General features: G+C 67.6%; 206 protein-coding genes and 1 other RNA gene (1 of these 207 cut by a window edge). 81 read left to right on the forward strand and 126 right to left on the reverse strand.

Features of this window, described 5'->3' with window-relative positions:
* The 3 genes from LRG07_RS01170 to LRG07_RS01180 form a co-directional block, all read left to right on the forward strand.
* Nucleotides 1–881: OmpP1/FadL family transporter (locus LRG07_RS01170; RefSeq protein ID WP_238641594.1), on the forward strand; the 881-nt coding region annotated here is incomplete at its 5' end.
* A gap of 72 nt (nt 882–953) precedes the next feature.
* Entirely contained in the window at nt 954–1,496 is a 543-nt protein-coding gene (gene msrA, locus LRG07_RS01175; RefSeq protein ID WP_238641595.1) for a peptide-methionine (S)-S-oxide reductase MsrA, read from the forward strand.
* Nucleotides 1,497–1,556: 60 nt separating this feature from the next.
* Complete coding sequence (locus LRG07_RS01180; protein WP_201170447.1) at nt 1,557–2,354, forward strand: response regulator; 798 nt, start codon at nt 1,557–1,559, stop codon at nt 2,352–2,354.
* 67 nt (nt 2,355–2,421) lie between these two features.
* On the opposite strand, the gene LRG07_RS01185 is transcribed toward LRG07_RS01180, so the two are convergent.
* The 3 genes from LRG07_RS01185 to LRG07_RS01195 form a co-directional block, all read right to left on the reverse strand.
* Nucleotides 2,422–3,504, reverse strand: coding sequence for an SO_0444 family Cu/Zn efflux transporter (locus tag LRG07_RS01185; protein ID WP_201241947.1), 1,083 nt, complete (start codon nt 3,502–3,504; stop codon nt 2,422–2,424).
* Between the two features lie 82 nt (nt 3,505–3,586).
* Nucleotides 3,587–5,161 carry a BCCT family transporter gene (locus LRG07_RS01190; RefSeq protein WP_238641596.1) on the reverse strand — a complete coding sequence of 525 codons (1,575 nt, stop codon included), beginning with the start codon at nt 5,159–5,161 and terminating at the stop codon, nt 3,587–3,589.
* 21 nt (nt 5,162–5,182) lie between these two features.
* Nucleotides 5,183–5,746: a hypothetical protein gene (locus LRG07_RS01195; protein WP_201170453.1), complete on the reverse strand. Its 564-nt coding sequence runs from the start codon at nt 5,744–5,746 to the stop codon at nt 5,183–5,185.
* 126 nt (nt 5,747–5,872) lie between these two features.
* Here LRG07_RS01195 and LRG07_RS01200 point away from each other — a divergent pair, with 126 nt between their 5' ends.
* Entirely contained in the window at nt 5,873–7,150 is a 1,278-nt protein-coding gene (locus LRG07_RS01200) for a hypothetical protein (protein ID WP_201241948.1), read from the forward strand.
* Here the strand turns inward: LRG07_RS01200 and LRG07_RS01205 are convergent.
* The 4 genes from LRG07_RS01205 to thrH are packed head-to-tail and all read right to left on the reverse strand — an operon-like array spanning nt 7,136 to nt 14,352.
* A complete protein-coding gene (locus LRG07_RS01205) occupies nt 7,136–9,232 on the reverse strand; it encodes a GNAT family N-acetyltransferase (RefSeq protein ID WP_238641597.1) in 2,097 nt (698 codons plus the stop codon). The genes LRG07_RS01200 and LRG07_RS01205 overlap by 15 nt on opposite strands.
* A complete protein-coding gene (hrpA, locus tag LRG07_RS01210) occupies nt 9,229–13,164 on the reverse strand; it encodes an ATP-dependent RNA helicase HrpA (RefSeq protein ID WP_238641598.1) in 3,936 nt (1,311 codons plus the stop codon). Before hrpA ends, LRG07_RS01205 begins: the two co-directional genes overlap by 4 nt.
* Nucleotides 13,165–13,173: 9 nt before the next feature.
* A complete protein-coding gene (locus LRG07_RS01215) occupies nt 13,174–13,710 on the reverse strand; it encodes a metallophosphoesterase family protein (protein ID WP_238634638.1) in 537 nt (178 codons plus the stop codon).
* Between the two features lie 33 nt (nt 13,711–13,743).
* Entirely contained in the window at nt 13,744–14,352 is a 609-nt protein-coding gene (thrH, locus tag LRG07_RS01220) for a bifunctional phosphoserine phosphatase/homoserine phosphotransferase ThrH (RefSeq protein WP_201170466.1), read from the reverse strand.
* Between the two features lie 212 nt (nt 14,353–14,564).
* On the opposite strand from thrH, the gene LRG07_RS01225 reads away from it, so the two are divergent.
* A complete protein-coding gene (locus LRG07_RS01225; RefSeq protein ID WP_238634630.1) occupies nt 14,565–15,245 on the forward strand; it encodes a Bax inhibitor-1/YccA family protein in 681 nt (226 codons plus the stop codon).
* Between the two features lie 139 nt (nt 15,246–15,384).
* On the opposite strand, the gene serS is transcribed toward LRG07_RS01225, so the two are convergent.
* From serS to LRG07_RS01245, 4 genes are all read right to left on the reverse strand, one after another.
* Nucleotides 15,385–16,662, reverse strand: coding sequence for a serine--tRNA ligase (serS, locus tag LRG07_RS01230; RefSeq protein WP_201241950.1), 1,278 nt, complete (start codon nt 16,660–16,662; stop codon nt 15,385–15,387).
* A 92-nt stretch (nt 16,663–16,754) separates the two neighbouring features.
* On the reverse strand, nt 16,755–18,038 hold the full coding sequence (locus tag LRG07_RS01235) for a replication-associated recombination protein A (protein WP_274522059.1): 1,284 nt from the start codon (nt 18,036–18,038) through the stop codon (nt 16,755–16,757).
* Complete coding sequence (gene lolA, locus LRG07_RS01240; RefSeq protein WP_201170470.1) at nt 18,035–18,670, reverse strand: outer membrane lipoprotein chaperone LolA; 636 nt, start codon at nt 18,668–18,670, stop codon at nt 18,035–18,037. Before lolA ends, LRG07_RS01235 begins: the two co-directional genes overlap by 4 nt.
* Nucleotides 18,671–18,719: 49 nt before the next feature.
* Nucleotides 18,720–21,290, reverse strand: a complete 2,571-nt coding sequence (locus LRG07_RS01245; protein WP_201170473.1) for a DNA translocase FtsK — start codon at nt 21,288–21,290, stop codon at nt 18,720–18,722.
* Between the two features lie 54 nt (nt 21,291–21,344).
* Between LRG07_RS01245 and aat the strand changes: the two genes are divergently transcribed.
* The 3 genes from aat (at nt 21,345) to infA (ending at nt 23,125) form a co-directional block, all read left to right on the forward strand.
* Nucleotides 21,345–22,088, forward strand: a complete 744-nt coding sequence (aat, locus tag LRG07_RS01250) for a leucyl/phenylalanyl-tRNA--protein transferase (protein WP_201241951.1) — start codon at nt 21,345–21,347, stop codon at nt 22,086–22,088.
* The gene (locus tag LRG07_RS01255; RefSeq protein WP_238636490.1) at nt 22,085–22,795 is read left to right on the forward strand and encodes an arginyltransferase; all 711 of its coding nucleotides are present in this window, start codon (nt 22,085–22,087) and stop codon (nt 22,793–22,795) included. The genes aat and LRG07_RS01255 overlap by 4 nt, the downstream gene beginning before the upstream one ends.
* A 111-nt stretch (nt 22,796–22,906) precedes the next feature.
* Nucleotides 22,907–23,125 (forward strand): translation initiation factor IF-1, encoded by a 219-nt coding sequence (infA, locus tag LRG07_RS01260; protein ID WP_201170476.1) that lies wholly within the window; start codon nt 22,907–22,909, stop codon nt 23,123–23,125.
* A gap of 53 nt (nt 23,126–23,178) precedes the next feature.
* Here the strand turns inward: infA and clpA are convergent, their stop codons facing one another.
* The 3 genes from clpA to aceA all read right to left on the reverse strand — a co-directional run bounded on the left by clpA (nt 23,179) and on the right by aceA (nt 27,251).
* Entirely contained in the window at nt 23,179–25,449 is a 2,271-nt protein-coding gene (gene clpA, locus LRG07_RS01265; RefSeq protein ID WP_238641599.1) for an ATP-dependent Clp protease ATP-binding subunit ClpA, read from the reverse strand.
* Between the two features lie 83 nt (nt 25,450–25,532).
* Nucleotides 25,533–25,853, reverse strand: coding sequence for an ATP-dependent Clp protease adapter ClpS (clpS, locus tag LRG07_RS01270; protein ID WP_201170480.1), 321 nt, complete (start codon nt 25,851–25,853; stop codon nt 25,533–25,535).
* A gap of 129 nt (nt 25,854–25,982) precedes the next feature.
* The gene (gene aceA / locus LRG07_RS01275; protein ID WP_201170483.1) at nt 25,983–27,251 is read right to left on the reverse strand and encodes an isocitrate lyase; all 1,269 of its coding nucleotides are present in this window, start codon (nt 27,249–27,251) and stop codon (nt 25,983–25,985) included.
* A 272-nt stretch (nt 27,252–27,523) separates the two neighbouring features.
* Here aceA and LRG07_RS01280 point away from each other — a divergent pair, with 272 nt between their 5' ends.
* The 7 genes from LRG07_RS01280 (at nt 27,524) to def (ending at nt 34,787) form a co-directional block, all read left to right on the forward strand.
* Nucleotides 27,524–28,531, forward strand: a complete 1,008-nt coding sequence (locus LRG07_RS01280) for a LysR family transcriptional regulator (protein WP_238634619.1) — start codon at nt 27,524–27,526, stop codon at nt 28,529–28,531.
* Nucleotides 28,532–28,615: 84 nt separating this feature from the next.
* On the forward strand, nt 28,616–29,764 hold the full coding sequence (mnmA, locus tag LRG07_RS01285; RefSeq protein ID WP_238641600.1) for a tRNA 2-thiouridine(34) synthase MnmA: 1,149 nt from the start codon (nt 28,616–28,618) through the stop codon (nt 29,762–29,764).
* Entirely contained in the window at nt 29,761–30,390 is a 630-nt protein-coding gene (hflD, locus tag LRG07_RS01290) for a high frequency lysogenization protein HflD (protein ID WP_201170493.1), read from the forward strand. Before mnmA ends, hflD begins: the two co-directional genes overlap by 4 nt.
* Before the next feature lie 65 nt (nt 30,391–30,455).
* Nucleotides 30,456–33,200, forward strand: a complete 2,745-nt coding sequence (gene acnA, locus LRG07_RS01295) for an aconitate hydratase AcnA (protein ID WP_238641601.1) — start codon at nt 30,456–30,458, stop codon at nt 33,198–33,200.
* 599 nt (nt 33,201–33,799) lie between these two features.
* Nucleotides 33,800–33,979, forward strand: a complete 180-nt coding sequence (pufB, locus tag LRG07_RS01300; RefSeq protein ID WP_011814196.1) for a light-harvesting antenna LH1, beta subunit — start codon at nt 33,800–33,802, stop codon at nt 33,977–33,979.
* Between the two features lie 14 nt (nt 33,980–33,993).
* Nucleotides 33,994–34,209 carry a light-harvesting protein gene (locus LRG07_RS01305; RefSeq protein ID WP_201170497.1) on the forward strand — a complete coding sequence of 72 codons (216 nt, stop codon included), beginning with the start codon at nt 33,994–33,996 and terminating at the stop codon, nt 34,207–34,209.
* Between the two features lie 89 nt (nt 34,210–34,298).
* A complete protein-coding gene (gene def / locus LRG07_RS01310; RefSeq protein WP_201170499.1) occupies nt 34,299–34,787 on the forward strand; it encodes a peptide deformylase in 489 nt (162 codons plus the stop codon).
* Between the two features lie 275 nt (nt 34,788–35,062).
* Here def and pufA read toward each other — a convergent pair whose 3' ends face one another.
* Entirely contained in the window at nt 35,063–35,257 is a 195-nt protein-coding gene (pufA, locus tag LRG07_RS01315; RefSeq protein ID WP_011814199.1) for a light-harvesting antenna LH1, alpha subunit, read from the reverse strand.
* A 12-nt stretch (nt 35,258–35,269) separates the two neighbouring features.
* Nucleotides 35,270–35,497: a light-harvesting antenna LH1, beta subunit gene (gene pufB, locus LRG07_RS01320; protein ID WP_011814200.1), complete on the reverse strand. Its 228-nt coding sequence runs from the start codon at nt 35,495–35,497 to the stop codon at nt 35,270–35,272.
* Between the two features lie 441 nt (nt 35,498–35,938).
* On the opposite strand from pufB (LRG07_RS01320), the gene LRG07_RS01325 reads away from it, so the two are divergent.
* Both LRG07_RS01325 and LRG07_RS01330 read left to right on the forward strand, forming a co-directional pair.
* Entirely contained in the window at nt 35,939–36,808 is an 870-nt protein-coding gene (locus LRG07_RS01325; protein ID WP_201170500.1) for an OmpA family protein, read from the forward strand.
* Between the two features lie 51 nt (nt 36,809–36,859).
* Nucleotides 36,860–37,276 (forward strand): thioesterase family protein, encoded by a 417-nt coding sequence (locus tag LRG07_RS01330; RefSeq protein ID WP_238634616.1) that lies wholly within the window; start codon nt 36,860–36,862, stop codon nt 37,274–37,276.
* A 15-nt stretch (nt 37,277–37,291) separates the two neighbouring features.
* Here LRG07_RS01330 and LRG07_RS01335 read toward each other — a convergent pair whose 3' ends face one another.
* The 8 genes from LRG07_RS01335 to LRG07_RS01370 all read right to left on the reverse strand — a co-directional run bounded on the left by LRG07_RS01335 (nt 37,292) and on the right by LRG07_RS01370 (nt 45,497).
* A complete protein-coding gene (locus LRG07_RS01335) occupies nt 37,292–38,194 on the reverse strand; it encodes a universal stress protein (RefSeq protein ID WP_201170501.1) in 903 nt (300 codons plus the stop codon).
* Between the two features lie 11 nt (nt 38,195–38,205).
* On the reverse strand, nt 38,206–39,372 hold the full coding sequence (locus tag LRG07_RS01340) for a lipocalin-like domain-containing protein (RefSeq protein WP_238636492.1): 1,167 nt from the start codon (nt 39,370–39,372) through the stop codon (nt 38,206–38,208).
* Nucleotides 39,365–41,896: an ABC transporter permease gene (locus LRG07_RS01345; protein ID WP_238641602.1), complete on the reverse strand. Its 2,532-nt coding sequence runs from the start codon at nt 41,894–41,896 to the stop codon at nt 39,365–39,367. Before LRG07_RS01345 ends, LRG07_RS01340 begins: the two co-directional genes overlap by 8 nt.
* Nucleotides 41,893–42,552 carry an ABC transporter ATP-binding protein gene (locus LRG07_RS01350; protein ID WP_338018472.1) on the reverse strand — a complete coding sequence of 220 codons (660 nt, stop codon included), beginning with the start codon at nt 42,550–42,552 and terminating at the stop codon, nt 41,893–41,895. Before LRG07_RS01350 ends, LRG07_RS01345 begins: the two co-directional genes overlap by 4 nt.
* Before the next feature lie 109 nt (nt 42,553–42,661).
* Nucleotides 42,662–43,099 (reverse strand): DsrE family protein, encoded by a 438-nt coding sequence (locus LRG07_RS01355; RefSeq protein WP_201170507.1) that lies wholly within the window; start codon nt 43,097–43,099, stop codon nt 42,662–42,664.
* 93 nt (nt 43,100–43,192) lie between these two features.
* Nucleotides 43,193–43,729 carry a response regulator transcription factor gene (locus LRG07_RS01360; RefSeq protein WP_201170508.1) on the reverse strand — a complete coding sequence of 179 codons (537 nt, stop codon included), beginning with the start codon at nt 43,727–43,729 and terminating at the stop codon, nt 43,193–43,195.
* A 42-nt stretch (nt 43,730–43,771) separates the two neighbouring features.
* Nucleotides 43,772–45,082 carry an ATP-binding protein gene (locus LRG07_RS01365; protein ID WP_201170510.1) on the reverse strand — a complete coding sequence of 437 codons (1,311 nt, stop codon included), beginning with the start codon at nt 45,080–45,082 and terminating at the stop codon, nt 43,772–43,774.
* Between the two features lie 79 nt (nt 45,083–45,161).
* Nucleotides 45,162–45,497, reverse strand: coding sequence for a metalloregulator ArsR/SmtB family transcription factor (locus tag LRG07_RS01370; protein ID WP_238636495.1), 336 nt, complete (start codon nt 45,495–45,497; stop codon nt 45,162–45,164).
* Between the two features lie 126 nt (nt 45,498–45,623).
* Here LRG07_RS01370 and LRG07_RS01375 point away from each other — a divergent pair, with 126 nt between their 5' ends.
* Genes LRG07_RS01375 through LRG07_RS01385 form a run of 3 tightly spaced genes read left to right on the forward strand, consistent with a single transcriptional unit; the run spans nt 45,624 to nt 50,438 of the window.
* Nucleotides 45,624–48,221, forward strand: a complete 2,598-nt coding sequence (locus tag LRG07_RS01375; RefSeq protein ID WP_238641603.1) for an RND family transporter — start codon at nt 45,624–45,626, stop codon at nt 48,219–48,221.
* Nucleotides 48,222–48,224: 3 nt separating this feature from the next.
* The gene (locus LRG07_RS01380; RefSeq protein ID WP_238641604.1) at nt 48,225–49,076 is read left to right on the forward strand and encodes an outer membrane lipoprotein-sorting protein; all 852 of its coding nucleotides are present in this window, start codon (nt 48,225–48,227) and stop codon (nt 49,074–49,076) included.
* Between the two features lie 6 nt (nt 49,077–49,082).
* A complete protein-coding gene (locus tag LRG07_RS01385) occupies nt 49,083–50,438 on the forward strand; it encodes a hypothetical protein (protein ID WP_238641605.1) in 1,356 nt (451 codons plus the stop codon).
* A gap of 72 nt (nt 50,439–50,510) precedes the next feature.
* Here the strand turns inward: LRG07_RS01385 and LRG07_RS01390 are convergent, their stop codons facing one another.
* The 7 genes from LRG07_RS01390 to surE all read right to left on the reverse strand — a co-directional run bounded on the left by LRG07_RS01390 (nt 50,511) and on the right by surE (nt 55,881).
* Nucleotides 50,511–50,870 carry a metalloregulator ArsR/SmtB family transcription factor gene (locus LRG07_RS01390; protein ID WP_201170521.1) on the reverse strand — a complete coding sequence of 120 codons (360 nt, stop codon included), beginning with the start codon at nt 50,868–50,870 and terminating at the stop codon, nt 50,511–50,513.
* Between the two features lie 38 nt (nt 50,871–50,908).
* Nucleotides 50,909–51,775 (reverse strand): response regulator, encoded by an 867-nt coding sequence (locus tag LRG07_RS01395; RefSeq protein WP_201170523.1) that lies wholly within the window; start codon nt 51,773–51,775, stop codon nt 50,909–50,911.
* 92 nt (nt 51,776–51,867) lie between these two features.
* Nucleotides 51,868–52,881, reverse strand: coding sequence for an RNA polymerase sigma factor RpoS (rpoS, locus tag LRG07_RS01400; RefSeq protein ID WP_201242613.1), 1,014 nt, complete (start codon nt 52,879–52,881; stop codon nt 51,868–51,870).
* Nucleotides 52,882–53,133: 252 nt separating this feature from the next.
* Nucleotides 53,134–53,874, reverse strand: a complete 741-nt coding sequence (locus LRG07_RS01405; RefSeq protein ID WP_238641606.1) for a peptidoglycan DD-metalloendopeptidase family protein — start codon at nt 53,872–53,874, stop codon at nt 53,134–53,136.
* A gap of 7 nt (nt 53,875–53,881) precedes the next feature.
* A complete protein-coding gene (locus tag LRG07_RS01410) occupies nt 53,882–54,463 on the reverse strand; it encodes a YqaA family protein (RefSeq protein ID WP_238641607.1) in 582 nt (193 codons plus the stop codon).
* Nucleotides 54,464–55,126, reverse strand: coding sequence for a protein-L-isoaspartate(D-aspartate) O-methyltransferase (locus LRG07_RS01415; RefSeq protein WP_201170528.1), 663 nt, complete (start codon nt 55,124–55,126; stop codon nt 54,464–54,466).
* Nucleotides 55,126–55,881: a 5'/3'-nucleotidase SurE gene (surE, locus tag LRG07_RS01420; RefSeq protein ID WP_201170529.1), complete on the reverse strand. Its 756-nt coding sequence runs from the start codon at nt 55,879–55,881 to the stop codon at nt 55,126–55,128. Before surE ends, LRG07_RS01415 begins: the two co-directional genes overlap by 1 nt.
* 88 nt (nt 55,882–55,969) lie before the next feature.
* On the opposite strand from surE, the gene LRG07_RS01425 reads away from it, so the two are divergent.
* On the forward strand, nt 55,970–56,533 hold the full coding sequence (locus LRG07_RS01425; RefSeq protein WP_201170531.1) for a Smr/MutS family protein: 564 nt from the start codon (nt 55,970–55,972) through the stop codon (nt 56,531–56,533).
* Between the two features lie 33 nt (nt 56,534–56,566).
* Here LRG07_RS01425 and truD read toward each other — a convergent pair whose 3' ends face one another.
* The 8 genes from truD to LRG07_RS01465 form a co-directional block, all read right to left on the reverse strand.
* Nucleotides 56,567–57,580 carry a tRNA pseudouridine(13) synthase TruD gene (gene truD, locus LRG07_RS01430; protein ID WP_255773080.1) on the reverse strand — a complete coding sequence of 338 codons (1,014 nt, stop codon included), beginning with the start codon at nt 57,578–57,580 and terminating at the stop codon, nt 56,567–56,569.
* A complete protein-coding gene (gene ispF / locus LRG07_RS01435; protein ID WP_338018474.1) occupies nt 57,577–58,065 on the reverse strand; it encodes a 2-C-methyl-D-erythritol 2,4-cyclodiphosphate synthase in 489 nt (162 codons plus the stop codon). Before ispF ends, truD begins: the two co-directional genes overlap by 4 nt.
* A complete protein-coding gene (gene ispD / locus LRG07_RS01440; protein WP_201170535.1) occupies nt 58,065–58,796 on the reverse strand; it encodes a 2-C-methyl-D-erythritol 4-phosphate cytidylyltransferase in 732 nt (243 codons plus the stop codon). Before ispD ends, ispF begins: the two co-directional genes overlap by 1 nt.
* Complete coding sequence (gene ftsB, locus LRG07_RS01445; protein WP_201170538.1) at nt 58,793–59,065, reverse strand: cell division protein FtsB; 273 nt, start codon at nt 59,063–59,065, stop codon at nt 58,793–58,795. The genes ispD and ftsB overlap by 4 nt, the downstream gene beginning before the upstream one ends.
* Before the next feature lie 39 nt (nt 59,066–59,104).
* The gene (gene eno / locus LRG07_RS01450; RefSeq protein ID WP_238641608.1) at nt 59,105–60,391 is read right to left on the reverse strand and encodes a phosphopyruvate hydratase; all 1,287 of its coding nucleotides are present in this window, start codon (nt 60,389–60,391) and stop codon (nt 59,105–59,107) included.
* A gap of 15 nt (nt 60,392–60,406) precedes the next feature.
* On the reverse strand, nt 60,407–61,234 hold the full coding sequence (gene kdsA / locus LRG07_RS01455; RefSeq protein ID WP_338018475.1) for a 3-deoxy-8-phosphooctulonate synthase: 828 nt from the start codon (nt 61,232–61,234) through the stop codon (nt 60,407–60,409).
* Entirely contained in the window at nt 61,230–62,885 is a 1,656-nt protein-coding gene (locus tag LRG07_RS01460; RefSeq protein ID WP_201170544.1) for a CTP synthase, read from the reverse strand. Before LRG07_RS01460 ends, kdsA begins: the two co-directional genes overlap by 5 nt.
* A gap of 90 nt (nt 62,886–62,975) precedes the next feature.
* Complete coding sequence (locus tag LRG07_RS01465) at nt 62,976–63,305, reverse strand: helix-turn-helix transcriptional regulator (protein WP_201242617.1); 330 nt, start codon at nt 63,303–63,305, stop codon at nt 62,976–62,978.
* A 224-nt stretch (nt 63,306–63,529) separates the two neighbouring features.
* Here LRG07_RS01465 and LRG07_RS01470 point away from each other — a divergent pair, with 224 nt between their 5' ends.
* Nucleotides 63,530–65,512: a M1 family metallopeptidase gene (locus LRG07_RS01470; protein WP_238641609.1), complete on the forward strand. Its 1,983-nt coding sequence runs from the start codon at nt 63,530–63,532 to the stop codon at nt 65,510–65,512.
* On the opposite strand, the gene tilS is transcribed toward LRG07_RS01470, so the two are convergent.
* From tilS to LRG07_RS01485, 3 genes are all read right to left on the reverse strand, one after another.
* The gene (gene tilS / locus LRG07_RS01475; RefSeq protein ID WP_201170550.1) at nt 65,494–66,816 is read right to left on the reverse strand and encodes a tRNA lysidine(34) synthetase TilS; all 1,323 of its coding nucleotides are present in this window, start codon (nt 66,814–66,816) and stop codon (nt 65,494–65,496) included. The two genes, LRG07_RS01470 and tilS, sit on opposite strands and share 19 nt — an antisense overlap.
* A 5-nt stretch (nt 66,817–66,821) precedes the next feature.
* On the reverse strand, nt 66,822–67,778 hold the full coding sequence (locus LRG07_RS01480; RefSeq protein ID WP_201170552.1) for an acetyl-CoA carboxylase carboxyltransferase subunit alpha: 957 nt from the start codon (nt 67,776–67,778) through the stop codon (nt 66,822–66,824).
* A 105-nt stretch (nt 67,779–67,883) separates the two neighbouring features.
* Nucleotides 67,884–68,273: a hypothetical protein gene (locus tag LRG07_RS01485; RefSeq protein ID WP_201170554.1), complete on the reverse strand. Its 390-nt coding sequence runs from the start codon at nt 68,271–68,273 to the stop codon at nt 67,884–67,886.
* A gap of 112 nt (nt 68,274–68,385) precedes the next feature.
* Between LRG07_RS01485 and LRG07_RS01490 the strand changes: the two genes are divergently transcribed.
* Nucleotides 68,386–69,240, forward strand: a complete 855-nt coding sequence (locus tag LRG07_RS01490; RefSeq protein WP_201170556.1) for a fumarylacetoacetate hydrolase family protein — start codon at nt 68,386–68,388, stop codon at nt 69,238–69,240.
* A gap of 10 nt (nt 69,241–69,250) precedes the next feature.
* On the forward strand, nt 69,251–71,347 hold the full coding sequence (locus LRG07_RS01495; protein WP_238641610.1) for a bifunctional diguanylate cyclase/phosphodiesterase: 2,097 nt from the start codon (nt 69,251–69,253) through the stop codon (nt 71,345–71,347).
* Between the two features lie 2 nt (nt 71,348–71,349).
* On the opposite strand, the gene frdD is transcribed toward LRG07_RS01495, so the two are convergent.
* Genes frdD through LRG07_RS01520 form a run of 5 tightly spaced genes read right to left on the reverse strand, consistent with a single transcriptional unit; the run spans nt 71,350 to nt 76,016 of the window.
* Nucleotides 71,350–71,706 (reverse strand): fumarate reductase subunit FrdD, encoded by a 357-nt coding sequence (gene frdD / locus LRG07_RS01500; protein WP_201242622.1) that lies wholly within the window; start codon nt 71,704–71,706, stop codon nt 71,350–71,352.
* Nucleotides 71,703–72,101 carry a fumarate reductase subunit C gene (locus LRG07_RS01505; RefSeq protein WP_201170565.1) on the reverse strand — a complete coding sequence of 133 codons (399 nt, stop codon included), beginning with the start codon at nt 72,099–72,101 and terminating at the stop codon, nt 71,703–71,705. The genes frdD and LRG07_RS01505 overlap by 4 nt, the downstream gene beginning before the upstream one ends.
* Nucleotides 72,098–72,862, reverse strand: coding sequence for a succinate dehydrogenase/fumarate reductase iron-sulfur subunit (locus tag LRG07_RS01510; protein WP_201170568.1), 765 nt, complete (start codon nt 72,860–72,862; stop codon nt 72,098–72,100). The genes LRG07_RS01505 and LRG07_RS01510 overlap by 4 nt, the downstream gene beginning before the upstream one ends.
* A complete protein-coding gene (frdA, locus tag LRG07_RS01515) occupies nt 72,859–74,631 on the reverse strand; it encodes a fumarate reductase (quinol) flavoprotein subunit (RefSeq protein ID WP_238634570.1) in 1,773 nt (590 codons plus the stop codon). Before frdA ends, LRG07_RS01510 begins: the two co-directional genes overlap by 4 nt.
* Before the next feature lie 56 nt (nt 74,632–74,687).
* Nucleotides 74,688–76,016, reverse strand: a complete 1,329-nt coding sequence (locus LRG07_RS01520) for a transposase (protein WP_238634568.1) — start codon at nt 76,014–76,016, stop codon at nt 74,688–74,690.
* Nucleotides 76,017–76,158: 142 nt separating this feature from the next.
* On the opposite strand from LRG07_RS01520, the gene LRG07_RS01525 reads away from it, so the two are divergent.
* Nucleotides 76,159–76,884, forward strand: a complete 726-nt coding sequence (locus tag LRG07_RS01525; RefSeq protein WP_201170572.1) for an HAD-IA family hydrolase — start codon at nt 76,159–76,161, stop codon at nt 76,882–76,884.
* Here the strand turns inward: LRG07_RS01525 and dnaE are convergent.
* The 14 genes from dnaE to rpsB form a co-directional block, all read right to left on the reverse strand.
* Nucleotides 76,881–80,432, reverse strand: a complete 3,552-nt coding sequence (gene dnaE, locus LRG07_RS01530) for a DNA polymerase III subunit alpha (RefSeq protein ID WP_238634565.1) — start codon at nt 80,430–80,432, stop codon at nt 76,881–76,883. The two genes, LRG07_RS01525 and dnaE, sit on opposite strands and share 4 nt — an antisense overlap.
* A gap of 64 nt (nt 80,433–80,496) precedes the next feature.
* Entirely contained in the window at nt 80,497–81,081 is a 585-nt protein-coding gene (locus LRG07_RS01535; protein WP_238641611.1) for a ribonuclease HII, read from the reverse strand.
* Entirely contained in the window at nt 81,078–82,217 is a 1,140-nt protein-coding gene (lpxB, locus tag LRG07_RS01540; RefSeq protein WP_201242632.1) for a lipid-A-disaccharide synthase, read from the reverse strand. The genes LRG07_RS01535 and lpxB overlap by 4 nt, the downstream gene beginning before the upstream one ends.
* A 32-nt stretch (nt 82,218–82,249) precedes the next feature.
* Entirely contained in the window at nt 82,250–83,026 is a 777-nt protein-coding gene (gene lpxA / locus LRG07_RS01545; protein ID WP_201170577.1) for an acyl-ACP--UDP-N-acetylglucosamine O-acyltransferase, read from the reverse strand.
* Nucleotides 83,023–83,484 (reverse strand): 3-hydroxyacyl-ACP dehydratase FabZ, encoded by a 462-nt coding sequence (fabZ, locus tag LRG07_RS01550; protein ID WP_201170578.1) that lies wholly within the window; start codon nt 83,482–83,484, stop codon nt 83,023–83,025. The genes lpxA and fabZ overlap by 4 nt, the downstream gene beginning before the upstream one ends.
* A gap of 217 nt (nt 83,485–83,701) precedes the next feature.
* Nucleotides 83,702–86,044 (reverse strand): outer membrane protein assembly factor BamA, encoded by a 2,343-nt coding sequence (gene bamA, locus LRG07_RS01555; protein WP_201242634.1) that lies wholly within the window; start codon nt 86,042–86,044, stop codon nt 83,702–83,704.
* 70 nt (nt 86,045–86,114) lie between these two features.
* A complete protein-coding gene (gene rseP / locus LRG07_RS01560; protein ID WP_201242636.1) occupies nt 86,115–87,482 on the reverse strand; it encodes an RIP metalloprotease RseP in 1,368 nt (455 codons plus the stop codon).
* A 7-nt stretch (nt 87,483–87,489) separates the two neighbouring features.
* The gene (locus LRG07_RS01565; protein ID WP_238641675.1) at nt 87,490–88,662 is read right to left on the reverse strand and encodes a 1-deoxy-D-xylulose-5-phosphate reductoisomerase; all 1,173 of its coding nucleotides are present in this window, start codon (nt 88,660–88,662) and stop codon (nt 87,490–87,492) included.
* Nucleotides 88,662–89,486: a phosphatidate cytidylyltransferase gene (locus tag LRG07_RS01570; RefSeq protein ID WP_201242638.1), complete on the reverse strand. Its 825-nt coding sequence runs from the start codon at nt 89,484–89,486 to the stop codon at nt 88,662–88,664. Before LRG07_RS01570 ends, LRG07_RS01565 begins: the two co-directional genes overlap by 1 nt.
* Entirely contained in the window at nt 89,479–90,258 is a 780-nt protein-coding gene (gene uppS / locus LRG07_RS01575) for a polyprenyl diphosphate synthase (protein ID WP_201242639.1), read from the reverse strand. Before uppS ends, LRG07_RS01570 begins: the two co-directional genes overlap by 8 nt.
* Nucleotides 90,259–90,267: 9 nt before the next feature.
* Nucleotides 90,268–90,825 carry a ribosome recycling factor gene (frr, locus tag LRG07_RS01580; RefSeq protein WP_201242640.1) on the reverse strand — a complete coding sequence of 186 codons (558 nt, stop codon included), beginning with the start codon at nt 90,823–90,825 and terminating at the stop codon, nt 90,268–90,270.
* The gene (pyrH, locus tag LRG07_RS01585) at nt 90,822–91,568 is read right to left on the reverse strand and encodes a UMP kinase (protein WP_201170595.1); all 747 of its coding nucleotides are present in this window, start codon (nt 91,566–91,568) and stop codon (nt 90,822–90,824) included. The genes frr and pyrH overlap by 4 nt, the downstream gene beginning before the upstream one ends.
* 76 nt (nt 91,569–91,644) lie before the next feature.
* Nucleotides 91,645–92,520: a translation elongation factor Ts gene (gene tsf / locus LRG07_RS01590; protein WP_201242641.1), complete on the reverse strand. Its 876-nt coding sequence runs from the start codon at nt 92,518–92,520 to the stop codon at nt 91,645–91,647.
* A 15-nt stretch (nt 92,521–92,535) separates the two neighbouring features.
* Entirely contained in the window at nt 92,536–93,279 is a 744-nt protein-coding gene (rpsB, locus tag LRG07_RS01595) for a 30S ribosomal protein S2 (RefSeq protein WP_201170597.1), read from the reverse strand.
* Nucleotides 93,280–93,559: 280 nt separating this feature from the next.
* Between rpsB and map the strand changes: the two genes are divergently transcribed.
* From map to LRG07_RS01630, 7 genes are all read left to right on the forward strand, one after another.
* Nucleotides 93,560–94,327, forward strand: a complete 768-nt coding sequence (gene map, locus LRG07_RS01600) for a type I methionyl aminopeptidase (RefSeq protein ID WP_201242642.1) — start codon at nt 93,560–93,562, stop codon at nt 94,325–94,327.
* A gap of 29 nt (nt 94,328–94,356) precedes the next feature.
* Complete coding sequence (gene glnD / locus LRG07_RS01605; RefSeq protein ID WP_238633186.1) at nt 94,357–97,023, forward strand: [protein-PII] uridylyltransferase; 2,667 nt, start codon at nt 94,357–94,359, stop codon at nt 97,021–97,023.
* Nucleotides 97,020–98,219 (forward strand): succinyldiaminopimelate transaminase, encoded by a 1,200-nt coding sequence (gene dapC / locus LRG07_RS01610; protein WP_201170602.1) that lies wholly within the window; start codon nt 97,020–97,022, stop codon nt 98,217–98,219. Before glnD ends, dapC begins: the two co-directional genes overlap by 4 nt.
* 10 nt (nt 98,220–98,229) lie before the next feature.
* Nucleotides 98,230–99,051 carry a 2,3,4,5-tetrahydropyridine-2,6-dicarboxylate N-succinyltransferase gene (gene dapD / locus LRG07_RS01615; protein ID WP_201242644.1) on the forward strand — a complete coding sequence of 274 codons (822 nt, stop codon included), beginning with the start codon at nt 98,230–98,232 and terminating at the stop codon, nt 99,049–99,051.
* On the forward strand, nt 99,048–100,187 hold the full coding sequence (dapE, locus tag LRG07_RS01620) for a succinyl-diaminopimelate desuccinylase (RefSeq protein WP_201170605.1): 1,140 nt from the start codon (nt 99,048–99,050) through the stop codon (nt 100,185–100,187). Before dapD ends, dapE begins: the two co-directional genes overlap by 4 nt.
* 95 nt (nt 100,188–100,282) lie before the next feature.
* Nucleotides 100,283–102,007: an activator of (R)-2-hydroxyglutaryl-CoA dehydratase gene (locus tag LRG07_RS01625; protein ID WP_201242646.1), complete on the forward strand. Its 1,725-nt coding sequence runs from the start codon at nt 100,283–100,285 to the stop codon at nt 102,005–102,007.
* Nucleotides 101,991–105,404 (forward strand): BadF/BadG/BcrA/BcrD ATPase family protein, encoded by a 3,414-nt coding sequence (locus LRG07_RS01630; protein ID WP_238641612.1) that lies wholly within the window; start codon nt 101,991–101,993, stop codon nt 105,402–105,404. The genes LRG07_RS01625 and LRG07_RS01630 overlap by 17 nt, the downstream gene beginning before the upstream one ends.
* 38 nt (nt 105,405–105,442) lie before the next feature.
* Here LRG07_RS01630 and dapB read toward each other — a convergent pair whose 3' ends face one another.
* From dapB to LRG07_RS01660, 6 genes are all read right to left on the reverse strand, one after another.
* A complete protein-coding gene (gene dapB / locus LRG07_RS01635; RefSeq protein ID WP_201170611.1) occupies nt 105,443–106,246 on the reverse strand; it encodes a 4-hydroxy-tetrahydrodipicolinate reductase in 804 nt (267 codons plus the stop codon).
* On the reverse strand, nt 106,243–107,403 hold the full coding sequence (gene dnaJ / locus LRG07_RS01640) for a molecular chaperone DnaJ (protein WP_201170613.1): 1,161 nt from the start codon (nt 107,401–107,403) through the stop codon (nt 106,243–106,245). Before dnaJ ends, dapB begins: the two co-directional genes overlap by 4 nt.
* Nucleotides 107,404–107,534: 131 nt before the next feature.
* Nucleotides 107,535–109,478, reverse strand: coding sequence for a molecular chaperone DnaK (gene dnaK / locus LRG07_RS01645; RefSeq protein WP_201170615.1), 1,944 nt, complete (start codon nt 109,476–109,478; stop codon nt 107,535–107,537).
* A gap of 117 nt (nt 109,479–109,595) precedes the next feature.
* Nucleotides 109,596–110,312: a nucleotide exchange factor GrpE gene (gene grpE / locus LRG07_RS01650; RefSeq protein WP_201170616.1), complete on the reverse strand. Its 717-nt coding sequence runs from the start codon at nt 110,310–110,312 to the stop codon at nt 109,596–109,598.
* 112 nt (nt 110,313–110,424) lie between these two features.
* A complete protein-coding gene (hrcA, locus tag LRG07_RS01655) occupies nt 110,425–111,480 on the reverse strand; it encodes a heat-inducible transcriptional repressor HrcA (RefSeq protein ID WP_201170617.1) in 1,056 nt (351 codons plus the stop codon).
* 113 nt (nt 111,481–111,593) lie between these two features.
* Complete coding sequence (locus LRG07_RS01660) at nt 111,594–112,169, reverse strand: hypothetical protein (RefSeq protein ID WP_238633018.1); 576 nt, start codon at nt 112,167–112,169, stop codon at nt 111,594–111,596.
* A gap of 290 nt (nt 112,170–112,459) precedes the next feature.
* Here LRG07_RS01660 and LRG07_RS01665 point away from each other — a divergent pair, with 290 nt between their 5' ends.
* The 9 genes from LRG07_RS01665 (at nt 112,460) to LRG07_RS01705 (ending at nt 119,074) form a co-directional block, all read left to right on the forward strand.
* Nucleotides 112,460–112,726, forward strand: a complete 267-nt coding sequence (locus tag LRG07_RS01665; RefSeq protein ID WP_238633017.1) for a phosphopantetheine-binding protein — start codon at nt 112,460–112,462, stop codon at nt 112,724–112,726.
* The gene (locus tag LRG07_RS01670; protein ID WP_238641613.1) at nt 112,701–113,345 is read left to right on the forward strand and encodes a hypothetical protein; all 645 of its coding nucleotides are present in this window, start codon (nt 112,701–112,703) and stop codon (nt 113,343–113,345) included. Before LRG07_RS01665 ends, LRG07_RS01670 begins: the two co-directional genes overlap by 26 nt.
* A 104-nt stretch (nt 113,346–113,449) precedes the next feature.
* Nucleotides 113,450–114,475: a cyclopropane-fatty-acyl-phospholipid synthase family protein gene (locus LRG07_RS01675; protein WP_238641614.1), complete on the forward strand. Its 1,026-nt coding sequence runs from the start codon at nt 113,450–113,452 to the stop codon at nt 114,473–114,475.
* A 10-nt stretch (nt 114,476–114,485) separates the two neighbouring features.
* Nucleotides 114,486–114,839: a hypothetical protein gene (locus LRG07_RS01680; RefSeq protein WP_238641615.1), complete on the forward strand. Its 354-nt coding sequence runs from the start codon at nt 114,486–114,488 to the stop codon at nt 114,837–114,839.
* The gene (locus tag LRG07_RS01685) at nt 114,836–115,759 is read left to right on the forward strand and encodes a lipid A biosynthesis acyltransferase (RefSeq protein WP_238641616.1); all 924 of its coding nucleotides are present in this window, start codon (nt 114,836–114,838) and stop codon (nt 115,757–115,759) included. Before LRG07_RS01680 ends, LRG07_RS01685 begins: the two co-directional genes overlap by 4 nt.
* Entirely contained in the window at nt 115,752–116,198 is a 447-nt protein-coding gene (locus LRG07_RS01690; protein WP_238641617.1) for a hypothetical protein, read from the forward strand. The genes LRG07_RS01685 and LRG07_RS01690 overlap by 8 nt, the downstream gene beginning before the upstream one ends.
* A 22-nt stretch (nt 116,199–116,220) precedes the next feature.
* A complete protein-coding gene (locus LRG07_RS01695) occupies nt 116,221–116,946 on the forward strand; it encodes a glycosyltransferase family 2 protein (protein ID WP_238633011.1) in 726 nt (241 codons plus the stop codon).
* 3 nt (nt 116,947–116,949) lie between these two features.
* On the forward strand, nt 116,950–117,642 hold the full coding sequence (locus LRG07_RS01700; RefSeq protein WP_238633010.1) for a YdcF family protein: 693 nt from the start codon (nt 116,950–116,952) through the stop codon (nt 117,640–117,642).
* Between the two features lie 34 nt (nt 117,643–117,676).
* The gene (locus LRG07_RS01705) at nt 117,677–119,074 is read left to right on the forward strand and encodes an alpha/beta fold hydrolase (RefSeq protein ID WP_238641618.1); all 1,398 of its coding nucleotides are present in this window, start codon (nt 117,677–117,679) and stop codon (nt 119,072–119,074) included.
* Between the two features lie 16 nt (nt 119,075–119,090).
* Here LRG07_RS01705 and LRG07_RS01710 read toward each other — a convergent pair whose 3' ends face one another.
* A complete protein-coding gene (locus LRG07_RS01710; RefSeq protein ID WP_238633008.1) occupies nt 119,091–120,434 on the reverse strand; it encodes an AMP-binding protein in 1,344 nt (447 codons plus the stop codon).
* Nucleotides 120,435–120,561: 127 nt separating this feature from the next.
* Here LRG07_RS01710 and LRG07_RS01715 point away from each other — a divergent pair, with 127 nt between their 5' ends.
* From LRG07_RS01715 to fabG, 8 genes are all read left to right on the forward strand, one after another.
* Nucleotides 120,562–121,554: a hypothetical protein gene (locus LRG07_RS01715; RefSeq protein WP_238641619.1), complete on the forward strand. Its 993-nt coding sequence runs from the start codon at nt 120,562–120,564 to the stop codon at nt 121,552–121,554.
* A 143-nt stretch (nt 121,555–121,697) separates the two neighbouring features.
* Nucleotides 121,698–122,330, forward strand: coding sequence for a hypothetical protein (locus LRG07_RS01720; protein WP_238641620.1), 633 nt, complete (start codon nt 121,698–121,700; stop codon nt 122,328–122,330).
* Nucleotides 122,331–122,345: 15 nt separating this feature from the next.
* Complete coding sequence (locus LRG07_RS01725) at nt 122,346–123,158, forward strand: class I SAM-dependent methyltransferase (RefSeq protein ID WP_238641621.1); 813 nt, start codon at nt 122,346–122,348, stop codon at nt 123,156–123,158.
* Entirely contained in the window at nt 123,158–123,778 is a 621-nt protein-coding gene (locus tag LRG07_RS01730) for a LolA-related protein (RefSeq protein ID WP_238641622.1), read from the forward strand. Before LRG07_RS01725 ends, LRG07_RS01730 begins: the two co-directional genes overlap by 1 nt.
* Complete coding sequence (locus LRG07_RS01735; protein WP_238641623.1) at nt 123,775–126,087, forward strand: MMPL family transporter; 2,313 nt, start codon at nt 123,775–123,777, stop codon at nt 126,085–126,087. The genes LRG07_RS01730 and LRG07_RS01735 overlap by 4 nt, the downstream gene beginning before the upstream one ends.
* A complete protein-coding gene (locus LRG07_RS01740) occupies nt 126,069–127,244 on the forward strand; it encodes a beta-ketoacyl-ACP synthase (RefSeq protein WP_238641624.1) in 1,176 nt (391 codons plus the stop codon). Before LRG07_RS01735 ends, LRG07_RS01740 begins: the two co-directional genes overlap by 19 nt.
* On the forward strand, nt 127,244–128,038 hold the full coding sequence (locus LRG07_RS01745) for a beta-ketoacyl synthase chain length factor (RefSeq protein ID WP_238641625.1): 795 nt from the start codon (nt 127,244–127,246) through the stop codon (nt 128,036–128,038). The genes LRG07_RS01740 and LRG07_RS01745 overlap by 1 nt, the downstream gene beginning before the upstream one ends.
* Nucleotides 128,035–128,760, forward strand: coding sequence for a 3-oxoacyl-ACP reductase FabG (fabG, locus tag LRG07_RS01750; protein ID WP_238641626.1), 726 nt, complete (start codon nt 128,035–128,037; stop codon nt 128,758–128,760). The genes LRG07_RS01745 and fabG overlap by 4 nt, the downstream gene beginning before the upstream one ends.
* A gap of 31 nt (nt 128,761–128,791) precedes the next feature.
* On the opposite strand, the gene LRG07_RS01755 is transcribed toward fabG, so the two are convergent.
* Entirely contained in the window at nt 128,792–129,193 is a 402-nt protein-coding gene (locus LRG07_RS01755; protein WP_238641627.1) for a hypothetical protein, read from the reverse strand.
* Between the two features lie 105 nt (nt 129,194–129,298).
* Between LRG07_RS01755 and LRG07_RS01760 the strand changes: the two genes are divergently transcribed.
* Nucleotides 129,299–130,426 carry a BtrH N-terminal domain-containing protein gene (locus tag LRG07_RS01760; protein WP_255773082.1) on the forward strand — a complete coding sequence of 376 codons (1,128 nt, stop codon included), beginning with the start codon at nt 129,299–129,301 and terminating at the stop codon, nt 130,424–130,426.
* On the opposite strand, the gene LRG07_RS01765 is transcribed toward LRG07_RS01760, so the two are convergent.
* Genes LRG07_RS01765 through LRG07_RS01800 form a run of 8 tightly spaced genes read right to left on the reverse strand, consistent with a single transcriptional unit; the run spans nt 130,395 to nt 137,466 of the window.
* Nucleotides 130,395–131,291, reverse strand: a complete 897-nt coding sequence (locus LRG07_RS01765; RefSeq protein ID WP_238641629.1) for a hypothetical protein — start codon at nt 131,289–131,291, stop codon at nt 130,395–130,397. The two genes, LRG07_RS01760 and LRG07_RS01765, sit on opposite strands and share 32 nt — an antisense overlap.
* A complete protein-coding gene (locus tag LRG07_RS01770) occupies nt 131,281–132,438 on the reverse strand; it encodes a beta-ketoacyl synthase N-terminal-like domain-containing protein (protein WP_238641630.1) in 1,158 nt (385 codons plus the stop codon). The genes LRG07_RS01765 and LRG07_RS01770 overlap by 11 nt, the downstream gene beginning before the upstream one ends.
* Nucleotides 132,435–132,719 (reverse strand): hypothetical protein, encoded by a 285-nt coding sequence (locus LRG07_RS01775; RefSeq protein ID WP_238632995.1) that lies wholly within the window; start codon nt 132,717–132,719, stop codon nt 132,435–132,437. The genes LRG07_RS01770 and LRG07_RS01775 overlap by 4 nt, the downstream gene beginning before the upstream one ends.
* Before the next feature lie 12 nt (nt 132,720–132,731).
* Nucleotides 132,732–133,946, reverse strand: a complete 1,215-nt coding sequence (locus LRG07_RS01780) for an ABC transporter permease (protein WP_238641631.1) — start codon at nt 133,944–133,946, stop codon at nt 132,732–132,734.
* A 47-nt stretch (nt 133,947–133,993) separates the two neighbouring features.
* Nucleotides 133,994–134,920: an ABC transporter ATP-binding protein gene (locus tag LRG07_RS01785; RefSeq protein WP_238641632.1), complete on the reverse strand. Its 927-nt coding sequence runs from the start codon at nt 134,918–134,920 to the stop codon at nt 133,994–133,996.
* Nucleotides 134,917–135,330, reverse strand: a complete 414-nt coding sequence (locus tag LRG07_RS01790) for a hypothetical protein (protein WP_238641633.1) — start codon at nt 135,328–135,330, stop codon at nt 134,917–134,919. Before LRG07_RS01790 ends, LRG07_RS01785 begins: the two co-directional genes overlap by 4 nt.
* Nucleotides 135,327–136,487 carry a beta-ketoacyl-ACP synthase III gene (locus LRG07_RS01795; RefSeq protein WP_238641634.1) on the reverse strand — a complete coding sequence of 387 codons (1,161 nt, stop codon included), beginning with the start codon at nt 136,485–136,487 and terminating at the stop codon, nt 135,327–135,329. Before LRG07_RS01795 ends, LRG07_RS01790 begins: the two co-directional genes overlap by 4 nt.
* Before the next feature lie 4 nt (nt 136,488–136,491).
* Nucleotides 136,492–137,466, reverse strand: a complete 975-nt coding sequence (locus LRG07_RS01800) for a dialkylrecorsinol condensing enzyme (protein ID WP_238641635.1) — start codon at nt 137,464–137,466, stop codon at nt 136,492–136,494.
* Nucleotides 137,467–137,580: 114 nt separating this feature from the next.
* Here LRG07_RS01800 and LRG07_RS01805 point away from each other — a divergent pair, with 114 nt between their 5' ends.
* Both LRG07_RS01805 and recN read left to right on the forward strand, forming a co-directional pair.
* Nucleotides 137,581–138,501, forward strand: coding sequence for an NAD(+) kinase (locus LRG07_RS01805; RefSeq protein WP_238641636.1), 921 nt, complete (start codon nt 137,581–137,583; stop codon nt 138,499–138,501).
* Nucleotides 138,502–138,512: 11 nt separating this feature from the next.
* Nucleotides 138,513–140,183, forward strand: a complete 1,671-nt coding sequence (recN, locus tag LRG07_RS01810; protein ID WP_201170620.1) for a DNA repair protein RecN — start codon at nt 138,513–138,515, stop codon at nt 140,181–140,183.
* 22 nt (nt 140,184–140,205) lie between these two features.
* Here the strand turns inward: recN and fur are convergent, their stop codons facing one another.
* Nucleotides 140,206–140,634, reverse strand: coding sequence for a ferric iron uptake transcriptional regulator (gene fur, locus LRG07_RS01815; RefSeq protein WP_370641479.1), 429 nt, complete (start codon nt 140,632–140,634; stop codon nt 140,206–140,208).
* 54 nt (nt 140,635–140,688) lie between these two features.
* Between fur and LRG07_RS01820 the strand changes: the two genes are divergently transcribed.
* Complete coding sequence (locus LRG07_RS01820; RefSeq protein ID WP_201170626.1) at nt 140,689–141,024, forward strand: outer membrane protein assembly factor BamE; 336 nt, start codon at nt 140,689–140,691, stop codon at nt 141,022–141,024.
* Between the two features lie 11 nt (nt 141,025–141,035).
* On the opposite strand, the gene LRG07_RS01825 is transcribed toward LRG07_RS01820, so the two are convergent.
* Nucleotides 141,036–141,329, reverse strand: coding sequence for an RnfH family protein (locus LRG07_RS01825; protein ID WP_201170628.1), 294 nt, complete (start codon nt 141,327–141,329; stop codon nt 141,036–141,038).
* Nucleotides 141,319–141,765, reverse strand: a complete 447-nt coding sequence (locus LRG07_RS01830; RefSeq protein WP_201170631.1) for a type II toxin-antitoxin system RatA family toxin — start codon at nt 141,763–141,765, stop codon at nt 141,319–141,321. The genes LRG07_RS01825 and LRG07_RS01830 overlap by 11 nt, the downstream gene beginning before the upstream one ends.
* A 123-nt stretch (nt 141,766–141,888) precedes the next feature.
* Between LRG07_RS01830 and smpB the strand changes: the two genes are divergently transcribed.
* Both smpB and ssrA read left to right on the forward strand, forming a co-directional pair.
* Nucleotides 141,889–142,386, forward strand: coding sequence for an SsrA-binding protein SmpB (gene smpB, locus LRG07_RS01835; RefSeq protein ID WP_201170634.1), 498 nt, complete (start codon nt 141,889–141,891; stop codon nt 142,384–142,386).
* A gap of 95 nt (nt 142,387–142,481) precedes the next feature.
* Nucleotides 142,482–142,838: a transfer-messenger RNA gene (gene ssrA, locus LRG07_RS01840) on the forward strand.
* Nucleotides 142,839–143,056: 218 nt separating this feature from the next.
* Here the strand turns inward: ssrA and LRG07_RS01845 are convergent.
* Nucleotides 143,057–143,377, reverse strand: a complete 321-nt coding sequence (locus LRG07_RS01845) for a high-potential iron-sulfur protein (RefSeq protein ID WP_201242656.1) — start codon at nt 143,375–143,377, stop codon at nt 143,057–143,059.
* A 306-nt stretch (nt 143,378–143,683) separates the two neighbouring features.
* On the opposite strand from LRG07_RS01845, the gene LRG07_RS01850 reads away from it, so the two are divergent.
* Nucleotides 143,684–144,031: an H-NS family nucleoid-associated regulatory protein gene (locus tag LRG07_RS01850; protein ID WP_201170668.1), complete on the forward strand. Its 348-nt coding sequence runs from the start codon at nt 143,684–143,686 to the stop codon at nt 144,029–144,031.
* 117 nt (nt 144,032–144,148) lie between these two features.
* Nucleotides 144,149–146,140 carry a hypothetical protein gene (locus LRG07_RS01855; RefSeq protein WP_238641638.1) on the forward strand — a complete coding sequence of 664 codons (1,992 nt, stop codon included), beginning with the start codon at nt 144,149–144,151 and terminating at the stop codon, nt 146,138–146,140.
* 80 nt (nt 146,141–146,220) lie between these two features.
* On the opposite strand, the gene LRG07_RS01860 is transcribed toward LRG07_RS01855, so the two are convergent.
* The 6 genes from LRG07_RS01860 to LRG07_RS01885 all read right to left on the reverse strand — a co-directional run bounded on the left by LRG07_RS01860 (nt 146,221) and on the right by LRG07_RS01885 (nt 153,590).
* Nucleotides 146,221–147,450: an acetyl-CoA carboxylase biotin carboxylase subunit family protein gene (locus LRG07_RS01860; protein WP_238641639.1), complete on the reverse strand. Its 1,230-nt coding sequence runs from the start codon at nt 147,448–147,450 to the stop codon at nt 146,221–146,223.
* 196 nt (nt 147,451–147,646) lie between these two features.
* Complete coding sequence (locus LRG07_RS01865) at nt 147,647–148,345, reverse strand: PAS domain S-box protein (RefSeq protein WP_201242660.1); 699 nt, start codon at nt 148,343–148,345, stop codon at nt 147,647–147,649.
* Nucleotides 148,346–148,472: 127 nt separating this feature from the next.
* On the reverse strand, nt 148,473–150,110 hold the full coding sequence (locus tag LRG07_RS01870; protein ID WP_238641640.1) for an electron transfer flavoprotein-ubiquinone oxidoreductase: 1,638 nt from the start codon (nt 150,108–150,110) through the stop codon (nt 148,473–148,475).
* A gap of 12 nt (nt 150,111–150,122) precedes the next feature.
* Nucleotides 150,123–151,904, reverse strand: a complete 1,782-nt coding sequence (locus tag LRG07_RS01875) for an acyl-CoA dehydrogenase (RefSeq protein ID WP_238641641.1) — start codon at nt 151,902–151,904, stop codon at nt 150,123–150,125.
* On the reverse strand, nt 151,901–152,839 hold the full coding sequence (locus tag LRG07_RS01880) for an electron transfer flavoprotein subunit alpha/FixB family protein (RefSeq protein ID WP_201170680.1): 939 nt from the start codon (nt 152,837–152,839) through the stop codon (nt 151,901–151,903). The genes LRG07_RS01875 and LRG07_RS01880 overlap by 4 nt, the downstream gene beginning before the upstream one ends.
* Nucleotide 152,840: 1 nt before the next feature.
* Nucleotides 152,841–153,590 carry an electron transfer flavoprotein subunit beta/FixA family protein gene (locus LRG07_RS01885; RefSeq protein ID WP_201170683.1) on the reverse strand — a complete coding sequence of 250 codons (750 nt, stop codon included), beginning with the start codon at nt 153,588–153,590 and terminating at the stop codon, nt 152,841–152,843.
* 154 nt (nt 153,591–153,744) lie between these two features.
* Here LRG07_RS01885 and LRG07_RS01890 point away from each other — a divergent pair, with 154 nt between their 5' ends.
* Nucleotides 153,745–154,551: a hypothetical protein gene (locus LRG07_RS01890; protein ID WP_238641642.1), complete on the forward strand. Its 807-nt coding sequence runs from the start codon at nt 153,745–153,747 to the stop codon at nt 154,549–154,551.
* Nucleotides 154,552–154,629: 78 nt separating this feature from the next.
* Nucleotides 154,630–155,931: an acetyl-CoA carboxylase biotin carboxylase subunit family protein gene (locus tag LRG07_RS01895; protein WP_238641643.1), complete on the forward strand. Its 1,302-nt coding sequence runs from the start codon at nt 154,630–154,632 to the stop codon at nt 155,929–155,931.
* Here the strand turns inward: LRG07_RS01895 and LRG07_RS01900 are convergent.
* Nucleotides 155,925–156,392 (reverse strand): GNAT family N-acetyltransferase, encoded by a 468-nt coding sequence (locus LRG07_RS01900; RefSeq protein WP_238641644.1) that lies wholly within the window; start codon nt 156,390–156,392, stop codon nt 155,925–155,927. The genes LRG07_RS01895 and LRG07_RS01900 overlap by 7 nt on opposite strands.
* 27 nt (nt 156,393–156,419) lie before the next feature.
* On the opposite strand from LRG07_RS01900, the gene LRG07_RS01905 reads away from it, so the two are divergent.
* Nucleotides 156,420–157,748, forward strand: a complete 1,329-nt coding sequence (locus LRG07_RS01905; protein WP_238641645.1) for a M20 family metallopeptidase — start codon at nt 156,420–156,422, stop codon at nt 157,746–157,748.
* 3 nt (nt 157,749–157,751) lie between these two features.
* A complete protein-coding gene (locus tag LRG07_RS01910) occupies nt 157,752–159,788 on the forward strand; it encodes a CocE/NonD family hydrolase (RefSeq protein WP_238641646.1) in 2,037 nt (678 codons plus the stop codon).
* On the opposite strand, the gene LRG07_RS01915 is transcribed toward LRG07_RS01910, so the two are convergent.
* Nucleotides 159,785–160,831: a D-alanine--D-alanine ligase gene (locus LRG07_RS01915; protein WP_238641647.1), complete on the reverse strand. Its 1,047-nt coding sequence runs from the start codon at nt 160,829–160,831 to the stop codon at nt 159,785–159,787. The genes LRG07_RS01910 and LRG07_RS01915 overlap by 4 nt on opposite strands.
* Nucleotides 160,832–160,976: 145 nt before the next feature.
* Here LRG07_RS01915 and LRG07_RS01920 point away from each other — a divergent pair, with 145 nt between their 5' ends.
* The 5 genes from LRG07_RS01920 to LRG07_RS01940 all read left to right on the forward strand — a co-directional run bounded on the left by LRG07_RS01920 (nt 160,977) and on the right by LRG07_RS01940 (nt 166,496).
* Nucleotides 160,977–161,801, forward strand: coding sequence for a S1C family serine protease (locus LRG07_RS01920; protein ID WP_201242288.1), 825 nt, complete (start codon nt 160,977–160,979; stop codon nt 161,799–161,801).
* A gap of 16 nt (nt 161,802–161,817) precedes the next feature.
* Nucleotides 161,818–163,755: a hypothetical protein gene (locus LRG07_RS01925; RefSeq protein WP_238641648.1), complete on the forward strand. Its 1,938-nt coding sequence runs from the start codon at nt 161,818–161,820 to the stop codon at nt 163,753–163,755.
* A gap of 147 nt (nt 163,756–163,902) precedes the next feature.
* Nucleotides 163,903–165,132 (forward strand): cyclopropane-fatty-acyl-phospholipid synthase family protein, encoded by a 1,230-nt coding sequence (locus LRG07_RS01930; RefSeq protein WP_201242289.1) that lies wholly within the window; start codon nt 163,903–163,905, stop codon nt 165,130–165,132.
* Nucleotides 165,133–165,201: 69 nt separating this feature from the next.
* Nucleotides 165,202–165,672, forward strand: coding sequence for a Crp/Fnr family transcriptional regulator (locus LRG07_RS01935; RefSeq protein WP_201170711.1), 471 nt, complete (start codon nt 165,202–165,204; stop codon nt 165,670–165,672).
* Between the two features lie 173 nt (nt 165,673–165,845).
* On the forward strand, nt 165,846–166,496 hold the full coding sequence (locus tag LRG07_RS01940; protein ID WP_201242290.1) for a DUF4870 domain-containing protein: 651 nt from the start codon (nt 165,846–165,848) through the stop codon (nt 166,494–166,496).
* Nucleotides 166,497–166,599: 103 nt separating this feature from the next.
* On the opposite strand, the gene LRG07_RS01945 is transcribed toward LRG07_RS01940, so the two are convergent.
* The 14 genes from LRG07_RS01945 to LRG07_RS02010 form a co-directional block, all read right to left on the reverse strand.
* Nucleotides 166,600–168,348, reverse strand: coding sequence for a hypothetical protein (locus LRG07_RS01945; protein ID WP_238641649.1), 1,749 nt, complete (start codon nt 168,346–168,348; stop codon nt 166,600–166,602).
* The gene (locus tag LRG07_RS01950) at nt 168,345–169,616 is read right to left on the reverse strand and encodes a glycosyltransferase (RefSeq protein WP_238632967.1); all 1,272 of its coding nucleotides are present in this window, start codon (nt 169,614–169,616) and stop codon (nt 168,345–168,347) included. The genes LRG07_RS01945 and LRG07_RS01950 overlap by 4 nt, the downstream gene beginning before the upstream one ends.
* A complete protein-coding gene (locus LRG07_RS01955; RefSeq protein ID WP_238641650.1) occupies nt 169,613–170,818 on the reverse strand; it encodes a glycosyltransferase family 4 protein in 1,206 nt (401 codons plus the stop codon). The genes LRG07_RS01950 and LRG07_RS01955 overlap by 4 nt, the downstream gene beginning before the upstream one ends.
* Nucleotides 170,815–171,789, reverse strand: coding sequence for a phenylacetate--CoA ligase family protein (locus LRG07_RS01960; protein ID WP_238632965.1), 975 nt, complete (start codon nt 171,787–171,789; stop codon nt 170,815–170,817). The genes LRG07_RS01955 and LRG07_RS01960 overlap by 4 nt, the downstream gene beginning before the upstream one ends.
* A 341-nt stretch (nt 171,790–172,130) precedes the next feature.
* The gene (locus LRG07_RS01965; RefSeq protein ID WP_201242293.1) at nt 172,131–174,038 is read right to left on the reverse strand and encodes an XrtA/PEP-CTERM system amidotransferase; all 1,908 of its coding nucleotides are present in this window, start codon (nt 174,036–174,038) and stop codon (nt 172,131–172,133) included.
* A gap of 3 nt (nt 174,039–174,041) precedes the next feature.
* On the reverse strand, nt 174,042–175,175 hold the full coding sequence (locus LRG07_RS01970) for a TIGR03088 family PEP-CTERM/XrtA system glycosyltransferase (RefSeq protein ID WP_238641651.1): 1,134 nt from the start codon (nt 175,173–175,175) through the stop codon (nt 174,042–174,044).
* Between the two features lie 50 nt (nt 175,176–175,225).
* Nucleotides 175,226–176,743: an exosortase A gene (gene xrtA / locus LRG07_RS01975; protein WP_238641652.1), complete on the reverse strand. Its 1,518-nt coding sequence runs from the start codon at nt 176,741–176,743 to the stop codon at nt 175,226–175,228.
* On the reverse strand, nt 176,733–177,974 hold the full coding sequence (locus LRG07_RS01980) for a TIGR03087 family PEP-CTERM/XrtA system glycosyltransferase (RefSeq protein WP_238641653.1): 1,242 nt from the start codon (nt 177,972–177,974) through the stop codon (nt 176,733–176,735). Before LRG07_RS01980 ends, xrtA begins: the two co-directional genes overlap by 11 nt.
* Before the next feature lie 9 nt (nt 177,975–177,983).
* Nucleotides 177,984–179,036, reverse strand: coding sequence for a FemAB family XrtA/PEP-CTERM system-associated protein (locus LRG07_RS01985; RefSeq protein WP_370641477.1), 1,053 nt, complete (start codon nt 179,034–179,036; stop codon nt 177,984–177,986).
* A gap of 3 nt (nt 179,037–179,039) precedes the next feature.
* Nucleotides 179,040–179,945, reverse strand: coding sequence for an XrtA system polysaccharide deacetylase (locus tag LRG07_RS01990; RefSeq protein ID WP_238641654.1), 906 nt, complete (start codon nt 179,943–179,945; stop codon nt 179,040–179,042).
* Between the two features lie 25 nt (nt 179,946–179,970).
* Complete coding sequence (locus LRG07_RS01995) at nt 179,971–181,074, reverse strand: XrtA/PEP-CTERM system-associated ATPase (RefSeq protein ID WP_238632961.1); 1,104 nt, start codon at nt 181,072–181,074, stop codon at nt 179,971–179,973.
* A gap of 5 nt (nt 181,075–181,079) precedes the next feature.
* Complete coding sequence (locus tag LRG07_RS02000) at nt 181,080–182,585, reverse strand: TIGR03016 family PEP-CTERM system-associated outer membrane protein (protein WP_238641655.1); 1,506 nt, start codon at nt 182,583–182,585, stop codon at nt 181,080–181,082.
* Complete coding sequence (locus LRG07_RS02005) at nt 182,575–183,492, reverse strand: XrtA-associated tyrosine autokinase (protein ID WP_201242300.1); 918 nt, start codon at nt 183,490–183,492, stop codon at nt 182,575–182,577. The genes LRG07_RS02000 and LRG07_RS02005 overlap by 11 nt, the downstream gene beginning before the upstream one ends.
* Before the next feature lie 15 nt (nt 183,493–183,507).
* Nucleotides 183,508–184,992 carry an XrtA system polysaccharide chain length determinant gene (locus LRG07_RS02010; protein ID WP_238641656.1) on the reverse strand — a complete coding sequence of 495 codons (1,485 nt, stop codon included), beginning with the start codon at nt 184,990–184,992 and terminating at the stop codon, nt 183,508–183,510.
* Between the two features lie 212 nt (nt 184,993–185,204).
* Between LRG07_RS02010 and LRG07_RS02015 the strand changes: the two genes are divergently transcribed.
* From LRG07_RS02015 to LRG07_RS02035, 5 genes are read left to right on the forward strand one after another with little or no spacing between them, the layout of a single operon-like run.
* The gene (locus LRG07_RS02015; protein ID WP_201242015.1) at nt 185,205–185,984 is read left to right on the forward strand and encodes a PEP-CTERM/exosortase system-associated acyltransferase; all 780 of its coding nucleotides are present in this window, start codon (nt 185,205–185,207) and stop codon (nt 185,982–185,984) included.
* On the forward strand, nt 185,971–186,900 hold the full coding sequence (locus LRG07_RS02020; RefSeq protein ID WP_201242014.1) for a ThiF family adenylyltransferase: 930 nt from the start codon (nt 185,971–185,973) through the stop codon (nt 186,898–186,900). The genes LRG07_RS02015 and LRG07_RS02020 overlap by 14 nt, the downstream gene beginning before the upstream one ends.
* Nucleotides 186,884–187,714, forward strand: a complete 831-nt coding sequence (locus tag LRG07_RS02025; RefSeq protein WP_201242013.1) for an outer membrane lipoprotein-sorting protein — start codon at nt 186,884–186,886, stop codon at nt 187,712–187,714. Before LRG07_RS02020 ends, LRG07_RS02025 begins: the two co-directional genes overlap by 17 nt.
* 25 nt (nt 187,715–187,739) lie before the next feature.
* Nucleotides 187,740–189,080, forward strand: a complete 1,341-nt coding sequence (locus tag LRG07_RS02030; protein ID WP_238641657.1) for a hypothetical protein — start codon at nt 187,740–187,742, stop codon at nt 189,078–189,080.
* Nucleotides 189,077–191,335 carry an RND family transporter gene (locus LRG07_RS02035; RefSeq protein ID WP_238641658.1) on the forward strand — a complete coding sequence of 753 codons (2,259 nt, stop codon included), beginning with the start codon at nt 189,077–189,079 and terminating at the stop codon, nt 191,333–191,335. Before LRG07_RS02030 ends, LRG07_RS02035 begins: the two co-directional genes overlap by 4 nt.
* Nucleotides 191,336–191,402: 67 nt before the next feature.
* On the opposite strand, the gene LRG07_RS02040 is transcribed toward LRG07_RS02035, so the two are convergent.
* The 6 genes from LRG07_RS02040 to LRG07_RS02065 all read right to left on the reverse strand — a co-directional run bounded on the left by LRG07_RS02040 (nt 191,403) and on the right by LRG07_RS02065 (nt 200,699).
* Nucleotides 191,403–192,389 carry a PEP-CTERM sorting domain-containing protein gene (locus LRG07_RS02040; protein WP_238641659.1) on the reverse strand — a complete coding sequence of 329 codons (987 nt, stop codon included), beginning with the start codon at nt 192,387–192,389 and terminating at the stop codon, nt 191,403–191,405.
* Nucleotides 192,390–192,649: 260 nt separating this feature from the next.
* Nucleotides 192,650–195,139 carry an XrtA/PEP-CTERM system TPR-repeat protein PrsT gene (prsT, locus tag LRG07_RS02045; RefSeq protein WP_238641660.1) on the reverse strand — a complete coding sequence of 830 codons (2,490 nt, stop codon included), beginning with the start codon at nt 195,137–195,139 and terminating at the stop codon, nt 192,650–192,652.
* A 6-nt stretch (nt 195,140–195,145) separates the two neighbouring features.
* Nucleotides 195,146–196,501, reverse strand: a complete 1,356-nt coding sequence (gene prsR, locus LRG07_RS02050) for a PEP-CTERM-box response regulator transcription factor (protein WP_201242008.1) — start codon at nt 196,499–196,501, stop codon at nt 195,146–195,148.
* A 22-nt stretch (nt 196,502–196,523) separates the two neighbouring features.
* A complete protein-coding gene (prsK, locus tag LRG07_RS02055) occupies nt 196,524–198,578 on the reverse strand; it encodes an XrtA/PEP-CTERM system histidine kinase PrsK (protein ID WP_238641661.1) in 2,055 nt (684 codons plus the stop codon).
* A 15-nt stretch (nt 198,579–198,593) separates the two neighbouring features.
* Nucleotides 198,594–200,000 (reverse strand): TIGR03013 family XrtA/PEP-CTERM system glycosyltransferase, encoded by a 1,407-nt coding sequence (locus tag LRG07_RS02060; RefSeq protein WP_238632952.1) that lies wholly within the window; start codon nt 199,998–200,000, stop codon nt 198,594–198,596.
* 75 nt (nt 200,001–200,075) lie between these two features.
* On the reverse strand, nt 200,076–200,699 hold the full coding sequence (locus tag LRG07_RS02065; RefSeq protein ID WP_201242005.1) for an XrtA/PEP-CTERM system exopolysaccharide export protein: 624 nt from the start codon (nt 200,697–200,699) through the stop codon (nt 200,076–200,078).
* 166 nt (nt 200,700–200,865) lie between these two features.
* Here LRG07_RS02065 and galE point away from each other — a divergent pair, with 166 nt between their 5' ends.
* A complete protein-coding gene (gene galE / locus LRG07_RS02070; protein WP_238641662.1) occupies nt 200,866–201,894 on the forward strand; it encodes a UDP-glucose 4-epimerase GalE in 1,029 nt (342 codons plus the stop codon).
* A gap of 28 nt (nt 201,895–201,922) precedes the next feature.
* On the opposite strand, the gene LRG07_RS02075 is transcribed toward galE, so the two are convergent.
* The 6 genes from LRG07_RS02075 to LRG07_RS02100 all read right to left on the reverse strand — a co-directional run bounded on the left by LRG07_RS02075 (nt 201,923) and on the right by LRG07_RS02100 (nt 207,384).
* A complete protein-coding gene (locus tag LRG07_RS02075; RefSeq protein WP_370641478.1) occupies nt 201,923–203,419 on the reverse strand; it encodes a mannose-1-phosphate guanylyltransferase/mannose-6-phosphate isomerase in 1,497 nt (498 codons plus the stop codon).
* Nucleotides 203,400–204,527 carry a nucleotidyltransferase family protein gene (locus tag LRG07_RS02080; RefSeq protein ID WP_201242002.1) on the reverse strand — a complete coding sequence of 376 codons (1,128 nt, stop codon included), beginning with the start codon at nt 204,525–204,527 and terminating at the stop codon, nt 203,400–203,402. Before LRG07_RS02080 ends, LRG07_RS02075 begins: the two co-directional genes overlap by 20 nt.
* Nucleotides 204,511–205,416 (reverse strand): HprK-related kinase A, encoded by a 906-nt coding sequence (locus tag LRG07_RS02085; RefSeq protein ID WP_201242001.1) that lies wholly within the window; start codon nt 205,414–205,416, stop codon nt 204,511–204,513. Before LRG07_RS02085 ends, LRG07_RS02080 begins: the two co-directional genes overlap by 17 nt.
* Nucleotides 205,407–205,676 (reverse strand): HPr-rel-A system PqqD family peptide chaperone, encoded by a 270-nt coding sequence (locus tag LRG07_RS02090; protein WP_201242000.1) that lies wholly within the window; start codon nt 205,674–205,676, stop codon nt 205,407–205,409. Before LRG07_RS02090 ends, LRG07_RS02085 begins: the two co-directional genes overlap by 10 nt.
* Before the next feature lie 19 nt (nt 205,677–205,695).
* Complete coding sequence (locus tag LRG07_RS02095; protein WP_201241999.1) at nt 205,696–206,367, reverse strand: hypothetical protein; 672 nt, start codon at nt 206,365–206,367, stop codon at nt 205,696–205,698.
* Between the two features lie 267 nt (nt 206,368–206,634).
* Entirely contained in the window at nt 206,635–207,384 is a 750-nt protein-coding gene (locus tag LRG07_RS02100; protein ID WP_201241998.1) for a class I SAM-dependent methyltransferase, read from the reverse strand.
* 107 nt (nt 207,385–207,491) lie between these two features.
* Here LRG07_RS02100 and LRG07_RS02105 point away from each other — a divergent pair, with 107 nt between their 5' ends.
* On the forward strand, nt 207,492–208,922 hold the full coding sequence (locus LRG07_RS02105; protein WP_238641664.1) for a right-handed parallel beta-helix repeat-containing protein: 1,431 nt from the start codon (nt 207,492–207,494) through the stop codon (nt 208,920–208,922).
* Here the strand turns inward: LRG07_RS02105 and LRG07_RS02110 are convergent.
* The 3 genes from LRG07_RS02110 to LRG07_RS02120 all read right to left on the reverse strand — a co-directional run bounded on the left by LRG07_RS02110 (nt 208,882) and on the right by LRG07_RS02120 (nt 212,781).
* Nucleotides 208,882–209,880 (reverse strand): VanZ family protein, encoded by a 999-nt coding sequence (locus tag LRG07_RS02110; protein ID WP_238641665.1) that lies wholly within the window; start codon nt 209,878–209,880, stop codon nt 208,882–208,884. The two genes, LRG07_RS02105 and LRG07_RS02110, sit on opposite strands and share 41 nt — an antisense overlap.
* Nucleotides 209,881–209,972: 92 nt before the next feature.
* A complete protein-coding gene (locus tag LRG07_RS02115; protein WP_201241996.1) occupies nt 209,973–210,947 on the reverse strand; it encodes a polysaccharide deacetylase family protein in 975 nt (324 codons plus the stop codon).
* A gap of 37 nt (nt 210,948–210,984) precedes the next feature.
* A complete protein-coding gene (locus tag LRG07_RS02120) occupies nt 210,985–212,781 on the reverse strand; it encodes an ABC transporter ATP-binding protein (protein WP_201241995.1) in 1,797 nt (598 codons plus the stop codon).
* A 262-nt stretch (nt 212,782–213,043) separates the two neighbouring features.
* Between LRG07_RS02120 and LRG07_RS02125 the strand changes: the two genes are divergently transcribed.
* The 3 genes from LRG07_RS02125 to LRG07_RS02135 are packed head-to-tail and all read left to right on the forward strand — an operon-like array spanning nt 213,044 to nt 217,185.
* Nucleotides 213,044–214,369 carry a putative O-glycosylation ligase, exosortase A system-associated gene (locus LRG07_RS02125; protein WP_238632943.1) on the forward strand — a complete coding sequence of 442 codons (1,326 nt, stop codon included), beginning with the start codon at nt 213,044–213,046 and terminating at the stop codon, nt 214,367–214,369.
* A 3-nt stretch (nt 214,370–214,372) separates the two neighbouring features.
* The gene (locus tag LRG07_RS02130; protein ID WP_201241993.1) at nt 214,373–215,953 is read left to right on the forward strand and encodes an acyl-CoA ligase (AMP-forming), exosortase A system-associated; all 1,581 of its coding nucleotides are present in this window, start codon (nt 214,373–214,375) and stop codon (nt 215,951–215,953) included.
* Nucleotides 215,950–217,185, forward strand: coding sequence for a pyridoxal-dependent decarboxylase, exosortase A system-associated (locus LRG07_RS02135; protein ID WP_238632941.1), 1,236 nt, complete (start codon nt 215,950–215,952; stop codon nt 217,183–217,185). The genes LRG07_RS02130 and LRG07_RS02135 overlap by 4 nt, the downstream gene beginning before the upstream one ends.
* A 1-nt stretch (nt 217,186) precedes the next feature.
* Here the strand turns inward: LRG07_RS02135 and LRG07_RS02140 are convergent, their stop codons facing one another.
* Complete coding sequence (locus LRG07_RS02140; protein WP_201241992.1) at nt 217,187–218,149, reverse strand: glycosyltransferase; 963 nt, start codon at nt 218,147–218,149, stop codon at nt 217,187–217,189.
* A gap of 172 nt (nt 218,150–218,321) precedes the next feature.
* Between LRG07_RS02140 and LRG07_RS14010 the strand changes: the two genes are divergently transcribed.
* From LRG07_RS14010 to LRG07_RS02160, 4 genes are all read left to right on the forward strand, one after another.
* Complete coding sequence (locus LRG07_RS14010; RefSeq protein WP_238641667.1) at nt 218,322–219,416, forward strand: GNAT family N-acetyltransferase; 1,095 nt, start codon at nt 218,322–218,324, stop codon at nt 219,414–219,416.
* On the forward strand, nt 219,413–220,081 hold the full coding sequence (locus LRG07_RS02150) for a hypothetical protein (protein ID WP_201241990.1): 669 nt from the start codon (nt 219,413–219,415) through the stop codon (nt 220,079–220,081). Before LRG07_RS14010 ends, LRG07_RS02150 begins: the two co-directional genes overlap by 4 nt.
* 10 nt (nt 220,082–220,091) lie before the next feature.
* Nucleotides 220,092–221,333 carry an aminotransferase class V-fold PLP-dependent enzyme gene (locus tag LRG07_RS02155; protein WP_238641668.1) on the forward strand — a complete coding sequence of 414 codons (1,242 nt, stop codon included), beginning with the start codon at nt 220,092–220,094 and terminating at the stop codon, nt 221,331–221,333.
* 88 nt (nt 221,334–221,421) lie between these two features.
* Nucleotides 221,422–222,366 carry a GNAT family N-acetyltransferase gene (locus LRG07_RS02160; protein WP_238641669.1) on the forward strand — a complete coding sequence of 315 codons (945 nt, stop codon included), beginning with the start codon at nt 221,422–221,424 and terminating at the stop codon, nt 222,364–222,366.
* Here the strand turns inward: LRG07_RS02160 and LRG07_RS02165 are convergent.
* From LRG07_RS02165 to LRG07_RS02180, 4 genes are all read right to left on the reverse strand, one after another.
* The gene (locus LRG07_RS02165) at nt 222,331–223,365 is read right to left on the reverse strand and encodes an ATP-grasp domain-containing protein (RefSeq protein WP_238632935.1); all 1,035 of its coding nucleotides are present in this window, start codon (nt 223,363–223,365) and stop codon (nt 222,331–222,333) included. The two genes, LRG07_RS02160 and LRG07_RS02165, sit on opposite strands and share 36 nt — an antisense overlap.
* A 179-nt stretch (nt 223,366–223,544) precedes the next feature.
* A complete protein-coding gene (locus tag LRG07_RS02170; RefSeq protein WP_201242222.1) occupies nt 223,545–224,411 on the reverse strand; it encodes a hydrolase 1, exosortase A system-associated in 867 nt (288 codons plus the stop codon).
* A gap of 10 nt (nt 224,412–224,421) precedes the next feature.
* Nucleotides 224,422–225,213 (reverse strand): hydrolase 2, exosortase A system-associated, encoded by a 792-nt coding sequence (locus LRG07_RS02175; RefSeq protein ID WP_238641677.1) that lies wholly within the window; start codon nt 225,211–225,213, stop codon nt 224,422–224,424.
* A gap of 7 nt (nt 225,214–225,220) precedes the next feature.
* Nucleotides 225,221–225,475, reverse strand: a complete 255-nt coding sequence (locus LRG07_RS02180; RefSeq protein ID WP_201242228.1) for a phosphopantetheine-binding protein — start codon at nt 225,473–225,475, stop codon at nt 225,221–225,223.
* 929 nt (nt 225,476–226,404) lie between these two features.
* On the opposite strand from LRG07_RS02180, the gene LRG07_RS02185 reads away from it, so the two are divergent.
* Complete coding sequence (locus LRG07_RS02185) at nt 226,405–227,514, forward strand: glycosyltransferase (protein ID WP_238633021.1); 1,110 nt, start codon at nt 226,405–226,407, stop codon at nt 227,512–227,514.
* Here the strand turns inward: LRG07_RS02185 and LRG07_RS02190 are convergent.
* The 3 genes in view from LRG07_RS02190 to LRG07_RS02200 are tightly spaced (at most 18 nt apart) and all read right to left on the reverse strand, a layout consistent with a single transcriptional unit that may run on beyond the window.
* Entirely contained in the window at nt 227,443–228,399 is a 957-nt protein-coding gene (locus tag LRG07_RS02190; protein ID WP_238641670.1) for a Stealth CR1 domain-containing protein, read from the reverse strand. The two genes, LRG07_RS02185 and LRG07_RS02190, sit on opposite strands and share 72 nt — an antisense overlap.
* Nucleotides 228,396–229,934, reverse strand: coding sequence for a hypothetical protein (locus tag LRG07_RS02195; RefSeq protein ID WP_238641671.1), 1,539 nt, complete (start codon nt 229,932–229,934; stop codon nt 228,396–228,398). Before LRG07_RS02195 ends, LRG07_RS02190 begins: the two co-directional genes overlap by 4 nt.
* A gap of 18 nt (nt 229,935–229,952) precedes the next feature.
* Nucleotides 229,953–230,686, reverse strand: partial view of a hypothetical protein gene (locus LRG07_RS02200; protein ID WP_201242218.1) — the 3' portion only. The gene runs 187 nt beyond the window's last position; 734 of the gene's 921 nt are visible here — the last part of the coding sequence; its start codon lies beyond the right edge, outside the window; the stop codon is at nt 229,953–229,955.

A 230,686-nucleotide genomic window follows, 5' to 3' on the forward strand; every position in this document is an offset into this window, starting at 1 on the left:
GCTACGACGCCGTCAACACCGACCTGGTCACCGTCGACATCAACCCCCAACTCGGCTGGCGGGTGGACGAGCGGCTCTCCGTGGGCTTTGGGCTGTCGGCCCAGTACGCCGATGCGACGCTGTCGCAGATGGTCGTTGGCGACCCGAATGCTCCACCAGATCCGGCTACTGACAACAAGCTCAGCGTGGAGGGCGATGACTGGTCGTACGGCTTCAACCTGGGCGCCCACTACGCCGTCACCGAGGCCACCCAACTCGGCATCGCCTACCGCCACGGCATGAGCCACACCCTCTCCGGCGACGCCGAACTGCGTGAAGAGCTACAGCCCGGACTCGGCACCGAAACCGGCGGCGAGGCGGATCTCGACATCCCGGCCAGCCTCAACCTGGGCGTCAGCCACCGGCTCGACCAGCGTTGGACCCTGCTCGCCGACGCCACCTGGACCCAGTGGAGTGATTTCGACGAGCTGGCCATCCAATTCGATGAAGCCATCCTCGTGGACGCCGCAGGCGATCCAATCCTCGAACAGTCCGATGACTACGACTGGGACGACACCTGGCTGCTCTCCCTGGGCACCCGCTTCGACCTCAACGAGCGCTGGGACCTGCGTGCCGGGGTGGCCTACGACCAGACGCCCACCGGCGACAGCAACCGCACGCCGCGCATCCCCGACGAGGACCGCACCTGGCTGGCGGTGGGCGGCAGCTGGTACCCGGCGGCGGCCGAGCAGCTGAGCGTCGACTTCGGCTACACCTACATCTGGCTGGATGATGCCGAGATCACCGTCGCCGATCGGGAGGAACTCCCAGACGATCCGGTGGACGGCGAGTACGAATCCAACGTGCAGATCTTCGCCGCCTCCGCCAACTGGCGCTTCTAGGCGCTGGCTACGCACCCGCTGCCGCGGGATGCCACACTGTCGAATACGACCTTAGAACGGGGGGACAGGACCATGGCAGAGACCCGGGCGGCGACCTTAGGCGGCGGGTGTTTCTGGTGCATCGAGGGGGTCTTCCAGCGCCTGCGCGGGGTCGAGGCGGCCGTCTCCGGCTACGCCGGCGGCGCGACCGAGCACCCGACCTATCGCCAGGTGTGCAGCGGTACCACTGGCCACGCCGAGGTGGTCCAGGTGCGCTTCGACCCCGAGCAGATCGGCTACCGCGAGCTCCTCGAGGTCTTCTTCACCATCCACGACCCCACCCAGCGCAACCGCCAGGGGCCGGATGTCGGCAGCCAATACCGCTCCATCATCCTCTACGCCGACGAAGAGCAGCGGCGCACCGCCGTGGAGCTCATCCGCGAACTGGATGAGTCCGGCGCCCTGACCGGCCCGGTGGTCACCGAGGTCGAGCCACTCTACGCCTTCTACCCCGCCGAGCCGGAGCACCAGCGCTACTACGACGGCGCCCCGCAGGCCCCCTACTGCCGGGCCATGATCGCGCCGAAGATCGCCCGCGCCCGGGAACGCTACCCTGAGCGCTTCGAGCGGGACTAGCCGCAGTCATCGTGCGGGGGCATACTGCCGGCAGCCGGAATCCATGCAAGGAGCCAGGGTATGACCCCGACCATCACCGTCTCCGAACTCGCCGTCCTGCTGGTGGAGCCCTCCGACGTGCAGCGGCGGATCCTCGCCGAAAGCCTGCGCGAGGCCGGCATCCACCACCTGGAGGAGGCCGGCACGCTGGCCGACGCCCGCGAGCGGTTCCGGGCCATGCGGCCCGATCTGGTGGTCAGCGCCATGTACCTGCCCGACGGGACCGCCGAGGACTTCCTGCTCGAACTCCGCGACGAGCCGGCCACCGCCGACCAGCCCTTCATGCTGGTCTCCAGCGTGCGCGACCGCGGGCAGCTGGAGACCCTGCGCCAGTCCGGGGTCATGGCCATCCTGCCCAAGCCGTTCACCGCCGATGATCTGGACCGGGCGGTGCGCGCCAGCGTGGACCTGCTCAGCGAGCAGGAGCTCGAACTCGACCACGTGGACATCACCACCCTGCGCTTTTTGCTGGTGGACGACAGCCGCATGGCGCGCAGCTACCTGCGCCGGGTCTTCGAGACCCTCGGGGCGGAGCACTTCGTCGAGGCCGCCAACGGGCGCGAGGCGGTGGAGGCACTGCACCGCTCGAGCTTCGATCTGATCGTTACCGACTACAACATGCCGGAGATGGACGGCGCCGAGCTGGTCCGCTATGTCCGCGAACAGCCGCAGTTCCTACACCTGCCCATCCTGATGATCAGCTCCCGTCCCGACCACGCCAGCCTGGCCGGGGTGACCCAGGCCGGGGTGGACACCATCTGCGACAAGCCGTTCGAGCCGGAGACGGCGCGCCAGACCCTGCTGCGCCTGTTCAGCTGAGCGCACCCACCCTCCTGGGGGCCGCCCCGCTCCAACGCCCGCCGAGGCCTCCCCAGGGGCGTATCCCTCAGGTCCGGACCCGACGCCCGCCCCGGGCAACCGACCAGGCCCAGTGGCCGGCGCGGCGCACCGCCCGGCGCGCCGGGACAATGATCAACGTCAGCATGACACCGGCGGCGGCACGCTCGACCCACTCCGGCCAGATCTCCCGGGCGGCACCGGCCATGGCCGCCGGCTCGAGCCCGCCCAGGGCCACCACGCCATCGACGACCAGTCCGACCATCAGGGCCGCTACGACGATGCTGCCCAGATAGACCCCTGCGGCCGGGGTGCCCAGCTCCCGGCGCAGGACCAGCAGCGTGGCCAGGCTGGTCACCGGCCCGGCAATCAAAAAGACCAGCACCGCCCCCGGCGACACCCCGGCGATCAGCATCGCCGCGGCCACCGGCGTGGCCGCCGTGGCACAGACGTACAGCGGGATCCCCACCAGGGCCAGCACAACCATGGCCAGCAGCCCGCTGCCCCAGGCCGCCAGAGAACCGGGCGGGACGAAGGTGATCATCAGCCCGGCGAGGATCAGGCCGATGATCAGCCAGGTGCCAATGTCATCGATGAGCCGGAGCATCACCCGGCCCATGTGGCGCACCGGCCCGGGGTCCGGGGCGTACTCGGCATGGTCCGTCGACCCCGTGCACCCCGACGCGCAGCCGGCCTCTCCGACCGTCGCCGGCACGGCCGGCGGCACCCGGCCCACGGCCAGCCCGGTGGCGATGGCCGTGGCCACGGCACCCACCACCCGTGAGACCGCCATGAACGGACCCATCAGCACCCAGGTCAACACCACCGAGTCGATGCCGATCCCCGGCGTGCCCACCAGAAAGGCCGTGGAGGCCCCGCGCGAGGCCCCCCCGCGGTGGAGGGAGAGCGCGGTGGGGATGGCGCCGCAGGAGCACAGCGGCAGCGGCGCTCCGATCACCGCGGCACGGGCCACCGACGCAACCCCCGAACCGCCCAGCCACTGACGGAGCCGGTGGGTCGGGATCAACACCTGGACCACCGCCCCCAGCGCCAGGCCGATGAGCAGCCAGGGCGCCACCGTTGCGGTGACGTCGAGGATGTTGGTGCCGGCTTCGATGGCAGTGGCGATCATCGGGCGCTCCGCCGGTTGCTTGCAGGCCGCGGGATGTCCGGAGACGCCCGCCGCATCGCGCGGCGGGCGTCCGGGTCACCCCCTAGAGGTGCGGCGCCGCCGGCGGCCCCTGCCCCGGCTGCCAGGAGAGCTGCATGCGCCGCTTCTCCTCCTGCAGGCCGCGGATCAGGGCGTAGCACATCAGCAGCATCAGCAGCGAGAACGGCAACGCCGAGACGATGGCCGCCGCCTGCAGCGCCGCCAATCCGCCGGCGATTAGCAGGACACCGGCCACACACCCCTCAGCGACACCCCAAAAGGCACGCTGGTACGTCGGCGGCTCGGTATTACCCACGGACAGGAGCATGGTCACCACCAGCGTCGCCGAGTCCGACGAGGTGATGAAGTAGGTGGCGATCAGGACCGTGGCGATCACCGCGAAGAGGGTGGCGATCACCCCGGGGGCGACGGCCTCGATGGTGTAGTAGAGGGCGATGGTCTCGTCCTCCGCCACGGCGTCCACCAGCCCGCCGGCACCGAAGAGCTCCTGATACAGCCCGGTACCGCCGAAGACGGTCAGCCAGGCCAGGGCAAGCAGCGTCGGAACCAGCAGCACACCACCGAGGAACTCCCGGATCGTCCGGCCGCGCGAGATGCGGGCGATGAACATGCCCACGAAGGGCGCCCAGGCAATCCACCAGCCCCAGTAGAAGGCGGTCCAGGACTTCTGCCACCCATCGGCCTCGCGGGCGCCGCTGGCGTCCGTCCAGAAGCTCAGGTAGACCACGTTCTGCAGGTAGTCACCGATACCCTGGACAAAGCTCGAGAGCAGATAGAGCGTCGGCCCCAGGGTCAGGAAGAAGAGCAGGATCACGGCGCTGAGGATCAGATTCAGCTGCGAGAGGACCTTCACCCCTCGCCCGACCCCGGAGACCACCGACCCGACCGCGATGAGCGTCACCACGGCGACAATGAGCAGCTGATTCGTGGTGCTTAGCCCGATCCCGAACAATTCGTCCAGGCCCGTATTGATCTGGATCGCACCGAACCCGAGCGAGGTAGCCACCCCAAAGATGGTGCCGAAGACGGCCAGCACGTCCGCCGCGTGCCCCAGCGGCCCGTAGATGCGGTTGCCGATCAGCGGGTAGAGCGCCGAGCGGATGGCCAGCGGCAGCTTCTTGCGGTAGCAGAAGAAGGCCAGCGACAGCGCCACGATGGCGTAGATCGCCCAGGGATGGAATCCCCAGTGGAAGTAAGTCAGGCGCATGGCCGACTCAGCCGCAGCGGCCGCCTCCCCCTCGTCGATAAAGGGGTTGCCCTGGAAGTGCCAGACCGGCTCGGCGATGCTCCAGAACAGCAGACCGATGCCCATGCCGGCGCCGAAGAGCATGGAGAACCAGGCGAAGTAGCTGAACTCCGGCGGACGGTCGTCGTCGCCGAGCTTGAGATCGCCGAAGCGGCTGAACATCAGGAACAGCGCAAACAGCAGGAAGAAGGCGACAACCCCGATGTAGTACCACTTGAAGGTATCGAGGACCCAACCGCTGACCCCTTCGAAGACTGTCTCTGCGTACTCCGGATCCCAGGCGCCAAAGATCAGGAACCCGATCACGATCAGCGCGGCCGTGCCGGTCAGCGGGACGTTCAACCCTTTCAGCGGGCCTCTCTGTGCACGCACGTCTTGTTCCCCCGGCTGCCCTTAGAAGTACTCTTCACCGACGTGGTCCCCGTAGCCACCGACGGCCCGGTAGACGACATCGCCCCGGGGGTTCTCCCGGTGGTCCACCAACGAGACGGTGGGCTGGCGATTGACGGCGGTACGCTGCCCGAGGTAGATGCACACCGGCATGCCGATGTTCGTCGTGCCCACGGTGATCCACAGGCGGTTGAAGCCGAAACCGCCGCCGACAAAGTCGAGCTGGGTGAGCGCGTCGTCGAAGCCACCGACGAAGTAGTTGCGCTGCTCGCGGCTCGCGAAGACGTGGACCCGGATGTAGGCGTGGATGAGTTCGTTGACAAGCTCGGGGAGGCGGAACTCGCCGGTGATCTCGGCGCCCTCGTGGTGCTCGGCGAAGGGGTCCACGTGGACGGTCAGATCCTCCGGCTGCGGGTTGAAACGCGGCAGGTAGCGCACGTAGGCCGAGGTGTCGGCCAGGGTGTAGCGCACCCGCACGATGCGCATCTGCTCGACGATCTCATCGACGCCCAGCGACTGCGGGTCGACGTGCTCTTCGGTCTCCGGCGTCTGCTCCGGTTCGCTCATGGTGCCTCCGTGATGTGATAACCCGATGATGGTACTGCAAACACCGTCGCCCGCCCAACCCACACCGTTACCCCACCGGCCGGCGGTGCATTGCCGACACCCGACGCCCGCTCTATGATCGGCTCCATGGTTGTAACCGGCATCAGCATCGTGGCGGTCGTGCTGGCACTGCTCATCTGGGCGGTGGCCGCCTCCTACGAGCGCCAGGCAGAAGGCTTCAGCGCCGCCGTGGCCCGGGATGTGAAGTACTGGCAGCGTGGCGCGGCCATCTTTTTCATCATCAGCCTGCTGCCTGGCCTGGTCAGCCGCCCGTCGCCGGATCTTCCCCGGGCAGTCTACGAAACCCTCAGCGCGCTGGCACCCGTCTTTCTGTTCCTCGGGCTGCTGTGCTTCGCCGCGGCACTAAGCAAGCTCATCCCGGCCTGGCGTCGTCACCGAGAGCTGCGCGAGCAAGAGCAGCGCCGCCGCCAGATCGCCGCCCGGGGCGGCCCCTATCCCGAGCTCTCGGCTGCCTTGGCCGAGAGCATCCAGCAGTGCCTCCCCGAGCTTGAGGTCACCACCGACCAGCGCTCCGCCGAAGGCCACCATGCCAGCCTGCTCATCGACTCCTCCATGGAGTCGCAGCGCTACGTCATCTACGCCCTCCCCCGGGAGCACCTGCATCTGGAGGGCGGCCGCGGGGTCAACCCCAACGCGGTGCAGCGGGCCTGCGAGACCGCCGCCGCCTTCGCCGGCCGGCCCATCCTCTGGGCCCCGTTGCCCGGCCACGGTACCCCTCAGGGCTACGCCGCCGACAGCGGCTCGGAGCTGCGGCCGTACATCGTCGAAGGCAAGGACATCCACCTGGCGGAAGCGGTCAAGAAGTTCGATCTAGCGGCGCGCTCGGAGCGGCGCCGACGCGAAGCCCGCGAAGCCGCTCGCGCCGCCAGCGAGGGCGACCCGCGCCACCACGTCCCGGTGCGCAGCGAGACCACGGCCGAACGCGGCCGGCGCCAGCACGACCGCGAGAGCTGGGAGCGCTTCAACCTGCTCGCCCCGCGGCATCCGCACATCGTCGAGGAGGTCCAGCGCCGCACGCGCGAGCTGTGCGACCGCTGCCTGACGCCGATCCCCGAGGGCAACGGCGAGGTGGTGGTCACCGATCACGACCACATTTGCAAGAACGACGCCTCGGTGCGGATCGCCCTCAATGAGGGCAACGAGACCCTGACCCAGCACATGCCGGACTGCGGCCAGTGCCACTACGAGACTCCGGAGCTCTACGAGGAGTGCCTGAGCCGGCTGACCCTGGTCCACCCCGGCCGCTGCCCGGCGAGCCCGGATGATCCCGAGGAGGTCGAGCGTCAGGAGCAGTTTGAACAGCGCGCGCGGATGGAGGCCCTGGGCCGGTCATTCCGGGAGTGAATCGGCCACCGCCTGGCGCAGGGCGGCCAAAGTCGGACGACGCCCCGAGACGCCGAGCCGCTGCGCGGCGTCCACCCAGGGTCGGTGCTGCAGAACCTTGCCGATGAAAGCCGCCTCACAGTGCGACATGCGCCCGCGCGACCGGTCCGAATCGATCAGCACCGCCTCGGCCAGGACACGCAACGCCGGCAGCGCCGCAGCGTACCCGCGCAGGCTGTGGGCGAAGCCGGCCAGCTCCCGCCGCTGCCAGTCGCCCGGCGCCGGCGGCTCGGCGCCCTGCGCAGCGCGGACCACAGCCAGGGCGACCTGCGGATCCATGCGCGCCAGCGGCTCGGCCAGAAGCGCCGAGGCCCCGGCACCGAGCCGAAAGCCGGCCTGCTCCACCCACGCGGCACCTTTCGCATCGAGGCCCCGGGCCATCAGCGCCGAGTGTTCGCCACTGGCCGCATCCCGCCGGGCCCCCACCGCCACGGCGTGCAAGCCACAGGCCCGCCAGAAGTGGATCAGCCCCGGCGTAGCGCCGAAGCTGGTGCCGACAAGGGCACAGCCGTTCCTGCGGCCACGCTCGGTCACGGCATCGACCAGCGCGGCGCCCAGCCCACGCCCCCGTCGCCGGGGGTGAACGGCGATGCGCTGGATGCGCAGGGCGCGGCCGGTGGGTGCCGCCTCGATGCCGGCGTGGGTGGCCAGGGCCTGGGGCAGCAGGTGGCCATGGGGCCGACGCCGCTCGGCCCACACCTCGTGGGCCGTTGCCGGATCAAGCCCGCCCTCCTCGGCAGCCACCGCCACGCCGACCACGGCACCTGCCTCCTCGGCCAAGAACAGGTGCCGCCGCGGGCCATCGAGGAGCTGGTGGAGGTCGAAGGGTCGCGTCCGGTAGTGGGCCGCCACCAGCAGCCCAAAGGCCTGGCGCAGCCGCTGCTCATCCTGCGCCAAAGCCTCCTGGCTGACCGGCACGATCCGCGCTGCCGGGGCCTCTGCGGTGTCCCCGAGTTCGGCCGGCTCGGCGTCGAGGCAGAGCACGCGCCCCAGCCACGCCTCCAGGGGATCGTCGAGCTCCCAGCGGATCGGCGTCTCCAGCCGGACTGCCCGCCATCCGGGGGCCTCGGCATCGAGCACGCCTCGAAAGCGCAGGTCGAAGCCACGCCCACTGCCCTCGTAGCCGTGCACCGTGCTCGCGAAGGCGATGCGCGAGGCGTGCTCGAGTAGACGCCGAAGCAGATCCACCGGCAGCCCCGCGGCCTCGTCCACCAGCAGCAGATCGCCGGTTTCCGGGCGGTCGATCAGTGCCTCGGGCTCGCGGTAGACGACCTCGGCACCGGCACAGCACAGGCGGCGGCGCTCGACCCGCACGCCGCCGCAGCGCTCGGCGGCGTGCTCGAACAGACCGTCGGCGGCGTGGATCGTCGGCGCGGTGATCACCACCCGCTGCACCCGGCGTTGAAGCAGGAGTTCACCCACCGCAATGCCCAGCGCGGCGGACTTGCCGCGACCACGATCGGCGGTTAGCACCGCCGGGCGGCGGCGGTGACCGTCGACCACCCGCATCACCGCCTCCACGGCGCGCTGTTGATCGGCACTTCGGCAACCGTAGGGGTGGTCACCATGGGGCACCGGCGGCGGCGCCGGCTCGAGGTCGGGGGGCGGTTGCGCCGGGGTCAGGCAGGCGACGCTCGAAGACTGCTCCAGCCCGACCATCAGGCGCCGGAGGAAGCGGGTGCCGACCTCCTCCCGCCGGTGCCCGGCAGGGATCAGCCGACCGAGCAGCGGATCCGGAGCGCTCGGCCACTGCCCCCAGGCCGGCGTGAGCATGACCAGCACACCGCCCCCGCGCAATGATCCGACCGCGGCACCGAGGGCATCTGCATCGACACCGGCGTGCGCGTCGTAGACCAAGAGATCCACGGTGCGCCCGAGCACGCGCCGGAAGTCCCGTGCCACCAGCCGCTCCACCCGATCGGGCAACCCCTCAGCCGGCGGCTCGCCGATCCAGCAGATCCGGGCGTCGGCGGGGAGCTGTCGCGCCGCCGTATCGCGCCCCCAGTGCGGCGGCCCAGCGAGGACCACCGTGCGGCGGCTCACGCCACCTCCCGCCAGAGCTCCTGGAGGCGTTTCTCCGAGACCTTCTCCCGGGCACCGACGTCCTGGGCGAAGAGCGAGATACGGTACTCCTCGAGCATCCAGCGCAGTTGCTCCAGTGCCGGATCCGGAACGCCGCGCTCGGCCCGCGCCGCCAGGCGTTGGTGCACCCGCTCGTGCCAGGGGCGGATGGTGCGCAGCGGCGCTCGATCCTTGGCCGGGTCAAGTCTCAGCTTCTCCACCCGGCGTTCGAGCCCCCGCAGGTAACGCGGCAGCTCGCCGAATCGCTGCGGCGGCAGGTCTTCCAGGAAGCCGGGGTAAACCAGGCTGTTCAGGTGCTCGTCGATATCCCGCAGGCTCTCCAGCAGGGCGGGACTGTTGAGCTTTTTCAGCGCCTGGCGCAGCGACTGGTAGCGGGTCAGTACGTCATCCAGGGCGGCACACAGGCCCTGGGCGCAGGAGACCAGCTCGCCGCGCCCGGCGGCGAGGCGGGCCTCGAAGGTCGCGGCATCCCGCGGCAGCCCGTCGGCGAGGAAGCAGCGGTCGAAGACCGCCCGCAGCAGGGCCTCACGCAGCTGATCATCGCTGCCCAGGCCGCGGTATTTGAGCCGCAGGGCCTTGAGCTCATCGAGCTTACGCAGCGCGCGCACCTGCTGCGGCAGGGCCAGCATGAACAGCCGCCGCACCCCGGCGTGGGTCTGTGCCACAGCAGGCTCGGCAGCATCGAGCAGCAGCCGGGTGACGGAGTCCCCTTCATCCCGGAGCGCCGGGTAGCCCTGGAAGCGGACACCGCCCTCCTCCAGCACCACCGATTCGGGCAGCGGCCCGAAATCCCAGGCGGTGATGCCCTCGCGGTGCCACTCGGTGCCGGGGCCAGAGCCGCTGCCGCCGCCCGTGGCGGCAAACTCCTCGCTGGCCGCCTCGCTCAGCCCGGACTGGAGCGCAAGCAGATCGCGACCCTCCTCCAGGGTGCGGCCCTCGCGGTCTACCACGCGGAAGGCCATGCGCAGGTGCTCCGGCAGCTCCACGGCCTCAAAGGCGCCAGGCGGCAGCTCCACCCCGGTAACCCGCTGCAGGTGGCGGGCCACCGCGTCGGTCAGCGCCCCCTCCCGGTGGGGCACCGCCTCCAGCACAGCGCGGGCGAAATCCGGCGCCGGCACGAAGTGCTTGCGCAGGGCCTTGGGCAGTCCGCGGATCAAGGCCGTTACCTTCTCCTGCAGCAGTCCCGGCACCAGCCACTCGAACGGCTCGGGCTGCAACTGTTTCAGCGCCGCCACCGGGATCACGGCGGTGACCCCGTCACGCTCGCTGCCCGGCTCCAGGTGGTACTCCAGGGCCAGCTCCACCCCACCGACGGTCATTCGGTCGGGGTACTGATCGACGGAGATCTCCTCTGTATCCCGGCGCATCAGCGCCTCGCGGGTCATATACAGGCACTGCGGGTCGTCCCGTTCGGCGCGCCGGCGCCAACGCTCGAAGGCCGCGGCATCGTGGATCTCCGCCGGTATGCGGGCATCGTAGAAGGCCACCAGCTGCTCTTCATCGACGAGGACGTCGCGCCGCCGGGCCTTGGCCTCGAGACGCTCGACATCGTCGACGAGGGCCTGGTTGTGGGCCAGGAACGAGCCGCGGGTACGGATCTCGCCGGCGACCAGGCCGTCACGCAGGAACAGCCGCCGCGCCTCCTGCGGGTCGAGCCGCCCGTAGTCGACCTTGCGCCCCGAGACCAGGGTGAGCCCGAATAGACTCACCTGCTCCTCGGTGACCACACGCCCGGCCCGCTTCTCCCAGCGCGGCTCGCCGTAGCTACGCGAGACCAGGTGCCCGGCCAGCTGCTCGACCCACTCCGGGCGGATCTCGGCCACCGTGCGGGCGAAGAGCCGGCTGGTTTCCATCAGCTCGGCGGCCACGATCCACTTGGGGCGACGCCGCGCCAGCCCCGATCCGGGGAAGATCTGCAGCTTGACGCCGCGCGCGCCGAGGTAGGTGCGCTCCTCGTGCAGGGTGGCCACCTGGCTGAGCAGCCCGGTGAGCAGGGCCCGGTGGACGGCCTCGTAGGGGAAGTCCGCCTCGTCGGACCGCCCCGCCGACTCGCCCTGCCCGCCCTCGTCGCCGGAGGACCGGCGGCGCTCCGCCTCCTTGAGCATCTCCGCGAACTGGCGGCGGATGTCGGCCCACTCACGCATGCGCTGTGGCGCCAGGAAGTGCTCACGGCACCACTGCGTCAGCTTGCGCCGGGACAGGCTGCGCCGCTGCGCCTGGTAATCATCCCACAGCCTCAGCAGGGCAGCGAAATCGCTCTTCGGATCGTGCCAGCGCGCATGGGCCCGGTCCGCGGCCTCCTGCGCCTCCATCGGCCGCTCACGCGGATCCTGCACGGAGAGCGCGGCGGCGATGATCAGGACTTCGCGCTGCACACCCGTCTCGCGGGCAGCGAGCAGCATGCGACCGATGCGCGGATCCGCCGGGATGCGCGCCAGGCGCCGGCCCAGGTCGGTGAGTTCCCGGCGCTCATCCACGGCCTCGAGCTCGAAGAGCAGGCGCAGGGCGTCGTTGATGTAGCGCCGCTCCGGGGGCTCGACGAACGGAAAGCGCTCGATATCGCCCAGGCCCATGGCCTTCATCTGCAGGATGACCCCGGCGAGGTTGGTGCGCAGGATCTCCGGGTCGGTATAGCGGGGCCGACTCGCGTAATCCTCCTCGCTGTAGAGACGGATGCAGATCCCCGGCGCCTCGCGCCCGCAGCGACCGGCGCGCTGGTCTGCAGAGGCCTGGGCGATGGGCTCGACCGGCAGCCGCGAGACCTTGGTGCGATGGCTGTAGCGGCTGATCCGCGCCCGCCCGGTATCCACCACGTAGCGGATGCCGGGAACGGTCAGCGAGGTCTCCGCCACGTTGGTGGCGAGCACCACCCTTCGCCCGCCGGCGCCGGGATGGAAGACCCGCTGCTGCTCGGCGCTGGAGAGCCGGGCGTAGAGCGGCAGGATCTCGGTGCCCCGGGGCGGCTGCTTGCGCAGGGCCTCGGCGCACTCGCGGATCTCGCGCTCACCGGAGAGAAAGACCAGCACGTCGCCCGGGCCCTCACAGGCGAGCTCATGCACCGCCTCGGTCACCGCCTGGGGCTGCTCAACCCCCTCGCGCTCCTCGTAGGGCCGGTAGCGGATCTCCACCGGGTACGTGCGTCCGGACACCTCGCGCACCGGTGCGCCGTCGAAATGCTCGGCGAAGCGCTCCGGATCGATGGTCGCCGAGGTGACGATCACCTTCAGGTCCGGCCGTCGCGGCAGCAGGCGCTTGAGATAGCCGAGGATGAAGTCGATGTTGAGGCTGCGCTCGTGGGCCTCGTCGATGATCAGGGTGTCGTAGGCGTCCAGGTGCCGGTCGGACTGGATCTCGGCGAGCAACATCCCGTCGGTAAGCAGCTTGATCCGGCTCTCTTCACCCACCTGATCGGTGAAACGGACCTTGTAGCCCACCGTCTCCCCGATCCGGGTATCCGTCTCCTCGGCCAGGCGCTCGGCCAGCGCCCGGGCGGCGATGCGCCGTGGCTGGGTGTGGCCGATCAGTCCGCGGCTGCCCAGGCCAAGCTCCAGGCACATCTTGGGCAGCTGGGTGGATTTACCCGACCCCGTGGCACCACAGACCACCACGACCTGGTGATCGCGCAGGGCCTCGAGCAGTTCCTCGCGGCGCTGGACCACCGGCAGGTCGGGGTCGTAGCGAAGCGCCACGGCCTCGTCCCGGCGCCGGGCGACCTCCGCCTCGGCGGCGGCCAGATCCTGCTCCAGGCGCGCCACCCCGCGGTCGAAGGGTTTGCCCTGCCGGGCACGCCGTTCGAGCCCGGCCAGACGGCGCCGCAGGATCGGGCGCTGCGGGCCGAAGGCCCCCTCAATGCGCTCACGCAGCGCCCGGAGCTGGCGCGGTACGCCCCCCACGAGTGCCGGCTACTCCTCGTGGCCGGTAATAGCCCGGTACTTGCGGGGCGGCAGCTGCACCACCTGCACCGACCAGCCATCTTCCTCGCAGTCGAGGATGAGCATCGACGGCCCCTCGTTGACCCGCACACGGCCCGCGGCCCCCGGGTTGAGCACCCACGGCTGCGTGGTGTCGTCGACGCTCAGCTGGTGGCTGTGCCCGCAGGCGATGGCCCGCACCCGCGGGAAGGCCGCGCGCAGGCGCTCATGCCGGCGCGAGGCGGGCTCGTAGCCATCGCCGTGGATGACCGCCAGCTCGCCGCCGGGCAGGTCAAGGACCGAGTGCGCCGGCAGGTTCTCGAGCATGTGCGCCTCGTGGTCCGGCCAGGTCTCTGGCCCGTCGACGTTGCCGCGTACGGCCACCACCTCCTCGCGCGGCTGCATGGCACAGAGCACATCGGCCCCGCCCACATCGCCGGCGTGCACCGCCAGGTCACACTCGGCGATGTGGTCGGCGATGCGTGGGTCGAGGAAGCCGTGGGTATCGGCGATGATACCTACTCGCATGGGGACCCCTTCCCTGACGCAGGGCGGTCGCAATCAGCCGCGCGCGAAGGCCTCGTCTAGGGCCTGGCGCAGCGCGGCGTAATCGTGGGTAACCGGGAACTGCGGGAACTGCCCGGCGATCTCCGCTGGTGGGCAGAAGAAGATCCCCTGGTCCGCTGCGCCGAGCATCCGCGTGTCGTTGTAAGAGTCGCCAGCGGCGGCTACCCGGAAGTTCAGGCTGCGCAGCGACTCCACGGCCTGTCGCTTGTGATCCTCGAGGCGGATGTGGAAGTCGGCAATCCGACCCGCCTCGCTCACCTCAAGGCTGTGGCAGAACAGCGTCGGCCAGCCGAGCTGCGCCATCAGCGGACGGGCAAACTCGTAGAAGGTGTCGGAGAGGATGATCACCTGATAGTCGGCGCGCAGCCCGTCGAGGAACTCGCGGGCCCCGGGCAGCGGCTCGAGCCGGGCCACCACGGACTGGATGTCGGCCAGTCCCAGGCCGTGCCGGTCCATGTCCGCCAGGCGCATGGTCATCAGCTCGTTGTAGTCCGGAACGTCCCGCGTCGTGGCGCGGAAGGCGTCGATGCCGGTGATGTCGGCGAGGTTGATCCAGATCTCCGGAACCAGCACGCCCTCGAGATCGAGACAGACGATGTTCAAGCGATTGTCCTCCTGGCGAGCGTTTCCCGGGCACACTTGCCCCGGTTGGCGCGATTGCGCGGCCAATCTATTCATATTGGATGCCGGGTGCAAGCGAAACGGCACGACCCGCGGGACAATGTAGCGTCGACCGGCCAGAACGTCGATAATGGGCGCGCTAGCCGTAGACGCTGCGGCCCACGATCGCGGAACCGAACAAGGAGGCAGACCCTATGTCCGAGCGCTATTCCGATAGTCGCGTCGCGACGGCAACCGGCGGTGCCGCCACCCAGGCGCTGGCCACCAACCGGCTGATCCGCAACACTTACATCCTTCTGGCCATGACGCTGGCGTTCAGCGCCGTGACGGCCGGCGCGGCCGTGCTCACCGACGCACCGCGTCTGAACATCTTCGTCGTCCTCGGCGGGTTCTTCGGTCTTCTTTTCCTGACCCAGTACCTGCGCAACAGCGTCTGGGGGCTGGCGTCGATCTTCGCCCTGACCGGGTTCATGGGCTACACCCTGGGGCCGATCATCAACCTCTACCTGGGCCTGCCCAACGGCGGTCAGACCGTGATGATGGCCTTCGGTGGCACGGCGGCGATCTTCCTGGGCCTGTCGGCCTACGCCCTGACTACCCGGCGCGACTTCAGCTTCATGCGCGGCTTCCTCTTCGCCGGGATCCTGGTCGCGTTCGTCGCCGCCCTGGCCGCCTACTTCCTGCAGATGCCGGGCCTGTCGCTGGCGGTCAGCGTGATGTTCATGATCCTGATGAGCGGGCTGATCCTTTACCAGACCAGCGAGATGATCAACGGCGGTGAGGACAACTACATCATGGCCACCATCACCCTCTACGTGGCCATCTACAACCTGTTCACCAGCCTGCTGCACCTGCTCGGGCTGGCCAACGAGTAACCCGCCGGATCCGTCGTATCGGGCCGGGCGCAATGCCCGGCCCGCCCCTTGCGGGGCTTCCTCCCGATACTGCCGCGTCCCGTCCGCGACCGGAGATCCCGCCGCACGCCGGTGATCGGGATCCAGGGGCCGGGCGCTCTCAGTCGCCCAGAACGCGCACCCCGCCCATGTACGGGACCAGTGCCTCGGGGACACTCACCCGACCATCGGCCTCCTGGTAGTTCTCCAGGATCGCCACCAGGCAGCGCCCCACGGCCAGTCCAGAGCCGTTGAGTGTGTGCACCGGCTCCGGTTTGCCGGTCTCGGGGTTGCGCCAGCGCGCCTGCAGGCGCCGCGCCTGGAAGTCGGTGAAGTTCGAGCAGGAGGAGATCTCCCGGTAGCGCTCCTGCGCCGGCAGCCACACTTCCAGATCGTAGGTGCGCGCCGCCGAGAAGCCGATGTCTCCGCTGCACAGCGACACCACCCGGTAGGGTAGCGCCAGTCGGCGCAGCACCGCCTCGGCGTGGCCGGTGAGCGCTTCCAGCGCATCCCAGGACTCCCCGGGCCGCACCACCTGGACCAGCTCGACTTTCTCGAACTGATGCTGGCGAATCATACCGCGGGTGTCCTTGCCGTAGCTGCCGGCCTCGGAGCGGAAGCACGGCGTGTGACAGACGAAGCGCAGCGGCATATCCGGGTCCTCGACGATGCGCTCCTGGACCAGGTTGGTCACCGGTACCTCGGCCGTCGGCGCCAGATAGAAATCGGGGTCGTGCTCGACGCGGAAGAGATCCGCCTCGAACTTAGGCAGCTGCCCGGTGCCGGTCAGCGCCCGGGCATTGACTAGGTACGGGACGTAGACCTCGGTGTAACCGTGCTCGCTGGTGTGCAGATCGAGCATGAACTGGGTCAGTGCGCGGTGCAGCCGCGCCAGAGGCCCACTGAGGGTGACGAAGCGGCTGCCGGCGATGCGCGCGGCCGCCTCGAAGTCCATCCCGCCGAGCAGCTCGCCCAGATCGACGTGATCCCGCGGCTTGAAGGGCAGCGCCGGAATCCCACCCCACTGGCGGAGCTCGCGGTTATCGGCTTCGTCTTCACCGTCGGGAACCTGGTCGTCGAGGAGGTTGGGCAGGCCAAGATGGAGCGCCTCAAGCTGCTCCTGCACCTCGCTCAGGGCGTTCTCTGCTTCGTTCAGGCGCTCGCCGATGCGCCCCACCTCGGCTTTCAGCGGCTCGATGTCCTCGCCGCGCTTCTTGGCCGCGCCGATCTCTTTGGAGCGCTCGTTGCGCTGGTTCTGCAGCGTCTGCGTCTCCTGCTGCAGCTCGCGCCGCCGGGCATCCAGCGCACGGTAGCCGGCGGCGTCGAATTCGAATCCGCGCCGCGCCAGGTTGGCGGCGATGCCTTCGGGATCGTTACGCAGCAGCTTGGGGTCGATCATAGGTGTCGCAGGCTCCTTGGTTCCGGGGCGGGCGCCATGGCGGCGTGCATTCTAATGATTTCCGGGCGGTCGGCGCCACGGCGCGGCGCGCATTACGCCTGCCGGGTGCGCAACCGCCGGAAGCGCTCGGCAATGCGCTGCTCCAGCCCGCGGTCGGAGGGCTCGTAGTACCGGGTTCCGGCCAACGCATCCGGCATGTACTCGACGCCGGCGGCGAAGGCCTCCGGCTCATCGTGGGCGTAACGGTAACCGCTGCCGAAACCCTGCTCCTTCATGATCCCGGTCGGGGCGTTGCGCAAGTGCATGGGCACCTCCAGCGAGCCGTACCGGCGGACGTCCCGCTCGGCCGCCTGCCAGGCAGTGTAGACGCGGTTGCTCTTGGGTACCGAGGCCTGGAATGCGGCCGCATGGGCCAGGGCCAGGTCCCCCTCCGGCGAACCGAGACGCTCGTACGCCTCGGCGGCGTTCAGGGCCACCTGCAGGGCCCGCGGGTCGGCGTTGCCGATGTCCTCGGAGGCAACCCGGATCAACCGCCGGGCGATGTAGAGCGGATCGCAGCCACCATCGAGCATGCGCGCCAGCCAGTACAGCGCAGCGTCCGGATCCGAACCGCGGATCGACTTGTGCAGCGCCGAGATCTGATCGTAGAAATCGTCGCCCCCCTTGTCGAAGCGCCGTGCCCCGCCGGCGACCGCCTCGGCCACGGCATCGGCGTCGAGGGTTTGCGCATCGACCAGGTCCGCAGCAATCTCGAGGGCCGAGAGCAATCGCCGGGCGTCGCCGTCGGCGGCACGCAGCAGCAGAGCCCGGGCCTCGTCGGTGGCCTGCAGCCGACGCTCCCCCAGGCCGCGCTCCGGGTCGCGCAACGCCCGCTCGAGCAGCTCGGACAGGGCCGTATCGTCCAGGGCCCGCAGCATGTAGACCCGCGCCCGCGAGAGCAGCGCCTTGTTGAGCTCGAAGGAGGGGTTTTCCGTGGTGGCCCCGATAAAGACCACCGTGCCGTCCTCCACGTAGGGCAGGAAGGCGTCCTGTTGCGCCTTGTTGAACCGGTGCACTTCGTCGACGAAAAGCACCGTGCGCCGGCCCGTCTTCCAGAGATCCGTGGCCTCGGCCATGGCACCGCGGATCTCGCGCACCCCGGCGGTCACCGCGGAGAGGGTCAGGAACCGGGCCTCGGCGTGCTCGGCCACCAGGCGGGCGAGCGTCGTCTTGCCACTGCCTGGAGGCCCCCACAGGATCATGGAGTGGGGACGCCCGGCCTCCACGCTCTGCACCAGCGCCCGACCGGAATCGAGCAGATGCCCCTGCCCGGCCATCTCGTCGATGCTGCGCGGGCGCATGCGCTCGGCCAGCGGTGCACTCGGAGGTGCGCTCAACGGACCCCCTCGTCCGGATCGGTCTCGTAGACGTCGACCCCTTCCGGCGGGTCGAAACGGAACCGGTCGGCATCCACGGACTCGTTGATGCGCACCTCGTCGAGTTCGACCCGGGTCACCTGCCCCAGGGCGTCGTCGATCTCCAGCGCACTCGGGTGCCCGTCGCGCATACCCAGCCGGGCCTCATCAAAGGCCTCGCCGCCGTCGCGGGGAGTGAGCCGGACGTAGTCCTCGGTCTCGGCCAACTCGAACAGTTCCGCGAGATCAGCGTAATCGCCGGAGAGCAGCTGCGCGGGTGCACTGCCCAGGACGGCGCGCTGATCCCGCACGGTGACCTGATCGAGCTCGACGTCGTAGACCCAGAGACGCTCACCGTCAGCGATGATCTCTTGGGAGAACGGGCCGGCGTAGGACCAGTGAAAGCGATCCGGGCGGTGGATGGCGAAGTCACCGGAGGACTCCTCAATCACCTGCCCGCGATCGTCCAGAGTGAACTGCTTGAACACCCCCTGGACCGTCTCCACATCGCGGTAGTAGTCCTCCAGTGCCGCCAGCTGCCCGGCTTGCACGGCGTTCAGCGCGAGCGCCAGCACCAGGGCGAGCGCGATTGCGGTTCGTTGGATGGGCGTCATGGGCGTTTTGCCTCCGGGGTTGCGTGCATGGGCACGTCGTGGGAAACGCTCAGGCATCCGGCGGCGGCGGCGCCAGGACCTCGCGACCGCCGTTGGACTGCAACGGCCCGACCACCCCGGCGGCCTCCATCTCCTCGACCAGCCGGGCAGCCCGGTTGTAACCAATCTTCAGCCGCCGCTGCACGCCGGAGATGGAGGCGCGCCGGGTTTCGGTGACGATGCGCACGGCATCGTCATAGAGCGGATCGCTCTCGCTGCCGCCGCCACCACCCCCGTTACCGCCCTCGCCGGGCAGGCCCGGGATGGGGGCCGATTCGCTGGCATCCTGGAGCACTTCGTCGACGTACTCCGGCTCGGCGACCGCCTTGAGATGCTCGACGACACGGTGCACCTCGGCGTCAGAGACGAAGGCGCCATGCACGCGCTGCGGCACGCCGCTGCCCGGCGGCACGTAGAGCATATCGCCGTGGCCGAGCAGCGCCTCGGCGCCCTGCTGGTCCAGGATCGTACGCGAATCCACTTTCGAGGAGACCTGGTAGCCGATCCGCGTGGGGATGTTCGCCTTGATCAGCCCGGTGATGACGTCCACCGAGGGGCGCTGGGTCGCTAGGATGAGATGGATCCCCGCCGCCCGGGCCTTTTGCGCCAGCCTAGCGATGAGCTCTTCAACCTTCTTGCCGACAATCATCATCATGTCGGCCAGCTCGTCGACCACCACCACGATGAAGGGCAGCTCCTCCAGCTCCGGGGCCTGCGGGGTCTCGCCGTCCAAGGTCTGTTCGTTGGGGTCGGCGGCATCAAACAACGGGTCGAGCAGCGGCTCGCCGGCCTCGCGGGCCGCGCGCACCTTGTCGTTGAAGCCGGTGACGTTGCGCACGCCGAGCGCCGCCATCAGGCGGTAGCGCCGCTCCATTTCGGCCACGCACCAGCGCAGGGCGTTGGCGGCGTCGTTCATGTCGGTGACCACCGGGGCGAGCAGATGCGGGATCCCGTCGTAGACCGACAGCTCCAGCATCTTGGGATCGACCATGATCAGCCGGGTCTGCTCGGGGGTGTTGCGGTAGAGCAGCGAGAGGATCATGGCGTTGATCCCCACCGACTTGCCGGAGCCGGTCGTACCGGCCACGAGCAGGTGGGGCATCTTGGCCAGGTCGGCGGTGACCGGATTGCCCCCGATATCCTTGCCCAGCGCCACGGTCAGCGCCGACTTCATGCGTGCGTACTCCTGGGAACGGATGATCTCCGAGAGCGCGATCACGTCGCGCTGCTCATTGGGGATCTCCAGCCCCACCGTGGACTTGCCGGGGATGACCTCCACCACGCGGACCGAGCGCACCGACATGGCGCGGGCCAGATCCTTGGCCAGGTTAGAGATCTGGCTGACCTTGACGCCCGCGGCTGGCAAGACCTCGAAGCGCGTAATGACCGGCCCCGGCTGAACGGTCTCGACCTGGACCTCGACGCCGAAATCGCGCAGCCGCTCCTCGACCTGCTGCGACATGGTCGCCAGCACCTCGCGGCTGTAACCGCCCTTGCCCGCCGGCGGCTGGTCGAGCAAATCCACCGGCGGCACCGGCGAGCCGCCTGCGGCGGGTCCGCTGCGCTTGCTGCGCTCGCTCTTGCGTTGCCGGCGCGGCTTCTCTGCGGCAGAGGAGGGTTCGCGCTGGACCGGCGGCTCCTCAATGACCTGCTCCGGCGGATCCCCGGCACGGGCCCGGGGCAGCAACTGGATCGCCTTGCGCACTTTGCCGCCACCCGACTCCTGCTGCGCCGGTGGCGCGATCCGCGGGGGCTCGGCCCGGGCCGTTCCCTGCTCCTCACGCGACTGGCGCCGCCGCTCCAGCCGCCCCCGTGCGGCCCGCACGCCCCCGACCACACCGCCGACGAGCATCCGCCCGAGCAAGGCACGCAATCTCCCGAACAACTCCAGCGTCCAGCGCCCGACGCGTTCGGCCAGCGCCAGCCACGAAAACCCCGTGGCCAGGGTCAGCGCCGCCAGAAACAGCGCGCCGGCCATCAGCGACGCCCCGACGAAGCCCAGCCAGCTCTCGAGCTCACCGGCGCTCAGCTCACCGAGCAGCCCACCCGCGCCGAGCGGCAGCGCCTCACCCTCCAGGTGCAGGCTTGCCAGCGCGGCGCCCGCCAGAAGCGCGAGCACCAGCCCCACCGAGCGGACCGCCAGCGCCAGCGGATCGAAACCGGGTTCGTCGAGCATCCGAAACACCCGGTAGGCGGCCCACGCCATGAACAACGGCACCAGATAAGCCAGGTAGCCAAAAAGCACCAGGGCGATATCGGCAAACCAGGCACCGGCAATGCCGCCGAAGTTCTCCACGTCGGCGACGGCGCTGACCCGGCTCCAGCTCGGATCGTCGGCGTCGTAACTCCACAGAGCCAGAAGCATGAAGGCGGCCACGCCCGCGAGCAGCACCATGGCTGCCTCGCGCAGGCGGCGCTGCAACTGATGACCGAGGAACGGCTCGTCCCCGTGTTGTTCTTCCGGCTCCGCCACGGATCTCGTACCCTTTGCAGGAATCAATCCACCATTGTCAGTGACCACCGCGGCAGCGGCAAGTCGCCCCGGCGATGCCTGCACGACGGCGTGAGCAGGCGGTATCATGCTCCGGTGCCCTCAAGGCCCACTTGCCCCGAGCAAAAGAGAGCGGCTTCATCCATGCGGCGGCTACGCTGGCTCAACGAACACACCCCGGACGAGCCGTTCCCCTCGGCGGACCAGGCCCTGGCCGACCCCAACGGCCTGCTCGCCGTCGGAGGGGATCTTTCCGCCGAGCGCCTCATGGCCGCCTACCGCAATGGGATCTTCCCGTGGTACGGCGAGGGGCAGCCCATCCTCTGGTGGAGCCCTGACCCCCGCGGGATCTTCCTGCCCGGGGACTTCCACGTCAGCCGCAGCCTGCGCCGACGGCTTAACCAGACCCGCATGACGGTCACCCTGGACACCGAGTTCGAGGCCGTGATGGCCGGCTGCGCCGCCCCACGCCCCGACCAGGACGGCACCTGGATCACCCGCGAGATGATCGCCGCCTACACTGAACTCCACCACCTCGGTTGCGCGCACTCCGCCGAGGTCTGGCTGGAGGAGGAGCTGGTCGGCGGGGTCTACGGCGTGGCCCTGAACGGGGCCTTCTTCGGCGAGTCCATGTTCAGTCGCATGGAAGACGCCTCAAAGGTGGGTCTGACCTGGCTGACCGCGCAGCTCTGGCGCTGGGGCTTTCAGCTCTTCGACTGCCAGATGAGCAACCCCCACCTGGCCCGACTGGGCGTCCGCCAGATCCCTCGCAGCGAATACCTGGCGCGCCTGGACCGGGCACTGCAGGCCTCCCATCGCGACTCACCATGGCGCCTGGATAACGACCTCGACCCCGCCACCGAGCACCGCAGCCGGGAGGGGTCGTGACCCGCAGCCGCGTCACCCTGCTGCGCACCGATTGCCATGAGTGCGCCTACGTCTCCGGGCGAACGGCGCGACTCGAGTTCCTCTCGCCGCAATTGGCGCTGGATGATCGGCGCTATCAGCTGCTGCTCGAGCAGGGGTTCCGGCGCAGCGGACCCTACATCTACCGGCCGCGGTGCCCCGGCTGCGCGGCGTGTCAGTCGCTGCGCATCCCGGTGGCCCGTTTCCGCGCTCGGCGCCGCCACCGCCGTTGCCGGCGCGACAACGCCGACCTGCACGTCGCGGCCTGCCCGCCGGTTCTCACCGACGAACAGCTGGCGCTCTACCGGCGCTACATCGACCATCGGCATCCCCATAGCAGCATGGCCGACCCCGACCGCGCGGAGGCCGAAGGGTTCCTGACAGCCCCCTGGTGCACCACCGTCTTCTATGAGCTGCGCAGCACGGAGCGTGGCCCCCTGCTCGGTGTGGCCGTCACCGACGTGCTCCCCGGCGCCCTGTCCGCCGTCTATACCTTCTACGCCCCCGAGGCCGAGCACCGCGGCCTGGGCAACCTGGCCGTGCTCTGGCAACTCTCGGAGGCACGCCGGCTGGGCGCACAGCACGTATACCTCGGGTACTGGATTGCGGACGCCCCGACCATGGCCTACAAGGCCACGTTCCGTCCCCACGAGGTGTTTGACGGACGCCGGTGGCTCGCCGGCGCATAGACGGCGCACCGCCTTGCCGCCAGAGCTACAGGCCGGTATAGTTCGCGCGTTCAGAAGTCCCGTGCAAGCGGGGCTCCATCCGACCGCAGCGACCACGAATCAGAGAGGCGCATGGCGAAGGAAGACTCCATCCGCATGCAGGGGGTGATCGTCGACACCCTGCCCAATACGATGTTCCGCGTCGAGCTGGAGAACGGCCACGTGATCACGGCCCACATCTCCGGGAAGATGCGCAAGCACTACATCCGCATCCTGACCGGGGACAAGGTGACGGTGGAGCTGACCCCGTACGACCTGAACAAGGGTCGCATCGTCTACCGAGAGCGGTAACGCCCCGCCCCGGAACACCCGTCGCCGGGGCCACGGGGGCCCCGCTCGCCGGGCTACGCCCCCTCGGTGTCCTTTTCCCGGACGTGGATGGCCAGATCGCCGTCCTCGACCGTGACCTCGACCTCGCCGCCGCCGGTGAGCTCGCCGAAGAGCAGCTGCTCCGCCAGGGGCTTCTTGATGTGCTGCTGGATCACGCGGGCCATCGGGCGTGCGCCCATCTGCGGATCGTAGCCCTTCTCGCCGATCCACCGCCGGGCGTCGCCATCGACCACCAGCGTGACGCGCTTCTCGGCCAGCTGCACCGAGAGCTCGCGGATGAACTTGTCGACCACGCGCTGCACGGTGTCCTGCCCCAGGGGCTGGAACTGCACCACCGCGTCGATACGGTTACGGAACTCCGGCGAGAACGTGCGCCGGATCGCCTCCATGCTGTCCTGGGTGTCGTTCTCGTTGGTGAAGCCGATCGAGCGCTTGCTCATCTCCTCGGCGCCGGCGTTGGTGGTCATCACCAGGATCACGTTGCGGAAATCCGCCTCGCGGCCGTTGTTGTCGGTCAGCGTGCCGTGATCCATCACCTGCAGCAGCAGGTTGAACACGTCCGGATGGGCCTTCTCGATCTCGTCGAGCAGCAGCACCGAGTGCGGGTGCTTGATCACCTCCTCGGTGAGCAGACCGCCCTGATCGTAGCCGACATACCCCGGCGGGGCCCCGATCAACCGCGAGACCGTGTGCCGCTCCATGTACTCGGACATGTCGAAGCGGATCAGCTGCACTCCGGTCAGGTCGGCCAGCTGGCGGGTGACCTCCGTCTTGCCCACGCCGGTCGGGCCGGCGAAGAGGAACGTCCCCACCGGCCGATCCGGCGTGCCCAGTCCGGCACGGGACATCTTGATGGTCGACGCCAGGCTCTCGATGGCCTCGTCCTGGCCGAAGATCAGCCCCTTGAGCTCGCCCTCGAGGTTCTCGAGGATCTTCATGTCCTGACTGGAGACTCGCTTGGGCGGAATCCGCGCGATCTTCGCCACAATCGACTCGATGTCCGGCAGGCCCACCGTCTTGCGCCGCTTGGAACGGGGCCGCAGCCGGAGCCGCGCGCCCGCCTCGTCGATGACGTCGATGGCCTTATCCGGCAGGCGCCGGTCATTGATGTACTTGGCCGACAGCTCCGCCGCCGCCTGCAGCGCCGGCTCGGTGAAGCGGACGTTGTGGTGCTCCTCGAAGCGACTCTTGAGCCCCTTGAGGATCTGCACGGTGTCCTCCACCGTCGGCTCGCTGACGTCGATCTTCTGGAAGCGCCGGGCCAGGGCGCGATCCTTCTCGAAGATGCCCCGGTACTCCTGATACGTCGTCGACCCGATGCAGCGCAGTTCGCCGGAGGCGAGCATCGGCTTGATCAGGTTCGAGGCATCCATCACGCCGCCGGAGGCAGAGCCGGCTCCGATGATCGTGTGGATCTCATCGATGAACAGGATCGAGCCGCTGTCCTTCTTGAGCTGATGCAGCAACGCCTTGAGGCGCTTCTCGAAGTCGCCGCGATACTTGGTGCCGGCCACCAGGGCGCCCAGATCCAGCGAGTAGATGGTGCTCTCCTTGAGCACATCGGGCACCTCGCCCTCGACGATCTGCTTGGCCAGCCCCTCGGCAATGGCCGTCTTGCCCACACCGGCCTCGCCGACGAACAGCGGGTTGTTCTTGCGGCGCCGGCAGAGCACCTGCACGGTGCGCTCGATCTCGTAGCGCCTCCCGATCAGCGGGTCGATCTGCCCGTACCGGGCGCGCTGATTGAGGTTGGTGGCGTACTGCTCCAGGGGCGACCCCCCTTGAGCCGGCTCGGCCGCACCTTCTTCATCCGCCGGGCCACTCTCTTCCTTGCCCATGTCTTCTTCACCCCCCACCGAGGAGATGCCGTGGGAAATGTAGTTCACCACGTCCAGGCGGGAGATGTTCTGCTTATGCAGGAAGTAGACCGCCTGCGACTCCTGTTCGCTGAAGATCGCCACCAGCACGTTGGCTCCGGTGACCTCCCGCTTGCCGGAGGACTGGACGTGGAGGATGGCGCGTTGCAGGACGCGCTGGAACCCGAGGGTCGGCTGCGTCTCGCGGCTGTCGTTGACCGGCAGCAGCGGCGTGGTCTCATCCAGAAAGGCCTGCAACTCGCCGCGCAGCCGTTCGAGGTCGGCACCACACGCCTTGAGCACCTGCGAGGCAGCGGGGTTATCGGTCAAGGCCAGCAGGAGGTGCTCGACGGTGAGGAACTCGTGGCGCTTCTCACGCGCGTCCTTGAAGGCCAGATTGAGCGTGAACTCTAACTCTTTACTCAGCATGCCCTATTACCTCGCCTGGGGCTCGACCGGGGTACTTCCCCGGAGATTGGACCGGCCAGTACCGCCACGGTTCCTGGAACGATTCAAGCTTCCTCCATCGTACACAGTAGCGGGTGTTCGTGCTCGCGGGCGTAGTCGTTGACCTGAGAGACCTTGGTCTCGGCGACATCCCGGGTATAGACCCCGCAGACACCTTTCCCCCGCGTGTGCACGTGCAACATGATCTGCGTGGCCTGGTTGCGGTCCTTGTTGAAAAACCGCTGCAGCACCTCCACGACGAAGTCCATCGGCGTGTAGTCGTCGTTGAGCAGCACCACCTTGTACATCGGGGGCTGCTTGAGCGACGGTTTGGCCGCTTCAACCTCGGGGCCCTGCGGATCGTCTTGGTTCGGCTCGTCGGTCATCACCCTTCATTTTATAGAGTCGCGCGCCAACCGGCCAATGTAGGCCACCCATAACCACCATAAAAAAACCCCGGGACGGCTGCACGCCACCCCGGGGTCGGCTTACGCCGGTGGCGACCAGGCGCCGTCTCAGAACTGCTCTTCCTCCGTCGAGCCTTTCAGCGCCGTGACCGAGGACTGACCGCCCTGGATCACGTTGGTGACCTGGTCGAAGTAGCCGGCGCCCACCTCCCGCTGGTGACGGGTAGCGGTGTAGCCGTGCTTCTCGGCGGCGAACTCGGCCTGCTGCAGCTCGGAGTACGCCTCCATCTGCCGCTCCTTGTAGCCGCGCGCCAGCTCGAACATCGAGTAGTTCAGCGAGTGGAAGCCAGCCAGCGTGATGAACTGGAACTTGAAGCCCATCTCGCCGAGCTCGTCCTGGAACTTGCGGATGGTGGCCTCGTCCAGGTTGCCCGCCCAGTTGAACGAGGGCGAGCAGTTGTAGGCGAGCAGCTTGCCCGGATACTTCTCGTGGATGGCCTGCGCGAACTCGCGGGCAAACCCGAGATCCGGCTTGCCGGTCTCGCACCAGATCACATCGGCGTAGGGGGCGTAGGCCAGACCACGGCTGATGGCCTGCTCGATGCCCGGCTTGGTGCGGAAGAACCCCTCTGCCGTGCGCTCGCCGGTGATGAACGGCTTGTCGTTGTCGTCGACGTCGGAGGTCAGCAGGTCCGCCGCTTCCGCGTCGGTGCGGGCGACCAGGATGGTCGGCACATCCATGGTGTCGGCCGCCAGGCGCGCGGCGATCAGCTTCTGGACCGCCTCCTGGGTGGGCAGCAGCACCTTGCCGCCCATGTGGCCGCACTTCTTGACCGAGGCCAGCTGGTCCTCGAAGTGCACGCCCGCAGCACCGGCGCGGATCATCCCCTTCATCAGCTCGAAGGCGTTGAGCACACCGCCGAAGCCGGCCTCGGCATCGGCCACGATGGGCTTCATGAAGTCGAACGGCGGGTTGCCCTCGGCGTGGTTGATCTCATCGGCGCGCAGCAGCGCGTTGTTGATGCGGTCCACCACCGCGGGGACCGAATTGGCCGGGTACAGCGACTGGTCCGGGTACATGGTCTGACCCAGGTTGGCGTCCGCGGCCACCTGCCAGCCCGAGAGGTAGATGGCGTTGAGCCCGGCCTTGACCTGCTGCAGGGCCTGGTTGCCGGTCAGTGCGCCGAGGGCGTTGACGTAGGGCATCTCGTGCATGGACTTCCAGAGCTTCTCCGCACCCTGGCGCGCCAGGCTGTACTCAACCTGCACGGTCCCACGGAGACGGACGACCTCATCGGCCCCGTAGCCCCGCTGCACCCCTTTCCAGCGCGGGTTCTCCGCCCAGTCACGCTCAATCGCCGCTTGATCTTTCAACATCATGCTCCTCCCAATCGGGCTGGTACGCCGTACCCCCGAAAATCCTGTATGACGGTCTCTTGCTGTCGGCCCGAGGGGCCATCGCGGTTGCCCTCGTGGGGCACGAACCCCGGGCGGGGTTAACCCGGGGCCCAGAACCCGTACCGCTACGTTCGCCAGGCGCCGGCAGCCGGGTGGCGTACTGCCGCGCCTGAATAACGCGTCACTGATAGTATGGCGCGCCGCAGCATTTGACAATATTTCCCAAACTATATTGCATATTGATCGGCCCAATGGACGAAGATCGAGAAGCCTTGGATCACGAATCCCCCCGCCATTACTACCGCCACAACCGGCTCAAGCAGTTGCGCGCGTTCTGCCACGCCGCGCAGGAGCGCAGCATCTCCCGTGCTGCCGAGCGGCTAGAGCTGAGTCAACCGTCGGTGTCGCTGCAGATCCAGGCCCTTGAGCGGGAGATGGGAATCACCCTGTTCGAGCGCCGGGGCCCCCGGATTCGGCTGACTCCGGATGGCGAGGGCCTGTACGAGGTTGCCGCACCACTCGTCGAGGGGATCGACTCCCTGCCCGAGCAGTTCGTGGCGCGCAACCGCCGGCAGCAGCTCGGTCATCTGGACATCGCCGCCGGCGAGTCGACCTCACTCTATGTCCTGCCCGATCTGCTACGCGCCTTCATGGAACACCACCCCAAGGTCCACGTCCGTCTGCACAACCTCATCGGTGAGGAGCAGATCCACGCCGTGCAGCAGGACCGCGTGGACATTGCCGTCGGGTCGAATCTGGACCTGCCCGATGACGTGGTCTATCGCGCCACGCACACCTTCGAACTGAAGCTGATCACGCCCGTGAATCACCCGCTGGCCGAGAAGGAGGAGATCACCCTCGAGGACCTGGCCGCCGGCGAGCTGATCCTTCCGCCACGCCAGCTGACCACCTGGCGCCTGGTGAACTTGATCTTCCAGCAGCACAGCGTGCCTTACCAGGTGCGCCTAGAGGTCGGCGGCTGGGAGATCATGAAGCGCTATGTCGAGCTCGGCTTTGGGGTCGGCATCGCCAGCGCGATCTGCCTGACCGGGCAGGAGCAGCTGGCGATCCGCGACCTGCCAGCGATCTTCCCGCGGCGCACCTACGGCGTCATGCTGCGTCGCGGCCGCTACCTCTCCCCTCAGGCCCGTCGTTTCCTGGAGCTGATCGACCCCGAGGGCTTCGGCGAGGCGGCGGAGTGGGACGGCGTCCCGGGCAGCCAAGAGAGCGTGCTTGTCCCCGGCCGCGGCCCGGAGTGAGCCGTGGCGGTCACCCCGGTCTACCGGGGTGACCCGCGGACTGTGGTAGCCTCTCGGCCCGGGACACCTGATAGATCCGGCCCCATGACTGAATCCCCCAAGCGAATCGTTGTCGGCCTCTCCGGTGGCGTGGACTCTGCCGTGGCGGCGCTGCGCCTCGTCCGCGCCGGTCACGAGGTGATCGGCCTGTTCATGAAGAACTGGGAGGACGACGACACGCTGATGCAGTGCTCGGCCGAGGACGACATCGCCGCGGCAGTAGAGGTGGCGGAGCACTTGGGCATCCCCATTCGACGGGTGAACTTCGCCGTGCACTACCGGCGCGAGGTCTTCGAGCAGGCGCTGCGGGAGCTGCGCGCCGGGCGCACCCCGAACCCCGACATCCTGTGCAATCGGCACATCAAGTTCGACCGCTTCCTGCACCACGCCCGGGAGCAGTTCGCGGCGGACGCCGTGGCCACCGGCCACTACGCCCGCCTGGGACGCGCCAGTGACGACGGGCCGGCCCTGCTGCGCGGCTTCGATCCGGACAAAGACCAGAGCTACTTCCTCGCCGGCGTATCCCGTACGGCCCTGGACACCGTGCGTTTCCCGCTCGGCGACAGCACCAAGGAAACCATCCGCGAAGAGGCCCGGTCCGCGGGGCTGCCCAACTTCGACCGCCCGGACAGCACTGGTATCTGCTTCATCGGCGAACGGGACTTCACCCGTTTCCTGCAGCGCTACATCGACCTGGATCCCGGACCCATCCTCACTGAGGATGGACGAGAGATCGGCCGCCACCAGGGGCTCGCCTTCTATACGCTGGGCCAGCGCCGGGGGCTGGGGATCGGTGGCGACCCGGATCACGGCGCCGCCCCCTGGTATGTGGCCGATAAGGACGCCCATCGCAACGCGCTGCTCGTCGTCCAGGGGCACGATCATCCCTGGCTGCAGAGTGCCGCGGTGGAAACCGGTCCCTTTCACTGGCTGGCGCCGATCCCCGCGGAGGGGGCACGGCTGCAGGCCCAGGTGCGTTATCGCCAGCGCCCCCGGGCCGGGGCGGTGGCGCACACGGACGACGGTGGCGTGCTGTTCCGCTTCGACGAGCCCCAGCGGGCGGCAACCCCCGGACAGTATCTGGTTCTCTACGACGACGATCAGTGCCTGGGGGGCGCGGCCATCGCCGCCGCGCACCCGGCGGACCGGGGTAACCCGCCGACCCTGCAGACGCATCCAACGGAGGTGGTGTGAGCGATTCGCGCGAACAGGAACAGGCCCTGACCCTCGCCGTCATCATGCAGGCGGTGCAGTGCATCCGCGAGGTTGCACGCACCGGGGATACCGAGGCGAGCCGGTATGAGCCTCTGATCGAGGGTCTGCTTGGGGAGTACGACGGCTGCACCGACGCCCTTTACGGCGCAGCGCGCCTCGCCCCGGGGCTGCGGCGGGTGGTGGAGCAGCTCGAGGACCCCCAGGAGGCCGATACGACCCGTTACGTGGCGAGCATCTTTCACCTCGAGCGGCGCCTCATGAAGCGTCAGGCGGTGCTTCAGCGCCTCGCCGAGGGCATCGAGCAGGCCCGCGGCCAGGCGGCCTATTTCGAGAGCCCCACCCATACCAGCGTCATCCACGGTATCGGTGACCTCTACAGCCAGACCATCAGCCAGATGGGACCACGGCTGATGATCCGCGGAGAGCAGCAACACCTGGAGAACGAGCGCAATGCCGCCTTGATCCGCGCGCTGCTGCTGTGCGGCATCCGCGGCGCTAGCCTGTGGAGGGACAATGGCGGCGGCCGGATGACGCTGCTCTTCCGGCGCCAGGCGATCGCCGGAGCCGCCCGGAACCTGCTCGAGGGACTGCCCAGCGAGGCTTGAGCGACGCATCACAACCGATTCGATACACTATAAGAAGCGCTGATCGCACAACCACTGGAGGGACCATGACGGACAGCTTCAACTCGCGGACCACCCTGCAAGCCGGGGGCAAGGCCTACGAGATCTACAGCCTGGACGGGCCGCGCCGCGATTACGACGTCGATCGCCTGCCCTACTCCCTGAAGATCCTGCTCGAGAACCTGCTGCGCACGGAAGACGGCGTCAACGTCACCCGCGAGCACATCGAAGCGGTCCTCAACTGGGATCCCAAGGCCGAACCGAAGGACCAGATCGCCTTCACGCCGGCACGCGTGGTGCTTCAGGACTTCACCGGCGTCCCGGCGGTGGTGGACCTAGCCGCCATGCGCGACGCCATGCAGAATCTCGGCGGCGACCCGGGCCAGATCAACCCGCTTTCACCGGCCGACCTGGTCATCGACCACTCGGTGATGGTCGACCACTTCGGCAACCGCCAGGCCCTGCAGCTCAACACCGAGATCGAGTACCAGCGTAACCGGGAGCGCTACGAGTTCCTGCGCTGGGGCCAGACGGCGTTCTCCAACTTCCGCGTCGTCCCACCGGGCACCGGCATCGTTCACCAGGTCAATCTCGAGTACCTCGGGCAGGTGGTGTTCCGCAACGACAACGGCGACACCCCGCAGGCTTACCCGGACACGCTGGTCGGAACCGACTCGCACACCACCATGATCAACGGCCTGGGCATCCTCGGCTGGGGCGTGGGCGGCATCGAGGCCGAGGCGGCCATGCTCGGCCAGCCGATCAGCATGCTCGTCCCCGAGGTGGTGGGCTTCCGTCTGGAGGGTAAGCTGCCCGAGGGGGCAACGGCTACCGACCTGGTACTGACCGTCACCGAGATGCTGCGCAAAAAGGGCGTCGTCGGCAAGTTCGTCGAATTCTACGGCGACGGCCTCGACCACCTACCCCTGGCCGACCGCGCGACCATCGCCAATATGGCCCCGGAGTACGGCGCCACCTGCGGCATCTTCCCGGTCGACAAGGAGACCCTGGCCTACATGGAGCTCTCCGGCCGCGACCCGGAACTCATCGAGCTCACCGAGCAGTATGCCAAGGCGCAGGGCATGTGGCGGGAGACCGGTGCCCGCGAGGCCGAGTACTCGGACACCCTGTCGCTGGACATGAGCACGGTGGTCCCGAGCCTCGCCGGGCCCAAGCGGCCTCAAGACCGCGTCCCGCTGGACGCGGCCAAGACCAGCTTCAAGCAGACGCTGCAGGAGCACCTGCGCGCCCATCACGCCGTGCCCGCCGACGAGGCTGAGGAGCAGTACGAGCACGAGGGCGGCCACAGTGCGCCCGGGATCGACGATGCCCATGAACGGGGCGCGGTGGAGATCGAGATCGGCGGCCGCAACGAGATGCTCAAGCACGGCGACGTCGTCATCGCGGCGATCACCTCCTGCACCAACACCTCGAATCCGGCCGTCCTGGTCGCCGCCGGCCTGGTGGCCAAGAAGGCGCGCGAGCGCGGCCTGATGCCCAAGCCCTGGGTCAAGACCAGCCTGGCACCGGGCTCGCAGGTCGTGCCCGCCTACCTGGAGCAGGCCGGGCTCCTCGACGACCTGGAGCATCTGGGCTTCTCGGTCGTCGGGTTCGGGTGCACCACCTGCATCGGCAACTCCGGCCCACTACCCGAGGCCGTCACCAACGGCATCCGCGAGGGCGATCTCTGCGTGACCTCGGTGCTCTCAGGCAACCGCAACTTTGAAGGCCGCATCCACCAGGACGTTCGGGCCAACTACCTCGCTTCGCCCCCGCTGGTGGTGGCCTACGCCCTGGCCGGCACCATGGCGCGGGATCTCTATAACGAGCCGCTGGGCACGGACAGTCAGGGCCGGGATGTCTACCTCCAGGACATCTGGCCGACCCAGCAGGAAGTGGCAGACCTGGTCCGCGGCAACATCTCCGCCGGGATGTACCGTGAGCAGTACGCCAACGTGTTCGACGGCGACGCCGCCTGGCAGGCCATCGATGCCCCCCGCGGGGAGCTCTACGACTGGCGCGAATCCACCTACGTCAAGAACCCCCCCTACTTCCAGGGCATGAGCAAGACTCCGGAGCCGCTGCAGGATATCCGCGGCGCCCGCTGCCTGATCTACGTCGGCGACTCCATCACCACGGACCATATCTCGCCGGCCGGGGCCATCCACCCGGACAGCCCTGCCGGGCAGTACCTGCAGGAGCAGGGGGTATCCCCCAAGGACTTCAACTCCTACGGCTCGCGGCGCGGCAACCACGAGGTCATGATGCGCGGCACCTTCGCCAATGTGCGCCTGCGCAACAAAATGGCGCCCGGCACCGAGGGCGGCTGGACCACGCACGTGCCCAGTGGCGAGCAGACCAGCGTCTACGACGCCTCCATGCGCTACCAGCAGGCGGACACCCCACTGGTCGTGCTCGCCGGCAAGGAGTACGGCACCGGCTCCTCCCGTGACTGGGCAGCCAAGGGCACCAAGCTGCTGGGCATCAAGGCCGTGATCGCGGAGAGCTACGAGCGCATCCACCGCTCCAACCTGGTGGGCTTCGGCGTCCTCCCCCTGCAGTTCCGCGACGGCGAGAACGCCGAGAACCTCGGCCTGACAGGGGACGAGGCCTTCGACATCGAGGGCATCACCGAGCAGCCCCGCAGCGTACGTGTGGTCGCACGGCGTGAGGATGGCGGCGAGACGACCTTCGAGGCCCGTGTGCGGATCGACACCCCGCAGGAGTGGGAGTACTACCGTCATGGCAGTATCTTGCACTACGTCCTGCGCGGGCTCGCCGGCGCGGCCTGAGACCCCTCAGGCGTTGATATGGGCGGGGGTTGGCCACAGGCCACCCCGCCCCCGGGCTCTCCCCCACCGCCCCTCATACGACGTGCAACGGCCGCTGTGGGCCGTCGCCACCGCGGTCCGTCGCACCGGAAGAAGCTTTCGGGATCGCCCCCCTTTTTCCGAGACGGATTCAGTGTCGCACCCTCCGATGATTCCCATCGAGCGGTGTTTCCACCGGATATTCGAAAGCCTCCTCAGGCCGCGCCCGCCGGGATTTTCCGGGCGAATATCGATTCAAATCCCCGGTTTTTCGATAAAACCGCTTCAGCGGCTCCCGTGGCCGCCAACAGCGGCGACCGATAAGGATTGGGCAAATCGCCGCACACCCTTCACAAACGGGCAGTTGGCGCGTACTTATACGTTTTTCTGCAGTAGCCGCGCAGGGTGGCGCGGCAAGGCAGCGCACCCCGTGCGGCACCGCGCCCCCGAGCGTTGACCGCCACCCGCCCTTCTTGTTTATCTAACCCTGCGACATTTGGATGGTGCCCGCTCCATCTCCGGTCCGGTTGATTGGGCGGGTGGTTCGGAGGCTAACGCCTTTCATAAAAGGAGTAGCTACTATGAGAGATCGCGACGATTTCGTGGACTTCGACGACCCGAACAGGGTCTGGCCGTCCGGGCTGACCCTGCCGGAGGCGGAAGAGCTGCACAGCTACGTGCTGGACGGCGCGCGCATCTTCTTCGGCATCGCCGTGGTTGCGCACGTGCTGGCTTTCGCCTACTCGCCGTGGCTCGGTTAAGGGAGGATTAACACATGAACCAGGCTCGTATTTGGCTCGTAGTCAAGCCCAGCGTCGGCCTTCCGCTGTTCCTGGGTGTTGTGCTGCTGATCAGCCTGCTGGTGCACGGTGCTATCCTGACGAACACCAGCTGGTACCCCGCCTTCTTCGAGGGCAACGCCGCGGCCGAGATCCCGGCCTCGGAGATTGCCGAGAGCGACGCGCTGGCAACGCGCGAGTCGATGGTGTAAATCCGCCTGCGCGGATAGCAGCCCATTGACGGCTCGACACTGGGGCGGGGTCTGCGGATCTCGCCCCTTTTTCTCGTCAGGACCCCTCCATGACCACGCTAGACATCCTTGAACACCCCGACCCCCGCCTGCGAGAACCATCCGCGCCAGTGGAGACCTTCGACCAGGAACTCCGTGAGCTGGTCGATGACATGATCGAGACCATGCGCGCCGCCTCCGCCATCGGACTGGCAGCCCCGCAGGTGGATATCCGCCGGCGCATTGTCGTCTGTTGCACCGATCCGACACAGACGCCGCGCGTATTCATCAACCCGGAGATCACCGGCAGCAGCCTGCCCGGTTACATCGAGGAGCGTTGCCTCTCGGTCCCCGGTCAGCAAGGCCTGGTGGTGCGCCCCACCCGGGTCAGTGTCCGCGCTCAGGACACCAGCGGTGAGCGGTTCCACTGCAAGCTGGAGAACCTCGAGGCCGTCTGCCTGCACCACGAGGTCGACCACCTGGACGGCACCCTATTCATCGACCGACTCTCTTTCTGGCAACGGCTGCGGATGCGCGCCGGCCGCCTCCTTCGCCGCTAGCAGGCACCACGCAGACGCCATACAGGCGCTATGATTCGGTAGGGAATGGGTGCCCGGACGTAAGGGCGCCCGGGCACCCCGCTTGGCTGGTGGAGGCCGGTATGGACCGGCCTACCCCCCGGAGGAGACAGGAGACTAATGCGGACAGACAAAGAAAAACGGGGCATAAGCCCCGTTTTTCTTCACAACCTGCCGCGTCTGGCAGGCTCTCCCGGGAGGAACCTCCCCCACTCCGAGAGAGCGGGAGAGCCTCCTACCTGACCCGGGAGCGGGTGTCAGACCTGCCGCGGGGGCAGAGCGGACACCTCTTCAGCGGACTCGCTCACCGAGCTGACCGCAGCACCGCCGACCCAGTTGAACCGATCAGTGCTGAGCAGGATGAAGTGGATCACCAGGGCCAGCACGGCCAGCCAGGAGAAGATGCCGATCAGGACGCGGCGCGGATCGTAAAGCTTCCAGAGTCTCCACATGGTTCTATCTCCTTAACCAGCAAGCGGCGCGATTTGGGAAACAGCGGCGGTCACGTTGTGAACACCCTCGATGACGGAGCCGTAGCCCTCGGCACCGGGGATCCACGGACGCCAGGCCCAAGCGAGGAAGTGGGCCACGACGGCCACCGCCGTGAAGATCAGGAAGCTCTGCATGAAGATGCTGTGGAACTCCTTAGCTTCCTCATCGCTAAGGCCCGTCAGCGACATGTTATCGGCCATACGTTTCGTCCTCCGTTCAGCGTTTCAGCCGGTACCGCGCTCTACCCCCGCGCGGTAGGGGGTGGTCGCCCACGCTAACGTGGGACTTCCCGTGCAGCCGGCACCTGGGTGCCGACCTTCCTCAAAGCGCTGGGTCGGTACGCTGGGCCCGCCCAGTCTTCGAGGTTCGTTCGTGTGCCGAGCCCTTGCCTATCTGGTCCAGCGCTCGACCTCCACGATGACCTAAACACTAACGCAGGAATGGGGGCGCTGTGTGGTGGCGTATAACCGCACCCCTGTACCCCCTTGTGGAATCCTTTTCCCTCCACTTCAGTTTCCCGCGCAAATGCCGATATGTTGGACATGATGAATCATCGTACCCGGACCCTTGCAATCGTTTTCGCCTGCGCTGCGGCAATTTGCGTAAGCGCCGGGGCTGTCAGCGGGCAGCAGACGCACCGCATGGACCCGCATGGCGCGCAATGGCACGCCTTCGAGGGGCGTTCCGGGTGCCATATGGCCCACGAAATCCCCGGAAAAGGGGTGGCCTTAATCAGCTACCGGCATGACGGTCGACAGTATCTGAGTTTCTTCGCCAATCGCCCTCCCCGGGAAGAAATCGAGGGGGATCTTTATATTGGCGAGCCAGCCTGGGGCGGGGATCGGCGCCGCCATGTCGAGCCGGTGCGTCTGCACCCGGACACGCGGACACTGCGTTTCAGCCGCCGGACGACGCAGTGGCTACTCGACGCCCTGCGCGACGGGCGCGAGCCACAGATCCGCTACGAGGCCGGATACAGCGGGGAGCTGATCGAGATCGGGCTGACCCCGGCCGCCTTCCAGCGGGCGCTCGGCCACTACCGCGAGTGCATCGCCCGTCATGAGCGCGTCGACGCCGGCACCGCCACCCGCGGCCAGGTTATCCCTGGCCGCACCGGCGAACCCATGGCGGACAGTGACGGCCCAACCTGGGAGGGCAACCTCCCGCGCCTGCCACGCGGGCCGCGCACCGAGGTCTACTTCGCCACGGGCAGCGACGACCTCACCCGCAACGCTCTAGACGAGATCCGGCGGTTCGTCCGCGCCGTCGAGGACAACCCGCACTGGGGCGTGGTGCTATCCATCGGCTATGCGGATACGCGGGGCAGTCCGGAGATCAACGAGCAACTTGCCGAAGCGCGCGCTGCGGCGGTCCGGGACGAGCTAGTGCACCTCGGCCTACCCGAGGACCGGATCGAGATCGAGGCGCGGCTTATCGACGAGGACAACGCTGAACAGGACATCCACGAGCTGGCGAGCAACCGCCGCGTGGAGCTGCGGACGGCCCTCTAGCCACCCGTCTTGTGCTGGCGATGGCAACCGCAGATCCTTATGATCGCCACCATGACGATCGAACTGCCCGAGCATCTGCCCTTCGCCACCGAGCTTTCGGTGCGCATCACCGACGTCAACTACGGCGGCCACCTGGGCAACGACGCCCTAGTCTCCCTGCTCCACGAGGCCCGGGTGGGTTTTCTGGCCCACTACGGCTTCAGTGAGGGGGACTGTGGCGGAGCCGGTATCGTCATCAGCGAGCTGGAGGTAGCGTACCGGGCCGAGGCTTTCCACGGCGACGCCCTGACCATCGCCGTCGGCGCCGGCACGATCGGACGTAGTAGGGCCGAACTCTTCTACCGCGTCGAGCGCCCGGCAGACGCCAGGGAGGTCGCCCGTGCCCGGACGACCATCGCCTTCTTCGACTACACCGCACGCCGGCCACGCCGCACCCCGGAGCCCTTCCGCGAGGCCCTCAGCACCTGAGATCCGCGCCGGCGCTCAGCCCTCGCCGCTGGTCAGCAGGACATCGCGCTCGCTCTCGTGGGCGACACGGCGGGCAACGCTGCCGAGCAGGGCACCCTGCCAGCGGGAGAGGCCCCGCGTCCCCATGGCAACCAGATCGACATCCGCCTCCTCGGCGAATTGACGGATCACCGTCGCCGGATCGCCGCCGCGGGCCTCGAAGTGGTCGACGCGATCCCGCACCGGCAACTCGTCCACGAGGCGACCCAGGGCCTCGGCGGTCTGCTGCCGCCCGTCCTGCAGGGCCGCCTGGAGCTCTGTAGCAGCCCCCTCGCCCGCCCCGTAGATCCGCTCCAGCGGTGTCGTATCGTGAACGCCGAGCAGCTGCAGCGCGGCGTCCGGGGCCAGGCGGGCGGCCGCTTCGACAGCGTGTCGCGAGCGTCCGGACCCGTCCACGGCCACCAGAACCCGCTGGTAACCGCCCTGCGGCGGGCGCTTGACCACCAGGATAGGCCCGGCGCGCTCGTGGGCCAGGCGCTCCGCGGTTGCGCCGAGGAACAGATCCCGTACCACGCGCCTCCCGTGGGCACCAATCGTGACCAGATCGGCTCCCCACTCCCGCGCCTCTGCAGCGATCTCAGCCGCACCACGTCCCCACCGGCAACCGACCGACCACGCCGGGTCCGCCCCACCGCCGGCGATGGCACTGAGCTGCTCGTTCATTCGCGCCTCACTGGCCCGCTCCAGCTCACGGGTCGCCTGCTGCGCGCCGCCGCCCTGCTCGCGGAACAGCAGGCGCAAGGTCTCCTCCTCGAGATCGGCCTCGATGACGTGCAGCGCCCGCAGTTCGGCCCCGTGCAAGCGAGCCAGATCCAGACTGCGCTGCGCCGCTGCCTCGGTCCGTTCGCTGAGATCGGTGGCATATAGGATCTTGCGCACGACTCCCCCTCCTAATCGACGTAGCCAGTCAGTTCCGCATAGCCGACCGCGCTCACCGGGCGGCCGGCAGCCTCGCCACGACCGCGCAGCGCACCCTCCCAGTATCGAAACCCGTCGCGCAGCTCCTGATCCGCCAGCACAGGCTCGAGCTCCAGGGTCAACTCCTCCTCCGGGTATTCTAGCCGCCAGCGCGCCGGGTAGGTGGCCTCGCCGTCAGGGCTGGTCCAGTGCTCGAGCACCTCGAGGTGCACGTCGTCTCGAGTGACCACGCGGTGACGACCATCGGCCTCCACCCAGCCGCCCTTGCTTCTCGGATCGATGCTGCCATCTTCCCGGCGCAAGTGATAGAACATCAGTTCGCGGTCATCGTCGAGCTGAATCGAGAACCAGTCCCATCCGGTCTGCTCCTCACTCAGGGTGCTGCTGCCCCACTCCCGATCGATCCAGGCGCTCCCCGAGACCGTGTGCTCGCCGTCGGGCACCGCCAGACGCCCAGCCGCCTGTAGCCGAGGGAGCGTGTAGTAGTAGGAGGCGTTACCGGGGTCGTCGCCCTTGCGGCTGTAGCCGTCCTCGCCCTGGAACACCATCGGCTTGCGCGCCCGCAGATCCAGTTCCAGCTCGACCCCCTCGGCCTCGAGCCGGGTCCGCAACCGGTTCAGCCCCTGGCCTGGCGCACCGCGGACTTCCCAGTCCTCCAACCACACCCGGAACGGGTCGGGTCGGGCCCCAGCCAGGCCGACAGCGCCCCGCGCCAGCCGCTCGAAGTGGTGGAAGGTCTCCCCCTCGGTGTCCGTCACGGCGAAGTGGGCCATCCACAACTGATTGGTCCCCCAGGCCGAACGGCGCGGGGCCAGCTCGGGGGACAGGGCGAAACGGAAGAAGGTGACCTGGAATCCGAAGTGACGACCGTCCTCGTCGAACACATTGCCCGTGATATACCACCATTCGTGACGGTAGTCGGGGTGCGGCCCGTGATCCCGGGGAAAGACCAGCGGCCGCGGCCCCAGGGCCCGGGCGAAGCCCTGCGCATCCTGTTCGCCGGAGAGCGCCCCGGCAACCGTGACCCCCTGCTGCCCGGCTGCGCCGTTTTGCTCCGGCGGATCCGTGCACCCGGCCAGCAGCAAGACCGTGACGACAACCACGCCGCCGCGGAGTAACCTGCCGAGTCGCTCAGCCATCCTCACGCATCGCCTCCCCCGGGGGTACTCTGGCTGCACGGTAGGCGGGATAGAGCCCGGCGAGCAAGGCGGCCACGGTCGCCAGGGCCACGGCCTGTGCCAGCACTGCCGGATCCACCTGGAACTGCAGGCTCCAGCCAAACGCGCGCTGGTTGATCACATCGGTCAGGGCAAGTGCCAGGGCAAGGCCCGGCACGATGGCCAGAACGCCGGCAAACGCACCCAGCAATCCCGTGCGGGCCAGTTCCAGCGTCCAGACCTGCGCCGGCGTCAGTCCCAAGGCACGCAGGACCGCCACCTCGCCACTGCGCTCCAGGGCGAGCGCCAGCAGAGCACCGAAGACGCCGACAGCCGCGACGATGGTGGCCAGCAACTGCAGAACCCGCGTCACCGCGAAGGTGCGGTCGAACACGTCCAACGACAGGCGCCGAATCTCGGCATCGGAGCGGAAGGTGAGCACTCCGGCCTCGTCACCGGTGGCCTCGCGCAGAGCAGCGATCAGGGCGTCGGTGTCGATCCCCGCCCCGGCGTGGACGGCCAGGCCGTCGACGGCATCGTCCTGCCAGTGCTCGTCGTAGAACCCCCGCGCCACGAACACAGCACCCTGACTCGTCGTGTAGTCGTGAACCACGGCGAGCACCGGGAGGTGCCGCTCGCCGGCGGCCGTCCGGATGGCCACCCGATCGCCGACCTCGAGATTGTGGTGGGCAGCGAAGGGCTCGGTGATGTAGGCGCCCTCTCCCCGCTCGAAACGGTCCCAGGCCACCGGCCCCCGCTCCTTGTACGCCATGCCGGCATCACCAACCGGACCGTGATCAAAGGCACGGAGCTGGATCTCGCCGAACTCGGAGGGAACCCGCAACTGGCGCGAGGTCGCCACCGACTCGACCCCTTCTACTTCGGCCAAACGCTCGTGCAGCTGCGGCGGCAACTCCGGCGGCGGCTCGCCGGTCTGGGACGGGGCGCTGACATAGACATCCGCCGACAGCGTGCTGTCCAGCCAGGTAGCCAGGCTGCCGCGGAAGCTGTCGATCATGACGCTCACCCCGATGACCGCCGTCACCGCAACCACCAGCGCCACGGCCGCCACCCCGCTGCGCGACAGCCCGGCCGCCACGCCCCGCGCGGCCATGCGTCCCGGCGCCCCGAGCAGCCAACCGGCCGGACCGGCAAGCGCGCCGGCCAGCCCTCCCACGGCCCAGGGCACCAAGAGCGCCGCACCGACCAGCAGGGCAAAGACGCCACCGAAACCCACCACCAGGCCGCCGCTGCCACCCCACAGGAGACCGACTCCGGCGGCACCGAGCAACAGCCCGCCCCCGGCCAGCGGGCGCACCCAGCGACGTGCACGCCCCTCCAGCGTGGCGCGGTCCAAGGCCGTGCGCGGGGCAACCGAGGCAGCTTCCCAGGCCGGCGCGGCGGCCGCCAGTGCGGCCGCCACCACCCCCAGCGCCGCGGCCATGAAAAGCGCCGTGGGTGCAAGCGCAACCTCACGGACGTTGTGGACGAAGTAGAGGTCGGTGATGGTCCGTGTCACGAGTTCGAGCAATCCGTCAGCCAGCAGGTAGCCGAGGGGCAGACCCGCCAGCGTGCCGGCGATCCCGAGCACGACCCCCTCGGTAACCACCGCGCGGAACAGCCGCCCGCGACCGACTCCGAGGGCTCGCAGCCGACCGATCAACGCCCGGCGCTGGACCACGGAGAAGGAGATTGCGTTGTAGATGAGCAGCGCGCCCACCAGCAGGGCCAGCAGGCTGAAGGCGGTCAGGTTGAGGCGAAAGGCCGCGGTCATTTCGTCGAGGGCAGCCGCGCCTTCCTGGGCCTCGCCGATCACTGCGCCATCGGGCAGTAATTCCTGCACGCGAGCCAGGCGAACCGCTCCGGCTGCTCCCTCGGGGATCACCAGATCGATGCGGTCGAGGCGCCCGAGCCGGTCGAGCAGCTCCTGAGCGGTGGCCACGTCCACTACGACGGTATCCCGCAGCCCCTCAGCGGTCAGGCGATCCGGAGCCTCAACCACCGCAGCCACCTCCAGCCGGTGCTCGCGCCCGGCGACCTCCACCGCCAAGGGGTCTCCCTCGGTGACCCCCAGCCGCCGCGCATCGTCCCGGAAGAGCACCACCAGATCGTCCCGATCGAGCCAGAGGGCAGCATCCACCGCACGAGCGGCACCGGCTACCGCCTCGCGGACCCCCGACTCGGCCCAGGGATCGATGCCGAGCACGCGCAACGGCCCGTCCGGACCTGTGACGTGTCCTTCGACCACCGGGGTCGAGGGGCGAATACCGGCATGCCGCAACCGGGTGTAAAGGCTTTCCTCCACCCCGGCGGTGCCGGCCGTGATCCGGTGGGTAGCCTGCCCGGTGAGGGCCTCCGCCGAACGCGTGAATGCCCGCTCCGAGGAGGCGTTGGCGAGTTCGACGGCAACGACCACCGCCACCCCGAGCGCCACGCCGAGGATCGCCAGCGCCGCCTGCCAGGGGTGGCGCAGGTGATGGCGCCATCCAGCCCGGGCCAGGATCACGCTGCAGACACCTCATCGAGCCGGCCACCCTGCAGTGCAACCACCCGATCGGCGGCGGCCGCCACCTCGCTGGCGTGGGTTGCGATCAGGGCGGTCATGCCACGCTCACGGCGGAGCTCATTGAACAACCCAAGTACGGTTCGGGCCGTCTCCCTGTCGAGGCTGCCCGTGGGCTCGTCGGCGAGGAGAAGCCCGGGGCCGTGCACCAGGGCCCGGGCGACGGCAACCCGCTGCCGCTCGCCGCCGGAGAGGTGTTCCGGGAAGGTGCCCTCCCGTCCCTGCAGTCCGACGCGCTCCAGCAGCGCCCGGGCGTGGCGCCTTCCGTCCCGATCCAGGGCCCCATTGAGCTCCAGCGGAAGGAGCAGATTCTCGAGCACGGTCAGCGTCGGGACGAGATTGAGCTGTTGAAAGATGAAACCGAGATGACGGCGCCGGAAGAGCGTTCGGGCGGTTTCGTCCAGCCTCGCCAGATCCATGCCGTCGAACCTCAGCGCCCCGCGATCCGGTGCCTCCATGGCCCCGATCAGGTTGAGCAGCGTGGATTTGCCCGAGCCGCTCGGGCCGATCACGGCCACGGATTCGCCGCGACGGATGGCCAGATCCAGATCCTCGAGGACCACGCGAACGGCTCCGCCCTCCGGGTAGCCCTTGCACACGCCCTGCAACTGGATCAGCAGATCCTGCGCGGACCGTTCCGCACCGCCCTGCGCCGGCGATCGCAGCGGATGCCGGCCCTTCGTCGGACAGGGGCCGGCAGCCTGGCCGTCAGTTGGAGAAGTGGCGGACACTCGGGTCAGCCATGTACTCGGCCACCTCCGGCGCCTCCGCCACACCGACGCCCTCGATCAGGTCGTCCTCGGTGTAGTCGGTGTTGGGCAGGAAAATGGCGCAGACCTCGACCTGAACGCCTTCATCGATCAGGTTGCGCATCATCTGCTGCGGATTGGCACCGGCCGGCTCCAGGGCATCGGCCGAGTAGTCGTCCGTGGCCATCTCGGCCCCGGGGCCGCAGAGCAGGATGCGTGGTTCCTGGCCCTGCTGCATACCCTGGGTGGCGAGGATCATGGACATGCCTTGGGTCTGCAGATCGTCAGAGGTCACGCTGACGAACAGCTTGTCCGGGCCGTGACCGTCGGCCTGGGCCAGCCCTACCCCGGCAGCGGCCATTGCGGCCGCTGCCAAAACCTTGTTAAAAGCTCGCATCTGGGCATCGCTCCTTGAGTTCACGGATCGGGTCGCTCGGCGACCCTCCCCGGAACATATCGGAGCATTCACGCCCGTGCAAACAGCGCGCGACTATTGCTTGACCGGTCGCTTGCTGAGCTTGCGCTGCAGCGTGCGCCGATGGATCCCGAGTGCCCGGGCCGCCGCCGAGATGTTGCCGTCGTGCTCGTTGAGCACCCGCTGGATCTGCTCCCACTCCAGCCGCCGCAGCGACATCGGCTTCTGCGGGGGCTTTTCCGGCTCTGCAGTGGGTTTGCCCTCCAGGGTGGCAAGCACGGTGTCCGCGTCCGTGGGCTTGGGCAGGTAGTTGTAAGCCCCGCGCTTGATAGCCTCCACGGCGGTGGGGATGCTGGCATACCCGGTCAGTACCAAGATGCGTGCCTGCGGCAGCGCATCCCGAAGTGGCTCGACCAGGTTCAGTCCGGAGTGCTCGCCGAGCTTCAGATCCAGCACCACGTACTGTGGCTGCTGACTGCGCGCCTTTTGCAGGGCGGTCTCCGGCTCTTCCGCCGAATCCACCTGACAGCCCCGGCGCGAGAGCGAGCGCCCCAGCACCTGGGAGAAGGTCGTATCGTCATCGATGATCAGAATCGATGGCCCGTTCAACATGGTCTACCTCCTCTCCTCCTCAAGCCTCACCGGCTCCCTCCCTCATTCAACGCCGCGGTTGTTGTCCGCCCGCAGCAGCTCGAGGGAGACTTCGATCCTCGTTCGCGCACCCTGGCCCTTCGGCGAATCCATCAGGGTGACGCTCCCGCCGAAACGATCCACCGTGGCGTTGGCCAGCACCAGCCCGATGCCCATGCCCGACGGCTTCGTTGTCTGGACCACCCGGCCGGCATGGCGCACGCGCTCGGAATCGAGGCCGGTGCCCTCGTCGTCGATGACCAGGGTCAGTCTTTCGCCGTCGCTGCTGATCGAGACCTCGACCCCGCTGCGGTGATTCTCCAAAGACGCCTCGGCGGCGTTGTTCAGCAGGTTGAGCAGCGCATGCATGAGGGTCGGATCCTGGCTGATCTCGACGTCCACGAAAGGCTCCTGGTACGTCACGCTCGGCTCGATCTTCGGGTGCATCAGGCGCCAAGTATCCACGATACGCGCCACATGCCGCTGCAGAGAGACCGTGCGCCCGCCCTGATCGCTTCCGGCTGCGCCCGCGTCCTTCAGATCTTCCAGCGTTTCCTTGCACACCGCAAGCTGCGAATGCAGCAGCTCGAGATCCTGCTGCAGCTCGGTATCGTCCCGGCGTTCCTGGCGCAACTCGTCGACGACCATGGACATCGTCGACAACGGCGTGCCCAGCTGATGGGCGGCCCCGGCGGCCACCGTGCCAAGGGCCACGATCTGCTCGTTGCGCAGGGTATGCTCCCGGGCCCTGGAGAGGCGCCAGTCCTGGCGGCGCAGCACCGAAGACATGAAACGGACGAACACCGTGATCATCCATGCAGAGATCACGAAGTTCACCCACATGCCGATCATGTGCAGGTTGAAATCCCCGCCGATGATCGGGTGGGGCCCGTCCATGGGCAGATAGACCGCCAGCAGCAGGCCGTAGAGCACGACGCAGAGGATCGCCACCACCAGCGCCAGATTGGCCGGCATGGCGACGGCGGACAGCGCAACCGGGACGAGGTAGAGGGAGACGAACGGGTTCGAGGGCCCCCCGGTGAGCCCGAGCAGCACCGTCAGTGCCACGACATCGATGAGGACGTTGAACACGACCTCCGACTGGGAGATCTGCTCGGGGGTGTTGCGCAGACGCCAGAAAGCGAAGACGTTCCACGACGCCAGAACGGTGATGGTCAGCAGCAGGGGCACCAGCGGCAGGGTCAGGCCCAGTCCGAAGTGGACGAAGAGGACGGTGATCATCTGCCCTGTGGTGGCGGTGATGCGCATCCACGCCAGGATGCGTACCGCCTGGGCGGGCTCGAAACGCGGCACGCCCTCCTTTCCTGCGGCCATGTTGTTCGCCTTCTGTCGACCCGTCGATGGCGGCTCAGTCTAACAGGTAAGCGCGGTCCACCGGACAGGCCCGCTGCGGTCAGGTCGCGCCGGACGGCCCCTGCGGGGTCGCCGAGCGCATGCGGCCATCGACGCCGCAGACGGCATCACACAGATCGAACACGTGCGGGGCGGCAATCGCGAAGTAGGCCAACGTACCGCAGCTGCGCCGTCGAACCAGCCCGTGCTGGCGCAGCACGGCCAGATGCCGGGAGATGTTCGGCTGCGACGAGCCGGTCAGCGCCACCAGCTCGCCGACGCTCTTCTCGCCGTCGCGCAGGGCGTGGAGCAGCTGCAAGCGCAGCGGCTCGCCCAGAGCCCGGAACTGAGCCGCAATGAACGCCAGGGTCTCCGCGTCCGGTTCCGAATGTGCCATGCCCATGACCTCGCTTTTCGCAGTGCGCCGGCCCGACGCAGGGCCTCATTGATGCGTGAAACCTAATATGCGTATACTCTCATATTACGGCGCTTGAATGCGAGCAGATCGAAAAGGGAGTTCCCGATGGGCGAGAGGCTGGCACGCTGGTGCGTCGACCACCGGCGATGGATCTTCGCGGCGATGGCTCTGCTGGTGGTCACCCTGGGCGCCCTGATCCCGCGCATCCAGATCGATACCGACCCCGAGAACATGCTCCCGGCAGATCAGGCCGACCGCGTGCTCCACGACCAGGTCCAGGAGCAGTTCAACCTTCACGACATGATCGTCGTCGGCCAGGTCAACGACGACCACCCCGAGGGTGTCTTCAACCCGGACTCCCTCGCCGCCCACTACCAGCTCACCCGGGCTATCGAGCAGATCGACGGCGTCGTCCGGCGTGATCTGCTCTCCATGGCCGCCGTGGACAATGTCGAGCAGGCGGCACCGGGGACCATCGACTACGACTGGCTGATCCCGGCGCCACCGGAGAGCCAGGAGGAGGCCGACCGCATCCGCGCCGCCGTGGAGCGGCTGCCCATGTACCAGGGCACGCTCGCCTCCGAGGACGGCACCGCGGCGGGCATATTCGTGCCCATCGAGAGCAAGGATCACAGCCACCGCATCGCCGGCGAGATCCGCGCCGCGGCCGAGGCGATCGGCGTCGAGGACGAACTCCACATTACCGGCCAGCCCGTCGCCCAGGACACCTTCGGCGTGGAGATGTTCCAGCAGATGGCCGTCTCGGCACCGCTGGCCGGGCTGATCATCTTCCTGGTGATGCTCTTCTTCTTCCGCAACATCCCGCTGGTCATCGCCCCCATGCTCCTGGCCCTGACCACGGTCATCGCCACCATGGGGCTGCTCATCGGCACCGGGTTCACGGTGCACATCATGAGCTCGATGATCCCCATCTTCCTCATGCCCATCGCCGTGGTCGCCTCCATCCACGTGCTGTCGAACTTCGCCGACCGCTACCGACCCGGCGATGACCCCCGTGCGGTGATGGCCGGCGTCATGGAGCGGCTCTACAAGCCGGTGCTGTTCACCGCCCTGACCACCGGCGTCGGCTTCGCCTCGCTGATGTTCACGCCGATCCCGCCGGTGCAGGTCTTCGGCGGCTTCATCAGCTTCGGTGTGCTGCTGGCCCTGGTGCTGACTCTCACCTTCATCCCGGCCTATGTCGGTAGCCTCTCGCGCAAGAACTTGGACCGCATGGCCGAGCGGGTCCGGCGCCAGCAAAACGACACGGAAGGATCCCGCATGTGCGCGGTGCTCGACGCCACCGGCCGCCTGGCCGTGCGCGGCCGGGCTTGGATCGTCGGCGCACTGGTGGGCCTGGTGGCCATCGCGGTCTTCGGCATCACCCAGATCCAGATCAACGACAATCCAACCCGCTGGTTCAAGGCCAACCACGATATCCGTGTCGCCGACGAGGTCCTCAATGACCGATTCGCCGGGACCTACGAGGCGTACATCCGGCTGCGCCAGACCGGCCTCGAGGAGGTCGCCGAGCGGCTCGATGCCGAGGCGCAGGCGATCCTCGAGGCGGCCGAAGCCGAGGGATACGACCTGGCGGAGCGCTGGGAGCGGCTGCAGGCCGAGACGACCGACGAGGGCCCGATCGGCGACCGCATGGAGGCACTGGCCACCGAGATCGATGACCTGCTCTTCGAGGTGGATCGCGACGAGGCCGAGCACTGGGAGGACCTGCTCGACGCCGTCGAGGCGGCCCGGACCGAGACCCGTGCCTTCCAGAACCCGGAGCACCTGGGCTGGATCGTCGATCTGCAGGAGCACCTCGTGGGGGCCGGCGTGGTCGGCAAGGCGAACTCGCTGGCCGATCTGGTCCGTACCGTCAACCGGGAGCTGATCAGCGGCGAGCCGGAGGACTACCGCCTGCCCGGGACCTCCGGCGGCGTCTCCCAGGCGATCCTGAGCTTCCAGGGCTCCCACCGCCCCCACGACCTATGGCGCTTCGTGACCCCGGACTACACCGAGGCCAACGTCTGGCTCCAACTGCCCAGCGGCGACAACCAGGACATGGCCCGGGTGCTCGAGGCCGTGGACCGTTTCGTCGCCGACCAGCCGCCGCCGGAAGGCGTCGAGCTAGACTGGGCCGGCGCCACCTACATCAATCTGGTCTGGCAGGGCGAGATGGTCGAGGGGATGCTCTTCGCCCTGCTCTCCGCCTTCGCGGTGGTGCTGGTGATGATGATCGCCCTATTCCGCTCCCTGACACTGGGCCTGCTGGCGATGCTCCCGCTGACGGTCACCATCGCCTTCATCTACGGGGTCATGGGGCTGGTGGGCAAGGACTACGACATGCCCGTGGCGGTGCTCTCGTCGCTGTCTATCGGGTTGTCGGTGGACTTCGCCATCCACTTCATCCAGCGCCTGCGCATGGCCCTGGAGCAGACCGGCGAGTGGCGCAGCGCCCTGACCCAGGTCTTCCGCGAGCCAGCCTGCGCCATCACCCGCAACGCCATCGTCATCGCCGTGGGCTTCCTGCCCCTACTCGCCGCCCCGCTGGTGCCGTACATCACCGTCGGCACCTTCCTGGCCAGCATCATGGCCGCCTCGGCGCTGGTGACCCTGCTGGCGCTGCCGGCGATCATCAGCTTCGCCCCCGGCCTCTTCTTCCCCCACGCCCGGCAACCGGCGCAACCGCAACAGGAGGTGTAAGCCATGGACCGAACCCTGCACAGCCCCAAGGACTCCGTCCCGGCAGGCAACCCGCGCCGGCGCGGGCGGAACGCGCTGCTCACGACCCTGCTGCTCGCCTTCCCCGGCCTCGGCGCCCTGGCCGCGGAGACGCCGGAGGTGGGGGACATCGTCGAGCGGGCCAACCTCGCCGCCTACTACGCCGGCGAGGACGGCCGGTCCGAGGCGCGCATGCGCATCGTCGACGAACGCGACCGCACCCAGACCCGGCAGTTCACCATCCTGCGCCGGGATGTCGAGGACGGCGGCGATCAGCAGTACCTGGTGGTCTTCAGTCGGCCGTCGGAGTTCCGCGGCGTCGTCTTCCTGGTGGAGAAACACCCCGGCGGTGATGACGACCGCTGGCTCTACCTCCCGGATCAGGACCTAGAGCGGCGCATCGCTCCGGGCGACAAGCGGACCAGCTTCGTCGGCTCCCACGTCTTCTACGAGGACGTCTCCGGACGCCACCTGGAGGACGACGACCACGAGCTGGTGGAGGTCACCGACGACCATTACAAGGTGCGCTCTACCCCGCGGGATGGCGGGAATGTGGAGTTCGCGGCCTACACCACGTGGATCGACCGCGAGACCTACCTGCCACTGACCACGGAGTACGAGGACGACGATGGCACCGTTTACCGGCGCATCGAGAGCTCTGATGTGGAAGAGATCGACGGCTACCCGACACCGATGCGCATGCGCGTCGAGGACGAGCGCATGGGGGGCCACACCGAGGTCCAGTTCCGCGGCCAGGAGTACGACCTGGGCCTGCCGGAGAGCGTCTTCACCCAGCGCAGCCTGCGCAACCCGCCCCGCGACTGGCTGAGGAGGTGAGCGAGGATGAGCCCGGCACACGCGAGAAGCGTCCGTCTCCGCCGACGCCACGCCCTGCCCGGCTGGCTGGCCGGCCTGGCCCTGGCGGCCGGGACCGGCACACCGGCCCTCGCCGACTGGGACGACGACCCGTGGGCCGATGACCCCTGGGAGGAGGAGGAGCAGTGGCTGCCCTTTGAAGTGGACGGTTTCGTGGAGCTCGCCGGCGGCCACCACCTCCGGGACAACCGCCTCCTCGACAAGGACTACAACCTGGCCGAGGCCCGCCTGCGCCTGGAGGCACGGGGCGACTGGCGCCGCTTCGATCTCCGCGTCCGCGGCGACGCCGTTGCCGATCAGGTCACCGAGGAGGTACGCGGGGAACTGCGCGAGGCCCGGGTGGCCTTCCCGCTTGGGCAGCGACTGGACATGCGCGTCGGCCGCCAGGTGCTGGCCTGGGGCACCGGCGACCTGCTCTTCATCAACGACCTCTTCCCCAAGGATTTCAACTCGTTTCTCACCGGCCGCGACGAAGACTATCTGCAGGGTCCGTCCGACGCGGTACGCGGCACCTGGTACGGCGACAATGTGACCCTCGACCTGGTCTGGACCCCGGTCTTCGAGCCCGACGACTACCCCGACGGCGAGCGACTGAGCTTCTTCAGCTTTGACCCCAACAACATGCGCAGAACGGTAGACGCACCGCGCACCGACGACCCGGAGACCTTCCCCGACGACGGCGAGCTGGCGGCACGGCTGACCCACCGTATCGGCAGCGCCGAGCTGGCCGGGTACTTTTACCGCGGCTTCTTCCCGCAGCCGGAGCAGCAACTGGATAATGGCCGCGTCACCCACGCCCGGCTCAACGCCTACGGCGCCAGCATCCGCGACCGGATCGGGCCGGGCATCGCCAACGCCGAGGTCGGTTACTACGACTCGGTGGACAACCGCGACGGGGACCGCAGCGGCGACGTGCCCAACTCGGAGGCGCGCCTGCTGCTCGGCTACACGTGGGAGGCGGTCACCAATCTGGACGTAGGCCTGCAGTACTACCTGGAGTGGCTGCAGGACCACGACGACCTCGAATCGGCCTGGAAGGACCAAAACCGAGACATTGATCGTCTGCCCGAAGAGTACCGCCAGGTGGTCACCACCCGGCTGACCTACAGCATGTGGCGGGACAACCTGACCTGGTCGCTGTTCGCCTTCTATTCACCGGACGACGCGGATTACTACCTGCGTCCGTCCGTGCGCTACCGCGCCTCCGACGCGCTCACCTACTCCGTGGGCGGGAATCTATTCGGTGGCGATAACGAGCACACCTTCTACGGCCAGTTCGAGCGGGATTCCAACCTCTACGCCCGGGTGCGCTATCGCTTCTGAACCCTCCCGTGCACTCGCCGGCGTGGCCCGCCCCGCAACCGCGGCGGCCCATGCCGGCGGCTGCGGGGTGCTCTACGACTGCTGGCAGAAGAGTTCGTAGAGGCGCTCGAGCAACGCCTCGGTCTCGGGGCTGGCCAGGCGGTAGTAGATGGTTCGCGACTCGCGCCGGGTGGCCACGATCCCCTCCTCGCGCAGGCGCGCCAGCTGCTGGGATAGCGCCGGCTGGCGCATCTTCAGGAGCTGTTCCAGCTCCCCGACGGAGCGCTCGCCGGCGACCAGATGGCAGAGGATCATCAACCTCCGCTCGTTGGCCAGGGCCTTGAGGAAGGTCGCGGCCTCGGCGGCCCGCGAGTCCATCTCCGTCGGGTCCGGGATCACGCCCTCATCGGGGGCGCTGCTCTGGATCTCTGGCTGCACGGTTTCCGTCGACATGGTCGGCTCCGGACTGCTTCGCGAATACAACGCGGCTCTCAGCCGTCAATGACATTGAAATAGTATCCGAGGTGATCCTGCTTTTCGGGATCGTCATCCACAAAGCGCAGGGTCATGCGCAGGATGTCGGTGTCCTGACGCTTCTCGCCCGCCTGCAGGGCGTGGATGTAGGCGTTCATCCGGGATGTCCGCCCGTCCTCCTCGGTGGTGAAATCGAAGGTGGCCTGCTCGAGCAGGGTCGGCATGCGCTCGGGGCGCTTGAAGACCACCACGACCTGGTTGAAATCGATCTCCTTGACCAGGCAGCCGATCGTCCCGCCTGAATGGCGCACTTGGGCGATGACCTTGTCGCGGGGCACCGCACGTTCCTTGCGGGCGCCGCTACCGCCGGCACCGGTCTCCAGCCGTTCAGCGATATTCAGATCCCCGGAAAGCCCCCCGGCGAGCACCGCCGCCGAGTCGCCGCCCTGCACCTGGGTCTCGCCCCCGCCGAGCTTTTTCAACGCCTTGGCGGAGACACCCAGCGACTTGGTCAGTGCACGGGTGACGACTTCGTAGAGCTTTTCGTTGGTAAACGGCTTGACGATGTAGTTGGTGGCGCCACGCTCCACCGCCTGGACCACGTGCTCCCGGTCCCCGCGGCTGGTGATCATCACGAAGGGCACCTCGGCCAGGTTCTCGTCGGCGCGCATCCATTCGAGAACCTCGAGGCCACTCACCTCGGGCATCTCCCAGTCACACAGCACCAGATCAAAGCCGCCCGTGGTCAGCTTCGCCTGCGCCTGCCGTCCATTGGCGGCCTCGTGTACGACGAACCCAGGGTAGCCGAGCTTGACCCCCTTTTTCACCAGATCCCGGGTAAAGGTCGCGTCGTCCACGACCAGGATGTGGAGTTTCTTCGCCATGGCGCCTCCTACGGGTGCCAGGTCAGCTTATCAAATCCCTGACCCTTTTCCGTAGGAGAACGCCTCGCGTCCCAGCTCGATTGCCTGACGCGCTAGCCGAAGACCGCCTCCTGGGAGTAGCCATCCCGCTCCATGAGTTCACGCAGGCGCCGCAGGGCATCGATCTGGATCTGACGGACCCGCTCGCGCGTCACCCCGACCTGCGCGCCCACCTGCTCAAGGGTGTAGCGTTCGTGTCCGTTGAGCCCGAAACGCCGCTCCAGCACGGCGCGCTGCTTGTCGGTGAGGACCGAGAGCCAGTCCTCCAGGTGCTGCATAACCTCGCCATCTTCCAGCGCGCTGTCCGGCACGCTCTGCGTCTCGTCGGGGATGGCATCGAGCAGCACCCGGTCGGAGTCCTTGCCGATGGGGACATCCACCGAGGTGGTCCCCTCGTTGAGGCCGCGCATCCGCCGGACGTCCTCCGCTGAGCGGCCCATGGCCTCGGCGATCTCGTCGACCGTAGGCTCGTGATCCAGTGTCTGCGTCAGCCGCCGCTGGGTGCGCAGGTACTGGTTGATCTCCTTGATGACGTGGATCGGCAACCGGATGGTGCGGGTCTGATTCATGATGCCGCGCTCGATGGTCTGCCGGATCCACCAGGTGGCGTAGGTGGAAAACCGGAACCCGCGCTCGGGATCGAACTTCTCCACGGCACGGATCAGCCCCAGGTTGCCCTCTTCAATGAGGTCGAGGAAGGCGAGCCCGCGGTTCATATAGCGCCGGGCGATCTTGACCACCAGACGGAGATTGCTCTCGATCATGCGAGCCCGGGCCGCCGCGTCGCCCTGCTGGACTCGACGCGCCAACGTGACCTCTTCCTCGGCGGTAAGCAAAGAGGCGTGCCCGATCTCGTTGAGGTAAAGCTGCGTGGCGTCCAGCGCCGTCCGGCACTCGGCACTGGATCGATTCCTGCTGCGAGGCCGGCGTTCCGGCTCGGGCTCGCTGGCCCCATCCATGCCCCCAGGCTGCATCAGCTCCATGGGGTCATCCGTCATCGGGGTATCCTGCTCCGTCTCCGAATCAGCGTACGGGTATACGCTGCCAACCGCGGTATCGAGGGTCATCGCGGACCTCCCAGTGGTCTCTGCAGAACCGCTCGCCGGGCTTCCAAGCCCGGCTCCTTGGGCAGCCGATGGGGGATCGGCTCCTTGTCAACTCCCGGTGCTAGCGCACCGCCCCCAAGAACCCTTTGCCGAGGAGACCTAACCCCTTGTTTTGATGATCGTTATTTGAAACGGAATCAACTCGGCCTATGGTTAAGTTATTACCAAACCATCGCCAGCGCAACAAGAAAAGTGTGAACCGTTAACCCCTTTTCACAAATCGCGCGCAGGCAGGTAATCCTCCGGGTCGACCACCTCTCCGTCGATGCGGATCTCGAAGTGCAGGCTGGCCTCATCAGCCCCGGGGGCTCGCCCCATCTCGGCGATGGGGTCGCCGCCGCTGACCCGCTCGCCCTCCGCCACGTTCAGGGCTCGGTTGTAGCCATAGGCCGACAAGAAGCGGTCATCGTGCATGACGATGACCAGGTTGCCGTAACCACGCAGACCGCTGCCACTGTAGACCACTTCACCATCGGCCGCGGCGCGCACCGTGTCCCCCTCCGAACCGCCGATCTGGATGCCACTCTTGCCACCGCTGTCGGTGGCGTAGGAGCGCCGCACTTCACCGTCGGCCGGCCAGACCCAGCCGAGTTCGTAGTCCGGCGCATCGTCCGGCGGCGGGGGCGGCTCCCGGGTCGTATCCTCGGTCTGCCCCGGGGCCGTATCCGCTGCGTGCCCTCCCGCAGCACCCTCGTCGCTGGGCGGATTGAGCACCAGGTAGGCCCCGGCCTGGATCTCGTCCGGGTTGGCCAGCTCGTTCCAGCGCTGCAGCTGCTCGACCCGCAGCCCGTGCCGCCAGGCGATGCGGCCGAGCGTATCGCCTGGCTGCACCTCGTAGAGATAGATACGACGGTGTCCGTCCTCTTCCCAGTCCCCGTCCCAGAGCGTCGCGCACCCGGGCATCAGCAGGAAGATCAGTGCCCAGGCCAGCGCTCGCGACGGGTTGCCCACCATGGGACGGCTATCCGTGTTTGACCCACAGCATTCCGAGCAGCAGCAGGACGACACTGATCCAGCCGATCCGCTCGACGTGGCGCAGGAGCCAGGGCTCAAGCCGGGCTCCTCCCCAGGCTACCAGCCCCGCTACCAGGAAGAACCGTGCCCCACGCCCGAGCAGCGACGCGACCACAAACGGAACCAGGGCAACCCCGGTGGCACCGGCCGCCACGGTAAAGACCTTGTAGGGGATCGGCGAGAAGCCCGCCACCAGCACCACCCAGAAGCCCCAATCCTGGAACCAGTCCACCGCTGTCCGATAGGCCTGCTCGTAGTCGGCAGCCGCGATCCAGGGCTCAACCAGATAGAGGGCGAAGTGGCCCAGGGCGTAGCCGATCAATCCACCGAGCACGGACCCCACCGTGGCGATCAGGGCGAAGGCCGCCGCCCGGTTCGGCCGCGCCAGGGACATCGGCGCGAGCAAGACATCCGGCGGGATCGGAAACACCGACGACTCGGCGACGCTGAGCCCACCCAGGGCCCAGGGGGCCCGGCGGTGACCCGCCCACCGTACCGTCCAGCTGTACAGCGGTCCGAACAGTCGCACTCAGATCCGCCCCTCAAGCATCGGCACGAAAGAGACCCCGGCCGCCCGACGCTGCTCGTACTCGTCGCCACGACGATCCACCACCAGCAGCTCCTGGTAACCGGCCCCGCCAATCGGCGCCACCAGACGTCCCCCGTCGGCAAGCTGCTCAAGCAGCGCCTCCGGTAGCGCCTCCGGCGCCGCGGTCACGATGATGCCGTCGTAGGGGGCGTACTCGGGCCAGCCCTCGTAGCCGTCCCCGTGGCGGAGCTGGCAGTTGAACAGGCGGGCGGTGTGCAGCCGCTCGCGGGCCTTGCGCAACAGCGAGCCGATACGCTCGACGCTGTAGACCCGAGGCACGAGCCGGGCCAGTACCGCCGCCTGGTACCCCGAGCCGGTCCCCACCTCCAGCACGCGCTCCGGCACCCCTTGTTCGAGCAGCAGTTCCGTCATCCGCGCCACCACCCAGGGCTGGGAGATGGTTTGCCCCTCGCCGATGGGCAGCGGGGTGTTTTCGTAGGCGCGGCTCTCCAGGGCCTCGTCCACGAAGAGGTGGCGGGGTACCTCGCGCAGCGCCGCCAGCACCCGTTCATCGTGGATCCCCTGGGCGGCCAGCGCTTCCACCAGCCGGTCCCGGGTCCGCTGAGACGTCATGCCGATACCGGTTGCATTCCGCTCGCGCATCACCAGGTCACCCCGTCCAGCCAGCCGCGGACCTGCTCCAGCCCCTGATGCCGGGTCAGGTCGACCTGAATCGGCGTCACCGAGACGAAGCCGTTGCGCACCGCGTAGAAGTCGGTCCCCGGGCCGGCGTCCTGTTCCGAGCCCGGTGGCCCCACCCAGTAGATGGTGCGACCGCGCGGATCGTGCTGCTTGATCACCGGCTCGGCCCGGTGGCGGCAGCCGAGCCGAGTGGCGTGGAAGCCCTGGATCTCATCCCAGGGCAGATCCGGCACGTTGACGTTGAGGATGCTATCCGGCGGCAGCGGATCATCCTGGATCTGCTCGAGCAGCTTGACGGCCACCCGCGCCGCCGTGTCGTAGTGGACCGGCGCCCAGGTCCCGGCCAGGGAGATGGCCACCGCCGGCAGCCCCAGGTAGCGCCCTTCCATGGCGGCCGCCACCGTGCCGCTGTAGAGCACGTCGTCGCCCAGATTGGCACCGGCATTGATGCCGGAGAAGACCATGTCCGGATCCTCCTCCAGCAGCCCGGTGAGCGCCAGGTGCACACAGTCGGTCGGTGTTCCCTGGACCCGGTAACGGTGGGGCTCGATCTGATTGACCCGGATGGGGTCCTCAAGCGTCAGCGAATTGCTGGCTCCGCTGCGGTCCCGTTCGGGCGCCATCACGGTCACCCGCGCCACGGTGCCGAGCCGTTCGGCCAGGGTCAGGATCCCCTCGGCCTGGTAACCATCATCGTTGCTGATCAGAATGTACATCTCGCTCCTGCAGGCGCAGCCTCGAACACACAGTTGCCGCCAAGATTGGCAGTATAACGTGTCGGGGAGCACCACCGTGGGGTTGGGCATGAGCAACGGGCAAGACGACAGCGGCGACTCCCGCGACCCGGCGGACGAGGCGGCCGTGTTCCGCCGGGCCATGGCCGGCGTGCGCCGTTACGAAAACGACCGGGCCGATACGCGACCGCCTCCCCCGCCGCCCCGCCCTGCCCAGCGTGAAGCCGACGAACGCCGGGTTGTCGAGAGCCTGCTCGATCCCCCGCCCGACCCGGCGGAGGTCGAGACCGGCGAGGAACTGCTCTACTACCGCGCCGGGGTCCAGCGACGCGTGATCCGACAGTTACGCCGGGGGCACTACCCGCCGGCGGCCCAGCTGGATCTGCACGGGCTAACCCGGCGCGAGGCCTACCGTGAGCTGGTGCTCTTCCTAGCGAGCGCCGCTGATCGCGGTTTGCGTTGCGTGCGTATCATCCACGGCAAGGGACGCGGCTCGCGACAGCCGCAACCGGTGCTCAAGGTTTCGGTGGATCAATGGCTGAGGCGCCGCGACGACGTTCTGGCCTTTGCCTCGGCCCCGGAGAGCGATGGCGGCACCGGAGCCGTCTACGTGCTGCTGCGCAACCGGGGCTAGGAGCCGCGTCCCCGGCCGCCGGGGACGCGGGCCTCACTCCTCCGCGGTATCGAGGATCTCAGCGACCACTGTGGTGGCGTAAGCCCCGGCGGTCAGGGTGAACTCAAGCGAGAGGGTATCCGGCGCGGGCCAGTGCCAGGCCAGCCGCCGAGGCATCAGGCGCAGCGGCCGCCGGTCGGCGCGAACGCCCCGCTGGGCGAGCGCGCCGAGCAGCTCTGGCTCTTCGGACAGGACCTCGGACTCGAGGGTGGCCACCTCGCCTCTCGGCCCGTCGCCCTCGACCCCCGGCAACGGCCCAGTGGGGTGGACATCACCCTGGACAACGCGGCGACGCAGCGCGGCGTCAAGCACCTCCACGGGGAAGTGACTGCCGGTGCCATCGAGGGCTGCTCGCTCTCCGGGCCGCACGACATCCCAGCTACCCGCCGCCACTCGCCGCGCCAGCACACGATTGAACAGGTCCGAGCGCACCGCGGAGATCAACAGCCCCCGCACGGTGCGCCCCCGCACCGGCTCGCCATCGAGCAGCCAGGCACGGGCCTGCTGCAGATTGCGGCCCCCGCGCCCGAACCGCTGCGGGCCGAAATAATTGGGCACCCCGCACCGGGCAATGGCCAGCAACCGCCGCTCCACCGCCCGGCGCGGCGCGGACACGTTGCGCATAAGCAGGCTGAAGCGGTTGCCGCTGAGCGCTCCGCGCCGCAGCTTGCGGGCATTGCGTGTGGCGCTGACGACCTCCAGGCCGTCGTCCAGGCAGCCCGGCGCGAGGGCCGGGCATGGCTTCGGCGCGTGAACGGAGAACCACTGCGTGGTGACCGCGTGCCGGTCCTTGAGGCCGGCGAAGCTCACCGCACCCCGCGCCACGCCGGCCTGGGATGCCAGCAGCCGGGCGACCGCCTCGGTGGTCCAGCCCCTCTTGCGAATCTGGAGCAGGCAGTGCTCTCCACCGCCGGAAGGCCGGAACGGGAGGATTTCATCCACCCGGAAGTCCTCGGGACAGGCGCGCAGTCGCGCCTTGCCCAGGGGACCGCCGAAGGCCCGGATCAACCCCGCCCCGGGGCCGATTCCACCAGGACAACGGCCATCGCGGCGATCCCCTCGCCACGCCCGGTGAAACCGAGCCGCTCGCTGGTGGTCGCCTTGACGTTGACCGCCCCGGGCGCCAGCTCCATGGCATCCGCCGTGGCCTGACGCATGGCATCGATGTAGGGGGCCAACTTGGGGGCCTGGGCAATCACGGTGCCATCAACGTTCACCGGCACCCATCCAGCCTCCGCGGCCAACCGCAGCGTTGATGCCAGCAGGCCGGTGCTGTCCGCATCCCGCCAGCGCGGGTCGTCGTCCGGAAAGTGGCGGCCGATATCCCCCAGTCCACACGCTCCGAGCAGGGCATCCGTGACCGCGTGCAAGAGCACATCGCCGTCCGAGTGGGCCTCCAGCCGCTTGTGGTACGGAATGGCCACCCCGCCCAGCCGAAACCCCTCGCCCTTGCCGCCGAAGCGATGAACATCAAAACCCTGCCCGACACGAATCACGCCGTTCGCTCCCTCTCTGTGGCCGCCCGCTGCGCCGCGAGCACGGCGGCAGCCAGATCCAGGTCAGCCTGGTGAGTGATCTTCAGATTGCCGGCCTCGCCGGTCACCAGACGCGGGTGACCGCCGTGCCACTCCACAGCCTGCGCCTCGTCGGTGACGGCGACACCGGCCGCGAGGGCCGCATCCAGTGCCGCGGAAAGACGCTCCAGCGGGAAAAGCTGCGGCGTCTGCGCCTGCCATAGCCCGTCCCGAGAGACGGTGGCATCCACGCACCCCGCGGCGGCACGCTTGAGGGTATCGCGCACGGGGGTCGCCAGCAGCGCCCCATCGGCGGCCGGGCCACCCTCCTCGATCAGCCGGTCCAGCTCCGCCGCGCTGAGACAAGGACGCACGGCATCGTGGACCAGCACGCGGTCCTCCGGCCCGGCGATCCCGCTTAGGTAATCCAGGGCCGCCCGCACCGAATCGCGCCGCTCGGCGCCTCCATCAACACGGTGCACGGGCTTGTCCGGCAGCTCGTCGGCCAGGCCCAGGGCATTCCAGTAGCCGTCGTCGGCAGCCAGCGCCACGACAGCCCCGGCTACCTTTGGGTGCCCGAGCAGGCGCTCCAGGGCCCAGCCGATAACGGGCCGACCCAACAGCGAACGGTACTGCTTGGGGCCATCCCCGCCCCCCATACGCCGACCGACACCCGCCGCCGGTATCACCGCCCAGTAGCGCGCCATCACTCCTCCACGACCTGGTAGAAGACCTCATCCTGACGGATCATGCCGAGCTCATAGCGTGCCCGCTCCTCGAGGGCCTCCGTGCTCTCCTTGAGGTTTTCCACCTCGGCTGCCAGGGCCTCGTTGCGCGCCTCGGCCCGCTCGTTCTCCGCCTGCTGCGCGGCGACTGCGCTGCGCAGCTCAAGCAGGCCGGGGATGCTGGCCTGCCCGAACCAGAGCTGGCCCTGCAGCAGGATCAGCAGCACGCCGAGCAACCCGTTCACCCAACGCATGGCGCCCTCCCGCGACGGCCCCACGCGGTGGTCACCGGCCTACCCCTGCTCGGGGCGGAGCGCGTCGCGACCCGCGTAACGGGCATCGTCGCCAAGCTCCTGCTCGATGCGCAGCAGCTGGTTGTACTTGGCCACCCGATCCGAGCGGCACAGCGAACCGGTCTTGATCTGGGTCGCCCGCGTCGCCACGGCCAGATCGGCAATCGCCACATCCTCGGTCTCGCCCGAACGGTGGGAAACCACCGAAGTGTAGCCGGCCTCGTCGGCCATGCGGATCGCCTCCAGCGTCTCGGTCACCGTACCGATCTGATTGAGCTTGATCAGGATCGAGTTGGCGATGCCGCGATCGATCCCCTGGCGCAGGATCTGCGGATTGGTGACGAACAGGTCGTCGCCCACCAGCTGCACCCGGTCCCCGAGGCGCTCGGTTAGGATCTTCCAGCCGTCCCAGTCGGACTCATCCATGCCGTCCTCGATGGAGACGATCGGATACCGGTCGACGAGCTGCGCCAGGTAGTCGGCAAAAGAGGCCGCATCGAAGTCACGACCCTCGGAGGCGAGTCGATAGCGGCCGTTGCTGTGGAGCTCGGAGCTCGCCACGTCGAGAGCCAGGGCCACCTGCTCACCAGGCTGATAGCCGGCGCGCTCCACGGCCTCGATGATGGCCTCCAGCGCCGCCTCGTTGGAGGGCAGATCCGGGGCGAAGCCACCTTCGTCGCCGACGGCCGTGGAGAGTCCGCGCTCGTTGAGGACCTTCTTCAGGGCGTGGAAGATCTCGGCGCCACAGCGCAGGGCCTCGGAGAACCGATCGAACCCGAGGGGCATGATCATGAACTCCTGGATGTCCACGCTGTTGTCGGCGTGCTCACCGCCGTTGAGGATATTCATCATCGGTGCCGGCAACTGAGCCGAGGAGCCCTCCTGCTGGAGGTGGCGGTAAAGGGGCAGTCCGCGGCTGCGCGCCGCCGCCTGGGCCACGGCCATGGACACGGCGAGGATGGCGTTGGCACCGAGGCGGTCCTTGTTGGGGTTGCCGTCAAGCTCGATCAGCTGCCGGTCCAGGGCGGCCTGATCGTCAGCACTGACGCCCTGCAGCGCCTCGCGGATGGTGGTATTGACATTCTCCACCGCGGTGCGCACCCCCTTGCCGTTGTAGCGCGCTCCGCCGTCACGCAGCTCCACCGCCTCACGGCTGCCGGTCGAGGCCCCGGAGGGGACCGCGGCGCGGCCGAAGCTGCCGTCATCCAGCCAGACATCCGCCTCGACGGTGGGGTTGCCGCGGGAGTCCAGTACCTCGCGGCCGATGACACGCTCGATGTTCGCCATGATTCAGTCGCTCCTTCATTGCTCGGCGAATCCCCGCTCCTTGACCACGCGATCCAAGGCGATCAGCGTCTCAAGGAGTTCGCGCATCCGCTCCAGTGGCCACGCATTCGGGCCGTCGGACAGCGCGCGTTCGGGATCCGGATGGGTTTCCATGAACAGCCCCGACACGCCGGCAGCCACCGCGGCCCGCGCGAGCACGGGAACGAACTCCCGCTGGCCGCCCGAGGCGTGACCCTGGCCACCGGGCAACTGCACCGAATGCGTGGCGTCGAAGACCACCGGCGCCTCGGTGTCACGCATCACGGCCAGCGCCCGCATGTCGGAGATCAGGTTGTTGTAGCCGAACGATACCCCGCGCTCGCAGACCAGAATCTGCCGATTGCCGGTGGCGCGCGCCTTGTCGACGACGTGAGCCATATCCCAGGGGGCGAGGAACTGCCCTTTCTTCAGGTTGACCGGGAGCCCGCAGGCGGCCACCCGCTGGATGAAGTTGGTCTGGCGACAGAGAAAGGCCGGGGTCTGGAGGGCATCGACCACGGAGGCGACCTCGTCGAGCGGGGTGTCCTCGTGGACGTCGGTGATCACCGGCACCCCAAGCTCGCCGCGCACCCGCTCAAGTACCCGCAGCCCCGCCTCCATGCCGGGGCCGCGATAGCTCTGGGCCGAGGAGCGGTTGGCCTTGTCAAAGGACGACTTGTAGATCAGCGGGACGCCGAGTTCGCGGCAGAGTTCGCGCAGCTCGTGGGCACTGTCCAGCGCCAGCTGCTCGGACTCGATCACGCAGGGGCCGGCGATCAGGAACAGCGGCTGCTCGAGGCCGGCGCGGAACCCGCAAAGCTCAATGCTGCTCATAATTCAGGGCCTGCGCAGTACCGTCGCGACGGGCCATCGCTGCCCGCACGAAACTGGCGAACAGCGGATGCCCGTCCCGGGGCGTGGAGGTGAATTCCGGATGGAACTGACAGCCGATGAACCAGGGGTGGTCGGGTAGCTCCACGACCTCGACCAGCCGGCCGTCCTGGGACCACCCCGAGAAACTCAGGCCCGCTTCGGCCAGGCGCTCACGGTAGTGGTTGTTGAATTCGTAACGGTGGCGATGGCGCTCGACAATCCGATCCTTGCCGTAGACCTGATTGATCAGGCTCCCGGCGCCAAGCCGACAGGGCTGCCCGCCCAAGCGCATGGTGCCGCCCAGGTCGTCGGCCTCACCGCGCTGCTCGAGGTCACCGTCGTCGGTCATCCACTCGGTGATCAGACCGATCACCGGATGGTGCGGGTGGCGGATGAACTCGGTGCTGTGGGCGTTCTCCAGCCCCGCCCGGTGCCGTGCATACTCGATGACTGCCAGTTGCATGCCCAGACAGATGCCGAGGTACGGTACCCGATGCTCCCGAGCATAGCGCACGGCCTCGATCTTGCCCTCGATACCACGCTGCCCGAAGCCACCCGGCACTAGGATCGCGTCCGCCCCCTCCAGTGCCGCGCACCCCTCGCGCTCCAGGGACTCCGAGTCGACGTAGCGGATATTCACCCGCTGCCGGGCTTGGATACCGGCGTGACGCAAAGCCTCGTTGAGAGACATGTAGGCGTCGGTCAGGTCGACGTACTTGCCAACCATGGCCACCGTCACCTCGCCCTCCGGGTTGGACATGATTTCCACGACCCGGTGCCAGTCCCCCAGGTTCGCCGGCGGCAGCTCCAAGCCCCACTTCTCGGCGACGATGTGATCCAGCCCCTGCTGATGCAACTCCTCGGGGATCTGATAGATGTTCGGCACATCCAGCGCCGCGATCACCGCGCGCGGATCGACGTTGGTGAACAGGGCGATCTTGCGCCGCTCCTCCTCGGGGATCGGGTGCGCCGCGCGGCAGACCAGGATATCCGGCTGGATGCCGATCGAGCGCAGCTCCTTGACCGAGTGCTGCGTCGGCTTGGTCTTCATCTCCCCGGCGGTGCCGATGAACGGCACCAGGGTCAAATGCATGAACAGGCACCGCTCACGCCCGAGCTCAGTACCCATCTGACGGATCGCCTCGAGGAAGGGCAGCGACTCGATATCGCCCACCGTCCCACCGATCTCGACCAGCGCGACGTCGACATCGTCGGCACCCTCCTGGATGCAGCGCTTGATCTCATCGGTGACGTGGGGGATGACCTGCACAGTACCACCGAGGTAGTCCCCACGGCGCTCCTTGCGGATCACGCTCTCGTAGATCCGGCCCGTCGTGAAGTTGTTGCGGCGACTGACCGGGGCACGCACGAACCGTTCGTAGTGACCCAGATCCAGATCCGTCTCGGCCCCGTCGTCAGTGACGTAGACCTCGCCGTGCTGGAAAGGGCTCATCGTCCCCGGGTCGACATTGATGTACGGGTCGAGCTTGATCAGGGTCACGCTCAGGCCGCGCGCCTGGAGGATGGTCCCCAGGGAGGCGGCCGAGATGCCCTTGCCCAGGGAGGAAACCACGCCACCGGTAATGAATAGATAACGCGTCATGGACAGAGCCAGCCGAGGGAAGGGTGAACCGGGAAACGGAATGGCGGAACCTTACCAGAAGGGGGGTAGGCCCACAACGCACCCGGCGGCTCAGGAGTCTCCGCCACGCGGCCCTTCGGAGCCGAAGCAATCGCTCAGGACGTTGATGAGTTGATCCACGGCGGCCCGCGAGGTGACGTCGAGCCGACGATAGACCGAGATCAGGCGCACCTCCCCCTCATCGAGAGTGAAACGGGACGCCGAATACTCGGCACCACCCGACTCGGCCAGCACCTCACCGGGGTGCATCGGCCCCTCGCCGTACTCCAGCCAGCCGTGGCGCACGCCCAGCGCCCGGGCGAGAAGGGCGATGTGCTCCCGGGTGGGGAAGTTCTGGCCCTCGAGCCAGCCGCGCGCCGCCTGCTTGGATACCCCGACCATACGACCCAGCCGGGCATACTCCCGCGGACCGACTCCACACCGGTGGAGGGCTTGGCGGAGTCGTTCGGCGAACTGGGCCCGCGCGTCTTCAGATCCAGGATGACATGCCATCGTCGCAGGCTAAGGAGGGCGGTCGAAAAAGGCAGTTGCCATCGACAACCGATGCTTGTCGTCGGCAGCCGGCACGGACGACGCGCCCAGCCAGGGTGCGCTATGATGCCCGCATGTACAGGCTCGCCCGCATCCTCGCCGCTGCCCTGCTCGCCACCCTGCCGGTGGCGGCCGCCAGCTCGTGGCCCGATGACCCACAGGCCGAGATGGATGTCCGCCTGCACCCCGACGATGGCCGGCTCGAGGGGCGCCTGACTCTGCAACTTCCGGACGAGGGACCATTCTCCCTGGCTGTCGGGCCGGGATACCGCATCGACGAGGTGGCGCTCGACGCCGGTAGCGCGGAGAAACTGGGCCAACGGGGGGTCATCCTGCGCCCCGGGGAGGCCACTGAAGCCCGGCTGCGCTGGTCCGGCGAACCCGGCGAGGAAAGCCGGGGTGCCCACCTGCGACCCGAGGGCGCCTGGCTCGCCGCGGAGGCCGGCTGGTACCCCCGCCCGGCGGAACGGCGTACGGGCTACCGGCTGAACGTCACTGTGCCGGAACCTCTCCAGGTGGTGGCCGAGGGAACGCGCGTCGATGAGCGCATTTCAGACGGCCTGCGCCGCGTCGAGTTCCGCCATCCGGCGCCAGCGCGTGGCATCACCCTGTTCGCCGGCGAATGGGAGCAACGCAGCCGATCCGTCCGTCACGGGACCGTCCACACGTTCCTCCCTGAACACCTCGCGGAGCACCACGACCTCTACCTGGAGAAGACCGGGGCCTACCTGGACGAATACAGCGACTGGATCGGCCCGCCACCGCACGAGACCTACTCGGTGGTCGCCGCACCATACCCCGTAGGCCTGGCTTTCGCCGGATTCACCGCCCTCGGCGAGCAGGTCATCCCCCTGCCCTTCATCCCGGAGACGTCGCTGCCCCACGAAGTCGTCCACAACTGGTGGGGCCGCGGTGTCTACACCGACTACGACGAAGGGAACTGGAACGAGGCCCTGACCTACTACATGGGCGATTACCACCAGGCCGCGCAGCGGGATACCGAGCAAGCGCAGCGCCTGCGAGGAGACTGGCTGCGCAGCCAGGCCGCGCTCCCCGATGCGGCTGACTATCCGCTCAGCGAGTTCCGGCACAACCGGGGGACGGTCGACGAGATCATCGGCTACCAGCGCGGCGCCCAACTCTTCCATACCCTGCGCCGAAGCCTCGGCGAAGCGGCTTTCGACCAGGCAGTGCGCCGGTTCTACGCCCGGCACGCCCACCAGGAGGCTAGCTGGTCGGACCTCGAGACCGCCTTCGCGGGAGCTGCGGAGGACGAGGGCGCGGACGCCGAAACCGTCCCGGCGCTGTTCGAGTGGTTCCTTTCGGCCACCCGCGCCCCGGATCTGGAACTGGATGAACGCACGCTCGAGGTCGCCCACGAGGGGGACGACCGCTTTCGGATCCGGGTAGACATTGCCTGGGATGAGGACGGCTACCCGGTCTCTGTCCCCGTCGTGCTTAAGGGCGAAGACGGCCGTCTGGACGAACGGGACATCCGCCTGCAACCGGGGGAGCGAACCCGGATCGAGTTCACCAGCGAGACCGCTCCCCGCTACCTACAGGCCGACCCGGACCACCACCTGTACCGCCAGCTGGCCCTCGGTGAGGGAGTCTCCATCCTGCGCGACACCCTGCTGGCCGAGTCCGTGACCCTGGTCGCTAGCTGGGACGGCCTGGAAGCAGCCGCCGAGCGGGCGCTGCGCGGCGAGGTCGAGCCCGGCGCCCCGGATCGCGACCGCCCCCTTCTGATCGTCGGCCCCAGGGAAGCGGTCAGCGAACACCTCGAGGCGATCAAGGCCTGCGTCACTGATCGGATCCGGCCGGTGGACCGTTCCCCCGTCGCCTGGGCCAGCACCACCGGGGGCGGACAACCGCTGATCGCCCTCGCCGCCGAGGACGCCGAAGAGGCTCGCGAGGCGCTGCAGCGTCTGGCGCGCTACGGCCGGCACAGCTACGTCGGCTTCGGTAGCGGCCACGATGCCGAGACCGGGCTCTACAACCCCGCCGACCGCCACGGGCTGCGCCTGCCCCTGGCCGATCAGCTGGACGCCGACTGACCCGCGACACGAGGCGGTTGCCACAGCAGTCGCACCCCCGGCATGGCCCGGCACGATGGGGCCACGCCGTAGCCCGGCACGGCGATCGGGCGATGACCGGAGAAGACCACCGGAACCCGGCTGCGCTCCCAGGGCGGGACACCCAACCGCTGATACAGGCGCTGCAGCCTGCGCCGGGCATCCGCATCCAGCACTGCGGCACGGAAGACCACCGTCACCCCCTGCGCAAGGAGTTGTCCGTCGATACCCCGCGGGCTCCACCGCGCTGACAACGTGCCCCCGGCCAGGCTCAGCGCCCCCCGGCCAAACCAGGAGCACGGCTCCGGATCGGGATCCGCGCCCAACGACTCGGCGGGCAGCAAGTGGAGCCGCCCCCGGTAGCGGCGGATGCACCCGTCCGGCCAACGCAACTCCGGCTGAGCCCCTTCGCCCGATTCAAGTAGCGCCTGCACGCCGACGGCCAGCCGCCGGCCCGGCGGCGGACGGTGCCCGGAACGAACCAGCCAGTGGCGAAGCACGGCCTGACGCCGATACGGCGCCAGTCGCAGCAGCTCAGCTACCGCCGGGCGCCCGTCGGCGGCACGCGCCGCCGCCAGATCGCTGTCCAGGTAGCCATCCAGCAAGGCCTGATCCGCCTGCAGGGCAGCCACCCCCGCCTGCAGGCGGCCAGCTGCATCCGGCCAGCGCGCCGCCAACGCCGGCAGCACATGCTCGCGCAGATAGACCCGGTCATGGGCAGGATCCCGATTGGCCGGATCCTCGATCCAGTCCGCACCACGGGCCTGCAGGTAGGCCGTCAAAGAGGCACGCGGCACCTCCAGCAGCGGCCGCGCCAACCGACCCCGCCCCAGCGGTCGGGTTGTCGGCATGGCGCACAGCCCGTGCAGCCCCCCCCCGCGCAGTGCCCGGAGCAGGAAGGTCTCGGCTTGATCCTCGGCGTGGTGCGCCAAGACAAGGCACTCGCCGGGGGCCACCAGGGCACTGAAAGCCCGGTAGCGCGCCTCCCGGGCGGCGGCCTCCAGGCCCTGACCGACGGGGGAAGGCACATCCACGCGGCGGCACTCGAGTGCCACCCCCAGGCGCTGGCACACGGCCCGGCAATGCTCCGCCCAGCGGGCCGATCCGGCGTGCAGGCCGTGATCGATATGGACTGCACCCAGCGGCGCTGGCAACTCATCGCGACCTTCGGCCAGGGCGTGAAGCAGTGCCGTGGAATCCCGCCCGCCGCTGAAGGCGACCCGGTAGCCCGCGGCCGCGGGGGCCAGGGCCAACAACCGCGCCACCAGCGCCCCGGGGTCGAGCACGCAGGTTACCCCTGGGGCTGACCGATCCCCGCAAGCCGCCGGTGCCGGTCGGCCACGAGCTCATCCGGGCTCATCTGCGCGACCCGCCCCCACTCCTCGCGCAGCACCTCGCGCACGCTCTCGGTCATCGCGTCGTAGTCCCGGTGGGCGCCCCCGAGCGGCTCGGGGATCACGCGATCGACGACCCCCAGGTCGTGCAGCCGCTCGGCCGCCATCTGCATGGCCTCGGCCGCATCCGCGGCCCGCTCGGAACTCTTCCACAGGATCGAGGCGCACCCCTCTGGCGAAATCACCGAATACACCGAGTAGCGCAGCATCAGCAGTCGATTGCCAACGCTGATCGCCAGCGCGCCGCCCGACCCGCCTTCACCGATCACGGTGCAGATCACCGGAACGCGCAGCTGTGCCATCTCGGCCAGATTCCGCGCAATGGCCTCACTCTGTCCGCGCTCTTCGGCGCCGACGCCGGGATAAGCGCCCGGCGTATCGATGAACGTAAAGATCGGCAGACCGAAGCGCTCCGCCATGCGCATCAGCCGAAGCGCCTTGCGATACCCCTCCGGTCGGGGCATGCCGAAATTGCGCCGCACCTTCTCCTTGGTATCCCGCCCCTTCTGCTGCCCGATGACCATCACCGGGCGGCCGTCGAAGCGCGCCAGGCCACCGGCGATGGCGGCATCGTCGGCATAGGCTCGGTCACCGTGAAGCTCCTGGAAATCGGTGAAGATCCGCTCAACGTAGTCGAAGAAGTAGGGGCGCTCGGGATGACGGGCCAGCTGCACGATCTGCCAGGCGCTCAGCGAGGAGAAGATCTTCTCCGTCAGCGAGCGGCTCTTGGCCTCGAGGCGCTGGATCTCCTCGTTAATGTTGACCTCGGAATCCTGGCCGACGTTGCGCAGCTCTTCGATCTTGGCTTCTAGCTCGGCGATCGGCTGCTCGAAATCCAGAAAGTTCTTGGTCATGAGCTCCCCGTTGACCTCTCCGATGGGCGGGCGGATACCACAGGCTAAATGCGTCGTGGGCGTACCTTACCAGAAGCGAAACTCCTGTGGGGACGCCGGCTTGGCCTAACCAAGGCGGCGCCGGTAGACACTGAGCAGCTGCCCCGGCCCGGGTCGCCCTCGGGTGGTGACGATCAGCGTCTCGCGCTCGGCCAGATGGGCACCACACTCGCGCACAAGGGTCTGGTAGACCGCGTGGACCACCCCCGACCCCTCCAGCGCCAGCAGATCGCTTCGCGGGATACGTACCTCGACCCGGCACCCGGCGACGCTGGTCAGCGCCAGCACATACTCCGTCCCCGCCTGCGCGTCCCCTTCCGCTTGGTAGCGCTGGGCGACGCCGTCGGCACCCGCGTCCAACGGGGCGAGCAGCGGATCGGCAAAGGCCGCCGCCATCCGCCGGACCGCTTCCAGCGTCGCCCGTTCCAGGGCATTGTCGCCACTTTCATCGTGCATGCCGCCCCCCGATCCGCATCATCCGACCGATCACCGTCGACGACCGGCCCCAAATGCGGGACAATGCGGGGCCGACAGGCTTGACCGCAACCCCCAAGGCGGAAACGGCAGCATGCGCATCACCACCGTTGTTCACCAGGGCGTCACCCGGGTCGCCATCCACGAACAGGGCGACCGCTGGGCCGTCTCACCCGTCGCGGGTGATCTGGGCGGACACCTGTGCGCCGGCACCTTACCCGAGGCCGGCTACGACTGGCCGCGGGTCACGGCCGAGGCCCTGACGTTCCTGGCTCCGCTGCCGCAGCCACCCCGCAACATCATGTGCCTGGGCCTGAACTACGCCGACCACGCCCGAGAGTCGCAACAGGCCAAGGGTGACGAGCTGGCGCTGCCCGAGGCGCCGGTGGTCTTTACCAAGGCAACGACCACCGTCGCCGGCCCATACGCGGACTTCCTCCTCGACCCAGCCGTCACCCGGGAGTTGGACTGGGAGGTGGAGCTCGGCGTGGTGATCGGCCGGGGTGGCCGGCACATCCCGGAGAGCGAGGCACTACAGCATGTCTTCGGCTATACGGTGATCAACGACCTGTCGGCACGTGACCTGCAATTCCGGCACAAGCAGTTCTTCCTCGGCAAGTCGGTGGACGGCAGCTGCCCGATGGGGCCCTGGATCACCACCGCCGACGCGGTACCCGATCCCCACGGCCTTGCCCTCTCCTGTCAGGTCAACGGCACCACCCAGCAACAGTCGCATACCGGCGAGATGGTCTTCTCCATCCCCGCGGTCATCGCCACGCTCTCGCGGGTCATGACCCTGGTTCCCGGGGATATCATCGCCACCGGCACGCCGGCCGGCGTCGGTTTTGCCCGCACCCCGCCCCGCTTCCTGCAGGCCGGGGACATCGTCACCTGTGAGGTCGAGGGGCTCGGCACCCTGCGCAACCGCATCGTGGCACCGGACCCGTGAGCTAACCCCTGTGAAAGACGACGTGGTTCCCCCAACCACTCCGGCCCCGGCGCTCTCGAGCAGCCTGACGCAGACCCTCTTCCTGCACAGCGAAGACGGGATGCTGATCCTGCGCGATGGGCACTTCATCGCCTGCAACCCGGCGGCTGCCCGCATGCTGGGCTGGGAGGATCCGCAGCAGCTGATCGGCCTGCGCCCGGAGGCCATCTCCTCGCAACTCCAGCCGGACGGATCCTCGGCGGCGGAGCGGGCACAAAACCTGCTCGAGACCGCACTCATCGAGGGCGCCCAACGTTTTGAGTGGGTGCACGTTACCCCGCAGGGCGAACACCTTTGGCTGGAGGTGGTGCTCACCCCGCTGCACCTGGAGGACGAGACCCTCTGCTGCGCCACGCTGCGTGACATCTCTGGGCGCAAGGAGATGGAACGACGCCTGCAGCTGTCGGCCAAGGTCTTCACCGCCACACGGGACGGGATCCTGATCACCGACGCCGAGAGCCGCATCCTCCAGGTCAACGACGCCTTCGCGCGAATGACCGGCTACACCGAGGACGAGCTCATCGGGCTGACGCCGCGGATCCTGCAGTCGGGCCACCACAACGACGACTTCTACCGGGCCATGTGGGAGTCGATCCAACGGGAGGGTAGCTGGTCCGGCGAACTCTGGGACCGCTCCAAGTACGGCACCCTGCAGCCGAAGTGGGTGACCATCAGCCGTGTCACCGGGGCCTACGGCGAAGTCGTCAACTACATTGCCGTCTTTAGCGACCTGACCGAGCTCAAACGTTCCCAGGAGCGGCTGCAGTTCCAGGCCTACCACGATGCGCTCACCGGCCTCGCCAATCGCCTGCTGTTCAAGGACCGCATGGCCCGCGCCCTGGAGCGCTCGCGACAGTCCGGTGAACAGCTAGCCGTGCTGTTCATCGACCTCGACCACTTCAAGGACGTCAACGACAGCCTCGGTCATACCGCCGGCGATCGCGTCCTCCGCCAGGTGGCTCACCGCCTCCAGGCGCGCCTCGGCGCCGATGACACCCTGGCGCGACTGGGTGGCGACGAGTTCAGCATCTGCCTGGCCGAGATCCGCGACCACCGGGACGCTCTCGCCTGCGCTGAGACCGTCCACCAGGAACTGGAACGACCGTTCCAGTACAGCCGCCGCTGGTTCCAGTGCCGGTGTAGCATCGGCATCAGCATGTATCCGGACAACGGCGAGACCGTCGAGGCGCTGGTCCGCAACGCCGACTCGGCGCTGCACAAGGCGAAGGCCGACGGACGCAACACCACGTGCTTCTACGCCGAGGAGCTGACTGAACATGCCCAGCGCCGGCTGGATCTCGCCCAGGAGATGCGTCAGGGCCTGCAGCGCGGTGAACTGGTCCCCTATTTCCAGCACCAGGTCGAGCTGCAGACCGGTCAGATCGTGGGCATCGAAGCCCTGGTCCGCTGGCACCACCCGGACCGGGGGCTACTGGCCCCGGGCGCCTTCATCTCGGTCGCCGAGGAGGTCGGAACCATGGCGGCGCTGGGGGAGGACATCCTCCACCAGGCCTGTCAGCAAGGGCGCACCTGGCTGGACCAGGGACGCGAGTTCGGGCGCATCGCCGTCAACCTGTCCGGGGCCCAGTTCCACAACGGCAACATCGAAAAGACGGTCCTGCGTACGCTGGAGCAGACCGGCCTGCCGGCACGGCACCTGGAGCTGGAGATCACCGAGTCGACCATCATGGATCTCAGCCCCCGCACCCTGGAGCGGCTGGCCGCCCTGCGCCGGGCCGGAGTGTCGCTGAGCATCGACGACTTCGGCACCGGCTACTCGTCCCTGCTCTACCTCAAGCGCCTGCCCATCAACCGGGTCAAGATCGACCGCGGCTTCATCTGGGACATGGAGACCACGCCGGAATCCCGCTCCATCGTGGAGACCATCCTGCAGCTCGCCCATGTCCTCGGGCTTGAGGTGGTGGCCGAGGGGGTCGAGACCCTGCAGCAGCGCGACCAGCTCATCGATGCCGGGTGCCGCGTCGGCCAGGGATTCCTCTGGGCACGGCCGGAGCCCCACCCGCGGCTACGCTGCTGTCGCCCCCAGGCGCCCAACGACCCGCCCTGAGTTCACCACCACAGGGCAACAACCGCGCCCACACCGAGCACCCCCGCGACACCGGCGCCGCCGTAGCAGACCCACCAGGTACCGCGCCCTGCCGGAATCCCGAGATCGCGCAGGGTATGGTAGATGCGGTGAGCGGCGTGGCAGAGCACCAGCCCCAGCGCGAGGGCCACTGGCACCCCCACCACCGGCCGGGCGAACAGCTCGCGGGATGCGTGGTAATCCAGTACCTCGATGCCATGCTCTGCAGCCACGGGCATCACGACGCCGGTCAGCAGGATCAGCGCCGGGGCGAACAGCGCGGCGAGCAGGCCCCCGGCACCGAAGAGCAGCCACAGCGGCGGTTCGTGCGAACGCCTCATCGGACGCCTCCCAGGAGATAGAGCCAAACCCCGCCCGAGAGGGCCACCGAGACCACCCAGGCACCCCGCACGACCGCCCGGTCGGTGGGCCGGCGGCCCCGCCAGCGCAGGACCGGCAGCGTCAGGGGCAGCAACCGGAACCAGGTGACAGCGTGGTAGGCGGCGGCCAACAGAGCGGCCAGGTGGAGGCCGAACAACCAGGGGCTGCCGTGCAGGTCCCGCCACCCCTGGTAGGCGGCTTCCCCAGCAGCAAGGGCCAACAGTCCGGCAAGCAGCCAGAGCGCATAAAGGCCCAGCAGGACGCTGCTGCCTTCGCGCAACAGGTAGCGGCGGTAGGCCGGATGCCGCTCCCACCAACCGCGCATGGTCGGACGGTAGACGCGCGCTCGGCTCATTCCGATCCCTCCTGTCGACGACGACCGGGCCGCAGCCAGTCGAGCAAGTACCGCGCGCTGCTGCCGGGCTTGTTCTGATTGATGGCCCGCGCGGGATCGACCCCCTTGGGGCAGACCTCGGAGCAGTGGCCGACCAGCGTGCAGCCCCAGACCCCCTGTTCGGCATCAACCACCGCGTGCCGCAACTCGCTACCTGCGTCACGGCTGTCCAGGTTGTAGCGCTGGAGTAGCGCCAGGGCCCCGGGGCCGACAAAGTCCGGATGCCAACCGTACTGCGGGCAGGCGGCATAGCAGAGCAGGCAGTTGATGCACTGGGCGTACGCGTAGTAATCCGTCATCTGCTCCGGCGTCTGCCGATAGGTCCCCTCGGCCGCCGTCCGTTCCCCGGCCGGGATCAGGTAGGCGTGCACCGTCTCGAGCTTCTCGAGGAAGTCGCTCTGATCGATGACCAGATCCCGCTGCACGGGGAAGTGGTCCAGTGCCGACACCCACACCGGCCCCGGCGCGTAGTCGCGGAGGAAGACATGGCAGGCCAGCTCGGGTTCGCCGTCGATCATGCAGCCACAGCTACCGCAGATCGCCATGCGACAGGACCAGCGGAAGGTCAGGCTGCCATCGAGGTGATCCTTGATGTACTGCAGCCCCTCGAGCACGGACATATCCGGCGTGTACGGCACGGCATAGCGCTGCCAGCGCGGTTCGGCGTCCTGTTCCGGGTGGAAACGCTGCACCGCCAGAGTGATCCGCTGCGATTCGCTCATGCCTGCGCCTCCCCTTCAGCGCCGTAGGCCCGCCGCCGCGGCGCAGAGCGGGTAACGGTCACCGGCGCATGGTCGATCACGGGGCCCGTCCCGTCACCGGGGTAGGCCAGGGTATGAACCAGATAGCGCTCGTCATCACGCTCGCTATAGGCGTCATCGCGCACGTGGGCGCCGCGGGACTCCTTGCGTGCCCGCGCCGACCAGGCCATCGCCTCAGCCACCTGCAGGCTGGCCCCGAACTCCATCGCAGTCAGCCACTCGGTGTTGTATGTCCGGCTGCGGTCGTCGAGGCGAATGCCGCGTCGCAGGCGCTCGCGCAGCGCCGCCAGCGTCGTGCACGCCTGCTCCAGGCCGGCCTCGTTGCGAAAGATCCCCACCCCCTGTTCCATGGCCCGATTGAGATCCGCGCGCAGCGCAGCGAGCCGCTCGCCCCTGTCGTTGCGCAGCAGTTCAAGCCGCGGCGCCAGGGCCTCGGTAGCGAGCTGCTCCACCACGCGCTGCGGCCGCCGCGGTGCCTCGCGGGCGTACTCGGCGGCCGCCTCTCCTGCCGCCCGGCCGAAGACAAGGAGTTCCGCGAGCGAGTTGGAACCGAGCCGGTTGGCTCCGTGAATCCCGGTGCTGGCGCACTCCCCGGCAGCAAACAGCCCCGACAGGGGGGCGGCACCCCGGACGTCGGTGGGAATCCCCCCCATGGTGTAGTGGACCGCCGGACGGACGGGGATCGGCTCCCGAACCGGATCCACTCCGGCGTAGCGGCGAGCCACCTCGGTGATCATGGGCAGCCGCTCTAGGATGCGGTCCTCGCCCAGGTGGCGTAGATCCAGCTGGACCGCCGTGCCCTGCGGCGTGGGCACGGTCCGGCCCGCCTGGTCCTCGTACCAGAAAGCCTGGGAGAGCCGATCCCGCGGCCCCAGCTCCATGGCTTTCGGACGCGGCCACGGTTCGGTGGGCCCGAGACCGTAGTCCTGCAGATAGCGACGATCATCCCGGTTGGTCAGGACGCCGCCCTCGCCCCGGCACCCTTCCGTGATCAGGATGCCACTGCCGGGCAGCGTGGTGGGGTGCCACTGAACGAACTCCATGTCGCGCAGGGGCACCCCCTGGGCGTGCGCCATGGCCATGCCCTCGCCGGTCACGATGCCGGCGTTGGTGTTCTGCCCGTAGACCCGCCCGGCCCCGCCGGTGGCCAGCACCACCGCCGGTGCGCCGAAGCGCACCGGCTTGCCGCTGGCGATCTCCAAGGCCAGTACGCCACAGACCACCCCGTCGTCGACCAGCAGATCTGAGCAGAAGTATTCGTCGTAGCGCTGAATCCCCGGATAGCGCAGGGAGGTCTGGAACAGCGTATGCAACATGTGGAAGCCGGTCTTGTCGGCAGCGTACCAGCTGCGCTGGGTCGTCATGCCCCCGAAAAACCGGACATGTACCTGGCCGTCCGCCTGTCGGCTCCACGGGCAACCCCACTGTTCGAGACGGACCATCTCGCCAGTGCACTCGGCGACAAAGCGTTCAACCACGTCCTGGTCGCACAGCCAATCCCCCCCGGAGACGGTGTCGTTGAAGTGCCCGTCCAGGCTGTCATCCGCCCGGGCCACACCGGCAGCGCCCCCCTCCGCAGCGACGGTGTGGCTGCGCATGGGCACCACCTTGGAGATCAGCGCGATCCGCAGCCCAGGGTCGCGCTCGGCCGCCGCGATAGCGGCCCGCAACCCGGCCCCGCCGCCACCAACAACAACCAAGTCGCACTCAATGTCTTCGATCGCCTGCAATGCGCCTCCCGGGATCCAGGGCCACGACGGAGGTCCAACCGTCGCGGACGCGGGTGTCACTCCAGATCCAGTGCCGCCATCTGTACCTTGCCGAGCATGGTATCCGCCTGCCGTCGCTCAGCATCGGCCTCCTCAGTGCCCAGCTCCTCGGCCAGTTCCGTGAAGAGTTCGGCGAGCTGCTCAAAGTGAGGCAGGGCCGCCTCGGCGCCCTCGGCGGCGAGCACCGCCATGGCCAGGCGCTCCTGAGCGATCCCGAGAGCCCGGCGCGCCTGCGGTGTGTCCTGCTGCTCGACCAGCGCCCCGCGCACCTCGAGGGCGTGGCGGTAGGTCTCCACCGTCTCGGCCAACCCCTCCACGGCCTCCTGGACCGCACCGCAGCGCTCCAGCGCCAGCGCCCAATCCTGGTAGGCATCCGCGCTCTGCCGCTCGCGGACGATGTCCTCGCGCAGTTCGATCACCTGCCGGTAGTAGGGTAGTGCCACCTCGGCCCCCTCCTCGACCAGCACCCCCTGGCCGTAGCGACCCAGCGCAACGCTCCAGTCCCGAAGCGACTGCGCCGTGGCGTGTTCGGTGGCCAGGGCCTCGGCGAGTTCACACCAAGCCTCGTAGCAGGGCAGTGCGGCACTCGCCCCCTCGGCCTCGAAGAGCGCATCGCCCAGGCGCTCCAGGGTGATCCCCCAGTCGCGGCGCGCGGCATCTCCCCCTTCACCGGCGCTGATCGCTGCATCCAGACAGTCGAGTGCCTCCTGGTAGATCGGGATAGCCGCCTCGGGACCCTCGTCGTCGTAGACGGCATCGCCCTGATCGGCGCGTTCCAGGCCGACGGCAAGCAACTCGGCTGGATCGCCCTCCGTCTCGAGGCCGGCGTGCGGCTGCACATCTAGCTCGACCCCCTCCTCCTCGGGCACCCCGCCCTCGGGAGCCGGGTCGACGATCACCTCGCCGTCCGCCGATGGGGCCACCTCGGCCGGCTCTTCCGCCGGCTCGGGTTCGGCCCGCTCGGGCGCCCCCTCCCCAGCCTCCGCAGCCGTGTCCGCGGGGCGCTCCAAGACGCGCTTGCCGGCCAGCCGGTGCGCTTGGCTACTCGCCGGCCTGCTCCGGGGACCGGCCTTCGCCGTCTTCGAGCGCTTCCCGGACCCCGCCGCGGACGCAGCAGCGCCAGGGCTCTTGCCCTGCTGCCTGCCTCCCGGGCCAGCGCTGCGCCGATCTGCAGCCCCGGTGCGCCGCTCGCTGGTCTCCTGCCGGTCCTCCTGGTACCAGCGGCGGATCGTCTTGGCCGCCGGCTCGTAGGTCCGTGCCAACTCTTGCGGGGTGTGCCCCGCCTCGACCAGTTCGACCAGCTTGCGCCGGAACTCCGGCGAATATTTCGGGCGACCCTCAGCCATGCAGTGCTTTCCTCCGGATCATGCGGATACGGCGAGTCCGTCGACGCGGTTACTCCAGCCCGTTTTCCCGGACGGGTCAAGAACCCTAAGATGATAACGCCGGCACCGCCACGGACCCGACACCCCTGGAGAACGGAAACCCATGCAAGCGCTGCTCTTTGACGTCGATGGCACCCTGGCCGACACCGAAGGCGCGGGCCACCTGCCCGCCTTCAACGCCGCCTTCGAGGCATTCGGCCTTCCCCACCGCTGGGATGAAACCACCTATCGACGCCTCCTGAACGCGGTCCCGGGCGGCCGGGAACGACTGCACGACACCCTGACCCGGGAACCGCCCCCGCCCGGGCACGGCGATATCAATACGCTCGCGCGGCGACTGCACGAGGCCAAGAACCGCCTCTACGCCGAGCGCCTCAGCACCGGCTCCATCCCGCCCCGGCCGGGGATCGAGCGAATCCTTGCCGAAGCGCGAGAGCGGCAGGTGCGCCTGGCCGTGGTCACGACCAGCGCCCGCGCCAACGTCGAGGCCCTGTTCAACGGCGTGCTACCCGCCGAGTTGCAACCGGCCTTCGAGGTCTGCATCTGTGGCGACGACGTCAACGCCAAGAAACCCGACCCCGAGGCCTACCTGCAGGCCCTGCGATCACTGCGGCTCGCGGCCGAGGACTGCCTCGCCGTGGAGGATTCGGTCAACGGGCTGCGCGCCGCCCGCGCGGCCGGGATCCCGACGCTGATCACCCGCAACCGCTGGACCCGGGACGACGCATTCCCGGGTGCCGCAGCGGTCATTGATGACCTGGACCACGGACCCGACGGCACCGCCGTGGGGATCGATGACCTGATCGCCATTCACCGCGAGAGCCGCTAGCGGGGGTACTCGACCCCCACACGGTCATCGACCACCGACTCAAGCCGCTTGATCAGGTCATCGCTGGGCGTCACCGTCCAGTTGCGGCCTAGGACGACGCGCCCCCGGCCCCTTGGGTGGCGGTAATCGACATGGACCGGACTCTCCCCAGCGTAGCTGCTGAGGACCTGGCGCAGCTCGGGCACCAGACCGTTAGCGGCACGAGCCGCGGTTACCGGAATCACCAACCGACCGGCTGCCCGCTCGCGGGCCCGGGCGATGTCCAGCACCTCTTCGCCGGTGATCCGGTACCCGCCACTGAAGTCGTCGTAGTCGAGACTGCCGCGCACCACCAGCAGCGCATCCTTCTCAACGGCATGCCGGTATTTGCCGAACGCCTCGGGGAATAGCACCACTTCGATCCGGCCCGTGCGGTCATCCAGGGTCAGGGTGGCCAGGCGGCCGCCAGTGGAGGTGCTGCGCACCCGCAGCGCGACCACCAGCCCAGCCGCGGTAACCGTCCGGCCTCGGCCCCCATTGCCGTCTCCGCCATTGCCGCCGGCGCCACTGGACAGCCGCTGCAGGCGATCCGTAGCCAGATACGGAAGCTCATGCTCATAACGGTCGATCGGGTGCCCCGTCAGGAATAGACCCAGTGTGGCCTTCTCCGCGGCCAGGCGTTCTTCCTCCGGCCATTCGGGCTGCTCGGCAACCTCTTCGCCCTCGCCACGGGGGGCGATCACCGCCTCTGCAGGGCCACCGAACAGATCGGTCTGCCCGGCGGCCTGGTCGCGCGTCGCCTGCTCGGCAGCCGCCAGCGCCGCCGGGATCTGTGCCATCCCCGTGGCACGGTTGGGGATCAGGCGATCCAGGCTCCCCGAACGACACAGGGCCTCCAGCACGCGACGATTGGCGCGGCCGGTGTCGACCCGGCGGCACAGGTCGAAGATATCCCGGAACGCCCCGTTGGTATCGCGCTCGCTCAGCACCGCATCGAGCGCCGACTCCCCCACCCCCTTGATGGCACCCAGACCGTAGACGATGGTCCGCTCGTCCACCGCCCGGAAGGGCTTGTCACTGCGGTTGACGTCCGGCGGCAGCACCTCCAGCCCCATGGCCCGGGCCTCATCCAGGAAGATCACCACCTTGTCGGTGTTGTCCATGTCCGAGGAGAGCACCGAGGCCATGAACGGCGCCGGGTAGTGACACTTGAGCCAGGCCGTCTGGTAGGAGAGCAGCGCGTAGGCCGCCGAGTGCGACTTGTTGAAGCCGTAGCCGGCGAACTTCTCCATAAGGTCGAAGATGCCGGTGGCATGGTCCTCGGACAGACCCCGGGCCTTGGCCCCTTCCAGGAACTTGGCCCGCTGCTTGGCCATCTCCTCGGGCTTCTTCTTGCCCATGGCGCGGCGCAGCAGATCCGCCTCGCCAAGGCTGTAGCCGGCCAGGACCTGCGCGATGCGCTGCACCTGCTCCTGGTAGAGGATCACCCCGTAAGTAGGCTGGAGGACCGGCACCAGGTCCGGATGGTGCAGCTCGCGGGTTGGGTAACCGGCGACCGCCGAACGGCCATGCTTGCGCTCGACGAAGTCGTCGACCATGCCCGACTGAAGCGGACCGGGCCGAAACAGCGCCACCAGTGCCACGATATCCTCGAAGCTATCGGGCTGAAGGCGCTTGATCAGCTCCTTCATCCCGCGGGATTCCAGCTGGAAGACCGCGGTGGTGGCACAGCGCTTAAGCAGCTCGAAGGTGGCGCCGTCATCCAGGGCGATGGCATCGATATCCAGCGCCGGGTCTCCCCGCTGCTCGAGGATGCGGTTCACCGCCTGGACGGTCCAGTCGATGATGGTCAGCGTGCGCAGACCCAGGAAGTCGAACTTGACCAGACCCACCGCCTCGACGTCGTCCTTGTCGAAGTGGGTGGCCACCTTCCAAGCCTCGGCGTCGTCGCGCTCCTCCGGGTCGCGGTAGAGCGGCGAGAAATCGGTCAGGTCCGTGGGCGCGATGACGACGCCTCCGGCGTGCTTGCCGACGTTGCGCGCCATCCCCTCCAGGCTGCGCGCGGTGTCGATCAACTCGCGGATGTTTTCGTCGTTGTCGTACTCGGCGCGCAGGTCCTCTTCCTGCTCCAGGGCCCTGTCCAGGGTCATGCCGATCTCGAAAGGGATCAGCTTGGCGATCCGGTCCATGTAGCCGAAGGCGTGACCGTAGACCCGGCCCACGTCGCGCACCACGGCCCGGGCCGCCATGGTGCCGTGGGTGGCGATCTGCGAGACCTTCTCGGCGCCGTAGCGGTCCGAGACGTACTCGATGACCTCGTCGCGGCGCTCCATGCAGAAGTCCACGTCGAAGTCGGGCATGGAGACCCGCTCCGGGTTGAGGAAGCGCTCGAAGAGCAGGTCATAGCGCAGGGGGTCGAGGTTGGTGATGCCCAGGGCATAGGCGACCAGCGATCCCGCACCGGAGCCGCGCCCGGGGCCAACCGGGATGTCGTTCTCCCGCGCCCAGCGGATGAAGTCGGCGACGATGAGGAAGTAGCCGGGGAACCCCATCTGCTCGATGACGGCCAGCTCGTGCTCGAGGCGCTGCCGGTAGGTCGCCTCGACCTCGCCGGTATCCTCGTCCTCAGTCAGGCCGCGTTGTTCGAGCCGCTGCGCCAGGCCGCGCTCGGACTCGGCGCGCAGGAACGAGGCCACCGTATGGCCCTCGGGCACCGGAAAGTCCGGGAGATAGTTGGTGTCGAGTTCCAGATCCACGCTGCACCGCTCGGCGATACGCAGGGTGGTCTCGAGCGCCTCGGGCAGATCGGAGAAGCGCTCGGCCATGTCCGCAGCGTCGGCAAAGTACTGCTGTTCCGTGTAGTGGCGTGGCCGGTTGGGGTCGTCCAGGGTACGCCCCTGATGGATGCAGACACGGACCTCATGGGCGTCGTAATCCGCCGGGCGCATGAAGCGCACGTCATTGGTGGCCACCACCGGCACGTCCTCGTCGGCGGCCAGCGCCACCGCGGCATGCAGGTGGCGCTCGTCGCCCGGCCGGCCCAGACGGTGGAGCTCCAGATAGAAGCCGTCCTCGCCGAAGGTCTGCCGGTGCTGCTCGAGGTAGCGCCGCGCGGTGGCCTCATCACCACGCAGCAGGGCCTGACCGATATCCCCCTGGGCCCCGCCGGAGAGGGCCAGCAGCCCGCCGGCATCCGCTTGCAACCACTCCCGCCGGATGACCGGGATATCGCCGCAGGCACCCTCGCGATAAGCGCGGCTGAGCAGCCGCGACAGCGCACGGTAGCCGCCGCGATCCCGGCAGAGCAACGTCATCCGGGCGTAGCCGAGTTCCAAGGTATCGTCCGCCAGCCACACGTCGGCTCCGATGATCGGCTTGACTCCGGCGGCTAGCGCGGCCCGGTAGAACTTGACCATGCCGAACAGGTTGGCCTGATCGGTGATGGCCACCGCCGGCATGCCGGCGTCCCGCGCCGCGGACACCGCCTCCTGAATGCGGACGATGCCGTCGACCAGCGAGAACTCGCTGTGCAGACGCAGATGGACGAAGGACGGTGGGGCTTCACTCATGGTCGCGTCAGGATATCAGGGTCGCGGTGGTCAACGGGTCAGCCAAGCGCGTGCGGTGCGCGCCTCAGCCGCCGAGCATCCTGCGCACCGGGGCAAAGCTGCGCCGGTGCGCGGCGCACGGGCCGAGGCGCTCGAGGGCGTGGCGGTGCTCGGCGGTCCCGTAGCCCTTGTGCCGGGCAAAACCGTATCCCGGGTAGGTCTCCTCGAGCGCCACCATCTCGGCATCACGTAGCGTCTTGGCCAGGATGGATGCCGCCGAGATGCTCGGCTCCAGGGCATCGCCACCGACCACGGCCCGCGCTGGAGCGGGCAAATCCTCCGGCATCTCGCGCCCGTCCACCAGGATTTCGGCGATCCGCGCGGTGCTGGCCACCGACGCCACCGCACGGGACATGGCCAGGAAGGTGGCACGACGGATGTTCAGTGCATCGATCTCGGCGACCTCTGCCCGCCCGATTCCCCAGGCCACGGCCTCGCTGCGGATCAGCCCAGCGGCCTGCTCGCGGCGCCGCGCCGACAGCCGCTTGGAGTCGGTGACACCGGCGATGGGCTCGCGCAGGATGACCGCGGCGGCCACCACCGGCCCGGCCCACGGCCCACGGCCAGCCTCGTCGACACCCACCTGCCACGCGCCGCCGTCGCCGCTCACCGCAGGACCTCCAGAACGGCCTCTGCCGCCCGGGCATCGGCCCCGCGGGCCAGTGAGGCGTGGAGCTCCCGGAAGCGGCGGACCAGCTGTAGCCGGGCCGGGGCCTCATCGAGCCAGTATGCGGCCGCCTCGGCCAGGACCTGCGGCGTGACGTCGCCCTGGAAGTACTCCGGGACCAGGGGCTCGCCGGCAAGCAGATTCGGCTGCGATACCCAAGGGACATGGATCAACCGGCGGATGATCTGATAGCTCAGCGGCGACAGGCGGTACGCCACGACCATCGGACGCTTGGCCAGCATGACCTCCAGGGTTGCCGTGCCCGAGGCGGTCAGGGCCACATCCGCCGCGGTCGCCGCGGTCGCCGTGTCGCCGTCCAGCAGCCGCGTGCGCAGGCGGACCTGGTGCCGATCCACGGCCGCCTCGATCCGCTCGCGCAGCCGCGGTGCGGCCACCGGTATGACAAAGTCCGGCGCATCCGGCCGCTCCGCCAGAAGCGCTGCCGCCCCGAGGAAGGGCTCGAGCAGGCGGTCGATCTCGCTGCCACGGCTACCGGGCAGCAGGGCGACCACCGTGGCGTCCGTATCCAGCCCCAGCCTCCGGCGCGCCGCAACGGTATCCGGCTGCAGCGGGAATCGATCAGCAGCCGGATGACCGACGCAGACCGCGTCGACGCCGCTGTCGGCGTAGAACTGCTCCTCGAAGGGATAGAGGGTCAGCATCCGGTCCACCGAGCGCCGGATGCCCCGCACGCGCCCACGACGCCAGGCCCAGATGGTGGGGCTGACGTAGTGGAGCGTGGGGATCCCGGCCGCACGCAGGCGCCGGGCCAGACCGAGGTTGAAATCGGGCAGATCGACGCCGATGAAGCAATCCGGCGGATCCTCCCGCCAGCGCCGGGCCAGATCAGCGCGCAGGCGAAGAAGCCCCGGCAGATGCCGCACGATCTCGGTCAGCCCCATCAGCGAGAGCCGCTCCATGGGTACCAGCGACTCAAGCCCCTGGGCTGCCATGGCCGGCCCACCAACCCCCTCGAAACGCACACCGGGGCACCGGCCCCGAAGCTCGCTCATCAGGCCGGCGCCGAGGACGTCACCGGAGAGTTCACCGGCGAGAATCGCCACCCTGGGACTGGCCATTGGCGGACCCCCCTGCGCCGGCCGACGGCAGTCTAGCGCAACAGACCGCGCTGGCTGCTGTCGATGAAATCGACCATGCCCTGCACGTCCGCGGAGTGGCCGAGCTGCTGGCACAGCGCCTCGCGCGCATCGTCGAGACGCAGCCCCTGTCGGTAGATCATGCGGTAGGCGCGCTTGATATCCCGGATGCGCTCCCGCGAGAACCCGTGCCGGCGCAGCCCCACCGAGTTGATCCCGTGCGGCACCGCCATCTGTCCGGAGACTGTGACGAACGGCGGTACATCCCGATTGATCCCGCTGCCGAAACCGCAAAAGGCGTAAGGACCGATGCGGCAGAACTGGTGTATTAGCGCGAAGCCGCCCAAGGTGGCGTGATCACCGACATCCACATGCCCGGCCAGCGACGCGGAGTTGGCGAACAGCAGATGGTCGCCCAGCCGGCAGTCGTGGGCAATATGGCAGTACGCCATCAGCCAGTTGTGATCGCCGATGCGGGTCTCGCCCCGCCCCTGCGCGGTGCCGCGGTGGCAGGTGACGAACTCGCGGATGGTATTGCCGTCGCCGATCACCAGTTCCGTGGGCTCGCCCTGATAGCCCTTGTGCTGCGGGGCCTCCCCCAGGGCGGCAAACTGGTAGATGCGGTTATCCCGACCGATGCGGGTCGGCCCCTGGATGACCGCGTGCGGGCCAATCCAGGTCCCCTCGTCGATCTCCACATCCGGCCCGATCACGCTGAAAGGCCCCACCTCGACGTCCTCGCCGAGGCGGGCCTTGGGGTCGACCAGGGCGTTCGGATGGACTCGACTCAAACCGTACGCACCGTGCAGCGGATCTCACACTCGGCCGCCAACTCGCCATCGACACTTCCGCGTGCCTGGAAGATCCAAATCCCCCGAGCCACACGACGCACCGAGACATCGTGTCGAAGCTGATCACCGGGCTGAACCGGCCGCTTGAAGCGCGCCTTGTCGATCCCCACCAGGTAGAGGACGTCGTTGTCCGTGAGGGTGTCCTGAACACTCTTGAACGCGAGCATGCCACAAGCCTGGGCCAGCGACTCGAGGATGAGCACCCCCGGCATTACGGGCTTTTGCGGGAAATGGCCGACGAAGAACGGCTCATTGATGGTGACATTCTTGATGCTGGCCAGATGCTCGTGGGGCTGGAACTCTAGCACCCGGTCGATGAGCAGCATCGGATACCGGTGCGGCAGCAGGTTCATGATGCCTTCGATATCCGTTGCCCCCTGCGCGTCACTCTCGCTCACGCTCACTCCTCCGTCGTCTGATCCGGTTACTCCCGGCGCCGTGCGCCTCGTGCCATCCGCAGGCCGCGGACGACCCCATAAGCGGCAGAGCCTATCACACCGGGCGCTCGGATGAACTCGGCCACCCTCCCCCGGGAGATCACGGATCGACCGGGCGTCCGGGACGGTCCGGGGGCTGCCGCCTTCTGCATCCGGCCCTGCCCGCTTCGCGACAGCCCTAGAATTCCGTCCCGAGCGAGAACTGGAAGGTCTCGGTCTCGTCGTCCCGCGACTCATTTAACGGTTCGGCAAGACTGAATGTCAACGGACCCACCGGCGACATCCAGATCAGGGAGATACCCGCCGCAGCCCGGAGTTCGCCGAGATCCACGCGGTCCAGTCCCTCCGGGATCACGTCCTCAAAGCCGTACTCGTCTTGGCGGGTATTGAAGACCTGCCCGGCGTCGACGAAAGCGGCCATGCGCACCGACTGCGACTCCGGCGTGGGCGGGAAGATCACCTGCGCCTTGGTCAGCACCCGCGCGTTGCCGCCGATCGGATCACCCCCCTCCTCGCGCGGCCCGAGGTAGTTGCCGCGGTAACCGCGGACGGTCCGCACACCGCCGGCGTAGTAGTTCTCGAAGAACGGCAGGCGGTCGGTATCGCCGTAGCCGTCGCCGTAGGAGACCTGCCCCTCCACTGAGAACGTCGTGCGGTCACCGAGCCAGCGCAGCGGCCAGTAGCGCCGGTTCTCGTAGGTGAGCTTGTAGAACTCCAGGTCATCACCGGGGACGGTCCCCTCCAGCGACAGCCGCTGACGCCCGCCAGCGGTGGGGAAGACGCCGCGATCCCGGGTGTCCCGGTTCCACGACAGCCGCGGCTTGATCATAGTGAAGCGATCGTCGCTCTGATCCGCCAGGTAGTCCGTGATCCAGTCAGGGGTATTGGAGCGCTTATCGATGCCGATGCGTTCCAGCCGCAGCCGCGCCGCCAGCCGGTCCACCTCGGTGACCGGCACGCTGTACTCCACCGAGGCGTGCCCTGAGGTCAGGTCGTAGTCGGCCAGGTCGGCGCGACGCGCGCGGGTCTCGCGGTAGCCGGCCGACAACGTTTGGGAGACACCCTCCTGGGTGTGGTAGCGGTCGGTGTACGAGACGTTGTAGATCGTCGAAACGCTGGAGTTGTTCACCGTCATGCTCAGCCGGTCGCCGGTGCCGAGCAGGTTGTCCTGAGAGACGGAGAAGTTGACCAGCAGTCCCTGGACATCGCCGTACCCGACGCCGGCCTGCAGCTGCCCGGTCATGCGCTCCTGGACACTGACATCCACGTCCACCCGATCGTCCTCGCCCGGCACCCGGGGGGTCTCGACGTTGACGAAGTCGAAGAAACCGAGCCGGTTGAGCCGGGTCTGGGAGCGCTCCAGGGCCTCGCTGGACAGTGGCGCCCCCTCAAGCTGGCGAAGTTCGCGCCGGATGACCTCGTCCTGGGTGCGCTGATTGCCGGTGATATTGATCCGCCGCACGTAAACCCGCGCCCCGGGGTCCACCACATAGGTCAGATCGACGACCTGTTCGTCCTCGTCGACCCGCGGGCGCACGTTGACGTTGCTGAAGGCGTACCCCTCCTCCGCCAGTCGCGAACGAATGGCCGAGGAGCCGGCGTTGACGCGGCTGCGCGAATAGAGTTCGCCGGGCTCGGCCGTAATCAGCTCCCGCAGCTCCTCCGGCGGAACCACCAGATGCCCCTGGACGTCGATACTGCCGATCTCGTACTGCTCACCCTCGGCGACATTGACGGCGATATGGACATCGCGCCGGTCGGGGCTGATGGAGACTTGGGTCGAGGTCACGGCGAAGTTCAGGAAGCCACGATCCAGGTAGTACCCGCGCAGGCTCTCCAAGTCGTTAGCGAGCAGATCACGGGCGTAGCGGTGCCGCTGCGACCACGGCGCCCACCAGCGCCGAGCCTGCTGCTCGAACACGCCGCGCAGCTCGCGGTCGGAATAGGCCTCGTTGCCGGTGAAGTGGATCTCGCGGATCTCGGCAACCGGGCCCTCCTCGATGTCGATCCGGATGGCCACCCGGTTGCGCTCCAGCGGCGAGACGGTGCTCTCCACGGAGACATCGTACTTGCCCTGGGCAAAGTACTGCTGGCGCAGTTCCCGCTCGATCTCCGCCAGCTGCGCACGGTTGAAGACCTGCCCTTCGGCCATCCCCGCGCTGCGCAAAGCCTCGCGCAGGTCCTCGGTACGGATCTGCTCGTTGCCCTCGAACTGGAGCCGTGCGATGGACGGCCGCTCCTGCACCCGCACGATCAGGTCATCGCCGTCCCGAGCCAACTCCACGTCGCGGAAGAAGCCGGAGCGGTAGAGTTCACGGATCGCCTCCGCGACCTCGCCGCTGCCCACGCGATCACCGGGCTCGACGGGCAGATAGCTGAAGACCGTGCCTTCGTCAATGCGCTCCAGTCCTTCCACGCGGATCTGCTCGGCGACGAAGGAGTCCGCCCTGGCCGTCGCGACCGTGGCCGTGCCCAGCAGCAGCAGCGCGACAACCGCATTGCGCCCCCAGCGTCGAATCAAAGCGCCCCCTTGTCTACCGTGTGCCGCATCGGGCCGGCTCCTTGTCCGCCTCGTATCGTCGCCGCCGGGCTCAACCACCGAGCAGACGCTCAAAATCGTTGTAGAAGGCCAGTGCCATCAATCCGAGCAGGATGACGATACCCACCTGCTGCCCGATCAACTGCGTCCGTTCCGAGACCGGCTTGCCGCGGATGGCCTCGGTCAAGAAGTAGAGCAGATGGCCACCGTCGAGGATCGGGATGGGCAGCAGGTTGATGATGCCCAGGCTGATGCTGATGACCGCCAGGAAGGTGAGGAACGGCACCACCCCCATGGAGGCGGTATCCCCGGCGAACTGGCCGATGGTCACCGGGCCACCGATATTCTTCAGCGACGCCTCGCCCATGACCATACGCACGAGCATCTTGACGGTCACCACAGTGGTGTCCCAGGTGCGCTCCACGCCGTAGGCGATCCCGGCCACTGGCCCGTGGCGAACCTCCCGTTCCATGCGCTCCTGATACCCCTCGGGGATGGCCGGCCCGACACCGAGCATGCCGACCTCGGCTTCGCCGCGCTCCTGCGCGCCCAGAGTGAGCGTAACCTCGCGGACTTGGCCTTCCCGCTCGTAGGTCAGGGTCACTGGCTCGTTGGCGCGTGGCTCGACCCGTTCAACCAGCTCAAGCCAGGAACCGACCGCCTCGCCGTCGATGGCGCGGATCCGATCCCCCTCGCGCAGGTCCGCCTGCGCTGCCGCCCCACCCTCGGCGAGACGGCCGATGGTCGCCGGCAGATCCGGCGTGTAGGCGCGCAAGCCAATGGTGCCGAGGATATCGGTGGTGTCCTTGAGCCGGGGCTCGGCGCGCAGATTCAGGGAGCGTTCCAACTCGTTGCCGGCCTCATCGCGTACCGTGACCGGGACATCCTCGCGGTTGAACCCGGCATTCATCAGCCCCATAGCCACCCGCTGCCAGGTGGGGGTATCGCGGCTGTCGATGGCCACGATCTCCTCCCCCCGCTCGAAACCGGCCATCTCGGCCGGTGAATCGGTGATGGGCTCGTCGACGATGGGCCGCATTTCGACCATGCCGAGCACCGCCACCAGCCAGTAGGCCACCACCGCGAACAGGAAGTTGGCCGCGGGCCCCGCGGCGACGATGGCCGTGCGCTGTCCCAGGGGGCGATTGTTGAAGGCGCGGTGGCGCTCGGCGGGATCGACCTCGCCCTCGCGCTCATCGAGCATCTGTACGTAACCGCCGAGAGGGATGGCCGACAGGCAGTACTCGATGTGGTCCGGTCCGCGCCCGCGCCAGCTCAGCAGCGGGCGCCCGAAGCCGACCGAGAAGCGGCGCACGCGGACGTTGCACCAGCGCGCGACGAGGTAGTGACCGGCCTCGTGGACCGTCACCAGGATCGCGATGGCGACCAGGAAGGCGATGATGCTCCAGACGATGGTCATAGTCGAATCAGTCCGCGATGCGCCGCACGGCCTCTTCGGCCTGGCGGCGGGCCCGCGCGTCGATCCCACGGGCCGAATCCAGATCCTGGGGGGGCGGTGGGGTTTCCGCCGCCAGGGCCTCCTCGATCACTGGCGCGATGCGGTCGAAACGGAGACGCCCGTCGAGGAAGGCATCCACCGCAATCTCGTTGGCCGCATTGAGCACGGCACAGGCACCGCCGCCGGTACGCAGCGCCTGATAGGCCAGGCGCAGGCACGGGAAACGGCGCTCGTCCACAGCCTCGAAGTCGAGACGACCCGCCGCAGCCAGGTCGACCAGATCGACGCCGGAGGCGATCCGCCCGGGATAGCCCATGGCGTAAGAGATCGGCACCCGCATGTCCGGCGACCCGACCTGCGCCAGGTAGGAACCGTCACGGTAGCCCACCAGCGCATGCACCAGGCTCTGTCGATGAATGACCACATCGACGCACCGAGGTTCCAGGTCGAAGAGGTGGCAGGCCTCGATGACCTCCAGGCCCTTGTTCATCATCGTGGCCGAATCCACGGAGATCTTGCGACCCATGGACCAGTTCGGGTGCGCCACAGCCTCCTCCGGCGTGACCGCAGCCAGGGTGTCGGGATCGCGATCGCGGAACGGGCCGCCGGAGGCGGTGAGCACGATGCGCTCGACCCCCGCCGTGGCATCTGCACCGGCCGGCAGTCCCTGGAAGACCGCGTTGTGCTCGCTATCCACGGGCACGATCCGGGCTCCGAACCGCTTCGCCGTCGCCATGAACAGCTCCCCGGCGACGACCAGTGTCTCCTTGTTGGCCAGCAGGATCCGCTTGCCGGCGCGGCAGGCCGCCAGCGAAGAGGCCAGACCCGCGGCGCCGACCACCGCCGTCACCACGGCGTCCACGTCGCTATCCGCCGCCAGGGCCGCCACACCCTCCTCGCCGGCATCGACCTCGATGTGCTGCAGCCCCTCGTCCCGGAGGCGATGGCGCAGTTCGTCCGCCGCCGCCGCATCGGCAAGGGCCGCGCGTGCTGGACGGTGCTCGCGGCAGATCCGCAGCAACCCCTCCCAGTCCCGGCCGGCGGCCACCGCGTGGACGCCGAACCGTTCCGGATGCCGGGCCGCGACATCCAGGGTGCTCGTGCCGATGGAGCCGGTGGCCCCGAGTACTGCCAGCTGCATCAGATTCCGCTCTGCCACCACGCTAACCCCGCTGCTAGAACCGGCGCCGCCGCAGTCAGGCTGTCGATGCGATCGAGGATCCCGCCGTGCCCCGGCAGGATGCCGCCGCTGTCTTTCACGCCGCGCTGACGCTTGAGCATGCTCTCGAAAAGATCCCCCACCACCGAGGCAACAACGACCGCCACCGTCAGCAGGGCCAGCGCTCCCAGCCCCGGGGCCTGCGGCTGCAGGGCGAGCACCAGCAGCCCGCCTCCGAGCAGCGCAGCGGCACCCCCACCGAGCGCCCCTTCCCAGCTCTTGCCGGGGCTGATCCGCGGTGCCAGCCGGTGGCGGCCCCACGCCCGACCGGTGAAGTAGGCGCCGGTGTCCGCCGCCCAGACCAGCACCAGCAGGAATGTATGCCAGAACGGCCCCCAGGGCGTGCTGCCGTGGAGGTAGACCAACGCCAGCCAGCACGGCCACAGCACCAACCAACCCACCAGGGCAGCCCGCAGGGGCGAAGGCGCCGGGAGGTCACGCCGGCTGTAGAGCAGGAGCCACACCAGGGCCCCGACCCACAGACCGGCCACCGCATAGAGAATACCGCCAGCCGCGACACCGGCTTCCAGAAGCAACCACCCCGGCAGCAGGGTGGCGGCGAACCCGCCCACGATGGCCGCCCTACGCGCCGTGTCCTGAACCCCGATCAACGTGGTCCACTCCCAGGCCGCAAGGGCCGCCGTGGCCCCCAGCAGCACGGCGAGCACCCCGGTGGGGAGCAGCCAGATGGCGGCGAGTAATAGGGGGCCCAACGCCAGTGCCGTCAGCACCCGTGCCTTAAGCATGGCGCACCGACTTCAGCGGACGGGAGGATACGGCGCCAAAGCGGCGATCCCGCCCGGCATAGTCCTCGATGGCGCGGGCTAGCTCCTCGGTGCCGAACTCCGGCCAAAGCGTCTCGGCGAAGTGGAGCTCGGTATAGGCCATCTGCCAGAGCAGGAAGTTGGAGATGCGTCGCTCGCCCCCGGTGCGGATGAACAGATCGGGATCGGCCACATCCGGAAGGGACAGCGCGCCGCGGAAGGCCTCCTCGTCGATGGCCTGCGGATCGACCTCTCCGCGGGCCGCCGACGCCGCCAGGTGGCGGGCCGCCTCGGCGATCTCCCAGCGTCCGCCGTAGCTGGTGGCCACGATCAGATTCAGCCCGGTATTCCCGGCCGTCAGCGTCTCGGCATCGACGAGCCGCCGCTGCAGGGCCTTATTGAATTGCGCCCGATCGCCTATGAAGCTCAGGCGCACCCCGTTCTCGTGGAGCCGCTGCAGCTCCTCATCGAGCGTGGTCCGGAACAGCTCCATCAGCACGCGGACCTCGCCGCGCGGACGACGCCAGTTCTCGCTGCTGAAGGCGAAGAGCGTCAGTGCCTCGAGTTCCAGGCGCCCGCACGCCTCGACCACCTCACGCACCGAGCGCACGCCAGCGCGGTGGCCGGCGTAGCGCGGCTGCCCACGCCGCTGCGCCCACCGCCCATTGCCATCCATGACGATGGCGATGTGGCGCGGTAACTCGACACCGGCTAATCGCTCGGCGATCTGCGCTGGCCCATTCGTCTCCGCCATACGACCTGCTCAGACCTCCATGAGCTCGCGTTCCTTCTCCTCGAGCAGGTCGTCGACTTGCGCCACGTACCGATCGGTGAGCTTCTGAATGGCCTCTTGGGCGCTGCGCTCCTCGTCCTCGGTGATGTCTTTGCCCTTGGCCAGGTCCTTGAGGTCCGAGTTGGCATCCCGGCGGACGTTGCGGATGGCGACGCGGGCCTGCTCGGCCTCGTTCTTGACCAGGCGGACCATCTCCTTGCGGCGGTCCTCGGTCAGTGAGGGCAGCGGCACCCGGATGACCTGCCCGGCCGTAACCGGACTCAGCCCCAGGTTCGAGGCCATGATCGCCTTCTCGATGGCGGGCACCATGTGCTTTTCGAAGGGCGTAACGGCGAGCGTGCGCGAATCCTCCACGCTGATGTTGGCCGCCTGCTTGATGGGCACCTCCATGCCGTAATACTCGACATTCACCTGATCAAGCAGACTTGTATGGGCGCGCCCGGTGCGCAGCCGAGCCAGGTCGTGCTTGAGGCTCTCGACAGCTTTGGCCATCCGGCGGTCGGCGTCTTCCTGGATATCTTCGATCACGATGATTCCTCCTGGGCGCTGGGCAGGCCCGGGTCGACCACGGTGCCCACCGGCTCGCCACGGGCCGCGGCGACCATGGTACCCGGGCTGGTGATGTCAAAGACCATGATGCGCATCGCTTGATCGCGGCACAGGACGATGGCGGTCGCGTCCATGACCTCCAGGCGCTTGCTCAGCACTTCATCGTAGGTGAGCTGCTGATAGCGTTTCGCCTCGGGGTCGCGGACCGGGTCGGAGCTGTAAACCCCGTCGACCTTGGTTCCCTTGAGCAGCAATTCGGCTCCGACCTCCACGGCGCGCAGACTGGCGGCGGAGTCGGTGGTGAAGAAGGGGTTGCCGGTACCGGCCGCGAAGATCACCACCCGGCCTTTCTCCAGGTGACGCACCGCCCGGCGGCGGATGTAATCCTCGCAGACCTGATTGATCTTGATGGCCGACATGACGCGGCAGAACACGTTCCGCCGCTCCAGAGCGTCCTGGATGGCCAGGGCGTTCATCACGGTGGCCAGCATGCCCATGTGATCGGCGGTGACGCGGTCCATGCCCGATGCGGCCAAACCGGCCCCGCGGAAGATGTTGCCACCCCCGATGACCACCGCCACCTGGACCCCCATGGCGTTGATCTCGGCGAGCTCGTCGGCGATGCGATCGAGCGTGTTGGCGGCGATCCCGTATTGTCCGTCACCCAGCAGCGCCTCGCCGCTGAGCTTGAGCAGTATCCGGCGATAGTGCGGCACCGTCATGACTCCGGCCTTTCGGTGAGCGGGCGCGGTGCCCGGGAACCCCGGGCACCGCCGTTGCTGATAGCGCCGCCCGGGCTCAGGAGTCGCGGACCTGGGCCATCACCTCGTCAGCGAAGCTCTCGTCCTTTTTCTCCTTGCCCTCGCCGACCTCGTAGCGCGCGAAGCGGGTCACTTCCGCGCCCTTGGCCTTGAGCAGGTCCCCGACGGTCTGATCCGGGTCCTTGACGAAGGGCTGACCGAGCAGCGTGATCTCGCTCAGATGCTTATTGAGCCGGCCCTCGACCATCTTTTCGACGATCTCTTCCGGCTTGCCACTCTCGCGAGCCTGCGCCAGCAGTACCTCTTTCTCGGAGGCCAGCTGATCCGACGGCACATCGTCGGGGCTGACGCAAACCGGCGAGGAGGCCGCGATGTGCATGGCCAGGTCGCGGCCGAGCTGCTCGTCGCCCCCGGTGTACTCGACCATCACGCCGATCCGCGCGCCGTGCAGGTACTGAGCCACCTGATGGTCCCCAGCGTAGCGGATTAAACGGCGGACCTCGATGTTCTCGCCGAGCTGCGCGACCATCTCCTGGCGCAGGGTCTCCACCGACTTGCCGTCGACCTCGCTGGCCAGCAGGGCGTCCAGGTCCTCGGCGCCGGAGTCCAGAGCCCGTTGCGCCACGGACTCGGCGAAGGCGCGGAACTCGTCGCCGTTGCCGACGAAGTCGGTCTCGGAGTTGACCTCGACGAGCACGCCGGCCTTGCCGTCATCGGAGCGGGCCGCCACGATGCGGCCTTCGGCCGCGACTCGATCGGCCTTCTTGTCGGCCTTGGCCAGGCCCTTCTTGCGCATCAGCTCTGCGGCGGCCTCCAGGTCGCCGTCGGCCTCCACCAGGGCCTTCTTGCACTCCATCATGCCGGAGCCGGTGCGCTCACGAAGCTGCTTGACCAGATTTGCGGATACGGACATCTCTGTTTGCCCCCCTCAGGATGCGGTGTCGTTGATCTCGACGAAGTCGTCCTTGCCCGAGGCCGCGGCATGACTGGTTGCCTGCTTGGCCTCGAGGACGGCATCGGCGATACCGCTGACGTAGAGCTCGATGGCACGGATGGCATCGTCGTTGCCGGGGATGACGTAGTCGACCTCGCGGGGCGAGCAGTTGGTGTCCACTACGCCGATGACCGGGATGCCGAGCTTCTTCGCCTCGGAGATGGCGATGTGCTCATAGCCCACGTCGACGACGAACATGGCGTCGGGAAGGCGCTCCATGTTCTTGATGCCCGAAAGACTGCGATCAAGTTTCTCGCGCTCGCGACTCAGCGCCAGCGCCTCGCGCTTGGTCACCTTGTCGAAGGTGCCGTCCTCCGCCTGGGTCTCCAGGTCCTTGAGGCGGGCGATGGAGTGCTTGACGGTGCGGAAATTGGTCATCATGCCGCCGAGCCAGCGGTGATCGACGTAGGGCATCCCGCAGCGGGCCGCATGCTCGCGGACCAGCTCCCGCGCCGGCCGCTTGGTCCCGACGAAGAGGATCTTGCCACCGTTGCTGGCCAGGCGCCCGGCGAAGTTCAGGGCGTCCTTGTAGAGGGGCAGCGTCTTCTCGAGGTTGATGATATGGATCTTGTTGCGCTCACCGAAGATGAAGGGGCGCATTTTCGGATCCCAGAAGCGGGTCTGGTGCCCGAAGTGCACTCCCGCTTCCAGCATCTGACGCATGGAAACGTCGGCCATGTCGGATCTCCTTGGATCGGGTTGAGCCTCCATACGCCCGCAGACGACGACCCGATCGCGCACGGCCACCGGGCACCCGGTCGAATGTGACGGCGTATGTGTGGATTCAGTGGTTTTCCCAGTTTGCTGGGCGCACCTTTACGCCGCAGCAGCGCGGTTTATACCACTATCGACAGTCGGTTACAAGAACGAACTGCACGGCCTGCCGATGCTGGGCAACACCCTCCACGGCCGGGCGGCGACACACCGCAGGCGAACTCCACATGTTATGATGAGGCGCATGTCTGTACCCATCAAAACCGCTGAAGAGATCGAGGGCATGCGCCGCGCCGGCCGGATGGCCGCGAGCGTGCTGGACATGATCGCCCCCCGGGTCGAGCCCGGGGTGACAACCGAGTACCTCGACGAGCTCTGTCATCGCTACATCACGGAGGAGCTCGGGGCGACGCCGGCGCCGCTGAACTACCGCGGCTTCCCCAAGGCCACCTGCACCTCGGTCAATCACGTCGTCTGCCACGGCATCCCCGGGCCGAAAAAGCTCAAGAAGGGCGATATCCTCAACATCGACGTGACGGTCATCGACCCCGAGGGCTGGCACGGCGACACCAGCCGGATGTTCTACGTCGGCGAGCCGAGCATCCTGGCCCGACGCCTCGTGGAAACCACCCGCGACTGCCTCTGGCGCGGCATCGAGCAGGTCCGGCCCGGCGCCACTCTGGGGGATATCGGCCACGCCGTGCAGTGCCACGCGGAGGAGCACAACTTCTCGGTCGTGCGAGAGTACTGCGGCCACGGCATCGGGCAGAGCTTCCACGAGGAGCCACAGGTGCTTCACTACGGCCAGCCCGGCACCGGCATGCGCCTCGAGCCCGGCATGACCTTCACCATCGAACCGATGATCAACGCCGGAAAACCGGCCACCAAGCTGCTGCGGGACCAGTGGACGGTGGTGACCAAGGACCGCAGCCTCTCGGCCCAGTGGGAGCACACCCTGCTTGTCACCGAGACCGGCTACGAGATCCTCACCCCGGCACCGGACGGCCGCTGAGTCGCCGCCCCATCGACAGGAGCCCCACCATGCCCGCCACGGCCCGCCCCGCCGTCCTGGAGTCCGGTGATCTAGCCCGGGCGCTGGAGGCGGGTGAGCCGCTGCTGCCCACCCTGCGCCAAGCCCTGCGGCAGGCTGATGCAGAGTTCGCCGAGCGATTCCGCGCCGGGACCGGCGCCGAGGAACTGGTTCCGGAACGGGCCGCCCTGGTGGATGAGGTGGTCCGACAATTGTGGCGAGGCAGCCTGGGCGGCGACGATCCAGGCGGCTGCGCGCTCCTGGCGGTGGGCGGCTACGGCCGCGGCGAGCTGCACCCGGGGTCCGACATCGACGTGTTGGTCCTGGTCGCCCCCGGGCGCAGAGAGGCGCTCACCCCTTCGCTCGAATCCCTCATCACCGGGTTATGGGATCTAGGTCTGGACATCGGTCACAGCGTTCGCAGCGTCGAGGAGTGCATCGAGGCCGCCGGCGACGACATCACCATCGCGACTAATCTCATGGAGTCGCGCCTGCTCTGCGGCGACCCGCAGCTTTGTCAGTCGCTGCGCCAGGCCATGTCGGCCGAGCGCATCTGGCCAAGCCCGGCCTTCTTCGAGGCCAAGCTGGCCGAGCAGCAGGCCCGCCACGCCAAATTCCACGACACCGCCTACAACCTGGAACCAAACATCAAATCCAGCCCCGGCGGTCTGCGCGACATCCAGATGGTGGGCTGGGTCGCCAAGCGCCACTTCGGGGCCGAGCACGTGCATGAGCTGGTCGCGGAGGGGTTCCTGACCGAAGCCGAGTACCAGGCCCTCCACGCCGGCCAACGCTTCCTCTGGGACGTGCGCTTCGGTCTGCACCTGATCGCCGGTCGACGCGAGGACCGTCTGCTCTTCGACCACCAGGTCGGTCTGGCCGAGCTGTTCGGCTACGTCGATGACGACCGCACCCTGGCCGTCGAGCAGTTCATGCAGCGCTACTTCCGCACCGCCATGGACATCTCGCGGCTGAACGAGATGCTCCTGCAGCACTTCCAGGAGGCGATCCTCTACGCCGGTTCGGGTACCGAGCCGACCCCGATCAACAAGCGCTTCCAGATCCGCCGCGACTTCCTTGAGGTCACCGACCCCTCGGTATTCCGGCGCTATCCATTCGCCCTGCTGGAGGTCTTCCTGGTGCTGCAGCAGCACCCGGAACTCAAGGGCGTGCGTGCCTCGACCATCCGGCTCATCCGCCAGCACCGGACGCTCATCGACGAGAGTTTCCGGCGCGATCTGCGTTGCCGCAGCCTGTTCATGGAGATCCTCCGCCAGCCCCAGGGCATCACCCACGCCCTGCGCCGGATGCACCGTTACGGCGTGCTCGGGCGCTACATCCCGGCGTTCGGGCGAATCGCCGGGCGCATGCAGTACGACCTGTTCCACGTCTACACCGTCGACTCGCACACCCTCTTCGTGGTGCGCAACCTGCGCCGCATGGCCCTGGCCGAGCACCGTGCCGAGCTGCCCCTGGCCCACGACATCATGCAGCAGCTGCCAAAACCCGAGCTGCTCTTCCTGGCGGGGTTGTTCCACGACATCGCCAAAGGCCGCGGCGGCGATCACTCCGAACTGGGCGCCACCGATGCCTACGACTTCTGCATCCAGCACGGGCTCGGGGCCTACGACGCCCGCCTGGTCGCCTGGCTGGTGCGCCACCACCTGGACATGTCGGTCACCGCGCAGCGCAAGGATCTCTCCGACCCGGCGGTGATCACCGAGTTCGCCCGCGCCATGGGCGACCAGCCCCACCTGGACTACCTCTACCTGCTGACCGTCGCCGACATCCGCGCCACCAACCCGGAACTCTGGAACGCCTGGCGGGCCGCGCTGCTCAACGAGCTCTACGGGCTGACCCGGGCCGCCATCCGCCGCGGACTGGGTAAGCCGCTGGACAAGCGCGAGCTGATCCGCGACACCCAGCGCGATGCCCGGCGAATCCTCCGCCAGCGCGGTTACGGACCGGGGCGCATCCGCAAAGTCTGGGGGGAGCTGCCGGAGGACTACTTCCTGCGCCACAGCGCCGAGGAGATCGCCTGGCACACCGAGGCCATTGCCGAGGCGCTGCCGGCCCAGCTCCCGCTGGTGCTGGCCGCCGCGCAGGACGCTGGAGGCGGCACGCGGATCTTCCTCTACGCACCCGACAGCACCGATCTCTTCGCCCGCTGTGTATGGGCCCTGGACCGGCTCGGTCTGAGCATCCAGGATGCCCGCGTGATCACCACCGACGCCGGCTATACCCTGGACAGCTACCGGGTGCTGGAACAACACGGCGAGCCACCGCGGGAGGAACAACGTATCGAGGAGGTGCGCCGCGTGCTGGCCGCCGCCGCCGCTGAGCAGGGCCCGCCCCCGGCCCCGGTGGCGCGGCACATCCCGCGACAGCTCCAGCACTTTCGCACCGAGACGCAGATCCGCTTTACGGACGACCCGGACAACACCCGCACCGTCGTGGAGCTGATCACCGCCGACCGGCCCGGACTGCTGGCACGGGTAGGCAGGGCGTTCTCGCAGTGCGGCGTGCGGGTCAAGAACGCCAAGATCGCCACTATGGGAGAGAGGGCCGAGGACGTGTTCTTCATCACCGATGACCAGGGCAAGCCTTTGCGCCGGCCGGCGCAGTACCGCTGTGTGCGTCAGGCCCTGCAAGGACTCCTCGACGCGGAGGATCTATGAATCGCGGTCTCTCCGAGCTGCAGCCCTACCCCTTCGAGCGCATGGAGCGGCTTCTGGCCGGGCACCGCGCGCCGGCTGCAGCGCCCATCCGGCTGGGGATCGGCGAGCCCCAGGATCCGCCCCCCGAGCTGCTCACCCGGGTGCTCCGCGATAACCTGGATCAGGTAGCTCGCTACCCGGCCACCCGGGGCCTCGAGTCGCTGCGCGAGGCGATCGCCGCTTGGCTGTGCCGGCGTTTCGACCTGCCCGGGACGGCCGTGGACCCTGCGTACCACGTGCTACCCGTCGCCGGGACCCGCGAGGCACTGTTTGCCATCGCCCAGACTGTCATCGGCCGCGGCCGGCCGTACGTGGCCATGCCCAACCCGTTCTATCAGATCTACGAGGGTGCAGCGCTGCTCAGCGGCGCGCGCCCGCTCTACCTGCCCATCGACCCGGGCAGCGGGCTGCCGGATCTCGACGCCATCGAGCCGCGGACCTGGCAGCGGGTCCAGCTGCTCTACCTCAACAGCCCGGCCAACCCGACCGGCGCCGTGGCCGGCACCGACTACCACCGCCGTGTGCTGGAACTCAGTGACCGGTACGGCTTCATCGTGGCCGCCGATGAGTGCTACAGCGAGATCTACGCCGACGAGGACGATCCCCCGCCCGGACTGCTGCAGGTCTGCCAGGCCGAGGGGCGCACCGACTTCCACCGTTGCCTGGTCTTCCACAGCCTGTCCAAGCGCTCCAACGCCCCCGGCCTGCGCTCCGGGTTCGTTGCCGGCGACCCGGGCCTGATCCACGCCTTCCTGCGCTACCGCACCTATCAGGGCTGCGCCCTGCCCCTGCACGTGCAGGCCGCGAGCACCGCAGCCTGGGGCGACGAGAGCCACGTCATCGACAACCGGGCGCGCTATCGCGAGCGCTACCGGGAGGTGTGTACCATTCTCGCCGACGCCCTCGAGGACGTTTCCCCGCCGCCGGCGACCTTCTATCTCTGGCCGCGCACACCGGTGGACGACCAGGAGTTCACCCGGCGGCTTTGGGAGGAAGAGCACGTCACGGTTCTACCGGGCAGCTTCCTCTCCCGCACCGGCCCTGACGGGGTTGCTCCGGGGGCGGGACGCATCCGCATGGCGCTGGTTCCCGACCTGGCCACCTGCATCGAGGCGGCGGAGCGGATCCGGCGGTTTGTCCAGAGAAATTTCCAATAGGGAGCCCAGCATGGCTGCAGACATCCAGAAGGTGATCGAAGAGGCGTTCGAACAACGCACCCGCCTCAACCCGAATGACACCCCCGCCGAGATCCGCGAGGCGGTCGATGAGGCCCTGCGCCGTCTGGATAGCGGCCAGGCACGGGTGGCCGAACCGGGCAACGGGGGCTGGCAGGTCAACGAGTGGCTGAAGAAAGCCGTCCTGCTCTCCTTCCGGCTCAACGACAACCGCCTGATGCGCGGCGGCGTGACCAACTTCTTCGACAAGGTGCCGATGAAGTTCGCCGACTGGGGCGAGGACGCCCTGCGCGAGTCCGGCGTGCGCGTGGTGCCGCCGGCGGCAGCGCGGCGCGGCAGCTACATCGCCCCCGGGGTGGTGCTGATGCCTTCCTACGTGAACATCGGCGCCTATGTGGACGAGGGAACCATGGTCGACACCTGGGCCACGGTGGGCTCCTGCGCCCAGATCGGCAAGAACGTCCATCTCTCCGGCGGCGTGGGCATCGGCGGCGTACTCGAGCCGCTGCAGGCCAACCCGACCATCATCGAGGACGAGTGCTTCATCGGCGCCCGCTCGGAGATCGTCGAGGGGGTGATCGTCGGCCGCGGCGCGGTGATCTCCATGGGCGTCTACATCGGCCAGAGCACCAAGATCTACGACCGCAACACCGGTGAGGTCCACTTCGGGCACGTTCCAGAGGGTGCCGTGGTCGTCCCGGGAAACCTCCCCGCCGCCGATGGCAGCCACAGTCTTTACTGTGCCGTGATCATCAAATACGCGGACGAGAAGACCCGCGCCAAGGTCGGCATCAACGAGCTGCTGCGCCCATGAGCGCAACCCTCGAGCTGGCCCGGGAGCTGATCCAGCGACCGTCGGTGACCCCCGAGGATGCCGGCTGCCAGACCCTCATCGCCGAACGCCTGGCCGCGGCCGGCTTCGGCGCCGAGTGGTTGAGCACCGGCGGGGTGACCAACCTGTGGGCGCAGCGCGGCACCGGGCGGCCGCTGTTCTGCTTCCTCGGCCATACCGATGTCGTCCCCAGTGGCCCGGAGTCAGCGTGGCAGCACCCACCTTTCCAGCCCATCGTCGAGGATGGCTGTCTCTACGGCCGCGGTGCGGCGGACATGAAGGGCAGCGTCGCCGCCTTCACCGCTGCCGTGGAGCGCTTCGTCGCCCACCATCCCAAGCACGCCGGCGCCATCGCGGTCCTGCTGACCAGCGACGAGGAGGGTCCTGCGGTGGATGGCACGCGCCACGTGGTGGAGACCCTGGCCGAGCGGGGCAGCGCCATCGACTACTGCCTCGTCGGCGAGCCCAGCAGCCAGGCGCAGTTGGGGGACGAATTCAAGGTCGGCCGCCGGGGATCGCTGACCGGCCACCTCACCGTCCACGGCGAGCAGGGTCACGTCGCCTACCCGCACCAGGCGGACAACCCCATCCACGTTTTCGCACCGGCGCTGCAGGAGCTCGTGGCCACCGAGTGGGATCAGGGTGACGACGACTTCCCGCCGACCAGCTTCCAGATCTCCAACATCCAGGCGGGCACCGGGGCGGACAACGTCATCCCCGGCGCCATGGAGGTCGTCTTCAACCTGCGCTACGCCCCGACGGTCTCCGCCGAGGATCTGCAGCAACGGATCGAGGCGATCCTCCACCACAACGGCGTCCACTACACGATATCCTGGCGGCACTCGGGCGGCCCCTTCGCCACCCGAGGCGGGGCGCTCATCGAGGCCGTCGAGCAGGCGGTCACTGCGCACACCGGGCGCTGTCCACGGCGATCGACCTCCGGGGGCACCTCCGATGGCCGCTTCATGGGCCCGACCGGCGCGCAGGTGGTGGAACTCGGCCCGCTGAACGCCACCATTCACAAGGCGAATGAGCACGTCGCGGTCGCCGACCTCGAAGCGCTGGAGGCGATCTACTTCGACATCCTGCAGCGCCTGCTGGACTGCGCGGCAGGCTGAGCCCCGGGCGGCGAGGGGCCCAGGGGCGATTTGATGCCTTCGGGCAACAGGATTAGATTGGAAGGCTGACCGGATCAGCGGTACGCGAGTGGCCCATGGAACCGAGCCCGCCGACGCACCCGCAGGACGGCGCGAGGCGTCACTACCGGCGCCCCGCCGAGCGGCCGTTCACCCGCGAGGAACGGGACCGGGTCACCCTGCTCTTCGGCAGTCTCAGCGTCGCTCATGATCGGCTGCTCACCGCCGCCGTGCGGGGGCTGGGTTACCATGCCGAGGCGATCCCCACGCCGGAGCGCGGCGATCTGCAGACCGGCCGGGAGCTTTGCAACAACGGCCAGTGCAATCCGGTCTACTTCGTCGCCGGCGCCCTGATCAACCACCTCGAACGGCGCCGAGCCGAGCGTAACCTCGCGCGGGACGAAGTTACGGACCGGTACGTCTTCGTCACGCCGGGCTCGTGCGGGCCCTGCCGTTTCGGGATGTACGAGGCGCAGTACCGGCAGGCCCTGGCCAAGGCCGGCTATCCGGGGTTCCGGGTGATCGCCTTCGACAAGAAGGGCGGCGGCGATGGCCACCCGGACGAGGGCTACGGAGACGGACTCTCCGTGGACCTTGGTCTCTACATCGCCGTGCTCGACGCCCTGTTCATGGCCGACGTGCTCAATGCCGTCTTCTACCGGGCGCGCCCCTACGCTACCGATAGCTCCGCGGCCGAACGGACCTTCGAGGCCTGCCTGAGCGAGTGCGAGCGGGCGCTCGGCCAGGGACGGCCGCATCCCCGGGTGACGGCCACGGCCCGGCTGCTGGCCGCCGTGACCCCCCTGTCCAGTGCCGAGGATGCCGCCCGCCTGCTCACCCGCCTGCGGGATTCGACCTGCACCGCCGCCCTGTCCCGCTGTCGCAGGATCATCGAAGCGGGTTTCGAGGTGGACTACCTGCGCCCGCGTCCCTTGGTGAAGGTCACCGGCGAGTTCTGGGCGCAGACCACCGAGGGGGACGGCAACTTCCGCATGTTCGAGTTTCTCGAGGGGGAAGGCGCCGAGATCCAGGTGGAACCGGTCGCCGGATGGGTCGACTACATGCGCCACGGGCTCCACGGCCAGCTCGATGAGGCCCGGGCGGCCGAGGCGGCGGCTCACGTCCGGACGGGCCGCGCCCTACTGCGGGCCACCACCACACGGTTGCGCCACTGGCTGATCGAGCAGATCGGCCGGCTCCTCCATCGCGAGTACGACCGCATGCGCGCCGCCCTCGGTAACTGTGCAGCCCCGCTGGCCGACCAGCGCACCCTGGAGCGTCTCGGCCGCCCCTACTACCACCCGCGCATCACCGGTGGCGAGGGACACCTTGAGGTGGCCAAGACGCTCTACTACCACCGCAACCGTCTGGCGCACATGACCCTCTCGCTCAAGCCCTTCGGCTGCATGCCCTCGACCCAGTCCGACGGGGCCCAGGCAGCCGTGCAGGCCGACTATCCGGATATCCGCTTCCTGCCCATTGAGACCTCCGGCGAGGGCGAGATCAACGCCTACTCGCGGGCACAGATGGCGCTGGGCGAGGCGCGCGAGTCCGCCCGCAACGAGTTCCAAGACGCCCTGACCGCCCGCGGCACCGACCTGGACACGCTGCGCGCCTACATCGCCGAACGCCCGCAGCTGCGCAGCCCGCTCTACCCGATCCCCCATACCGGCGGGGCGATCTGCCGGGCGGCACGGTTCGTCCATCACCTGGCCGATCGCATGGCCAGCCACCCGGACTCGCCCCGCCACGCCGCCACCGAGCACCAGCCCGGGGAGCCCCGTCATGCCCAGCCCCGCTGATCACGCCCCGATCCTGGTCGGCCTGGACGTCGGTTCCACCACGGTCAAGGCCGTAGTCATCGACGGTGCCGACGATACACTGCTCTGGCACGACTATCGCCGCCACGAAACGCGCCAGCTGGAGACCGTGCGTGACTTCCTCGCCCGGATCGAGGCAGCCATCCCAGCGGCGCGTCGCGAAGACCTGCGGCTGTTCACCACCGGCTCGGGGGGCGGCAGCGTCGCCCGGGCCCTGGGGGCGCGGTTCGTGCAGGAGGTCCACGCCGTGTCGCTGGCCGTCGAGTCGCGTTTCCCCGACGTCGGCAGCGTGGTCGAGCTCGGTGGCCAGGACGCCAAGATCATCGTCTTCAAGTCGCTGGAAGACGGCAGCAAGCGCAAGATCCCGGCCATGAACGACAAGTGCGCCGGGGGCACCGGCGCCGTGATCGACAAGATCGCCGCCAAGCTGGCCATCGCGCCGGAGCGGCTCGGCGACATGGGCTATGTCGGCCACACCGTCCACCCGGTGGCCGGGAAGTGCGGGGTCTTCGCCGAGACCGATATCAACTCCCTACAGAAGCAGGGGGTCGCCGCCGAGGAACTGATGGCCTCACTGTTTGAGGCCATCGTGCAGCAGAACCTCTCCGTCCTGACCCGGGGCCACACCCTCCACCCCCGGGTGCTGCTGCTCGGCGGGCCGAACACCTACATCCGCGGCCTTCAGGAGTGCTGGCGAAGCCACATCCAGGCCCTCTGGGAGGAGCGAGGCGTCGACTGGAACGCGCCGCTGGAGGCAGCCGTCCACGTCCCCGAGCAGGCCCAGTACTTCGCCGCGCTCGGCGCGGTCGCGTTCGGGCGCAGCGAGCTGGCCGATGACCCGGACGCCGGGCGCTACCCGGGGCCGGGCGTGCTGGACGATTGGCTGACGGAGCAGCGCACCGGCGGGCGGCGCCCGGGCGGCGCACCGCCCCTGGTCCAGGATTCCGCCGAGCTGGAAACGTTTCTGCGCGAGTTCCAGCCGCAACCCTGGCAGCCGGCCCGCTTCTCCCCCGGCGAAAGGGTGACCGGCTATGTGGGGATCGACGCCGGGTCCACCTCCACCAAGGGCGTCCTGCTGGATCCGGACGGCGAGGTCCTCGCCAAGGCCTATCGACTCTCTGGAGGCAACCCCATCGAGGACGCCGTTGCCCTGCTCGCCGAACTGGAGACCGCCGTCCTGCGCCAAGGGGCGGAACTGGAAGTCCTCGGTGTGGGCACCACCGGATACGCCAAGGATATCCTGCGCGACGTGCTGCATGCGGATACCGCGGTCGTCGAGACGGTGGCCCACGCCCACGCCTGCGAAAAAGAGCACCCCGGGACCGACTGCATCGTCGATGTCGGCGGCCAGGACATCAAGCTGATGTTCCTGCGCGACGGCCGGGTCCGCGACTTCCGTCTCAACACCCAATGCTCGGCGGGCAACGGCTACTTCCTGCAGGCAACCGCGCGCGCCTTTGGCATCGAGCTCGAGGACTACGCCGAGACCGCGCTCAGCGCGGAGGCGATGCCCGTGTTCAACCACGGCTGTGCGGTCTTCCTGCAGTCGGACATCGTCGACTTCCAGCGCAAGGGCTGGCAGCGCCACGAGATCCTCGCCGGCCTGGCGGCGGTCCTGCCGAAGAACATCTGGCTCTATGTGGCGCAGCAGCCCAACCCGGCGGATCTGGGACGGCGTTTCGTCTTACAAGGGGGAACGCAGCACAACCTCGCCGCCGTGAAGGCACAGGTGGACTACCTGCGCGAGCGCTTCCGGCAGGTGGGGGCGAAGTGTGACATCCGCGTGCACCGCCACTGCGGTGAATCCGGGGCGATCGGCGCGGGGCTCGAGGCCCGCCGACTGCACCGCAGCGAGCACCGCCGCTCGACGTTCATCGGCTTCGAACGCGCGCGCCGCCTCCAACACCACACCATCCGCGACGAGCGCACACGGTGTCGTTTCTGCCGCAACCTCTGCCTGCGGACCTTCATCGACGTGGCCACCGGCGACGTCACCGAGCCGGCAACCGGGGCCGATACGCCACCCCGGACCTCGGTCCCCTTGGCCCCCGGTTTCCGGCGCGTAATCATCGCCTCCTGCGAGCAGGGCGAGGTCGAGGACAAAGACACCATGCAGCGCATCAAGGCGGCGCTCGATCGCGACGCCGAGCGCAATCCGAATCACCTGGACCGCGCCGCCCGCGAGGTCTTCCGCACCCCGCAGGTCGAAGGGGTCGCCGACCCGCTGCCACAGACCCGCCTGCCCGGCCCGCTGGGCCGCCCTGCGGCCCGCCGCCGGGCGGCGATGGCCTATCGCCGTCAGGTGCGCATCGGTATCCCCCGGGTCCTGAACCTCTACAGCTGCGCGCCCTTCTTCCTCGGCTATTTCACAGCGCTCGGCGTCCCCGAACGGGCGCTGGTCTTCTCCGACTACACCGATCCGGAACTCTACCGTCGCGGCGCCAACCGCGGCAGCATCGACCCGTGCTTCCCGAGCAAGCTCGGCATCCCGCACGTCCATAACCTGCTTACCCGCAAACACCGCCGGCGCCCGCTCACCCACATCTTCTTCCCGATGATCAAGAGTCTGCCCGGCGCTCTGGACGGCGCACTCGCCGCCCAGGCGTGCCCGACGGTGCCGGGCACCGCCGAAGCCACCCACGCCGCCTTCCGCCGCGAGGGGGACGTGTTCGCCGAGCACGGGATCCGCTTCCGCAAGACCCTGGTCAACCTGGACGACGCGGCGCTGTGTGCCGAACAGATGCGCGCCGACTGGGGAGAGGAACTCGGCATCAGCGCCAGGGAGTCAAGGCGCGCCGCGGAACAGGGCCTGGCAGCCCTGCACGCCTTCCACGAGCGGATGGAGGCCGAACAGCGGCAGACGCTGCAGCGGCTGGAGCAGGAAGGACGGGTGGGTATCGGGGTCCTCGGCCGGCCCTACCACAACGATCCGGGCATCAACCACGGCATCCTCGATGATCTGCAGCGCAAGGGCTACCCGATCCTGTGGCAGGACGCCCTGCCCCGCGATCCGGCCACGCTCGAGCAGCTCTTCGGCGCCGAGGTGCGCGCCGGCGCCATGCGCTCGGCGCTGGCCATCGACGATGTCTGGAAGCACGACTTCTCAGAGCACAGCTCCCGCAAGCTCTGGGCGGCGAAGTTCATCGCCCGCCACCCCAACTTGGTGGCCGTAGAGCTGTCGAACTTCAAGTGCGGCCACGACGCCCCGATCTACTCGGTGATCGAGGCGATCATCGAGCAATCCGGAACACCCTACTTCTGCTTCAAGGACCTAGACGAGAACCGTCCCGGCGGATCGATCCAGATCCGCACCGAGACCATCGACTACTTCCTGCGCCGATACCAGGCCGAGCTACCCGCCAAGCGCTCGGCTGCCTGAGCACGGGGCGGCCGCTCGGCCGCCCCGTGCGCAGGTCTTCACACGCCGATCAGATCGCGCATGTCGTAGAGCCCCGGCGGTTGTTCCACCAGCCACGTGGCGGCCCGCAGGGCGCCGGCGGCAAAGGTGGTGCGGCTCGAGGCCTTGTGGGTGAGCTCGACCCGTTCACCGTCCCCGCCAAAAAGCACGGTATGCTCACCGACGATGTCGCCGGCACGGATCGTCTCGAAGCCGATGGCCCGCCGGTCGCGCTCCCCGGTGTAGCCCTCGCGGCCGTAGACGGCGCATTGCCCCAAGTCACGTCCCAAGGCATCGGCCGCCGCCTCGCCGAGCCGAAGCGCAGTACCCGAAGGGGCATCCACCTTGTGGCGGTGGTGGGCCTCGATGATCTCGATGTCGCTGTGCTCACCGATGGCGCGGGCGGCCTGCTCGACCAGCGCGGTCAGCAGCGTCACTCCGGTCGAATAGTTGGCCGCGTGCATGACCGCCACTTGCTCCGAGAGCTGCCGCACCGCCTCGCGCTGGGCCTCGCCGAGGCCCGTGGTCCCCAGTACCAGCGGGCGGCCGGCCTGCGCACAGGCAGCAGTCACCGCCTCCGTCGCCTCGGGGAGGCTGAAATCGATCACAGCCTCGGAGGCAGACACGGCGGTCGCAATGTCGTCCCCGACGGTCACGCCCACCGCCCCTTGCCCGGCGAGTTCACCGGCATCCCGACCGACGGCCTCGCCACCGGCCCGGTCGGTGGCGGCGGCCAGATGCACCCCCGGCTGCCGGTGCACCACATCGATCAGCATACGGCCCATGCGGCCGCCGGCCCCGATGATGCCGATGCCCAGGCTCATATCCGCCACTCCTCGATAAAGCGCTTGACCTTGTCGAGCCACGACGAGGTGTGCGGATGGTGCTTGCCTCCGGTGTCCTGCAGGGTCGCCTGAAACTCCTCGAGCAGCTCACGCTGGCGCTTGGTCAGGTTGACCGGCGTCTCGACGTGGATCCGGCAGAGCAGGTCGCCCTGGCGGTTGCCGCGCACCGGCTTGACCCCCTTGCCGCGCAGGCGGAACACCTGGTTGGGCTGGGTCCCCGGCGGGATGCGCAGGTTCACGCGGCCGTCGAGGGTGGGCACCTCAACCTCGCCGCCGAGGGCCGCGGTGACGATGTCCACCGGTACCTGGCAGTGCAGGTCGGCCCCGTCACGCTCGAAGAACTCATGCTCGCGCACGGCGACCTGGACGTACAGGTCACCCGGCGGACCACCGCGCTCGCCCGGTTCGCCCTCGCCGGAGAGGCGGATGCGGTCGCCGGTATCGACGCCGGCGGGGATGCGCACGCTGAGGGTCTTGCGGTCCTCGACCCGACCCCGGCCCCGGCACTTGGGACACGGGTCGGTCACCACAACGCCCTCGCCGCCGCAGCGCGGACAGGTCTGCTGGATGGAAAAGAATCCCTGCTGCACGCGCACGTCGCCGTGGCCCTTACAGGTCGGGCACGTCTGCGGCTTGGAGCCGGCCCGGGAGCCCGAGCCCTTGCACGAGTCGCATTCGACGTGGGTGGGCACCTGGATCTGCTCCTCGGTACCGCGCACCGCGTCCTCGAGGCTCAGCTCGAGTGTGTAGCGCAGGTCGGCACCGCGGAAGGCCCGGCTGCGGCCGCCGCCGCGCCCCCCCCCGGAGCCGAAGATATCCCCGAAGACGTCGGAGAAGATATCCGAGAAATCGGGGCCGCCCGGTCCGGCGCCACCACCGTAGCCGCGCGGCCCGCCACCGCCGGCGGACGGATCCACCCCGGCGTGGCCGAACTGGTCGTAGGCGGCGCGCTTCTGCGCGTCCGAGAGGACCTCGTAGGCCTCCTTGACCTCCTTGAAGCGCTCGGCCGACTCCTCGTCCCCCGGATTGCGGTCCGGATGGTACTTCTGGGCCATGCGCCGGTAGGCCTTCTTGATCTCGGCGTCAGAGGCGTTCTTGTTGACCCCCAACACCTCGTAGTAGTCACGCTTCGCCATAGGCTGCTCCGCGTTTCAGCACCCGGTAACGACAAAGGCGCAGGAGGGTGTCCCACCCTGCGCCTCCGCTCTGGCGGGGGGCCCCCCCCCCCCCCGGCCCCCCCCCCCCCCCCCCCCCCCCCGGCTGCGGCTCACTTGCGGGAGTTGCCGTCCTCGTCCTTGACCTCTTCGAAGTCGGCGTCGACCACGTCCTCCTTTTGCTCGCCCGACGCGGCCTCGCCGGAGCCCGCACCCGCGGAGGCCTCTTCGCCGCCACCGGACTGCTGGTACGCCTTCTGCGCCAGCTCGCCGGCCTTGGTCGCCAGCTCCTGGGTCTTCTGCTCGATGGCCTCCTTGTCCTCGCCGTCCTTGACCTGCTCGAGCTCACTGATGGCGCTCTCGATCTCCTGCTTCTCGGCATCGCCGACCTGCTCGCCGAGATCCGACAGCGTCTTGCGGGTCGAGTGGATCATGTTCTCGGCCTGATTGCGCGCCTCGACCAGCTCGCGCTGCTTGCGGTCCTCTTCGGCGTGCTCCTCGGCCTCCTTGACCATACGCTCGATCTCGTCCTCGGTCAGCCCGGAGGAGGCCTTGATCTCGATGCCGGTCTCCTTGCCGGTGGCCTTGTCCTTGGCCGAGACGTTGAGGATGCCGTTGGCGTCGATGTCGAAGGCGACCTCGATCTGCGGCACACCGCGCGGCGACGGGGGGATGTCGGTCAGATCGAAACGACCGAGGGACTTGTTGTCCTTGGCCATCTCCCGCTCGCCCTGCAGGACGTGGACGGTCACGGCGGTCTGGTTGTCCTCGGCGGTCGAGAAGGTCTGCGTCCCCTTGGTGGGGATGGTGGTGTTCTTCTCGATGATCTTGGTCATCACGCCACCGAGGGTCTCGATGCCCAGCGACAGCGGCGTGACGTCGAGCAGCAGAACGTCCTTGACGTCACCGCCGAGCACACCGGCCTGGATCGCTGCACCCACGGCCACGGCCTCGTCCGGGTTGACGTCCTTGCGCGGATCCTTACCGAAGTAATCCTTGACCTTCTCCTGGACCTTCGGCATCCGCGTCTGGCCACCGACCAGGATCACGTCCTGGATGTCGCTGGCCGCCAGGCCTGCGTCCTTGAGCGCGGTCTTGCACGGCTCGATGGTGCGCTCGACCAGGTCCTCGACCAGCGACTCGAGCTTCGCCCTGGTGAGCTTGATGGCCATGTGCTTCGGACCGCTCTGATCCGCGGTGATGTAGGGCAGATTGATCTCGGTCTGCTGGCTCGAGGAGAGCTCCACCTTGGCCTTCTCGGCCGCCTCGCGCAGGCGCTGCAGCGCCAGGTGATCCTGGCCGAGGTCAATGCCCTGGTCCTTCTTGAACTCCTGGATCAGGTAGTCGATGATCCGCTTGTCGAAATCCTCGCCCCCCAGGAAGGTATCGCCGGAGGTGGAGAGGACCTCGAACTGCTTCTCGCCGTCGACCTCGGCGATCTCGATGATCGACACGTCGAAGGTGCCGCCGCCCAGGTCGTAGACCGCGACCTTCTTGTCGCCGCCCTCCTTGTCCAGGCCGTAGGCCAGCGCCGCCGCCGTCGGCTCGTTGATGATGCGCTTGACCTCGAGTCCGGCGATCTTGCCGGCATCCTTGGTGGCCTGGCGCTGGGAGTCGTTGAAGTACGCCGGGACGGTGATCACTGCCTCGGTGACCTCCTCACCCAGGTAGTCCTCGGCGGTGCTCTTCATCTTCTGCAGGGTGCGCGCCGAGACCTCCGGCGGCGCCATCTTCTTACCCTGCGCCTCGACCCAGGCGTCGCCATTGTCCGCCTTGACGATCTTGTACGGCATCTCCTTGATGTCGCGCTGGACGACATCCTCGTCGAAGCGCCGGCCGATCAGGCGCTTGACCGCATGGATGGTGTTCTCCGGGTTGGTGACCGACTGCCGCTTGGCCGGGGCGCCGGTGAGCACCTCGCCATCCTCGGCGAAAGCCACCACCGACGGGGTGGTCCGATCGCCCTCCGCGTTCTCGATCACGCGGGTCTTATTGCCCTCCATGACCGCCACGCACGAGTTGGTCGTGCCCAGGTCGATGCCGATGATCTTACCCATAATTCGCTCCTGCTAACCGTTGAATCTGTCCGGGCCTGATTGCCTTCTGCCCCTTAAGTGCGGTGCCCCATCGGCTTTTTCAAGGGCCCGGTTTGAATCGCGCCGAATCGCGTGCCTTTAGGCGGTCTCGTCCACCGAGCCACCGCTGCCCGCACTGCCGTCGGCCTTCTTGGCCACCACCACCAGTGCCGGGCGCAGCAGGCGATCCTGCAGGCGGTAGCCCTTCTGCACCACGTGGAGCACGGTGTTCGGCTCCTGCTCTTCGCTGGGCTGCGTCGCCATAGCTTCGTGGTAGTCGGGGTTGAAACGCTCGCCCAGCGGGTTGATCTCCTCGATCTCGAAGCGCTCGAAGACCTGATTGAGCATCTTGAGGGTCAACTGCGAGCCCTCGAGGAGCTTCTCGCGATCGGCCTCGGCGTCTTCGGCCGCCTGAACGCCCATCTCCAGGCTGTCCTTGACCTGCAGGAGATCGCCGCAGACCTTCTCGAGCCCCTGCCGCCGGGCCTGGTCGACATCCTTTTCCGCGCGGCGCTGCGCGTTCTCCAGCTCGGCGCGCATGCGCAGCACCTGATCCCAGTTCTCTTGGGCCTTCCGCTCGGCGTCAGCAAGGGCGTTCTCGAGTTCCTCGATACGCTGCTCCAGGTCCTCGGCGCTGGTACCGGCCTCGTCCGCCGCGGCGCCCTCGCTCGCCGAATCGCCGCTCTGGAGCTCGCCCTCGAGCGCCTCCGAGGCCTGACGGGTGTGCTTCTGCTCCGACGCCTCGGCGGTTGCCTGCGCGTCGCCGCGCACCTCGGGCTGCTCCTCGGTCGTGCTCTGTCGCTGGTTATCAGTCATATGGCTGCTCCGCTAGATTGAGCCGGAAAACGGTTACTGGCAGCCCACCACCGGGCGCCCCAAGCGCGGCCACCGGGTGCACTGCCTCCTGCCTGGGCACAGGTGTGGGGATCTAGCGCGGCGGATTCAAGGCCGAGCCGACCAATCGGGCGGTGATGTCGACGATCGGAATGATCCGGTCGTAGGCCATGCGGGTCGGCCCGATCACCCCGAGCACCCCGGCCGCCTCACCGGCGACCCCGTAACGGGCCGTCACCAGCGAGAGACCGTCGAAGACCTCGTAACCGGCCTCCTGGCCGATGTAGATCTGGACGCCATCGGCCCGCGCGCAGCGATCGAGCAGGTGGAGGATGTCACGCTTCTGCGTGAAGGCCTCGAACAGCTGGCGCAGCCGGTCCACATCGGAGAGTTCCTCGAACTCCATCAGATTGGTCTGACCCGCGACCACGTACCCCTCGTCGTCCTGCTCCTCCGCCAGGGCCTTCTCGCCGACCTCCACCGCCGAGCGCATGAGTTCGTCGAGTCGCTGCTGATCGGCCTGCATGGCGGCGAGCAGGCGCTGGCGCACGCGCGGCAGCTCCACGCCGGCGAACTCCGCATTGAGGTAGTTGGCGATGCGCTGAAGCTCAGCCTCGGAGAAGTCGCGCTCGGTGCGGATGACGCGGTTCTGCACATCCCGCTCATTGATCACCAGGATCGCTAGCACGCGACGGTCGGACAGCGGCAGGAACTCCACGTGGCGCAGCACCGCCCAGTCGCAGCGCGGGAGGGTCACCACACCGGCCAGCCGGGTCAACTGCGAGAGCAGGTCCGAGGCGGAGTCGGCCAGCTCCTCCGCCCCCTCCTCCCGGTCGCGAACCAGACGCCGGCGGAGCTGTTCGACGGTGTCGCCCTCGATGGGCTGGACCTGGAGCAGGCAGTCGACGTAGAAGCGCAGGCCCCGATCGGTCGGCACCCGACCGGCCGAGGTGTGCGGCGAGACCAGATAGCCCAATTCCTCGAGGTCGGCCATGACGTTGCGCACCGTGGCTGGGCTGACGGACAGCCCGGCTTCACGGGCCAGGCTGCGCGACCCGACCGGCCTGCCGCTGTCGATGTAGCGACGCACCAGCGTGCGGAGCAGGGTGCGCGCGCGGTCGCCCAGCTCCAGGTCGTGCGGCGGGCTCATGGCTCATGCACCACGGGTTGCGCGATTTCGCGGGGGTTGCACTTAGGGCGCTTGAGTGCGGGGTGAGGCTAGCAAGCCCCCTGTACAACCGTCAACGAGCCCGCCGCACCACCTCACTCGTCCAGGGCCTCTTCCAGATCCGCGCGGAGCTGCTCGAAATTCGCTTGATAAGCCTCAAGGGACGAATTACGCATGGCCGACTTCATGCCAAAGGCGCCACCCCAGAACATCCTTGCGCCATAGGTATCACCCCGGTTCTCGTAGGTCTGATCCAGAAGCTGTTCCTTGTCCGCATCGAGCAGCTCGGCCCGCATTCGAACCGTCGCGCGGTGATTGGAAAAGCTGTAATACGGGACCTCCAGAAACAGCTGATATCTGTCTTCCGCGCCGCTCGGCTCGGTGACAAGCTGCGAGTCCGAGAACACCTGCGGCACCTCAACCTCGGCAACCTGCACGAGCATTTCTCCTGGAAACGCAACCCACGAATGGGCGAACCCGGCCATTCCGGAGCGCACCGGCACCTCGGCGGACCGCTGCTCCTCCGTGATGACAACCTCCGTTGGCTCTTCCCGCGGCTCCTGATCCACCGTGTAATCAATATCGTCGAAGGCGACATGGTGGGTGCAGCCGCTGAGCAGCAGGAGCAGTCCGGGCAGACCCCAATGGAACAACCTGTGTCGACCAGCCATCCTCGTCCTCCAATTCAAGAAAATGTCCCAATACGGGGCCGCGCAAGGTTAATACAAACTCCGCCGTGACGGACAGTCCCACTCAAGCCGCAGGGCGGGGGGGTATCGCAACCGCCCCCGCCCCCGGCGCCAGCGCTCGGAGGGATATGCTGCCCTCGCATTGAAGCGGGCCTCGCATGACGCTAAGCTTGCGCGCTACCTTGGGCCGGGGGCGGCCGGGCATTCCCGGCCGGCCCGGCCACCGGGCCGCAACCACCCCGACAACCCCATCAGGACACCCTAGGAACACCATGTCAGAGCGCACGCAAACAGAGCAGGAGCTTGCCGAGGCCCTCGTGGAGGCCCTCAATCTCGATGTCGACGCAGACGCCATCGAACCGGAGGCGCCCTTGTTCGGAGACGGCCTCGGCCTGGATTCGATCGACGCACTCGAGATCGCCATGGAGGTCTCCCGCCGCTACGGGGTGCAGCTGCGCGCCGATGACGCGGACAATCAGCAGGTGTTCTTTTCCCTGCGCTCGCTCGCCAAGTATGTCGATCAACACCGGACCCGATAACCGGCTGCCGCTGCAGCGCCCCGTTGCAGCGGCACTCCCCCTGCTCCTCTACCCCCTCTGGTCCCACGCCATGATCAGTGCAGGCCTCGAGAGCGCTAGCCTGCTCGGCCTGGCGGTGCTGGCCGCACTGACGCTTTATCTGCGCGGGGGACCAACCCCCGGTAGTCTGGCGGCCGTGGCGCTTCTCTTCGGCGCCGCATTGGCGGACCTGCTACTTGCCCACCCCGTCGCGCTCTACGCGCCCCCCATACTGCTCCCCATGGCTGTTGCGTGGATGTTCGGCCGCACACTGCTCGCGGGGCGCCAGCCCCTGGTCGAACAGATTGCCACGGCCATTGTCGGCGACCGCCACAGCAGTGCGGAACGACGTTACATGCGCACCGTTACCTGGCTGTGGACCCTGCTCTGCAGCGCCCTGACCCTGAACACTATCCTTCTGCTGCTGCTTGGGGCTTCCCCCCAGACCTGGTCCCTGTTCGCCAATATCATCAACTATCTGGTGATCGGCGGCGCGATGATCGGTGAATACCTTGTGCGCTGCCTCCGCTTCGGATGGCCCGAAGACCCCCTCGCCTTCTGGCGGGCGGTTGCACGGATCGACTGGCGACGCCTAAGCTGACACGCTTTTCGGAACCATCAACGGCCGGCCCCGAAACCGGCCAGCCGCGCCGGACCACTACCATGAAACGAAAGTCGAACACCCGTCTGCCGGCCGGAGAGGCCATGTCCAGGGCGCAAATGCTCGCCTTTGCGCCATTTGCCTTCTTTGCGGCAACGACCATGCGCGACACGGGACTGCTGAGCAGTCTGGAGAACGCCGGTGCCGAGGGGCTCACCCGGCCCGAGCTGGCCCGCGATACCGGCCTTAGCGAGTACGCGGTCGCGGTACTGGTCGACTTCGGTCAGGATCTTGAGATCCTCAGCGAGCAGGAGGAGGCCTGCACCCTGGCCCCCCTGGGGCACATCCTGCTCCATGACCCAATGACCCGGGTTAACATGGATTTCACGCGGGACTTCGCCAGCCATGGACTGCCCGCCCTGGAGACAGCGATCCGCGAAGGCCGGCCAGCCGGGCTCGCGGCGCTGGGCGACTGGTCGACCCTCTACGAGGGCCTGCACGAACTCGAAGAGCCTGCAGCCGGCAGCTGGTTCCGCTTCGATCATTATTACTCCGAGCACGCCTTCCGCGATCTGGTCGAACGCCTCGCCCGGGATGCGCCAAGGCATGTCATGGACGTCGGCGCCAACACCGGACGCCTGGCGCTGCGCTACCTCGATCGCGACCCGGAAGCCTGCATGACGCTGCTCGACCTACCCGGTCCACTGCAGATGGCCCGTGAGGCTCTCGAAGCGGCCGGCCAGGCGGACCGGGCCCACCTGCACCCGACGGACCTGCGAGACAACAGCCGGGAGCTGCCCGGAGGCGCCGATGCCATCGTCATGAGCCAGCTCCTAGCCTGTTTCCCGCCGGAGGAGATCGTGGCACTGCTGCGCCGGACCGCCCGTGCGATGGATTCCGAAACCCGCCTTTACATCGTCGAACTCTGCCCCGACCGGCAGATCCATGAAGCGGCCCGATTCAGCCTCAACGCCGTATCCCTCTACTTCACGTGCATGGTCAACGGAACCAGCCGCTTCTACCCGCGGGATACGCTCGGTCGCCTGATCGACGAAGCCGGATTGATGACCGACCACGAAGAGGAGCCGATCGGGGTCGGGCACACGCTCTTGCGCTGCCGCCGGAGGTAAGGAGCCACCCTTGCAAACCGCTGATCTCCAACTGCTCGGGACGTTCTCAATCCCGCCAGAGCACCCGTCGCTCCCGGGACACTTCCCGGGCGAACCGATCGTGCCCGGCTCGGTCTTGATCGATCACGCCATGTCGTACCTGGCGGAATTCGGCACCGGGCCACTCCACACCGCCCGGATACGCCGCCTGAAGTTCTCGGCGATGGTCCGCCCCGGCCAAGAAGTTCAGATCCACGGGGCGCGAAAGGGAAACCAGATCCGTTTTCGCTGCCTCGCGGAGGGGCACGCGGTCGTCGACGGTCAGATCGACCTCGATCCCGCAGCCGACACTCCCTCTTCCCAGGCGGCGCCCGCTCGCCCATGACCGGGCAGTGGCAAAACCTGCAGGAGCGCGGATCCCCGCTGGCGCTGCGTACCATCCGCTGGATCGCACTGCGCGTCGGGCGCCCTTTTGCGCGCTCGCTGCTGCCGGCGATCACCCTGTATTTCCTGCTCACTGCCGGGCACGCCCGCCAGGCTTCACGCCAGTTTTTGCGCAGAGCGGGCTTTGAACGACCGCACCTCGGCCACGTCTTTCGGCATTTCTACACCTTCGCCGCCGTGATCCTGGACCGTGTCTATTTTACCCGGGGGGATCTCCAGCGATTCGATCTGCGCCTACACATAGACCCCGGTGTACGCGACCACCTGGACGGCGGGCACGGCGCGCTGATGCTTGGGGCCCACTTCGGGAGTTTTGATGCGCTGCGAGCCGTTGGCCTGCAGTACGGCGACCTGCGACTGCGCGTACTGATGCATTACGACTCCGGGCAGCTGATCGTGCGCCTGCTGGATGCGCTCAATCCGCAGATGGCGCAGACCGTTATCCCCCTGGGGACACCGCAGACCCTGCTGCGCACCAAGGAGTGGCTGGACGACGGGGGCACGGTAGCGCTGCTCGGAGACCGCCTGCTTCAAACCGACGATCCCTCGCGCCGGCGTACAGTAAACTGCCACTTTATGGGCCACCCCACCCGCATGCCCACGGGCCCGCTTCACCTGGCTGCCCGGACCCGTAAACCCATCATCCTGTTTTTTGGCATCTATCGCGGCGGGAATCGGTACGACATACACCTTGAATGGCTGGTCGAGCAGGACGAGGTCGACCGGATCGATGCGCCGGAAACCGTACAGCGGGTGATCCAGCGGTACGCGGATCGACTCGAAGCGCATGCGCGCAATGCGCCCTACAACTGGTTCAATTTCTACGACTACTGGCGGAACGACGAGCTGGACCATGACTGATCACCCCCTCCCGCTGGAGCGATCCGACCTCGAGAGACTGATGCCGCATGCCGGGGACATGTGCCTGATCGACCGCGTCGAGACCTGGGACGAGACAAGACTACAGGCACGCTGCTGGTCGCACCGGCAAGCGGACCATCCACTGGCGCGCGACGGTCGGCTAAGCATCTGGCACGCTCTGGAGTACGGCGCTCAGGCCATGGCCATTCACGGCGGCCTGCTCGCGGCACGGCAAGGTCAGCAGCTCGGTCAGGGACTGCTTGCCGGGGCCCGCGACCTGATTTTCACCCGGGCGACCCTGAGCGACCTCGCCGGTGATCTGGAGATCGAGGTCACCCAGCAGTTCGCCCAGATGGGCAGTCTCATCTACGATTTTCGCATCGAGACTCAGGGTCACTGCCTGGCAACCGGGACGGCGACCGTGGTCGGCAGACCATGACTCCGGGAGAGCAGCAGCAGCCATGCGCTTTTTCGCTCTGATACCCGCATTCAACGATGGCGACACCGTCGCAGAGATCGCCGCGGAGACGGCCCGCCAGTGCCCGGTCATCGTGGTGGACGACGGCTCCTCGGACCGGACACCGGAGGCGCTCGCTTCCGTGCCGGTCACCGTCCTGCGCAACCCCCGCAACCAGGGTAAGGCCTGGAGCCTGCACCGAGGGTTCCAGGAAGCCCTGCGCAGGGGCGCGGACGCCGTCGTCACCCTCGACGCCGATGGTCAGCACCCGGTCGCGGAACTCCCCCGACTGCTCGACGCCGCCCGGGAGGAACCGGGCAGCGTGATCATGGCCGCACGGGTGCTGGACCGCGAGCAGATTCCACCGCTGCGCCTGTTCGCCCACCGCAATGCGAACTTCTGGATCTCTTGGGCCGCTGGCTACCCGATCCTGGATACGCAATCCGGATTCCGGGTCTATCCGGCCACGCTGCTCCGCCAGCTGGATCTCCCCTGCGACCCCCACCGCAGTTTCGTGTTCGAGAGCGAAGCCCTGATCCGCGCCGCGAAGCTGGGATACAGTGTGCGCTCCGTGCCCATCCGCGCAATCTATCGCGCCGACGCACGCCCGAGCCACTACCGGCCGGCGGTCGACACCCTGCGCATCATCCGAATGGTTGCCGGCCACTTGGTCCGCAGCGGGCTGAATCCGGCGGGTCTGCTGCGCAGCCTGAGCCAACAACCGAGGTGAAGGATGCCGCACCGAGTCGAGTGGGACCGCAGCGCCCTGCAGACCTTCGCCCTCGCCAATCTCCTGCTGCTCCTCTCCGCCGGCCTGTTGCTCGTGGTGCAGCTGATCCGCGTCCTGATCATCGGGAGCGGTCGCCCCGCGCTTCCGGATCGCTGCGCCTGGATCATCGTTCCCGGCCACAGCCGTGAGGGGATCGCCCTGTCGGCGGATTTCAAGACGCGTCTCGATCGGGCCGCACGACTGGCGAATCAGTTCCCCGAGGCGCGCCTGCTGCTACTCGGCGGCATCACCGACCCCGCGCAACGCTCCGAGGCCGCGGCAGGCGCCGAATTCCTCCACCGACAGCACCATATCCCCGCCTGGCGCATCGTGCAGGAGGAGGATTCCCGCCACACATTGGAGAATTTTCAACGTGCCCGGGAGTTGATCCGCCCGTACCCGGGGCAGCAGCGCTGCCTGATCGTGACGAACCGCTACCATCTGGCCCGTGCCAGCGCGATGGCACGCAATCTGGGACTACCGGTAACCCCCTGCCCTGCCGCACCGCACTGGGGCCGCCAGGACACCGCACCGGGCAAACTCCTGGCCGAGGCCTACCTACTGCACTGGTATGAGACGGGTGCCCTCTACGCGCGTCTAACCCGGAACCGGGCCATGCTTGACCGCGTCCGCCGCAGTGAGCCGGTGGACGAGTAATCACCGGCCCGGGATGCACACGAGGAGGCCTCTGATGCCAAGAAACATCCCGCGGGGACTGATTGACCTGCTCGGCGTGCTTGCCGTCGCTCTCCTGCTGAACGCACCGGCAGACGCACGAAACGCGCCCGGCGACCCCCTCACCCTGCCGGGTCTTAAGGGCCAGCCGATCGAGGACCCCGTCTTCGACGGCACACTCCAGACCTATCAGGGCGGCCCGGAGGACGCGCCCACCCTCGTCCTCGTGCACGGCATTGATAAGCGCGGCGGGGCTGCCTGGAAGGAGATCAGTGAAGGACTCAGCCAGAATTACCGTCTGATCGCTTTCGATCTACCAGGTTTTGGCGCCTCCACCCGGGGTAATCACCTGTATGGGCCGGATCAGTACGTCCGGGTGCTCGACCATGTCATCTCGGAGCTAGCGGACCCGCCGGTCTTCCTGCTCGGCCACTCCCTGGGCGGCGCCATCGCCCTGCGCTACGCCGCCAGGCACCCGGACAACGTGGAGCACCTGCTGATCTCCAGTGCCGCCGGGATCCTGCACAAGGCGGCCTACACCAGTTTTCTGGCCCGCACCCCGTGGAGTGAGAACGACGGTTGGGGTACCGACCGCTGGCTCGACCGTACCGGCGGACAGGTGATCCGGCAACTGATGAGGCAGATTCCGGACGCCGGTGAGATCCTACTCTCGGCGCCCGGCCGCCGGGTGGCCCTGCGCAGTGACCCCACGCGCATTGCCGCCCTCGCCCTGGTGGAGACGGACTTCAGCCGCACGCTGCACGAGCATGCGGTCCCGACCAGCGTGTTTTGGGGAGCGCGTGATCGGATTACGCCCGTGCGAACCGGTCAGTTGCTCGCCGGGCTGCCATCGGGCGGCGATCTGGAGGTCTTCCCGGAGGCTGGTCATGCACCCATGCTCGACGCTCCCGAGGCCTTCCTGAAGGCGGTACAGCGACGCCTGAAGCAGGACCGTCGCTCAACCCCGCGGGAGCCGCCGGACAACACCCCCGGAGAGGCGACGTTCAGTTGTCAGGACGAGCACGGTAAGCGTATCGCTGGCCGCTACGACACCATCCGGATCGACAATTGCCAACGGGTCACCCTGGAGGACATCACTGCGCGCGAGGTGCACATCCGCGGATCCCAGGTCGCGCTGACGAATCCGCAGCTTAACGGCGGCAGCACTGCGCTGCGCGCCGAGGACAGCGAGGTCATGCTCACCGCCGGGAGCCTGACCGGTGACGTCGCCATCGAGGCCAGCGGCAGTGAACTGGATATCGCCGGGACGCGACTCAAAGGAGACACGGCAGCGCTGCGCGGCGGGGAAGGGCCAGACAGCGAAGTGATCTTCTCGGTTACGCCGATTCACGGCGCCGGCGGCTGGCACTACCGGCACGAGATGCGATCCCTCGCCCCGGGAGAGACCCTCTGAGAACGCCGCCGGGCGCTCAGCTCTTCTCCTCCGGGGAGGCCGAGCGGGCAAACAGGTCGAGCAGGGCCTGGCGCGTCAACTTACCCGTCTCGTTGCGCGGCAGCGCCTCCACGCGGCGGATCGGACGCGGCAGGAACGCCTCGTCGATCTCCTGGCGCAGCGACCTTCGAATCGCGGGGGCATCGACCCCCGGCGCCACCACCAGTGCAGCGAGGCGCTGCGCGCCATTCGCCTCGGCCTCGGGCGGCTCGAACAGCACACCGTCCTCCACGCCCGGGGTCCGCAGCAGTGCCTGATTCAGCTCCGCGAGCGACGCGCGCTTACCGGCGACGTTAACCAGATCCTCGTCGCGCCCGATGATCCGGAAACGCCCTGGGCCGTCCAGCTCGAGCCGATCCTGCAGCAGGAACGAGCACGGCAGGTGCGCTGCGCCCACCCGCGTCCCGGCGGGCTCGGTGTGCAACTCGAACTCAGGGAACAACGCCCAGGTGGGATCCCGCGCCGGCAACCGCCTGGCCAGGCTCCCGAGCTCGGAACAGCCGTAGATCTCGCCCACCCGGGTGCCATGCAGCCGCTCGATGCTGCCGGCCAAGTGCGGGTCCAGCGGTGCCGTGGCCGACCAGATCCGTTCAATGGCGGGCAACGTAAGCTGCGGATCGGCCAGGGCGCGCAGATGGGCCGGGGTGCTGACCAGCACCCGCGGCGAGGGTACCGAAGTCAACGCGCTTGCCACATCCGCGGGCATGAACGGCCGCTCGTTGCTGATGGCAACGTCACCGAAAAGCGCCATCAGCACCGACGTCTCCAGCCCATACATATGCTGGGGCGGAACCGTGGCGATGACGCTGATCGGCTCATCTCGCCCGACCAGCCCCATTTCCCGGGCATTGATCCGAGTACTTTCATAGAAGGTGGACCACGGCTTCTCGACGGCCTTCGATGCCCCCGTGCTGCCCGAGGTGAACACCACCGCCGCCAGGTGACGCGCATCCAGCTGCGGGATGGCGGTGGCAGCCCGCGTCTGCCGATCTGGCCCCACGATAACCGCCCCCGGCCAGTCGCGGTCCTCCGGGTCGTCGCTGAGCACGTAGGCATCCGGGTAACGGCTAAGAACCTCCCGGATGGTGGTATCGAGACGGTTTGCGGGCAGCAGGTTGGTCTGCCCGGCTAGCATCACGGCCGCAAACGCGACACTGAACCGATACCGGTCGCGGCACAGGTTGACCGCATAGCGGCGTGCCGGCAGCTCCGCTGCCAGCCGTTCCACCTCGCCCAGGAAGCTCCGGACCGCCACGGGCTCCCCGCCCCGGCGTGCCAGAACCTCATCCAGACCCCGTTCGAGCAGCGGCAGTCGGGTCATCGATCTCCATCCACGACGGCCCCGCCGTCGTCGGCGCGGGCCTTCAGTGTTATCCTGTCTCGGTTGAAGACTAGCCAAAAAACCTTGGCCCTGTTAACGCAGGCGACGGAAGTTAGCGCCCATCACCATGCGGGTTCAAGCCGATGACTGGACACCGACCGCGGGTCGCTCGCCGCAGCTCACCGTAACCGGGGGCTCGGATGCGCGCAGCGAGCTTGGCCGTTTCGATTTCGCCGGTGACGCCACGGCGCAGCCGCCGGCCCTGGCCACGGAGCTGCCCTGGCTTGGCGGCGATCTGGCCGCCGAGGGGTGGCGCGCCGGGGCATCCGTCCGGTACGGAAGCGACGGCGAGGCGGGCTGGGTAGCCGACGACCACCTGCTCATGCTCAGCTGGACCCGCGCGTGCGGGCCGGAGACCGATCCGGCACCGCCGGCCGAAGCGGCCTATCGACAATTGCTCCAGCACGCCCGCGATCTGGGCTACCCCCACCTGCTGCGCGCCTGGCACGTGGTGCCGGCCATCAACCAGGGCAGCGGCGACGCTGAGCGCTACCGCCGATTCTGCCTGGGGCGGGCCCGCGGGCTCGAGCGGGAGGGGATCGACGAGGACCAGCTGTGCGCGGCCTCCGCCGTGGGCAGCGCCGGCCGGCACCTGTTCGTCCACTGCCTGGCTGGCCGGAATCCGGGGACACCGCTGGAGAACCCCCGCCAAGTCGCCGCCTACCGCTACCCCCGCCAGTACGGGCCGCGCAGCCCCTCGTTCGCGCGCGCCCTGGCGATCCCGATGCGCGGCGGCGAACAGGGGCTGTTCGTGTCGGGGACGGCCAGCATCGTCGGTCATGCCACGCGGCACCCCCACGACACCCCGGCCCAGCTCGAGGAGACCCTGCTCAACCTCCATGCCCTGCTGGGTGAGGCGGCGCAGCGTCTCGGCCGGCCCGGCCTGGCCCGCTTCGGCCTGGCCAGCGCCCTGCGCGTCTATGTCCGCGACCCGACGGAGTGGCCGCGGGTTGAGGCACGCCTGCGGCGGGAGTGGCCCGACGCCCGTTTGCTCGGCGTGCGGGCCGACATCTGCCGCGCCGAGCTGACCCTGGAGATCGAGGCTTTCCAGCGAGGGTGACACCTCGCGCCCCCGGGGCCCACCTTGCCCGGCCCAGGAGGACTACACCTGATCTCGGCGGCGCGCTATGATGCCGACCGGCGCCCTTTCCACTAGTGCCGCCTCGGCAATCAACCACAACAACCCTTTCCAAGGAGGTTCACATGCATCGACGCAACCAATGGCTCTGCGCCGGCGTCGCCGCCGCCCTACTCGCTCCCGCCCCCCTGTTCGCCGCCGGTGTCGGCAACGGCATCTACCTCGAGTTCGGTGGCGGAACCGGCGAGTTTGAGTGGGACGATGCCAATGATAGCGAGGACATCGACGCCGGCCTCGCCTCGTTCGGCTACGCCCTGGACACTGCCCCGCTGGGTCCGCGGGTCTTCAACTACCGCCTCAACGTCGGGCTGGCCTCGCAGAACCTCGACTTTGATGATAATGGCGTAGAAGCCGATGTAGGCGGCATCCAGGTGGACAACATCTTCGGTTTCCGGATCATCAGCAACGACCGCGTGCGCTGGTGGGCCGGTCCGTCGGTCCGCGTCGGCCTCTACGGCGGCGACTATGACGCTGATACCGACTGGATTGACGGGGAAGATCTGGCTTACTTCGAGTTCGCCCTCGGCGGGGCGACCGGGGTGAACATCGACCTCGGTGGGGTCATCCTCTCGCCGTCGGTTGCCTGGCGCAGCCACGGCTTTGCCGGCTCCGACGACGTAGACGGCTGGGGGGGCATTGGCGGAGATTTCTCGGGCAACCACCAGACCATGACCTTCAACACCGCCCTGCTCTTTTAAGGACCGCACCCCGCGATGAACCGTGCACCGACCAACCCCGAACGGGCCACCTTCACGCGGGACGACACCGGGGTGGGGGGCACCGCCCCCCACCCGGTCATGTCGGACTACTACGGCGATGCCGCACAGCGGCAGCAGTGGGTCGATGCCATGTTCGACGCCACGGCCGAGCACTACGACTGGATCACCGATTTCATGTCCTTGGGCAGCGGCCGCTGGTACCGGCGCTGGGCCCTGCAGCGCCACGGGCTGCGCGCCGGCATGCACCTGCTCGATGCCGGCGCCGGCACCGGCGTGATCGCCAAGGCGGCCCAGGGGATGGTGGGCGAGACCGGCAGCGTGGTCGCACTGGATCCGAGCCGCGGTATGCTGGATGCCGCCGAGAGGCGCGGCGTGCAGCGCACCGTGCAGGCCACCGCCGAGGATCTGCCCTTCCCCGAGCATAGTTTCGATATGCTGACCATGGGCTACGCCCTGCGCCACGTCGGCGACCTGCGGAGCACCTTCGACGAGTACTTCCGGGTGCTGGGGCCGAGCGGTCGCGTGCTAATCCTCGAGATCACCCCGCCGCGAACCTGGCTGGGCTACCGGCTGCTGCGGCTCTATCTGCGCGACCTGGTGCCGCGGGTGGCGGGCTGGTTCCGCCGCTCGCAGGACTCGCAGACCCTGATGCAGTACTACTGGGACACAGTGGATCACTGCGTCCCGCCCGATACCATCGAGCAGGCGATGGAGGCAGCCGGCTTCCGGGAGGTTCGACGCCACGTGGTGATGGGCATCTTCAGTGAGTACACGGGGGTGCGCCCGGAGACAGCGGAGGCCGGGTGATGCGGCGGCTGTGGTACTGGATGGCGGCGGCCCTGCTCGGCAGCGCGGCCCCTACCGCGGCCTTGGCTGGCGAGCTGTCCCTGGCGGCGCTGTTCGATCGACTCGCCCCGGAGCAGGGCGGCCTGGCGGCAAGCTACGAGGAGACCCGCCACGACCCGCTCGCCGAGGAACCGATCCACCTCCGCGGAGAACTCCACTACCAGCACCCCGGGCAGCTGCGCAAGACCGAGCGCCTCCCCGACGGGGAGGAACGGGAGATCCGCATCGCCGACGACCTGGTGCACTTGCGTGACCAGCGTGGCGAGCGGACCACGCGGCTGAACCAGGTCCCGGGGCTAGAGCCCCTGATGGCGGTGCTTGACGCCATCGGCGGGGGCGATGCCGATGCGCTTAAAGCACATTTCCAGCGTGTCGAGCTTGACGGGGATGCAGAGGACTGGCAGTTGGCCCTAGAGGCCCCGCCCCGCACCGCACCGGGGCGGGGCGGCGGCTCCCGCCGCTCCGACGAGGCCCCGTTGCACCTGACCCTCAGCGGTCAGGCGGCGTGGATCGACGAGATCGAGCTGGACGCACCACGGCAGGGCCGGATCCGCCTGCGCCTGATCGAGGCGCTTGAATGAGTCGAGGGTGGCCGATCGCCGCCTGGCTCTTGTGCCTGACCATCTGCGCCGCCGTACTGATTCCGCCGCGGATGGCGGTGGACCTCGGCGCATTCCTCCCGGACGCGAAGGATCCGGAGCAGTCGCTGGTCGCCGGGCAGCTCCACCACGGTGCCACCGGGCGTCTGCTTCTGGTCACCCTGCGACGCGCCGACGGTGATCCGGCACGCCCCGCCGAGGTGGAACGGCTGGTTCAGGAGCTGGAGCACAGCGGCGCCTTCCGGCTCGTCGCCCACCGCCCGGAGCCAGGGCATCTCCCCGGACGCGAGCAGCTCGATACCTACCGCTACCTGCTCAGTGATGGCTGGCGCCCCGAAGACCTGACAGCCGAAGGGCTGCGTGACCACTTCGAAGCACTGGCGGAGGAACTCCAAAGGGGCGGTGCGTACGGCGACTCCTGGCGGCTGGCCCGCGACCCCACCGGTGAGCAGCGCCACCTCCTGGGCCAGTGGCTGGGCGACAGCCGTGAACCGCAGACGACCGACGGGTGGCGAAGCGCCGATGGACACGCCGTTATCGTCGCCTGGACGGCGGCGAGCAGCGAGGATCTGGATGCCCAGCAGGCGGCCATCGAGCATATCCGGAAGACGGCCGGCGCGGCCACTCCTCCGCTCCGGGCGGCGATCACCGGTGCACCGGCCATCGCCGTCGAGTCCCGGGAGACCATCCGCGCCGAGGTGCTGCGCATCTCCACCCTGGCCGGCCTCGCCGCCCTGACCGTGCTGGTGCTCGCCCTGCAGTCGCTGCGCGCGGTGTTGCTCGCGGCGCTGCCGGTGCTCACCGGTATCGCCACCGGGGCGGCGTCGGTCCACCTGGCTTTCGGCGGCGTCCACGGTATCACTTTGGCCTTCGGAGCCACCCTCCTCGGGGTCACGCTGGATTACCCGCTCCACCACCTCTGGCACAGCCGGGACCGGGACGGCAAAACCGCCGCATCCGCCGTCCGGCGGCGCTTGCTGGTGGGGGCACTGTCCACGGCGCTCGGGTTTACCGCCCTCGCCCTTGCTGGGGTCGTCGGCCTACAGCAGCTGGCGCTCTTCTCGGTAACCGGCCTCTTGGCCGCGGCGGCGACCACCTCGTGGGTCCTGCCGGCACTGCAGCACGCTCCCATACCGCCAGCCCGGCATCTCTGGCGGTGGCGCCGCTCGCTGGGGCGCCTCCCGCGCGTTCCCCGGACCGCAACCGTCGTGCTGGCCTGGCTGCTGGTGAGCGCAGGCGTGGCGAGCGCACTTACCCTGGCCCGTTTCGAAACCGACCTGGCGGGTGCATCCCCGGTGCCCCAGGATCTGGCCGAGCGCGACGGCACATTGCGCTCTGCCATCGGCCTGGCGGAACCTCGTTATCTGGTCGTGGTGCATGCGGCGAGCCGCGAGGAGGCGTTGCAGGCTAGCGAGAAAGCCGCCGATGAGCTCGATGAACAGGTTGCAAGGGGGCGGCTGGAGCGCTTTGATGCACCCACACAGATCCTCCCCAGTGCAGCGACGCAGAGCCGTCGCGCCGAAGCGTTGCCGGACCCTGAGGCGCTGCGTCGCTCCGTAACCGAAGCGACCGCCGAACTGGGGCTCCGCGCCGAAGGGTTTGCGCCGTTCATTGAGGCGGTGTCGGACAGCAGCGAACTCCCCCCCCTGCAACCGCATGACCTGCAACCGGGACCGATCCGCGACTGGGTCCAGGCCCGATTGCACCAGCACCCGGACGGGTCGTGGAGCGCCCTGCTCTACCTGGGCGGCGTTCAGGACCCGGCTGGCCTCGAGCGGGATCTGTCAACGGGGCGGCTGATCGACCTGCGCCGGCAGGCCAGCGCCCTTGCTACAGACTACCAGCACCAGGCGATGATACACTTCGGCCTCGGCGCGGGGTTGATCGTGATGGTGCTGCTACTGGGCCTGAGAAGCGCTGCGCGGGGGCTCGAGGTGGCACTGAGTGCTGCCGCAGCGGTCGGCGGCACCATCGCGCTGCTGAGTCTCCTCGGGATCCCCCTGGGCGTGTTCCACATCATTGCCATGCTTCTGGTGGTCGGACTCAGCATCGACTATGGGCTCTTCGCCCGCCCCGGAGATCCGTCCGGGATGGGGTCAGTGACGGTCTGCGCCGTCTCCTCCGTGGTGGCTTTCACCATCCTCGCCACGGCGAAGATCCCGCTGCTCCAGGCGATGGGGCTGACCGTGGCCTGCGGCGCCACACTTGCCTGGCTGCTGGCCATACTCTTTGCCAATCGCCCGTCGACAACCGAACAACCGAGTGTGTCCTCATGGCCGTCAAATACCTGACCGCTTCGGCACTGGTAACCGCCGTGGGCGCCGGCCGCGACAATACCGTCGAGGCGTTGCGTAACCAGCGCGGCGGTCTAAAACCCGTGGACGAGGCCGGACTGACCCTCTACGCCGGCCACGTGGAGGGCCTCGAGGGCGTGGAGTTGGCCGCCGAGCACGCCGCTTACGACTGCCGCAACAACCGGCTGGCGGAGATGACGCTGCGGACGGACGACTTCGCGCAACGTCTGGAGGCGGCCGTGGCCCATTACGGCCCCGGGCGGATCGGCGTGTTCCTGGCCACCAGCACCGGCGGCATGCGCGAGACTGAAGCCGCCTGTCGGGCACTTCCTGCCGGTCAGCCGTTGCCGGCGACATTCACCCTCGCCACCACCCACCGGTTGTCGGCGACGGCCGACTACCTCCGGACCCGTTGCGGGCTGCGGGGACCGGTGCAATCCATCTCGACGGCTTGCTCCTCCAGCGCGAAAGCACTGGCGAGCGCGGCGCGGCACATTGACGCCGGCCTCTGCGATGCAGCACTGGTCGGCGGCGTTGATACACTGTGTCGGACGACGCTGTACGGCTTCAACGCGCTTGAACTCACCTCCCAGGGGCTGTGCCGGCCTTTCGATCCGGAACGCGACGGGCTCTGCCTGGGTGAGGCAGGCGCCCTGGCGCTTCTGGAACCCCGCCAGCAAACCCCGGATGACACCGCACTGCTCGGTTACGGCGAGAGCACCGACGCCCACCATCTGTCCACCCCACACCCGGAGGGGGCGGGTGCGCGACTCGCCATCCGGCGTGCCCTGGCCTCTGCCGGGCTCCGTAGCGGCGCCATTGACTACATCAACCTCCACGGCACGGCCACCCCCCTCAACGACCGGATGGAGGACCAGGCCCTTGTGGCAGAACTCGGCGATCACATCCCGGCGAGCTCCACCAAGGGATGGACGGGCCACACCCTGGGGGCAGCCGGAATGGTGGAGGCGCTGATCAGCGCCCTCTGCCTCGAGGAAGGGCTCATCCCGGGGACGCTCAACACCCGCAAACCGGATCCGGAGCTACGCACCAAACTGCAGGTCGAGCCCGCGCACCACCCGCTGCGTCGGGTCATGAGTCAGTCGTTCGGGTTCGGCGGCAACAATTGCTCACTGATCCTGGGGTATCCGTGATGGAAGCGAGCATCCAAGGGGTCGGCCTGCTGGGTCCCGGCCTCGCCGGCTGGCCGGCGAGCCGCGAGATCCTTGCCGGAGACCGGCCCTGGCAGAACGAGCCCGTTGGCCGCCTGAACGCTCCCGGCCTGCCGCGGACGGAAGCGAGGCGTGCCACGCGAGCGACCCATCTGGCCCTGAGCACGGCCAGTGAAGCGCTCTCCACGGCTCCGAACCACGCCACGGAGCACCTGGCCAGCGTCTGGGCCGCCGCGGACAGCGACCTCCAAGGGCTGGAGAAGAACATGCGCACACTGGCGGAAGACCCACCGTGGATCTCGCCGCATCAGTTCCAGAACTCCGTCCACAATGCGCCCGCAGGCTACTGGTCCATCGCCAGCGGCTGCCGCGGCCCGGCCACGGCGCTTGCCGCCGGGGAGGAGAGCTTTGCGGCGGGGCTCGTCGAGGCCTTGACCTTCCTCGCCTCCGGGGAGGAGCACGCCCTGCTTGTGGCGTACGAGGAGGCCTCGCCACCCCTGCTCGAGCAGAGCCGCCCGCTGCCTTTCTCCTTCTCCGTGGCGCTGCTCCTGGGGCAGCCAGGGCAACGGGGCGCAGCCGTTACGCTCAGCGTCGGTGCGCGACGGGCACCCACAGGTTGTCGCACCCCTGAGCTGGAAACACTCCGGCACCAGAGTCCAGCCGCGCGGAGCCTGCCCCTGCTCGAGGCGCTCGCCGGAGGCCCCGCCGCGAAGGGGGGCATCGAGCTGGCCTGGGGCGACCATTCCCTGAATCTATCCATCGGAGCCGCACCATGAGAAGAGCCCTGGTCACCGGTGCCAGCGGTGCCATCGGCAGAGCGATTGCCGAACGCCTTGCTGCCGAAGGTCATTTCGTTTATCTGCACGGCCATCGGAACCGGGCCGCGCTGGAGGAAACCGTCGCGGCGATCCAGGGGCGCCACGGCAGCGGCCGGTGCAGCACCGTCACGTTCGATGTAACCGATCCGCGGGCCGCCGCCGAAGGCGTATCGGAGATACTCGGCGAGGGGCCCATCGAGATCGTGGTCAGCAATGCCGGGCGCTACGCCGACGCCCCGATGGCCGGCATGGACGCCGAGCAGTGGCGATCCCCGATCGAGATCTCGCTCAACGGTTTCCACCATGTCGTCCAGCCATTGCTGCTGCCCATGGCGCGGCAAAGATGGGGCCGGATCATTGCCGTCTCCTCGGTGTCCGGGGTACTCGGCAATCGCGGCCAGGCCAACTACGCCGCAGCCAAGGCCGGTTTGCACGGCGCAATCAAATCGCTGGCCAAGGAGATGGGCCCCCGGGGTATTACTGCCAACGCCGTGGCACCCGGTGTAATCGAGTCCGAGGCGACGCGCGAGCAGTTCAGCGCGGAGTACGTGGGCAGCCTGGTACCCGCCGGACGCATGGGGTCACCCGGGGAGGTCGCATCCCTGGTCGGCTTTCTGGCTTCCGAGCCGGCGGGCTACATCAACGGCCAGGTGATCGGGATCGACGGCGGGCTGACTTGATCCCGCCCCGATAGGGGGCGGAGATCGCCCCCTATCGGGTGAGACGGACGCGCAGATCCTGTTCCAGATGATCGACCCACCGATTGTAATTCCGGTGAATCGTCTGCCGCTCCTCGTCGTAACGCAGATTCACGGAGTCCCGATACTCAATGTCCAGGCTGGTCTCGTCGAAGTGGATGTCCACCTCCGCACGGTGGTCCCGGACGTTGAGCACACCAACCATGTGCCCGTCGGCCTCTTCACGAATCGCCCAGCCACGCTCCCGGCCTGCATCGCGGATGACGTCGGCGATCTCCTCCAGGCTCCAGTCACCCTCGATGGGCACCCCCGTAGGCTCCTCCAGCGCCGCGGTTCGTGCACAAGCTGCCAGAAGCAACCCGACCAACAGCACCGCAGCCAGTACCCCACCTGAATGCATCCTTGTATGCAGCATTTACGGCCCCTCCCTGAATCCTGCGTCTGCCATGAAATCAGATCACCGCACCCCCTACTCGGCTGCATCAGAACGCGTCAGGACCGAGCATTGCCGGGACTTTCAATGCTAACCTCACGCCCGCGCGAATGCGAACCCTTTGCGGCCCACTCACGTCAATGGAAGCAGCAGCGAGTGACAGCACAGCCCTCCACCGCACGAGACCCGCTCGAGGCACTCCATGTCCCGGGCTGGCAACACCGACACTCCGGCCATTGCGAAAGCGGGGTTGCGGCCAACTTGCTCACCCATCACGGACTGCCGCTGACCGAACCCATGGCCTTTGGCCTCTCCTCGTCGCTGATCTTTGCGCATTTCCCGTTCATACGGATCGGTGGCCAGCCGCTAACGGCCTACCGCGCCCTGCCGGGGCATGTCCTCCGGCAGTTGGAGCGGCGCCTGTCCGTTCGCCTCGGCCGACGCCGCTTCCGCGATCCCGACAAAGCGCGTGAGGCCCTCGATACAGCGCTAAGCCAGGGCACGCCAGTGGGAATCCAGGCGTCGGTGTTCTGGCTTCCCTATTTCCCGCCGGAGATGCGTTTCCACTTCAACGCCCACAATCTCGTCGTAGTCGGGCGGGACACGGACGGGTCCTATCGGGTCAGCGACCCGGTCTTCGAAACCCCGCAACGCTGCGACGGTGCCAGCCTGGAGCAGGCTCGATTCGTGCGCGGGGCCTTCGCCCCCCGGGGTCTGATGTACTGGGTCGAGTCCGTGGAACGTTCCCGTCCCGTTGCGCAAGCCATCCCGGCAGCGATCCGGACGACCATCCGGCTGCACGGACAGGCCCCGGTGCCGTGGGTGGGCCTCCGGGCTGTGCGCCTGCTCGCCCGCCGCATCCGCCAACTTCCGCAACGCCGGCCGGATATCGGCGGACAGCGCCTCTATGTCGGGCAGATCATCCGCATGCAGGAGGAGATCGGCACCGGAGGCGGCGGCTTCCGCTTTATGTACGCTTCGTTCCTCCAGGAGGCGGCGGAGCATCTTCAGGATGAGGGGCTCGAGCGCATCGCCGGGCGTATGATCGAGGTTGGCGATCGCTGGCGGGACTTCGCGTTGTCTGCCGCCCATTTCTGCCAGGACCGCCACGGCGCTTCCCTGACAGACGTTGCGGCCCGCCTGGAGCAGTGCGCCGACGCGGAAGCTGCGGCGGTCGACGAACTCAAGCAGTGGGCACGCCGGTCCGGTCGATAATCAGCACGAGATAGTGCCCGGTCACCGGATCCTCCTCGAGGACCACGAGACGGGGGCACGTCCCTGCCGCCAGAAAGCGTTCCACCACGCGCCCCAGGCTCGCCGCATGCCAGCCCGCGGCCGGTGCACTCCACGGAGTCAGTCGGCGCCGCAACGATGTCGGCAGGAGCCCCGCAGGTGCACCATCCGAGGCCGAGGCCACTGCCACGGGCCCGGGGGCATCCGCCAGCGCCTGTCTGCAGGCGTCCGCCAGCGCCTGGCGATCCGGCATCCTTTGCAGCGCCCGCAGCCAGCCGACCGGATCCTTGCAGCAAGAGTCCATCCAAAACCAGTAGGTCGCCTCGGCGGGCGTAGCACACCCCTCCAGGCCCAGGCGGCGACGCTGCTCGGCCAGCGGCCACACCCCCTCCTCGACCACCCCCACCAGCCAGGCGCGCTCGACCTCGAGGGCGGCGATTTCCAGGGCAGCCACCAGTGCGTGCTGCTCGTGCGCCACCATGAGATTGGGCCCATGCTCGGCGCCCACGGCACGGGCCGTATGAAACCCCGCCAGGTTCGTCGAGACGTTGATGAAGTCGAACGGCATAGGTGGCTGCTGCTCCATCAGCACGCCGGCGGAGAGACGGATGGTATCCGCCAGGTTGCCGTAGCGGGATCCGAGCACCACACCCGTCCCCTGCGGCGGCCGGCTGCCGGCCTGCCGAACGCATCCCGCGCTCCCGAGGTGCGCCAATTGCATCAAACGGTTGGCGCGCCGCTGCGGCACCTCTCCGATCTCCGATAACCGCCCATCGAGCGGCTGCGGGCGCTCGCCCTGGGCCCATTCACATCCCCAGCTGGCGCGGATCGGCCAGTCAAGCCTCATGCCGACACTCCAGCAGCAGCGCACAGTTATTGCCGCCGAAACCGAAAAAGTTCAGCAGGAACAGACCGGTTTGAAGTGAAACCGCATCGCGGACCGGCTGGATTCCGCAATCCGGATCAGGGATTTCGAATCCATCACAGGCCGGCCAGAATCCAGCATCGATACACGCCATCAGGGCCGCGGTCTCGACGGCGCCGCACGCCCCGAGGGTATGCCCGAGGCTTCCCTTGAGGCTGCTCACCGGGGCGGGGCACCCACCCAGTGCGCGCACCAGGCCGCTCCCCTCGGCCCGGTCATTCCCCGGGGTGGCTGTGCCATGCGCTTTGACACCCGCAAGATCCCCCGGCTCCACCCGGACCGCTTTCAGCGCCCGCCGCACGACCCTTGCCACCTCATCGGCCGAAGTCTGCGTGGGGTTCTGCGTATCCCCGATCGAGGCTCCGCCGAGCAATCGCCATCCGGCGAACTCGGCCGAACCGGACGGAGTCAACACTAGCGCAGCGACCCCTTCTCCGAGGACCAGCCCCTGCCGCCTGGCGTCGAAAGGCCGTGCACGCTCAGGGTCGAGAAGCATCAACGACTCGAACCCGCGCAAGGTGAGGAAGTTGAAGAAATCGAAGCCGACGATCAGAGCCGCTCCAAGACGCCCCTGAGCGACGGCCCGCATCCCGTAAAGCAGGGCATTGGCACTGGATGAACACGCCGTACCGAAGGAGTAGCGGGGGCCGCCAAGACCCAGACGGCCGGCGAGGCGATCCGCGAGATCGCCGTGACCGCGCGCGTCGTCGATGGGCAGAAAATCCGGATCCGAGCACTCGGCCAGCCACTGCCGCTCCGTCTCCGGGAGTTTCGACCCGGAGCTTCCGACAAACAGGCCACACGCCGCCAACCCTTCACCACCGAGGCCGGCATCGGCCAGCGCCCGTGACGCGGCAAACTCCAGCCATCCCAGCTCGTCGAGTGCACCGTGACGGGCCTGCGGAATACGCTGATAGGGCAAGGGCCGAACGGCGGAGCCATCAGCGAGCGTCACCTCCCCCGGCGACACCCGCCCTGCACCGAGGGCTGCGGCATGCTCTCGCCGACCGATGCCCGCGGCACTGATCACATCGTACCCGCGTATCACGGCCCCGGTGGCCGCGCTCATGAAGACGCCCGGAGCTGCTCGCGGATAAACGCCTCCAGAGTGGCAACGGATTCCAGCACCCTCCGGAGCTCCTTGGGATCGTTGACCCGAATACCCCATCGGCGCTGCAACGCCATACTGATCTGGAGCCCATCCAGGGAATCCAGTTCCAGCGGCGTCCCGCCCCCGAACAGGGGCTGGTCGTCGGGGATCCCCCCCGGCGGCGCATCCTTCCCGGTTGCCTCCAGAATGAGGGCCTTCAGATCCTCTCTAGAGGGTGTCGCCGACTCTTCTGCATCCATCGAACGGATCCATTACCCCATATGCCTATTGTATAGAAGCGCCGCACCTGACCAACAAAGCACCCCGAATGCGGCCAGCATCCCCATCTCCGGGATCACAGCCCGCCAGTCCTGATAGCGCAGGACCATATCCCAGAATCCCTCCAGTGCCCAGGACATGGGCGAGACGTGCGCAAGCTCCTGCATCCCAGGGGGCATCACTGCCTTGGGCACCATCACCCCGCCGACGGCCGCCATGATCAGCACCATTACCCCACCGATGAGAGTGGCCTGAATCACAGTACGCGCCAGGCTGGCCACCAGCATCGCGAAGCCAATCGCTGCGATGCTCGTACCCGAACCGATGAGCCAGAGCCCGAGCAGATCGTCCCCGGTATCCAGCCGCTCACCACCGAGCCAGGGCACCAAAACAACGCCGACGCCAAGCATCAGAACGAGCTGCAACAGGTTGACCCCGTAATACACGGGGAACCGCGCTCCGAGGACCACCCCCGGGGAGACGTTAAGCTGGCGCAACCTCCAGGCCGCCCCCTGCCCGCGCTCGACCAGAAGACTGGCCGACAGGGGAACGACCACGAAAAACATGGCAAAGACCAGCCAGGCGGGGACACTCTGCTGCACGGCGTTCGGCACCGCGTGGGTTTCCCCACCTCCTCTGTAGACCGGTTCCAGGGAGGCGGTCACCGGCAGGTCGTCGAGCAGCTGCTGAGCATCGAAACCGCCCCACAGCGCCCGGGCACCCTCAAGTTCGGCGAGCAGGACGGCCTGCACCAGTCCCCCCTCCAGGCTGGCGGTAAAGAGTTCCCGCACGGGCGCGGGGAGCTCCGGGGCGTGGTAGATGGCCACCTCGCGGCTTGCCGGGGCGGATCGCTCGCGGAGCAGGGCGTCTTCAAAGCTGTCCGGGATGTAGATGGCGATGCGGTAGTGCCCATCCCGGATACCCTCGCGCAACGCCGCCGGCGTCATGGACGCCTCGGGGGCAAGCACTTCCACGCCCTGGAGCCGCCCCGCCAGACCGGAGACCAGCTGACGGGAGGCGTAGCTGTCATCCTCATCCACGATGGCGACCCGTTCGCTGCGCTCGCCGCCTAGCTCGTAAGCTCCCTGCATCGCGAGGGACATGATCAGGATAAAGACCACCGGCATGACGAACAGAAGCAGCAGCCCCTGCCAATCCCGGGTCAGCAGGATGATCTCCTTGCGGATCAGCGCCGGCAATTGCTGCATCGAAACCCCCTCTACATCGACCGATCCCTGGTCGCCCCGCCGACACCTCACCGGTGAAGCCCGCGTCCGGTGAGATGGAAAAAGAGTTCCTCCAGATCGCGGCTACCGTAACGGACCGCGCATAACGGCAGCTCGAGCCGCGCCAGAACCTGGCCGAGAGCCACCAGGGTGTGTCCAGGGTCGCGGAACGGGATTTCCACGCCCGATTCCATGACCCGGCGACCACCCAGCGCCTCCGCAACCTCATCGATCCGCGGATCCCCCGGCCCCACCCCAAACCGGAGCGAGATCACCGCCGGCTGCAACGCGGTGACCTCGTCGATCGATCCGCTGGCCACCATCCGGCCCTGATCCAGCACCGCCACCCGCGTGCACAGGGATGCGATCTCTTCCAGATAGTGCGAGGTGAAGAGGATAGTCGTACCTTCGTCACGGATCTCCTTGACCGCCTGCAGGATAAAGCGCCGGGATTGGGGATCGACGCCGGCGGTGGGCTCGTCCAGCGCCAGGATCGGCGGGCGTCCGAGCAGACCGATGGCCAGGTTCAACCGGCATTGCGCGCCGCCCGAGAGCGTCCCGGCGCGCCGGCCCATCCACCCGGACAGATCGGCCACCTCGACAACCCGCTGGATATCCTGCCCGCGTCGCGACCTTCTGATGCCACGCAGGGCAGCGAAGAGCTGTAAGTTCTCGCGGACTGTCATGGGCGGGTAGAACGCCGGCTTCTGTGGCACCAGGCCGAAACGGGCGCGCACCGCGCGCGGGTGCTGGTCGAGATCGAGTCCGTCGACCTCAACAACACCACGATCCCGTTCCACCAACCCCATCAGTGTCAGGAGAAGAGTGGACTTCCCGGCGCCGTTTGGCCCGAGCAGCCCCACCAAGGCACCCTCCGGCACTGTCAGATCGATACCGTCGAGTGCTGGCAACGGGGCACCCCGATGGTGCTTGACCACTCCCCGAACTTCGATCATGGGGCCCCATCCACCCCGGGAGGCAGCCGCGACAGCTCCCGCCAGGACAGCCCCAGCGCCTGGCAGTATCGGCGCGCAATGCGCCACGGTAACCGCTGGAAGGCACGCGGGCTGCGGAGATGGCGACGGACCCGCAGGCGCCAGATACCGCTGGCCTGAGCCAGCGTCAGCGGATCCATGCGCCGACGGTACATGTGATAGGCCAAAGCCGAGCAGCGACCGGCACGGGCATCCGCGAGTGCTTCAGCGGCCAGACGCTCCAGCTCGGCGACTGCCTGTTCGGTCGCGACACGCTCTACGGCCTGGCGCGCCTCCGCCTGCGTCCGCACCCGTCCGTTGCGGTCGGGAACATAGTGAGCCTTGCGCTCCTCACCGCTGGGTCGGGAGGCGACGGAATCCTCGTTCGTCATGGCTCGACGACGGTCAAATGGATAAAGCCCGTGGAGAAACGACCACTCTCCGGGATAAAGCAGAGCAGACGGTCCCCTGCGGACAACCGCCCACTGTTGAACAGCTCTTCCAGCATCAAATAAATAGACGCCGACCCCGTATTCCCCCGGGTCGCAAGGTTGGTGTACCAGCGCGACTCGGGAATCTCGAAGTCCAGCTCGTCCAGCTTTTGCGCGACCTGCTCGCGGAACCAGGCCGATGAGTAGTGCGGTAGGAACCAGTCGACATCCCCGGCCGCCAATGGACGACGCCGCAGCAACCGGGAAAGACCCTGCCCGAGCGTGTACTCGACGATGTGCTCATTGAGCAGGCGGACGTCCTGCTTGACCGCCAGGGCATCATCCGTCTGCATGGACGCGGCATCAGGATAGTCGCGCCAACTTCTGAGACGGCCCTGGCTGTCCTTGACCGCTCCGGCGTACATACAAGGGTCCAGTTCGTGCGCGAAAGAGCACGTCTCGATCCAGTCGATGCGCAGCGACGGCCCCGGACCGGATGGCTCCCGCTCAAGCAGAGCCGCTCCCGCCCCGTCGGAGAGCATCCAGCGCAGAAACTCCGCCTCGAAAGCCAGTTCCGGGTGCGCCTCGACCTCTTCCGGCGTTCTTTCGCCGCCCGCCGGCTGCAGGTAGCGCGAGCGCATGAAGGTCGAGGCCAGTTCGGATCCGGTGCTAACCGCCACCTTCACATCGCCTCCGCGCACCGCCTGCCAGGCGTGCTTCAGGGCCGTCACCCCCGCCAGGCAGATCCCTGCGGTGGCTACAAGTTCCCGCGGCGCGTCCCCGAGTTCGCCGTGCACCATCGAAGCGTGGTTGGGCATCAACTGATCCGGGCTGCTGGTGCCGCAAGAGAGCAGTTCGACCCGGTCGGTCCCACCACTGTGCACCGCCGCTTCGCGGACCGCCTGGGCGGTCATCTGCGCGTTTGTATGGGTCAGCTCACCGGTCTCGGGGTCAAGCGCGTAGTGACGCAGGCGGATACCATTGTTGCGCAGTACGACTCGCCGCGTGCGGGAAGACTGACGCCCGAGGGCGCCAAGCACGCCCTCCATCTGCTCGTTGTCGATGGGCGCGTTGGGCAGGCATGCACCCATCGCGTTGATGTAGGCGTCGTATGCCATCGCGTCAGACTTCCCCAATCCGCTGCCGCCCGGATCCCGACGGCTGTTCATGATAAGCCCGCAGCGCCTCAAGCCGTGCCCCCATCAAGGGCCGCAAAAGTCGGCGCATAAGAAGGGACAAGGGGACCACAGTCACGATCATCAGAAGCAGGAAGACCAAATACACCATAATAGCCGCGCGCCGACCCCTGGAGCCGCGCGGGCCTGCCCGGCGCAGCAGCCGGCTCCAAACCCGGAAACTGCGATGGCCGATTCGTTCGCTCATCATTAGGCCCTCGTCGACCTCCACGGCAGCGAGTCCGTGCAGCACCGCCGCGCGACCATCCAGGCTCTCGTCGAGCAGCGCCTGCCGCAGGGCCCGGCCAAGCCGTGGCGCGCGTTCCCCCACGTCCGACTCGCTCACGCCAGGCGGCGGAAGCCCCAGCCAGGCCTCCTTTCGTCCGGTCAGAAGCCAGCGGGGCGTCGTGATCAACGATGCCAGTGACGACCCCGCATCCGTAAAGGCGGCGTGATCACAGTGCCGCCCTCCCACTTCCCGAACCATGGCCCCCACCGTCTCGTGGGCCGTCATCCACATGTTCCGGCAGGCGGTCACCGTGACCACCGGAGTGTCCTTCAGCACGGAACGGGCCTCGGGGGACTGGAGGAAGGCCGTAACCGGGGGGGCTGGCGCCAGGAACCAGACCGTGTACCCCAAGATCACCAGGTCATAACCCGGCTTCGGAGCCGGGTTCAATGGCTCCAGCTCGGGCGGGTCAAGCTGCACCGCTTCCGGGAACTCTTCCAGAAAACGGAAAAACGGCCACGGGAACGGATACGGCTCGCGCGGATTCAGACGGAGCCATTCCACCTCGATCGCGGGATCCGCTTCCAGCGGCTCAACCAGTTTCGCTAATACGCCATCCAGCTGCCCCGTCTGCGAATAGCAAACCACCAGCACCCTGGATTGCGCCGTCTTCATCTGCTCCTTGAGCGTCATGTCTACCCTTTTACCGATCGCGACCAAGGATATCCGCCCCGGTGCAACCAGCCAACCCCTCGACCCGGGACCGCCAATTGGCGCCCCCTGGGCGACGTGATACCGTTCCCGACCATGGACGTACATCCACCACCGCCCTTCCCCACCGTCGGCATCACCGGCAAACCCGGCGACCCGGCCATCACCGGGCTGGTCGAGCGCTTGCTCCCCATGCTGGAAGCGCGCGGCTGTACGGCGTTGCTCGATGAGCAGTCCATGCCGGAAACCGGTGATCACCACCTGCAGCGCGTGCCCCGTGAAGCCCTGCTCGATGCCTGCGATCTGATCATCGCCATCGGGGGCGACGGCACCCTGATCCACATCGCCCGGGCCGTGGCCGGCCGGCGGGATGTCGCCCTGATGGGCATCAACCGCGGCCGGCTGGGGTTCCTGGTCGACATCGCACCCGAGCATCTGGACGAGGTCGCGCAGATCCTGGACGGGCAGCACGTCGTCGACGAGCGGCTGATCCTGCGCGCCGAGATCCGCTCCAACCAGGATGACGCCCTGCTCCGCGAGGACGTGGCCATCAACGAGGTGGTCCTGCACCGCTGGAACACCGCGCGGATGATCGAACTGGTCACGCAGATCGACGGCGAGCCGCTGAGCGATCACCGCTCCGACGGACTGATCATTGCCACACCGACCGGCTCGACGGCCTACGCCATGGCCGGAGGCGGGCCCATCGCCCACCCTAACCTGCACGCCATGGTTCTAGTGCCGGTCTGTCCGCACACGCTGAGTAATCGGCCACTCGTGGTCGATGGCGACAGCCGGATCGAGATCGATGTCCACCCGCGGTTCATCGAGCACGTCCGGGTCAGCTGCGACAGCCAGAGGGACCTGACCCTCCAGGAGGACAGCCGGCTGGTGGTGCGGGCCCACCCGAGTCCGATCCGCCTGGTCCATCCGCCGGGCTACAGCTACTTCAACCTGCTCCGCGCCAAGCTCGGCTGGGGCGGGCCGCTGTGCAACATCGAACCCTTCGGCGCATAGGGAGAAGCGCTGTGCTCAGGGAGATCCACATCCGCGACTTCGCCATCGTCGATCAGCTCGATCTGGAGTTCGGCGCGGGCATGCATGTGCTGACCGGCGAAACCGGTGCCGGCAAGTCCATCCTCCTCGACGCCCTTGGCCTCTGCCTCGGCGACCGCGCCCGGTCCGAGATCATCCGCCCCGGGGCGGAGCGCGCGGAGGTCAGCGCCGTGTTCGACCCGCCCGGCCCCGAGGTGACTCAGTGGCTGGCTGATCGCGAACTCGACGGGGATGACGAGATCATCGTCCGCCGGGTTATCCAGAGCAACGGGCGCTCGCGGGGGTTCGTCAACGGCACGCCGGTGGCCCTGCAGGTGCTCCGCGAACTCGGCGAGCAGCTGGTCGACATCCACGGCCAGCACGCCCACCAATCGCTGCTGCGCCCGGCCATTCAGCGCGAACTCCTCGACGCCTACGCCGAGGCCGGCGAGCTACGTCGTGCGGTCACCGAGCGCTTCCGCGAATTGCGCGAGATCGACCGCGAGCTGGCCGAACTCGAGGACCGGGACCACGACTACGAGGATCGCCTCGCCCTGCTGCGGCATCAGGTCGAAGAGCTTGAAAGCGCAGCCCCCTCCCGGGACGGACTGAACGAGCTGGAGACGGAGCACCAGCGGCTGGCCCACGCCGAATCCCTCATCGCGCTGGCCCAGACCCAGCTCCAGGCCCTGTCGGACGATGACCTCGCCGCTCAGGCGCTCATCGGCCGCGCGGTCCGTGAGCTGGAAGAGCGGCGGGAGATCGACCCCGCCCTGGGCGAGTCAGCCGACCTGCTCCAGAACGCCCTGGCACACCTGGAAGAGGGCTGCCAGACCCTACGCAACTTTGCCGACGGGCTCGAGATCGATCCGCAGCGCCTGGCCGAACTCGACCAGCGCATCAGCGAATTGCGGGATCTCGCCCGCAAGCATCGTGTCGAGGTCGAGCAGTTACCGGAAACCCTCGAGACGCTGCAGGCCCAGCTCGAACGTCTGGAGAACGCCGGGCAGCGCCTGGAGACACTACGTCAGAACCGGGCGGCGGCCGTGGAGCGCTACCAGGACGCCGCCCGGCGGCTGTCCCGGCTGCGCCAGAACGCCGCCGACCAGCTGGCCACCGAGGTCCATCAATTGCTTGGGGAACTGGGCATGGCCGGCGCTGAACTCATCCCGGCGATCGAGTTTGAGGCGGAGGCCACTCCGAGCAGTCACGGCCTCGACCGTATCGAGCTGCTGGTGCGCACGAACGCCGGCCAGTCTGCCGGCCCCCTGGCCAAGGTCGCCTCGGGCGGCGAGCTCTCCCGAATCGGTCTGGCGATCCAGGTGGCCACGGTCGAACGCGCCAGCGGGGTGCCGACGCTGGTGTTCGACGAGGCCGACACCGGCATCGGCGGCGCGGTGGCCGAGGTGGTCGGGCGCCTGCTGCGCACCCTCGGGCAGCGCTACCAGGTCCTGTGCGTGACGCATCTCCCGCAGGTGGCTGCCCAGGGCGGCGCCCACTTTCGTGTCAGCAAATCCGAGGGCGACGGACGCACACGCACCGAGGTGGATCCCCTCGCGGAGGCCGAGCGAATCGAGGAGATCGCGCGCATGCTCGGAGGGCTGGAGATCACCGATCACGAGCGTGCCGCGGCGCAGCGTATGCTGGCCCGCGGCGCTGGCTAAGGGCATGACAGGCGCGGAGGGGTCAACTGCCCTCTTCGCTGACCCCGGCGCAATCGGCGCAAACGCCGTAGAGTACCAGTGAGTGCCCGGTCATGCGGAAGGCGTGGTCCCGAGCCGTCTCGCGCTGGCGCTGCTCGATGGTGTCGTCCACGAACTCCTCCACGCGACCGCACTCCACGCAGACGATGTGATCGTGATGCGCCGTATCGTTGAGTTCGAAGACGGAATGACTGCCCTGGAAGTTGTGCCGGACCAGAATATCCGCCGTCTCGAACTGGGTCAGGACCCGGTAGACCGTGGCCAGTCCGATGTCTTCCCCAGCATCCAGCAGGGCCCGGTAGACCTCCTCCGCGGAGACGTGGCGCTGCTGACTCTGCTGCAGCACCTCCAGGATCTTCATCCGCGGCAGCGTGACCTTCAGCCCTGCCTTGCGCAAGCCACCAGCGTCCACAGCTTCCCCTCGCCTACTGTTCGTCGATTCGGTCATTAGGCTACCATTTCCTCTATGACGACACCATCCAAATGCAAGTTATTCTTATTATGCGTTCTCGGCGCCTCATTCGCCAGCGGGTGCGGCGGTCAGTTCCCGCTGGCCCAGCCGCTGGAGATCGAGCAGGGGAACCTGCTTGAGGAAGAGGACATCGAGCGGATCGCCGTCGGCATGAGCCGTGCCGAAGTCCGGCAGCGGCTCGGCACGCCGGTGCTCGAGCACGCCTTCGAGGATGATCGCTGGGACTACCTGTACGAGCGCAGCGGCAGCGAGCAGGCGCGCAAGCGGCTGACGCTCCACTTCGACGACGACACCCTCGTCGAGATCGAGGATCACTGGACGTCCCGCTAGCCTGCGTCCATTCAGGAGGCCTTGCGAGCGGCCCGCCGCTTGCGGGCCTCCTTCGGATCGACCTGCAGCGGCCGGTAGACCTCCACCCGGTCACCATCGTGCAGCGGGGTATCGAGGCCGACGATCTGCCCGAACACGCCCACCGACTGCTGCGTCAGGTTGATCTCCGGATGGCGCTCGAGGAGCCCCGAGGCGTTCAGGGCGTCCCCCACCGTACTGCCAGCCGGCAGTTCCAGCCGAAGCACGGTCTGCTGCTCCGGTAGGGCGTAGGCGACCTCGATCTGCAATCCCCCGTCAGAGGACATCGCGCTCTCCGTAGACCTCGCGGGCCCGCCGGGCGAAACTGTCTACCAGCGTATTGGCCACCTGGGTAAAGACCTTGCCGAAGGCGTAGGCCACGATCCGATTGGAGAACTCGAACTCCATGTCCAGGGTCACCTTCGAGGCGCTCTCGCCCAGGTCTCGAAAGCGCCAGTAACCCTCCAGGCGCTGGAACGGTCCCTCCACGAGCCGGATATCGATCATCTTGCCGCGCTGGTGTCGATTCGCGGTCACGAACGACTTCTCCATGCCGCCCTTGGCAAAGGTCATGCGGGCACGGGTGGTGTCCTCGCTGGTCTCGAGGATCTCGCACTCCTTGCACCACGGAATGAACTCCGGGTAGCGGGCGACATCGTTGACCAGGTCGTAGATCTCGATGGCGGTGTAGGGGACCAGCTCACTGCGGCTGATGCTCGGCATGGGGCTTCCCGTTCTCCAGCGTTCCGGACCTTGACCGGCCATTGTCACGATCCGCGTCCTCCCCGACAACCACCAACCACCAGGCGGCCGCAGCGCTTTGCGCAGCGGTCCGGCGTCTATACAATGCGCCCCGTGAGCAAGAAAGCCGGAAAAAGCAAAAAGACCGAAGGCAACGTCATCGCCGTCAACCGCAAGGCGGGCTTCGATTTCTTCATCGAGGAGCGCCTTGAGGCCGGGCTGGCGCTGGAGGGCTGGGAGGTCAAATCGCTGCGTGCCAAGCGCGTGAACCTCACCGAAAGCCACGTCCTCGTCCGTCGCGGCGAGGCTTGGCTGATCGGCTGCAACATCACGCCGCTGAGCACTGCCTCCACCCACGTCCGGCCGGATCCGACGCGCACGCGCAAGCTGCTGCTCCACCGTCGCGAGATCAGCCGTCTGATCGGCGCCGTGGACCGCGAAGGCTACACCGTGGTGCCGCTCAAGCTCTACTGGAAGAAGGGGCGCGCCAAGATCGAGATCGGTGTAGCCAAGGGCAAGAAGAAGCAGGACAAGCGGGCGGATAAGAAGGAGCAGGACTGGCAGCGCCAGCGGGAGCGCCTGCTCAAGCACAAGGTCAGCTAGCGCGGGGGCCGGCCCGTCGACCGGTCTCTGCCGGCGCGATAATCGCGCTTGCCGAGGGAACTCCACGAGCCGTACACTGTCTACTCAGCTGCAACGGGGGCGACATGGCTTCGACGCAGGTCGCGAAACCCGAGGTGCATGCCGAGGTGACAGTCAACCTCGTAAAACAGGCTGTACTTAAAGATAGTTGCCAACGACGACAACTACGCCCTGGCGGCGTAACACCCGCCAGCTGCTCCCAGTCGGTGCCTGTGCCGGCTGACGAGCAGTCATAGACGCAGGATAGCGATGCCCGGATAGGTCCGGTCCGGCATCGTGAAACCCAACGGGCTCGCGGTTGAGCCGCCCTGCCGGTCGGGCGTTCAACCGTTAAAAAGAATAGATCGGCTAAGCATGTAGGACCGACGGTGTAGCTCCTGCGGACGCGGGTTCGATTCCCGCCGCCTCCACCAATCTCTCCTCCACCAATCTCTAGATTCCCGATATCCCCGCTTCCCTGAATGCCCGCACCGCGGGCATTTTTTATGCCGCAGTTGTCAGCACGCCTCGCCACATCGCCGCCCCCTGCGTATCGCCGCAGGGGCGCCCGGCGCGGCTGCCATACCCTCCCGGGCGGGCACGTGGCAGCCGCCGGTGGCCGGGCTTACCCCCACGTGACGGCGACCCCGGATCAGGAGGCTGGTGCGTAAACGGAGCACCAGCCTTCCGCCTTGACGAGCACCTCGCCAAAGTCCGGGTGGGTGCACCGCCCCCAACCATCCTCGACGGCCTCGCCCCAGAAGGCGCAGTTCTCGCAAAGCTGCCCTTCCTCGTAGCGCGGATGGCCCGAGGCGTCCGCGGCCTCGTTGACGTAGTCGTGGGCGTGGCCATCCTCGGCCCTCGGTTCCGCTCGGGCGCTGCGCTGATGCAGCAGGGTTGATAGCGGCAGCGCCGCCAGCGCCACGGCACTGCCCTTGAGGAACGTGCGACGACTCTTGTCGATTCCACTCATGCCAGCCACCTCATTATTTTCGGTATGGATCGGCGATTCCACCTTACGCCTCTTAACGGCGCGATCCAACCCGAAACCAACGGGGCAGATGCCAGCGCTTATCCGATTTTGACTCATCGGGTTTACACGGAAAAGGTAGGGATGCCATCCGAAGAAGAGCGACGAATTGATTCCTGAAAAGGATCTGGTATCTTGTTTACAGGCTTGAATCGCTCTCAACGAAACGACGCCTCAGGACTCAAGCACCCGGTCAAGGGACGGACCCGAAAAGCCCTCGGGCACTCATTTGTAAGGAGCCGATACCCGATGACCAGCAAACAGCTTGAAGCCATCAACCTGGAGGGGTTCACGGACGAAGAACTCGACACCCTCGAAAAACGCATTGCCAGGGAACGCGAGCAGCGGGATCGCAACCGCGTTGTAGAGGCCGAAAAAGAGATCCGCCTGGTAGCGGCGAAATACGGCGTCAAACTCGAAGAGGCGCTCGGCGACCTCAATGGGCACAACAAAAAACCTCGCCGCCGTGTCCCTGCCAAATACCGCCACCCGCGGGACCCGGCCAAGACCTGGTCCGGCCGTGGACGCACCCCGCGCTGGATCCAGGAGTGGGAACAGGACGGCGGCAGCCGCGAGGAGCTGCGCATCGCGCACTGATCGCAGGCCAGCCCTAGGCCCGGCCCACGCCTGGCGCGCATGGCCGGGCTAGCCCGAGACCTCACCCCGGGCCAAACGGTGTTGGACAAACCGTGGCGGCCGGTCCACTATTCCCGCATGGATGATACCCCCGACGACACCGGGCAGGCGCTGGAGCGCCTGACTCAACGGGTGGATGACGCCTGCGAGCGCCTGGCCCGGACCGCGAGCTTCGCCAAGTTCACTCACGCTGCGCAGGTTCTCGAGGCGACCCGCCGCCTGCTCGCCCACCCCGACGGCGTCCCGGCGCTCTACCAGCGGATCGGGGCGCTGACCGAGGCCGGCGTCTTCGCCGGCAGCGACTGGGAACACCCCGAGCAACTCCAGCCAACCCTGGCCGCCAACACCCTGAAGCTCGCCCGGGACCAGACGCTGATCCTGGAGTGCCTTAGCGAACTGCGCCTGGTGGCCATCGCCGAGGGCACCGCCAGTCATCCAACGCTCGACGCCGACACGGCCCGACGGTTCCTGGCACGGGTCCTGGCGCTGAATCTGCGGCTGATCTTCGGGCCGGTCGGCGAGTCCGAGCGGGTGCATCTGGGCCGCAATCTGCCCATGGTGCAGCGCCACCAGCGCTTCATCGCCGAGCAGGTCGGCTTCGGCGAGGTCATCGAGGAGCTGATCGGCGAGATCTGGCGCATCCTCGCCCAGCGGCCGGTGGTCGTCGGGCACGTCAAGGAGATGATCACCAGCGTGGCGGTGTACCTGGACAGCGATGAACCCGGGGTGCCAGCAGCCCGCGCCCGAGGCGCGGAGCGGCTGATCAGCGCGCTCTACGGGCCGACACGTGGCTGCCAAGAGGACCCGGGTCTGGCCGTCTACCAGGAGCGGCTGGCCAGCATGGACGAGACCTCCCTGCGCAACGAGGCACTCGGCCTGGGGCGCGCCATGCACGACACCGGCCTGGTTTCACCCTACCACCCGGTCTTCCTGCACTTTGCGCTGGAGCAGTCGCCCGAACTCCTCCCCAGCGCGCTGGGCCTGAGCAGCACCGGGATCGATGCGCTCGGATGCTACCCGGAACTGGTGCACACGCTCATCCGCCGTGCCATCTGGTCCGAGACCGCGCAGGCGGTCTACGGCCTGGCCGGCCTGCTCGAGCGCGGCATCCTCTACAGCGACCCGGTGGCGCCGGCGCTGTGGCGGCAAATCCACCTGCCGCTGTGCGCCGCCGCCCGGCGGCGGCTGGGGGAGCGGATCCCCGGCGCGGCGAATGCGCCTGAGGCGTTCCTTCTGGCCGGGGCGATCAGCGTGCTCGGCCAGCCACGTGGCCTGGGTCAGGGCAACAGCCCCACTTGCCAGTCAGCACGCGCGCTGTCCATGTGGTCGAGCAACGACCCGGACTACCTGCTACAGATCGTGGCCTGGTCGGCCCGCGATGATGACGTCGTCGCCCATTTCGAGGGGCAGCCCCTGTCGTCCGGGGAGCTGCTGGCGCGCCACCCGGAGGCGCCGCTGGAGGATGTCGACGCCGTCTCCGCGGTCGCCGTACCTCATCTGGACGCGATCTACCATGAGATGGGGCGGCGCTGCATTGGGCGCGGCGAGGATCCGCATCGCTGGGTCAACCCGGAATTCCACGGCTGGTGGGTCGGGCGAGGGTTCTCCATCGCCGTCGACGTCGCTACCGGCGCCCTCCCCGACCTGCGCGGCTTCGCGCGCCGCTTCTACGCCTGCTATCACCCCAGCTACAACGGCAACAACCCGGTGATCCACCCGCAACCGGCCGGCGTAGCGGTCACCGACAGCACCGCCACCTTCATCGGCTGGCACGCGATCACCATCGAGCGCGTCTCCATCGACCCCGAGGGCGTGGTGCGCGTCTACTTCTTCAACCCCAACAACGACAGCACCCAGGACTGGGGGAACGGTGTAATGGTCTCCACCGAGGGTCACGGCGAGCGCCACGGGGAGTCCTCCCTACCCTTCGGGCAGTTCCTGTCCCGACTCTATATCTTCCACTACGACCCGCGGGAGGAGGCCCTGGACCCGCCAGTGCCGGAAGCAGAGATCAGCGAGGTCATCGCGCTCGCACGCAACAGCTGGGCCGCCGGGCGAGCGATCCACTGACCCCGGAACCCGGCACCGTCGCCCACGAGCCGCCCGGGGCGCCCCGCCCGAGCGGCGGGGCGCCCCGGTCCGATGCGACGTCAGACGTAGAAGTCCAGCTCCTCCTGGTGCTTGAGCAGATCCCGGAGCCGGTGGGGATTGTCCCCGAAGAAGTAGACCAACCCCCAGTGAGTCCCGAAGGCGGTGCGCTTGGTGACCACCTCCTGCGGGGGCGGCGTCAGCTCGTGGTACTCGAAGTACTCATGCTGCTCGGTCTCTTCCGGGATCTCCAGGCGGCTGACCACCCGACGGCGCGGATAGACGCCGAAGCAGCCCGCATAGCCCTTGGCATCCACCACCTCGCGGGGGAAGAAGGCGGTGATCTCCTCCTCCGTGGTCTTCGGATCGAAGGCCAGCACCATCCCCTGGTAGGCGTTGAACCCATAAGCGCGCTCGAGCAGCTCGAAGACCTTGAACCCCGGCGGGCGGTAGGCCACCTCGCCGAAGTACATCGTCCCATCGCTGGTCACGAAGTACTCCGGATGGATAAAGCCGAAGCGGATGTCGAAGGTCTTGATCAGCTTCTCGATCTCGCGGGTGATCAGATCCCGCCAGCTCTCCAGCTCCGGGGTGGCCGGAACAAAGACCGAGTAGCCGAGGGTGACGTACTCGGAGATGTTCAGGAAGCGGATCTTGCCGTCGTGGATCCAGGCCTCGACGGCGAACTCCCAGCCGTCCAGGTGGCTCTCCATGAGCACCGGGAACTCCTCCTCGGGGATCAGGTCGACCTCGTCCGGCGTGCGGATGACGCGGTGCCCGAGGCAACCCGCCTTGTCGAAGGCCTTGAGGTGGATCGGGTCGTTGGGGTCGCCGTCGAGCTTGAGCAAGGTCTGGTTCACGCGCTTGAGGAAGCGGATCACGTCGTCGCGATCGTGGGCCTCCTCGAAGATGCCGACGCGGATCCCGCCGAGCTGAGCACGGCGCTTCATCAGCGCCTTGTCCCGGAACAGCACCGCCTGACCGTGCAGCCGCGGGTCCCCCATGAGCACGGCGTTGATGGCACCGGCCCACTCGACGGTCTCCTCGAACAGCGGGATGGCGACATCCACGCCTTCTTCATGCAGCCGTTCGGCGATCTCCATGGACCGGTCGTTGAGTCGCTCGAAATCCCAGGCGATGAAGGGGATCTCGTGCTCCCGGGCATACTCCTCGGCCCACTCCGGGGCGACAATGACGTAACGGCGGTCGAACCGGTCGAGGGCATCGATGCAGTTGATGCTCCAGCCCAGAATGGCGACGTAGCCCTTGGTCGGGTCCTTCTCAGTACTCATGCGGCGGGGTGCTCCGATGGCGGGTCATGATGGGTCGGCCCGCCTTGCGGAGCGGCCGGCAGACGTCATGCCTTCGTGGGACCGCCCGGGCGAGCTACCCCGCAGTCTATCTGCTCGGGTGCGGCCGGAATAGCACCACCGAACCATGCGCAGATGATTTTTGCAGCAATCGAGCAAGCCGGGGCTCGGCGGCCGCTCAGGGCGTCGGCTCGTCCTCGGCATCATCCACCGGCTTGACGCCCAGACGCCCCGCGAGGAGTTGCGGGGACGCCTCGACCAGATCGATCAAGGCCTCGCGATCCTCCTCAGCCTGACGTTGCTCGGTCAAATCGATCAGAGCGAACAGGCCGTGGACGCCACCCCCTTCGGTGCACGCTACCTCCGTGACGCACTCCATACGCACAAGCCGGCGCAGGGGGCACTGATCGCAATGAAGCCCCAGCTCGGTCGCCGCCCGCGTCGCCCCGCCCGCACTCTGCGCCGCTCGGCACCGCGCCCACTGCTCGAGCGCCGAAGGGGCCAGAAACTCAGCAAACGCCTGCCCCTCGAGTTCCGGTGCCGAGGCGGCTCCCAGCAGTTCCGCGGCCGGGGGGTTGGCATCACGGATCACTCCGTCCTCATCCAGCAACAGATAAGCCAACGGGGCGTGCTCGAAGAGATCGCGGTAGCCGGCACGGACCCGCGCCAGTTCGCCCCTGGTGCGGTGGAGCTCCTCGGCCTGGATATCGCGCTCAATCTGCAGCAGCAGCAACTCCTCACGCCACGCCTCCGGGGTGGCCGGCAGCGTCCGATCGATGTCGACTGCTCCGGGGGTGGTCTCCATGCGCTTCCTGGCCCGCTCTCGCAACAGCCGGGCCGCTTCATCCTGGCGCGACGGACTGGGGTCTTTGGTCATGGAGGGCATCCTGAGCGGGAGAGATCAGGCGCCGGCCGGCGCCCGCGGATAACCTCAGCCTCAGGAGTATAGAGGGCCCCGGCGCCATCCACACGGACTGTCGCGCACCCAGGACCCTCGCCCCGTGTCACATCCCCTGGTAGTTCGGTCCGTCCCCGCCCTGCGGGACCACCCAGCGGATGTTCTGGGGCGGGTCCTTGATATCGCACGCCTTGCAGTGCAGGCAGTTGATGGCATCGATACGCAGTCGCGGCTGGCCGGCCGCATCCGTGTCGTAGTCGTAGACGGCCGCCGGACAGTAGCGGACCTCCGGCCCGGCGTAGACCGCCCAGTTGACGCGCAGCGCCAGCGCAGGGTCACGCAGCACCAGGTGGCAGGGCTGCCCCTCCTCGTGATGGGTACCGGAGAGGAACACCGATGCGGTCCGATCGAAGGTCAGCCGCCCGTCGGGCCGGGGATACTCCTTGCGCCTCGACCGCGCGGCGGGCTGCAGGGCCTGGTGATCCGGCTCGTGCCCCAGCGTCCAGGGCGCCCGTCCCCGCAGGAGGTAGGTATCCAGGGCTGAATAAGCCAACCCGGGCAGCAGCCCCCAGCGGAATGCCGGACGGATATTGCGCACGGCGCGGAGCTCGTCGCTCACCCAGCTGTCGCCGACCCGGCGATCGAGATCATCGGCCTGCACCCGATCCGCCTCCAGGGCGGCGCGCACCGCCTCGGCGGCGAGCATGCCAGACTTGATCGCGGTGTGGATGCCCTTGATGCGCGGCACATTGACGACCCCTGCCGCATCACCGGCCAGGACCCCACCGGGGAAGCTCAACCGCGGCAGACTCTGCCAGCCCCCCTCCGGTAACACCCGTGCCCCGTAACCGATGCGCCGACCGCCTTCGAGCAGCGGCCGGATCGACGGGTGAGTCTTGAAGCGCTGGAACTCCTCGAAGGGCGACAGATAAGGGTTCTCGAAGTCCAACCCCACCACCAGCCCGATCGCCACACGCCGATCGTCCAGGTGGTAGAGGAAACTGCCGCCGTAAGTGAACTGATCCAGGGGCCAGCCGATGGTGTGCGCGACCCGCCCCGGTACATGCCGCTCGGGGCTAACTTCCCAGATCTCTTTGAAACCGAGGCCGTAGGTCTGCGGCTGCGCATCCCGGCGCAAGTCGAAACGCCCGATCACCTGCTGGGTCAGTGACCCGTGCCCTCCCTCGGCAAACACCGTCTGCCGCGCGCGCACCTCCACGCCCGGCTCGAAACCCGGGCCCGGCGTACCGTCCGGCTGGCGCCCCATATCCGGGGTGGCCACGCCGCAGACCGCACCTTGCGCGTCGTAGAGCACCTCGGCGGCCGGAAACCCGGGGTAGATCTCCACCCCGGCCGCTTCGGCCTGGTCCGCCAGCCATTGCCCGAGCTCACCGAGGCTGCCGACGTAGCTCCCGCGGTTGTCCATCTGCGGTGGCGTGGGCAGTCTCAGCGCGTAACGTGGTGTCAGGCAGTGGAAGGTGTCCTCAGCGGCGCGCAGGCGCAGCGGCGCGCCGCGCTCCGCCCAGTCGGGCAGCAGCTCATCCAGGCCGCGCGGATCGATGGCGGCACCGGATAGGAGGTGCGCGCCAACCGCAGACCCCTTCTCCAGAACGCAGACCGAAGGCGCCGGGCCGTTACCGGTACCGCGGGCCAGCTCCAGGGCCGCCGCCAACCCGGCCGGACCGGCGCCCACGACAACAACATCGTAGGCCAGCGTCTCGCGCTCGAGTTCCTCCTGCTCCAAGCCGCTTCCTCCTCACCAGTCGCCGTCGCCGATCGCCTCGAGCTCGTCGCTGCCACCCCGAATCGCCGGGGTGTAGCCGTGGAGCCGTGGCAGGATGTGACGCATATAGAAACGCGCGGTATGCACCTTGCCGGTATAGAAGCCGGTGTCACCGCTTCCCTCCCGGATACGGGCCTGCGCAACCACGGCCGCCCGCGCCATCAGCCAGCCGCCCAGCACCAGACCGGCCTGCATCAGGTAGGGGGTGGCCGCAGTCAGGGGCACCAACGGATCGTCTTGTCCGTCCCGCAGCAACCGCGCCGTGCTCTCGCGTAGCGTGGCCAGCGCATCGTCCAGCGGGCCGGCCAAGGCCTCGAGCTCGGTATCACGGCGCAGCGCCTCGACGATCTCATCCCCCTCGCGGAGCACCGACTCCAGGGTCTCGCCGCCGTCCTTGAGCACTTTGCGCAGGGTAAAATCCTGGGCCTGGATCCCATTGGTGCCCTCGTAGATCGCCGCCACCCGCACGTCCCGGAGCAACTGCGGGGCCTCGACCTCCTCCACATAGCCCATGCCACCGTGGACCTGGATACCGAGGGAGGTGATCTCCACGGCTTGCTCGCTGGCCACGGCCTTGACCACAGGAGTGAACAGATCCACCCGGCGCTGAGCGCTCTGACGCCTCGTTTCGTCCGCCCCGTGACCGGCGACATCCATCTCCGCCGCGGTCAGCAGGGCCAAAGCACGCATGGCCTCGGTCTGCGCCCGCATGGCCATGAGGCTGCGCCGCACATCCGGGTGGTGGAGGATGGGCACCGACGCCTTGCCCCCGGGCCGGCGCCCCTGGATCCGCTCCCGGGCAAACGCCAGCGCCTGCTGGTAGGCGCGCTCCGAGACCCCGACGCTCTGCACCCCGACCTTGTGGCGGGCCTCGTTCATCATCGTAAACATGTGGTTGAGGCCGCGACACGGCTCGCCGACTAGGTAGCCGACGGCCCCCTCGCCGTCCCCGTAGCTGATGGTGCAGGTCGGCGAGCCGTGGATGCCGAGCTTGTGCTCCAGCGCCGTGCAGTGCACATCGTTGCGCGCCCCGAGCGAGCCGTCGGCCTCCACCCGGTACTTGGGCACCAGGAACAGCGAGATCCCCCGATGGCCCTCGGGCGCGTCCGGCGTACGGGCCAGCACCAGGTGGATGATGTTCTCGGCGGCTTCGTGCTCCCCCCAGGTGATGTAGATCTTCTGACCGTAGAGGCGGTAGGCCTCCCCATCCGGCACGGCACGGCACTGGACCTGCCCCAGGTCGGACCCGGCCCGGGGCTCGCTGAGATCCATGGTGCCGCTCCACTCACCACTGACCAGCTTGTCGAGGTAAAGCCCGCGCAGGGTCTCGTCGCCATGGCGGTGGAGCAACTCGGTCGCCCCCGCCGAGAGCATGGGCGCCAGGGCCAAGGCCATGTTGGCGCCATGCCACATCTCCTGGGTCGCCGTGGCCACCAGCTCCGGCAGCCCCTGACCCCCGTGGTCTGGATGCGCGTTGATACCGTTCCAGCCGCCCTCAACGAAGGCCTGGTAGGCCTCGGTGAAGCCCTCGGGCAACTGCACGCTCCCCCCATCCATCCGGCACCCCTGACGGTCGCCGACACGGTTCAGCGGGGCCCACACCTCGCTGGCCAGCCGATCGGCCTCCTCGAGGACCGCCTCGAGCAGATCCGGGGTCACCTCCTCCAGATCCTCCAGGGCGGACAGGCGCTCCAGGCCGATCAGTTCCTCGATGACAAAGCGCAGATCGCGCGTCGGTGCACGGTAGATGCTCATGACTGCTCCAGCGCCTCGCGCAGCGCGGGTAACGCTTCCCGCAGATCGGCGACCAGCCCGTAGTCGGCCACCTCGAAGATGGGGGCCTCCGGGTCGTGATTGATCGCCACGATCACACCGCTATCCTTCATCCCGGAGACGTGGTAGATCGCCCCGGAGATCCCAGCGGCGATGTACAGCTGCGGCGCCACCACCTTGGCGGTCAACCCGACCTGCGCCTCATTGGGCAGGAGGCCGGCCTCCACAGCCCCCCGTGAGGCCCCGATGGCGGCACCGAGCTGATCGGCCAGTGCCTCCAGCGCCTCGATGCCGACATCGGCCACGCCACGGCCGCCGGCCACCACCACGCGAGCGGAGGTTAGCTCGGGACGGTCCGAGGCCGAGCCGTGTTCCTCGAGCAGGCGCGTCGGTCCTGGCTCCGTGGGCGCTTCGAGACGCTCTACGGCCGGCGGATCACCGGCCTCCGGCCGATCGAACCGGGTGGCCCGCACCGTGAGCACACGGACCGGCTCCCGGCAGCGCATCCGCGCCAGCACACTGCCCCCGTGGATCGGCCGGACGAACGTCTCGGCGTCCTCGATAGCGACGACGTCCGAAAGCATCTGCACATCCAGCGCCGCCGCCACACGGGGCAACAGGTCCCGGGACTGGGTACTGGTGGCCGCCACCAGCGCCTGGTAGCCCTCGTCACGCACCAGGTTCGCGAGCTGCCCCGAAACCGGCTCGGCGAGCTGATCGGCACAGGCCGCCCCGAGGCACAGCCAGACCCGGCCGACCCCCTGGATAGCCAGCGAGTCGGCGACCCCGGCCGCATCCTCGCCGCCGGTCACCACCACATCCACCGGCGCCCCCAGGTTGGCAGCGGCAGTGATCGCCCGCCGTGTCGCCTCGGTGACACCGGCACCGTCGTGCTCCGCAAAGACCAGCACACTCATCTCAGATCACCTGTGCGTCGTTCTTGAGGCGGTCGACCAGCTCGGCCACACTCGCCACGCGCTCACCCGCTGCCCGCGGCGGCGGCTCCTCGACCCCGAGCAACTCCAAGCGCGAGGCCCCGTCCACTCCCAGGTCGTCGAGCGATATCCGGTCAATCGGCTTCTTCTTGGCCTTCATGATGTTCGGCAGCTTGATGTAGCGCGGCTGATTGAGATCCAGCTCGGTGGTCACCACCGCCGGCAGCCGCACCGCGACGGTGCGCCGCCCGCCGTCGACTTCGCGGGTCACCTGCAACTCCTCACCCTCGGGGTGGATGGCGCAAGCGAAGGTGGCCTGCCCCCAGCCCAGGTGCTGCGCCAGCATCTGCCCCACCTGGTTGCTGTCGTCGTCGATGGCCTGCTTGCCCATGAGCACCAGGTCGGGCTGCTCACGCTCGACCAGCGCCGCCAGCGCCCGGCTGACCGCCAGGGGCTCCAAGGGGTTGTCGCTCTCCACCCGCAGCGCGCGGTCGACGCCGAAGGCCAGGGCAGTGCGCAACACCTCCTCGCTGCCCGCATCCCCCAGCGTGACCGCCAGCACCTCGCTGGCCGCACCCGCTTCCCGGAACCGGACCGCCTGCTCGACCGCCGTCTCGTCGAACGGATTCATAGCCATCTTGGCGTTGGCCGTGTCCACGCCGGAGCCGTCTGGGCGCACACGCACCCGGACGGTGGAATCGATCACCCGCTTGGCTGTGACCAGGATCTTCATGCCTACCCCTCTATTGGCGTCGCGCGCACCCGCGCGCCGCGGTGCAACATCCCGACTGACTGTGCGCACTCCTGATCCCGGCGTCAACTCGCACCCTCATCCCCACCCTCCACCTGCCGACAACAGGGACAGGCAAACCGACACGACGCAGCCCATGCTTGCTATCAAGCCCGCCCGGTTACGCCACCGCCTCGGTGTTACAGCCGCCGTACTGGTCGGCTTCGGCTCCACCATCGCCGCCGCCGGTGAACTGCCCGAGAGCGGGAGCGCGCGCTACTGGATCCAGGACGGGGGGCAGTGGCGCGGCTACGAAACCCTGACCTGGGACTTCGAAGCGGACGACACCTTCCGCCTGGAGCGCATCCGCGAACACCGCCAGCGCCCGGCCCAGGCCGACCACCCGGGGGATCGGCGCATCCGCCGCACCCGGGAGATCAGCGAGGGCACCCTCGAGGGCGATGTCGCCCGCCCAGAGACCTACGAGGTCCGCACCGCGACCGTCTTCCAGACCGACGAGGCGTATGACCCCGAGACCGCCTTCGAGGACGCGGAAGAGGAAGTCACCCTGGCGGCGCGCTTCACCGATGACGAGGCCGCTGTCGAGGCGGACGAGATCGCCGTGCCCCCGGATGCACTCGACCCGCTGACCCACCGCTGGCAGGTCATGGAAGAGGCCCTGGAGGGGACGCGCCATACGCAGATCAGCCACCAGGTGGTCGATGAGCAGGGTGAGGTGGAAGAGGTCGTTTTCCGGGTGGAGGGCCGGCAGACCGTGCGCGCACACCCGGGCACCTTTCGCACGGTGCGTCTCACCCGCCAGCAGCCGGGCCAGCAACGGGCGGTGCGCTGGTACATGGCGGAGGGCTGGGCCGGCCTGCCCGTGCGCACCGTCGACCTTCGCAGCGAGCACCACGCCCAGCGCACCCGGCTCGAACGCATCGAGGCGGCCGACGACGGCTGACCGCTGCAACACAGCGATTCTCGGCTACGCTCCCTCCTAGGGAACCGTGCAATGGGGCACGTCCGTTTGAGGGTCGCCATGGACGATCGCAAGCAGATCTTCGTCGTCGGGCTCGACGACTTCCATCTCCAGCACCTGAACAGCGTACGAGGCAGTGCGAACTACGCCTTCCACCCGCTGGCCGACTACAGCGCCATCGTCCTCCCCAAGCGCTACGACATCCCCGCCATCCTGGATCAGGCCCGCCGCACTCTGGACCAGGCACCGCGGGTGGACGCGATCATCGGCCACTGGGACTTTCCGACGACCTCCATCCTGCCGGTCCTGAGGCGTGAATACGGCCTGCCCACCCCGTCGCTGGAAAGCGTGCTGCTCTGCGAGCACAAATACTGGAACCGGCTGGCCTGCGAGGCGGCGGTGCCGGAGTGCACCCCGCCGTTCCAGGCCATCGATCCGTACGCCGACGACCCCTTGGCCACGCTCAAGCTGCCCTACCCGTTCTGGCTGAAACCGGCGGTGGCCTTCTCGTCCCTGCTCGGCTTCCGGGTGGAGAGCGACACCCAGTTCCGGGCGGCCATCGATGCCATCGCCCGGGGCATCCCGGTCTTCGCCGAACCGTTCCAGGCGTTCACCGAACGCGTTGAGCACCCGGAGCGGCTGCCGGGGTCCGGCAGCGGCGCGACGGCCCTGGCCGAGGGCATTATTCAGGGCCGGCTCTGCACCCTGGAAGGGTACGTCTTCAACGGCGAGGTCGTCGTCTACGCCATCCTGGACTCCCTGCGCGGAGCCAACCAGATCAGCTTCGTTAGCTACCAGTACCCCTCCAGCCTCCCGATCCCCGTCCAGGAGCGGATGAAGGACTACGCCCGACGACTGCTGAAGCACATCGGGCTAGACCAGACGCCGTTCAACATGGAGTTCTTCTGGGACGAGGACGTGGACAAGATCTGGCTGCTTGAGGTCAATCCACGGATCTCCAAGTCCCACTGCCCGATCTTCGAGATCGCCACCGGCGCCTCCCACCATGAGGTCGCCATCGACATCAGCCTGGGCCGGCGCCCGCGTTTTCCGCGGCCAGAGGGCCGCTTCCCTATGGCGGCCAAGTTCATGCCCCGCGTCTACGGGGACGCCCGCGTGCTGCGGGTCCCCGATGCCGAGCAGATCCGCGCCCTGCAACGCACCCACCCGGAGTTGTCCATCCACATCCAGGTCGCCGAGGGGACGCAGCTCTCCGAGCTGCGCGGGCAGGACAGCTACAGCTACGAGATCGCCGAGCTGTTCATCGGTGGCGAGGACGAACAGCACCTCCACGACAAGTTCCGGTCCATCATGGAGCAGCTTGATTTTCGCTTCTCGGAGCCTTTAGAAACCAACTACTGACGGGCCGCCGGGCGCTCCAGGATCAGGATGCGCGAGCCGGGAGCCGGCACGGCCTGCGGGTCATCGACGAACCCCAGGTCGCGGTACAGGCGCAGCGCCCGGCGATTGCTGCGTAGCACACTGAGCCACAGGCGCTGCGCCCCCAGCTCGGCGAAGACGTGCGTAATCAAGGCCCGCACCGCCCGGCGGCCGTAACCGCGGCCCTTGCCAGCAATGGCAATCCGGCGCAGCATCACTACGCCGTCGGGGTGATCCACGTCTTGCAGGATGGCATACCCAACCGCCCTCCGCGGCCGCCCGGCCTCCAGGATCCAGTGCGCGCAGCCCGGGGCGTGGATGCAGGCCTGGTGCTCGGCCACGGTCCACTGCTCGACGAATGCGGCGTTCTCCGTGGCGCCCTCCACGGCGCGCACGAAAGCAAGATCGTCGGGTGAAGTCGGTCTCAGGTGCATATACTCCATGGTAGCCCCCGAAACCGCGGAGCACGCATGGTCCGCCGTACCGCCTACCTCGACGAAGCGCGCATCCACGAGCGACTGGTCTCCCTGATCCGCATCCCCTCGATCACTGGCGAGGAGGATGGGGCGGTCGCTCGCATCGCCAACTGGCTGCAACAGTACGACGCTGAGATCGACTACTGGAACGATGGCATCGCCTCACTGCAGCGCGATCCCCGCTACCCCGGCCACGAGGTCGAGCGGGCCTGGGCGCCGGTGGTGGTAGGCGTGGTCCGGGGCGATCAGCCCGGTCCCAGCGTGCTGCTCACCGGGCATGTGGATGTGGTACCGCCAGGCGACTACGGCCTTTGGCAGGACGAGCCCTTCTCCGGGGTCACCCGGGGCGACCGGGTCTTCGGCTGCGGCGCGTCGGATATGAAAGCCGGCCTCGTGGCCGCACTGGCCGCCTTCGAGGCCTTCGCCGAAGGGGGGCGCAACTTCCCGGGGCGGGTGATCTTCGCCGCGGTCCCGGCTGAAGAGGACAGCGGGCTCGGCACGTTGGCGGCCATCCGCGGCAATTGGCGCGCCGATGCCTGCATCATCCCCGAACCGACGGTGCAGCACGGCATCCCGGAGTTGGTCATCGCCCACGCCGGGGCCATGTCCCTGCGCATCCGCGTACCCGGCAAATCGGCCCACGCCAGCAAGCGCCTGCAGGGCGAGAGCGCCCTGGATCACTTCATCACCCTTTACCAGGCCATGCGGGCCGACGAGCAGGCCCTGAACGCCGCCGAGCAGCACCCGCTGATGACCGTCCACCCGCTGCCCTACGCCACCAGTGTCGGGGTCATCCGCGGCGGGCTTTGGTCGTCCTCGGTGATGGACTCGCTGGAGGCCCAGGTCCGCGTCGGGGTCCCCCTGGGCATGACCATCGACGAGGCCGAGGCCCGGTTTCGCCACGCCATCGCCGAGGCGATCCGCGACGACCCCTGGCTCTCGCGCAACCCGCCCGAGATTCGCCGCCTGGCCTCGGGGTTCGGCTCGGCCGAGACCGACGCCGACCACCCGCTGGTGCGCACCCTGGCCGAGTGCGCCGAGGAAGAGTTCCGCCAGGAGCCGCGCATCGCCGCAGCCCCCTACGGCTGCGACATGTCCGGCTGGGTTCGCCTGGCCGGGGTGCCGACCGTCATCTACGGCCCCGGGGACATCGACCAGGCCCACGCACCCAATGAATCCGTCTCCCTCGAGACCAGCTGCCGGGTGGCGCGAACCCTGGTGCGCACCACCGAACGGTTGCTTGAGGCAGGCCTGGATGGCCTGCGTTCGGCAGCGGGGCGGATGGAACCGGCTTTCCCCGGGCACAACCGGGGCCACGACTGAACCATGCGCATCGTCGAGGCGTTCCCGCAGAACATCCGGGTCATCGAGAACCTGTGGATTCCGATGCGCGATGGGGTCCGCCTGGCGGCGCGGGTGTGGTTGCCCGAGGACGCGGAGCGCTCCCCGATCCCCGCGGTGCTCGAGTACATGCCCTACCGCAAGCGCGACTTCACCCGTCTGCGCGACGAGCCGTTGCACCACTACTTCGCCGGCCACGGCTACGCCTCCATCCGCCTGGATCTGCGCGGGACCGGCGACTCCGAGGGGGTGCTGCTCGACGAGTACCTGGAGCAGGAACAGGACGATGCGGTGGACGCCATCGCCTGGATCCGAGAACAGCCATGGTGCGATGGCAGCATCGGCATGATGGGCCTCTCCTGGGGGGGCTTCAACGCCCTGCAGGTCGCCGCCCGGCGCCCACCCGGACTGCGCGCCATCCTCACCATGTGCTCCACCGACGACCGCTACGCCGATGACGCCCACTACAAGGGCGGCTGCCTGCTTAACGAGAACCTGACCTGGGGCTCGAGTTTCTTCAGCCTGGCGGCCTGGCCACCGGACCCGGCCATCGCCGGCGCCAACTGGCGCGAACAGTGGCAGCAGCGACTCGACAGCCTGCGCCTGTTCCCGGCGGTCTGGCTCCAGCACCCCCATCGTGACGGCTACTGGCGCCACGGCTCGGTCTGCGAGGATTACGCAGCCATCGAATGCGCCGTCTACGCGGTGGGCGGCTGGTCGGATGGCTATGTCAACGCCATCCCGCGGCTGATGGCCGGCCTGAGCGCGCCGCGCAAGGGGTTGATCGGCCCCTGGCCCCATGCCTTTCCCCACGCCGCGGTGCCCGGGCCGCGGATCGGCATGTTCCAGGAGGCCGTGCGCTGGTGGGATCACTGGCTCAAGGGCATCGAGACGGGGATCATGGACGAGCCCATGCTCCGGGTCTGGCTGGAGGAGTGGGTGCCGCCCTCGCCCTACCTGGAGTACCGGCCGGGACGCTGGGTGGCCGAGACCGAATGGCCCTCGCCGCGCATCCAGGCCCGCCGGTGGCACCTGAACGTCGGCGCCCTGGCTGAGACGCCGGACGCTCCCGAGGACGCGGTGCGCGTGCGCTCGCCGCAGACCACCGGGCTCAAGGGCGGCGAGTTCTACGGCTACGGGGCCGAGGGCGAGGGCCCTCTGGATCAACGCGAGGATGACGGCAAGTCCCTGGTCTTCGACTCGGACCCGCTCCCCCGGCGGCTGGAGATCCTCGGTGCGCCCCGGGTGGACCTGGTCTGTTCCGTGGACCGCCCGGTGGCGATGGCGGTGATTCGGCTCAATGACGTCGCCCCGGACGGCACCTCGTCCCGGGTGAGCTACGGGGCGCTGAACCTCTGCCATCGCGACGGCCACGAGCAGCCGCGACCGCTCGAGCCCGGCGAGCGGTACCGGGTGCGGATCACCCTGAACGACATCGCCTACGCCTTCCCGGCCGGCCACACCCTGCGGCTCAGCATCTCCACCACCTATTGGCCCTTGATCTGGCCTTCGCCCGAGCCCGTGGCCCTGACGGTCCATACCGGGGTCAGCACCCTCGAGCTCCCGGAACGCCCGCCCAGCGCCCTGGATCGATCCCTGGCCCCCTTCGCACCGCCTGAGCGCGGCCCCGGCGCCGAACCCACGGCACTGGAGTGGGTCGATCCGCACCGGACGGTGGAACACGATCTAACCACCAACGAGACGATCTACAGCACCTTCGGCGACGCCGCCGATCTGGAGGGTGCTGCCCTGGCGCGGCTCGAGGAGATCGATCTCACCGTCGGCCACACCATCCGGCGCACCTTCCGCATCAACGAGACCGATCCCCTGTCGGCCCAGGCCCTGATCGACCTCGATGCCCGCCTACACCGCGAGGACTGGGACGTGCGGGTGACCTGCCAGACCCGCATGAGCGCTACCGCCGAACACTTCCGGGTCAGCGCCGAGCTAGAGGTCTTCGAGAACGGGGCACGCATCTTCCACCGCGACTACGACGAGTGGATCCCACGACAGCTGCTCTAGATCTGCCCCCCGAGCGGCCGCCCTGCGGCGCCGTAGCGCTCCACGGCGGCCTGGACGATCTGCCCGAGGAGTTCGGCGTAGCTGAAGCCGGCATATCCGGCCATCATCGCCAGTTTCCCCTCCGGCCCCCAGGCGGGGTGGTTGTTGAAATCGAGCAGCCGCGGCTTCCCCTCGGCATCCTCACGGAAATCCACCCGCGCATAGTCCCGCGCCCCCAGCCGCGCGAACAGCTGCCGCGCGGCCTGCTCGAGCCCGACCCGTTTGGCCTCGTCGAGTCGCGCCGGGGCGAAGCGCAGCGACCGGTAGTAGGCGGATTCGGGGTCGGTCTTGGAGCCGTAGGAGAGGATCGGCGGCAGTTCCGGGGGCAGCGCCGAATAGTCGACGACCAGCGGCGGCAGGACCGACAGCCTGGTGGCCGGGTTGCCGACCAGCCCCACCGTGTACTCCGCCCCGGGGAGGAACTCCTGGGCCAGCGCCCAGACCACCCCGGACGCGCCCAGACGACCCAGATAGGCCCGCGCCTGACGGGCGTCCCGCACCACGCAATCGGGCTCCATGCCGATGCTGCCGCAGCTGTCGTTCGGCTTGATCAGCACCGGGTAGCGCTTCGGCACCACCGGGCGCGGGTCGCGCAGATCGATGAGCCACTCCTCGGGCACCGCCACCCCCAGTCCGGCGGCTAGGGCGCGCACCGCCCCCTTGTCCCGCCCCAGCCCCATGGCCGTAGCCGTGGTCCCGGTGTAGGGGATGGCGAGCATCTCCAGCAGTGCCGGGATGCTGGCCTCGAGTTCCAGGCGGTTGCGGTAACCGTTGTCGCAGAAGTTCACCGCCAGGTCCGGCGGATGGTCACGCAGATCATCGATCAGCCGCTCGTGGTCATCGAAAACGCGCAGGCTCATTCCGGGCAGGGCCGCCAGCACTCGCTTGGCCTCCTCCGCCGCCGCCAGCTCCTCGGGGCCGATCCGTCCGTAGGGGCCGTAGGCGTAGGGCAGACGCGGGTCCCCGAAGAGGAGGCCGAGACGCAGTCCAGTCAGTTTGTTCACGGCGGGCGACCTCAACGATGGAGTTGGGGAACAGAGCGGGAACTACTTCAAGATAGCAGGCCTCCTGGCGCCGGCGGCGCATCAGGCAACTACGCTTAGTGAAGCTGCGCTGGGTCGGTCGCGCGGAGTCATCGAGGGACACGCCATGAATATCAATAAAGGCTTCTCCGCTGCGCGGCGCTTGGCGCGCAGCACGGTCTGGGCAGCGGTATTCCTGCTGACCGCAACGCTGTTCGCCACACCGGGCCAGACGGCGCAACTGGCCGATACCATCGAGCAGCTCACACCCTCCGTGGTCGGCGTGGGTACTTATCAGCCCACACGAGCGCCGCGAGTGGATTTCCGCGGCACCGGTTTCATCCTCGAGGACGGCCGCGCCGTGCTCACCAACCGGCATGTGCTCCCCAGTGAGCTTGACCGCGAGCGCCACGAACGGCTAATCGTCCTCGCGGGTGAGCCGGGGGCCCCGAGCATGCGCGAGGCGGAAGTGGTGGCCGAGAGCCCCCAGCACGACTTGGCCGTGCTGCGCATCAGTGGTACCCCCTTGCCGGCTTTGACCTTGGCGTCCGATTCGGGACACCTTCGTATCGGCGACCCGGTCGCCTATACCGGATTTCCGATCGGCATGATCCTCGGATTCTACCCAGCCACCCACACAGGTATTGTCTCTGCGAGGACGCCGCTGGCACTTCCGGTGCGCCACGGCGGCGAGCTCTCGCCGGAGCAGATCACCCGCCTCCGCCAGGCAACGGCGCCACTGGCGTTTCAGATCGACGGCACCGCCTACCCGGGCAACAGCGGCAGCCCGGTTTACGATCCGGCCACCGGAGAGGTGTATGCCGTCATCAACCGGGTCTTCGCCCAAGAGGGACGCGAGGCCGCCATGCGCCAGCCGAGCGGGATCAGTTATGCGATACCGCTTGATCTCGCAGCGCCTTTGCTGCAGGAATACCGCAACCGTTATCGTTGAAAAGTACACCCACCTCGTGCGACTGATCCCCTGGCCCCGCAAGCCGCCCGACCGTGACTCCGGCGAGGGCGACGACCCTCCCCCTCCCGGCGTTTCACTGGATCGGGAGGCCAATGAGCGCCTGGAGCAATGGTCCCGCGCCGTGCGCCGGGTGCGCATCTCCCGCTCGCTGCTCAGCCTGGCCTGGACCGCCGGCCCGGTCACCGGCCTGGGGCTGACCGGCGGCTACTGGGTGGCCTACGGTCATCCCCCCCACACCGAGCTGCTGATCTACTTCACGACCTTCACCATCCTCTCCGGCCTGATCGGCCTGCTGGCCAAGATCGTCTACGACAGCACCTGGGGGCCGGCCCAGGAACGCGCCCAGGCCGATGTATCCAGCACCATCGATCACCTCGGCGACCTGATCCTGGCCAGCCGGGATCTTCATGTGGCCGGCCTCAGCGGCCAGGCGCGGCGCAGCGAAGCAGCCCGCCAGCTCCTGCGCCGGGTTGACCTCTCACCGGCCGGGATCGGCCTGGCCTGCCAGGACCTCACCGGCGATCGCGAGCTCGGCGAGGTCCTCGCGCGTATTGAGAGCTACCGCCGCTCGGGCCTGTTCACCCGCATCCGGGACCTCAACGCCCAGCACGAGGAACTCTTCGATACCGCGTACCAGCAGATCCGGCCGGAGGCCCCACTGGCCGCCAGCGCCCTGCGCGAGCGCTTCCTCGGTGAAGTGCCCCAGCTGCGAGCCGGCATCGCGCGCAACGAGGCCTTTATCGAACGCGTACTGGCGGGTTTCGAGGAGGATAACCCGCTGCTGATCACCATGGGCGACGTGGAGGACATGCTCGGGTTGGCCTTCGAGCTGATCAACGGCCGCGAGATCCCCATCCTCACGTTCACCTACCGCGGGCGATGGCAGCTTGCCCGCGCCCTGGAGACCCTGGAGACCGCACGCAGCCGTTATCGCCTGGCCCAGGCCGCCAGCGACAACCGCATCCGCGCACTCGCCGCCTGGCTGATCGAGGCCGACGCCCTGCCCTACGAGCTGGTCCCCGAAGAGTTGCCTTCCAATAAACTGCTGGAACGCGTCATGGCCGCCATGGACGACCTGCAGATGCGCATCGACCGTCTGCAGGCCCTGGAGCAACGCCGGGCCCTGGACCGGGCCAGCCGCGAGCGCCTGGCACGCACCGCGGACACCCTGGGCACGGCGCTGTCGCTGTACCGCTCGGCCCGAGAGGCCCTGGTCACCCTAGGCACCGCCCACGCGGAACTGCTTAAGGCCACCGAGCGCTGGAACGACCTTGCCGGAACCCTGCCCGGGGATCCGCAGCGACTGCGCACCAGCCGGAGCGGCCGGGGCCTGCGCATCGTCGAGCGGACGGTCGCCCTGGACGAGGACGCCCGGCAGACCGTCTGCCAGCAGATCATGCGTCACCTGCGCGACGAAGGGCTGGAGTGGTTGCGCAGCGACGCGCAGCCCCGCCGCCCCCGCGAGCAGGTGCGCGATCTGACCCCCCACCGAGCCCGGCACCTGGCCGTTGAGACCGCGCTGGCCCTGGAACCGCACATCCAGCTCTCCCGGCCCGAGGTCCAACGCGGCCTGGGGGCCACCAACGCGAGCTACCTTGGCGGCCTCGAACCGGGCATGAGCGCCCGGGAGAAACGCGATCTCGGCGAAGCGATGGCCGCCAGCGTCGAAGAGGACCTGAGCCGCTCCGCTGAGCAGCTGGCACTTGCCCTGGTCCGCCACTACCACGTGGAACTCACCGAGGACGGGAGGCGGTTCCTGACCGAGACCTACGGCGCCCGCGAGCGGGTTCTGGCGACCATCTCCCGCGGGCAGCAGCTCAGCGAGCAGGCCAGCCAGGTGAGCCTGCTCAGCCGCCGCCCGACGCCGGTGCCGCTGCCCCGGCGCGACTGGTACCGCAGCCTCGTCCGCGCCCGACGCGCACTGCGCCGCTAGGCGCGGCGATACGGCGCACGGGGGTGCGCGCCTGCGTCCCGGCCACCCCCTGCAACACCCTTGGATTCCTGAGCCAAACTGGGAGGAGTGCCGTGTGTCCGGCCTCCGGAACCGGGTCGCCCAGACAGACATCATGGAGTCGTGTCGATGAAATGGGTAGAACAACGACTTGGTCGACGAATCCGTCGCGGGACCCTGGAGCTGCGCTATGACGACGGAGAGCAGTGCGCCTACGGGGACGGCGGCCCGCCGCACGGGGTGATGCACATCCACCGCCGGCGCACCCTGCGGCGCATCGCCCTCGATCCGGAGTTCATGCTCGGCCAGACCTACATGGACGGCGACTGGAGCCCCGGTAAAGGCGGGCTGCTCGGCGTCCTCGAGGTGCTGCTGAACAACTTCCCGCCACCACGCGCCCGCGGCGTCAAGGCCTGGCTGCTGTGGGCCGCGCGCCCGCTGCAACAGTGGAACCGGGCGGCCGCGGCGCGGCGGAACATCGCCTCCCATTACGACCTGGACGACTGGCTGTTCCAGAACTTCCTGGACGCCGATATGCACTACTCCTGCGCCTACTTCGAGGATCCGGACATGGACCTCGAGTCGGCGCAGCGCGCCAAGGCCGCCCACATCCGCCGCAAGCTGTGCCTGCGGCCCGGCGACCGCGTGCTCGATATCGGCTGTGGCTGGGGTTCGATGGCGATCCACCTGGCCCGCCATGAACAGGTCGAAGTGGTGGGCCTAACCCTGTCGAGCGAGCAGCAGCGCCTGGCGCAGGAACGCGTCCGGCAGGCGGGCGTAGCCGACCGCGTCGAGATCCGGCTGCAGGACTACCGCGACGTGACCGGACCGTTCGAGCGCATCGTCAGTGTCGGCATGTTCGAGCACGTGGGGGTGCCCTTCTACGACACCTACTTCGACACCATCCGCCGACTGCTCACCGAAGACGGTGTGGCACTGGTCCACAGCATCGGGCGCTTCAATCCGCCCGGCGTGACCAACCCATGGATCCGGCGTTACATCTTCCCCGGCGGCTATATCCCGGCCACCTCCGAGGTCATGAGTTCGGTGGAGCGCGTGGGCATTCGCACCACGGACATCGAGGTCCTCCGGCTGCACTACGCCTACACCCTGGCCAACTGGCAGGCACGCTTCCAGCGCATCCGCGGACGCGTGGCCGCTGCCAAGAGTGAGTCGTTCTGCCGCATGTGGGAATTCTACCTGGCGGTCAGCGAAGCCGCCTTCCGCTGGCGCGGCATGATGGTCCTACAGCTGCAGCTGGCGCGGCAGCAAGACGCAGTGCCTTTGACACGCGATTACCTTTACAGTGGGGAGCGCGAAGAGCGCCGATGGCCGGAGCCATCGCGGATTGCAAGCTGAGCCGTTCCCGTCGATCGGCCGGGCGCGGGGCCGGCGGCGGCGGACCATCCGCCCCAGGAGGCACGCACCATGCCCGCAACGATTGCCAACATCCTGTCCGATCAGGAGTTCTTCGAGGGGCTGGAGCGCGCCCACGTGGAGTTCCTGGCCGAATGCGCCAGCCCTCGCACCCTGGAGCGGGATGAGGTGCTGTTCCGCCACGGCGACGCCGCGCGCGCCTTCTACCTGATCCGCTCCGGTGATGTCGTGCTCGAGGTCCCGGCGATCAGCGGGCCCACGCTGGAGGTCCAGCACCTGGGGGCCGATCAGATCCTTGGCTGGTCCTGGCTGATTCCCCCGTACCGCTGGAATTTCAACGCCCGCGCCGAGGATAAAACCGAATTGCTGGAGTTCGACGGCGCTGCAATCATCGCGCGCTGCGAGGCGGATCCGGCTTTCGGATATCAGATTCTGAAACGCTTTTCGGCGCTGATGTCGAAACGATTGGATGTAGCAAGAGAGCGCATGATGGATCAGTGGAACCCCCCGGGTTTCGCCTAACATCCTGTTGCACCAAGGCAACCGATGGGCCGCGCGCAATGGTGGTTACCCGCGGGAATCAACAGGGGGCGGCCCGGAACTGCGGTTTGCGGAGGTTATCGCTCCTCGGTATTGTAACGACGGGCCGGGGGTATGATTCGCCCTGATCGGGCTTTTTCATGGAGGTGTCCAGAATGAGCGAGGACATGAACGACAAATCGACCAAGAAAACCTCGGAAACGAGCACCAAGAGCAGCACCACCAAATCCACGGGTAGCACGGCCAAGGCCGGCACCACCAAGTCCGAGAGCGCCAAGTCCGAAGCTGCCAAGTCCGGCACGGTGGAGACCGCTGCCGAGCAGGGCAGTGCCGGCAAGGGCACGAGCAGCACTGCCAGCAGCAAGGCGAGCAGCTCCGCCTCGACCACCAGCAGCTCCACAACGGCGAGCTCGGCGGCTTCCGATTCCGGCAAGAGCAGCAGCGATAGCGCCGAGGCCTTCCTCGGCAACTCCGGGCTGCCGCGCCACTTCGCTGCCGGCCTCTCCTACGTCGGCGGTCCCGTTACGGGGGCGATCTTCCTGCTGCTCGATCGCGCGGACCCGTTCGTGCGCTTCCATGCCGCACAGTCCCTGGCGATCTCCGCGGTCATCGCCGTGGTCTGGATCTGCGTGGCGATCCTCAACGCCGCCTTCGCCGGCATGCCCCTGGTGTTCTGGGTGGGTCTGATCGGCCTGCTGTTCATGGCCTTCAACGCCTTCCAGAGCAAGGATTGGGAGGTGCCAGTGCTCGGTGAGTACTCGCAGAAGCTCTCCGACAAGGTGTCGCCGGACGACGACGCCAAGTAACGGCGCCGTCGACCCCGCGTGGCACGGGACCGGGACCCCGGGACAGCCGCCTGCCTTGTGCAGGCCGGCTGTCTCGGGTTTTCCCGTTACGGCTCCCGGAAACTCAGCGGGCTGCCCGGCCCGGGGATTCGTCGCCATGACGCGCAGAGGGGATCGCCGCCTTCTTCTCCTCCGCGGTGACGTGCCAGGTGAAATCGGCAGGCTCTGTGACCGGCCACGGGTGAACCTCATACGCACCGCCCTTGCGCTGCCCCAGGCTGGATCCCGCTGTTTCGCCCGGCCGCACGGGAAATCCCCGCGGAATCAGCACATGTGCCTCTGACCCTGGCCGCGGATAGAGGGTACACCAAGCCTGTAGGAGCCGCCGGCGCCCATCCCACATCATTTCCAGGCGCCAGCGATGCCCGTCGAGCCGATCCGGCGACACGGCTGCCCGGCGCGCCAGCCAACCCCCGAGCCATCGCCAGTCTACCGCCTCGCGCAGGCGTCCGAACCAACCCGCGCCGACCTGCCGCCAGAGCGCCTCTGGCACCCCCTCGCCCCACCAGTGCAGGCCGGACTCTGTCGCCCGCCACCCGACATCCGTGTAGTGAAGCCCGGCATAGCAATGCCCCTGATCGATGACCAGCGGCTGCCCGCCGGCGCTTCCAGGTTCCCGCACCAACCCTCTCCCCGGGCCACGGGACAGCGGCAGCAACCACGGCGAACCATCAAGCTCCAGGTGTACCGGCTGCACGCCAAGGCTGCGCAGGTCCGCCTCGTGGCAACTATACCCTTGGACAGGCTGACCACCGAGGCTGATCACCAGATCCCAGCGATCGCCCCGCTGCCTGACAACACCCGCAACGTGATCGAACCGGCACCCGCCCGGTTCCGGCCACGGGTGTTCAGGCCACTGCACCTCGGTAGGCGTCAGATCAGGATGACCAGCGGCTACAGCGCACCACAGACCCGCGGCCCAGGCGTTGTAGACACTGAGATGCATATAGTGGTCCCATCCCCCGACCGCACCGGCACAACGTGCAGGCGTCAGCCAGAACAGGCCATCCGGACGACGTTGCCGTTCCAGGCGCTCGCGCATCGCGCTTGCAGCCAGACCCCACTCCCCGGCGGCCGCCCCCGCAGCGCCGTTCAGGACGGTCAGCAGGCACGCGTCGGCGTAGAGCGCGTGATTGCTCCGCCCCAGACCACCGCAATAACCCGCAGGGGTCAGGAATAGGCCGACCCACTCCAGCATCCGCCGCAGATGGGCGGCGACTTCGGCATCGGCCGAGCGGCTGTAAGCGATCCAGAGACAAAGGAGCGCCTTGAAATGGTAGGCAGGGGGCGTCGTTACCCTGGTACCTGGCCGCGACGGAAAATCGATGAACCCCCCGGCGGGGGTGCTCCAGCGTCGCACCCAATGCAGCAGCTGCCGGAGCCGACGATGCCGCTCCCGGGCGGTGGCGGCCTCCAGCAGGCGCACCGTCGCCGCGAGCAGCGCCCAGTTGTTGGAGACGTATCGCCGGCCGAGTGAGCAAGCTTCAGCAGCCCGCCGGACCCGGCGCAGATCCACCTCCGCGGCGCCAGAACTTGCAAGGGAGCGCTCGAGCAACCGCAAACCCAGGCGATTGAACGGCTCATGCCCCCGCTGGCCCTTAGGCAGCCCCTGCCAGTAGCGCAGCGGTAGACGCCAATCCCCCAGTTCCGGCCGTTCGTGGAGCGCCAGCGCCGTAAAGACTTGGCCGTAGTGCCCGGGCGGCGTCAGCTCCGCCCCACCGGGCTCGCGCAGCCCCCCGTCCGTCCGCAGATAACTCGCCAGTCCCGCCACCAGTGGCGTCAGCCAGTCGGCATCGATGGCTGGGGCCGTCATAACGTCCGCACCGGCGGTGCAACAGGACGCGGGCGGCGCTGCGCCAGGCCCTCCAGACGCTCGACCAGGGCGGGTATGCGACTCTCCCAGGCGTTAGCCCTGGCGTGAGCCAGGATCGCCCTTTGATCCCACGGCTCCCGCAGAGCCCGGAGAATCGCCTCGCGAAGCGCCCTGGCATCGCCAAAAGGCACCAACACCCCCACTGCCGGATCTCGAATAACCTCGGCATTGCCCCCCACCTCGGTGGTCACCACCGGCAGGCCACAGGCCGCCGCCTCGAGAAGCACGTTGGCCCACCCCTCGAACCGGGTCGCTAGGACGAAGACGTCGGCCGCCGAGTAGTAGGTCGACAGGTCCTTCGGTGCCACGGCCCCAACGAAATGCACCCGGTCTGCAACGCCCTGTCGAAGCGCCAGCAGCTGCAGACGCTCGGCATCATCCCCGTCAGGACTGCCACCGCCGACGGCGAGGTAGTGTAGCCGCGGCTCTCGGCCGAGCAGGGTCGGCATCTGTTCGATGACCCGGTGGAACCCCTTGCGCTCGTTCAGGGTTCCCACCGTAATCAGCACCCGCGCATCCAGGGGCAATCCCAGTGCCGAGCGGCATTCGCTGCGATCCAGGGGGCGGAATCGGGATAGGTTGACCCCGTTTGCGACCACCTCGACCTGCCACGGGGGCACCCCCATGCTCAGGGCCACTCGGCGAAGCGACCGGGAGACGGAAAACACCCGCGCGGCCGTCAGCATCGCCCGGCGGGCCAACCAGCGGCGTAAGCGGGTGCGTGAGATGCGCTGGATCGTGCCCCGCAGCGTGATGGTGTGCGGGCATCCAAACCAGCGCCCCAGCAACCAAGCCGCCACCCCGTCCGGATAGACGAAATGGGCATCGATCAGATCAAGTGCACCAGCGCGGCGCAACCGGCGCAGTACCGGCAGCGCGCCCAGGGCCAGAAATAGCCCATCTAGACCCTTGAGCATGCCCGGAAAGGAGAGGAACCGCGGGTGGTAGACAGCCACACCTGCCTGCTCTTCGTACCGCGGCACCGGCGGGCGATAGCCGGGGCGCCAGCGGCGAATCAAACCCTGCCCCGGGAACCACGGTACCGGTGCCACCACAGTGATCGGTAAGTGGGCAGCCACTCGAAACATGCGCTCACGCACGAACACCCCATAGGCCGGCTGAGCGGCATTGGGGAAGACCCGACTGAGCACGACAACACAGCCCCCCCCCGGGAGCACCCCGCTGCCGTTGCCGCCCGTCCGGGTCACAGCCCCTCCGTAACCGGCAACGAGCCACCTGCTTCCACCGCCGCGAGGACGCGCTCGGCGTTGGCCCGCCAGGTATAGCCGTGCTCCGGGATCGAGGCCGCACCGCGTTCTCCCAGCTGCCGACACCGCTGCGGGTCATCCAGGAGCTCCTCGAGGCGCACCCCTAACACCCCCCAATCCCCAGGGGGAAAGACCTCGGCAGTCACACCGGGCCGGATCAACTCGCGGATATTCGCCTGATCCGGCGCAACCACCGGGCACCCTAGGGCCAGGTACTCAAAGAGCTTGATCGGCGAGGCGTACTCGGTAACGGCGGGCTGGACGGCTATATCCAGGGCGGCGATATAGGCCGGGACCTCTTCCTGCGACACAGCCCCGGCGAAGCAGACGCGGTCCTCAACTCCCAGTTGCCGTGCCCGCGCGCGCAAATCTGGCAGCGCCGGGCCATCGCCCACAACGAGCAGACGCAGGCCAGGGTCACGCCGCAGGCGCGGAGCGAGGGCAGCCATCAAGCCATCCACGCCGTGCCAGCGGCGAACCCAGCCGACGAACCCCACCACCCGACACCCCGTTAGCCTTAACCGCGATCGCACGGACTCCCCGTCGACCCCGGCATGGAACCGGTCCTGGTCAACGCCATTGGGCATCACCAGCAGGCGTTCCGCGGGAATCCCGCGATTCTTAAGGATCTCGGCCATGGCCTGGCTGACCACCACAGTGCGCGTGGCCGACCGACAAAGGAAATCCTCGACCCGCTGCGCCAGGCCACGCAGCCAAAGGTGGCCGTGCTGACGCAGTTCCAGGCTCAGCGGTGCGTTGACCTCGAGGATGAAGGGCCGACGCACCACCCGGGCCACGCAGAGTCCTGCCAGGGAGAACAGGGCGTAGCGCTCGTAGATCAAGCCGGGCCGGTGGCGCAGCGCCTGAGCGAGCAAAACGGGCACAGCAACCGTGTTATAGGCCAGGGCGAGCAACTCGTAGAACCAGTGGGGGATGACCAAGCCGGCCAGCGAAGGCCTCGCGTCGGCCACGCCTGTGCCGGGCGGCGCACCACCCGGGGGGAACAAAGCCGCGGAGCGCCGCCTCGGCGGCCCCACCAGCACCACCTGGTGGCCCAGCTCGCGGAATGCCGCGCACAGGGCGCGGATATGGATCCCCTGTGCGTCTTCTCCCCGGGTGCGATGGTGGTACAGGATCTTCATGGCTCCAGTGCCTCACTCTCGACCCAGCGATACTTGCCGGCCGGCGTCGGCTCGATGGCCGCCACATGCTCGATGCGTACGGGCACCGGCATCCCGAGCATAGTGAGCAGGCCTTCCCGGATGCGCTGGGTGCGCGCCGCATCCCACTCCTCCGTGGTGACCAGCTGAACCTCGAGGCTGCAGTCAGCGCGCTGACGAAGGCGATACTGAATCACGCCGGGCACCTCGCGGAGGACGTAATTGGCGGCAGAGCCGTGTATCCGGCGCCCGGCACAGCCGAGCAGGAAGTCGTTCCTGCGGCCCTCGAGCAGGTCAAGGACCGGCAAAACGGAGCCGCACGCACAACCGCCGGTCCCGAGTCGCCCCCGATCTCCCACCCGGTAGCGGATCAGCGGCATGCCGTATCCATCCAGGTTGGTGACGAGCAGGTCGCCGACACCGTCGGCGTCTGCGTCGGCGACCTCCACGTAGGCGTGATCGGCGGCGATGTGCAGCGACCCCGCCGGGCACTCGTGGGCGATCAGCCCACCATCCCGGGCACCGTACTCGTTGGCCACGGGGCATTTCAGCACCTCGGCGATCGTGGCGCGTTGCTGGGGATAGAGCATCTCCGAGGTAGAAACCACCACGCGTGGTTGCCACCCCGCCACCGATTCCGGGGCCGCCGCGATATACCGGGCGACCCGGTCGATCACGGTGGGGTAGCCGTAAACCAACCGGGGGCGAAACCCTCCCAGGAAACGGGCATAGGCCTCGATGCGGCCTGGGCTCAGGTCATGGGCGGAACAGATGACTTGGTTGAGCAGGTACCGATCCTTGAATCGGCGTAAACGAGAGGAGCGGCCGAGTTCGATGGGCGACCCCCAGAAATCGACCTGCCGCTCCCCTGGATGGACGCCGTACCAGAGCCGGAAGCGCAGCTTCTGCGCGTTGTGTCGCGTCTCTTTGACCCGGTCGGTCCAGAACTGCATCGGGGTTCCCGTTGATCCGCCAGTGCTGGCGGGCAGTAGCGGCGCTGTAGGAACCTCGCTGCACAACGCCCGGCCCCGTGACCGAACCGTATGCCGTTCCAGGACCGGGAAATCGGTCAGCGCCGGGCGCGGAGCGCCGCACACCGCTTCCCGGTAGTGCGGCACATGCCGCGCGGCGTGCCGTAGCAAGGCTTCCAGGCGCTCAAGGCAGTAAACGTCAAAGGCAGCCGCATCCCGTTCCCGACCCCGCATTAGGGCCAGCTCACGGAGGGTCGAACGGCCGCGCAGACGCTCGTGCAGCGGCAGCAGGAGGCGCCGCACCAACACCGGAGGCAGGCCCCTCACCGGGCAGCTCCGGATCGACGGCCGAGGAAGGCATCGAACATCAACAGCGACCACAGCAGCCTACCGTGATCGGCCCGCCCCCGCTGATGCGCCTCGAACAGACGCTGCACCTGAACCCGATCGAACCACCCGCAATCGGCCAGCCGCTCCCCTTCAAGTGCGTTTTGCAGGCGCCCGCGCAGCGGACCGCGCAACCATTCAGCCAGCGGTATTTCGAAGCCCTGCTTGCGGCGATGGAGGATCTGCGACGGCAGCCGATCCTGAAGGGCTCTCTTGAGCAGGTACTTGCCTGTACCGCCCCGGACCTTGAGGTGCGCCGGCAGCGTCACCGCCCACTCCACCAGCTGGTGATCCAGCAACGGAACCCGGACCTCGAGCCCATGGGCCATACTCGCTCGATCCACCTTCGTGAGGATATCGCCCGGCAGCCAGGTCTTGAGATCCAGGTACTGCGCGAAGGCCAACGGATCGTGGCGCGGCGCGGCATCGGCATGGCGGCAAAGCACCTCGACGGCATGGTAGCCCTGCAGAGCACGATGCATGCTGGGAGAGAATAGCCGCCGACGGCTGTCATCGTCGCTGAGGCTAACGCTGCGCAGGTAACCGGCGACCGGATCGGCGGCCAGGGCCTCGAACGTGGCCCGGGCACGCAGAAGGCGGGGCGCTCGATGGGCCCGCGGGTACCAGCGGGCCAAGGAGCCGAACACCCCCCGCCGCAGGGCCTGGGGAAGACGGGCCCGGACCCGCGCCTCGCGGGCGTACCCGCGATACCGCCGGTAGCCGCCCAGCACCTCGTCGCCACCATCCCCGGAAAGCGCCACAGTAACCCGCTGCTTGGCTACGCGACTGACCGCATCAGTGGGCAGTGCGGAGCTATCGGCAAAGGGCTCGTCGAATAGCCACGCCATCCGATCGATATGGCCCGCCAGGGCATCACCATCCACCTGCTGCACGTGATGGCGTACACCCAGGTGCCTCGCAACCTGTTGGGCCACATCGAGTTCGCTGAGACGGTGATTGCCGAAACCGATGGAGCAGGCGTCAACCGGGCCTCGCGAAGTCTCCCCCATGAACGAGACCACAGCGCTGGAGTCGATACCGCCGGAGAGGAAGGCTCCCAGGGGCACGTCCGCCAGCATCCGGATGCGGACGGCTTCTTCCAGCTGTTCACCGAGGGTCACGACGGCTCTCGCCTCCGACAAGCGGTCATCTGCGGCGAATGTGACATCCCAGTAGGAGCGCGGCTCCCCCACGGCACGCCCCCGCACCACGGTGAGCGTGTGCCCGGCCGGCAACTTGCGAACGGCCCGATAGATGCTGCGCGGGTCCGCCACATAACCCAGCGCGAAATACTCCTCCACCGCCGCCGGATCCAGTTCCCGCGACAGATCCGGACAAGCCAGAAGGGCCTTGATCTCGGAGCCGAATAGCAGTCGGCCATCAGCCAGTTCGGCATAGCACAGGGGCTTGATTCCGAGCCGGTCCCGGGCCAGGAATAGCGTCTGGCACCGCCGGTCCCATACCGCAAGGGCGAACATGCCGCGGAACCGCTTCACGCACGCCTCACCCCACCGATCCCAGGCGTGGACGATGACCTCGGTATCGCAGCGGGTTCTGAACCGGTACCCGAACTGCTGCAGCTCGGCCCGCAATTGGGCATGGTTGTAGATCTCGCCGTTGTAGGCGGTGAGCACGGTTCCATCGTCATTGGCCAGGGGCTGCTGACCATTGGCGAGGTCGATGATCGACAGGCGCTGGTGGCCCAGCGCCAGCCCCGGCTCACGGTGCACACCGCTCTCGTCCGGACCGCGGTGCGCAAGGGACGCCGTCATCCGCGCCACCAGTTCTCCCGTCCCGGCGAGATCCGTCGCGTCGGGATCCAGCACTCCGGTCAGTCCGCACACGATCTAGCTCACCTCCCCTGGGATGCTGTGAGCACGCGGACGGCGGTGGCACAGCAGCCTCTCGTACAGAGTTTCGTAGGCTCCGGCCATTCCTGCCACATCCAAGTGTTGCAGCACCCTCTGCCGACCGGCCTTGCCCTGGCTACGACCGCGCGAGGGGTCGAGCACATAACCGGCCAGCGCGGCGGTCAGCGCCCCAGTGTCCGCCGGGGGAACAAGCGTGCCGGTCACGCCCTCGAGCACCACCTCCGGCACACCGCCTACCCGCGAGGCCACAACCGGCACCCCGGTGGCCATAGCCTCGAGAACCGTCATCGGGATACCCTCCGCCAGCGACGGCAACACGAACAGGTCCATCCGCCGAAGCTCGGCAGAGACATCCTCCCGATTGCCCGGCAGCGCTACCTGTGCACCCAGCCCGGCGGCCGCGACGACCTCTTCAAGGGCAGTGCGTTGCGGTCCCTCGCCGAGGATCACCAGCCGAAGACCAGGAAAAAGCTCGGGCAAGATCTGCTTCAGCCGGGAAAACGCCACCACCAGACGCTGCTGATCCTTGACCGCAACCAGGCGGCCGACACTTCCGATGGTATAGACCGGCCAAGAGGACCGCCGCGGCTTAGGGGTAAACCGCGCGCAGTCGACACCATTGCGGATGGTATGCACCCGTTCAGCGGGGATCCCCACTCGATCGGTCAGATAGTCGGCAAGATGCCCGGAAACAGCCACGTGGGCGTGCACCCAGGGGCTCAACAGCCGGCGCCAGATCCGCCGTCGCCGGCTGTCACCGCGCAGATCGGACATATCCCAGCCATGTTCGGCGTGGATCCGTACCGGAACGCCGGCGAGCGCGGCCACGGGCTGACCCTCCAGGGCGGCCAGATTGGCACTGTGCAGGATATCCGGCCGCAACCGCCGCAGGAGCCGAGCGAGCCGCCACTGCGTGCCTAGCCCCCAGCCCGGCGGCTTGTGCAGGGCGTAGACCGACACCGCCCGAGGCAAACGGGTGCGGAACGCCGGATCGAACCCATCCAGACAAATGACCACGTGCCGAAAACGCTCCGCCGGCAGCCAACGCAGCAACTCCACCAGCACCTGCTCGAGACCACCGTAATCCAGCCGGTAGATCAGGTGCGCCACCAGAGGCCGCGGATTCCGGCGCCCCGTGCGCCCCGCCGTGCCGACCACCATCACTGACGACGCGCCGCGTCAAGCTGAGCGAGGATCTCCGGCAGCGCCGCGACCGCATAGGCGTGCAGGGCTTCCCGCGCCGCCTTCGGATCATCGCCGGGGTCCGCGTAAAGCACGATCAGGGCGGCATCATCGCGCCTACCGACCAGACGCAGGAGGGCCTCACGTGCCTTCACCTCGTGCGGGACGGTCGTCAGCCGCCCACCGACCCAGTACCAGCGCCAGACCTCCAGCTCGCGATCCGGGCCCATCAACTGCATTCGCGTTGCCGCCGGCCAACCCGCCACATCGGCCCGGCCGCCCCCCTGCTGACGCCATTCAGGGCGCTCCCGCCCGGCCAGCGTATTCTCCCAACCGACCATCTTGCCGTAACGATGCTGCGCCCGGTAATAACCGATATGCAGACCTACAGCCGGCGCACCCCCGGCCACCACCACCCCGCGGCGCTCGGCTCGGGCGTGGTGATAGCCCGGCTGCCACAAAACCAGCTCTCCCTCTCCAGGGGCCCATCCCGATGGAGCCACCGGCCCGTCGCCCAGCCCGGCCACCGGACCCAGATCGCGCTGGTTCAACCGGTCGGCATACCAAGGCCCGCCCGCAAGGAGTATCGCAGCGACCCCGAGGGCCGCGAAGCGCCGCCGAGGGGCCACCCTCCCCCTCGGCGAAGGTCCCGACAGCGCCACGACCGCGCCCTGCTCCCGCCAACGCGTCCCAACCCAGAACAGCAGCCCCGTCACAAGCGCGAAGAAGGCCCAGCCGTAGATCAGGTGGTCCACTCCCGCCGCCAGTTCCATATCGCTGGCATGGCCGAGCATGACAATCCCGTAGGCCCGAAGACCGTTGGCGACGATGGGCACCAGTGCAGCAGCCACCATGAATAGGGCCCGACGCCAGGGATTGCGATAGACCAGATAGGCATAAAGCGCACCGAGAGCCAAGCTCGCGATCAGGTAACGGACTCCGCTGCACGCCTCGACCACGGACCAACTGCCGGTGGGCAACTCGAAATCCAGCCCTGCACGGTGCACAGGAACGCCAGAGAGACGCACGGCAGCCACGGTGAAATCGGCGGTCAACGACATCAGGGGAGAGACCAAGAACTCACCGAACGGCACGGCAAAAAGCAGGTACGCCAAGGGAAAACGAAGCACCCGTGCCACCTCGCTGCCCAGCAACAGCCAGACCAGCGCCGGGATCATCAACACGGCGGAAAACTGCCGCACCGAGGCTACATCGACCAGCGCGCCCAGCACCCAGACCAGAACCAGCCCCGCCAGCGCCACCAGCGCACCGGGGGCCAGCTGCGGAGTCACGCGAGCCAACCGATCACGAAGGCGGTAGGTGAGCAAAAGGACGATGGGCCCGATCAGAAAGCCGTGCGCGAAGGTTTCGGACCGCGCCCAGATGGCCACCATCTCGCGGAACGTCGGGTAGAATACGCCGGCCAGAACAATCAGCCCCGCCCCCAGCGCAAGCAGTGCCGGCCCCCAGGCAGCCCACCGCGGTTCAACCGACATGGAGCGCAGCCCACAGACGGCCGTCGACCGGCGACGGACCCTCAACCAAGCGATCCACGGCAGCGAGGCTGCCAGCCCAGCTGTAATCGCTGAGGATACGCCGCCGCGCCGCCTGGCCCATCAAACCGGCCCCGCCGCCCAGGCGTGCGGTCACCGCTGCGGCAAAGGCCTCGGCCTCGGCCTCGGCCGCAGCCACTTCGACGCCCGGCCGCGCGCGAATCCCCTCCAGCGCCTGTGGCGTGGCGACAACCGGCCGAGCCATGGCCATGGCTTCCAGGACCTTGTTCTGAACGCCCCGCGCCAGCCGCAGGGGCGCTACGACGACATCGGCATGGGCCATCCAGGGCCGTATATCCGGCACGCCCCCGGTCACCAACACCCCAGGGCGCTGCGCCAGCGCCCGAACCGGCGCACTCGGCCGGCTCCCGACGACGGCGAACACCAGTCCCGGCCACTCCCGGCGCAACCGAGGGAGCACCTCGTCGGCGAACCAACCGACGGCGTCCACGTTGGGCCAATAGTCCATAGCCCCGGTGAAGACGAGCACCGGACGACCCTCGGCATAGGGACAGGGGCCGGCATGCTCCGGATCGAAGTAGTGGGCGTCGACGCCATTGGCCACCGCGTGAACGCGGTTCGCACATTCGGGCACCAGGCTGCGGAAGGTCGCCACCTCCTGTTCCGAGACGAACAAACAGGCATCGGCCGAACCGGCCAGTGCGCGCTCATACTCAAACAAACGACGGCTTTCGCGCCGATACACGGCGGCCATGGCCCCTCGCTGGTGCTCGGCATACTGCCGCCACTTGTCCGAATCCACGTCCACGAAGTCGACCACGCGCAGGACCCCGCTACTCCGCGGCGGCAGGTATTGCCCCATCGTCGAAGAAAAGGCTACCGCCGCCCGGATCCAATGCCCGTCGAGGGTCTGGCGGACCCACCGCCGCAGGTAACGGTCTCGGTACCAGGGCAGCGTCAAGGGCTCGCCATTCAGCAGCCCGGTCAGGGCCCGGAAGCGGACCCGTGCCGGTGGCAATGACCTGACACAGAGACTGGCACAGAGTCGGCGCACCGCCGGCACCAGGTCCCAATCCGCCGGATCGTCGATGAAGGTGCCCAGGTGCACGCGATGACGCTCGGCCAGGTGGCGCAGTAGATGGTGAGAGCGGATCTTGTCGCCCTTGTCCGGGGGCCAGGGCAGACGATGCACCAGATAGAGGATGTCGGCCACGCATACCTCCTACGCCAGACTGCGAATGACCAACGGGCCCAGCAGGTTGGCCACCGGCAACGGCAGCCGCCGCCACCAACGGATGGCGCGCTGGTACCGCGGGTTGAGCGGATTGTGGTCGGGAATCCCGCGCCCCCGAACCAAGTGGTACTCGTAGGCCAGCGGCTCAGGCTCGAACCCCCAGTTACGCTTGAAGCTGAAGGCTCCAGTCCCTTGTTTGCTGCGCCCGAAATCGAATATCTGGGCTCCCGCCTCACAGCCGCGACGCATCAATTCCCAATACAGAAAATCGTAGGCGGCGGCCTTTCGGGCCTCGGGAAGCCCGCCGCCGTAGTAGGGCAGCACCTCGTCCCGGAAATAGAATGCAAGCACACTGGCAAGCGGCTCCCGCCCCTTGGAGGCGGTCAGGATGCGGCAGTCCTCGCCGAACACCTCCTTGAGGATCCGAAAGTACCTGCGGGGGAAAACCGGTGTCCCAAGCCGATGGACGCTGCCGGCGTAGATCGGATAGAACCGCGAAGCATCGGCATCCCAGTCGCTGCGCAGGCCGGACTTGATACCCTGACGCACCATTCGCCTTTGTTTGCGCGGTATGGCGAGCAGATTGCTCTCGGCATCAGGGGCAATCGGCCGGCGAAAGGTGGCATAAAGATCCGTGCGCGCCGGACGCGCGGGAAAGCGGCGCCGGGTATGCCGGTATTCCAGGTGATCCACCCCCAGCGCCTCGGCGTGCTCGCAGGCGGCCTGATCCAGGGCCGCGACAGTCGCCTCGTTCTCCGCGACCAGGCCGCCGTAAACGCAGAACGGGGTCGATATCAGCGCATCGCCGAAGAGCCGACTCCGCACACGAGCCAGGGGCAAGACCCCCTCCACCCGACCATCGCGCTCGGCGAGCAGGTAATGGGGCTCATGACCAAAGACCTGGTTCAGCACCCGTGCCCACCCGGCACGATGGAAGAACGTCGCCTGCTGATGACCTTCGACGAAGGCGTCCCAGTCAGGGAAACGCTGTTCGTCCAGAGGCACCACCCGGAGCGGGCCACCGTCGGTTGGCTGGACCACGAGTCAAGCCGCCCTGGCGGCGGCTGCTGCCGCGCGCCCCGGCGGACCGGGAATGCGCGCCAACTCCCGAGCAAACACCTGATCCATGCGCCCCCATCGGAATTCGCAAAGCAGGCGTCGCAAGCGGTTCTCCGTGCGGTGCAGGTTCAGGTAGTGACGAAAGCGCGTGCGACCTCCGACCCCGGGGATACGCGGCTGGCCTGGATCGAGCTCCCAGGGGTGGATATAGAAGACCGCCGGCTTGCCCTCGGTGGCGTTGACCCGTCCCAGCGCGGCCCGTGACGCGGCATACGGCAGCAGACGGAAGTAGCCGCCGCCGGCCACCGGCCAATTGCGACCGAAGAGCCGCAGGGTTGTCAGGGGCACCTCGAGCAGCGGTTGCTCCTCGCCGGAGCGATAGGTCCAGCGCGGCGCATCGGGATCGCCGTAGTGATCGTGGCGAACCGGATACACACTGGAACTGTATCGGTGCCCGGTCTCGGCCAGGATGGGCACCGCCCAGGGCGTATGCCGTCCAAGCGAAAAGGCCGGGGCACGGTACCCGATGACCGCTTCACCGACGATATCCTCGAGCAATACCCTGGCGTAATGCACGTCCCTTCGGAAGGCGCGCGGCGTCATGTCGCCGACCCGCTGATGGCCGTAGCCGTGGCTGGCCACTTCGTGGCCCTCAGCCACGATCCGCCGGACCAGGTCCGGATGCCGTTCTGCCACCCACCCCAGCGTGAAAAAGGTCCCCTGGACCCCCGCCTCGGCGCAGAGACCCAGCACCCGCTCCAGGGCCCAGGCCAACCGCGACGGGGAGGCCTCCCAATGGGCACGCGGCACATAGGGTGCCATGGCCAGCACCTGGAAATATTCCTCTACATCCACCGTCAGGGCGTTAAGCACTCCCGCAGACCGATCCATCCCCCCTCCCCGCCCGTGCACCGCCTTACGACAGCTCTCGAGGCACACCCAGTGCTTTTTTGATCGTTGACCCGACCTGGCGCATCAACCGATGGCTCGATACCAAGTATCGCTCCAGTCTCTCGAGCCGCTCGCCCAGGCGCTTCTGATCCTCACGCTGGACGTTCACTGACTGCTGCAGCAGCTTGTAATTGATGCCGAGGTACCGCTCGATCCGTCGCAACCGCTCCTCGACCCCCTCCGTCACGACCTCAGGTGCCGTCGCCCAGTCGCCCGCCGCCGCACCCGCCTCGGCCGCATCGGTGGCACGGCCACCCCCCAGATCGTCCTGCATCTCGGCCACCACGGAGCGGACCTGCTCGGCTCCGAAGTCGTGGCAATCCTCCATGTATCCCATGAGCAACAGGCGGTCACAGAAGGTATTGACCTGCCGCGGAATGCCGGAAGTATAGGCGTGGATCTCCACCCATGCGTCGTCTCGCAGCTGCGGATCACCGACCCAGCCGGCGCGCGTTAGCCGGTGCTCGATATAGGCCCGAGTATCCCCCGCATCCATCGGCCCGAGGTGGTAGGTCGCAATCACCCGTTGACGCAGCTGCTGCATCTGCGAACTACGCAGGATCCGGCGAAACTCCGGCTGACCGAGCAGGAAACTCTGCAGCAGCGCACCGTGGTCCGATTGGAAATTGGAGAGCATGCGCAGCTCCTCAACCGCCCGCATGTCCAGATTTTGTGCCTCATCAACGACCACCAGCGCCCGGCGCCCGTCGGCGCGGGTTCGGTGCAGGAAGTGCTCCAGCTGGCGTAGCTGCAGCGCCTTATCGCCGCCGGGCACCTCCAGCCCGAACGCCAGACACACTGCGCGCAGCAGGCTGTCGGCATCGAGCTGCGTGCTGACCAGTTGGGCGGCCACCACCGGTTTGCCACTCAAAGACTGGAAGAGGCTGCGCACCAGCGTGGTCTTGCCGGCCCCCACCTCTCCGGTGATCACGATGAACCCCTCCTCCTGCTGCAGGCCGTATTCCAGATACGCCATGGCCCGCCGGTGGCCCTTGCTGCCGTAGAAGAAACGGGGATCGGGACTGAGAGCAAAGGGTTTATCGCGTAATCCGTAAAAGTCCTCGTACATGCGGTCTAGAACTCCATACGCAGCCGGGTCAACAAGCGGTTCTCACGCCGCTCGTCGTCGAAGGCCCCACTGCGCTCGTTATGTCGATACTGGTACTCGACCCGACCGGTCGCACGCGACCCGAGCTCGCGGTTCAACCCAACCCCGGCTCGCCACTCGTCTAGGCGAGTGTCAGGTTGCTGCGCACGAGCCACCTCGGTGCGCGCAACACCGAGCCGGGCGATCAGATCGGTACGCGGACCGAGGGACCAGACCCAGGAGCCGTCGACGGAACGCTCCTGCTCCAGCCGCTCATCCGGCCGGCTATCAAAGATGAAACGGTCATCGATCTCCCGCTGACGCAAGCCGAGAGCGAACGTGGAACGACCAGTGTCGTACAGCCAACGCGCACGCCAGGCCTCGGTGAAAGCAACCTCGGGTACGATCAGCTCATCGATTTCGCGCAGGATCCGGGCAAGATTCGGATCGATGATCTCCAGCAAGCGATCTAGCTCGCGCCGCTCCGCATCCGTCCACTGCCCGCGGCGCTCCAGCAGCGCCAACAGATCATCGTCGAGCGTCTGGCCAAAGTCGGTCACGCCCTCGTCGTAGCTAAGAAGCAACGTGGCGCGGCGGGTACGATGCGTGACACTCAGGCCCCGCACCTCGCGGGCATCGGCATCCCCAAAGCGGGTCTCGCCGTAGCTGGCACCGATCCCCGTGGCTCGGGTGGGCCGCCAGCCAAACTCCGCTCGCCAGGAATCGACATCAAACTCCTGATCCGCCGAATTAATGCGGCCCTGCGCCACTGTCCCGCCCAGGCGCACGGCACGGCCGAGGCGATAGCCGCCGCTGAAGGCGGCGTCGTAGCGCTCGACCGAAGCACTGCGGTCGTAACGGTTTTCGTCATAGGAGAGCATCAGCGACCAGTCCGGCCGGTTGAAGGCACTACCACTGCTCAGCCGGTAGCGCCCACGGTGAGCCTGGGTACCCTCACGATCGGACTGGTGATAGCGGAGCTCTTCATAGATGTAGCGCAGCTCCTGTTCGGCCAAGCTGCCGTAACGGGCCCGCCAAAAGGGGCTGAGCCGATACCGGGTGCGCTCCTCCAGGTTCTCCGAACTGATAGGCTCGAGCAGAGAATCGGCTTGGATATCGCGGAAGATGGCCCCCTCGATGAAAACTGCATCGGCAAGCACCTCATAGCGCCCTCGCCCGCGGAGGCTGTGGACACTGCGATCCCGTTCCGTATCCCGGATCCGGTACCGATTGTCCCAGGCGTAATCCAGGTCGAGGCTGGTGCGCGCCCCTTCCCCGCTCAAAGAGAGGCCGGGTTCCAGGACCCCGATACCATCACCGCGTTCCTCACCCCGGGGGGCAAACCGAGCGTTGTCGGTAATCTCGGCACCGATAGTCACACGGGGCGTGAAGCTCCACACCCCCTCGGCAGCAGCCCCGGCCGACGACAGCAGCAGCGACATCACTAGCACGCAACCGAGTGGCCCGCCCGGGATGCGGTAGTTAACGCCCACGGGGATCGCTGCCGCCAGCCGCTGCGTACCCGCCGTAGTAGCCGCCGTACCCGGCACCCGGCGTCGGACTTGCCTTGTTCATCATCGTCAGCACCACGTCACAGCCAGCGAGCAGCTCCGCAGCCCGGGCCACTGCGACGCGGGGGGTGTGCTCGGCCTCCACCACCAGCAGGATCTGTCCCATGCTGCGCGCCAGGACACTGGGCTCGCTGGTGGCGATCAGCGGCGGCGAGTCAAAGAGGATGACCCGGTCGGGATACCGGTGGTACAGCTCGTCCAGGAGATCCAGCATGCCCTGCCCGGCCAACAGCTCCGTGGATCGCCCGTGGGGACGACCGGCGGGCAGAATGGTCAGATTCGGCACCTGAGTGCGCAGCAGCACATCACCGAGCCCCACCCCAGGTTCCGTAAGGACATCCATAAGACCGCGATCCGCCTGTATACCCAGGCACCTGGGCAGACTGGGCCGCGCAACATCGGCATCGACCAGCAGAACCGTGCGATCGACCTCCAGAGCCATGCTCAACGCCAGGTTCATGGTGCAAAAGGTCTTGCCCTCGCCGGGGACGGCACTGGTGACCATGATCAAACGACCCTTGTCGACCATGGGCTCGCCGGCCCGCCCGAAGGCATTGTCCAGTAGGGGGCGTTTCAGGATACGGAACTCCTCCGCCAGCCCGCTGCGCTGCTCCCCAGGCACCATGACGCCTTGGCGTCGCAGCCAGGCGAAATCCAGCGTAACGTCAGGATTTGCTGGCGCCGGACTCGGGCGGTCGGCGACGCCTGATTGGGCGACGGGCTCTTCGGTGCCCACCCCCGCGTGGAGGGACGCCAGGGCCGGCGGCTCGACACCTGCGCCGCCATGGGATCGGCGCCGCTTCTCCAGCGCCCGCTCGATAATACTCATCCGTGTGTGCCCCCCTTAGACGGTCAGAAAGACGGCGAGAACCACCCCGTAAACACCCAAGAGCGCGGCCATTGCGGCGAAAAAGACCAGCAACTCGGCGCGCCGGCGTTGCAGACGCTCCGGGGTCGAGACGCGGCTGACCGTCCCGAGTACCGGGCGCCCGGCCAGCTCGGCAAGCTGCGCGGTACTGCTGACCGTCCCGCGTAACTGGGCGAGGAGGAAGGCGAAGCCGCTACCTGCGGCCAACCCCAAGAGCAGGATGGCGCTGGCCAGAACGGGGCGATCCGGGGCAGCCGGGCTGGTCGGCAGCCGCGGCGGCTCCAGAACGCGAAAATCCACGGCGTCGGTTTCGGTCTCCACCGACCCGGTAATCACCGCCCGTTCGCGGGTCGCCAGCAACTCCCGGTGGTTCTGACGCAGAACGTCGTAATTCCGGGTCAGCGCGGTATACTCCGATTCCACGGCCGGCACCCGGTCCACCGCCGACTCCAGCGCGTCCACCCGGCGCCGATGCTCACGGACTCGGGTCTCCAGCGAAGCGGCCCGACTCTCCGCCTCGGCCAGGGCCAGCTGAAACGGCGAATCAGTCCCTGCCATCGGCACCCCACCCACCGCGAACTCACTGGCCTCCTGCGACCGCTGCTCCAGCAGTTCCGCCAGAATGCGCCGGGTCTGCACGACGTCCGGATGGCGTTCCGTGTAGGCGCGACGCAGCTCATCGAGCTGCCCTTCCAACCGGTTGATGCGCTCATCAAGCTGGGGATTAGCGAACTCTGCGCCACCGCCCCGGAGGCGACCGAGCAGCGTCTCGACCCGCTGAACCGCCTCGTCGCGCTCAAGCTGCGCCTGATTGAGCTGTTCCCGCGCACGCTCCAGTCGGACATAGTAATCACCGCCACTACTCAGGTGAGCCGCGTTGTCGCGCTTGAACTGCTCGATCTCCCGTTCCTTGTCGCGCAGCTGGGCCTCGTAACGTTCCAGCTGACGCTCGATGAACTCCCGGGAACTGAGCAGATCGATCCGCGAATCCCCGAGGCCGCGCTCCATGAAGAGGTTGGCGGTCTCGCGCACGACCCGGTAGGCCACCTCAGGATTGTTGTGGCTGTAAGAGATGCTGTAGATATTGTCCCGATTACCGCTGCGGAACTCGATCCCGCTGCGCAGCAACCGGGTCAGCTCGGCACTGTTCTCGCCGCCGAGCAGGATATCCAGATCCGCCTGGCGGGCGATCTGCGCCAGATTGTCGTCGCTGAGAAGCGTGGTGCTCATGATCCGCATGCGCTGCTCGGTATCTGGCCGAACCGTCATGCCGCGCAGCAATGGATCAAGGACCGTCTGCGAGTTCACGAAGACCCGGCTCGATGCCTGGTAGCTGTCAGGCAGGGTGTAGATGTACGCCCAGCCCAGAAGACAGATCAGCCAAGCCACCGGCAGAATCCACCAGCGGCGTCGCCAGACCGCGCGCAGCTGTTGCAGGGTCTCCTGGTAGAACTGTTCCATGCCCCCCCTCCCCTCCCGTGAACGCGGCGGGGGCACCACCAAGCCCCCGCCTCCGGATCGCCTTAGAAAGCAGTATAGAAGTGGCAACGAATTCCGCCGTGCCCTAACATCCTGTTAACGGGGAGCGGTGCAGATTGCCCCTGACCGAGGCCCGGTGGCGCACGCGCGCCGAACGCCCGGCGCCGCAGCGACGCCTTGACCGAGGGAGCCCCATGAACCGGTCCTTGTTATGCCGGGCCTTTGCGCGCTACTTCGATATCCATACAGCCGATACCGAAAACCGCCGACGAGCGATCGCACGCCTGCGCTACCAGGTTTACTGCGAGGAGTTCGGTTTTGAGGCCGCAGAGCGGTTCCCCGAGCGCGAGGAGCGTGATGCCTATGACGCCCGCGCCTGCCACGCCCTGCTGTGGCACAGGCCAAGCGGCAGGGTAGCCGGCTGCGTGCGGGTCATCCCCGGCGAGCCGGATCCCCGGCGACCCAATCTACCGATGGAGCCGTCCTGTACCGCAGCGCTGCACGACACGCCACTGCACCCCGGTCGACTGCCACCTGAGCGCGTCTGCGAGGTATCGAGACTGGCCGTTCACCGCCACTTTCGTAGGCGCACCGGAGAGCCACGCACACCGCTTGGGGACATCGATGCCCTGCAGTTTCCGATGGTTCAACGACGGACCTTCCCGCTGATCTCGGCCAGCCTGTTCACAGCAGCGGCGGTCCTCTCCGGACAGCTCGGGCGTGATCACGTCTTCGCCATCATGGAGCCGCGCCTGGCTCACTTCGTGGCCCGCTACGGACTCCACTTCCGCCGCATCAGCGACGATTTCGAGCACCGCGGGCGACGTGCCGCCTATTACATCCATCGCCCCGAGGTCCTTGCCACTATCGAGGCATCACGAATTCTGGCTCCTCTTTACCGCATGGCCGAGCACGGACTTTCGCCGAAGCGGTGCGCCAATCACTCGGCAGGATCCTGCGATGCAGCCGGCTGACGAACCCTCCGTCTTCGACTACTCGACGGCCTTCCAGCGCACGCTTGGCTGGGTGACTGCGGAGGAACAGCAGCAGCTGCGCCGGGCGCGGGTGGCGATCGCCGGCCTCGGCGGGGTGGGCGGTGCTCACTTGCTCACGCTGACCCGTCTCGGGATCACCCGTTTCCGGATCGCCGATCCGGACCGGTTCGAGCAAAACAACCTCAACCGCCAGGTCGGTGCCACCCTGCCGGCACTCGGCAGGACCAAGGTCGAAGTGCTCGCGGAGCTGGCCCGGGAGATCAATCCGGAACTAGAGATCGATCTGTTCCCCGCGGGAGTGAATGCCGACAACCTGGACGCCTTCCTCACCGACGCCGATGTATATGTCGACGGGCTGGACTTCTTCGCTTTCGACATACGGCGCCAAACGTTCTCCCGGGCAGCGGCGCTCGGCGTGCCCGCGCTGACCGCCGCCCCGCTGGGCATGGGCGTAGCCCTGCTCAACTTTCATCCGGCAAGCATGCCCTTCGATGCCTATTTCGACTTGGGAGACCATCTGGACTTCGAAGAGCAGGCGCTTCGATTCATGGTGGGGCTGGCCCCTGCAGGGCTGCACATGGGCTATCTGGCCGACGCCGGCGCGGTGAATCTGGGGGCCGGACGCGGCCCGTCGACCGCGATGGCGTGCCAGCTGTGCGCCGGCGTCATGGGCACGGAGGTACTCAAGGTCCTGCTCGGACGCGGCCCGCTGCGCTGGGCACCCCGCGGCACGCAATATGACGCGTACCGTCAGCGCCTTGCGCGTACCTGGCGTCCCGGCGGCAATCGCCACCCCTGGCAGCGCCTGAAGCTGCACCTGGCACGGCGCTATCTGGCGCGCTCGCGGGCCTCCTCTTTTTCTAGCATCGGAGACGACCATGCCCAGCGCCCTTGAATGCACGCTATGGCCCCGCATCGCCTGCCTTGTCCTGTTCACGACCCTCGGGTTGTTCACCGCCGCACCGGCCTGGACGGACGAGGACGCCGGCCACGAGCTGGCCACGGCGGTCCATGAGAGGCCCGAAGGCGCCGACGCCGTCACGCGCGGGACGATGACCCTCAGCGGCGGGCGACGCGAACGGGTCCGCGAGAGTTACGAGTATCGGCTAACCCCTGGCGACGGTGAGCGCCTGGAGCTGATCCGCTTCACCCGCCCGGCGAATATCGACGGCACAGCACTGCTGGTTCACAACCACGCTGACGGCAGCACCGATCAGTGGCTCTACCTCCCCGCTGCGGACCGGGTCCGGCGCATCAGCAGCGAGAACCGAGGCGGCAGTTTCGTCCAGTCCGATCTGTTCTTCGAGGATCTGGAAGACCGCCCACCGGAAAAGGACACACACCGGCTCCTCGGTGACGATCTATACCAGGGGACGCCAGTCAAGCTCCTCGAGAGCATCCCGGTTTCCCCGGACAACTCGGTCTACACCCGCCGTCTCAGCTGGGTGCACCCGGAGATCCTGATCCCGCTGCGCATCGACCTCTTCGGCGATGGCAGCGATACGCCCATGAAACGTTTCGAGGTCCAGGCCATCGAGCGCATCCAGGGCTACTGGACCGTCACCGAGAGCACCATGCAACACCTGGAGCGGGGCACGACCACGACCCTCAGCGTGGAGGAAGTGATCTATGACCAGGGTTTGCCCCGCGAGCTATTCCGGACCCGGGCTCTGGCTGACCCGGCCCGGGAGAGACGCTACCGCCCCTAACCGGTCACACCGCCCCCTAGCTCCGTTGGCGCTGGCGATCATGCTGATCTCGGCGCCTTCGCCGACCCCGGCGGAAACATTGCGCTTTGATGGAACGGCTCCCACCGAGGAGAAAGCCGACCTCCCGCCGCCTGCCCCTTCACCCTGGCGCCTGCGCCTCGACCCCGCCTGGGCCGAGGCTGGTGTGCTGGGCAGCAGCCACCGGGGGGCGGACGCCATCCTAACGGGACGTGCCGTAGCCAGCGCCGAACGACCCCTCGGGGCGCGCTGGGAGTTGCGGCTGGGGGCCCGAATCGACGCCGCAGCACAAGGCGGCGGCGGCGACGACACCCGTTTTGCGCGCGCGGATGCAGATTACGACGAGACCTGGCTGCGCTATCGTACCGACGACTGGCGCCTGACGGTCGGCACCCAGACCGTCCTATGGGGCCGCGTCGACGAGATCCCGCCCACCGATCGGCTCAGCACCAAGGATCTGACCCGTTTCGCTCTGGATGAGCAGACCGAGCGCCGCCGAGCCAACCTCGCAGTGCGCTGGGAAGGCTTCCAGGGGCCATGGAAGCTCGACGTCGCCCTCCTTCCTGCGTTCCGACCGGCGGAACTCCCGGCACGAGACAGCATATGGCATCCCGTGGACCGGACCCGGGGGCGCATCCTCGGCACCTCGCCGAATGATCTGCCGCCGGAGCAAGTCCATAATGCGCGGCTCGGAGAGGCGAGCACTAGCGGCGCAGGCACGGGTGTACGCATCAGCCGCGAAGGCCGCGGAGCAGACTACGCGGCCACTGTGCAACGCGTGCGCCACTCGCAGCCTTACTACCGCTGGCGCGACGATGACCCGGGCAGCGGCACCCTCGAGGCTGCCTACCCACGCACCTGGGTGGCCGGCGGTGATCTCGCCTGGGTTCGCGGCGGCTGGACGTGGCGACTGGAGGGGGCGTGGCTGAGCGAGGTCCCGGTCACCCGACACCCGAGCCCCGGCGCCCTGCGCTACGACACGGTCCCCGGGTTCGATTGGGTTGCAGGAACCGAGGTCTTCCCCGGCGGCCGGGATCTGCGGGTCACCGCACAACTCGGCGGCGAGCACCTACTGGAGGCCGACGGCGTGCTGGACCGCAAGGCGGCTTACTACCTCACCGGCGAGATCGAGGACCTTTACCTGTACAACCGCCTGCGTGCCCGACTGCGTGGCGTTGTCGGCCTCGATCGCCACGACCTCTATCTCAACCCCGAACTGGCCTGGATCGCAGCTGAGCCCCACGAACCCTACCTGGGCGTGCACTGGTTCGATGGCGACGAAGACAGTCTGGGCGGTTTCTACCGTGACCGCCGGATGGTGGTATTCGGCTGGAGAACACGCCTATGAACTTCAGCATGCTTCACCACCCCCGGGCCGCCCTGGCCCTGCTGGGTCTGCTCATGCTCCTGCCCGCACCGTTGCTATGGCACCTGGAGCTGGACAACGCACCGGAGGCCTACTTTCCAGCCGATGCACCTGCAGTGGTCTTCGATCGAGAGGTGCGCGAAGCCTTCCCGCAGGAACAGGTTCTGGTGGCCTTGTTCGAGGGTGAGGCCCTGTTCACGCCCCGTTTCCTCGAAGGCTTCCATAGGCTGAGTCAAACCCTGGAACGCATAAATGCCGTGGAGCGCGTCCTTGGGGTGACGAGCACTGACCACATCCGGCCCATTGAGGGGGGCTTCGCCGTCGAACGGCTGATCCCGGTCAACCAGCTTGCTGATGGGCCGCCCGAGGCCTGGCAGACACGCGCGCTGGACGACCCTTTTGCACCGGATCTGCTCATCTCGCGAGACGGCCGGGCCCTAGCGTTGGTGGTCCGACCCCATGCCCTGGATAACAGCCTGCAGCGCCTGAACCTAGAACGTGCCGTCCGCGAGGCGATCGATCACCACCAACTATCTGACGAGTTAACCGCAGTAGGCGGCCACATCGCCCTCGACGTAGCCCAGCTAAGAGCCATGACTGGCGACCTGGCCCTGCTCATACCCGGGACACTGGGTATTGGCCTGATGCTGCTCTGGTGGCTTTTCCGTCGCCACCTCATGCTGATCCTCGCCACCGTCACCATCAGTGCCGTAACCGGCCTGGCCGTCGGCCTCCTCGCCGTTCTCGGCAAGCCGTTCACGCTGATCACGGCCATCGTCCCGCCGCTACTCACCGCCCTGACCGTGGCGATGCTGATGCACCTGTTCAATGCCGTGGCCCACTACGCCCGCCGTGGGCTCACCGGCGCGGCGCGCCTGGAGGCAGCCCTGGCCAGCGTCCGGCGCCCGATCGGCTTCATGGCCCTGACCACCGCGGCCGGATTGGCATCGCTGGGGGTCAGCCCCATTCAGCCCGTCGGCAGCTTCGGTCTGATCGCCGCCGCCGGGATCATCGTTGCCGCGCTCTGCGTGCTCGGACTGCTTCCGCCGCTCATCCTCCGCTTCGATCGGGGCACCTGGCACCAGCGCGGCGCCCTGCCCCGGCTTGACCGATGGACGGCGGCCACCACCCGGCTAGCTGTCCGCCGCACGGGCTGGGTCCTGGCGGGCGCCGTGCTGCTGTTCGCCCTGGCCCTGCCCCAGATCCGCCACGTGACCGTCGAGACCGACCTTTACGCTTTCTTCGCCGATGACCACCCGATCAGCCGCGCCACGGCCCGCATCGAGACCCGGCTCTCCGGAGTCATGCCGCTCGAGGTGGTCTTCCGCGCCGAAGCACCGGACGCTCTCACCAAACCCGAGCGTCTACGGGCTATTCAAGATGTCCAGGCCTGGCTGGACGACCGCCCGGAGGTGGATTACAGCCTGTCTCTGCCCGATCTCGTGGCGGAGATGCACTGGGCCTTCCACGACGGCGACCCCGATTACCGCGGCCTACCCGACGACCACCGGCTCATTGCGCAGTACCTGTTCATCCATGACGGCCGGGATCTGTTCGATGTCGTCGACCCCGAACTGCGCCAAGCGCGTCTGTTGCTCAACCTCAATGCCCACGGCGCCCGCGCCTTGAACACCCTGATCGACGACTTTGAGGCCCATCTAGCGACGAACCCTCCGGCCGACCTCGAGTGGGACCTGGCCGGTATGGGAAGACTCTTCGCCGACCAGGAGCGTCTTCTGATCCAGGGCCAGCTGCACAGCCTGCTGGCTGTCGTCGTGCTGATCTTCGGGCTCATGTGGTTGATGTGGCGCTCGGTGCGCCTGGCCACCCTGAGCATGCTGCCCAATCTGGCGCCCCTGGCCCTGATCTTTGCGTTGATGGGCCTGCTGGGTATCTGGCTGGACATGGCCACGGCCATGATCGCCAGCGTTGCGGTCGGCATCGCGGTGGACGATACCATCCATTTACTGCACGGCTATCTGCGACGCCGACGGGCCGGGGCTTCCGCGGTATGGGCGGTTGCACGCAGTAGCCGGCAAGCCGGCCGCGCAGTCACAGCGACCACCGTGGTGCTGGTGGGTCAGTTCCTGCTGGTGGGCCTTTCCGATTTCCAACCGACCCAGGCCTTTGGACTGTTGACCGCCTTCGGTCTGCTTATTGCTTGGCTGGTGGATTTGGTGGTGCTTCCAGCATTGTTGATCGCCCTGTCGCACCGCCGGGCAAGACCGCGGGGCTGATTGAAGAGACGGCCGCCCCTGGGGGCGGCCGTTTATCGCCTTGTTGAAGATGGAGGACCTGCGAGGATCAGTACGCCACCTCCTCGTCCTCGCGCCGCCCGACCCGCAGCGCCAGGCCGAGCAGCACCAGTCCCGAGCCCATCATCAGCAGGACACTCGGCTCCGGAACCTCGTAGCGGAAGGTCCCGTCCTGTTCGGACTGGCGGACCAGCACCGAGGTGCCATCCTCCGACTCGAAAGCCACCAGCTGATCGTCGGTCGGCAGCGGCGGATCGATGTTGCCGTCGAAGCGCCAGCTGACCGGGATCATCAGGCCTTCTTCCTCGGACGCCAGCTCGTAGAAGGTCTTGCCGGTGCCAACATCCCGGAAGAAGTTCTGCACGAACTCTTCACTGAAGTCGAAGTCTTCGTACACGACCCGGCCGAAGATATCGAGGTTGCCCAGCTGCAGGTCCGAACGCTCGACCAGCATGCGCAGCACCTGGGTTCGGTCCCCACTGTCGCCGTCCTCGTAGTAGACGTTCACGAAGCCGTCGTCGTAGAAGACTCCACCATTGGTCACCTGCCCGAAGATCTGATAGTCATAGGTCAGACCCCAGCCTTCTCCATCGATGAACCAGTCCTCCGAGGAAAAGCCGTTGCGACCCTGAATTCCACCCTCACCAGTGAGGAAGTTAAGGTTCACCACGTTCCGGTCCTGAGACGGATCGGGATTGCGGAACTCTACCTCTGTCGTACCGTCGATAGCGGTGAAGGTGCCGGCCTGGAAGCCGTAGCTGTCCATGAGGCTCTGGATATTCGTATCAGCGACCCGGGTGCCGGGTTCGATTGAAGCTGCCATCTGTCCGAAGACAGGCTCATCGGCGGTTTCAACGAAGTAGAACGACGTCGCCAGGCTATCGCTGACCGCCAGGGTCCGGATCTGGCCCGTGGTGGTCCGCTCATTGCCGGAGAAATCCTGACCGACATCGATGATGAAAGGATCCCCGGCCCAGGCCGGCGCCGCCAGCGCTAGACCCAGTACTGAAGTTAGAAACGCTCTTTGCAGTTTCACGGCTTAATCTCCTGTTCAAGGGGGCGAACGGGGTCGCCCACATCCTGAATGCAGAAGGCGTGCCATCTGGGCACCCGGCCACACGGACCCGTTAGCCGATTGTTCCTGAAGTGTTTTTATCGAAAGGCCGCGGCCATCCCGACTCTTCGCGGGAATCGGAATGGCCGCCTGTAAAGGCGTCCGACAACCCCAACGAAAACGCCCCCTAGAGACGGGGGCGTTCGCGGGAGCGCATTGCGCTCCAGGTTAGACGGGGGCAATCAACCAGCGGAGCCGAGGGATTCAAGCAGCGCCTCGGCCTCGGCACGCGCAGGGAACTCGGCATGCTCTTCGAGCACGCCGCGCAGAAGCCCCTCAGCCCGATCAAGATCACCGAGGGCCTGGTAGGTCCGTGCCAGCTGAACGCCGATCCGCGGCGCGTCCGGAGCAAGCTCACGGGCCCGCCCGAGGACCTCCGCTGCCCGCTCGTGGTCGGCAAGCCGGTAGAGCAGCGTACCGTAGGTCTCCATGACGTTCGCAGCGCCGGGTGCCAATGCGGCGGCTTGCTCGGCATAGCCCACGGCCTCCTCCGGATCGGCCTCACGCAGTAGCCAGGCGAGATTGTGTAGGGCCACGGTGTCACGCCCCTCGCGAGCGACCTGCTCGCGGTAGATCGCTTCGGCAGCGGCGAAGCGCTCGGCTGCGATGAGCATGGAGCCCAACACATGCCGCGCCCGTCCATCTTCCGGGGCACGGTCGAGCCAGGCACGCATATGCGCCTCCGCGGCATCCAACTCCCCCAGGCGATTGAGGTTGCGCGCCACCCGGAAATGAGCCGCACTGTGGTCCGGCACCGCGTCGATAAGCCTTTCAAAAGCTGCCACGGCGGCTCGGTAGTCGCCAGCCCGCTCGAAGACATCAGCGCGCGCAAAGAGCAACTCCGGCCGGGCTGGATGGTGATCCCGGGCAGCATCCAGGACGGCGCCCGCCTTTTCCGGGGCCCCCGCCCGCAGATGGTGGCGAGCCAACACCAAGTGCGGCTCAAGGGCCTCCGGGTGCCCCGCTACGGCCCGCTCGAGCCAGTCCCGACCCGCAGCCTCGTCACCACCGACCTCGGATTCCATGCGCGCTAGCTGGAGAGCTGACTCCGGATGCCCCGGGTGGTGCTCCTGGACCTCAAGTAACGCGCTGCGCGCCGCCTCCACTTCACCCCGCTGCAACTGCAACATGGCTAGATTCATTCCCAGCGCCGGATTGCCGGGGATCCGGCGCAGCCCGTCGGCGAACGCTGCCAGAGCCTCCTCTTCCTGTCCCATACCCAGATGGGCGGCACCGACCAGCGTATAGCCCTGAGAGCGATCCGGGGCCTGATCGCGCACGGCCTGGCCAAGGGCCAGGGCATCGGCGAAACGGCCGTCCTCCAGCCGCTGCCGAGCCAGGGCAGCCTCGATACCCTCCGCGTCCTCGCCGGCCGCGGGCCCCAGCAGCCCGCGGACCTGGCCCGGCTCGCCGTAGCGCAGCAACGCCACACCGAGCAGCTGCTGGAGAGCCGGCGCCTCCGGCCGGTTTTCCATCGCCCGGGTCAGCGTATCGATCCCGCGCTCCGTCTCTCCGGTATCCAGGTAGAGGGCAGCCAGCACGGGGGCAAAGGCATCCATCAGACCCGGCCGCTCGGCCACGGCGCGGCGCAAGATCTCGCGCGCCTCTTCCGGGCGACCCTGCGCCACCCGCAACTCGGCCAGCAGCCCATAGGACATGGCCGTGTGTCCGCCGGCGGCGGCGAACCGCTCAAGATGGTGCTCAGCCTGCGAAAAATTGCCGGACTGGATGTGCAGCGCAGCCAGGTACGGCATCGCGGGGCGGAAATTGCGGTGCCGGGCCAAGGCCTGCTCCAGATGCGGCCGCGCCTCGAGCGCCTGGCCGCGCTCGAAGTGGACGAGCCCAAGAGCAAAATGCCCGCCCGGATAAGCGCTAGCCCGCTCAGTCAGATCGCGCGCCGCCGCCTCCGCTTCATCCAGTTGACCATCCTCGATCAGCACCATGACCCGTTTGTAACGCTCGATCACCCGCGCCGGCCGCAGGTCAATTGCGCGCTGGTAAGCCTCCGCCGCTGCCTCGCGCTCGCCCCGCCAGTGGGCCAGATCGCCCTGGAGGGCCCAGGCCGTGGCGAAACGGCTATCGCCGGCGAGGACTCGGTCCACGGCCGCCTGCGCCGATACCGGGTCACCGGCATAGAGCGCCGCATAGGCGTACGCTAGAGCGAGTTCGGCCGGCTCGTCGGACGACGCGGCGTCCTCGGCCCGTTGCAGAAGATCCCGACCAGCCAGAGTGTCGCCCTGGGCGAAGGCCCCTAGAGCCAGAAGCGCCTGCCAACGGGCTTCATCGTCGGCCTCCGGCGTCGGACGGGGAAGCCTGGCGATCTCCGCCGGCCGCCCCAGCTCCAGGAGCAGGCGACCGGTATCGATGCTATAGCGGTCCGGGTCGACTCCATCTTCCAGGCTCCGCATCAGGTGCCCCGCGGCCGCGTCCAGTCGCCCCTGACCGAGGTACGCCACCCCCAGCAGAGCCCGCGTTTCCGGGGCAGGATTTTGCTGGAGGGCATTGCGGTATTCGATCACTGCCGACTCGTATCGCCCTCCCTCCAGGTGGCGTTCAGCCCGCTCCAGGTACTCGGCTTCGCTCACAGTACCGATGCCCTCACAGCCCGCCAGCCCCAGAGTCAGCACGCCCGCCGCCGCCATCGTCCGCCACCCATCCTTTCGCCACGCCATGCTCATCTACCTCAGCCCGTACTTGTCCAGGAGGCTATAAAGGGTCGGTCGGGTTATGCCCAGTACCCCCGCAGCCTGTGCGATATTGCCGTTGCAGCGGCCCAGCGCCCGGGCCAACGCCTGTTGCTCAGCCTCATCACGAACGGCGCGCAGGCGCAGACCGTGATCGTCTGCGGCCATCCCCTCGTCGAGGCCGAGCGCCTCGCTGTCGATGCGCGCACCATCGCTGAGGATCACCGCCCGGCGAATGACGTTCTCGAGCTCTCGAACATTCCCGGGCCACGGATGGGCCTCCAGCGCGGTAAGCGCCTCCGCGGTGAAGCCCCGGATGCGCTTGCGGTGTTCGCGGGCGAAACGTTCGAGCAGGGTATGTGCCAGTAACGCCGCATCCCCAATCCGCTCGCGCAGCGGGGGAATCGTCACGTCCAGTTCGGCAATCCTGTAGTACAGGTCCTCCCGGAACGTCCCGGCACGGATCATGCCGACCAAGTCCTGGTGGGTGGCACAGATCACACGGACGTCCACGGGGATCTCTGTACGACCACCGAGGCGCTCAACGGTGCGTCCCTGCAGGAACCGCAGCATTTTCGCCTGCAAGCTCAAGGGCAAGTCGCCGATCTCGTCGAGAAAGAGGGTGCCGCCGTCGGCGCACTCGATCCGCCCCGGGGTCTGCCGGGTTGCGCCCGTAAAGGCGCCGCGCTCGTAGCCGAAGAGTTCGCTCTCCAGAAGATTCTCCGGGATAGCGGCGCAGTTGATGGCCACCATCCGCGCCGCATGGCGGGTGCTGTGCTGATGCAGGGCACGGGCCAGCACCTCCTTGCCAGTCCCGCTCTCGCCGAGGAGCAGCACGGTCGCCTCGGCCGGCGCAATCCGCTCGATGGTCCGGCAGACGCGCAGCATGCCCGGATCTCCGGTGATCACGCCGTCGAGCCCGGCACCGATACGGGCCGACAGGCGGCGGTTCTCCTCTTCCAGTGCGTACAGGCGGGCCGCGCGATCGAGGATGTGACGCAACAGATCGGCGTCCACTGGCTTGACATAGAAGTCGTAGGCACCCCGGGCCACCGCCCGCAGGGCATTCTCACGCTCGCCATTGCCAGTCACCACGACCACCTTGGTCTGCGGTGCCTCGACGAGGATCTCGTCGAGCAACGCCAGCCCCTCGGAGGCATTGGCCGGGTCGGGTGGCAACCCCAGATCCAGCGAGACCAGGGCCGGCCGGCAGCGGCGCACCAGCTCCATGGCCGACGCCCGATCCTGCGCCTGCAGGACCTCGTAGCCATCTAGACACCAGCGGAGCTGATCCTGGAGCCCGGCGTCGTCCTCTACAATCAGAAGCTTGCACTGCTCCCTGCCTCTCATCTCCCTTCTCCCCCCTGAACCTTTAGCCAGCCATCTGCACCGCCGCCCCCACCCTGCGGGCCGGCAGACGGATGGTGAAGCAACTCCCGCGCCCGGGGGCGCTCTCAACCTCGATGCGTCCACCGATCCGCCGGACGTACTCGCGCGCCTCGTACACGCCGATGCCCATCCCGGCGTTACCCTTCGTGGTCTGGAATGGCCGAAACAGCCGTTCGCGCAGGAACGCATCATCCATCCCGACCCCACTGTCCTGAATAGCAATATAGGCCCAATCCGTCAGACCACCCACTTCAACCCGGACCCAACCCTGCACAGGGGTCGCCTCCTGGGCGTTGCGGACCAGGTGTTCCAGCACCTCCAGCAGCCGTTCGCGCTCGGCCATAACCGTCACAGGCTCCGCCACGGTCAGCTCCGGCACCGGCTGCCGCTCGGCACGGCGGCATACCACCTCGACCAAGAGCGTTCCCAGCTCCACCGGTTGCAGGCGCCCGATCGGCTCCGTCCGCCCGTTGCGCAGCTGCGACAGGGTTCGTTCAAGACGCTCGCGGGCATGACCCACGGTGGCGAAGGCGCTCGACACGAACGCCGGATTGTCCTGATGCCGGGCCGCGTTGGACTGAATCAGCGCCAGTTGAGCGGAGACGTTCTTCAAGTCGTGAACGAGAAACGCCGACAGGCGGTGGAAGGCTTCGAATTGACGCGCTTCCAGCAGCGCCTCGTCGCTGCGGATCAACGCCACGTAAACCGCCAGCTGCCGACCGGCGGTCTTGAGCAGATCGCGATCCTCCCAGTCGATCGGCCGCGGAGCCCGGGGCCTGTCCAGCACCACGAAACCGATCAGTGCCTCATTGAGCAGCAGCGGGATCACGGCCCAGTGCCGTTGCCCCTTATCCAGCCAATCCGGCAGCGTTAGGTCGCCGTAAATCGAAGGGTCGGCACGGTACTCCGGCAGATCAATGACCCATCCTGTCTCGGCCATGAAACGCACCAGAGGGCCATCCGGGGGTTCCGGCGGATAATGCGGGTTCCCGGCGTTGAACGCCCCCTCCAACGCATAGTGTCCTTCGCGGTCTTCGACCCAGAGCAGGCCTCCCGGACTGTCGACCGTCTCTGCAATGGCCTGCACCGCCCGAAGGGCAAAGGGCTCTCGGGCATCCCCCTCGCTGAGCGCCCGGGTCAGGCGCAGCCACTCATGGCGATAATCGTACCGGTAGCGGAACAGGTACTTGGCCAAAATCACCCGCAACCAAGCACGGAAACTGCCGGAAAGAAAGATCAGCGCCAAGAGCAGTCCAGCGCCGAAGAGCAGCACCACCTGCAGCAGCCCCCCCCAGTCGCCACCGATATGGCGCAGGAAATAGGCGGCCACGCCCACACCGAGCAGGTAGACACCAACCCCGAGCAAGGCGACCGTGTGAAAAACCAGTCGCCGCGACACCGCGGGAGTGGCTTCACCCGGTGTGATACGGCCTGCAGAGAGGGCGAGCAGCGGCACCACCAGGGCATTGACCGCACCGCGTGCGTGCCAGATCACCGGGTCGGCCCCCTGGAACAGCACCAGGTCAGCGAACAGAAACAGGTCAAAAGCGAAGATCGCGCCCAGCGCCAGGCATACCCCCTTGATCTCCCAGCGCCGCTGCAGGGGCGTATTGCGGTAGAGCTGCTCGACCAACACCAGCCCGCTGACGGCGAGCAGCACCACCGCCACGGCGTGCCAGCTCCCGCCGTAATCCGCCCCGGGCCAGACCGCGGGAAAGAGGATAGCCAACACCCCGGCGAAGAGTAGACCGCGGATCCGAAGGGAGACCTGTTGGCGTTGGGCGCGCAATCCCAGCAGCAACACAAAGAGCACCACCACCCAGCTCAGGCCCCGGCCAAGCTCCAGCACCCCGCCCATCGGGATCCCTTCGCCCCCGCCCTGAGCGGCGTTGTAGGCGATCTCCGCGGCCCAGAGTGCGGTCACCAGAGAGGCAAGGACCAGCCAAGGAGCACCGGGGCGCAAGCGCCAGCGCCATGCCACGATAGCCGCCAGCGCCAGAAAGGCGATCGCTGCTGACAGGGGGCTGAAGACAGGCATTGGCTCGATGACCGCCTACCGCGCGCCGCGGCCGAAGAGTACGACACGTACCGTCTCGATCAGGATCACCAGATCGAGAAACAACGAGTGATTCTTCAGATAGTACAGATCGTACTGTAGCTTTTCCCGGGCGTCTTCCACCGACGCACCGTAGGGGTAGCAGACCTGCGCCCAGCCGGTAATACCTGGGCGTATGCTCTGCCGAGCCGGGAAATACGGGATCTGTTCGCTGAGCTGTTCGACAAAACTCGGGCGCTCGGGGCGTGGGCCGACAAAGGACATATCCCCGCGAAGGACATTATAGATCTGCGGCAACTCATCGATGCGCAATGTACGGATCAGCCGGCCCACACGGGTCACGCGATCGTCGTCGGCGCGGGCCCAGCGGGCCACCCCGTCCCCTTCGGCGTCCGGACGCATGCTGCGGAACTTGTAGACCTGAAAGACCTGCCCGCGATGCCCGACCCGCTCCTGGCGGTAGAAGACTGGGCCTCTGCTGTCGAGCCTGATCGCCACCGCCGTCACCAACATCACAGGCAGGGTGACAAGCAGTAGCAGGCTGCTTGCGACGAGATCGAACCCCCGCTTGATGGTCGCGCGCCCCCATCCCTGGCGGAAACCTCGCCCGAATACCAACCAGCTGGTGTTGAGCGAGTCCAGATAGAGGCGACGGCGCTCACGCTCGAGGAATGTGGACAGGTCGGTCACACCCAGCCCGTAAAGCTTACAGTCGAGCAGCTCCTTGATAGGTAGCTGTCCACCGCGCCGATCGCGCACGGCAACGACGACCTCGTTGGCGCCATGGGCGATCGCCAGGTCGAGGAGTCGCTGCCCGGGAGCCAGACGAAGGAGCCGCCCCTCGTCGACGGCGACGGAGCCGACCGCAGACCCGGCCACGAAGCCAACCACACGGTAAGGCAACGCACCGGTGCCACCATCGGCCAGCGGCTCCAGCACCGTCGCGGCTCGGCTGCCTGCCCCGAGCACCAGCACCCGTCGGTTCCGCGCGGTAACCCGGACGATTTCCCGATAGATGCTGCGCTTGGCCAAGAGCCCCACGAAAGCGAGCCCCAGCCCGAGCGCCACCGCATGGCTGGCGACCGCCAGTTGCGGGAAGGCGCGTAGTGCGACCCACATAACCCCGCCAAGTATCAGCAGCGCCACCGCCAGTCGCAGGGCAACCATGAGCAGGCCCTGATTCATGCCGATCTGCTCGGGGTCGTAGAGCCCGAAGAGGAGCATAAGGAAGACACCGGCGGCGGCCACCACGGCCATCTCCACCTGAAAACGCGCCACGCCCTCCACGCTCCAGAGCTCGGGCTGAAGCAGGAAAGCCAGATAGAGGCATAGCAGAAGTACCACCGCCTCGAGGCCGGCCAGGGTCAGGACGTGGCGCGGTACGGTATGACCAAATACATTCACCGCAATCCCCCGGGCAAACCGCCGCCCTTACGCTGAACGAAGAAAGCCCGGCATCAATCGGGCACTTTCCAGAAACTAAAAGAAGCGCTCTGGGATAATCAGGATATCTCCGGGAACCATATCGACATTGGCGCGGATATCCCCAGCATTGAGGAGGTCATCGAGCCGCACCCGGTACTCCGTCCGGCGTCCGTTTTCCTGCCGAACAATCACTGCTCGATTACCAGCCGCGAAATCGGTCATGCCTCCCACGGCAATCAGGACGTCCATGACCGTCATATTCTCTCGGTACTGCAGGGCCTGCGGCTGAGCCGCCTGGCCGATGACCCGGATCTGCCGCTCGTACGGCCCGGCAAAACCGGTAACGATGACGGTTACTACGGGATCGCGAAGGTAATTGGCCAGCTCATCCTCCATAGCCCGGGCCAACTGGGTAGGAGTCACCCCGCTGGCCTGCAGATCCTCCACCAGCGGCGTGGAGATCTGCCCATCCGGACGGACCGGCACACTCATGGAGAGCTCGGGGTTGCGCCAGACCGAGATCGTCAGAGTGTCCCCGGGGCCAATGATGTACTGATCCAGTGTCCGATCGGCCACCACCGGCGGTGCCTTGCCCGGACCACCACAGGCGGTCAGCGAGGCACCGAGAAGCAATACGGCCAGCCAGAGCGTGGGACGGGCCCGAAACCGTGAACCCATGGAGAGATCCTCATGCTGTCAGCCGCGTTCATACGCGACGCTGAATTAAGTTGAGCACAAGGATCCCCTCCTTGCCACGCGATCCGGCAATTTTATTTCGCCCGGGCATTTTCCACCGGCGCTGCTAAGCTTCTGCCAAAAGTGGACGTCCCGGAGGGATGGAGTCATGCATTTCCTGGTCACGGGTGGAGCAGGATACATCGGCAGCCACACCGTCGTGGCAATCCTGCAGGCGGGTCACCGGGTCACGATCCTCGATAACTTCACGAACAGCGACCCGACTACGATCGCCCGCATCACTGCTATCACCGGCGAGCGCGTGGAGGTCGTCCGCGCGGACTTGCGCGACCGAACGGCGCTCGCCCGCTGCCTCCAAGCCCGCCGCTTCGACGCCGTCCTGCACTTCGCCGGGCTCAAGGCCGTTGCCGAGAGCACCCGCGCGCCCCTCGCCTACTACAACAACAACGTTCTCGGTACCCTGCAGCTGTGCCAGGCCATGCAGGCCGCCGGAGTATTTCGGCTCATATTCAGCTCTTCGGCAACGGTCTACGGCGATCCGGCCGAGGTCCCAGTCCGCGAGGATGCCCCCACCGGCGCCGTCACCAACCCCTACGGGCGTAGCAAGCACATGGTCGAACAGATGCTTTTCGACCTTGCGCAAAGCGATCCGCGCTGGGCCATCGGCATCCTGCGCTACTTCAACCCGGCCGGGGCCCACGAGAGCGGGCAGATTGGTGAAGATCCGGGCGGCGAGCCGGCCAATCTTCTCCCCTACGTCTCCCAGGTGGCAGCCGGTCTGCGCCCTGCCCTATCGATCTTTGGCGCCGACTACCCCACCGCGGACGGAACCGGAGTCCGCGATTACATCCACGTCATGGATCTGGCCGAGGGCCACCTCCGGGCACTGGAGGCCACTGCGCGACGCCCCGGTGTGGGCATCTGGAATCTGGGCCGGGGTGAAGGTTACTCGGTCCTGGAGATCGTATCGGCTTTCGAGCAAGCCTCGGGCCGCCAAGTCCCGTGCCGGATCGTCAACAGACGACCTGGTGACATCGCCGCTTGCTGGGCCGATCCGACCCGGGCCGAGCGGGAACTCGGGTGGCGGGCAAGGCGCGATCTGTCCGCCATGATGCGCGACACTTGGCGCTGGCAGAGCGGCAGCGCAGCGACTCCCGCGGCCATCACCCGCGGCTGACCCACCGCCCAGGAGGCGCGGCCGGGGCTCAACCGGCCGCGGCAGGAAGCGGCGGCAGGCGCCCGTAGATATCCTCAAAGCGCAGGATATCGTCCTCCTCCAGATACGGACCGGTCTGGATCTCGATGATCTGCAACGGGATCCGACCCGGATTCTCGAGGCGGTGGATGCGCGTCGCCGGGACATAGGTGGACTGATTCTCCTCAAGGAACATCTCTTCGTCGCCGTTGATGACCCGGGCCGTACCGGCGATGACGACCCAATGCTCCGAGCGGTGGTGGTGCATCTGCAACGAGAGCTTACAGCCCGGATTCACAACAATCCGCTTGAGCTTGTAGCGGTGTCCAGACTCCAGGGTCGTATAACTGCCCCAGGGCCGCGCTACGGTGACGTGGGCCTCGGTGAGCTCGCGGCGGGTCTCACGCACCCGGCCTACCAGCGCCTTGAGCTCCGAAAGGCGCTGGCGTGGACAGACTAGGGTGGCGTCGCGTGTCTGCACCACGGCCAGTCCCGTTACCCCGTAGGAGGCCACTAGGGTGCCGTCATTGCTCCAGAGCAGACTGTCCCGGGTCTCGACGGGCAGGACCGCGCCGTGGGCCACATTGCCGGCCTCATCCTTGGGTCGCTCCTGATAGAGCGCCTCCCAGCTGCCGAGATCACTCCAACCGAGATCCACGGGGACGACAAGCGCGGTGCCCGCGGCAGGCTCGAGCACGCCGCAATCCACCGAAAGATCCGGCAGGGCAGCGTAGCAGCGGGGCTCGGGAGCGGCTCCGCGCTGCGCCCAATCCAAAACGGCCGCTGTCAGCTCCGGCTGATAGACCGCGAGCAGATCGAGGAAGCGATCGGCACGGAAGACGAACACGCCGACGTTCCAGAGATACCCCCCCTCCTGCAGGAAACCAGCCGCGGTCTCTGCATCCGGTTTTTCGACGAACCGTGCAACGGCCCGGACCCCAGGCAGGACCGGCGCGCCGGTCTGGATGTAGCCGAAGCCGGTGGCCGGACCGGTTGGGGTTACCCCGAGCAGCGTAAGCCCGCCGGCATCGGCTGCCTGCTCGGCAGCCGACCAGGCGTGCCGGAACGCCTCGAGGTCGGCGATTCGATGATCGGAAGGAAACACCCCGACCACCGCATCCGGCTCATCGACGGCGATGCGCGCCACGGCCCAGGCCACGGCTGGCAGTGTATTGCGCGCCACCGGCTCGGTGAGCACACCGTCAGCGAGGACGGGGTCAAGTTCATGCAGCTGACCCATGACCTCGAAACGATGATCCATGTGGGTGACCGTGGTGATGTGCCGAGCCAACACCGCGGGCAAAAGGCGGGCAGCGGTCTCCTGGAGCAGCGTGCGTTCACTGGTCAGGGCGAGCAGTTGCTTGGGCATGGTGCTACGGGATAATGGCCACAGGCGCGTCCCCGACCCGCCGGCCAGGATCACGGCCCGACGTCGGTCGAAGATGGTTGAAGCAGAGATGCTTCCGGCGCTAGCGGACATGGCAGTATCACCCGTGGTTTTCGGCATCTGGGACCGGTGGGGGTAGGTGGGTTTCCGCCCGCGCCTGCCGCGCCTTATACAGCAGGTGGCGCAGCAGCAGCAGCGGCGGCATCTTCAGCCAGTGCCCCCTCAGGAATAACAACCAGCCCGCCACGGCGCGCCTGCCCGGAACGGAGTCAGCGCGTGTGCGCAGACCAGTGCGGAGCAGCCTGCGCCATGCACTGCGATAAGGCCAGGCCGGCCTGTGGGCAGCCATCGCGGCATTCACCGATGGCGGCACCGGGGTGGCGAACCAGTCCTGCACCGCAACGAGGGCCGCCTCCAGCAAGCGCGCTAGGCCCAGCTCCCGGGACTCCTCCAGCAGATCTGCCCAGAAGGGCGCACCGACCTCGGCTTCGAAATGCACCAGCAGGGCGTGGATGTCGTAAAGGTTTCGCAAGGCACCCTCCCACTCGGTCTCGGCGAGGAGGTGGGCGACCGCATGCAGGACCAGGTGTGGCGGCGCCAGGATACGCGTTCGCCAGCCGGACACTGGCTCGGTGCGGTCGAACAGCCGCCGGGGATCGACCCGCACTGCAAAGGTCTCGGGGAGAATATTGTAGTGCAGGTCGAGCGTGGTTCCGCGACGGCCGTGAACCAGGGGTGGCAACTCGTGCATCCACTCCCGGTAGTAGCGATCGTCGTATTCACTGTGGTGACCACTCTGCCAGCCCTCGAAGAAGAGCAATTGCTCGGCACGCTCGACGCTGTCGCGGGGAAAGAGCAGATCGATGTCGTGACAGACCCGGCCCGCGGCATGAGGCAGGCCGGCGATGAGATAGGCCGCCCCCTTAAGCGCCACGGGCGGTGACAGCCCCTGCAGAACCCCCTCTTCGAGTTGACGCAACTCCCAGCGCAGGGCCTCGGCCTGTGTCTCGGCAGCCCACCCGGCACCACGCAGGTGACGCACCACCGAAGGGGGTAACCGCTCCGCCACCCCCGCTCGCCGGGCCTGTTCCCAGAGCGCACCGAGTAGCGCGGTCTCGCGGCCGGCCGCAATGACGCCAGACCATCGGGCTTCCGACCACTCCGGCAGGCATCGGGGGTTGCCGAGACCGCGACAGAGCCATTCACTCGGTTCAGGCCGTCTGGGCATCGATGTCCCCCACGACCTGCTCCAAGTCGCTGTAGGTCAGATCCCAGGCATCGACCTGTTCGGCGACGTCCACCAGGGCATGGAAAGCGCGCCTTCCCAGGACGGGGTAGTTGAACGCATTGGCCGCGAGTCCCAGCAGCACCCGCCCGGGGCTGCGAATCCGCCAGCGCGTGGCTGCGCCGGCACGGTAGCGAGGGAAAATCACCCAACCCGGCAGGGCGGACTCGGTCATGCGGGTGACGCTCTCGGGCGGCGGACGCATGTGAACCACCGTCCCCTTGAGGGTGTCGTGGCACGGCGCACTCAACCAGGCATGCGGCGCAAAGGCGCGGATTGCTTCCACCGAGGCGTTCTTGAGGCTGATCGGACGCACTGGTCCGGTAACGCAACCCGTCTCCGGATCGAGCAGCGTGGTTTCATCGCTGAGCAGCCGCCAGCCGCGCTGGCTGAGGGCTGCGCAAAGAGTACTTTTACCCGATCCCGGAGGACCCGTGAGCACCAGCGCACGACCATCGCGCTCCAACGCTGCGGCGTGCAGAACCAGCTGGTGCCGGATCTGGGTCGCCATGCACCAATTCATGCCCCACTCCAGCATCGGGAAGGCCTGGGCGTAGGGCAGCGGGCGGAAGACCTCACGGTGCTCGAACAGAAAGCACACCTGGCGACGGTAGAAGCGTCGAACCCCGTGCGGTGCGCGGAGCTGGCACTGGAAGTCGACGAAACCACCCCCGTCCGCCACCGGGAAATCGGCGTAGAGCTGCCGGATTCCCTCCGCGACTCTGGAGATGGATGAGCGGATCCGCAGGGTCAGAGAGCCGGTCCGCAGGTCGAGCCCCGGCCCGGACAGGCGTTGTCGGACCTCAGCGGCCGGCATCCGCGCTACTTCCATCCCCGCTCCCCCCTGATCACGCCCCGCGCGCGCAGCCACTCCAGGGCTTCAAGCGCATCGGCATCTGCAAAGGGCGGATCATCGACGCCACGGAGTGTGGCCATCAGCGCTTCGGTGCCCCGAGGTCGCTCCTCTCTGGCCAGAATCCGGAACAGACGAGCCACCAACCCGGCCAGGCAATGGGTCTGTCCGGACCCAGCGTGGAAGATGACCACCTCACCGCCCAGATCCCGCATCTCCAACTCAACGCCGGCCAGCACCCAGCCTGGCGCTCCCCCGTCACGCGTAACTGCCCCAGCTTTGCTGGCCATCCATGGTGTTCTCCAGGAAGTAGTGGACCTGCGGGGCGGTGAGCGTATCCCCGGCAGCGGTGGTATAGGAGCCGGTCAACAGCGTGGTCGTTACGATGTCGATGACCTGCGCCTCGGTCAGGGGGAAATCCATAAGGTAGCGGGCATTGAGCAGCGTCGCCGTACCAAAGCGCAGCAGCTGCCTTTCAGTCATACCATTGAACTCGGCAACTCGGCTCTGCCCCGGACCCCGCACGGCGTCGTGCAGGGTCAGGTATTCGAAACCGCCACCTCTCCCCGGTCCGCCACCGGCGATCAGGGTATAGGACGGCAACCCGGGGAAACCGAACGAGGAATTGATCAGCTCCTCCCGTTGCTCGCCCCACTCCGGGTATTGCCGAGCCGAGGCCGGTCCCTGCCAGTAGCCCGGGGTGTAGCCGCCGCAGGGCTCAGGACCGTCCGGATGGCGGGAGACATTGGCGGAGACCCAGCCGGAGATCGTGCAATTAGCCGCTGCGCGCAGGGGCTGGCTGTGCAGTGTCAACAGCAGCGGGGCACTGGCGAGCGCCGCCTTGTTGAACCGCCTTCGGCTCCGCCCTGCACCGCCAAGCCCCTGGTCTTCAGGGGACTGCACAGAGTCACGAGGGACACGATCGACCATCTGGAAAGCTCCTCAGGGTTGAGCGGAAAACCACCGCCGAACGGCTCTCAGCCGGATTCGATCACGGCCTTTGCCGAACTATAGTACGTCCCGGCTGGGGGACACCGACCCACCGCAAGGCGCACCCGCCGGGAGACTCCTAGGACACCTTTAAGCAATCCTTATGCCAGGTTAATAGCCCTGGATAGGCCCATGATTTTTCGAGCTCTTTCAAACATACCCCGGGGCGGCGATATCCCGCTGTAAACCCTCTCGACAGCGGCACCCTTACCGCGGCACCCAGGCACGGAGGATGTAGGAGTGGCTGAGGCGACTCGCCAGACGCGGCGAAGCATCCAAGAGCCTGCGCAACCATGCCCCCTCGACCCACTCCTGCCCACGTGCCCAGGATGGCGGCAGCAAAGGCAACCAATGACATTCCAGGGGTTCGAGCCCCGCCGCGACCATTGCCTCGCGCAGCCCGGCACGGCGGTCGTAGCGCAAATGCGGCGCACGCCGCTGAAGCCGCCGACGCCATTCCGCCCACACGTGCGGAAAGCAGGCTCCATTCAGGGCATCGACCCAGACCTCACCACCGGGACGAACGACTCTTGCCATCTCCGACAGGGCGCATCGACGGCCCGCCACCGAGAGGGCCTGCATAACTCCGAAGCAGAGCACGCCGTCGAAGGTCGCCGCCGGAAACGGTAAGGCGCGGGCATCGGCAACCAGCCACCCCACCCCGGCTGGCGCACGATCCCGCGCCTTGCGCAGCGAGGGCTCGGCATAATCGACGCCGACGACCTCCCGCCCCTCGTTGTGCAGGTGCCGGCAGTACGTCCCGGCACCGCAGCCGATATCCAGCCAACGCTCGCCCGGCGGCTGGACGAGCGACCAGTGGGCGCGGAACTGGCGACTGCGCGCTGCCAGGCCGGTGGGGGTCCAACCGGCAATGCCGGCATCATCATCCAGAGCCGCCCCGCGGGCCGTGAAGCGGCGATACCACCGCAGCGAGAACTCATCCCTTTCCGCACCCATCGCCTTGCGGCCCCCCCGATCGGCACCTAACCTCCTCATTGAAGCAGCTCGCCAACACCTTGCCCGGCACGCAGTTCCTGCAGGGCGACAACCTCGGGGGAAGCACCATGGCCAGGGGCCTGCGGGATTGGTTACATTGGGCATTGATTGCCCCCCTGATGCTGGCCGCCGGCCTCTGCCAGGCCGAACTGCGCACGGTTACCAGCGGAGAAGAGCTCGCCGACGCGCTGCGCAGTGCCGCTGCCGGCGACACCATCGTGCTTCGCGACGGCGAGTACACCCTAAGCCGCCAGACACTGCGACAGAGCGGCAGCGAGCAGGCCCCGATCACGGTCCAGGCCCTGCTTCCCGGGGGGGCACAGATTCGCGCCGACGGCGTCACCCAGTTCAAGGTCTACGGGGCCCACTGGCACTTTCGCGATCTAGATTTCCAAGGCGGCGCACAGGCCAATCATGCGCTGCACATCGTTGCCGGTGCCGATCACACGGTCGTCGAGGGCAACCGTTTCCAGAACTTCCACGCTGCCATCAAGGGCAACGGCGAGGGGGATCCACGCCGTTTCCCGGACCACGTCCGGATCCACCGCAACATCTTCGTCAATGACGGTCCGCGGAATACACGCTACCCGCTCGTCCCCATCGACGTCGTCGGGGGCAAGGGGTGGCAGATCACCGAGAACTTCATAACTGACATTGGCCATGTGGCGGAACGGCGCGGGCGCAACTCCACGGCGGCCTTCGTCAAGGGCGGCGCCCGGCAGGCGGTCTTCGACCGGAACGTGGTGATCTGTGAATGGCGCCACCAGGGCGGACAGCGGCTGGGCCTGGCCTTCGGCAGCGGCGGCACCGAACAGGCTTTCTTCGATCGTCGCGGCTTGGAGTTCTGCGCCGACAATGACTGCCCCGAGGTGCGGGACAGCCGGATGACCAACAACATCATCCTCAATTGCCCCAATGGACCCGGCGTCTATGTGACCCGTTCGGAAAACGTGCTGATTGCCCACAACACGATCTATGACGCCTACGGGATCCAGGCCCGCTTTCCCCAAACCCGAGCCCACATCACACACAACCTGCTCACCGGCACGGTCTGGTCGCGGGATGGGGCCCAGCTAGAGGAGAGCCACAACCTATACAGCGGGCAGCTCGGCGTAGCCAACTATCTCCCGAGCATTCGCAATCGCCTGCCTGAAACGCAGGGCCACGGGGCCGAGTGGCTCGTGGAGCGCACCCTTACCGGCCTGGACTGGATGGGTGAGCGGCGCCCGGCCAAGGGCCTCGCCCGATTCGAGAACTGGATGGTGGCGCCGGCTTTCGGCAATCTCGCCCTGCTCGACGAATCACCGATCGTCGCCCGCGGTTCATCAACGTTGATCACGGACCACGACTTCTGCGGCCGACCACGTCGGGCACCGGCGGATATCGGTGCCCTAGAGTACAAGACCGATGTACCCTGCAGCCTGGAAGCGGAATTACAACGCCGTCATGGGGTGCTCTTCACCGGTCTGACCGCCCCCCCGGAGGCGATCCACCCCTGAGCGCTGGGTTCTGCCGCGACAGCGCACCAAGCAACCAAGCCGTGGTGACCGCTGCCACCACCGCAATCACCACCCCCGAGGTGTCCGGACGCCCGGTGACGAGGAAGAGTTTGCCCGCCTCCATACCGGTGGCTACCAACCCCGCACAGAGCGCTGCCATCAGGCCGAGTTGTCCGAATCGCTGAGCGGGGCGACGGCTGAGCAGCCATACGGCTCCCCCCAAGGGGATGTAGAGGGCCAAGTGTGCAAGGACGCTGCGCAGAGCGGCCCACTCCGACACGTGGTAGTGGGCGTAGAACGGTATCCAGCGGATCACGGAGCGGCGCTCCCAGGCCCACTCTCCCTCAAGATGGTAGGGCCCGAACCCGTGATGAAAAGCCACCAGGAGCAGTATGTAGCCAGGGCAGATCCAGACCAGCGCCCTGCGCAGCGGTTCGCGAGCGCGCTCGACGCCCTCAGCCGCGTGGCATAGCTGACGGCGGAGGCGACCCTCCTGAGCGGTCCGGCCTGCGGCGACCGCAGCCTCGAAACGGGGCCACAGCAGCAGCCAGAGCACACCGCCCAGCACCCCACCAAGGAAGTTGGCAGAGATGTCGGCGATTGCCGGATACCGGTACGGCAACCAGATCTGCAGAAACTCGACCACGCACGTCACGGCCAGTGCCAACAGGGCGACCCCTGCCACCACCACCAGGCGGCCTACGCGCCGGCGTACCCGCCAGCCGAGCCAGGCCGCCCAGAAGAAGCCCAATGGCAAAAACATGACGACGTTGGCGAACCACTGCGGGTAGTTGATACTGGCGGGCTCGGGCACCGAGATACTCAGGTAGATCTCCCAGGCCCTGGCCAGCGAGACCTCACCGAACTGGAACGGCAACAGCGTTAGATAGAGGATCCCGGCCAGGGACAGCCAGGCGCACCAGGCGAGCACCCTCGGGGACGGGAGAAGCTTTCCCATGAACGCGGCTCAGCACCTCCTCGCAGCACACCCTAACACCACGCCGGCTCCCCGCCCGGCGCCCTACAACGCCCGGAGAACGCGCCTTGCGGTCAGGGAACGTACAGTCGCGTGAGATTGTGCACCAAACGGCCGGCGAATGCTGCCGGGTGCCGCGACCAAGGGGTGAAACGGGCCAGCTGATAGGGGTCCGTGCGCCGACCCGAGACCCCCGCGACCATCGAGACCGCCGCCTCGAAGCCACAGGCCCGGACCATAGCCACATGGTGGGGCCCATAGTCCCGGCCTGGATGACCGTTGGGATAGGCGAACAGGCGTACGGGGCAGCCCAGGATCGATTCCAGTTCCTCCCGCCCCTGACCGATCTCCGCCCTAGCCCGGGTACGACTCACCCGGCTCAGGATCGGATGGTTACGGGTATGTCCACCAACCTCCATCCCTGCGCCCACCAGCGCCCGCAGCTGATCCCGTCCCATCATGGGACTGGCCACCGACACTCCGCTCAGCCCTTTTACGAGGGCCTCGACCCGCTCATTGCGCTCATCGTCGTCGAGGTGCTTGACGGCCTGGATCACTTCCCCGATTAACCGAAGACGATCTGCATCCCCCTCAAGGAGAACCCGTTGCCCAAGATCCGCGGCCGAGAGATCCAAAGGCCCTACCGGAACCCCCCTGAAGGCTTCGATGAGCCGGTCGTTGAACATCACGCCGCCGTCCAGATACCCCACGGCAATGAAGAAAGTGGCAGGCAGCTCCAGTTCGCGCAGGATTGGCAACGCCACTTCGCAGTTATCCGCATAGCCGTCGTCGAAGGTGATACACAGCGCTCGTGGCGGCAACCGATCCGCACGCAGCCGACGCACCGCCTCGGCCAGGGGCAGCACCTGGAACAGAGTCGAGACCAGCTCCATCTGACTCCGGAAAGCAGCCACCTCCGGGTCGTACGGGCGCAACGGGTCCGCTGAGGGAAGCACGCGATGATAGACGAGGATCGACAAGCGACCGCGCCATCCGCCTGGGGCAAGCAGACTCGCCATCGGGCGCAGGGCCCCGATCAATCCCGGCATTCGAACCGGCGGGCGGGCGGGCGGACGTGCCGGTGCACTACCCCACACCGGCGAGTCTCCGGAACCGTTCCCCTTCCCGACTTAGGGCCTCCCAGGTACCCGCTTCCACCACGCGGCCACGCTCAAGTACGAAAATGCACTCGCACGACTTAACCGTTGAGAGTCGGTGAGCTACCAAGATGATCGTCTTGCGATGGGCGAGGTTATGGACGGCTTCCATAACGGCCCGTTCAGTGGCGTTATCCAGAGCGCTGGTGGCCTCATCGAAAACCAGCACCGGCGGGTCCCGATAGAGGGCACGGGCAATACCGATCCGCTGTCGCTGCCCCCCGGACAGACGCATGCCACGCTCACCGACCCGGGTGGCATAGCCGTCAGCCAGTTCAGTCATGACGAATTCGTGCAGATTCGCCAGGCGCGATGCCCGCTCGACCGCCTCCGGATCAATGGCCTCCGGGGCCACGCCCAGGGCGATGTTCCCCGCCACAGTGTCGTCGGCCAGAAAGATGTGCTGCGGGACATAGCCCACGGCAGCTTGCCAGCAGCGGTGATTCCCGGGGGTCACGGGCACCCCGTCGACGGTGAGCTGACCGGTCTGCGGCTCGAGCAGACCGAGCAAAAGATCGATCACTGTGCTCTTGCCCGCCCCGGACGGCCCAACCAGACCGACGGTCGCGTTAGCCGGAACCTCTAGGTTCAGGTCCTCGACCGCCGGCCGGTTTGCGCCGGGATAACGGTACGTCACCCCCACCAGCCTGACTGCACTGCCCGGGACGAGGGGGTGCAACTCGTCCCCGGATCGAAGGAGCGGCACCGTGTCGGGGCGCTCACCCAGCTCGGCAAGCAAACGTTCAACGGCCGGCATGGTAAAGCGGATCCGACTGACCCCGTGGAAGATCGTCTGGAACGCCGGCACCAGGCGCTTGGCAGCCAGAGCATAAACACCGATAACCGGTAGCGCATACGCAAGCCCCTCACCGCCCAGCAGGTAGAGCACCAGCAGGATCACGCCACCGAAAGCAATGGCCTCGATGGCGTAAAGTGGAAGATCGGCAGCCACGCTGGCGTTGGCCTGGTGCCGGGCATAGTCCCGGGCGGCATCGCGATAGCGCTCGAGGTAGACAGGCTCGCGCGCGAGCAGACGAATTTCCTTGGCACCAGCGAACGCCTCCCCCACAGCCAGGAAGCGAAGCCGGTTGGCCTCCAGACGGGCGTCTCCGATACGCCTTAGCCAGGCCCGGACACCCATGTAAATGCCACTGTAGATACCGGCGAACGCGGCGGCTACGATCATGGCCAGCCACGGATCGATAACCAGCAATAGCAGCACCATGGCCACCACGAGCACCAACTGGCTGGCAACCCGCAGCGCCGGCAGAACCGCCCCTTCCACCACCTGCCGGGTCTCTTCGAGCACGGACTTCGAGAGCTCGGTCGAATTACGCCCGAGAAAAAACGCGTAGGGACGACACAGGAAATCGCCCAGCAAACGCTGCGAAAGCGCGTACTGGAGGCTGTGCGAGAAGTGCGTCGTCCCCCACACGGTCGCCGCCTGCAGCGCGTTGCCGACCATGATCAGCAGGAACGAAACGCCACCAAGGAAAACCAGGAACACTTGGGGGTCTGCAAACCCCAACCCGTCATAAGCCCGCCCGAGCCACTCGTTGCGATCAATGACCGATGGATCCCCGAGCACCGACAGGAACGGCATCACCGACGCCACACTGACTGCCTGAACCAAGGAGTTGACCACCACCGCACCGAATAGCGCCGCGGCCAGCCAGCGTTCACGGCGTGTGGTCAGAGAGAGCAGACACCGCTGGATCGAGTGCATACAAAGGCTTTCCTCTTCAGCCTGCGGCCTCACGAGGGGGCACAGCGGCGATGAGCCTGCGCAGCGCTCCCATGACTGGGAAGCTTAGTCGAGAGATAGACCACCGCAGCGGGATTCCTGTCCTATCTTTACTCAAGGCGCATCCGTGCCGACCCGGCCCGGGGCAGGGCAGCCGCGCCCGAGTGCCGGCCGGCATCGAGGAGCGACCGTCATTCCGCTACGCGATCTGATTTTCGGCGCCATTCTCGCCGGCCTGATCCCAGTGATTCTGGTCAGGCCCTGGACCGGTGTACTGGGTTGGTACTGGGTGGGTCTCATGAACCCGCACCGCATCAGCTGGGGGCCGCTGGCCGATGCGCCCCTGGCCATGCTGGTCGGCAGCGTGACCCTCGTGGCCATGCTCTACGCCCGAGAGCGACGCCTCCCCCCGGCTACGCCGGAGATGGTGCTCCTGCTGCTGTTCATCGGGCACTTCACGATCGTGACCTTCCTCTTCTCCTGGTTGCCGGACGACGCCTACATGCTGTGGGACATCCGCATCAAGATCATGCTCATGACCCTGGTGGCCATCATCTTGGTCACCGGCCGCGAGCGGACCACAGCGCTCATGGCCGTTCTGGCTTTGTCGGTCGGCTACTACGGAATCAAGGGCGGGCTGTTCGCCCTGCGCACCGGTTTCTCGGACATGGTGCTCGGGCCAGCCGGGACCTTCATCGGCGGCAATACCGACATCGGCCTAGCCCTGGCCATGATCCTGCCCTTGCTGCTTATCCTCGCCCGCCAGGTCTACCAGGGCCGGTTTGCCCTGCCCATCCGGGTCCCCGGCTGGGAGCGACTTCGGCGCCCCATCGGGCTGGCGCTCTACGCCGGCTTTTGGCTAACTGCTGCGGCGGTCGTGGGCACCCACTCGCGGGGCGCCTGGGTGGCTCTGGCGGTGGTCGCCCCTCTGCTCTTTCTTGGCATGCGCTTCAAGCTGACCATGGTCGCCTTGGCGGTCTTCGGTGTAGGCGTCGTCGGCGTCACGGTACCCGATCGAATGGCTGCTCAATGGGAGCGGCTTGTCCACTACGAAGAAGACGCCTCGGCACAGGGGCGCATCGAAGCCTGGAACGTTGCTTGGAACATCGCCAAGGAGGCGCCACTGACCGGCTCCGGATTCGGCACCCAGCGCCTGCCCGATGCCCTCTGGCTCAGTTACTACAGCGGTGACAACCCCGATGTCCAACGCCGGGCCGTACACAGCATCTATTTCCAGACCCTCGGCAACTTGGGATTCGTCGGTTTGGCTTTGTTCCTGGGTATTCTCGGGTTCACCCTCTGGAGCCTGACCCGGATCTTCCTTGAGGCGCGCAGGGCAACGCATACGCTTTGGATTGCCGAGTGGGCCTGGGCCATCGGACTCGGCATTGTTGCTTACGCCGTGGCCGGGGCATTCCTGAGCCTGGCTTATTTCGACCTCTACTTCGCCTTCGTCGCCGCGGCCATCATTCTGCGCCGCGAGCTGCGTGACGACCGCAGCTCCGCAACCATGCCGGTGCCCGCTGCAGCGCCGTCATCCCTACCTACCACCGAGCGACTCGGAGCCTGACCCATGCCCCGCCTGCTCCACGATCTGCTCCTGCACACCGCGACTCTGAATCCACAGGCCGTGGCGCTGCGCCAGGGCGCGCAGCGCTGGACCTACGCCGAGCTGGCCACAGCGGTGGAGTACGCTGCACGCGGGCTCAACGCGCTGGGTCTGGGACGGGACGAGCGGGTGGCAATTTTCCTCGAAAAGCGGCCCGAGTCGGTAGTCGCGCTGTTCGCAGCGAGCGCAGCCGGAGGCATCGCGGTCCCGATCAACCCCCAGCTCCGTCCAGCCCAGGTTCGACATGTCGTCAAGGACTCCGGGGCGAGCGTGCTGGTCACCTCAGGCGTTCGCTACCAGGAGTTCAAGGACGCGCTGCAAGCCTGCACGCACCTTCGCCATGCGCTTCTTACCGAGCCGCGCAGCGATCAAACCGAACCATCACTGCCCGCGATCCGCCCCTGGGGAGACTGGCCCACCGGTGGCTGCTGCCCGCAAAGGATCGAAACGGACCTGGCTGCGCTGCTTTATACCTCTGGCAGCACCGGCCGCCCCAAGGGCGTGGTGCTCAACCATCGCAACCTAGTGACCGGTGCCGAGAGTGTCAGCGAATACCTGGAGAACACCGCCGAGGACCGCATCCTCTGTGTACTGCCGCTGAGCTTCGACTACGGCTTGAGCCAGTTGACTACCGCCCTGGCCGTCGGTGCCGAAGCGGTGCTGCTCAATCACCTGCTGGCCCGGGATGTCGTCTGCGCAGTGGCACGCCACGGCATTACCGGTCTAGCCGCTGTGCCTCCGTTATGGGTCGAGCTGGCGCAGCTGGACTGGCCCGCCGAAGCGGCATCGAACCTGCGCTATTTCACGAACTCCGGCGGGGCGCTGCCGACCTCAGCCCTAGCCAAACTGCGTGCCCGCCTTCCCGGCGCCCGCCCCTTCCTGATGTACGGGCTGACCGAGGCCTTTCGCTCCACCTACCTGCCCCCGGAGGAGATCGATCAACGTCCCGGCTCCATGGGTCGAGCCATCCCCAACGCAGAAATCGGGGTCGTCCGCCCGGACGGCTCCCCGTGCATGCCCCTCGAGCCCGGGGAACTGGTTCACCGCGGCCCACTGGTCAGCCAGGGCTACTGGAACGCCCCGGAGGCGACCGCCGCACGTTTTCGCCCGGCACCCGGACGGCCCGCTCAGGCGCCTCTGGCGGAGCTAGCCGTTTGGTCCGGGGACACCGTATACGCCGACGCCGACGGTTTTCTTTACTTCGTCGGCCGCCGCGACGAGATGATCAAGACCTCCGGTTTCCGCGTCAGCCCGCTGGAAATTGAAGAGGTCCTGGACGGCCTCCCGGGGCTGGGGGAACATGCAGCCTTGGGGATCCCGGACGATCGGCTCGGCGAAGCCATCGCGCTGGTCGGCCAGACGGCGGGAGCCACGCCGGAGCAGATCCTCACGCGTTGCCGCGAACGTCTGCCTGCCTATATGGTGCCGACCCAGATACGCCTACAGACCGCCCCCCTGCCACGCAACGCCAACGGCAAGATCGACCGTGCCGGTCTACGTCAAACACTGAACGCTAACCCACCGGCTGCCGGAGAACGGTCATGACCCCCCATGTCAGCGACCTCGCCTGCATGGAGATCTTCACCGTCGTCAATGACCACCTGTGCGTCGGCGGTACCGACGTGGAGACCCTGGTCACGCAGGCGGGCGGGACACCGGCTTTCATCTACGGCCGGGCCATGGTGGACCAGCGCGTGGACGCGCTGCGAGCCCATCTCCCCGAGGACGTGCATCTCCATTATGCGATCAAAGCCAACCCGTTACCCGGACTGGTCGAGCACCTCGGTCGGCGTGTCGATGGGCTGGATGTTGCATCACTGAGCGAACTGAAACTCGCCCTGTCTACCGGAATCCCCGCACGGGATATCAGCTTCGCAGGGCCGGGGAAACGCGACGCGGAGCTTGCCGCGGCGATTAGCGCCGGGGTGATCCTGAGCGTCGAATCCGAAAATGAATTCAGTCGTATCCTGACTCAGGCCGACACTTTGGGGATCACACCGCAGATCGCCCTGCGGGTGAACCCGGATTTCGAACTTAAGTCGTCCGGTATGCGTATGGGCGGCGGGGCGAGGCCCTTCGGCATCGATGCCGAACAGATGCCGGATCTGCTGCGCGAAGTCGCCGGCTCGGGCGCCCACTTCCAGGGCCTGCAGATCTTCGCCGGATCCCAGAGCCTGCGCGCCGAGGCGCTGATCGCCACCCAGGACGCTATCTTTGACTTGGCTTACCGCCTGGCCGACCAGGCCCCGGGCCCTCTGCGCCTGCTCAACATCGGCGGAGGACTGGGCATCCCCTACTTCCCCGGTGAGCAACCGGTCGATCTGGCGGCCATTTCCGAAAATCTTCACAGACGCATGGCCGTTTGCCGGGAACGTCTGCCGCAGGCCCGGATCATCCTCGAACTGGGTCGGTACCTGGTTGGGGAAGCCGGGGTATACCTGACCCGGATCATTGACCGCAAGAGTTCCCGCGGACAGGTTTTCCTGGTCACCGACGGGGGCATGCACCACCACCTGGCGGCTTCCGGCAATCTCGGCCAAGTCCTGCGCAAGAACTATCCCGTGGCCATTGCCACCCGCATGAGGGAGCCGGAAGCCGAAATCGCATCAGTGGTAGGCCCGCTATGCACGCCGCTGGACATCCTCGCCGACCGGGTCGAGCTCCCCGTAGCTCAGGTCGGCGACCTAGTCGCCGTCTTCCAGTCGGGGGCTTACGGGCTGTCCGCCAGCCCGACCGGGTTCCTCGGCCACCCGCACGCGCGAGAGATCCTCATATAGGTCAAGTCACGCCGGAGCGTGAGGGGCACCACCCTACCAGCCGCGATACCGTGGCAAGCAGCGCATAGCACCATACCCGCCAAGCCATGGGATTGCCTATCAGGGCTCGATAGAAAGATGGAGCTGCCAGGCGCGCATTACCAGCCCAGAAGTGCTGGTAAGCAAAACGGAAATGGAGGGCGGCGCGGCGGCGACGCAGCGCACCCGCCCCCACCGCCCCTCCCTCCGCGTCTGTAGGCCCCCACCGGTCCAGGGCGCGCTCCAGGATCTCCAGTTCGAAATTCCGCGCGCGCGGAGTGCGGGTGGCGTTGCCCGGGTGCTGGCGATACAGGGCCATGACATGGGCAATCCGGCGGATCGGCGTTTCCCGGGAACAGCGCAACCAGTAGTCGTAGTCCTGACCGAGGCGCAGGGTCTCGTCAAAGTACCCGACCCGCTCGAACAGGGAACGGCGCAGCATCACGGTCGAGGTCCAAACCCAAGCCGGGCGCAGGAGTAACCAGGTGTAGAGCCACCCGGACGGGTAATAACGCAGCTCCTGCATTGGCGGGATACACGGCCGCCAACCGGCGGCGGCATCTTCAACCTCCCAGCGCGCACCGCGGGCGCACACGAGCTCGACTGAAAGGTGGTCGGCCAGCACCCGCTGCTGCCACGCCAGCTTACCCGGCAACCAGACGTCGTCCCCGTCCAGGAAGGCAATGCACTCCCCGGCGGCAGCCCGTAAGCCAACGTTGCGGGCTGCGGCGGCCCCGGAACCCGGCTTCGACGTATGCAGCACCCGCACCGGTTCGCCGTACGAGGCCGCGATCGCTGCGGTCTCATCCGTTGAGCCGTCGTCAACGACCAGAACCTCCAGACTGTCCTCCTCCTGGCTCAGGACACTGTCGATGGCCTCGGCGATAAAAGGGGAGCAATTACGGGCCGGCATGACCACAGAAACTCGCGGGACGGAGGGTGTCATCAGACAGACCTCGGAGGGTTCCTAAGCAAAAGCGTAGCACCGATCTATATTCAGGTAGGGCCGTTCATCACCCGGGCGGCCGGGGTGAACAGGTCGGGGGAAGGGCTTGAAGGCACTGGCAGCGAAATCTGTGGACACTAGCCCGACGTCCACCGAAGGAGGCTGGGCGGCCGTGGCGGACGACTGGGCCGCGCTGGCCAACCGTTCGGGCTGCTCACCCTTTCTCGACCCTGTTTGGCAACAGGCCCTGGCCGAGACAAGCCCGGTAGAGACCCTGCCGACCTGGCTCACCCTGGAAGGCGGTCAGCCGACGATGGCCATGCTCGGCAAGGGGCCCGGGCGGCGGCGCAGCCTATTCCGGGCCCGAACGCTATGGTTGAACGAAAGCGGCGATCCGCAATTGTGCCAACTGCTGCCTGAGCACAACGCTCCGCTATGCCCAGCGGGCGGTGAGCTTCAGGCCCTGCGACGACTGATTGTCCACTTGCTGGAAGACCGGCGCGACTGGGATGAGTTCTCGCTCGGCTGGATGGACGCCCATCTGGCCGAACGGCTTCCTAGGCACTTGAATGATCTCCCGGTTCGAATGCACGAGGCCGGCCGCACTCCCTACTACTATGTGGATTTGTCGGCTTACACGGACCTGGACGATTACCTGGCTAGCCGGAGCCGCAACACCCGGCAGCAGCTCCGGCGGTCAATGCGTGCCTACGGCGGCCGCGGCGCACTCGAGACCTCCATAGCAAGCTCCCCCGAGCAGCATCGGACCTGGTTCCGGGACTTGTGCCGTCTGCACAAGGCCCAGTGGCATCGACGCGGCCACCCCGGGGCTTTCTCGGCTGCGCGGGTAACCAACTTCCACCGCGTCCTTTTGGAGCGCGCCGCAGGAACTGGCCTAGTGGAGTTCATGCGCATCCAAACCGCTGAGGCAACGGTCGGTTATCTCTATAACCTGCGCAGTGGCAGCGTCGTGTACAACTACCAGAACGGTTTTGCCTACCGGACCGGGAATCGCTACAGGCCTGGCCTGATCTGCCATGCCCTGGCTATCGAGCACGGAATCGCCGCCGGCACGCGCCGCTACGACCTATTGATGGGCGACAGCCAGTACAAGCGCAGCCTGGCCAGCGATTGCGGGGAGATGGTCTGGCTGCTGGTCCAGCGTCCTCGGCTGCGCTTCGCCGCTGAGCGCTTGGGACGCCGGCTGCTCGCACCGTGGCGGTCCGCACGGCGCCCCCCCTCAGTGACCGGACGATCCCACTCATGAGCCTGTCAAGAACCATCACCCGGCCACGCTCGCGCCTGATTCGCGTGATTCGCCAGGGCATCCGGCATTTGCTCCCCTGGCGTCTCGCCCGGCCTCTGCTGGAGATCGCCGACCTGGGCCCGGGCGGCCCCCTGCGTTATGCCCGCTGCCGCTTCGCCCGCGAGCGGGTCAGGGACCTGCCCCACTCCCCGCCGCAACACGGGACGATCCTGCTGCTCTGCGACGGCAACATTTTCCGCAGCGCCTTGGCCGAGGCGCTCATGCGCCGTCAACTTGCGGAACCGTGGCAGCGGCGGGTTCTTTCAGCGGGTCTGCGTGCCCGTGACGGCAAGCCCGCCGATCCGCGCGCCCGTTCGTTCGCCAAGGCAATGGGGCTCTCTCTGGAGCAGCATGGGGCACGTCAACTGCGCCCCGAAATGATCGACGACGCCGCATGGATCCTGGCGATGGACGACTACAACCGCGCGCGCCTGCTCGGGCTCTATCCACAGGCCAGGGAGCGACTCTATCTGCTCGGCGCCTTTACCCAGGGTCTGTCACCGGGAAGCCGCTGGCCACGTATCCACGACCCCTATCACTGCACCTCCGGGACCGAGCGCGATGCCGCCCTGCAGGCAGTAGTCGGTGCCGTCGACGGGGTACTGGCCCGCTTGCCGGGCCCGTGAAGAGGCCGTCGTGACGGATCGCATCCCTCGGTACGCTGTCCTCGACAGCAACAGCCTGGCCCGGTGGCCGGGCCCAATGCCGGCCTCGGTGCTCGACCGTCCCGAACTCGTTTTCACCGAACGGGCCCGGCAGGGGATCACCCTGATCCTCCGCGCACTGAACCTGCGCGCCGGTGAGCACATCCTCCTGCCTGCTTACCACTGTACGTCCATGGTAACGCCGGTGCTGCAGGCAGGCGCTCGGGTAAGCTTCTTCCGCGTCCTGGCAGACGGTACCGCGGATCTAGATGACATGTACCGGCGCCTCCAAGCCCGGCCACGCGCTGTCCTAGTCTCGCACTACTTCGGCTTTCCGCAACCAATGGATCAGATTGTCCCGCTTACCAAGCAGGCGGGCACAGTGCTGGTCGAAGATTGCGCTCACGCGCTGTTCGGAAGCATCGAAACGGGTGCGCTGGGCAGTTTCGGGGACTACGCCATAGCAAGCCCATGGAAGTTTCTGCCCGTACGCCTCGGCGGATGTGTAGCCCGGAACAACACCGCGCTCCCGGCGATCCCTAAGCCACCATGGGGCGGAATACGCGGCGAACTCCGAGACCTCCTCAACACGCTGGAGCGAAGCACCGAACACGACCGTCTGGCCAAGTTGCGCCCCCTACTGGCGCCCCTGCACTACCGCAGCCGGCGTCGGTTATACCGGGCCTCCATGGCCGGGCCTGGACGCCCCCCGACTGGACCGGAAGAGCTCTCCGGCGGGGAGACCGCGCCGCTGCGCCTGAGCTATGCAGCCACTTGGATCATTCGGCATACCAATCGCTTCCGGGTCGGGGCGCAACGACGTGCCCATTACCTGCGTCTGGCCCGGGCCTGGTCCGATCTACCGGGGGCGCACGCCCTGTACCCGGACCTTCCGGCGAACACCATCCCGCAGGTCTTTCCCCTCGTGACGGAGAAACCTGCCGAACTGGCCGGGGCCCTGGCCGCCGCCGGCATCCCGGTCATCCGCTTCGGCGGAGAGCGCTGGTCCGGCACCCCGCCACGCACCTGCCGCCACGCCGAGCGGCTCTCGGCCAGCGTTCTGCAGCTCCCCTGCCACCAGTCCCTGCAGAGCCCCGAACTCGAACGGCTTATGCAGACCGTCCGGTCCGCCTTGGGGGCGGCAGCCCGCCCCCGCCCCGATAAAGCCCCCGGCCACGAGGCCCACGACCATGCCCGAAAAGACAAGCTGGCGCGTACAGCGCCAACCCGCTGACGCCCCTTTACCTGCCAGCTGGGATACGCTCAACCGCGCCGCATGCCGGGACCACCCCCTGCTGGCCAGCCCTCTGCTGGAGGCTGCCTTGCGCCACTTCGGTCGCAAGACCGTTCACCTGGCTACGCTGGAAAACGACCGCGGAGACTGTCGGGGACACGCGCTGGTGACCCCGCTGAGCCGTCTACGCTGGGGATTGTTCCACCCGAGCCAGCTACCCCTCGGCCCGATCCTACTCGACCCGGGTCTGGAATCGCCAGCCGAGGCCTTGAACAGCCTGCTCCGAAGCCTCCCCGGCGCGGGGGCACAGCTGGATCTCACCCAGCTTGACCCGTGGTATTTTCCGCTCGGCATGGACAGCCCACAGGCCGAAGTGGTCCCCTACGTGAACACGGTCGGGATCACCGTCCGCGGGAGACGCTACGAGGAGTATCTTGAGCAGCGCCCACGCAAACTCCGCTCCAACCTCCGTCGGTATCAGCGTCGCGTTGCCGAGGCTGGGCTGGTGCTGCACCTGCGGCGTGACGATACCCCTGCTGCCGTGGCCGACGCTGTCAACATCCACGGCCTGCTGGAGAGCGCTGGCTGGAAGGGCCGGCAAGGAACTGCACTCCACCCCGATAACGACCAGGGTCGCTTCTACCGCGACTACCTCTGCGCAGAAGCCGCCCGCGGCCGCGCTTGCGCCTACCGGCTACAAACCCGGGGCCAGACCGTAGCCACCTGGCTGGTGGCTTTCCGAGGGCACCAGGCCATGCTGCTCAAGACGGCGTACGACGAATCCCTGGCGCGTCTGGCCATCGGCCGACTGATGCTGGCAGAGACACTGGAGGATCTGTTCCGACAGGACGGACTGCAGCGGATCGAGTTCTACACCAACGCGAATGCCGACCAGATGGAGTGGGGCACCGACAGCCGCGCCATCCAACACCTGAACTTCTATCGTCACGCCGCACTTCGCCACGCCTGGCAACTCGGGCGTCGCCTGAGACATGGTTTACGAGCGAGGCGAACGGACCAGGCGGCCGCATAACTGATGGACCAGAAGACCGACGGCTTGGCCGGTGTCCTGCAGTGCCGGCCACGGATCGCCCCAGGCCCAAAGCGCGTCGCGGGTGCCATTGACCGAATCCAGCACGGCAACACCCAGGTCACGGGCAAGCCCCCCACCCCCCCGCTCGCCGTCCAGGCTTTCCCGAAGCACAGCCGGCAAACGCTGTAGCTCACCGCCAAGCCAGCGCATCCGCCGCCCGATTGGGTATGTCGCCGGCGGATCCGGTTCCTGCCCATGAAGCCGTTGCCAGGCGTAATAGGGAAAATCCACGCCGCAAGCGATGGGCAGGGCCATCGACCCCCAGCAGCGGCCATTGATCTCCATCAGGACGCTATGGCCAGTCGCCGGATCACGACGGAACTCCACCATCGCCAACCCCTCCCAAGACAGTGCCCGGAGCAGTGCCACAGCGCGTTCCACCAGAACCGGATCCGGTGCCTCGCTCACACTACGAACGGCGACACCACCCCCCGGCGGCAGTTCCTTGAGACGGCGGTGCTGGAAAATCGCCAACGGCCGATCCGCGTCCATCAACACTTCGACCCCCACCCCCTCCCCGGGCACAAAACGCTGCACCAGCCACTCGCACCCCGCCCCCCGATGTGCATCCAGGAAGGCGAACAACGGCTCAGGACCGTCAAAGTAGCGCATCCTTGCTGGGTTCGGCCGCCCCCGGTCGCGCGGCTTCACGAAGACGGGGAAGCGCATCGCCCCACCTTGCCGCCGGAAGTCTTCCGCACTGCCCACGCAGATACTCTCGGGGATCGGCACCCCGAGCGACCGAGCGACCGTCAGGGTGGCGCCCTTATCAAGCACCCGGGCCGCAAGAGCGGCCGAGGGATACATGCGGTGGACCCGGGATGCCAACCGATCCTCGCAACCGCTCAGGGCCGTCAGCTCCCCATCGCCCACCGGGATCACGGTATCGATGCCCCGCTGCTCAATGACCGCCAAAAGGGCCGCCGGGAACGCTTCCAAGGACGATTGCCCCGGGCCGGGCAGCTCGATGTACCCCCGGAGGGAACGGCTGCGAGGCACCCGTGGCGCGCTGAAGAACCCGCCTGCGTATACCGGGATACCCCGAGCTGCGAGGCTGCGGGCGACCGGCACCGTAATACGCGGAAACCCACCCAGGACCAGTGCTGCCGGACCAGCGCTCACGCTGCCCGCTCGCGCGCAGGCAGAGCAGCCACCCAATCCCCGGTCCAGCGTGCAACTTGATCCCGCCAGACGCCACGAGAGAACGTGTGGTTGGCCTCACGAAGCTCGCGTACCTCGACGCGGTCCTGCCGCAGCAGCCCCCGCCAGGCACGGGTGGTGGCAACAACATCCCGGAATTCGGCAGCGGTCAAGTCATTGCCACTGAGGATGAGCAGCACCGGACCGCGGAAGCGCCGCCAGCCATCCGCCATGCGCACGGGCAGGGGCAACTTGGCTGCGTCCAAGCCTTCGGCCGGCTCATGGCGACCGGTTCGGGATCCCGCTACCAACGTGCGCAGCAAACCGGAGAACGCGCGGAGTGGCTTCACGCGACGCTGCCCTAGGTCCTTCCAGAAACCGGGACTGGCCAGACGGCGCAGGTAGTAGTGTCGCAGATACGCCCGTGCCAACCCGGCCTCCGTGCGCACCCATGGGTTCAGCAGCACCAACCCGACAACCCTGGGATCTTGCCAAGCATAGAGCAGACCTGCGGAAGCCGCATCGCACAACCCCCACAGCACCACCTCCTCAAGTTGCGGCACCTGATGCTGAAAGCGGTCAACTGCTATGCGAATGTCAGCCTCAACCGCCTCGAACCCCGGCGACTCGCCCTCGGCATCCCCCATGCCACGGTAATCGAACCGGAATACGGGGACCCCCTGGGCAGCCAACCCACGTGCCAGCAAGACGAATTGCCGGTGACTACCCACCCGGTACTGCGGCCCTCCGACCACCATCAACACACCTCGGCGCCCCTCGGCTCGATGGCAGATACCGAGCAGGGACTGTCCGTGGACCTGAAAGACAACGGCACGCTCATCCACGTTTAAACCCTCACCGTTGTGCCAGCCACTGGCGAGTCGCATGCACAAGTGCCGGCACTTCGGCGATCTCCTGGGTGCTCCAGAACGGCTCTCCGTCGATCACCAAGGTCTCGACAATCGTGCCCTGACCCTGCCACTCCTCTGCCAGGCGCCGAGTGGCCGGGGCGACCCCGCAGGCCGCATCCCCCACTTCCAGCCACAAAACCGATCCGTGGGTACGCAGCAGCCTAGCCCGATCCAGGGCGACGGCGAGGGCCGGCGCCAGGGTATAGCCGGCGACCTCGATCGATTCACCAGAGGCCATCCGGTCGCGAAGCCCGCTTGTCGTCTCAGCGCCACCGTCGAGGCGTTCGACCGCAACCCGCATGCGCAGGAACTGGGTCAAAAAGACATCGCCGCGGAGCACCGGTTGCCAGAGCACCGCAGGGGCATCAACGCCCTGCCGGTGGAACATCTCCGTGAGTAGCAAACAGCCGCTTCGCAATCCCCAGCCGACTGACTCTCCCGGAAAGCGCTGCTTCAGCGCACGCCAACTTTCGGCCAGATCGGCCAGCCAGATCTCCCAGCGGGCATCGGCGAAGTCACCGCCGCTATCACCGCAGCCGTAGTGATCGAGGAGCAGAACCGCCCAGCCGTCGGCTGCCAACGCACGTGCCTGCATCGCCGCCATGCGGCGGGCCTTGTTGAGCTCCTCGGCGAAGGGGTGGCAGTAGAGCACCGCTCCGCGCGGACATCCGGAAGCCGGACGAAACAACAACTCGAAGACGGGACCCGCGCAGCCGGCCCGAAGCCCCGCCTCCAGCCAGGGCTTAGGCGGCCGCAAGCTTGCTATCGATGAAGTCGACAAGACTGCCCACCGTAGTGAAAGTCTCGGCGCTGATCTCGTCATCCTCAATCACCACGCCGAATCGGTCTTCCATCGCTGTCAGTACCGTAACGACCGCCATGGAATCGAGTTCGGCCAGGGCACCGAGCAGGGGCGTCTGGCGATCGAACTCAAGTCCGCGCCCTCCCAAGCTCAGGCTGCTATCCAGGATGCGGTTGACCGTCTCAAGGCTCGACATCATCGCCCCTCTCCCAGGTTTGCCGGCAAACCCGTCGGTTCGCTGCGCCGTCTCAATGGATAGTAGCAGCGGTGACGATGATTGCCGGTGGTTCACCGTCCGCAGCCTTGAAACTCATGCCCCGGGCGAACGAAAACGTTTGCGCTAGAGTTCAAGAAACCATTCGGCCCCTGCAGGCCGCCCATCCCTCAGCGCGGAGCATCCATCAGCGTGGTTTCCCGCCTCCCCCCGAGACTCCGGCGCCTCGCCCATGACCTGCGGCAGCTCGGTCTGGCCACGACCGCGGCCGTGCTGCTCGATGGGATGGCGCGTCGTCTCCGGCTGCCGGTATCGGCAACGCGCTATATCTTGTTCGCACAACCGGTGGCACCAGAACCGCTGCTCCCGGCAGCCCACCTCCACGGGTACACAGTCCGCCCCCTCCAGCCCGGTGATCCGGCCTTCGAGTACAGTGGGCGCCCGGAGGCCGAGATTCTCGCCCGGGCCCGGGCCGGCGCAATCTGTCTGGGCGCCTTCCGTGACGGTCTGCCGTGCGGCTTTATCTGGTACTCCCTCGGTCCCTATGCGGAAAACGTCCATCGCTGCACGCTGACCCCTTCCCCCAGCGGTTGTACGGCACTCGATCTCGATATCGTGATCCCGCCGCGCTTCCGGGGATCGCGGGCCTTCGCCGCGGTCTGGAGCGCAGCCCACGAGCGCTTGAGGCAACAGGGTGTCACCTGGACAGTCGGCCGTGTTGCCGCCACCAACCTCGTCTCGTTAAGGGCCCACGAACGGCTGGGCGCACGGCCGATCGGCAGCATGGCGATCCTATCCTTACCGAGCATGGAAGTGCTGATCGGTGGCCCAAGCCCGGGCCTCCATGTCACCCGCGCGGGCCGGCCTTCACCAGTCTGCGTCCTGGCAGCTCCGCAGATGTCTGCTTGATCATGAGAATCCTCTTTGTTTCGACCCTCAGCCACATCCCCCAACGCGCAAGCGGGGCGAATAGCTGTATCGATGAAATGGCACACGCCCTACAGGAACGCGGTCATGAGACGGCGGTGCTATGCGCCCTTAAGCCCCGGGGACCGCTGTTCTGGCGCACGCGCATTCAAGCTGCTCTGGCGGGGGAAAAACCGTTTATCGAAGACCACCGTCTCGGCTATGCCACCTATCGCGGTTACGATCCCATAAACGGTATCCCGGAAGCCATCGAGCGCTTCCAGCCCGAAGTCGCCGTCGCCGAGGTTGGTCAGACGAGCCGGACAGCAAGGGCCCTGATCGAGGCTGGTCTCCCCTGCGTTGCCTATCTGCACGACACCACGCAGGACACATTCGCCATTGATCCGTTCATCCACCCTCGCCTGCTATACATCTCCAACTCTCTTTTTACCCAGTCGTTTTTCCGGGAACGCAACAACCTTCTCAGCGAAGTGATTCGGCCCCTGGTTCACCCGGAGCGCTACCGTGTCCATTCCACCCGTGAGGTCGTCTTGCACCTGAACCCTTCCCCCAGGAAGGGAATCGACATCACCCTCAAACTGGCACAACAACGCCCGAAAGTCCCGTTCTGGATCGTCGACACCTGGGGGCTAGACAGGCGACAACGTGCCGACTTCCGCGCCCGCACCCGGCGGCTCAGCAACGTGCGAACCTTCGCCACCACCCGCGATCCCCGACCGCTTTACCGCAGATCCCGACTCATTTGCGCCCCGAGCCAGTGGATCGAGACTTGGGGACGAATGGCGACAGAAGCCCATCTCAGCGGCATCCCGGTCCTGGCCAGTCTTTCGGGCGGTCTGCCCGAATCCGTGGGCCCGGGTGGGCTGCTCCTGCCCCCGGATGCGCCGATCGAGCACTGGCTGACCGCCCTCGATCAACTCTGGTCAGACCCAACCGCCTACGCGCAGATCGCCGCGCGATCGCTCGCTTATGCCGAGCGCGCCGAGATCCAACCGAAACACATTGTCGAGCGATTCCTCGAATCACTGAACCGCGTCCAGGCGACTCCGGCTCAGGGCATCGGCGAGCAGTCGCTCCACCCGCAGCCGGGATAAGCGCGTCATCTGATCCGCCTCCTGGACACAGAGGCAACGGATTCCCGCATTGCAACGTACCCGCTCCAAAACGCCCAGGACAGCGTCGTCGCCATCGAACCGACCGTGGACATAGCCCCAGTCGTCCCGCCCCCAGACGGCTGCTCCCCGCATGAACGCGGCATTAGCTACCAGATTGGGTATGGTCATCTGCTCGTGACTGCGGAACCGATACGCGATCTGGTGTCTCAGAGACGACTCCTGCGCAAAACAATCGGCGAGAACATCCCGGAAGAACGGATACGGAGAGTGGGCACACTGGAACGTGATCTTGCGCCCGAGAAACTCCCGTTCGCGCCCCGGCTTGAGGTAAGACGCCTCACGCTCCACCCCGCCCGCGCCCAGCAGCGCACTCACCCAGTTCTCGAGGCGAAACCCGTAGTGGAACCGCCCGCGCCAGCGTGCTCCGGCCGCCGTGAAGAAGGCCTCTCGCGGCGTGGGACGCAGGACAAAGATATCGTCGTTGAAGTAGAGGAAGGCCGGGGCGAGGCCGGGTATCCGGTGCAGGACCGCCTCGATAGACTTCGAATTGAAGACCGGCAGCACGTCCTCGAACCCGCGGAAGATCGTACTGTGATCCACGACGGCTAGGCCGAGCCCCTGGGCCACCTTGTCACTGAGCCATTCCGGACGCTGCCCGTCCGTGACCAAGTGGATACGATCAATCCAGTCCATATGCCTGCGGATCAGGTGCACGCAATAGTAAAGCTCGAAGGAGGTGCGAAACCGGGATTCGTCCAGACCGGCGGGCATCCGGCCAGGCTCAGCCAACTTGGCGTAAGCGGCCCGTTTATGAGCGTGACCCGGATCGTCCCCATCCACCCAGGTAATAACAGCGTCGATCATCCTGCCCGACCATCGCCCAAAGCCGGACAGCCCCCACCCGATCCTGCGGATGGAACACGCCTGGCACCGATCTCTGGACCTGCCAGCTCCAGCTCGCGGAACGCCTGCACGATGCACTGCATCGCCGGCTGCCACCAGAGATATCTAGGTTGCACCGTCCACCGACCCCACAGGGCTCTGAGATATCCCCCGCGGCTCAACTGCGGGGCCCCCCGAGCCAGCATGGCACCCTCAGCCAGCCGCGCGCCGTAGAGCCGACGCCGGCTGCGCCGATTGAGATCCCGGGCTGTGACGCCGTATGCCCCATAGGGGACGCCGCGGTGCGCCGGATAGGCCCGGGCGATAACCCGATCGTGCAACCCAACTTCGTCCTCGGCCCTGCCCTCCGGTCTCCCAAGGCCCAGCTCAAGGATCGCCGGATCCAGAAACGGCAACCCGACCCTGGAGCCAACCGGCCGCAGGGCAACCGGGATGAGCGCAATCTCCCGGCGGGTGCGGTTCCAGAAACGAAACGAGCGTGCCGGGCAGACAGCGTCCACGTGCCGGGCCAGCTCTTCGCGGATTGCTGCCCGAGCCTGCGCCGCGGACCAGCGCTCCGCCCAGGGCCCCTGCAGCACCTGCCCCCAGTCCCCACCAGCCGCCAATAACCGATGCGCAGCCGCATCGACATCCCCACGGCGCAGGGCTTCGGCAAGGCTCGCGCTGAACTGCAGCCCGTTGAGAAGCATATCGCCCCCCAGACCGTCGAGATACGCCCCCCGTAGCCGCGCAGCGACCGCCAAGTACCAAGTATGCTCGTCCGACGCAAAGTGCGTCCGTCGATTCTTTTCGGCCTCGAGTGCCCCGTCCAATTCGTGTTCATCCAGGCAGCCAGCCTCCTCCAGGGCAAGGCCGAGGCGCGCGGCCAGACCGGCAGCCACACCGAGCTCATTCTTGAACAGGCGATGGCCGCATACGACACGCTCGACCGGGACTCGCTGACGGTGAAGCTCCAGCAGGATATGCCGCGAGTCGCGCCCCCCGGAAAGGGGCAACGTCGCGACTCGATCGGGGGCCCGGGCAGTGATGGCCTCGGCAAATGCCGCCTGCGCCAACCGCTCGAGACGATCGCCCGCATCGCGGACAACGCAGAAGCGCGGGTACCTCACCGCGCCATCCGCCGCCGGGGGTTGACCCGGTGACCACGACCACCGCTCGCCGGGACCGAGGACATAGACACCCTCGACCACTGTCTGGTTAGCGCAGAAATAACCCAGGCGCAGGAACACCGCGATGCCCGAGTCATTGGGGCGATTGGGGGTGGCACGGTGGCGACAGAGCTCGGCGAGGTTGTCGGCCACGATCACCCCGCCCTCCTGAAAACCGTAAAACACCGGGATCATGCCGAGACGATCCCCCCACACCTGCAGACGCCCCTCGCACCAGGACCACCCCGCTTCGAGCGCCCCCCTCCTGCCGGAATCCTGGTCGACACTCTGCCGGTGACGATCCGCACCGCAGCGCGAGCCGCCCGGCTGGATGGCAAGGTAGGCCATAATCCTGGCAGCCTCCGGTTAATGGATTCGAATCCGGGCCAGCCCCTCCGGACCGCCCCAGACGTGGCCGTGGAAGCTGGCGTAGTCCGGATAGCGCCCCCCTGGATCGCCGCTCAGTTCCCGGCAGAGGGCATAGAGCTTGCGCCGCTCCGTATCCACGCGGGCCAACGCGGCGGCGCGGACTTGTTCAGGCGGTATCCGTCGGCTGAGAATCTCGCGCACGCCGTCGCGAACGGCCTTGGCAGTGGGCTTGACGATTACCGAGTAGCGCGGATCCAGAAAGACATCCCGCCCGCCCAGCGAAGGGGTGGAAACCACCGGCAAACCGGCGTAGAGATACTGCATCATGCCGAGCATCGCACCCTCCTTGCGGGACAGGGCCAGCCCGCAGCGGCTCGCGCTGACTCTTCGACCGATCTCCTCCGGATCACTGATCCAGTCCTCGTTGAACGCCGCCTGACGGATGGCAGGCTCGAAGGCGTGCAGGTCCCACTTCCCGGCGGCATTGCGAACATCCGGCCAGAAGTAGGTAATCACCTGCAGCGATTCGACCAGGCCCGCCAAATGCAGGCGTTTGTAGGGTTTCGCCGCAGCAATGTAGACGGCATCCCACCGCTTGGGCTCATCCCGAATCCGGAAGGCGTGCTCGCAGACGTTCATGTTCTGGCTGATGAATCGCGAGCGCAGACCGCAGAGGCGTGCGATGCGATGCTCCCGCAACGAGTTATTGAGCAGGATGAGGACCATGTTTC

The sequence above is a fragment of the Halorhodospira sp. 9622 genome, from assembly GCF_022228025.1.
Classification (GTDB): Bacteria; Pseudomonadota; Gammaproteobacteria; order Nitrococcales; family Halorhodospiraceae; genus Halorhodospira; species Halorhodospira halophila_A.

Bases quoted from the DNA above. Each gene is read 5' to 3' on its own strand.
- msrA (WP_238641595.1), top strand. From the start codon at position 954: ATGGCAGAGACCCGGGCGGCGACCTTAGGCGGCGGGTGTTTCTGGTGC.
- LRG07_RS01180 (WP_201170447.1), top strand. From the start codon at position 1,557: ATGACCCCGACCATCACCGTCTCCGAACTCGCCGTCCTGCTGGTGGAG.
- LRG07_RS01185 (WP_201241947.1), bottom strand. From the start codon at position 3,504: ATGATCGCCACTGCCATCGAAGCCGGCACCAACATCCTCGACGTCACC.
- LRG07_RS01195 (WP_201170453.1), bottom strand. From the start codon at position 5,746: ATGAGCGAACCGGAGCAGACGCCGGAGACCGAAGAGCACGTCGACCCG.
- LRG07_RS01200 (WP_201241948.1), top strand. From the start codon at position 5,873: ATGGTTGTAACCGGCATCAGCATCGTGGCGGTCGTGCTGGCACTGCTC.
- LRG07_RS01215 (WP_238634638.1), bottom strand. From the start codon at position 13,710: ATGCGAGTAGGTATCATCGCCGATACCCACGGCTTCCTCGACCCACGC.
- LRG07_RS01225 (WP_238634630.1), top strand. From the start codon at position 14,565: ATGTCCGAGCGCTATTCCGATAGTCGCGTCGCGACGGCAACCGGCGGT.
- serS (WP_201241950.1), bottom strand. From the start codon at position 16,662: ATGATCGACCCCAAGCTGCTGCGTAACGATCCCGAAGGCATCGCCGCC.
- lolA (WP_201170470.1), bottom strand. From the start codon at position 18,670: ATGACGCCCATCCAACGAACCGCAATCGCGCTCGCCCTGGTGCTGGCG.
- LRG07_RS01245 (WP_201170473.1), bottom strand. From the start codon at position 21,290: ATGATACCGCCTGCTCACGCCGTCGTGCAGGCATCGCCGGGGCGACTT.
- aat (WP_201241951.1), top strand. From the start codon at position 21,345: ATGCGGCGGCTACGCTGGCTCAACGAACACACCCCGGACGAGCCGTTC.
- infA (WP_201170476.1), top strand. From the start codon at position 22,907: ATGGCGAAGGAAGACTCCATCCGCATGCAGGGGGTGATCGTCGACACC.
- clpA (WP_238641599.1), bottom strand. From the start codon at position 25,449: ATGCTGAGTAAAGAGTTAGAGTTCACGCTCAATCTGGCCTTCAAGGAC.
- clpS (WP_201170480.1), bottom strand. From the start codon at position 25,853: ATGACCGACGAGCCGAACCAAGACGATCCGCAGGGCCCCGAGGTTGAA.
- aceA (WP_201170483.1), bottom strand. From the start codon at position 27,251: ATGTTGAAAGATCAAGCGGCGATTGAGCGTGACTGGGCGGAGAACCCG.
- LRG07_RS01280 (WP_238634619.1), top strand. From the start codon at position 27,524: ATGGACGAAGATCGAGAAGCCTTGGATCACGAATCCCCCCGCCATTAC.
- mnmA (WP_238641600.1), top strand. From the start codon at position 28,616: ATGACTGAATCCCCCAAGCGAATCGTTGTCGGCCTCTCCGGTGGCGTG.
- acnA (WP_238641601.1), top strand. From the start codon at position 30,456: ATGACGGACAGCTTCAACTCGCGGACCACCCTGCAAGCCGGGGGCAAG.
- pufB (WP_011814196.1), top strand. From the start codon at position 33,800: ATGAGAGATCGCGACGATTTCGTGGACTTCGACGACCCGAACAGGGTC.
- LRG07_RS01305 (WP_201170497.1), top strand. From the start codon at position 33,994: ATGAACCAGGCTCGTATTTGGCTCGTAGTCAAGCCCAGCGTCGGCCTT.
- def (WP_201170499.1), top strand. From the start codon at position 34,299: ATGACCACGCTAGACATCCTTGAACACCCCGACCCCCGCCTGCGAGAA.
- pufA (WP_011814199.1), bottom strand. From the start codon at position 35,257: ATGTGGAGACTCTGGAAGCTTTACGATCCGCGCCGCGTCCTGATCGGC.
- pufB (WP_011814200.1), bottom strand. From the start codon at position 35,497: ATGGCCGATAACATGTCGCTGACGGGCCTTAGCGATGAGGAAGCTAAG.
- LRG07_RS01325 (WP_201170500.1), top strand. From the start codon at position 35,939: ATGGACCCGCATGGCGCGCAATGGCACGCCTTCGAGGGGCGTTCCGGG.
- LRG07_RS01330 (WP_238634616.1), top strand. From the start codon at position 36,860: ATGACGATCGAACTGCCCGAGCATCTGCCCTTCGCCACCGAGCTTTCG.
- LRG07_RS01340 (WP_238636492.1), bottom strand. From the start codon at position 39,372: ATGGCTGAGCGACTCGGCAGGTTACTCCGCGGCGGCGTGGTTGTCGTC.
- LRG07_RS01355 (WP_201170507.1), bottom strand. From the start codon at position 43,099: ATGCGAGCTTTTAACAAGGTTTTGGCAGCGGCCGCAATGGCCGCTGCC.
- LRG07_RS01360 (WP_201170508.1), bottom strand. From the start codon at position 43,729: ATGTTGAACGGGCCATCGATTCTGATCATCGATGACGATACGACCTTC.
- LRG07_RS01365 (WP_201170510.1), bottom strand. From the start codon at position 45,082: ATGGCCGCAGGAAAGGAGGGCGTGCCGCGTTTCGAGCCCGCCCAGGCG.
- LRG07_RS01370 (WP_238636495.1), bottom strand. From the start codon at position 45,497: ATGGCACATTCGGAACCGGACGCGGAGACCCTGGCGTTCATTGCGGCT.
- LRG07_RS01375 (WP_238641603.1), top strand. From the start codon at position 45,624: ATGGGCGAGAGGCTGGCACGCTGGTGCGTCGACCACCGGCGATGGATC.
- LRG07_RS01380 (WP_238641604.1), top strand. From the start codon at position 48,225: ATGGACCGAACCCTGCACAGCCCCAAGGACTCCGTCCCGGCAGGCAAC.
- LRG07_RS01385 (WP_238641605.1), top strand. From the start codon at position 49,083: ATGAGCCCGGCACACGCGAGAAGCGTCCGTCTCCGCCGACGCCACGCC.
- LRG07_RS01390 (WP_201170521.1), bottom strand. From the start codon at position 50,870: ATGTCGACGGAAACCGTGCAGCCAGAGATCCAGAGCAGCGCCCCCGAT.
- LRG07_RS01395 (WP_201170523.1), bottom strand. From the start codon at position 51,775: ATGGCGAAGAAACTCCACATCCTGGTCGTGGACGACGCGACCTTTACC.
- rpoS (WP_201242613.1), bottom strand. From the start codon at position 52,881: ATGACCCTCGATACCGCGGTTGGCAGCGTATACCCGTACGCTGATTCG.
- LRG07_RS01405 (WP_238641606.1), bottom strand. From the start codon at position 53,874: ATGGTGGGCAACCCGTCGCGAGCGCTGGCCTGGGCACTGATCTTCCTG.
- LRG07_RS01415 (WP_201170528.1), bottom strand. From the start codon at position 55,126: ATGCGCGAGCGGAATGCAACCGGTATCGGCATGACGTCTCAGCGGACC.
- surE (WP_201170529.1), bottom strand. From the start codon at position 55,881: ATGTACATTCTGATCAGCAACGATGATGGTTACCAGGCCGAGGGGATC.
- LRG07_RS01425 (WP_201170531.1), top strand. From the start codon at position 55,970: ATGAGCAACGGGCAAGACGACAGCGGCGACTCCCGCGACCCGGCGGAC.
- ftsB (WP_201170538.1), bottom strand. From the start codon at position 59,065: ATGCGTTGGGTGAACGGGTTGCTCGGCGTGCTGCTGATCCTGCTGCAG.
- eno (WP_238641608.1), bottom strand. From the start codon at position 60,391: ATGGCGAACATCGAGCGTGTCATCGGCCGCGAGGTACTGGACTCCCGC.
- LRG07_RS01460 (WP_201170544.1), bottom strand. From the start codon at position 62,885: ATGACGCGTTATCTATTCATTACCGGTGGCGTGGTTTCCTCCCTGGGC.
- LRG07_RS01465 (WP_201242617.1), bottom strand. From the start codon at position 63,305: ATGGTCGGGGTATCCAAGCAGGCGGCGCGCGGCTGGCTCGAGGGCCAG.
- LRG07_RS01470 (WP_238641609.1), top strand. From the start codon at position 63,530: ATGTACAGGCTCGCCCGCATCCTCGCCGCTGCCCTGCTCGCCACCCTG.
- LRG07_RS01480 (WP_201170552.1), bottom strand. From the start codon at position 67,778: ATGACCAAGAACTTTCTGGATTTCGAGCAGCCGATCGCCGAGCTAGAA.
- LRG07_RS01485 (WP_201170554.1), bottom strand. From the start codon at position 68,273: ATGCACGATGAAAGTGGCGACAATGCCCTGGAACGGGCGACGCTGGAA.
- LRG07_RS01490 (WP_201170556.1), top strand. From the start codon at position 68,386: ATGCGCATCACCACCGTTGTTCACCAGGGCGTCACCCGGGTCGCCATC.
- frdD (WP_201242622.1), bottom strand. From the start codon at position 71,706: ATGAGGCGTTCGCACGAACCGCCGCTGTGGCTGCTCTTCGGTGCCGGG.
- LRG07_RS01505 (WP_201170565.1), bottom strand. From the start codon at position 72,101: ATGAGCCGAGCGCGCGTCTACCGTCCGACCATGCGCGGTTGGTGGGAG.
- LRG07_RS01510 (WP_201170568.1), bottom strand. From the start codon at position 72,862: ATGAGCGAATCGCAGCGGATCACTCTGGCGGTGCAGCGTTTCCACCCG.
- LRG07_RS01520 (WP_238634568.1), bottom strand. From the start codon at position 76,016: ATGGCTGAGGGTCGCCCGAAATATTCGCCGGAGTTCCGGCGCAAGCTG.
- LRG07_RS01525 (WP_201170572.1), top strand. From the start codon at position 76,159: ATGCAAGCGCTGCTCTTTGACGTCGATGGCACCCTGGCCGACACCGAA.
- dnaE (WP_238634565.1), bottom strand. From the start codon at position 80,432: ATGAGTGAAGCCCCACCGTCCTTCGTCCATCTGCGTCTGCACAGCGAG.
- lpxB (WP_201242632.1), bottom strand. From the start codon at position 82,217: ATGGCCAGTCCCAGGGTGGCGATTCTCGCCGGTGAACTCTCCGGTGAC.
- rseP (WP_201242636.1), bottom strand. From the start codon at position 87,482: ATGACCATCGTCTGGAGCATCATCGCCTTCCTGGTCGCCATCGCGATC.
- LRG07_RS01565 (WP_238641675.1), bottom strand. From the start codon at position 88,662: ATGCAGCTGGCAGTACTCGGGGCCACCGGCTCCATCGGCACGAGCACC.
- LRG07_RS01570 (WP_201242638.1), bottom strand. From the start codon at position 89,486: ATGCTTAAGGCACGGGTGCTGACGGCACTGGCGTTGGGCCCCCTATTA.
- uppS (WP_201242639.1), bottom strand. From the start codon at position 90,258: ATGGCGGAGACGAATGGGCCAGCGCAGATCGCCGAGCGATTAGCCGGT.
- pyrH (WP_201170595.1), bottom strand. From the start codon at position 91,568: ATGACGGTGCCGCACTATCGCCGGATACTGCTCAAGCTCAGCGGCGAG.
- tsf (WP_201242641.1), bottom strand. From the start codon at position 92,520: ATGTCCGTATCCGCAAATCTGGTCAAGCAGCTTCGTGAGCGCACCGGC.
- rpsB (WP_201170597.1), bottom strand. From the start codon at position 93,279: ATGGCCGACGTTTCCATGCGTCAGATGCTGGAAGCGGGAGTGCACTTC.
- map (WP_201242642.1), top strand. From the start codon at position 93,560: ATGTCTGTACCCATCAAAACCGCTGAAGAGATCGAGGGCATGCGCCGC.
- glnD (WP_238633186.1), top strand. From the start codon at position 94,357: ATGCCCGCCACGGCCCGCCCCGCCGTCCTGGAGTCCGGTGATCTAGCC.
- dapC (WP_201170602.1), top strand. From the start codon at position 97,020: ATGAATCGCGGTCTCTCCGAGCTGCAGCCCTACCCCTTCGAGCGCATG.
- dapD (WP_201242644.1), top strand. From the start codon at position 98,230: ATGGCTGCAGACATCCAGAAGGTGATCGAAGAGGCGTTCGAACAACGC.
- dapE (WP_201170605.1), top strand. From the start codon at position 99,048: ATGAGCGCAACCCTCGAGCTGGCCCGGGAGCTGATCCAGCGACCGTCG.
- LRG07_RS01625 (WP_201242646.1), top strand. From the start codon at position 100,283: ATGGAACCGAGCCCGCCGACGCACCCGCAGGACGGCGCGAGGCGTCAC.
- LRG07_RS01630 (WP_238641612.1), top strand. From the start codon at position 101,991: ATGCCCAGCCCCGCTGATCACGCCCCGATCCTGGTCGGCCTGGACGTC.
- dapB (WP_201170611.1), bottom strand. From the start codon at position 106,246: ATGAGCCTGGGCATCGGCATCATCGGGGCCGGCGGCCGCATGGGCCGT.
- dnaJ (WP_201170613.1), bottom strand. From the start codon at position 107,403: ATGGCGAAGCGTGACTACTACGAGGTGTTGGGGGTCAACAAGAACGCC.
- dnaK (WP_201170615.1), bottom strand. From the start codon at position 109,478: ATGGGTAAGATCATCGGCATCGACCTGGGCACGACCAACTCGTGCGTG.
- grpE (WP_201170616.1), bottom strand. From the start codon at position 110,312: ATGACTGATAACCAGCGACAGAGCACGACCGAGGAGCAGCCCGAGGTG.
- hrcA (WP_201170617.1), bottom strand. From the start codon at position 111,480: ATGAGCCCGCCGCACGACCTGGAGCTGGGCGACCGCGCGCGCACCCTG.
- LRG07_RS01660 (WP_238633018.1), bottom strand. From the start codon at position 112,169: ATGGCTGGTCGACACAGGTTGTTCCATTGGGGTCTGCCCGGACTGCTC.
- LRG07_RS01665 (WP_238633017.1), top strand. From the start codon at position 112,460: ATGTCAGAGCGCACGCAAACAGAGCAGGAGCTTGCCGAGGCCCTCGTG.
- LRG07_RS01670 (WP_238641613.1), top strand. From the start codon at position 112,701: ATGTCGATCAACACCGGACCCGATAACCGGCTGCCGCTGCAGCGCCCC.
- LRG07_RS01675 (WP_238641614.1), top strand. From the start codon at position 113,450: ATGTCCAGGGCGCAAATGCTCGCCTTTGCGCCATTTGCCTTCTTTGCG.
- LRG07_RS01685 (WP_238641616.1), top strand. From the start codon at position 114,836: ATGACCGGGCAGTGGCAAAACCTGCAGGAGCGCGGATCCCCGCTGGCG.
- LRG07_RS01690 (WP_238641617.1), top strand. From the start codon at position 115,752: ATGACTGATCACCCCCTCCCGCTGGAGCGATCCGACCTCGAGAGACTG.
- LRG07_RS01695 (WP_238633011.1), top strand. From the start codon at position 116,221: ATGCGCTTTTTCGCTCTGATACCCGCATTCAACGATGGCGACACCGTC.
- LRG07_RS01700 (WP_238633010.1), top strand. From the start codon at position 116,950: ATGCCGCACCGAGTCGAGTGGGACCGCAGCGCCCTGCAGACCTTCGCC.
- LRG07_RS01705 (WP_238641618.1), top strand. From the start codon at position 117,677: ATGCCAAGAAACATCCCGCGGGGACTGATTGACCTGCTCGGCGTGCTT.
- LRG07_RS01710 (WP_238633008.1), bottom strand. From the start codon at position 120,434: ATGACCCGACTGCCGCTGCTCGAACGGGGTCTGGATGAGGTTCTGGCA.
- LRG07_RS01715 (WP_238641619.1), top strand. From the start codon at position 120,562: ATGCGGGTTCAAGCCGATGACTGGACACCGACCGCGGGTCGCTCGCCG.
- LRG07_RS01720 (WP_238641620.1), top strand. From the start codon at position 121,698: ATGCATCGACGCAACCAATGGCTCTGCGCCGGCGTCGCCGCCGCCCTA.
- LRG07_RS01725 (WP_238641621.1), top strand. From the start codon at position 122,346: ATGAACCGTGCACCGACCAACCCCGAACGGGCCACCTTCACGCGGGAC.
- LRG07_RS01730 (WP_238641622.1), top strand. From the start codon at position 123,158: ATGCGGCGGCTGTGGTACTGGATGGCGGCGGCCCTGCTCGGCAGCGCG.
- LRG07_RS01735 (WP_238641623.1), top strand. From the start codon at position 123,775: ATGAGTCGAGGGTGGCCGATCGCCGCCTGGCTCTTGTGCCTGACCATC.
- LRG07_RS01740 (WP_238641624.1), top strand. From the start codon at position 126,069: ATGGCCGTCAAATACCTGACCGCTTCGGCACTGGTAACCGCCGTGGGC.
- LRG07_RS01745 (WP_238641625.1), top strand. From the start codon at position 127,244: ATGGAAGCGAGCATCCAAGGGGTCGGCCTGCTGGGTCCCGGCCTCGCC.
- fabG (WP_238641626.1), top strand. From the start codon at position 128,035: ATGAGAAGAGCCCTGGTCACCGGTGCCAGCGGTGCCATCGGCAGAGCG.
- LRG07_RS01755 (WP_238641627.1), bottom strand. From the start codon at position 129,193: ATGCTGCATACAAGGATGCATTCAGGTGGGGTACTGGCTGCGGTGCTG.
- LRG07_RS01760 (WP_255773082.1), top strand. From the start codon at position 129,299: ATGCTAACCTCACGCCCGCGCGAATGCGAACCCTTTGCGGCCCACTCA.
- LRG07_RS01765 (WP_238641629.1), bottom strand. From the start codon at position 131,291: ATGAGGCTTGACTGGCCGATCCGCGCCAGCTGGGGATGTGAATGGGCC.
- LRG07_RS01770 (WP_238641630.1), bottom strand. From the start codon at position 132,438: ATGAGCGCGGCCACCGGGGCCGTGATACGCGGGTACGATGTGATCAGT.
- LRG07_RS01775 (WP_238632995.1), bottom strand. From the start codon at position 132,719: ATGGATGCAGAAGAGTCGGCGACACCCTCTAGAGAGGATCTGAAGGCC.
- LRG07_RS01780 (WP_238641631.1), bottom strand. From the start codon at position 133,946: ATGCAGCAATTGCCGGCGCTGATCCGCAAGGAGATCATCCTGCTGACC.
- LRG07_RS01785 (WP_238641632.1), bottom strand. From the start codon at position 134,920: ATGATCGAAGTTCGGGGAGTGGTCAAGCACCATCGGGGTGCCCCGTTG.
- LRG07_RS01790 (WP_238641633.1), bottom strand. From the start codon at position 135,330: ATGACGAACGAGGATTCCGTCGCCTCCCGACCCAGCGGTGAGGAGCGC.
- LRG07_RS01795 (WP_238641634.1), bottom strand. From the start codon at position 136,487: ATGGCATACGACGCCTACATCAACGCGATGGGTGCATGCCTGCCCAAC.
- LRG07_RS01800 (WP_238641635.1), bottom strand. From the start codon at position 137,466: ATGACGCTCAAGGAGCAGATGAAGACGGCGCAATCCAGGGTGCTGGTG.
- LRG07_RS01805 (WP_238641636.1), top strand. From the start codon at position 137,581: ATGGACGTACATCCACCACCGCCCTTCCCCACCGTCGGCATCACCGGC.
- LRG07_RS01820 (WP_201170626.1), top strand. From the start codon at position 140,689: ATGACGACACCATCCAAATGCAAGTTATTCTTATTATGCGTTCTCGGC.
- LRG07_RS01825 (WP_201170628.1), bottom strand. From the start codon at position 141,329: ATGTCCTCTGACGGGGGATTGCAGATCGAGGTCGCCTACGCCCTACCG.
- LRG07_RS01830 (WP_201170631.1), bottom strand. From the start codon at position 141,765: ATGCCGAGCATCAGCCGCAGTGAGCTGGTCCCCTACACCGCCATCGAG.
- smpB (WP_201170634.1), top strand. From the start codon at position 141,889: ATGCGCCCCGTGAGCAAGAAAGCCGGAAAAAGCAAAAAGACCGAAGGC.
- LRG07_RS01845 (WP_201242656.1), bottom strand. From the start codon at position 143,377: ATGAGTGGAATCGACAAGAGTCGTCGCACGTTCCTCAAGGGCAGTGCC.
- LRG07_RS01850 (WP_201170668.1), top strand. From the start codon at position 143,684: ATGACCAGCAAACAGCTTGAAGCCATCAACCTGGAGGGGTTCACGGAC.
- LRG07_RS01855 (WP_238641638.1), top strand. From the start codon at position 144,149: ATGGATGATACCCCCGACGACACCGGGCAGGCGCTGGAGCGCCTGACT.
- LRG07_RS01860 (WP_238641639.1), bottom strand. From the start codon at position 147,450: ATGAGTACTGAGAAGGACCCGACCAAGGGCTACGTCGCCATTCTGGGC.
- LRG07_RS01865 (WP_201242660.1), bottom strand. From the start codon at position 148,345: ATGACCAAAGACCCCAGTCCGTCGCGCCAGGATGAAGCGGCCCGGCTG.
- LRG07_RS01875 (WP_238641641.1), bottom strand. From the start codon at position 151,904: ATGAGCATCTACCGTGCACCGACGCGCGATCTGCGCTTTGTCATCGAG.
- LRG07_RS01880 (WP_201170680.1), bottom strand. From the start codon at position 152,839: ATGAGTGTGCTGGTCTTTGCGGAGCACGACGGTGCCGGTGTCACCGAG.
- LRG07_RS01885 (WP_201170683.1), bottom strand. From the start codon at position 153,590: ATGAAGATCCTGGTCACAGCCAAGCGGGTGATCGATTCCACCGTCCGG.
- LRG07_RS01890 (WP_238641642.1), top strand. From the start codon at position 153,745: ATGCTTGCTATCAAGCCCGCCCGGTTACGCCACCGCCTCGGTGTTACA.
- LRG07_RS01895 (WP_238641643.1), top strand. From the start codon at position 154,630: ATGGACGATCGCAAGCAGATCTTCGTCGTCGGGCTCGACGACTTCCAT.
- LRG07_RS01900 (WP_238641644.1), bottom strand. From the start codon at position 156,392: ATGGAGTATATGCACCTGAGACCGACTTCACCCGACGATCTTGCTTTC.
- LRG07_RS01905 (WP_238641645.1), top strand. From the start codon at position 156,420: ATGGTCCGCCGTACCGCCTACCTCGACGAAGCGCGCATCCACGAGCGA.
- LRG07_RS01910 (WP_238641646.1), top strand. From the start codon at position 157,752: ATGCGCATCGTCGAGGCGTTCCCGCAGAACATCCGGGTCATCGAGAAC.
- LRG07_RS01920 (WP_201242288.1), top strand. From the start codon at position 160,977: ATGAATATCAATAAAGGCTTCTCCGCTGCGCGGCGCTTGGCGCGCAGC.
- LRG07_RS01930 (WP_201242289.1), top strand. From the start codon at position 163,903: ATGAAATGGGTAGAACAACGACTTGGTCGACGAATCCGTCGCGGGACC.
- LRG07_RS01935 (WP_201170711.1), top strand. From the start codon at position 165,202: ATGCCCGCAACGATTGCCAACATCCTGTCCGATCAGGAGTTCTTCGAG.
- LRG07_RS01940 (WP_201242290.1), top strand. From the start codon at position 165,846: ATGAGCGAGGACATGAACGACAAATCGACCAAGAAAACCTCGGAAACG.
- LRG07_RS01945 (WP_238641649.1), bottom strand. From the start codon at position 168,348: ATGACGGCCCCAGCCATCGATGCCGACTGGCTGACGCCACTGGTGGCG.
- LRG07_RS01955 (WP_238641650.1), bottom strand. From the start codon at position 170,818: ATGAAGATCCTGTACCACCATCGCACCCGGGGAGAAGACGCACAGGGG.
- LRG07_RS01960 (WP_238632965.1), bottom strand. From the start codon at position 171,789: ATGCAGTTCTGGACCGACCGGGTCAAAGAGACGCGACACAACGCGCAG.
- xrtA (WP_238641652.1), bottom strand. From the start codon at position 176,743: ATGTCGGTTGAACCGCGGTGGGCTGCCTGGGGGCCGGCACTGCTTGCG.
- LRG07_RS01990 (WP_238641654.1), bottom strand. From the start codon at position 179,945: ATGGATCGGTCTGCGGGAGTGCTTAACGCCCTGACGGTGGATGTAGAG.
- LRG07_RS01995 (WP_238632961.1), bottom strand. From the start codon at position 181,074: ATGTACGAGGACTTTTACGGATTACGCGATAAACCCTTTGCTCTCAGT.
- LRG07_RS02005 (WP_201242300.1), bottom strand. From the start codon at position 183,492: ATGAGTATTATCGAGCGGGCGCTGGAGAAGCGGCGCCGATCCCATGGC.
- LRG07_RS02010 (WP_238641656.1), bottom strand. From the start codon at position 184,992: ATGGAACAGTTCTACCAGGAGACCCTGCAACAGCTGCGCGCGGTCTGG.
- LRG07_RS02015 (WP_201242015.1), top strand. From the start codon at position 185,205: ATGAACCGGTCCTTGTTATGCCGGGCCTTTGCGCGCTACTTCGATATC.
- LRG07_RS02020 (WP_201242014.1), top strand. From the start codon at position 185,971: ATGCAGCCGGCTGACGAACCCTCCGTCTTCGACTACTCGACGGCCTTC.
- LRG07_RS02025 (WP_201242013.1), top strand. From the start codon at position 186,884: ATGCCCAGCGCCCTTGAATGCACGCTATGGCCCCGCATCGCCTGCCTT.
- LRG07_RS02035 (WP_238641658.1), top strand. From the start codon at position 189,077: ATGAACTTCAGCATGCTTCACCACCCCCGGGCCGCCCTGGCCCTGCTG.
- prsT (WP_238641660.1), bottom strand. From the start codon at position 195,139: ATGGCGTGGCGAAAGGATGGGTGGCGGACGATGGCGGCGGCGGGCGTG.
- prsR (WP_201242008.1), bottom strand. From the start codon at position 196,501: ATGAGAGGCAGGGAGCAGTGCAAGCTTCTGATTGTAGAGGACGACGCC.
- prsK (WP_238641661.1), bottom strand. From the start codon at position 198,578: ATGCCTGTCTTCAGCCCCCTGTCAGCAGCGATCGCCTTTCTGGCGCTG.
- LRG07_RS02065 (WP_201242005.1), bottom strand. From the start codon at position 200,699: ATGGGTTCACGGTTTCGGGCCCGTCCCACGCTCTGGCTGGCCGTATTG.
- galE (WP_238641662.1), top strand. From the start codon at position 200,866: ATGCATTTCCTGGTCACGGGTGGAGCAGGATACATCGGCAGCCACACC.
- LRG07_RS02075 (WP_370641478.1), bottom strand. From the start codon at position 203,419: ATGCCGAAAACCACGGGTGATACTGCCATGTCCGCTAGCGCCGGAAGC.
- LRG07_RS02080 (WP_201242002.1), bottom strand. From the start codon at position 204,527: ATGCCCAGACGGCCTGAACCGAGTGAATGGCTCTGTCGCGGTCTCGGC.
- LRG07_RS02085 (WP_201242001.1), bottom strand. From the start codon at position 205,416: ATGGAAGTAGCGCGGATGCCGGCCGCTGAGGTCCGACAACGCCTGTCC.
- LRG07_RS02095 (WP_201241999.1), bottom strand. From the start codon at position 206,367: ATGGTCGATCGTGTCCCTCGTGACTCTGTGCAGTCCCCTGAAGACCAG.
- LRG07_RS02100 (WP_201241998.1), bottom strand. From the start codon at position 207,384: ATGGGTGCGGAAAGGGATGAGTTCTCGCTGCGGTGGTATCGCCGCTTC.
- LRG07_RS02105 (WP_238641664.1), top strand. From the start codon at position 207,492: ATGGCCAGGGGCCTGCGGGATTGGTTACATTGGGCATTGATTGCCCCC.
- LRG07_RS02110 (WP_238641665.1), bottom strand. From the start codon at position 209,880: ATGGGAAAGCTTCTCCCGTCCCCGAGGGTGCTCGCCTGGTGCGCCTGG.
- LRG07_RS02115 (WP_201241996.1), bottom strand. From the start codon at position 210,947: ATGCCGGGATTGATCGGGGCCCTGCGCCCGATGGCGAGTCTGCTTGCC.
- LRG07_RS02120 (WP_201241995.1), bottom strand. From the start codon at position 212,781: ATGCACTCGATCCAGCGGTGTCTGCTCTCTCTGACCACACGCCGTGAA.
- LRG07_RS02130 (WP_201241993.1), top strand. From the start codon at position 214,373: ATGCCCCGCCTGCTCCACGATCTGCTCCTGCACACCGCGACTCTGAAT.
- LRG07_RS02135 (WP_238632941.1), top strand. From the start codon at position 215,950: ATGACCCCCCATGTCAGCGACCTCGCCTGCATGGAGATCTTCACCGTC.
- LRG07_RS02140 (WP_201241992.1), bottom strand. From the start codon at position 218,149: ATGACACCCTCCGTCCCGCGAGTTTCTGTGGTCATGCCGGCCCGTAAT.
- LRG07_RS02150 (WP_201241990.1), top strand. From the start codon at position 219,413: ATGAGCCTGTCAAGAACCATCACCCGGCCACGCTCGCGCCTGATTCGC.
- LRG07_RS02180 (WP_201242228.1), bottom strand. From the start codon at position 225,475: ATGTCGAGCCTTGAGACGGTCAACCGCATCCTGGATAGCAGCCTGAGC.
- LRG07_RS02185 (WP_238633021.1), top strand. From the start codon at position 226,405: ATGAGAATCCTCTTTGTTTCGACCCTCAGCCACATCCCCCAACGCGCA.
- LRG07_RS02190 (WP_238641670.1), bottom strand. From the start codon at position 228,399: ATGATCGACGCTGTTATTACCTGGGTGGATGGGGACGATCCGGGTCAC.
- LRG07_RS02195 (WP_238641671.1), bottom strand. From the start codon at position 229,934: ATGGCCTACCTTGCCATCCAGCCGGGCGGCTCGCGCTGCGGTGCGGAT.